Below are 230686 nucleotides of genomic sequence, written 5' to 3'. Positions count from 1 at the left end.
ATATGACGTTGACCAATACCGACGCAAGTACCAGCAACTAGCTGACGGGAACGAGCTAAAAATTCGTCATAATTAACACGCTCAGTATTTAGAACGTCAATCATATCTCGAGATATCTTAATCAACGCCCTCGCCTTTTTCGCTTCATCCGGTCGAACGGCATATCGCTCATCAAGTAACGTTGCAATCACCGATTCAAGGCCCAGCAAATCACTTGGCAATGCTGGAATACTGATACCTAAATCAGCAATTCGCTCGCTGAGAACTTGCGATAACTGCTTCCCTTCCTTACGCAAGGTAGCTACTTCTGATGGCTCTCTATTCGTGCTATTTATCTGCTTACTGATACGAATCGCTTTTCGAATGAGACCGACAATAGAGACTTCTACCTCAGTGAGCCGCTCCAGGTAGTTTTCGTCTAATCCAAGCGGTTGAGCTAAAGCCTTAATGCGATACTTCGCATCAACTTTGAACAGGTCTCGTTTCCCGCTAACAATTGACTGAGAGTAAACGTCTTTCAAACCATCTGATACTGCGCTCTCGCGGTTGCTAAACCTAACAGCTTCCAACGTGGTTCCGAGTGATTGGCAGTGTCGCCTAATACGCTCTGCCGCCGTATTGACAGCCTCATGAGACTGGCTTACCAATAAGATGTTATGGACATTCTGCTTTTCTACTAGATAGTGTACGAATGCCGCAATAAACTCTGTCTTCCCTGTACCGGGAGGACCTTGCAACATAGATAACGGGCCATAGCTAATCAGTTTTTGAAAAGCTTCTCGTTGTTTTTCATTTAAACTGATTGTGTTGCCATGCTCATCAACACGGTCATACCTGGCAAAGTCCTCCTCAGTGATCTCAATATCAAAACTCTGAGGGTCTTCCTGACAATCCGGCTCAAAGTAATCTGCCAGCTTTTCGATAACCGCATCTTTTCCGAGTATGCGGGCCAATGCATCCTTACGCTTCTCATAAGACTTGCGATCAGCAGAACTCCTAAAGAACACTATATCGCCATCTGATAACCTTTTTGCTCTCGGACGCACCTTAGTTAATCTTACCTCTTTCATTTCAGATGCTTTTAAGACCACCTCTCCAATCTTAACCTCGTCATCTCCATTGACGATGATAGCTTCAATTTCATCTTTTTTACCGAAGCTATCTAATGCATCTTTCTCACCCTCATAAGGAATGACCAGGTCGTCTTCGCTCCCCTTAGGAGCAAAGACATCACCATTAACGCAAACATATGGGTGCGATTCCGTTTCCGTATCGATGATTGCCTGCCATAGTTTCCTGGTCGATATTTCTAGCTGCTCTAGCTTTACATGGTCCTGGTCCGCCTTTTTAGGCTCTGTAAATGCCTCCTCGATTAATGGTGATATATCACGTTCATCATTTACAGACTCAGCAATTTCAAGTTGCTCGAAATGCTGAGTAATGGTGCGTTGAAATGCATCATGCTCTTTGAGTGCTTCATCCAGTTCCACCAGATTTGCATACCCAGGTTCTATTTTTACAGCAAATGGCAAGTCCAATAATGCTTGGTCTCGAACAAACCTACCAATCCCGTTGTGACTAACATTGGGGGCATATCCATTGATCACGCAGCCTTGTGTTTTGGAATAAAAGAGCTCTACGTTACCACCTACGCCTATTATCTTAATGATCGCCTCATTTTGTTTATCTTTAGGGTGATCCCTCAAGTGAACAAATAACTGCCCATTGTCAGGATACAGTGTTATCGGTTCAAATGTCCCGCGTAGTGTGATGGTTTTGATATCGAGGCCGTGTGCCTCCTCCAACATAGGGTTTTCGAGCGCAACCTTAAAACGTCCCAGGCTTTTAAAGCCAAATTCAACATCTTGCAGTTCAACGCCAATGGCTGATGAGATAGCGGGGTACACTAAAGACTCTTCTCCCCAGGAAATATCCAGCAACTCACAACTCAGTCGCATTGTTGCAAAGATGTCGCGTTCAAACGCCGAACAGAAATCTATGTTTTCTGGACTGTACTTATGATTTTTCGACTCTTCTGCATCTAAGCTAAAGTCAGGTGTATCCACCAAGAACAGTTTTAGTTTCTGTTCGGATGAAGAGATCATCACATTCTCAGGATGTAAATCGCCATGTGCAAAACCAAGTCCGTGATAATGCTCTACGGCATTGACAAGTTGATTAATCAGGTCAAACTTTTGTTCATCCTTGATAGTCAAGGCACCCCAAGTAGTGCCTTCTATTTTGTCACTGACTAAAAACAACGCTGAAGTTTTGTTGGCAATGCCGAAATCAGAAATGCAAGGAATAAAACTTGGCGCCATAGCTTGGAGCTTTTCCACTTTCTCGAGGAAATAATACAATTTTTGGCCAAGCCCAACCGTCATGCTCAACGGATTTACATTCAGCCAAGCTTTTACGATACGTCCATTTGATTCGTACACTTCTTTAGAGCTATCATCAACCAAGAACTCACCCTCTTCACGAAACTTTCGGCCGTGACTGAATTCGTACTGATAGGGTTCCAAGAGAGAGAAATCAAACTGTTGTGATTTGGAGCTTTGGGGTTCGGCCTCTGTAAATTCTGTTTGGAATTCTGATGCGTAACCGTAGCTTTCACCATCAAGTGCCTTTTCCAGTACCCGGGCGTACCATGAGTCAGCCTCTGCTATCTTTTGAGGTAAATCTGCAATAGAAGCCGGTGAGAGTCGGGTCCCGGTTAAGATGTGCCAAGACAGTATTGCTAGAGAATAAACATCCATATGAAATGGTGTGGTTCTCTCACTAACTAGCATCCCTTTCGGTGCTTTGCCCGCGTTGACAGACAGCTCAGCACGAGCTGGACCGATAGTACCAATCGGTTGGTGATAGGCAGAGATAAAATTAGATAAAGCTACTTGCTTACTCGGTGAAATCCAGATGCTGTGATCACCTAAATCTCGATGGGCCACCTTTATTTTGTGTAAGTGGGAAAACTTATCCAATAACAGCTTCACCAATGCAACACGGTCAGCCTCAGAAAAATTAGCTCCGTATTTGGCAACGAATTCGTTGAACCGCTTGTGCGCCGGCGGCAATTCATATACCTCATTGTATCTAGCCGTTATTTTTTCTTTTTCCGGTATCGTCAATGAGGTCAGACAATGATTATACAACTCTAGCTTTTGCAGCTTGATGTACTGCAATACTTCCCGTTCACGGGAAACAATTTTGAAACGACCACCAGGTGTTTTTGAGTCAACGCTAGATAGCTTGGAAAAATCCCAGCGACGGATTAGCGCCACTTCATTCTTATTGGACACGGCTGTTGCCGTATACTCCTTGTAGAGATTAAGATGATGTCCATCAAAAATGAGCTTCTGCGATTGCCACCCAGCAATAGAGAATGGTTTGGCCTCGACCGCGTCATCATTACCAAAGAGCAGATCATTAAACAACGTGACATCATCTAATAACGATTTGGAATTTGGATGCGGCTTAAAGCGCTTGTCATACTTTTTTGCATCAACCAGCGTTAAAAACGCTTTCAGCGTGAGCGTGTGTTCCTTGTCCGGCGATTGGATACCATTAATATCTTCCGTACCCGTCATGACCACCAGATGATGTACGTGAGGCAGGTACCCCCGATTGGTCAGCTTGTTCTTTAATGGTTTAATTTTTTTTTCAATAAGATATTTCTTATTGAGTGTAATTTCTACTGGTGACTTTCCACGATCCTCTCTTCCTCGATACCAGTTTGCTCCACGGCTAGTTACTTTACCTTTCCAATCCTTGAGCTCAACAACTAGGATGTTGCAATGAGTTATAATCAATAAATCGAATTCGCCTTCCTTGCCCTTACCGTCAGTAAATCGAAATCCCGCATAACCTTGCCAGTTATACATGGGGTTACTCTTTAGTGCTTGAAGCGCGTTAAAACCTATAGAGCGTTGGGGCTTACTTTCTTGTGCTTGTGAACTGTTGGAAAAGGTTTTTTCTATCTTTTTGATGGCAACAACTTCATGTTCTTCAAGTCCACCTTCCCAGTATCTGATATCCATATTGTAATTATTACTCTTTCAAAAATTATCTATAGGTATATGCTTTCCAAATAAATTTAAAGTTCACATACTATATTTACTGATCTTATCTTTATTGATATCTGAACCTAAAGACTTAATGAAAATCCACACCATCCAAAAAATGTGCTCCATCGACGGTAAGTACATTCGTGTAAATCTCGGTACTGTCCACCGACTTGTGCCCCAGCAGCTGACTCACATACTTTAGCGGTCGCCCATGCAGTAACAGGTGAATCGCAAACGAATGCCGAAACGTGTGAGCTGAAATGGCGAAGGGGGCACCCCCTACTCTGTCCACCAACGCATGAATATGCCGGTTCACTGTCTGCCGACACATCGGGAAAATTCGCTGTTTTTTTTGAAAGCGATGGGAGTGTAAATAACTCAGAATGCGGTCCCGGGGAGTGCAGTCCACGATGGGCACATACCGTTTAGGGGATCGTTGCAGACTGGCTTTACTGGGTCGACCAGGCTGCTGTTTGAGCGTTTTCAGGATCACCCCAAAATCGTAGCCATCCTCCACAAAACTACTGGGTGTCAGGGCCAGGATCTCGGAGATTCGTGCACCAGTAGTCCATATTAGATCGAAAATCAGCCGGTAAGTCGGGTGCTTTTCTGCATCAAGTAATTGCAAGATCTCAGGCTTGAGAAGGTAGACCGGCATAGTATCGATCGTCTCAAGCACAGCGGGCCGCTTGGCGATAAGGCGATCCCAATCGATTTGTACGGACTGGATCGGAAAAGCCACACCCGAAGCTTCAGGTGGATGAAAGAGGCGTCGTGAGCGCGGTTTCGGAAATCCGTTGTCTGGAGGGAGATTTTGTACCATTTCATCCTGAATCCTGGTGCAAACTAGGCCACATTATATGGGAGCTGGTCCAGGTAACTCAACATGCCTGACAATTCAAATACAGGGTAAATAGGCATGCACCAGAATACTCTCAAATGGTGCACTTATAATCGAATTTTTAATGCCTATCCTGATATATATGTGAATTTGCTACTCCTTCCCGGGAGAGTGATGATGTCCAGCCCGCTTTTTGACCCACGCTTCGAGCAAGCGCGATTTGTCCTGCAGCCGGACTCGTTGGTCCCACAACAACGTCATACTCCAGTAAAAAAGCAAGGGTTTTCATCGTTTATTTTGAAAAATGAGCTTAATTAAGCTTCTGGATGTTTAATGTAATAAGGGAGCAATCCAAAGGCCATCTGGTGCTGGCTGTGCTGTTTGATCCAAAGGTTCCTGGAAGTAAGTAACAACTTAATCCTTAACAGACGAGTCCATATTTTTATTGGATTCTAAGCTCCAACATTATTCTCTATTATATGTCGTATTAACTAATATATCTTTGAGCCCAGGCTCCAATAACATTGCCGACATATTCAGCATCTGATTTCTTCATAAGCAAGTGATCGGCTTTATCTAAGGAAATAAAACTTTTTGGATGGTGCGCAGCGCTAAATATTTTTGCAGCATGATCAATAGAAACAGTGCTATCTAGTGGTGAATGCATAACTAGTAAAGCTTTCCTTAATTCCTTAAGGTTAACCAAGATGTCTGCTTCATTTATATCGTCAATAAACTGCTTTTTAAGAGTAAACTCTCGGCCAGCAAGCACCACTTTTGCCTGCCCTGTTTTATTGATGTTATCGAGCTTATCTTTAAACATATGTTGGATATGTTTTACATCACTTGGAGCGGCTATAGTAACAACAGCTTTAGCTGTCTTTAGCATACCAGCGGCTTTTAATACGGCAGCACCACCAAAACTATGCCCAATTAGCAATTTTGGTGCTTCAAAGCGGTTTTCAATTTCATTGCAAGCACTAAGCAAGTCTTCAACATTAGATGAAAAGTTAGTATTGGAAAAATCTCCATCACTGTTACCTAACCCAGTAAAATCAAATCTTAATACTGATATTCCTTTGCTAGTCAATGATTTGCTAATAGCGCTCGCAGCAATGATATCTTTTGAGCATGTGAAACAATGTGCAAAAATTGCATAGGCCTTTGGGTTTCCGGTGGAATTCTCTAATTTACCCTTTAATTCTACACCGTCACGATTTGGGAAATTAAATTCCATAATATTATCCAATATATATTGATGAATCACTTCAACTTTTCAGAACACTTCTTCACTTCTTTTAACTGGTTCATATTGAGGTAAAGACGCCCCATTGTCCGCTCCAGTTACTTCAACCATTGCATGGACCTACAAAGCCGCATTCGACTTTGCCAAAGTAATTAATGCTTGTATCGCCTTCTATCCGAATCAAGTGGTAACCGAAAAGGTTGAGGCCTTTTCATGACATTATAAAAATTGGTGATTACACCGGTATAAGATAGATGGCTATTTGAACTGTATCAATCAATCCATATGACTGCTTGAATATAGGAATTCCACGGATTTCCGTGAAGGCCTAATGCCCTTAAAGAAAATAGAAACTTTGCGATTTGTTATACTTCTCCACCTTTCTGCAAGCACTTGTAGCGAAGGATCACCCCGCCCGATTTAAGGGCGTCCGCCCGCATGAGTTCGAAATTCTTCTGGATGGCGTCAGCTTTGAAGAGAGGTGAGCCTGCTCCAAGCACGATGGGTGCAAGGCATATCCTGTATTCGTCTACCAAGCCCCTTGCGAGCAGAGTATCTACAAGGTCTGCGCTTCCGAAAACGAAGATATCTCTCTTCCCTGTCTCCCTCTTCAGCGCACGAACGTGTTCGCCGGCCTCGCCTTTTAAAAGGCGAGTGTTTGACCAATCGGCGGTTTCAAGTGTGCGCGTGATGACAGCTTTCTCAAGTGAGTTCATCATGTCCGCAACCGCCCCGGTTTCATTCCTCCAATGACTGGCCATCCCCTCATAGGTGCAGCGTCCAAACAACAAGGTGCCGATTTCATCGCCCTGCTGAAGAGAGAAAGCTTCTAACTCGTCGCCCCACACTGTTCCGTGATGGTCCAACGCCCAGGGCGCAGTGCCTTCAAAGTACCCGTCCAACGTCATCACATTCCAAACAACTAAACGCCTCATATCCTGTTTCTCCTAAACAAGCGATTGAGTAGATGAATTCTTCCCTTTGTAGCTGGATGATGTGTGGCAGGCACCTGTATTAGCCATATTCGTTGTGTCTACGCCACCAATGATACGGCTGTGTCTGCTGAGTGCCGTCGGGAGCCGCTTCCCAGTTTTCCTGGCGGCCGAGCGGTGTGAGATCCAAAAGAGTCCACACCGTGCCAAGTGTTTCGACACCTCGGCCGTTAGTGAAATAGGTTCGATAGAGGCCCTTTCCATCGCGATAGAAAACGTTGATACCAAATCCGGTAGCCACATCGAAATCAGCGTTGAAGCTGTTCTTGGTTTCATACCAGGGTATGGCCCAACTCATACGTTTCTTGAATGCCTCTATCTCAACGATCGGCGCTTTTGACACAAAGACGAGAGAGGTGTCTCGGGCATGCAGATGGGCAAGATGAGGAATCTGATCGGCGACCATGCAGCAGCCTTCGCACGGGCTGGGATCAGCGGGCTTCAACATATGGTGGTAAACGATGAGTTGTGAATGGTCATCGAACAAGTCAGCCAGAGTCGCAGTGCCTCCTGGACCCTCAAAGGCATAATTTTGTTCGATCTTCACCCAACCCGAATACCGTCGTTTTTCTGCCAGCCGGTCGTGCGCTCGGGTCAGCTCCTTTTCTGCTTTGCGGAGTTCAGCGAGTTCATCCTTCCAGGCCTCCGGTGACAGGATCTGCCGGACTACTCCGGAGATCTCCTTAGTTTTCCTGCTCTGAATTAAAGCCATAATCAGCTCCAGATCTTGAGTGAAGTTGTGAAGAGTACTTCTCCATGAACTCATACTTCCTCGGCGGCTGCCTCTATCGTGGCGATATCGATCTTACTCATGGACATCATCGCCTTAAAGGCACGCTTCGCTTTGTCACGATCAGAGTTCGTTGTCAGATCCAGAAGCTGTCTTGGTGTAATTTGCCACGAGTGGCCCCAGTGATCCTTGCACCAACCACAGGCGCTTTCTTGTCCACCATTACTGATGATCGCCTCCCAGTAGCGGTCGGTTTCTTCCTGATTCTCGGTGACAACCATGAAACTAACGGATTCATTTGGCCTGAAATTCGGACCGCCATTCAGACCAATAAACTTGCGCCCGAGTACGGTAAATTCGACAGTCAGTTCACTGCCTTCCTGACCGCCAGGGTAGTCGGTCACCGCTTGATTAACTCGATCTACATGACTATCTGGAAAAGTTGCGGCGTAGAATTCCGCCGCCTTCTTTGCTTCGCCATAGTTAAACCACAGGCAGTTTACGAGTTCGGTCATATGTATTCTCCTATGCTTTGGACAGTATGCGGTCTCTTCACCGTCAGCTTTGAGGGTTGATGCAATGCGCTCCATATCGTAACTGCGCTCTGGTTCAGGTTCGATAAAGCCCCCTGCCCCTTTGGTGTTTGTGATGAATGGCGGTCTCCGTACCCTCCCGAGGAGGATGTTCTGTTACCTCACTCGGCATGATAAATATCGTCTAGAACTGCTTAACCAAATCTGCGCTATTCCAAAGGTCGCTGGAGGTCGATGCGAGTTGTTCATCGATGCATCGTTTTTTATCGCTCCATAGCGCCTTTGCCTGAAATTATTTTGCTGCGGAACTTGGCTATTCTCGAAACCCGTGTAGCTGGTTTCTTGACTGAATTTAAGTTGAAGGCATAGCTTCTCTGGCGCCCTGGTGTTAATGCATGAAACGCTTCTGCAAGCTCGGGGTCGGCATCCATGGCTTCAACCAGTTCATCTGGGAGCTTGATATCGCGTTCTGCTTTTGGGGGCTTAATGCCGGCTTTGGCATATCCCTTCGCTTCCTCGATGTAAGCTCGTATAACTGATTCGAGCTTTGTCACTTGGTCGTTGGATTTCAGGGGGATCATATGTGGGTGTTGGGTATTCTCACCACGCTTTTGAAGTAAGCCTTTGGGGTCTTTCAATAACGCCGCATCCATAAAGCTAATGAGGAATTTCTCTCGAAACGCTCCAAGGATGACAATATTTCGACCGGCGAATGTGTAGCAAGGCTGCCCCCATTTTACGTGCTCTTCCAGATCCATGCTCTGGCATATCCGGCGCAACTCATTAAGGCCGGATTTCCATTTCTGGGTCGAGCAATCAGGCGTTGCAAAGCGTTCACAACGTCCACAACCTTTCGAGAAATAATCTGCGATATCTGAAATCATTGCCATAACCGGTTGTCCCGTATGAGCAAAGTCCCTGCCACTATCAAACTATCATTTTTCCGGAGTTAGATTATGATGTCCCCTCCCCTACGGCTTCTACCTTTGAACTCTCGTAATTTAGCAACTATGGCGTTCCATATTTATCTGTGAGTTTTGATCAGCGTCATAACCAGCATTCAACATCTCCTATCATTTACGCCAGCTTGAGATTGGGCTGACGGCGTTAATCTTGTTGAAGCGAGAAGTCTCCAGTGGTGATACTTCCATCCCGCATGTAAGTTACGCAAATAGCGCCACTATCTGTCGTCGTAGATTGCTGTACATGGAACCCCAAAGGGATCACACCAGCACCGAAGAGGCGCTTTCCTTTGCCCAGAACCAAGGGAAAAATCAGCAGTTTAAACTGATCTACCAGGTCTGCTTTATTCGACTTCCACCCTTGTTGCTTCCAGGTAAGCGGCGAGATTAGAAAGAGCGCACTGCCATCCATTGCGTGTTCCGTCGATCATTCCCAAACCGACCAGAGAGGTGATCTGTATCGTCACCTGGAGTTCAGTCGCGCGCTTATTTTGACTAATCGCCACGGTGATCAAAGAGGCACTCAATAAAGAGTCGTCGGTATATACACGCTCGGTAAAAAGCAGGCGATGCGGCTTACTGATGTCGTAGTAGTGTGTTTCGACTCGGAATTGCAGATCATTCTTTTGGCCGCACCGATGTACGTCAAGGCCTCCGACGCGAAAGTCGTTTTCAATAAACTCGACTGCCTCATCCTTAGAAGGTGCCCCCCATATTGAGCGGGCTTTTGGGTTTTCCCATGCTGAAAAAACCTGTTCTGCTGGTGCTTTGATTGTTTTACTGATGGATATGGTGTCGTGCGATAACTGTTGGCTCATGCTAGTCCCTTTTCTTAATGGCAGTTCCCAGGCTACCGACTAATAGTTAGCTGATTGGATAACTATAAAAAGCAATAATAGTTAGGTCAATGGATAACTTACTAGTGGCGTAAAAGAGTAAGAGAATTGACCTCTATCTGCACAAAGTGAGGTGCAATGACATAACAACTATGATCGGTAATGTCATAAGAGGGTGCGGTATGTGAGCCGATCACACCCTCCAGTTTTTTAACAGAAGATCAAGTAGTCGGCTATTGGAATGGAGGGGTGACCTACAGGGTTTGTAATATGGCACCCTGTATCTCTATCGTACTCAGTCATCCTGTCCTTCAGCGCCAAGTGCTTCGACAAAGCTCGCCATTCTTGCCATCCGGCCTTCCCACTGGGCCGTCTGTGTATTAATCCAAGTTTCTGCAGCTGTCAGTTGCTTCGGCTTGATCTCGCAGGTTCGTACGCGCCCAATTTTCTTGGATCGGATCAAACCCGCATCCTCCAGCACACCAATGTGCTTCATGAATGAAGGTAGTGCCATTTCAAACGGTTTAGCGAGCTCGGTGATTGATGCCGGTCCGCTGGTCAGGTGCTGAATGACAGCGCGGCGCGTTGGATCTGCTAAGGCTTGGAAGACTGTATTCAGATTTTCGTGATTGTTACCCATTTGACTAAGTATATAGGTGTAAAATCGTTAGGCAATGGCCGCGGTTTGCTAATGCCCGTAAAAAACACCCTAACAAAAGTGCTTCATCTCCTCCCTAAAAGATATGTTTTAGTGTTAACAGAAAGCAGGAAACCTCCTGATAAAAAGAACAAGGTGCAATAGTGATCGATTTTTCCTATCAAGCGGACGTTCAAACCAAGCCTATCTCCTACACCGTCAGGGCAACTCCGGAAGAAGTCTTTACAGCCTGGGTTACGCCGAGCATGGTTGAAAAATGGTGGGGGCCTGACGGTTTCACTACGCGTGTGCTCAATCTCACGGCAGAGGTTGGCGGGAGTTTTGCTTTTGAGATGACAGCTCCAGACGGTAGCTCTTGCGTAATGTCTGGAGTATATCGTCGTGTCGATAGACCGAAGTTTCTAAGTTTTGAGGTCCATAAACATTGCAATCTCAGCTTGCCACATGGCACCGAACCGCAAAAGAATTCGTCATTGGTCGAAGTTGTGTTCAAAAGCAGTGAACTTGGCACTGTCGTTTCGCTTACGCATACACTTCTAAACCCTGACTACGCAGAGCTGGCGGCGATTAGTTGGGCCCAATCACTTCGATGTATGGATGATCTATTTTCTGGATCGGCAAATCTGATCTGAGGGTGATTGATTAAAGTCGTGACTTTAATCTCACTGGTTAAGAATGTTTATTTCAGGAGCCTCAGGTCTTGGATCCTTGGCACAACAGTTTGGGGGGCATGATCCCTGGTCAACTGAGCGCAAGCTCAGCTGTGTCGGCCTCGCTTTCCGAATCGATGCCGGCTGGGTCGTTCTCGGTTGGATCAAAACTGTCGGCACGTGCCATACGCCAGGCCCGGGCATAGAAGCCCCCCTCGTTATGCGCCCTGAGCAATTCGCCAGGCTTGAGGTAGACGTGGATTTGCGAAAATAGCTGAACTTCTGTGCCACCGGTACGGCGTACTAGGTGTTTTCCTTCTAGCTGTGCTGGATGCTCTAATCCGGCGGCGGCTAACATTTCGGCCAGGGTACGAAGGGTGTTGTGGTGGAAATTATGTACCCTGTCGGCTTTCTCCGGCACCACCAGGGCTCGCTGCCGCAGCTTGTCTTGGGTGGCCACGCCCGTGGGGCACTGGTTAGTGTGGCAGGATTGAGATTGGATACAGCCGATTGCAAACATAAAGCCGCGTGCCGAGTTGGCCCAGTCGGCCCCTATAGCCAGCACACTGGCAATATCGAACGCCGAGATTATCTTGCCGCTGGCACCTATCTTGATCTTGTCTCGCAGGTTCAGGCCGACCAGGGTATTGTGGATAAACAGTAGGCCTTCGCGCAGGGGCACGCCGATATGATTGGTGAATTCCAACGGTGCTGCTCCAGTACCCCCTTCCTTGCCATCTACCACGATAAAATCTGGCAATATGTCACTTTGGAGCATGGCCTTTGCGATGCCCATAAACTCCCAGGGGTGTCCGAGGGCCAGCTTAAAACCCACTGGTTTACCGCCGCTAAGCTCCCTCAGTTGTTTGATAAAAGTCAGCAACTCAAGGGGGGTAGAAAAGCTGCTATGGCTCGAAGGTGAGATGCAGTCCTCGCCCTCAGGCACGCCGCGGGTGGATGCTATCTCCGCAGTCACCTTGTGCCCGGGTAGGATACCGCCATGGCCGGGCTTGGCGCCCTGGCTGAGTTTTAGCTCAATCATCTTAATTTGCGGGTTACGAGCCTGTGCCTTGAAGCGGTCTGGATCGAAGCTGCCGTCCTGGGCTCGACAACCAAAGTAACCCGAGCCTATTTCCCAAATCAGATCGCCGCCGAACTCACGATGATAGGGGCTGATGCTGCCCTCTCCTGTATCGTGGGCAAAGTCCCCCAGCTTGGCGCCCTTGTTCAGGGCCCTGATGGCGTTGGCACTGAGGGACCCAAAGCTCATAGCGGAGATATTGAAGATCGAGGCCGAATAAGGCTGGCTACACTGAGGTCCCCCTATGAGCACCCTGAAGCTCTTGTGCTCTCTGACCTCCTTGGGGCGTATGGAGTGATTGATAAACTCAAAACCAGGTTCGTAGACGTCAATTAAGGTACCAAAGGGTTTGGATGCATTCTCATTCTTGGCCCGGGCATAGACTAGGGAGCGTTGGGCCCGGGAAAAAGGCAGCTCGTCTTCTTCTCCTTCTAACAGATACTGGCGTAGCTCTGGGCGAACACGTTCCATGAGATAGCGAATATTGCCCAATATGGGGTAGTTACGGCGCACCGCATGGGATCTTTGAATCAGATCGTAAATTCCGAGGAGACTCAGAAGGCTGCTGATTGCGGCAATAGGCCAGAGCCAGGAGTAAGAGTCCAATTGAGTCAGGCTGACGATAGTCGTGAGAACACAACAGCCAAAAAATGTATAGCGATTGAGCAGGAATAATTTCATCATTGTATTTCGTACAGGCTATTGCTGTTTTCTCTCCTTGAAGAATGTATTTTCTATCAGCTCGGAGTCAATCGCATTTACGTGGATATTCTATGTAGTTACTTCACTAACTCACGTCTTGATCAATCTCGCCAAGAAAAAGCTAGTGTATCAATTAATACATAACCATCAATAAACTGCATATCATCGATATAAAAAGTCTCACAATAAGTTTCAGTTTTGAGGGTTATATATAATCCACTACGTCAAAAGACTGCCCAGTTTCATTGGTTAAAACTGCATGACGATACGCTTTTGCAGTGTCCGACGCTGAGATGCCACTAGAACTATCCATACCCATCATATCCATGGTTTCTTTCACAAAATGTGGACTAACAGCATTCAAACGAAGCTTATGGCCGAGCTCTAACGCTGTGGCTTTCACAAAGGATTCAATGGCCCCATTCACCAGGCTGAGTGCAGAACCGCCCCGCATAGGATGTTGAGCCAAAACACCTGAAGTTAAAGTGATACTGCCACCCTCTCGAATATAGTCACGGCCAATCTGGAAAATACTAATTTGCCCTAACAACTTACTGTTGATAGCTGCTTTAATTTGATCAAATGTCAGTTCCTCAACTGGCGCAAAAACTGCATTTCCTGTGGCTGAAACTACGGCGTCAACTTGGCCGACTTCCTCAAACATGGCCTTGATAGATGCCCTGTCCTCAATATCAACTCTGTAGTCGCCTTTGCTGTGACCTACTTTTACAACTTCATGGTCATTAAGTTCAGCCACAACTGATTTACCAATGGTTCCGTTAGCGCCAATCACTACAATTTTCATACTTCTATTCCCAAAACGATTCCTCAATAGCTAAGTATGGTAGCTGTGAATAGTTGAGCTAAATATCATTTCATTTGTGAGAGGTTCTTTATGAGTAAGAGAATGCTTGTGGGAGATTAAGTTTAGCTAAACTACGAACTATCAAATTTATAATGGGCAGAGCCCGCTCGCTTATTCTTCGTCTAGATGAGGTTACTAATGGCTACTGTACGAGCCACAATTAAGGGCCAATTAATACCCTGCTAAGGCTTGTGCAATTTTGCGTCCTTCAAGATAATCCTACGAAGCATTTATACCTTCAAATAGACTGGTAACGGCAAACTCGGCTGCTTGCTTTGTGCTGATTTTCCTCTGGCTGATCAGCCACCAAGCCGAGTAAATCTGGGCATCAATCATTGAGGTTATCCACTCCACTGGCAGATCTTTACGAATATCTCCATCTCCCTGTGCTTGTCGTATTAGAGCCGATAGATCTTCCATCTGCTGACCATAATATGCCAGCACCTCCGGATCATTTTCGGCAATATTCCACAGGGATAGGAGAAAGTGATAACTGTCAGCCAAGGGCATCAAGGCCACAACCCCTTGATGGATCTTTTCTCGCGCTGAGAGCTGTGGATCTGTATGAATTGGTTCCAGAGCCTGGCTGGTCAGCATAAAGCACTCTCTGGCTATTACTAGGATCAACTCCTCCCGGGTTTCAAAATGACGATATAGCGTTGCCCTTCCCACACCGGCTATCGCCGCAACTTCTTTAAGGCTGGCTTTTGGGTTGTTCACCAGTAGTTCCTTTCCAGCTTCAATGAGGCTGGTTCTGGAGCGAGTAGCTCTAGAGTCAGTGGTATTCATAGTTCTCCGCTTAAATGAGACACTCTTGTCTCACTGTCAAAATGCCTATATGATACATATATGTCTCACAAAAATGCCAGTAATGAGAATAGTCGTATGAATACTCATGAGAGAGATCTGTTATCTGACTATCAACGAACGGCTGAATCCCAGCTCCCCGATGCTCGTTGCCTGCCCTTCGGGGCTTATACAAGCGAGGCCATCTTTCAGCGAGAAATGGAGCAAATCTTTGAGGACGGTTGGGTTTTTATTACAGCTGAATCCAGTCTGGCCAAACAAGGTGATTACTTTGCCTTAAATATCGGTCGTACCCCCGTAGCTCTAGTCCGTGGTGCTGATGGACAATTACGCGCTCTATCTAATACTTGTCGACACAGAGGCACGCCATTATTAGATGCTGGTTTTGGCAATGCTAGCAAACGGCTAGTCTGCCCATATCATGCCTGGAGCTACAGCTTGGAGGGTTCTTTGCAGGGGGCACCGTTCACCGGCAAGGAGGAGGTAGATAAAGCTAAGCACTGTCTACCGGTTTATCGGCTAGAAATCTGGTGTGGCCTGGTGTTTGTTGATATCAGTGGTCAAGCGCCTCCTCTTTCAATGCAACTTGCGGGCTTACCGGATTATTTACCAGCCAATCAGATTAATGTCTTTGATGAATTCGAGCCTGGGAAAACTGAGCGCTGGGCCGCCAACTGGAAGGTTGTGATGGAAAACGCAATGGAGAGTTATCACCTGTTTAAAGTTCACCGGAAAACCCTGGAAACGGTTACGCCAACTAAAGATGCTTATTACTCTGCCGGCTGCCTTAGGTGGACACTGACCGGAGGTGCAATTAAATCCTACCTTGGCTTCGGTAAGTCAGAACACTATCAATTATTGATGCTACCCCCTAATTTTACCGCCATTATCGACTCAGGCTCTTTAAGCTGGCTGGCTGTTATACCCTGCCATGCCGGTGAAACAGAAGTGTTATCCGGTTCGCTAGTTTACAGAGGTTATGGCAGCAACCGTTCTGCACGGAAATTCGCTGATAAATTTTTTGCAGAGGACCAATGGATTTGTGAGCGGGTTCAACGAGGTATGAACTCACCCTCTGGAAAAGGCGGTACACTGGTTGAAGCGGAGCGTATCATTGTTAATTTTCATCATTTCCTGGCTTCACGTTTATTTGATCGCAATGACAGAGCTAAAACTCAAAATGCTGTAAAGCAAGGAGAATGAAAATTGAAACTTAGATATGCCTTATTACTGTCGGGTGTTATTACGGGTACAGTAACTTTCCTGGCTTGGGCCCAACCATTGGCTCCACAGGCGAGAGCTCCCATAGCAAATGAGGCCACTGCACCTTCAATTACGTCAAAACCTATAGTTAAGTCTGTAACGCAAACACAAACACAAACACAAACGGAGGTGTTGCCAGAGAAAATCTACGGTATGACCCGTACAGCGGCCTTGGAGGAGTCTGGTAATCTAGTAGAGGTATTGTTGCAGAACAAGGATATTCTCAATCGGCTGAAACCGGGTTCACATAAGGTATTTATTATTTATCGGGGGTTCTCAGAGAATTATCAAGAGGCTCAAATAACGGTAGGACTGCCAAAGGAAAGTTTCTTTCTGTACGATGGTGCTAGTGAGGCGATGCCAGCAGGTGAAGTTATCCGTATTGGAGGTGGCACGGACATTACCTCGACTGGGTTAGAAGAACATTGGAAGAAGGTTTCTTTTGGTTCAACCCTGCAAGCTGTCGTAGAGAGATATACCCTGTCGGAAGTTGGGGCAGTTCAATTTGTCGATGTTTATCAGATAAACCGAGAAATAATAAAGTGAGCTTTCTAACAACAGTTTTTACACAAGAAGAAATTAATTATTTTGAAAGCTGGGTGAATGAGGGGTTCTTTCTGCTGGCCATGGGTTTGTTTGTGTTGGAAATGGTGCGCTATGCGTTTAAGCGTAAATTAACTCTAAGTATGCTGGGTGATTCAGTTAGCAACTTTATCACCCTATTCGCTTTTATAGTAATCACTTCATTAATTGCTGCAGTGTTTTATGTGGCAACATTTGTCTATGTTTTTGAAAATTTTAGTATTGTCCAAATACCTATTACAGGTTGGAGCATATTGGCCTGCCTTATCTTGGCGGATTTGGCATATTACTGGGAGCATCGCTTTGCTCATAGTGTCAATATAGCTTGGGCTTCCCATACTGTACACCATAGCTCGCCCTACTTTAACATTTCTGTGGCCTATCGATTTGGGCCTTTAGATGGACTATTCCCGTTATTTTTCTACTTACCATTAGCTATGCTTGGTTTTGATCCGTTCCTTATCTTCTTCTGTGAAGTAGTCGTACAGGTTTACCAAACACTACTTCATACAGAATCTGTGAAAAAACTGCCGAGGCCAATCGAATGGATTATGAATACCCCATCTCACCATAGAGTACATCACGCTACCAATCGTGAATACTTGGATAAAAATTATGCAGGCATTCTAATTATCTGGGACCGTATGTTTGGTACCTTTGCAGAGGAGAAAGCAACTGTGCGCTATGGAGTTTTTCCCCGTATTAAGAGTTTTAACCCTATCATTATCTTCTGTCATGGTTATGTCAAATTGACCCAGCAAATCTGGCGGGCTGATGGGTGGAAGGAGCGTTGGCAGCTACTGATAAAGCCATCCTGGATGGCTGTGGGAGCGTAATCAGAAGCATGGAAGATGACAAGTTAGCCTTTGCTAAATTTTCAGTGAAATTATGTTAGGTTTTAGGATGGGGAGACTTTAATAATTCAGGGAGGAATTTCTTGTTAAGAGTAAAATAGTCCAGCTAGAAATAACAAACGGAGCGGTTAAAATAATAAGGTCAATACCCATGAGAGCTATTGCGATAGGAACAGTTAATACACTTCCTGAAAGTGGAACAAACCATAGCTTACTTCTACTTGTTAAGGCAATAGCACAAAGTGATGCATTGTAGCCAAAGATTCCGGCAAGAATGAGTGTTGTCGATAAAGATAGAAGCTCAGCCAATAATGTAGCAAATAGCCCACTAATGATGCCCCAAAGGGCATGTAACTTATTGGAAATGAAAATCCCAAGCAAAAAACAAGCCCCCGTAATGGCATTATTTTGGAAGATAATCTGGCCTATGCCTTCGAATATCCCCCAAGTTGAGATTTTGTCACTCATCGATGTTGTAGCTGGCTCAAGATTGAGTGCCGGAGCCATGGCCCAGATAACCCATATCACCAAAATGTATGGTGCGGTATAAGCCGGAAGAGGAAAGTGAATCATCATTAAGTGCATCATTAAAACGGTTAGAGCGCTTCCCGCAATAATTAAGAAAACGGTGAGTGATGATGGTGCATATAAAGAGAAAATGACTACACCAATCAATGCGCCATTATACCCAAATAGCCCCTCTTCAATATCATTCACCGGGTAATGTTTAATATGTGCAAAAATTGTTGAGGAGATAACACCAACTAGGACTCCAATAGCCATAGTGATGGAGTTAACTGCCACACCAAACAAAAACAAAGCTCCACTCAATGCGTTCTTCTGTAGGATGACTTGGCTAATTCCCCTGAGTAGGCTGACAAGGAAACAACAGACCTTTGTGGATATCGATTTCTTCATAAGTCGCTCAATCTAATTCACTCCTTTGTACTCATTGACAATATGACGAATGAAATACTGAAACTTCTGTAGATATTGGTAGTCGATACTCTTTCAGCTATTTGATTGTTTTAAATTAACTATTGGTTAGGTATTGTAAACGTATATTGATTTTCCTGACTGACTTCTTCAATAGGTACTGATCGCCATGGATCGACGTGATTTTTCTAAAGTTTTTTTGGGGGCTGCCATCGCATATACCCTGCCCCAGCCACTCTTTGCGTTAGACGCTTTATCAAATAATACAGCGAAAGGTGTAGACGAGCTTCAACGTCTTGTACGTCATCGTATTCTTAAGCAGCATGGGGCACATGCCGCGGTTACAGGCACCCTGAAGCCCTCTGGTCGTCGCATCATTACCGTTCGGGACCCTGAAGCCAAGGATGACTACCAGCTAGGCGGTGATACCATTTTTGAAGTTGCCTCGCTAACTAAGATTTTTACCGCCCTGCTATTAGCTGTTGAAGTCGTACATAAGCGCGTAAGGCTCGACGACCCACTTCAGGATTACGTACCAGACGGAGTAAAGGCTCCAACTTTTAAAGGGCGACAAATCACCCTCACCGACCTGGCTACACATGGTGCTGCATTGCCGCTTAGGCCTAACAACCTTGCTACATCGGTACCCGATGCGCCGAATAAATATGCAGGTTATTCCTTTGAACAGCTCTATGGCAGCTTACCAAGTTACCATCTGCAAACTAGTCCAGGCTCTCAATTTAACTATTCAAACCTGGCTTTTGGACTTTTAGGCCAGGGCATTGCTTTGAAGTCAGGCCGCTCTTTTGCAGAGATACTGCGAGAGCGTGTAACAGAGCCACTGGGGTTGAGTGACACTACTTTAGAGGATGACCCGAGAAAGGCAGCTCGACGCGCTCAAGGCCATGACTTTTACCTCAGCCCGATTGGCCCCACTAGTGATGGTGTGCTCGCACCGGCTGGTGGTTTGCGCTCTACTGCCAACGATCTCCTCACTCTTCTCGACTTGTTCACCAACGGCCAGGGCCCTAAGGATTTGGTGGCTGCCTCACGTTTGATGTTGTCGGTCGATAGGCCTGGAGGCAATGATATCACTCGTATGGCCCTGGGTTGGCGCAGAACGACGACTCATGGAGAAACCTATTATTGGTCTAACGGCAGCAGCGATGGATCACGCACATTTATGGGCTTTAACCCAGCACGGAGAGCCGGTGTTGTTGCCTTGGCAGATGCTGCGAGTGGCGAAGGATTAGACGATATCGGCCACCATTTTTTGAACCCCCAGCATACGGTATCTACTAAGATCGTCCCTACCCCAGATTTCATTACTTTACCTGAGAAAATTCTTTTAAGGGGGATCGGACGCTATGAGCAGGCTAAGGACGATGTCATCGAGATTAGTCGTGGCTATACGGGCCTTATTGTTTCAGCGGGATACGGAGAGTTCGTCATTCGACCGCAATCATCCACACTATATGCATCTAAGATGGTACCAGGGCTAACTATCGAATTTGAGGGAGCCGATGTGGGCCCTGTTGTTTCGCTGACCCTCCGCCAAGATGACAAAACCTATATCTACAAGCGTGTACCTTAACTTGGAAGTCCAGAGAAGAGCTTAAACTCTTCTCTCTTCTCTTTATTATTAAGAAGGCCCCTACACACTCAACGTACAGTAAGAACACATAGTTTTATACTTCGTGATTGGGGTGGAATTGACAAGAACGAATTACATAGCGGCCGGCGATCACCAATTGTTAACATAATCCAACATTAGCAAAAGACAGTTCAAGTTTTTGTGGTTTAAGTGGGCCACGTTGGAAATAGTTGAAAACCCCAGCACAAAATCATTTGGGCTCAATTTAGGGGGTAAGTTTATCTCTTAAAATGGGTGACCTGGTGTTTCCATTTTTGATCTTATAAATTTAATTAGATCAATACCTCCTGGTGAGCTGTGTACTGAATCGATTGAATTTATTTATGTATACGCTTGGGATTTCTCAATAAGTTTTGAGAGGCATTTCTGAGAGGTTTTTCCGCCTTTGTGTTGAGATTACTTGCAGAAATTCATTTCTCTACTAATTACATACCTTATCCCTACGTCGTTAAGGATGCTCAGAATTTACTCATTATTGGGGATTTTGATAATAATTTCGATACTAATTTTGGAGAGTTCATATGAAGATGTCCTACCGGTGGCTTAAATGTTTCCTCGCCGTACTTTTCAGTTTCACAGCGGCTTCACAGATGGTAATTGCGGGCAATAAAGATAATCTAATTACTAATCCGGCGGCACTTGAAGCCATGGGTTTTGATAGGGCAGCGTCTAATGTATATGTAGCTGAAGGGCTTGACCCAGAAAGTCCATTTGATTTTTCCTTATATGCATCGGGTAATCCTGATTCCCAAGAGGGGCTATTCCCCACAGGGAGCACAGACTATTCACCAATTATGCCGAAGTCATTTATTGGGCGGCAGGATACTACTGGGTCGGAATGGTTATATTCCGTAGGAGGTGGCACTGAGCTGAGCCGGCTTGGCACTGAGCGGTTTGCCGATGCCCAATTTTGGGATCTACCTAATGGTGGAACCTTGGAGTTTTTTCGGTGGTGGTGGTCTGATAATGACCCCAATTCTGCGATGGCAGCTATGCTATTTGAGGTTTGTCAACCGGCCTTCGGCGCTGGTGCAATAACATTCACACTTGTAGTCAATAGTACGAGCACTGATGCAGCTAATGGATCAACCGCAATTAACATCCCTAGCCGCCCGATTAATACACAAAGCTGTTATTACCTTGCAAGGGTAAGGTTTGATGCTGCTACCAACCTTCTAAGACTGCAAAAAGTTCGGCTCCAATTTATTCACCCATGAAACTGCTCAAACGCTAGTTGGTATTCTTATGTGAGGTCTCCTCTGTATGGACGAGGCCTTGCTCATACTATTCATCACAATTGATTGTGGGTCTAAGGTATACCATATTTTTCAGCGAGGCGATCAATATCCGCTTGGGATCTAGAGTTCTTGGGGCATTTGGCTCTAAACCAGGGGTTCAGATCGCTATCACTGCCAGCCGGTAAATCTTTCAGGTTAAAGCATTTACCGCTGAGTTGAACAAAGGTTCCTGTCGCTGTTGTGTAGAGGGCATCTTTTGTTTGAAGCTGGCGAACTTTGTTGTTCTCTCGATCCAAAGCTCTCTTTAACCTCGGATCAAAAACCACCGCTTTGCTTTTTGCTCCAGATTCAGCGGGAACCGTTAAAGTAACGGCTTTTTGAGACGATAAGTTTTCGGGCTGAGTAATATTTGCTAGGTCTCTATGTTCACTGGTTGTTTCTCTACTCGGGGCTTCATGTTTTTGCTGAATTCCGGATGAGGGCGGTTTTGCAGTAGCTGAAGCTGCAGGCAATACTTCATTCTGCCCTACTTTCGGTTTTGTAGTGGTTACAGACCTTTTGGGCCTACCTGCACTGTCTGGGCTGTTTATTGGCGAGCTTACAGTCGGTTTTTTATGTTTTAAGATAAACATAATTGTAGATTGTTTGTTCAACTGATTATCTGGTGGCACGGAAACTGGAATTGTCAATAAAACCATATGCAAACTCAGTGCTATCGCCAGGGAAACCCAAAGGCGCCATGAAATTGATGTTTCGTTATCTTTATATACTAAGGGGGGAGGCTGGAGTTCCATCTGACTTAAATATCACTTCCGTAGAATGCCTCGGCAAGCATCCAAAAAGAAAAGATCTGACCTGTTGGCTTGCGAAGTTCCAGATCTGACTAGATTTCAGCCAAAAAGTTCTTTGTAAGTAATCCCCCGGTTTATATGGCGAAGTCCAACCCATGCTTTAAATATGAAGAGCTACCTAGATTGCTAACATAAGTGACACACGTCTGCCCGCCAAAAAACCCAGCGGACTCAAGTAATTTAACACCTTCCTTGGGCGAGTATTGATTCGGAACACTGGATCATCAATGCGTCTTTTGGGTATCTTGCCAATTTCTAAACTCGCAAGGAAAGAAAAATCACTACTGAGGAGGTTGGCGCTTCATCATGACACTAAGAGCATGAGTGGTATTCAGACAGCGAAGTTCACTAAATTTTCAAAGAAAGGCTTGGTGCTACCAATGAAAAAGCGAAAACCGCTAGACCCGGTCAGAACTGGGATAAGTTCAATAATGCTTTCTTTTCAATGGGGGCAATCATAATAATCCCATGATGGTTGCGAAAAGCCACCCTTTCCCAAAATATCTGGCCTCCCCTTGTACATGGAGTAGACTTTCAGGATTTGCTGAAAAGCTACATACACATAGTCGGGAGATTTAATAAACCTATTTTCCTTGAGGCTCCAATAATACATGGCATCACTATTATAAATAGCAAAGTGGTAATTTCGTTTTCTTGCGCTGGCTAATCCACTTCCAACTTCCTGTGAAGGCAAGTATAACTTGAAGTATACAGCCTGCTTTATAACTTCCTTCAAATTTACATGTTTAAAGTTGGTGATAAAATATGCAGCCTCCGATCTTTTATGTGGGGCAATAATACAGTAGTTAGCTATTCCCAGAAGTCGGTCCGCATCAGATTTTGCCCTGTTTGAGAAATCACTACCAATAAACCAGTAAATCACTGTCGTTATTATGGTGGGGGTAACCAAAATAAGTAGAACGCTAAAAGCTATCGTGAGAAAAAATTTTGTATTGATCGTATTTGAAGCCATATAAGGCAACCTGCTGACCACACTGAAAAATTTAATAGTGAAGTATTTAGTTGTTATCTGGGGGGATTAAAAACAGGCTTGAATACTAAAGCTACCTGATGCTCCTGGCCGCTGTCTTTTAACGGAATGACTCCTGAAGTGAGTCTTTCTCCATCCAGCGTCAGTGATTCGATCTCTCGCGGACAGCCACCGCAATTACTGATGTCGATCTCATAGCGACTGCTGCCAAAGCGTAGCGATAAGTGATAGTTATGCCAGGTTTGCGGTAGGCAGGGTTCGATCACCAAGTGATCGCCATCGAGAATTTTTGCCCCAAGTAATGCCTCTAGTGCACTGCGATACAGCCAGCCGGACGCTCCGGAATACCACGTCCAGCCACCGCGCCCCACATGGGGGGCCACGCCGTAGACATCGCCGGCTAATACATAGGGCTCTGTGCGATAGCGCTTTACGCCTTCAAGGGTATCGGTGTGGGTGATTGGGTTTAACAGATTAAAGTAATGCCAAGCCCGCTCGCTCTGTCCGAGTCCGGCCGCGGCCCAGACGGCCCATGTGGCGGCGTGGGTGTATTGGCCACCGTTTTCACGAATTCCCGGTGGATAACCTTTGATATAGCCGGGGTCCTTCTTGGTTTTGTTAAACGGTGGCTTAAGCAACAGTATTTGCCGGGCGCACTCGTTTACCAGGTGCTGGTCGGCCGATTCCATCGCTTTGCGGGATCGCTCAGTGGGTTCCTGCTGGGATAGCACCGACCAGGTTTGTGCAATCAGGTCGATTTTGCATTCATCGCTGTCCTTAGAACCAATCGGCGTGCCGTCATCGTAATAAGCGCGCCGATACCAGGCGCCGTCCCAGCCGCTGTCTTCTACCTGTTGACGGAAATTTTCTCCCAGCTGACGGTAATATTCTGCCAGTGCAGAATCGCCGATGTAGTCGCACAGAGGCGCCATATCCCGACAAACTCGCAGTAAAAACCAGCCCATCCACACACTCTCACCGCGGCCGGTGGTACTGATACGGCTGAAACCGTCGTTCCAGTCGCCGTTGCCGATTACCGGTAGCCCGTGCGGCCCTACGGCGCCGGCGCGCTCAATTGCGCGGCAGCAGTGCTCGTAAAGAGACCCGGATTCATCGCTGCTTTCAAACTCGGCGTAGCGCTCATGCTCATCTTTGCCCAGTGGTGCCCCGGCAAGATAGCTGACCGGTTCATCCAGGATTTGGTAATCACCCGTGGTGCGAATGTATTGGGCTGTAACAAATGGCAGCCACAGTAAGTCGTCGGAGCAGCGGGTGCGCACACCGCGTAAGGGATTTTCATGCCACCAGTGCAGTACATCTCCATCCTGGAACTGGCGTGAGGCAGTGCGCAAAATATGTTGGCGTGTCCAGTCGGGATGGGTCCACAGCAGTGCCTGTACATCCTGAAGCTGATCACGGAAACCAAAGGCACCACTGGATTGATAGAAGCCACTGCGGCCCCAGAGGCGGCAGGCCAGGGTTTGATAAGGTAGCCAGCGGTTTACCATCAGCTCGGTGGCCTTATCGGGCACTCGCACCTGAACAGAGCCCAGATAATTCTCCCAAAACTGTTCGAACTCGGCCTGGGAGTTTGCGGCTCTTTGTGGATCCCGGAATTCACCGGCCAAATCCAATGCCTGGGCACGATCAATCCCCTCCCCCATCACAAAATAAATGTGTTGGGTTTCGCCGATAGCCAGATCAATGTGGACTTGATAAGCGGCGCAAGGGTCGCCGCCAGACTGCACCTTCCCGGAGAGGCCAATCCGAAACAGTGCCTCCGGTGCCTGTGGGCTCCCGGTACTGCCAATAAACTCATGCCGATCTGTGGTCAGACCGTGAGGTGGCAGGCTGGCAGTCAGGAAGGCGACACCGGGTTTGGCATCCGGGACAAAGGCGTTGCGGGCCAATAACGTATTGCTTTCTGGTATGAACTCACTGACTTGATGAGCCCAACTGTTGCCGCGGGTCAGTCCCATTACCCACTCCACGTAGTAGGTGGCCGTTAAGCGGCGAGGCCTGTTCCAGCCATTTTTCAATGTCAGCCGGCCAATTTTCACCGGAGCAGTGCGATCGACCGTAATACGCCAGGACTGCTCAAGGCCGTGGCTGTTATGGCGATACTCGGTGTAACCTGCCCCATGTCTTACCTGATAGTCGGTCTCGGCGGGCCGCGGGGCCGGGGTTGGCGACCAAACCTGAGCGCTCTCTTCATCGCGTAGGTAGAGGGTTTCACCAGTGGGGTCGCGGACCGGATCGTTATTCCAGGCGGTCAGCCGGTGTTCACCACTGTTGCCGCTCCAGGTACAGCAGGAGCCCCCTTCGGATACCAGACAACCGAAGTTGGGATTAGCGATGATATTTACCCAGGGTGCTGGAGGGCGCTGGCCCGGTTCTTCCGTCTTGCCTGCTTGTAGATGCAGGATGTACTCGCGCCCATCCGCTGAAAAACCACCCAGGCCATTATCAAATATAAGATCATTTGGGCGTTGCAGGGCTGGTGTTGGTAACTGGACATAACCTGCAGATTGCACCGGTACAAAAGGAGGCAGAGGCTGCATCTGAGCCTGTAGTGCGGTGGCACTATTCTCCAGCTGTGTGGCCACTGGCCCTGCTGAGGAATCGAGCAATACCCGTGCGGCAGCCAAAAGGCCCATACGATCAGACTCTGGCAGCTCCTGGCCTGGCACCATCACCACTGAGCCGTTTAGTTTGCGCATAGTACGACCGCGAATATCGGCGATCATCTCCTGTAACCTGTCGCGGGTCTGCTGGGAATAACCGGCGGAATCCTCATCGACAATAACCAGGTCTATAGCCAGGCCGCGGCCGCTCCAGAGAGTGTGGGCTTGAAGAATGGGCTCGGCAAAATCAATGCCCTGCTCACTGCGCACCTGCAGTAACAGGATTGGGTTATCTCCGGAGATGCCACGGCTCCACAGGCAGCGCTGAATATGATGACTACGGGCCAATACTCGGGAAGAGGCGCGCAGCCCGCCGGAGGGTGCCAGCACAGCGGAGAGCAACTCCATCATCCAGTAGACGTCTGCCGCGGGGATACGCAGGTTGTGTAACTCCTGTTCAGACTGCATTCGCGCCAGGTCGTATACCCAGCGTGCCTTGGGCCGCGAGCGATAAGAGCGCAACACAGCCAACAACTCCCGGCGTGACTTACTGGCGCCAGTCAGGTAGATCACTTCGACTTCAGAATGAGGCGAAATAGAAATTTCCTGGGCTGAGGCAATTACCGGGTCTAATACAGGGCCAGTGGTTCCCGTGAAGCCTTCCAGGCCTCGTTGCAGAGCAAGAGGCCTTGCCGGGGACCCGCCGCGGCCGAGGAAACGTACCCGATCGGTTTCCCAGCCCAGCTGGTGACTTACATCGGCAGAAACCAATGCGCAGTGGGCTAGATATATCGGTTTTTCCTCGCCGCTGCGAGGCCGCCTTCGATAGAGCATCACCTGCTCATCGGGCAGGTACTGGCTCTCCACAAACAGTTTGGCAAAGGCGGGATGACGCTGGTAATCGTGTTCTGGCGCTAGCACCACCTCGGCATAATCCGCCAGCAGCAGGTGGCGGCTGCGATTGCTCTCATTTTTGATTACCAGTCGGCGAGCTTCTAAGTCATGCTGGGAACTGAGGGCAATGTGTAAGCGGCAGAATAACTCCGCTTCACGGCGCTGGAACTCTACTTCCTGTGGTGAGAAGTTGGCCATACAGTGGCCGGAGTCTCCGCCACAGGGGGCCAGCCCCACAGAAAATAGTTCGCCGCTATCCAGATCGCGGACATAATTCCAGTGCCCGCCCTGGTGTTGGGTCGGATCTGGCTGCCAGCGTGTCAGGGCAAGATTGTGCCAATAGCTGCCACCTGAACCATCTGCTCCCAGCAGCAGTGTGTGGTGGCCGTTAGAGAGCAGGTTGTATTGTGGATAGGGTCTCCCCGGAAGAGCAGACCAGCTCTGCAGGGCTCCTTCGGCGTGGAAACTGCGCTGTAGCCCCGGCTGTTGCCAGGGTCTTAGGGCCGGCCGCGCGGTGGGCAGGCGCTCGTGCAGTAGTGGCGTCAGGCCGGCAATGCGCACATCGCTGTGGAAGCGTTGTTGCATTATGTCATCGTGGAGGTAGTTATTAATGGCCAGCAGGATCATGCCCTGGTGGTGGCTCATATAGGAGCGCACAGTGCGTGCGCGTCGAGGTATAGCTTTGGCCGTACGGCCATAGTCAATCGCTTCATACAGGCCGAACTGGCCGTAACCACCTTCGGCGCGAAGCTGGCGCAGGTTCTCCATAACCCCTGCGGCATCGAATGGTAGTGCCATCATGGAAGCATAAGGCGCTATAACCAGGCGTTCACCGAGGTCGCGACGAAAACCGATACCTGGCACTCCAAAGGCACGGTATTGGTAGTGCAATTGGCTGTCCAGTTCGTAGTAACCGGATTCGGCGATACCCCAGGGCAGTTCGAAACGGCCGGTAAACTTGCGATGCACTTCAATGGCATTGCGACAGGCCCGCCCTATCAAACTGTGCTCTGGCGTTTCCATAAACAGCCGCGGCATTAAATATTCAAACAGGGTCGCACTCCAAGACATCAACACCACCCGGCGATGAAGGTGCCGAAATGGTCGCTCAAGGTGGCGCCAGTGGCGCGCCGGTACATCGCCTTTGGCAATAGCGAGGAAGCCGGTCAGGCGCGATTCTGAGGCGAGTAAATCGTAGTGGTTGGCGTCTAGTGCAGCATCGGTAATGTTGTAACCGATATGAAATAGGTGCTGATCGCGATCGTAGAGGAAGGCGAAATCCATCTCTTCCACCCAGTTGAGTGCCCTGGTGGAAAGGCTGGTGATGTCTCGGCAATAACTGGCGGCATTTTCCCGTGCGCTTTCCAGTGCGCTATGCATTTTTTTACACCAAGAGGCGGCTTCATCGTGCTCTTGTGGTTCTGCAGCGAGGTGTTTTTGCAGTTGTAGCAGTTGTTGTTCCGCAGCATCGCAGAAGTCTGGCATGGTCGATAGGGAAACTGGGATTTTCAAAGTGTCTGCGAGAGAGAGGTAAGCTTTTCTGACATGCTCCACACCCTCCCGGCAGACTTTGGGTGGTACCTGCATAAGTCGCAGCCAGGGTTCGAGCGCCTCCTGATAGCGCCTCGCGGCCACCGCATGGCGGTGCAGTTCATCGAGCCATTGGCGTAGTCGACCGAGATCCTCTGCGCTGAAATTTTTTTCGTCACCCTCGATCAGCGCCAGCATCTGCTTCTGTAGCCAGGGCACATCTCTCTCATAGATATCGTCGATGGTTTGCCACCAGCGATTGTGCTCCGCGCCGGCTTGTAAACGTTGACGAAACTGCGCTAGCTGCGCGTTGATCTCACGGATTTCATTGGGGGCAGAGTCCTTATCGACCGGCTGCAGGGTTTCTGCCATGGCATCGAGGGTATCGGTGATCCCCAGTACCAGCTGGCGTCCACTCAGTGGTTCAGTTTTCAGGGATTCCAGGCCGGAGGCCAGGGTTAGTAAGCTGCCGGCCAGGTTGCCGCTATCCACGGTGGAGACATAGCGGGGGTTAAGCGGGTGTAGTTCGCGGGTTTCGTACCAGTTGAGGAAGTGTCCGCGATAGCGCTCCAGTCCGCGCATACGGTCGAAGCTGTTGTTGAGTCGAGCTAATAGCAGGCTGAGATCAACGTAACCAAAATCGTAGGCGCTGAGAATAGAGAGCAAGCCTAGCCCGATATTGGTGGGGGATGTACGCCGGGCCAGGACCGCCAGGGGTTCTTCCTGATAATTATCTGGCGGCAGCCAGTGATCGTCAGGCCCCATAAAGTGTTCGAAGAAAAACCAGGTTCGCCGGCTTAGCAAACGCAACTCGCGCTTGTCCTCTTCTGTTAGAACTGATGGCTCCAGCTCTCGCGGTAAATTGATGTGGTGAAGAAGTTGGGGCGCAAAGAGCCAGGCCAACAAAAACGGTGCTGCAGGCAAGAGACTGGCGGGAACCCAATAAGCCAAGCCTGCAGTTACCAATAGAGCGATCAGTGGGGAAACCCACATCGCACGCCAACTGCCAAACGCAGTCAGTGCACTGCTGACAGAGCGATTCACATGTGCCGCTGATGTCCACTGCAACAAATGGCGGTGGGAAACGCGCAGCCGATAGAGTGTGCGTACGATCGCATCCAACGCGTTAATCGCTTGCACCGGGAGCAGAACCAGCGATAGCAGCCAGTGTAAAAAGCGCTGCTGTAGAACCGCCGGCCCTCCCCGGAAATGAAGATGGGCGCGGCTGGGATCAGCGATGCTGCGCCAGACCATCGATAGTAATTCCTGCCATACCGATGCGGAAGACAACAAAAGTAGCGCCGAAGTCCAAGCCCAGGCATGGCCTGGTAGCCAACCGCTCCAGGCCAGCAGAAAAAGTGCCAACAGGCAGGGGGCCTCCAGGCTGCGTCGCAGATTATCGACGATTTGCCAGCGCTGAATTGTCGGTAAAGGGTTGTCGACTTGTTCACCGCTATCGACCGGTACACGTTTGCCCAGCCAGGAAAGTATCTGCCAATCACCGCGAATCCAGCGGTGCGAGCGGCGCAGCATGGCGAAAACATTAGGTGGGTATTGTTCGTAGAAGACTGCATCCGACAGCAGCCCTACACCACCGATGGCACCTTCGATTAAATCGTGGCTGAGGATGGCATTTTCTGGAAGATGCCCGGCCAGGGTCTGGGAGAAAACCTCCGGGTCGTAAATTCCTTTACCGGTAAATATCGCCTCGCCGAACAGGTCCTGGTAGGCATCCGAGACGGCGTGGGTGTAGAGGTCTACGGTGCGATCACCGGCAAAAATCTGGCTGAATAGGGTTCCATCAGAGCTAGCCGGGTCGGTTTCCACCCGGGGCTGTAAAAATCCATAACCTGCTACCACTCTTTGTGTGCTGCTGTTGACCACTGCGCGATTGAGTGGGTGCGCTATGGCACCAACGAGGCGTCGTGCGGTGTCTGGTGGCATCTGGCTGTCGGCATCGAGAGTGATGACATAGCGAATGCCTTGCAGTTGTTTGCGATCGCCAAAACAAGTGGTAAAACTTTGTTCCTCATTGCCCGACAATAGTCGGTTGAATTCGATCAATTTGCCGCGCTTGCGCTCCCAGCCCATCCAGCAGTTTTCCAACGCATTCCAGCGACGCTCACGATGTAATAGTAAAAACGGTGATCTGCCCTCATCGACCCTGTGGCGTTCGTTCAGAATTTCAATAGATGCTTTGGCGATTTCTAATAGTGCTGTGTCCTCACTGGTACTTTGCGTATCCGCGTCTGCAAAATCACTTAAAACTGCGTAAACAAGATTCCTATCTCCGTTATTGAGGAAATTGATTTCCAGGCACTCGAGAATCCTTTGCATATCCTCCGCATCGGCAAACAGTACCGGCATAACCACAACCGTGCGGTATTCACTGGATATGCCCTTATCAAAATCCAGTTTTGCCAGCAGGCGCGGGGGCAAGCAGTGGGTAATCAAGCCGTTGACCAGAGCCAGGGCCATACCGACCACTGGCACTGCGGTAACCAGCAGTACCAATAACGTCAAAATGATAGAAGCACCGCTCCAGAGTAGATAAACAGCCAGGGCAAGTAGCGGTGGAATCGAGAAAAGAGCCAATCCGGAAAAGAATACCCTGGATGCCTTGTGCAATAGCTGCCAATGAAGGCGCTGCAGAAAGCCTGAGCGATATTCCAGCAGGGTTTCCAGCTGTGGACGCCCTTCATCTATCAGGTAGTATCCCACATGCCGGGTGCGCTTATCGGTTTCCTGCACGTCGCTCAGTTCCACCACACGCTGGGCAACCTGCTGTTCGGTTTTGCCACTGCCGCGCGCCAGCTTTTCTATCACATCCCGGTATCTATCGCGGGTTTCAAAATCCATTCGGCGGTAGGCGCCTGCAGGGTCTTTGCGCAATATATGTTCTACACGGCTGAGGGACTCAACAAAATCCCGCCAGTTACAACTACGCAGTTCTCGCAGGCTAATGATACCGCTGGCAATGCCAACGCTGAGTTCCTCTTCTGTAGCGGTATGTCCTCCCAGGGCATCCTCGGCCAGCTGCGCCAAGTGCTCCAATAGGCAAAGGCGCAAAAGTGCGGGCAGTGCCCAGAGTTCGCCGGTGGTTAAAACAGCATCTTCCTGATAGTGCTCAACCAACAGGTGAATGGATTGAATATCTACGGGTTGGGAGAAATCGGTGATCAATGCATCGGCAAGGACATGCAAACGCAGGTCGACACTGCCGTCTTCGGCAGAAACTTGTGGCAACTGCTTTAAGTAGTTCACCGGCAGGGACTCACATACCAACTGCAGGGCTTCCTGGACCACATGGCGGTTATCTAGTAGCCACTCTTCACTGCGAGTACTTTTTTCGCCCGCCTCTACCCGAGTGGCGAGATACCGATAGATTTTCTCGAAATGTTTTTCTAACTGACGCAAGTGCAGTCGCAAGCGGTAGCCACCACCGGTACCGACAGGGCTTGCGTGCTGCTTGGCCAGCGCGGCTATGTCTTCCAGGCGCTGCTGTTCATTATCCCGGCTCGAATTGTTACCAATCCCGTGGGCGGTACTCCCAGATTGAGTACCGCTTTGCTCGGACTTTGCATGTACAAAGAACTTGTACCCCTGGCGAGCGCCCTGCTTTTTCCAAAACCGCAATTTCATCGATGCGCTTCATTTCTTACCGGAAGAGTTGAGTGGCGAATTTGGCAGGCTATGTTGTCAGCGCGCAGAGCCTGTAATTGGGATTCCTGCAAATCCTGGAATACCAGAACCGGCAGGTTACTGTGGGATATAACGGAGTGGCAGACGGTACCCGTTACGTGTTGCTCACCGGTTTGCCAGTCGTGCGCGCTCATGGCAATCAGATCGACATCCTCTTCCGCAGCAGTGGCATAAATGCACTCGGCGACATTCTGTGCAACCAGCAGCAAGGGCCGCACTTTGATGCCGTTTTCCAGTTGGCGAGCCATCTCCTCCAAGTAGACTTCACCCGCGCGCCGATTGCATTCGACAAACTTTTCCCGTGTGGCATGTTCTTCGCGGGTGATCGGCATTTTGCGGGGCATATCTGGCACAGCAATCACTTGCAGCAGAATCATTTCCATCTCTTGCCCACGCATCATTGATGCCGCCTGGCAAGCAACCCACTCGGAATGAGAGGAACCATCCATGGAAACCAGAATACGGCGGTAAGCCATATTTTCCTGGACCGGAGGTTTTAAACCCGGGTGCACTATGATGAAGGACCGCCCAGAGCCGCTAAAAATCTTTTGGGCGGTGCTGCCGAAGTCGAAACGGCTGACGCCACCCTTGCCGTATGCAGTGAGTACAATCAGATCGATATCGACCTCATCGCAGTACTCTACAATCTGCTCTGCTGGGCGCCCCTCCACCACAGACTGGCTTACAGTAATACCCTGCTCCGAAATGGGCTCAGCCAAACGGTTGAGGTAGCTACGCAGCTCTACTCTGCGCAGCCGCCAGTCCACCGGATCTATGCTCTGCTCTTCAGAATTTTGTACATGAAGAAGGTGTATTTTTGCACCGCTGTTCTGGGCCAGCATAACTCCATGGGCGATGGCCTCTTCAGCGATAGCTGAGCCATCAAGAGGAAGTAGGATTTGTTTAAACGGCATCTCATCACTCCCTACCGGGGCCCGGCCTGGATCTTCACTAAATGTCATAAGGTTTTTGGCGGAAAGTTTTACTTGCTCGCTACACTGCTGTTCCGGGTTTTAACCTTGTGTTAAACGCGATCCCTGAAAAGCTCTCTAGCACGGTTAAGCTCAAGAGTATTGCAAAGTGTCTATGACGGTGTTGCCCCTGCTGCCAACCTGCAAAAATGTGCTCTATGTCACTGAAAGTTTCAGTTTTGGTAGAGCTGCGCTGGCTTTCAACACACATTGAGAGCATCTGATCACTAGTAATAAGAATAAACCCATAAAGAGGCAGCAAATTGTGAGCCAATTAAAGCGGGGCTTAGGCTGTAGGGTTGGTCAGGCTGAGAACAGGTCAAGGTACGGAATTAAGAATTTTCCCTGGCAGTGAAGCTTTGTGTCTGGCGGGAAAGGCGTATACGCATCTGTTTTTCGATCTCGATAATGGCAAACAGCGCTACGCCAATCGCAACGATCAGAATGCCATCAAAAAGTGGCACTGCCTCAGTAGCAAAGACTTCCTGCAGGAGTGGGACATAGGTAATGGCAAATTGCCCCAAAGTGACCATGATGACTGCCATCCACACCACTTTGGTGCCGCGCACTGCCTTCCAGGTGAGAGAGGTGCCATACATATTGCGAATAAAAAACAGGTGGAAAATTTCCATTACCACCAATGTATTCATGGCCATGGTTCGCGCCAATTCCAATGAGTAGTGCTGCTGAATGGCGTAGGTATATATTCCGAATACGCCACACAGGAATAAGGTACTAACTAATGTGATATGCCATACCAGTACACTGGTAAGGAGCGGTTGGTCGCGCAACCGTGGTGGGCGGTGCATGGTATTTTCTTCTGTGGGCTCAAAGGCGAGCGCAATACCAAGCGTAACCGCGGTAATCAGGTTCACCCAAAGTATTTGGATCGGTGTTATCGGCAGTACCATGCCAAAGAGCAGCGCCACAATAATGGTTGAGGCTTCCCCTGCGTTGGTGGGCAGCGTCCAGCTAATCACTTTTTTTATATTGTCATAAACTGTGCGCCCCTCACGGACCGCAGCGCCGATGGAAGCGAAATTATCATCGGCTAGAACCAGCTCGGAGGCCTCTTTGGCAGCCTCTGTTCCCCCCCGGCCCATGGCAATACCCACATCGGCGCGTTTTAATGCGGGGGCATCGTTTACGCCATCGCCAGTCATTGCCACAGTCATATCGTGGGCCTGCAATGCGGTTACCAGCCGCAATTTATGCTCAGGCCTGTTGCGGGCGAAGATATCCACCTTCAGGACTTCTGCCGCCAATGCCGCGTCATTCAGGTTGTCGATATCCACTCCCGTTAGGGCTTTGTTAGGCCGCTGCAAGCCTATCTGCTGACCGATGGCTTTTGCGGTCGCGACATGATCGCCGGTAATCATCTTCACTCGAATACCCGCGCCCCTACACTCCGCAACTGAGGTTATAGCCTCTTGACGGGGTGGATCGATCAATCCCACCAAGCCGAGAAGAGTCATAGTTCCCTTCACGTCTGAGTGCTCCAGCACCGTGTGCTCTGGCTTTACCTCTTTTGTGGCGAGCGCCAAGACACGCTGTCCCAATGCCGCCACCTCCTCGGTCTTTTGTCGCCAGTAAGTCTCCATCAGCGGTTCGCAGCCTCCATCCTCGCTGCGATAGGTTTTGCACATTGCCAAAACCTGTTCCGGCGCCCCTTTAACGGCGATCAGTGCATGATTCTCATGGTTGTGGTTTAGGCTGGCCATAAACTTATGCTGGGCATCAAAGGGGATAATATCGGTACGGGTCCACTGCTTGCGCACCTCCTCGCTATTCATTCCCGCCTTTGCTGCGAAGGCCAGTAAGGCCCCCTCCATGGGATCACCCTCGACGAGCCAGTTGTCATCCTCTTTTCTGAGCTCGGCGTCATTACAAAGAACCGCGACACGGGCTAACTCCTGCAGTGGGTTTGGGGCTGACATCGCTACCGGCGCGCCGCCGAGCATGACTTCACCCCGCGGTTCATAGCCTTCGCCCTCTACTTCATAGCGTTGTGCGCCTGTAACTACTGTGGCGACGCACATCTCGTTGCGGGTGAGCGTCCCGGTTTTATCGGTACAGATTACCGATACTGATCCCAGGGTTTCGATAGCCGGCAGGCGCCTGACAATGGCGTTGCGCCGCGCCATCGCCTGGGCTCCGACCGCTAATGTGATGGTTAGAACTGCCGGTAAGCCCGCGGGAATGGCCGCTACCGAAAGTCCAACAATGGCCATAAACAGTTCATTAAAATTGTGCTGCAATACAAACAGCCCAAAGGCGAAGATCAACGCAGCAACGGCCAGAATAAAAAGGGCCAGCCATTTGGCGAAGAAACCCATCTGTTCAACCAACGGAGTGGTTAAAGTTTCAACACTGGCGAGCATGCCACTGATATGACCGATCTCAGTCTCTGCGGCGGTGGCCACTACTACCCCCACTCCCTGCCCATTGGTGACAGTGGTTCCGCTATAGGCTAAGCAACTACGGTCCCCCAAGGGGGTATCGGTGTTAACCGGATCGGTATGTTTTTCTACCGGGATGGATTCCCCGGTCAGGATGGCCTCTTGTACCTGCAGACCGTGCGTTTTTAACAGCCGCAAATCGGCAGGCACTTTGTCGCCGGCCTCAATGAGCACAATATCGCCGGGTACCAGCTTCTCTCCTTCCACAGTGAGCCGCTGATTGTTGCGGAGGACTGCGGCACGTGGAGCCAGCATATGGCGGATAGCATCCATGGCCCTTTCCGCTTTACCCTCCTGAGCAAAGCCGATAATCGCATTGACGATAACCACCGCCAGGATGACCCCGGTATCTACCCAGTGTTGTAGTAGGCCTGTGATAAGCGCCGCCCCGAGCAGGACGTAGATCAGGAGGTTGTTGAAATGGGAGAAGAAGCGCCGCAGAAACCCTTTGCGAGCTGGTGCTGGCAGGCAGTTAGGCCCGTAGGTTCGCAGTCTTAGCGCAGCTTCGTCCTCACTGATTCCGGCCATACTGGTCTTCAGCTCGGAGAACACAGTATCTGCGGACATTGAGTGCCAGTTTTTCTCAGGCCTTGTCTGAAGCACGGTTCACCTTTATCGGATTACCTTTCACAGTTTTCGACTGAGCTTAGCAATGAATAGTCATGCATTTAGACTGGGAAGCTTAGTAAAAATGAAGCCAGCCGCTTGCTGTGACAAAACGCCACTGCCAACTTATAGCGCTCTAGCACTTAGTTTAATTGGAACCTTACCCGATACTGCGGAGCGGGAATCAGGGCGATGCATGACATTAAAATGAACAAGGCCAGGGAGGTTGAGGCTGCTATCAATGTTTCTGCACGATGTTTATAAATTCTATTGGCTAACAAATTCTTGGCAATTGTTCTCCTGGCAAGCGCTGTAACAGGCGATCACACCCCAGACTGTTTTTCAGAATAACCTGGGCACTGGGCTTGCCAGTGACTTTCCCAATAATTGCACAGGATGCCCCTACCCGTTCCTCTCTTAGGATAGCGCTGGCCTGATCTGCGCACTCTGCGGGAATAACAGCAACGAAACGCCCCTCGTTGGCCACGTAAAGGGGATCTAGGCCCAGCATTTCGCAGGCTCCGTAGACTGATTCGCAGACTGGGATCTGCGCTTCATCCAGTTCGAAGGCCTGCCCACTGGTTTCGGCCAGTTCCACCAGGGCCGTCGCGAGACCACCGCGAGTGAGATCCCGCAAACAGTGAAGCGGAATACCGCCCTGGAGCAGTGCTGAAATTGCGGCATTGAGCGGGGCGCAGTCACTGGTGAGTGCAGTTTCGAATTCCAATCCCTCACGGCTTGCCATAACAGTGATACCGTGTCGGCCAATATCCCCGGACAATAGAATTCTGTCACCTGGGCGGATATAACTGGGGTCTATTGGGTGATTACTCAGCAAGCTACCCACTCCGCTGGTATTGATATAGATACCATCGCCCTTGCCTCTCTCCACGACCTTGGTGTCCCCGGTAACCAGCTTTACACCGGTTTCCTCGGCTGCGCCAGCCATGGATTGCAGCACTCTTTTTAATGTGTTGAACGGCAATCCTTCTTCCAGTATCAAGCTGCAACTCAAGAATTTTGCCTCGGCACCGCCCATGGCCAAGTCATTGACGGTTCCGTAAACGGCCAATTTGCCGATATCCCCACCGGGGAAAAACAATGGGGTAATTACGAATGAGTCGGTGGTGAACACCAGAGAATCAGAATCCCAAGGCAAGGTAGCGCTGTCATGGGCTTGATCGATCCAGGTATTGTTAAACAACGGTTGGATAAACTCCTTCAGAAGCTGTTGTGTCATCTCGCCACCACTGCCATGCCCCAGGCGGATGCTGCCCTTATTGGTTGTTGGGAGAGGACATTGAAGATTCACGGGTTTTTACCTGTTGGCTATAGCGATGGTAGGCGGAGCAGGCACCCTCGGAGGAAACCATGGGGGCGCCAAGGGGGTGGTCTGGGCGGCAGGTTGTGCCGAAATGGGGGCAGTCACCGGGCTTTTTGAGGCCGAGCATAATGGCACCACTAATACACTGGTGTTGCTCCCGGGGTTTGATCTCTGGCAATGCAAATTTCTTTGTTGCATCGAGATCTGAAAACTCTTCAGCAAGTGCCAAGCCACTCGCTGGAATTTCACCCAGGCCCCGCCAACACTGAGCTGAAACGCTAAATACATTGTTCAGTAACACTTGTGCCGGGCGGTTGCCGGTTCGTTCTACCGCTCTTAGATACTGGTTTTCCACCTGATAACTGCCCTGCTCTAATTGGCGCAGGCACATCAACAAACCTTCAAGAATATCCAGGGGTTCAAAGCCGGTAACGACAATCGGCACCTGATACTTTTCGGCAAGGGGCAGATAGCTTTCGTAACCGGTTATTGAGCACACATGACCAGCGGCAAGAAATCCCTGCACACGTGTATCCTTGGCGGCGCATATAGAAGCGATGGCCGGTGTCACCAAAAACTGGGAAACCAACAGGGAAAAATTCTTAAGCGACTTTTGTTTGGCTTGGGTGGCAGCCATGGCATTCGCGGCTGCGGTTGTTTCAAATCCTACGGCAAAAAAGACCACCTGCTTTGTTGGGTGGTCCTCGGCAATCTTCACCGCCTGTAGGGGGGAATAGATAATGCGAATGTCGCCACCATTGGCTTTCACATCGAGCAGGCTGTGTTCTGACCCGGGTACTCGCAACATATCGCCAAAGGAACAGAAAATCACTCCCGGCAATCCAGCGATGGCAATGGCCCGATCAATGGTATCCAGGGGGGTCACACAAACCGGGCAGCCCGGTCCATGAACCAACTCTATTGCTTGCGGTAGTAACTGGTCGAGGCGATTCTTAACGATGGCGTGAGTCTGTCCACCGCATACTTCCATAATCGTCCAGGGGCGCGTGGTTTCTTTGCGAATTTCTGTGGCTATCTTTTGGATAGTTTCGCTCTGGCGGTATTCATCGACAAATTTCACGGCATCACTCCTGGCCGCTCGGCCCGCTCAGGGATTCCAGGTCGCGAAAAACACGTTCGGCTTCTTCTTCCTGTATCTGACTGATGGCGATACCCACATGGACTACCACATAATCGCCAACGCCGGCATCTGGCACCAGGGATAAGTTGACTTGCCGGGCTATGCCGCCAAAACGTACCTTGCCCAGGCGTTCGAGGGGGGAATTATCTGTGATCTCTTCAATAAGGCCGGGAATACCTAAGCACATGCCCACTTAATCCCCCGCAAGTTGTCCGGCTGCAGCCATGCAGTGGGCATAGTGAAGTTGCCCAAGAGCAATACCGCCATCGTTGGGGGGGACCTGGCTGTGGCAATGCACGGTAAATCCCCGCTCACGCAGCAGTGTCGCGGTGCGTTCCGTTAGTCTTCGGTTTTGGAAAACACCGCCGGAGAGAAAGACCTGACGCTCCCCGATCTCACTGACCACTGCCAGAATCATATTTGCCAAGGTATTGTGGAAAGCCGCAGCCCGCTGCGGCAGCGACTTCCCTTCATCGTGTATCAAGGCGCTAATACAGGGGGCCCAGTCCAGCTCCCACTTGCTTTGACGCTGATACAGGTCGAATGGATAGCTGTCACTACTCTGAATTCCTCGGGCACTATGTTCCAGCACCATGGCGGCCTGCCCCTCATAGCTCGACTGGCTACATAGCCCCAACAGTGCGGCCACTGCATCAAACAGGCGCCCGGCACTGCTGCATAGAGGGCTGTTGACCTCACCTTCCAGCATGGTGACCAGGTTACGGCGTTCACTGCGGGTAAAGCAGCGCTTGAGCAGCTGGTGTTGCAGCGCCATGTATCCGGAAATTTCATATAGCAGGCCCGCCGCAGCCCGCCGTGGTTCGCGCACGGCTTTTTCTCCACCTGGCAGGGGAAATGTGCGCAGGCTGGCGACGTGTTCTACTTGCAATTTACCGTCCCAGAGGAGGAACTCCCCGCCCCTCACTATGCCGCTGCTGTCATAGCCAGTGCCGTCCCAGCAGACGCCAAGTGCGGCACCACTGTGACCGTGTTCGGCCATACAGGAAAACAGATGGGCAACATGGTGTTGTACCCCCAGGCGTGGAGCCTGCTGTTGCAGTGCCCAGCGATGAGAGCTATAGCCTGGGTGCTGGTCGTGGATCAGCGTTTGCGGTCGACGCTGTTGTAAGCCAGTGAGGTCCGCAATCGTGCGGTCAAAGTGCTCAATTGCGGTGGCGCTACTCAGGTCGCCAATATGTTGGCTCTGATAAATCCAACCATTGTGGGACAGCGCCACGGAATTTTTTAAATCTGCTCCCAGGGCTAAATAGGATTGAGTGAGTGCCTGTTGTGACAGTTTTGCCTGGGTAATGGGTAGTGGGGCATAGCCACGTGCACGGCGTAACATCAAGGGGCGGTCTTCTACTACCCGCAGTACCGAGTCATCCAATGGCCTCACTATGCGGCGGTTATGCAGTAAAAAACGGTCGGCAATTTTGCCAAGGCGCCGCAAAGCCTCCGTATTTTCAATGCAAATTGGCTCTTCAGCCAAATTGCCGCTGGTGGCGACAAGGGGGGCCGCATACTCTTCGGCAAGGAGTAGGTGCAGTGGTGAGGCTGGCAACATCACCCCCAGATCTGGTGAACCCAGCGCTACCAGCTCGTGTACCCTGGCATTCGCTTCCGGTTTTGCTTCCAGTAGTACGATGGGGCGTGCCGGTGAAGTAAGCAGTTTTGCCTCCAACTCCGAAATCCGGCAATCACGTCGCGCTGCCGATAAAGAGCTATACAACAGGGCAAAAGGTTTGTGTGGGCGCTGCTTGCGTTTGCGTAATGTCTGTAATGCCTGGCTATTGCCGGCATCTACCAATAGTTGGAACCCCCCTACACCTTTCAACGCAACAACTTTTCCACTGGCCAGGCTGGCGAACGTCTCATTCAAGGCTGCCAGGCCGGTGAGAAGCACCTTGCCTTTGCTATCACAGAGCTGCAGCTGTGGGCCACATTCTGGACAGCCATTGGGTTCGGCGTGAAAACGGCGGTCTTCGGGATTGGTGTATTCAGCTTGGCATTTGGCGCATTGAGGAAACTGATCCATTGCAGTGTTGGCGCGATCATAGGGCATCTTATCAATGATGCTAAAGCGCGGGCCGCAGTGCGTGCAGTTGATGAATGGGTATTTGTGCCTGCGGTTACGGGAATCCTGCAATTCGGCCTGGCAAGAGTTACAGGGAGCTATATCTGGCAGAACCAGGGTAGATTGTGCGGCGGCAACGGTGCTTTCTCGAATCTCAAAATCGCTGTCACCCTCGGCAGGAATTACCTCACTATCAATACTGAGTATCAGGCTGTGCGGCGGCTTTTCCAGAGGAAGACGCTGTAGGAATTTCTCGATGCCTGTGCTTTTTCCCTCAACCTCCAACTGTAATCCACCACTATGGTTGGCAACCCAGCCGGTCAGTTGGCAATCCCGCGCCAAGCGATAAATATAAGGTCGAAACCCTACGCCCTGTACCAGGCCTTTAATCGCTAGCCGGCGACGCTCATTGTCCATCACTGGCCTCAAATTGCAGATTTTCCAGGATAATGTCCTGGGCTTCGGCGTGATGAATATCGGTGAGCTCTTCAATTTCCAGTTGCAATCCTTCCAGGCTGGTCCCGAAAGTTGCCTGTTCGAAATGTTCCCGTAGATGTGGGGCGGAGATATGTGCAAGAGCACCTAGGCGCAGCTTGGCACCCACTACCCTGGCGCCTTCGTTCTCGGCAAGCTGCTGTATTTTTTCGATCAGATTGCTGATCAAGGACTGTTCATGCATCACTGGTCTCCGTTGTCAGCTTTGTCCGTTATCGCCTTGTAGAAACGCAAGTAGCTCCTGCTCGGCACGCTCCGCGCCTAACTTCACTGCGGCAGTGAGACGATCACAGGAGCTGATGTTCTCGGCACAGATGGAAAAAATTTCCAGCCTGTGGGGCAATGCTCCCAGCACTCTGCCCAAGTCGATCGCTTCTCTGAGGTTAAAGCCGTGGCTGGAAGTCGTGCAGTTACTGGGCGCGATAATATCGGCCAGACCATTAGCACGGATTAGTTCGCCCGATTTTTGCTCATCGGACAAAATCGCATCTACCAAGCAGACCTGACGATCTTTCCAATGCCCCACAAGGGTTACCATGTCGTTGCCGCTCTCCAGAAAATCTGCGCTTCCTTTTAATTGGCTGCGCAGCTTGTCGAGCAGATAGGGCCCCACACCATCGTCTCCCCGGAAGCGATTGCCAAGGCTGACCAACAGCCAGCGCTCAGGAGATTCTTTTTGGCTCATGTTGCAAATGTAGCTGCAGGAAATGGGTTGAGCAGGAAATACAGGGGTCATAATTGCGAATGGCGCGCTCACATAAACCCTGTAATTGTTGCTCGGGCAGGTGCATGAATTTTGGCAGCATCAGGCGTAGATCATCTTCGATAGTTTTTTGATTTTGAGAGGTGGGAGCGACGATCTTGGCAAAAGTAATTTTGCCTTGCTCATTCATGGCGTAGCGGTGATAGAGCAGTCCGCGAGGGGCCTCGGTAGCGGCACAGCCACTAGCCTCTCTGGGTTCTACAGCCAGGTAGGGCTCATCGGGGGGTTGAAACGCATCGATGAGGCGCAGTGCCTCTTCCAGGGCGTAGAGTACTTCCAGGCAGCGCACCACAATACTTTTGAAGGGATTATTGCAGGGGGCTCGGAAACCCAACGCCTCGGCAAGGCTTCTCACTTCTCCTGAGAGTTGGGAGTAGTTGAGGTTGTAGCGCGCCATGGGCCCGACAAGGTAGGCGCCCCGCTCGATCAATATACTGTGCAATGCCGTACTGTGCGGTACCTGCTGTTCGCGAAAATGTTTTTCGTAGTCCTTTACCGAAATATCCAGCCCGCGATTGGAAACAATACGCCCCACATTCATGGGGTATTCACTGGGGTTGGACAGGGCGACGCATTCATAGGATTGCTCACAATGGGGAAATGGCAGACCCGCCGCCCAACGCGTCATGAGTTCTGCCAGATTGTGGGCTTCTAACAATTGGGGGCGCAGTGCTTGAAAGGACTCCAGGCTGGGCACTCGATAAAAGCCCCCTACGCGCACGTTGATTGGGTGGACCTCCCTACCCCCAAGCAGACGCACCAACGCATTTCCAGTTTTCTTGATTTCCAACGCCCGCTGTACAACCTCTGGGTGGTCTTTGGCCATGGCCACGGCATTGGGATAGCCGAGAAAGTCCGGTGCATGCAACATGCTGATATGCAGCATATGGCTTTCGATCCACTCTCCACAGTAGAGCAAACGGCGCAAATTTCTCAGGGGCTCAGTAGGAACCAGACCCAGTGCGTTCTCCATGGCGTGCAGCGCGCTCATTTGATAGGCCACTGGGCAAATGCCGCAAATACGGGCGGTGATATCCGGTGCTTCTGTGTAATCGCGCCCCCGCAAAAAGGCTTCAAAGAAGCGTGGGGGCTCAAAGATCTTTAATTGCACTTCGTGCACACCATGATCGTCGTAGCGTATATAGAGTGCACCCTCGCCTTCAACTCGTGCCAAATAATCGACTTTGATGGTTTTACTTTTACCGGCCATTAGTTGCTCTACCCGTTAGGATTTTCCCTTTTGGCGATGCTCTCTATCTTGACTAATTTCTTTAAAATGAGGTGATACCCCGTTGAAATTACGTAGATTTTCAATGACGGTTGATCTGTCTGCTCCTAAATTTTGTTCCCACCAGTGACACAGGGATTCACCATTAGGGTTCTCCTTCGGGCCATAGCAGGCATAGCAACCGCGGTTGTAACTAGGGCAAAGCGCGCCACAACCAGCATGGGTTACCGGCCCCATGCAGGGGGTGCCATGGGCTACCCATACACAGACATTGTTCTTAAGTTTGCATTCGATACACACTGAATGACTGGAAACCTGAGGTGCACGAGAATTCAGAAAAGCACTGATGACCTCTAACAGTTGCAGTTTGTTGATCGGGCAGCCCTGCAACTCGAAGTCCACCGGCACATGGGCGGCAATGGGGGTGGACTCTTTTAGGGTGTGAATGTAAGAGGGCTCAGCGTAAACCACAGAAGTAAACTCGACGACATCGGCAAAATTGCGCAGTGCCTGGATACCGCCGGCAGTGGCACAGGCGCCAATACTTACCAGGAACTTTGACTGACGCCGCACCTCCTGAATTCTCAACAGGTCGGCGGGCGTCGTAATGGAGCCCTCCACCAGGGAGATATCGTAGGGCCCCTCCTCCACCTTACTGGAGGCCTCCATAAAATAGGCGATCTCCACTTCCTGCCCCAACAGCAACAGCTCATCCTCACAGTCCAACAAGCTGAGTTGGCAGCCATCACAGGAGGTGAATTTCCAGACCGCCAGTTTGGGTTTGTAGGGCTGCCGGCTTATAAGCTGCGAATCTGCAGCCATGGGCGAATATCCTCATAGCAAAAAACAGGGCCATCCTTACAAATAAAGTTTGGACCCCACTGGCAGTGTCCGCAGAGACCGATGGCGCATTTCATATTGCGCTCCATCGAAAGATAGATAGAGGACTCTGGCACACCTTTGCGTATCAGAACCTGGATACAAAAGCGCATCATAATTTCAGGGCCGCACAGAAACGCCACCGAGTTGGCGCCATCTATTTGTGCGGCCTGCAGAGGATCGGTAATCACACCAATATGCCCAGGCCAGGAGCCATCACCGTGATCTACCGAAGTCTCAAGCTCGAGCTGGGTGCTCCACTGAGCGAGCTCCTCTCTATACAGCAATTCACTTGGGCGCCTGGCACCATAAAAGAGACGCACCTCGCGTGCGGTAAGTCGCTCCCGCCGCGCCGCATAGATTACTGGGCGCAACGGCGCCAGTCCGAGACCGCCGGCAATAATCAAAAGATCTTTGCCAGCGGCAGTATCTAGAGGCCAACCGATGCCGAAAGGCCCCCTTACACCTAAAGTGTCTCCCTCCTGTAGGCGCTCTAGGGCCCGGGTGACATTCCCCTGGGCGCGAATGGTATGGATGAGCTTGCCGTCCCCGCTCCCCAGTCCACTAAAGGAAATGGCGGATTCTCCGGTACCAAAGGCGTACAACATATTGAACTGACCGGGAGCAAAATTCATCGGTGGCTTATGCCGCCTACCGTTCTTAGCTTCCAGCTGCAATGTGAAAGTCCCCGGATATTCCACGCGCCGCTGGCACACCCGGTAAACGGAGGGGATCATGTTGGGTGGCCCTGGTGATCTGGGCCGTAAATATCCAGCAATTGAATACGTGCGGACTGCAGCCGTTCAGTAGCAATTCGCGCAAAGCGCTTCATCAGCTCAAAACCCAGTTTAGGTTCCTGTTCGCATTTATTGCGCAAGCATTCCCCGCCCAAGCGCAGGCTGCGAACATCTTCCATGGCGCGGGCATCAAAAGCAGAGATGTAGGGAGGAAACAGCCAGGACCACCCGAAAATATCACCGCCATGGAGTGTGAGCAGACACAGGGGGCCGCGATTGGGAACAAAAGTCTCTACTGCTACCCGGCCACTGCGAATCAGGAAAAAGTGGTTTGCCTGACTATTTTCCCGCGCCAGGTAGTCGCCCTTGTGATAAATACAGTTCTCACCGCAGGAAGCCAGAAACTGCAGATCACTCTCTGCCAAACCTTGAAAGAAAGGATGCTCGTGAAGAAGATCGGCAATGGTCTTCATGGTGACTCCTGGCTGGGCGCCTGTTTTTGATCCAGGGCTCGGATATTTCGGACCTCTTCGGTGAGGTCGATACCCACAGGGCACCAGGTGATGCAGCGACCACAGCCCACACAACCAGAGCTGTCAAATTGGTCGTGCCAGCTGGCCAGTTTGTGAGTCATCCATTGCCGGTAGCGTGACCGGGTATCGGCGCGTACTGAGCCGCCGGTAATATGACTGAGATCTGCAGTAAAGCAGGAATCCCAGCGCTCCCAGCGCTCAGCATGTTCGCCACTGAGATCGGTGGTGTCCTCAACGGTGGAGCAAAAACAGGTTGGACAGGCCATGGTGCAGTTGGCACAAGATAGACAGCGATCAGCGACTTTATCCCAGTTCGGGCTATCGAGGTTTCTATAGAGTAGCTCTTTCAAATCTGAGCTATCGAAGTGGCGTGGTCCACGCCGCATTTCCTCCTCAAGGCGCTTCACCTTACCTTTAGCCAGTTTACTTTCCCCCTCACTTGCTGGAAGCAAGGGGAGTTGCTCCAGAATCTCCTTACCGGCATCCGAGCCACTGGTGATCAGAAAAAAGTGCTCCCCGGCTTCAATCACCTCTGTCAAGGTGAGATCGCTGGGCAAAGTGACTTTTGGACCGGTATTCATCGAAGTACAAAAGCAGGTATCCGCTGCCGAGGTGCAATTCACCGCAACGGTAAACAACTGTGTCCGCCTTTGGTGGTAACTCTCATTGGAATATTCCCCCTGGCACAGGATACGATCCTGGATAGCAATGGCGTGCAGCTCACAGCCTCGAACTCCCAGGAATGCCTGCTTTGGGGCTGACTCCTGAGTCTCAACGATTTTTATGGTTTGATGTTGCTTGGAGACCTTCCATATGGGCCGGCGGGGTAATTGCAGGTATTTCTTCCAGGAGTGAGGCCCTACGGCATAGCCAAAGTAAGCTTCATCTTCCCGGCGCTTAACTCGGTACTGCCCAGCCTGCTGCTCATCAGTCCAGCCCTGAGGCAGATTTGAGAGTGAGTGAACTTCACCGAATGTGATGGCTCCATCGGTCAATCTGGGCCCGTACAGCAGGAATCCTCTATCGCGGATTGCTTGTATAAGGCACTCCAGATCGGGCGCTTGTAGCCGATAATCCATAGTGCTTAATGCTCAATAATAAAACATGCAGCTTGGTAGCCGAGAGCGGCTTTGTTAATCAGTGTAGTGTTAAAGCAGAAGTGTTTTTCAACACTGGGTTACAGGCATAAGGGAAGAAAGTCGTATTGTTATTTTCTTCTGTTTAAGAGCATTGATGGCGACAGTTTTTAGGCAGTACTTTTTATCATGCTAGACATTACAGATTATTAATAAAAGTATGAAGACGCGCCCCTGTAGCACATTAGAAAACAACAATGGTTGCCTTTGTAACAGTCTTGCCGGTCCCACAACTGTATATTGAGAGCCAAGCTCCGCAGTAAGAATGCAAGTTGTAGGTGTCACTCATTAGTGCCTCTTTGATATAGTGAGCAGATAGCTGCTAATAGCCATTGTTTTATCTGTTTAACGGATTTTAAAACTGGAGATTCAGGTTGAGTCAACATAATGAAGAAGTGCCTGACATGGAAACCCCTCCGTTAGCCAAAGGGTGGATGCGTTGGCTATGGGGGGCCGTGGCTTGTTTCTTTATGCTTGTCGGAATTATTGGTGCCATCCTGCCTGGGTTACCCTCTGCCGTATTTATTGTTGTTGGTGCCTGGGCGGCCTCTAAAAGCTCTGAACGGCTGCATCAATGGATTGAGGAACATCACTTATTTGGTCACCTATTAAGAACCTGGCGTAGTGGTTACATCAGTAGGAGAACCAAACTACTGGCTACGCTGACCATGGCACTTTCTATGGCTCTTGCCGTTCATCACATTTCCAATCTGTATTTACTTTTCTTCGCAGTTGGCGGCATCGGTTGTGGGCTAATCTGGATTTGGAGTCGGCCTGAGCCAACGGGGTGATGGTCAAGGTGGCCTTTAGTATTTAATAAACGGGCGATAAAAAAGAATGATTCCGTGAAGTGGAAATGTATAAAACCTGTAACTTATGTCACCAAAGGTTAAAACCTGACTTTGCGTTTATCGTTACAGTAATTTACCACCTAATAGGTATTGCCCCGATTTTTCCTCGGTTTTTCTGTATTCAAACAGTATGAATTTGACTAAAAACAAGAGTTTTCAGGTTGATTTCGCATTGTTATAAAAATGGGGATTGAATTAGTTGACTTTGCCTGGGATCAGAATATCCTCTGCGCCCTCTCGTTGATTGAGGCGCCCACTAATAGGCTCCTTCTTCGGGAAGCTTCAAGGATCTTGTGTTAGTAACATAAGCTTTATTGAACTGCAAAGTAATAACAATAGGGATGTTTCATGCAGGAACTCTACCGGGCCCCAGAGAGTGCTCTTGGTAATGAATCTTTAATCTACAAGCCAAGTGTACTCTGGAAGGTATTGTTTTTTCTTCTGGTTCCGATAGAAGTGATCTCTCAGTATGAAGCCTTTGCTTACAATGAATACAATCAGTCGATCTGGTGGTTGATAGCAAGCCTGATCATCTATACCACTTATTTTGTGGGTTTCTTTGGGTTGGCTTTTGCCAAAAAAATTGGCAGCGCGAGGTTTTGGGCGTTTTTCCTTCCTGTGATCATTGCCACCGATATCTATGAATTGGGGACTGTGATCATCACAATGAATATGGCGGTATTAAAAAACCAAATGGCTGTATTAATGATTACACCATTAGCCCTATTTCTTTGGTTTATTATTTTTAGGTATCGTAAAGTTTTTCGGTATATTAAATAGGAGTTACAAGATTTCTTCTATTTGCCTGCCTGCAAAATCATATCCCTGGATGCCTTGGTGGAATTTACTTTAGTTTTGCAGCCTTTAAGACGGCCAATTGTTGCCGGCGCAATGCCAGGCTGTTGATCAAAGAAAGCTTTATATGGCATGCCATACTGCCCCCAGTAAAAATTTTGGCGTTATTATTCTCGCAACTATTGCCCATCTAATATTTAAGGGTTGATCTCAACTTTTATGGCCCCAATACTCCGCTTGTGCACCAAGAGGTGCACAGTGAGCAGGGATCTTAGGGTAAAGCCCAGAACATATATCTCGTGTTTTTTGATTTGCTATTGTTTTGCTTCCCCTCTTCTCATGCTTTCGTTTTTAAAAATAGGCGGTACCCACTTGCAGTCATTAATTTTTTAATGATATTTCTGAAGAAAAGGATTAATCATGTCAAATATTGGTCATGTTGAAGGTTGGGATACAGATAAGCCATTTATTTCTGATAGTCTTGAGGCCACCAGTTTTCACTGGGCTGCATGGACTGGTATCGAGGACTCTACAGAAGGAAGTTATATTCAGGGGCTTATAGAACTCAAAAATACTGGAAAATTTCCTATCCTCGACGCCAAAGTATTCTTGGATCTCGATGACAATGGTATGACCTGGGATGCATACCTGTGTAATTCAGTAGGTACTCCCATAGAAGATGGTTTTGTAAGCTACGGTCACCCCATCGCCCCAGGCGAAACCGTTAAAATAAAATACTGGTGGGGCCTGAAGCATGTTGCTGGTCCTACTAAGTGTGATTTTACTGTTACCGTAAATATGTTCCCAGAATATAGAGTACAGGTTCCCAGATCGAGTGCGCATCAAAGTAAAACCTCAATTCAAGCTTCTTGAGTTTTACATAGTTTTTTAGCTGAATAGGAGGGGCAATTTTCCCCTCCTATTAACAAATATATTTACAAGGCTATTTCCATACCAATGGGTAAAATAGTTGAGTGTCTCAACTCACCTATTTAAGTTTATTCCTTATTGGCTCTCACTCCTTCTCAAAAACACTCCTTCTGTTATAGCTTGATCGATAGTCTCTTGAAGTATTGATACTTTAACCAACGAAGAAGCTACTCAGAATCATTCAAAGCTTACTGCTGCTGTGTTTCTTATATGTCCGTAAAGTCAGCCTATGGTTTTGTCTCCAGAAATGATATGCTGTATAACCATACAGCTCTTATATCAATATTACCCACCACGATTTATTGTTGACACATTATTGCCCGTATCATGGCCGCCACTATCGAGCTAGCACCTGACTACTATTTGACCAACTTCCGAGCCTTGGTTGATTTTGTAGTGTCCCGCTACAAGCAGCTGCTTTCCCCTGCTGAGATTAACTTTTATTGTGAGTTCTGCGAGCTCGATGCTGACAGTCAGCGCCTTTATGTTCGGCTGCTGTCCCGTAAGGGTGCTCCATCATCTTTGGGGGCACTGTTTAGAGAGGGGAAACTGTCTTACAGCGAAATTGACGATCTTGGTGAGGCCATTGACTCTCTTTGCTCTGCTGGTTTTTTGAAAAGGAATCCACCCCTGGCAGACCGCGAACTTATAGCGCTGTTTACCAAGGCGGAACTGTTCTCAGCGGGGCCTGCTGGCCTACGCAAGTCCCTTAAACGGGGAGAGTTAGAGGAAGCTTTATTGGCGGCCTCCTTTGAATGGCGAGAACGGTTAATGGCCGATGAGGCATTGCTTGCAGTTCAAAGGGCCGAGTGCTTTCAAACCTTTCAGCTTTGTTTTTTTGGCAATCTGAACCAGAGCCTTACGGAATATGTACTGAAGGACCTGGGGTTATACCGATATGAGCCCTACCCATTAGATAGTCACCAGCTGCCCTTCCAGAGTCGAGAGCAGATTGAACAGTACTTACTCTATTACAGCTGCCTTGAACAAGCTGAGGAGGTACTCTCTGGTGATGCTGGTGGAATCCACAAACTGACTGGTCAACTACCCACTGGCATTCCTGGAGATTTGACTCTGGCTAGGCGAGTGGATCGTCTACGCCTGAAGATGGCGCGACAACTGGAAAGACTGGATCAGTTTGAAGCTGCAGAGAGACTCTATCAGGATTGTGCGCAGCCGCCTGCCCGTGAACGCCGGACGAGAATTGCCGCAAAGCGTGGTAATTTCGATCAGGCGCTCTCCCTATGCCGTGAAATTCTTGAATCTCCCCTCAATGAAGCCGAACGATGTTTTGCCGAGAGTTTTGGGTATCGCACGGCCAAGCGCATGGACTGTGCTCAAACCTGGAAGAACCCCCAGCCTTATCAGCCACCGCAAGAAATGTTTACCCTACCCCAGGCCCCAGAAAGAGTAGAAATTCTGGCAGCTGCGGAAGTGGCAAGGCAGGAAGAAGGTGTTTGTCACTATGTAGAGAACAGTCTATTCAATGGAGTACTGGGCCTCTATATCTGGGACATTCTCTTTGCTTCAGTGCCAGGTGCCTTTTATAACCCCTTCCAAATAGCCCCCAGTGATTTCCTTAGCCCAAATTTTTACTCATCACGCCAGAGCTTACTTGAATCGCGACTGTCAGAGCTTTGTCAAAGCTCGCTAAAGCTGCGGGTTATGCAAACCTACCGTGGAAAACAGGGTATTGCCAATCCACTGGTAGCCTGGGAAGCACTACCCCAGGAACTGCTGGAGCTGGCCCTGGATCGTATTCCTGCAGAACATTGGCACGTACTATTTCAACGTTTACTCAGTGATATCAATCATCACCGCAATGGTCTGCCAGATCTGATTCTGTTTCCCAAAAAAGGAAGTTATGAGTTGTTGGAGGTCAAGGGCCCCGGTGATCGTCTCCAGCAAAACCAGCAACGCTGGCTGACTTTCTTTGCCGCTCACAATATTCCCCACCGGGTGATACATGTGGAATGGTTACAGCCTTGAGGGGTAAGCCTACAGTTGCAGGGCTACTGGCGGAGCCTACTGAAGAGCATAACACCTCCGCAAGCGCCTCTCCCCTAAAGTTATCTGTGGGTGAATTAGTGGCTTTCTCTTGCCGCAGAGGGGATTTGATCCATACCGGCGGGCCAGGCCCAACCGCCCAGGAGGGCATTCGCGCTCACCAAAAACTGCAAAAACGTCGCCCCAAAGGCGCAGAAGCGGAATACCGTTTACAGGTTCAGCTGGAGTGCTCAGGCCAGGATATCCTCTTGGAGGGACGGGTCGATATCCTTCATCCGCAAGCTGACTTGCACCAGCCGGCACAACTGGATGAAATCAAAACCACCTATTGCCATCCAGATAAGCTTCCCGAGACCACCCGCCTATACCATTGGGCTCAGCTTAAAATTTACGGTTTCTGCTATTTGCTACAGCAGCGCCAAAAAGGGAGTTCGGTTGAAGAGGTCTCCCTGCAGATGGTCTGGTACAACCTCAAAGAGAAAAAGTCCTACCCGGAGCAAAGCCTGTTCAACTGGGAGGCTTTGGAAAGTTTTGCTGACGATGCCCTCAGTCTGTATATCCATTGGCATAGGTCCTGGCAGGCGCATCGGCAACAAGTGATTCAAACAGCAAAAAGCCTCTCATTCCCCTTCCCTGAGTACAGACCCGGTCAGCGTCAGCTGGCGGTATCTGTTTATCGCTGTCTCAGGGATGCAGGACAGCTGGTTGTGGAGGCGCCCACCGGTATTGGCAAAACTATTAGTACACTGTTCCCCGCTATCAAAGCCCTTGGTGAGGAAAAGCTGGATCAGCTGCTATACCTCACGGCGAAAAACTCTGGCAGGCAGGTGGTGCGAGAGACTATCGCTAAGCTACATGGAGTTGGGCTAAAGCTTTCACTATTGGAGCTGCGTGCGCGTGATAAGACCTGCGCTTGCAAACTGGGATTGTGTAGCCGCGATGATGAAGGCACCTGTCCTCGCACACAGGGCTTTTACGACCGCCTGCCGCAAGCGCGCAAACAACTGCTGGGGCAACCTTGGATCACACCGGAAGCGCTCGCGAAGGTTGCAGATCAGTGGCATCTCTGCCCTTTTGAGTTGTCCTTGCAAATACTGCCCTGGGCGGATTTGGTGGTCTGTGACTTTAATTACGTCTTTGATCCTTTGGTGCGTATTTCCACACTACAAGATCCGCGTTACAGGCGCGCACTATTGGTAGATGAAGCGCACAACTTAAGCGAGCGCGCACGGGAAATGTACAGCGCTAGTTTGAGCCGCAGGGATAGTCGCCGCGCGGCCCTGGCCTGTAAAAGCAGCCACCCACAGTTGTACCGGCGTATCCAATCCCTGGTACGCGCACTTGCTCAATGGAGCAAACGGTTTCAAGAGCAAAACCTCTATAAGGAAATACGCTCAAGCCAAAATGTACAAGCCTGGTGTAGCCCGCTGGATTCCGAAGAGGATCGCCCTGCAACTGTATCTCGCGCTATCCAGAAGGTGCTAGATACACTGAGTGAATTATCTGAACAGGGAAAATTCCCCCCTGAAGAGATCGGGGAATGGTTGAAAAGTCTTTATCGATACGCCTGCATAGAACAAATTCTTTCTGATCAACACCAGGCCCTGACCCGTGTGATCGATCGGGACGCCCCCTGGCAGGAACACCAACTAAAGCTGATGTGTATGAATGCCGCGGGTTTCCTACAGGAATCTTGCGCCCAGTTTCATGGAGCTATTTTCTTCTCAGCCACCCTACGCCCCACACAGTTTGTCACTGAACAGCTTGGGATTGAGCCAGAAATGCCTTACTTGATGCTGCCATCACCTTTTGAGCCTTCCCACCAGGGGATTTTTCTTTGTCCTTTTGTGGATACCCGCTATCAGGCTCGGAAAAGTGCACTCCCAGCACTAGTGGACTTGATTGCCCGAGTTTACTTCAGCCGTCCTGGCAATTACCTGGTGTTTTTCCCCTCTTACCGCTTTCTGCAAATGGTCGTAGAGCATTTCCAGAAGGATTATCCGGAAATACAGCCGCTACAACAGACGCCAGGCGCCAGTGATCGCGAAAGAGAAGCCTTCCTGGCCTCATTTAGTGAGGGTGCACAGAGCCTGGGTTTTGCCATTATGGGCGGCATTTTTGCTGAGGGCGTTGATTTTGTCGGGGAGAAATTGATTGGCACAATTATCGTAGGTACCGGTCTTCCCCAAGTAAATGAAGAGCAAGAGCTGCTACGACAGTCGGCGGAGCACCCACAGCCCCCCTCAGCGGTCAATGGGTTTGATATTGCCTACCGCTATCCCGGCATGACTCGGGTATTGCAGACAGCGGGAAGAGTGATTCGCACTGAGTCAGATCGGGGCGTGATTATTTTAGCTGACTACCGTTTTGCGGATATGTTTTATCAAAACCTTTATCCCAAACATTGGCAAATCCAAACAAGTAAGAGTGGAGAACAACTTTCACAGCAATTAAGCTGTTTTTGGAAGCAGCAACGCTTGAACGTGTGTAACGTAGAATAAATATATCGTTTGAATTTAAAAATTGGGTGGTTATATCTAATTGACGCCAGCAATAACATAAGCCGCTACCTGCTTTCCTATATTGCAAATGAAAAGCACCAAAGTATTGAACCAATAGTCTCTCAAATCCCCCTCTAGTCCACATAATTACTTGCTTTCATGGGGTATGCCTAACATAATGGCGCGCTTTCTTTTTTGAGGTCTGCATAAATCCATGGGTTAGCGCGAACCCTGGAAATGTTCTCTTGCACAATGTAACGCCGCCGAAAGACAACAAAAGATGATCTGGGGCTGTTTCATTTTTGACAAAAAAGTCCAGCATATTTCGGAAAAGTATTTGATTTGTCCTGAGAAACTCATAGAGTTAAGGATAAATCCCTAATAACCATTAACTTATTAGATTGGTTAGCAGTAAATATTGGGCATAACGACCATTTTCCATTTTTCGCCATAGCAGTAGCCTATTTAAAAGTAGGAAACAGTTGTCATGGTGGCCACTATATAAATGTTGCGTTTCTTAGAGTGAAAAAATGATGTTTGGGGTTATTAAGTACGTAGGATTGATAGTAATCGTAGGCCTCGGATTTTGCCAAACCTTTGTCTATCTAAGGGTAAAGAAAAAGTGGGCTTCTTTGCCCTTAATTGACGCAACAGTTACTAAATCTAAATTGAAAAATTTTGCGAACACGGAAGGTCAAAGAATCTACGAAGCACAAATTGAGTTTGAATATGAATACAAGGAAGAAAAATTCTACTCTGACACGCCATTACTTCGTTCCCCTCAATTGTTTAAAGACAACAATATAGAGCATGATCTTTTGAATAGGTATAAGGAAGGCGATAGTGTTAGTGTACGCCTACTACCACATTCACCTAAAAATGCATACATTGAAGTTGAGCGCTTTAGTACTTTATCTGCTGTTGCAATCCCGATTTTGTTGATTCTCTATGGCGCCGCGGTATTTGGCTATGGTTGGCTAGTATCTGTCGCAGTGGCACGCTAACTCCAGCTGCAGGCAACCCGAAAGTGGAAGCTATCTTTTGGATAAGACTGGAAAAGAAGTATCAGCGTATATTATACAGATTCGCAAAAGAGCCGAAATCCCAGAAATGATTGGTTATTTGGTCAAGGAAAGCTCATATAGCATGGCTGTTTTCATCGATTATTTCTGTCCCGCCGAAAGGATTTATGAGAGCAAAAGGTACACAGTCACCTCCATTGAAGCATGGCATTCATAACATCACAGGCAGTGTGCACCGGTCTACGTTAAACTCCTGCCGCCCCTATTGCGGGCGTTAGAAATCATCAAGGTCTTAATATGACACTGAGAATTGGAATATTATCAATACTACTTTCATTGGCAGTTGGCTGTGCCGGACCTATAGCAAAAGGCCCCAAGTATACCCCGCATAAGACTCTGTCAAAATCAGAGGCAATAATTTACGTTTATCGGCCAGAGGCCAATGATGGAACAACTGTTTGCCTAAAATTGTTGATTCATGATCAGGAGAAAGGTTGCCTAAACAACCTTGGTTTCCTCAAGGTCAGATTGAAGCCTGGCACCTATACAATAACTCTTCAAGCAAATGCTTTCATGGAGCCAAAGATATTAGAATTCACTGAAGCATTTAAAGGGGGTAAAGCCTACTATTTTGAATACTATTTTTCTAATCAAGGTGGCAGGCCGCCGACTGAAGCGGTGGCTACAAAATATATACCAATACTCTCTGGCTATCATATCTTATTGCCAAAATCTGAGAATGCTGCGCAAAGTGATCTTTCCATTTTATCGGAGTCAATCTAGTAGTAGACTCCTAACGAAGAAAGGTAGACGTCATATAACTTATAAATAAGCGACTCATTTGAACATTGATAGCGAAGAGAAATATGAAGAACTTAATCTGGATAATTATACTTACATCGCCATTTGTAAAAGCAGAAACTGACAAGATATCAGTGTATTTAAAGTTTGAAGAGGTTTACATGAGTAATGATGTTTCATTATTATCTCCCTGGCTCAGTAAAAATTACAAAATCAGCCAAACTTTACATATTCCTGGAGTGGGTGCTGATACAAGGCATATAACAAAAAAGCATCTCTTAGCGAGTATGAGGCAAATTGGTAAGCCAAGTTCTATGCCGCGTTCAAAAGCAAGTGTTACGAAAATTGAGACAAAAAATGAGAATTCTTTTTGTGCTACCTCGAGTACGGCGAATCAAAGAGTCGTTGGCGAAAGAAAATATGAAGAAAAAGAGGTTCGCAAGGTATGCTTCGAGAGGCAAGGTGAGACTTACAAAGCAACAACACATAACATAAATGTCCACTACCGTGCGCTCTAAACACTTTACAGATCAAAGGTGCATCTGCCCAGAAAAGTGGGCAGTGAGGCTTCAAACCTCTGAGGATTGTTAAGTATTAATGATAGGAATAGTGTTAGTAATCATCTGGGTGGGCATATGCGCTTACTGGGCATATCTACACCTTCTCTTTTATCGAGAGTTTAAAAGCAGAGAACCAGCAAATTTCAAAGCAAACTCAGGTTGGTCACCGCTAAAATATACTACTGGGTTTGCTTGTTTCGACTTTGTATTATCTGGCGGTCACAAAAGCTGTAAACATGAATCAGTTGTTGCTGCTGGTAATAAGTTGGTTAAAGCTTACGAGTCAAAGTTTAAATATGTGGGTTTCGGGTTACTATTGTCATGTATTTGGTGGGCACTGTCAGTATTCATTTGGGGATATAGTGCAATTACTTAACAAGTTGCTCAATTCCCCTCCGGACCCCCATTGCGTTTCAGTTGTCCCTTAATAAGGCGAATAGTTCTCCAAGGAGTATCGATGAGATTTATTACCCTAGTTATAATGGCCGTGCTTTCGATTGCCTCATACGCAGAACCAGCTGGAGATTGCAAAGGGACGCCAAAATCTGCCGTAACCTCTTTGCCAGATCCAATCAATAAGTGGGGGCAAATAGTATGTACCCCGTACGGCCACATTATCACAAATAAAGAAGGTTGGGCTTGGTCAAAGCCCGGCAGTTATAGTCCTGTAATGATTCCATCGCAAATGGTTCAAAGTAATCCAGTGCGGCTAGCTAATGAATCGTATTTTACAAGAATAAACATGAGTGAGCTCTCAAACAATGAGGCGGAAGCTTCAGTAAAGCAGTTTGAGGAAGGCTTTGATGTATCAGAGGCAAAGCCCACGGTATATAAGCTTAATGTAGAGTCTGTTTCCGGCAAGTCCCTGAGTTTCCACTTCTTTGATTATGGTAATTCTCAATGGGGCATGTGGTGTAATAAAGAATGCAATCCAAATTCAAAATTCATGATTTTAAATATGACCAAATGGCCTGACAAGTAATCGCGCAGAACATAGCAATTCCCCCTGGAGAAGTAAGTTTGGTTCTACGCGTATTTTTAGTGTTATTTTAATCAGTTTTATTTCCAGTTGTGCAGGAAGAGATGTAGTGGGATATTTAGATGATCACCCAGAGTTCTCTCCCCTGATTTCAAGAGCTGGAAAAACTGAGTACCAGATTATTTGGTCAAGATCTTGGAAACCGATTATCTATTTGAAGGCTCACCTAGTACAGAATGCTTTTGGAGAATACTCAAAAGCTTTTGTCTCGTATGCCATATCTGAAGGCTCAGTATCTTCACTTAAACAGATTGAGATTTCTATGGAAGAATGGGCTTTTATTGAGACAACAGTAGAGAACTCCCCTATTTGGAATTATGACAGCAAGTGTGACCAACTTTCATACAGTGAGAGGGCGACTTATTTACCTGAAGGTGATGGTTGTACCGAAATTGTAATGACTGATGGAGCAATAATCACTATTTCAATTTCAGAGCCTGGCAGGCAAATTGGCCTGAGTACCATTTGCCATGATTTAGGGCCTTGTAAGCCGTTTGGAGATATTCCCGCTGCTATTTTGAAGACTATCGGTAAAGCAGATTTGGCAAATTAAATATAGTTAGTATTAACAAAGCGGCTATGAAACGGTTATCAATTCCTGCGGCAAGTGTTAAAAGGAAAAGTGAATTCAATCATAGCAATGGATAAATTACGCCCCGATCCTTCAAGCTATCCGATGTGTAGGCTATGATATGCATTATCTACTAGTTATTTGAATATTAGCGCGAAAGGGATAATAGTGCAGTGCGAGAAAGTTTGTTTACCACTAATCGTTTAACATTTAGGAAATGGAGAGATTCAGATCTCTCTATGATTCAAAAGGTATATGGCGATAGTGAGGCAATGCAATGGGTTGGGGATGGAAATACATTAAGTTATGAGGAATCCAAGGCATGGCTGAAAGTCACCCATAAAAACTATATGAGCCGTGGCTATGGTATGTTCGCTGTAGAATTAAAAAATACTTTAGAGGTTATTGGTTTCTGCGGTATTGTCCACCCTAATGACCAAGTTGATCCCGAAATTAAATATGCATTTTCACGAGATTACTGGGGGCAAGGCATGGCGACCGAAGCAGTGGTTGGGCTGATTGACTACGCTACAATAGCTTTTGGCATTGGCAAATTCATTGCGACTATTGCGCCTGAAAATATTGCTTCAGAACGTGTTTTACTAAAAGCGGGAATGCTGCCGGGGGGTATATGTAATGACGATGAGGGTATTCCGGCAAAGTGTTTTTATTTTAATACTCAGCCCTCTGTGTAAAAAGGCTTACCAAGTGAGCAATATCTATAAAGTTGTCACTAAAAACCCGTTTAAAACCCCTGTGATTTCACAGGGGCAATAGGAGTGGCTAACTGCTCAGTTAAAATGTCGTATCAACTTCTGGTTCACAAACTCTTTGATGCCCAGCTCGCCCAGTTCACGGCCGTAACCAGATTTTTTTACACCACCCATTGGCATGCTCGCATAACTCGAAGCCACATGATTGACGAAGGCAGTACCACATTCGAGTTTTTCAGCTACACGCTGCCCCCTCTCGTGATCCTTGGTATAGACCGAGCCTCCCAGGCCAAAGCGGCTATCGTTGGCCATCTCAATAGCTGCCTTCTCATCTTTTACCACCCAGACGCAAGCGATGGGTCCAAAGAGTTCCTCCTCGGCCGCAGGTGAGCCTGCCGGTATATCGGTTAGAATGCCTGGCTCAATAAACGCTCCGTTGCGCTTCCCACCTACCAGCAAGTGAGCCCCGGCTTTAACTGACTCACTGACCTGCTCTTCCAGTTGCTCCGCGGCTTTTTCGGTGCACAAGGGCCCGTAATCTGTGGTGTCCTCAAGGGGGTCACCCGGCTTCAATTGTTCAAACAGTTTGGTGACTCGCCCAAGGAATTCATCGGCAATAGGTTCCGTCAGGATGATTCTCTTTGCCGCTAAGCAGATTTGGCCGCAATTTCCAAGCTTACCTTCCACAAATCGCTCAACGGTCAAATCCATATCTGCATCTTCGAGTACGATAAATGGGTCCACACCACCGAGTTCCATCACGGTTTTCTTCACATTGCGCCCTGCCTGCTCAGCAACCTTCGCGCCCGCTGCATTGCTGCCTGTAAAAGATATCCCTTTTACCCGATCATCATCGATAATTGGTGCGGCACCTGCGGAAGTAATTGGCAAGTTGGTGTAGACCCCCTTGGGCACACCGGCATCGAATAACAGTTGCTCAAATGCCTCAGCACACTGGGGAACATTTGAGGCGTGTTTCGTTAGAACTACATTGCCGGCGATTAAGTTGGCTGCGGTAAAGCGGGAAGGCTGGTAGAAAGGAAAGTTCCACGGTTGGATACCATAGACAACACCGAGGGGTTGAAATACCAGCGTGCCCTCCCCCTCCCGGGTAGAAAGGTGTTGCGGAGCCAAAATCTTCTCACCTTCCTCGGCATAATAAGCAAAAATCTCTGCGCAGAGCGCTAATTCGCCCAGCCCATCGTTAACCTTCTTGCCCATCTCCTGTGCCATTAATTTGGCGAGTTCATCGGCGCGCTCTTCGAATAGCTGTCCAGCGCGCTTGAGTATTGTTGCTCGCTCACCAAAGCTTCGTTTACTCCACTCCACGAAAGCGTTATCCGCTCGACCGATGGCTTTATCGAGTTCATCTGGAGTCATCTCATGAAAAGTCTTTAAGGTTTCACCGTTTAATGGATTGATAGAGATCAGAGGGCGCTTGGACTTGACCATAGTTAGACTCCCGGTGAATTACTGGTTTTGACAGGCAAGATAAAACTGCTACAGGCAGAAGTAGGTGTAAAAGCTCTAAGGGCTCTTGATTCGATTTTCCACAATAAGCAACTTCAGGGCATTTAGAGTCACCAAAGGCTTAGCAAAAGGAGCTTTTAGGTGCCTGGCCAAAGTGTAGCCGTTTATTCGGGGCCCGATCAGGTAACCCTCTTGTGGAGCAGGTCGAGCTTGTAATAGTATCCCGGGCAAATTCCAGTCATCCGTTCTCACCTAAGCTAGCTATGGTAGCAACCCGAAAATTTTATCGCCGTGGACCGGATGTGCGCGGTAGTGAGCAGGTATCCTTTGTCGATGTTCGCAGGCGTTTTGGCTTTAGATCTATAGCCATTGGCCGCTGGGTGACTGTTGAAGAGCGCGATCGTGCAGCTGGGTTGTTTTATGATGCACTTTCCGACTTGATGGTCATATTGCAGGGGCCCGAAACATTGATCTCCCTGCGCGGGAACCTCTCTTTTCAATACGGTATTGGTGGCCGCCCTGGAGTCTCCGCATTTTATGACCCTTCAGCCAAGTCGTTTTCCCTGGCTAAAAATGCCGGTCCAGGAGCTATTGCCCATGAGTGGTTTCATGCACTGGATCACTATCTTGCGCAAAAAGCATTTAGCGACACTTCGAGTAGCATGTATGCCTCTGAGGCCTGGCTACGCGATGCAACCCCGGTACCCCACCCTCTGAATGACCTGCTTTTTGCATGCTTTAAAACGGTGATGCTGGATGAAGGTGGCAATAACCCAAGTGAACTGGTGAAAGTTTCTGTTAACGTCGATAAAGTAAATGGCTCTATTTATTACAGCCAGCCAGTAGAACTTTGTGCCAGGGCTTTTGAGGCCTTTATTCAGGATTCCAGTATCAATAATAATTTTTTGGTTGCAGGCTCTAAAGCCAGCCAGGAGGCAAAACTAGGCTTATATCCGCAGGGTCAGCAGCGTCTAAGAATTAATCAGGCTTTTACGGCTTATTTTTCCTGCTTGGGAAATAGCCTCTGGTCATTAATGCGAGCCAATCAGTAATATTGACTTGCTTGTATTAACTAGAAGATTCGTCGTCCTTACTTTAAGAGTTTGATTTTATCTTCCAGATGCGTTTTGAATTGATACAGATGAATGGCGTCAAGAAAGCAATGATTTACCTCAGTATGTAATGAGGTCATAAGTCGGTTGGCTTGTTGTTGGTACTTACCCCAGGCAATAAAAGGTATCCCTGGATCACAGTTTTCTTGTTGGACCGGTTTCACTTGCATGCTTGAAAAGTCACCCCAGGGGTAGCAGGTGATATTCAAAATATCGTAGCGATCCATAAATGTATTTGCCGGGAGGTATTCTGATTGATCTTTTGAGAGTTGCTTTGTTTTCTTGACGAAGTCAATGAGGTGCGTTTCCATTTCAGCCATGACAAGCTTAAATAGATCATCATTTTTATTCAAATCGGTGAACAGCGGATGCAATAAATCGAACTCGAAGGGTTGGCCATCAACTAACCTATGCCTAAATCCGGCTATCTCATTTGCGGTTTGAGTAACAAGAAAAATAAGGCTGTAATAAAAAGATATTGTATTTTTCTTACAAAAAAAGGCTAACTCCGTAACATCTAGAGGCTGGGTTAAACTTAAACGGGTCGACCTAGCACTATTCATAAAGAATTTAAAGTGATCCACTCTATTCCAGCTTTCAATATCTATAGGTGTGGCGGGCATCTTCATTCCTGGTAATCATTGTGTCCCAATATTCAAGAGAATGTTAATACTCTATCTTGACTTCTCATTCGCTCAGGGAGAGTGAAATCAGCGATAGGTTGTTCACAATTAGAGTTTGCGATTGATTAAATCGCAGTCCATTGCTTCATAAAGGCCCGATGGACGGCAGGGATTGAGGAGATTGCTTTAAACGATAACCATAAAAGGGATTTTGCCATGGGATTTACGGAAGAAATTAAATGCCTTGCCAACTCAGTTTTCTTCACCACAGCTTTACCTGCTGCATGACGTAACCGTGAGTATTTATCAACGCTCCCGTTAGTGATTGCCGTTGCTGCAGCAATCGCATCCGCCATACCAAGATTCATACCCTTCCCACCAACAGGAGAATGACAATGTGCAGCATCCCCTGCCAGTAAAATCCGGCCCTTACGGTAAGATTCGGCCTGCCGTATTGAGATTTTGAAGGCTGCTGTTCGCCGAACGTTGGTGATATCCAAGGGCAGTTTTATCGTTGACAGAGCATCTTCTGTCGATGATGCGATGCGTGCGCGGTGCTTCTCGATTGGTAATATCAGGGAAAACTGGTTATCAGGCCCATAGAGATCCAAAGTGATCTCTTCAGGATCGAAGTCACCCGCCAAATCCACATCTGCTATGGACCATTTGCTGGGTAAGTCTATTCCCGGATAGGGGATTTTCAAATGTTCGCGGGTTGCTGATTGGATGCCATCGGCAGCTATCACCCAGTCGAATGAGTCGCTGGTATTATTGGAAAAACTAACCAATGCGCTGTCTTGCGTGGTACTTATGCCGGTAACTGAGAGCCCATACTCAACCTCAACACCTTTGCCGGATAGCACATCACGCAGGATTCCCTCGGTGCGGTTTTGCGGCAAACCGAGCGGCACCCTCTTCCTGAATTCATTGCCACTGTTATCCAGATAAACGAGGGTCCTCTCATCGCGTAAAATATGCATTTTCTTGAGGGGCATGGCTTCTGCAAGGAGTGGATCTGCAGCACCCAGCTCGCCCAAAGCATCTATCGTTGCAGGCATAATGCCAACCGCTCGGGAGAGTTCCGAGGGCGCATTTTTACGCTCAACAATACGACAATTCATCCCCTTGTAGGCTAAAGCGTTTGCAGCAGTTAACCCGGTGGGGCCAGCACCAATAACCAGAATGTCCATATTCACCACTTACAATCTATGAAGAGGTGCTCGAGGCAGCAGTACATACAAGTGCCTCCACTCAACTACAAAGAGCAATTGCTGCAAGCTTAGACAACTTTGACATGGGGATCAGCAACCTTGGGTAGAACCGGTTGCTGATCCCCACAAAGGGGGCGGGGGTACTAGGGTGTTTCTCTTCCAGGTTTTTCCGCTGAATCAGCTACTTCGCCATACCCCAAGGAAGAACTTGACTTATCCATAGCTGCTCCCTGCCTGTCTAAAACACCGATATCCAGAACAGGGGAGGCATCAATATGCTGGGCATCCATCATCTGGGCTACACGCTGGAGCGAAGCAATGATCATACTCTGCTCCCAATCCTTCAGGTCACCAAATTGGCGGGCGAATTGATCTTGAAGCGGGATAGGTGCATCTCTCAGTGTTTCCGCAGCTTGATCTGTGAGGTAAGCATGCACTTTACGCTTGTCTGATTGAGAGCGCTGGCGATAGACAAGCCCCCTTTTCTCAAGGCGATCCAAGATGTTGGTCACTGTAGCTTGACTGAGGCTCACTTCGTTGGCCAGTTCACCGATGGTGACTTCGCCCTTATTTCTAATGGCCTGTAACAATAACACCTGGGGAGCGGTCAGGCCTGTTGTTTTGGCCAGGTGCTTGGAGTGTAAATCTGTGGCTCTTATTACACGCCGAAGGGCCACTAGCACTTGTTCAATACTGTTCAAAGCTACCTCTCAATCTAAGAATCAGGGCGATTGGGCGGATTATATAACCCTATATCCCAATTACTAAACGCTTATGGTTCTTCCAGGAAAATATCTACAGCACTAAACAATTGCCAAGAACATCCCCCTTCGTTTGGAACCCTGAATTACGAAAATCCACCATTCATAGGCGCTTCTGCCCATTTCCAGGGCTTTTACCCAATAAATTTGCCCATTTTTAGGGCGGATATTGTGATCAGATTCTCTTCACCCACTAGATTTTATATTTAGTTTGTGTACGATATTTAGCGTTCTAAGTATTTGGTTGTGGTTTTTTACGAAAAAAAACCAAAATAAGCATGAATAATGATCCATCTGCATATTTATCGCTCACCGAAATACTTAGAGGTGAAACTATGGGTTGTCGTATAGGAAGTTATTTTGTCTAGTCCAGAAAATATTTTTTTGAGGCCACCATCCCTGGAGGATGGCATGGCTGTTCACAAATTGATCGACAGCTGCCCACCTTTGGATGCCAACTCAAGCTATTGCAACCTCCTCCAGTGCAGTCACTTTGCCGATACTTCAGTGATCGCAGAAGAAGGTGATGAGAAGTTGGGGTTTATCTCCGGATACTTGATTCCAGGTCGTACAGACACTCTGTTTATTTGGCAGGTTGCCGTGGCGGAAAAGGCAAGAGGGCTGGGGCTAGCCTCTATCATGCTCAGAAATATCATCGAACGCCCCCAATGCAGGTCGGTGAGATTTATCGAGACAACGATCACTGAACACAACCTTCCCTCCTGGGCCCTCTTCCAGAGCGCTGCAGAGAAGCTCTCCGCAAGCCTCCAATCCTCCCCTTGGATGGATTCCCAGACTCACTTTGATGGTCTGCATGACTCCGAAACCTGTGTGCGTATCGGGCCTATTGCTCAAGCAACAATTTAAAAAAAGAGAGAAGAATGAAAATCTTTGATGAGATTGAATCTGAAGTACAAAGTTATGCCCGCTCCTTTCCGCGAGTGTTCAATCGTGCAAAAGGCGAACTCATGTGGGATGAGGAGGGAAATCAATATCTGGATTTTCTGGCAGGCGCTGGCACTCTCAATTATGGACACAACAACCCGCTGTTTAAGCAAGTTCTGCAGGATTACATTCAGAGTGATGGCATTACCCATGGTTTGGATATGCACACCAAAGCCAAGGGCGAGTTCCTGCAAGCGCTAAACGATAAAATTCTCAAGCCACGCAATATGGAATACGTGGTTCAGTTTACTGGTCCAACCGGGACAAATGCGGTTGAAGCTGCAATGAAAATTGCCCGCAATGTTACCGGGCAGCAAAACATTGTGACCTTTACCAATGGTTTTCACGGTGTGAGTTTGGGCTCCCTGGCAGCTACGGGTAACTCTCATCATAGGGATGCTGCTGGGGTTAGCTTGAATGGCACTCATCGCATGCCCTATGACAACTATCTTGGCAAAAATATTGATACTACAGAGTATCTCGACAAGGTGCTTGCAGACTCCAGCAGCGGGATCAATTCTCCCGCGGCGATTATCGTCGAAACCGTTCAGGGTGAAGGAGGTATCAATGCGGCCAGTATCGAGTGGTTGAGAAACCTACAGGCTGTCTGTAAAAAACACGGGCTGCTCTTTATCGTCGATGATATTCAGGCTGGCTGTGGCCGCACTGGAAATTTTTTCAGTTTCGAAGAAGCCGGTATTGAGCCTGACATTATTACTCTCTCCAAGTCACTTAGTGGCTACGGGCTGCCCTTTGCCCTGGTTTTAATGAAGCCCGAATTAGACCAATGGAAACCTGGTGAGCATAACGGCACATTTCGTGGAAACAATCTGGCTTTTGTTACGGCCAAAGCGGCAATTGATCACTATTGGTCAGATGATAACTTTTCGCGGGAAGTCAAGCGTAAAGGGAAGTACATCTCCGAGCGGTTGGGAAGTATTGTCAGTCAATATGGTGAGGGTAACTTCACCACTAAAGGCCGTGGCATGTTCCAAGGTATTGATTGTGTGAGTGGCGAACTTGCAGGAAAGATTACCAAACTCGCCTTCAAGCAGGGGTTAATCATTGAAACTAGTGGCGCAGATGATCAAATCGTTAAGCTACTCTGCCCTCTGGTCATCACTGACCAGAATCTTAAGAAAGGTATTGACATTATTGAATCAGCAATTCGAGAAGTCTGTGCTGGAGAGCAGGATATCCCTGAAGAAAGAGTCTATTTCGAGGCCTGCTAGACCCAATTGTATCCAAAACTCATTGGTCCAGCTGGAAAGCTAAGCCTGCTGATAACCAGGCTATATAGTTACACATACAACATAATGGAATATTCATGATTGTTAGAAGTTTACAAGAAGCCAAAAAATCAAACCGAAGAATCGTCTCGCCGGATGGCAATTGGGAGAGTACACGCCTACTTTTAAAGGATGATGGCGTTGGTTTTTCCTTCCACATCACCACCATATACACCGGTGCTGACTTCCAAATGCACTATCAAAACCACCTGGAAGCAGTTTACTGCGTTTCCGGCAGAGGAGAGGTGGAGACGATGGATGATGGGAAAAAGCACCCTATCGAGCCTGGAACCATCTATGTCCTCGACAAACATGATCGGCACACTTTGAGGGCATTTGAAGAAATGACCATGGCCTGTGTGTTTAACCCTCCTTTGAACGGAAAGGAGGTACACAATTCTGAGGGCGCATATGAACTAGAAGCCGACCCCATTGAATAGGTAGTCAATTACAGGGCAGCAGCTGAAATGAAGTACCTGCTAGAACGCACCCATTCGCTCAGAAATGATATGTACCCCTCTAGAAAACGAGGAGTCGCAGGTCGAGTAATACGGCGTAGAGATCCAGTAGTTTACGGTGGGCCAAATCCCCCTCCCCCGCTGGATCTTGAGCAGGTGGATGCCTACAGGCAGCAGGGATATATCGTTCTTGAAAATGTATTTTCTGAGAGGGAGGTTCAGGTCTTTCAAAAAGAGCTGAATACCCTCAAGGAAGACAATGACATACGCAGCTCTGATGAACTCATTACGGAGTTAGAAAGTGAAGAGGTGCGCTCGATATTTCGAATTCATGAACGCAGCAGCCTATTCAGGAAGCTTTCAAGGGATAACCGGATATCAAATATCGCGAGATATATTTTGGATGATGAGGTTTATATCCATCAATCTCGGGCGAACTATAAACCTGGATTTCGTGGTAAGGATTTCTATTGGCATTCTGACTTTGAAACTTGGCATGTCGAGGATGGAATGCCGCGAATGCGCGCACTCAGTGTATCGGTAATCTTAACCGAGAGCCGGAATTACAACGGCCCATTAATGCTAATTCCGAAGTCCCATCACCGCTACATCGGCTGTGATGGTGAAACCCCTGAGGGGCATTATTTAAGTTCTTTAAAAAAACAAGAGCTCGGAATTCCGTCAGATGATCACCTACGCAGGCTGACATCTGAAGGGGGCATAAAATCTGTTACAGGTAAACCTGGCAGTTTAGTCGTATTTGATTGCAACCTGATGCACGGCTCCAGCAGCAATATTAGCCCATATCCGAGATCCAATTTGTTTTTTGTCTTTAATGCATTGAGCAATAAGGTAGAAGACCCATTTTGTAGCCTCCCACCACGGCCAGAATATATCTGCACGAGGAAATCGATTTCTGTTATCTGATATGAAACTCAATCCAGTGGCATTCATCCATTGGATACGCCGTTATCAAGAGAAAGAAAGGACCAGTAAGAGACAATGCATACGATAGAAAAGATTGGTGGCACCTCAATGTCGGACTATGAATCTGTCCGGGACAACATTATTAAAGGTGACTCCAAAAGGCTCTACAATCGTGTTTTTGTAGTTTCAGCTTATGGTGGTATTACCGATCTACTTCTAGAGCATAAAAAGAGTGGCCAGCCTGGTATTTATGGCCTCTTTTCCAGCAGTATTGAGGATGATAGCTGGCTGGTGAAGTTTGGTGAGCTTCGCACACAACTGCGACAGATCAACGACCGTCTATTTGGTGACACTGACTTACTCAAGGAGGCCAACCTCTTCTTGGATGAGCGCCTGGAAGGGGCTAAAAAGTGCCTTCGAGATTTACAAAGCCTCTGCCAGCATGGCCACTTCTCTCTAGATGCCCACCTGGGAACAGTAAGAGAAATGCTTGCCAGCCTTGGCGAGGCTCACAGCGCTTGGAATACATCAAAACTGCTGCAGCGGGATGGAGTCAATGCGTGCTTTGTAGATCTAACGGGCTGGCGTACCAGCAAGCATATACCACTGGATGAGCGCATTCGTGATGCCTTTGCCAACATCGACTTGAATCAACAGTTACCGATTGTTACCGGTTACGCCCACAGCGATAAGGGTCTGCTTATTTCCTTTGACCGGGGTTACAGTGAAATGACCTTTAGCCGCCTTGCTGTACTCACAGGAGCCAAAGAGGCGGTAATTCACAAAGAGTTCCACTTGAGCAGTGCCGACCCTCGCCTAGTTGGGCCAGATAACGCTGTGCCTATTGGTCGTACAAATTACGATGTGGCCGATCAACTGGCCAATCTCGGTATGGAGGCAATTCACCCCAAGGCGGCAAAGGGTTTACGCCAGAAGAATATCCCACTTCGGGTAAAGAATACCTTTGAGCCAGAGCATACCGGTACATTAATCACCCGTGACTATGTGAGTGATTCGCCCTGTGTGGAGATTATTGCCGGCTGTAAAGGTGTCTATGCGCTGGAACTTTTTGATCAGGATATGGCGGGCACGATCCACGATTATGATCGGGAAGTGCTTACGGTAATAAAGAGGTACAAGGCCCATATTGTGTCTAAAAACACCAACGCCAATACCCTAACCCACTTTTTGGCGACTAATCTGAAAACCATCAAGCGTATACAGGCATCTCTGGAAGAGCGCTTCCCGGAAGCAGAATTGAACCAAAGGAAAGTGGCTATTGTTTCCGCCATCGGGAGCGATATGCAAATCCCCGGCGTGCTGGCAAAAGCGGTTCAATCACTGGCTTCAAACGATATTTCAGTACTCGCCATGCACCATTCTATGCGGCATGTGGACATGCAGTTTGTTGTTAGTGAACCAGATTATGACACTGCCATTAGAACACTTCATGAGGCACTGGTTGAGGTTTATGACCATGGGACCGCAATATGCCTCGCCTCCTAAACACCTGTTTTTTGACTTTTCTTTTGCTTTCCCCGGCTTCCGTTTCCCAGGAAACGGAAGCGAATAAAGAAGACAGTGCGCAGAAAGAGGTGGAATCTTTACAGAAGCCGCTCTATACACCATTTATAGAGCGGTATGTGCTGGATGAAATCAAACAGTTGCGTATCGACCAAGCCAAAGCTAAACAAGAGTTGATCCAGCAGATTGTCGACCGAGAGCATAATTCCGTGGACCGAGCGGTTGCTTACGCAACCGATACGGTCACCTACTTCTTCTATCTCATAGCCGCCGCCACTTCCATATTGGTTTTAGTGGGTTGGCGATCGCTACAAGATATTAAAGAGCGTGTGCACTCCCTAGCGGATGAGGAGATATCAAAGCTGGTTCAAGAGTATGAGAAACGTCTGGAAGTCATAGAGAGTCAATTGCAACAAAAGACCCAGCACATTGAAGAGAATCGCGAAGAAATTGAGCTGACTCAAGAAGTGCAATCTCTCTGGCTGCGCGCTCAACAGGAATCCTCAATCGCCAACAAGATCGCGATCTATGATGAGATTCTGCGTCTTCGTCATGAAGATGTTGAAGCATTGACATACAAAGCTGATGCAGTGCTGGAGTTGAACGAGCCCCAATGGGCTGCAAATCTTTGTCAGCAAGCCCTAGGTATTGATCCAGATAACAGCCATGCCTTCTACCAGCTAGCTTGTGCCTATACGGCTATGGAGCAGTTTGATGAAGCGCTACGGTATCTGGCTGAGGCTATTAAGAGGCGAGAAAGTTATCGGGAGGAAATTCTCAGTGACAATGCCTTACAGCCACTGGCGGTAAGTGACGTTTTCAAGGATCTAGACAAGGTTATTGCTCAAACCCCGCCGCCACATAGCCGCGAAAAAGATACTTAGCAAGCTGTCACCTTGGCATTTTAAAGCTATAAGACTATGTGAACTCAAGTATCAATACGCGGATCAATAAAGCCATGAGTGAATCAAGCCTTGATGAAAGCCGCCGTGGCTTTCTAAGAGCCATGACCGCAGCTACAGGCGCCTTACTAGCACCCTCTGCAAGTGTTGCCCTTACTCCATCATCAACACCCAAACTGCCACGTGGAGTTAACCCCAAAAATTTCATTATTCATGGGGTTAACCCACTGACAATAGAAACCCGTCGGTCTTTGATGGGCATGAGCACTATCACCCCTGAGGCCCGGTTTTTTGTGCGCAACAATTTGCCATTGCCCTCCCCCCAGATTGTTGAACGACCGGACACCTGGATGCTTGAAGTCAAAGGCGTAAAGCAGCCCACTGCTATCTCTGTTGCAGAGCTGAAAGGGCTGGGTTTAGATGCCGTCGGTGCAGTTATTCAATGTACAGGCAACGGCCGCGCTTTTTTCGAGCATGAACCGGCAGGCTCTAAATGGGGAGTTGGCGCAGCCGGCTGCGCTATCTGGACAGGTGTTCGGCTGAAAACTCTGTTTGAGCATTTTGGCGGTGTGGATGCGGGCATGAACTTTTTGACCGCCACTGGAGGCGAGATCATTCCTGAGGAGATGGAGCGCAATGATCTGGTCGTAGAGCGATCAATCCCTATCAAGAAGGCGTTGGACGATACTATATTGGCTTGGGAAATGAATGGTGCTCCAATACCGCTACTGCATGGTGGCCCTTTACGGCTCATCGTTCCAGGTTATTTCGGCTGTAACAATATTAAGTACGTTAAGACTCTCACCTGTGCCCCGCAAGAATCCGAGGCCAAAATCCAAAAAACGGGTTACCGCCTTAGACCCATTGGCGCTCCCCCTGGCCCAGACTACCCAAGCATGTGGCGAATGCCTGTAAAGTCTTGGGTAAATGGGCCGGGTGCGGACAATACCCCAGCTTTAGCTGGGGAAGTGACTTTCTACGGTGTTGCGCTTTCTGGTGAACGCGGGGTGAAGAAAGTAGAAGTCTCGCTCGATATGGGCAAAACCTGGCAGGATGCAGCGCTAGAGGATTTGGACCTCGGCCCCAACGCTTGGCGAGTTTTTTCTTATACCGTGAATTTACCAAAGGGTCCGCACACCATCGTCTCGCGCGCCACAGATACCCAAGGGGATATCCAACCTAAAGAACGTGTAGAGAACGAACGCGGTTATGCACACAACGGCTGGCTGGATGCAGCACTTACGGTAAACCTGTTGGGTGAGTTACCCAGGGGGAAAGTTACCGCAACTGATCAACATATGGTGAAAGAAGAAAGCAGCCCTCCAGAGCAGGACGCGGTCTCTTTATCTGCAGAGGGTCAAGCCGGAAAGCAAGTCTATCTCGAGTCTCAACCTTCTTGTGGAGCTTGTCATACCCTGAAGGATGCTGGCTCAGAAGGCCTTATTGGTCCCAACCTTAATGAATTGAAACCCAATGCAGAAAGCGTGAAAAACGCTGTTACCAATGGCGTTGGCGCTATGCCAGCATACAATGACTTGATGACGAAAGAGCAGATTAATTCTTTGGCAACTTATATTGAGGAGGCTACAAAATAGTGAGGTGGTCAAATTTATCCCGAGCACATTGTTTATATGATGTAACTAATTGATGTGTTAAATAAAACAACAAAAGCTAGAACGTAAATACGCACGAAATTTGTGTTTCAAAAATAAAAACAAAAATTGCTGAAATAAGGAATATCATTGGTTTATTCATTTGTTGGGTTTTTATTATTATTCGTACTGGTAGGTGTATTCTCAGCGCTTTTTAGTCGCAACACTAAGGCCGATTATTACCTGGCTAGCAGTGGAGTTCCCCCCTGGTTAGTGGGCCTGTCGGCAGTGGCGACTAACAATAGCGGTTATATGTTCATCGGGGTTATTGGTTATACCTACATGACCGGGTTCGCCTCTGTCTGGTTAATGGTGGGCTGGATCGCTGGTGACTTTATTGCTTCACTTTATGTACACAAAAGAATAAGAACTGCCACTGACTCAAGTGGTGAAGTCAGCTATGCCGGCGTGCTTAGCAATTGGTATGGGCAAAATCACTCTGCCCTACAGCGGATTATAGGTATCATATCTTTACTATTCTTGCTCACCTATGCATCAGCACAGATGGTTGCCGGCAGTAAGGCGCTGCATGTACTACTGGACTGGCCTCTCTGGTCTGGCGCTGTGGTTGGGGCGTTGCTGGTATGTCTTTATTGCCTGGCCGGTGGCATACGCGCTTCCATTTGGACTGATGCTGCACAGTCGATTGTTATGATCGTCGCTATGGGCACACTTCTGGCCGTAGCCCTTACCAGCCTGGGAGGTGTCTCAAGTGCAATGGGGCAAATGCAAGCCGTCGAGGGATTTACGAACTGGTTTCCCCAAGATCTGGCCTTTTCTGGTTGGGGCGGGCTCGTTATTTTTGTCATCAGTTGGGGGATTGCGGGGCTATCTGTGATTGGCCAGCCCCACATAATGGTCCGCTTCATGACTCTGAGTGATCCCGGCAAAATGCGCACGGCGCGGGGCTGGTACTACCTGTGGTTTGTTCTCTTTTACTCTATGGCCACAGGGGTCGGCTTGCTATCCAGAGTTTTCATCGCCGATTCCGGCAGCTTTGATGCTGAGCTAGCATTGCCGACCATGGCCATAGAATTGCTGCCACCGATCGTAGTTGGGTTGATCCTGGCAGGTATCTTTGCTGCAACCATGTCCACTGCAGATTCACTGCTTCTTAGCTGCTCCGCAGCCATTACTCACGATATTCTTCCCCGTAAGATTGATAAGACTTGGTTTCTTAAGCTCATAACTGTTGTTATTACCGGCGGCGCACTACTTCTGGCGCTTGCCAACAACCAAAGCGTCTTCAATATGGTGATCTTTGCCTGGTCTGGCCTCGCCAGCGCATTTGGCCCCCTATTGCTGGTGCTTTGTTTTGGAGGAAGACCCTCACAAGCGACCTCTATTGTCGCTGTAACCGTTGGGTTTACGACAGCAATCGCCTGGAGATTATTGGACCTTCATAGCCTGATTTATGAGGGCTTACCTGGTATAGCCTTGGGTCTGATTGTGTTTTATTTGGCTAATTTTCTCCCCCAGCCATCGCCTTTGCGCGAAGTAAATAGTTAAGTTCCAAGGGGAGGCCATCCCTCCCCTAGTCACGCAGCATTACGGTTTTCAACTTACTCCACCCAGGCATCTAATGCTGAGCTATCGAATTCACTTTTGAGTTTGCGCCCTAAGGGCGGGTCAAAATTTGTACAGCTCTTTTTGTAGAGTTCAAATGAGATTTTTGGCCCAATTCAGCTCGGTTTTTATCCTTGTATCAAGGGTTTTTCTCTCATATTGCAGAAATATAAACCCCCTGTGAACCTGTCGGTTTTGTTGTATTGAGTGCTAACAATTAGAGTTCAAATTAAAAATATGTTATATTTTGTGCCATATCGCCCGACATTTGACCGTCGGGCCGGGGCTGGAGCCTGACGATTTGGCACAAAAGTCTACGTCAGACCAGCCCATTTTTTTGCGATGGCCAATGGGTCACTGGACGGCTATTCACCGCCCTGCCCCATCGCTAACAAATAACCGACTGACCTTCTGTTAAAGCAGTATGGAGAGACAGATGTCACTGGACAAACAACGGAATTTTGTAGACGGCCGCTACCTGTCGAATGAGAGCGGTGAGTGCTTTGATGTATATAACCCGGCTACCAACGAGGTCAGCTACCAGGTTGAGGTTGCCGACGAGAAGGTACTTGCAGAAACCATAGAGAGTGCCAAGCGCGGTTTTGCCCAGTGGTCAGCGATGATGCCGGTCGAACGCAGTCGCATCCTGCTGAAAGCAGTAGCACTGTTGCGCGAGCGCAACGATGAACTGGCAGCTATCGAAGTGACTGATACCGGTAAGCCCTGGCAGGAAGCCAGTGTTGTCGACGTGGTGACTGGGGCCGACTCCATCGAATTCTTTGCCGGCCTGGCCGCAGGCATTGAAGGCAATCAGCAGCAAGTCGGTGAGGACTTCTACTACACTCGCCGCGAACCCCTGGGCATCTGCGCCGGAATCGGTGCCTGGAACTACCCCTTACAAATCGCCTGCTGGAAAGCCGCCCCGGCCCTGGCCTGCGGTAACGCCATGATCTTCAAACCTTCCGAGGAGACCCCCAAAGGCGCTCTGAAGTTGGCTGAAATCTTTATTGAAGCGGGCATGCCCCCGGGTGTTTTCAACGTAATCCAGGGCGATGGCGCCGTGGGTGCCTGGCTGACTAACCACCCGGATATCGCCAAGGTTTCCTTTACCGGCGAAGTGGGTACCGGCAAGAAAGTAATGGCCGCAGCGGCTTCCAACCTGAAAGAAGTCACCATGGAGCTGGGAGGAAAGTCCCCGCTGGTGATCTTTGATGATGCCGACCTGGAGCAAGCCGTTTCTGCTGCCATGCTGGGCAACTTCTACACCCAGGGTGAAATCTGCACTAACGGTACCCGGGTATTTGTACACCGCAGCATCCACGATCAGTTCCTCGCTCGCCTGAAAGAGCGCGTTGAGCAAAATATTATTGCCGGTGATCCGATGAATCCGGACACCAACTTCGGCGCCCTGATTTCTGCCAAGCATCAGCAATTGGTGATGGACTACATCAGCAAGGGTAAAGAGGAAGGCGCGACCCTGTTCTGCGGCGGCCACACCCTTTCACCAGAGAATTCACCTAACGGTTACTTCGTTGCTCCCACCGTATTCACCGACTGTCATGACGCTATGACCATCTGCCGCGAAGAGATCTTCGGCCCGGTAATGTCGGTACTGCTCTTTGATGACGAGGACGAAGTGATCCGCCGCGCTAACGATACCCGTTTGGGCCTCGCCGCCGGCGTATTTACCCGTGATATCACTCGCGCCCACCGTGTTATCCACCAGATGCAAGCGGGTATCTGCTGGATTAATGCCTACGGCGCTTCCCCGGCAGAAATGCCGGTGGGCGGATACAAGTTATCCGGAATCGGACGCGAAAATGGACTTGCGACCCTGAACCACTACACCCAGCTAAAAGCGGTGTATGTGGGCCTGGCACCACTGGAAAGTCCATTTTAAGCGGTACCCTGTATGAGTGAGTTTGACTACATCATTGTCGGCGCCGGCTCTGCCGGTTGCGTTCTAGCCAACCGCCTGTCTGCCCAGGAAGATAAAAAAGTCCTCCTGGTAGAGACCGGGGGTAGCGATCGCAGCATCTTTATCCAGATGCCCACCGCACTATCTATTCCCATGAATACCGACAAGTACGCCTGGCAGTTTATGACTGAGCCAGAGCCGTACCTGGACAACCGCAGCATGCATTGCCCCAGAGGCAAGGTGCTCGGGGGTTCATCCTCGATTAACGGGATGGTTTACGTGCGCGGGCACGCCAAAGACTTTGATGAGTGGGCACAGCACGGCGCCGAAGGCTGGGACTACGCCCACTGTCTGCCCTACTTCAAACGCTCTGAGACCTGGGCTTTTGGCGGTGATGATTACCGCGGCGACGAAGGTCCATTGGGGGTCAACAACGGCAATGAAATGGCCAACCCCCTTTATGGAGCTTTTATCGAAGCCGGTAAAGAAGCTGGTTACGACTACACCGCAGATTACAACGGCGAGCAGCAAGAGGGCTTTGGCCCCATGCATATGACGGTAAAAGATGGAAAGCGCTGGTCTACCGCCAACGCCTACCTAAAGCCGGCCATGCAGCGCCCCAATTTGACGGTATTGACCCACGCCACTGTGCATAAGGTGATTCTGGAAGGTAAACGCGCAGTCGGAATCAAACTTGAACGCAAGGGAAAGATCCTGGAATTCAAGGCGCAACAGGAAGTCATCCTCAGCGCAGGTCCCATCGGCTCCCCTCACCTTCTTCAGCTCTCCGGAATCGGAGATCCCGACACACTGGCAGAAGCCGGTATCGAACTCCAACACGAACTTCCCGGCGTTGGCCAAAACTTGCAGGACCACCTGGAGTTCTATTTCCAGTTCCGCTGCAATCAGCCGATTTCCCTGAATGGCAAGCTCGACCCCTGGAATAAATTCCTGATCGGTGCTCGTTGGATACTGAAGAAGGACGGCCTCGGAGCCACCAACCATTTCGAGTCCTGCGGTTTTATTCGCTCCAAAGAAAACGTGGAGTGGCCGGACCTGCAATACCACTTCCTGCCGGCAGCCATGCGCTATGACGGCCGCGAAGCTTTCGATGGCCACGGCTTCCAGGTGCATATCGGGCACAACAAGCCCAAGAGTCGCGGCAGGGTCAAAGTAGTGAGCAGTGATCCCAAGCAATCCCCTTCTATCCTGTTTAATTATTTGCAGGAGAAAGAGGATATTGAGGGTTTCCGCGCTTGTGTGCGACTGACTCGCGAGATTATCAATCAGCCGGCTTTCGACGAATACCGAGGCGATGAAATCCAGCCCGGTACCGATATCCAGACTGATGAACAAATTGACGCCTTCGTACGGGAATCCGTCGAGAGTGCTTACCATCCATCCTGCTCCTGCAAGATGGGTACCGATCCAATGGCAGTGGTAGACCCGGAAACCCGTGTACACGGTTTGCAGGGTTTGAGAGTTGTAGATTCCTCCATCTTTCCGACCATTCCCAACGGCAACCTGAATGCGCCCACCATTATGGTGGCGGAGCGGGCTGCTGACCTGATTTTAGGGCGCCCCGTATTGGCGCCCTCCGAGGCACCGGTAGCGACCAAGGCTACCAGCACTCAGCGACCTGGCCGCCCTGCGCGCGCTCAGTGAGCTGAATTTACGCCGGCGCTCTGGCAGAGATTTGACTGCCCCCTTCAAACGCGACGGGGATATTCAAATCTCGCACAGCAATGCCCTCTGGGGGCGCCGGCATACCAATAACTAGCTGGAGACTCAGCATGACAGCTTGGCTTTCCGCGGGATTATTGTTTACCTTCACGGCAATAATTTTCTCGCTGATTAAATGGGGAAATGTGAAGATGGTCGGGGTAACCCCGGTCAAAACCTTCACTTTTATAGCGATCCTTTTCACTTCCGGCCTCGATGTAGGCCTGATCATGTTCCCCCTCACCGAGTTCGGTGGCTACGCAGACTTAGCCAATAGCCCGGAATATGGTTTCACCAACCCACTCGCGATTGAGTTTGGTTTTTGGGCCTTCCTGATCTGGGGCTTCTACTTCCTCACCTGTTTTTACTTCTGCATTATCGAACCCAAAGTTAAATTCTTTGAGTTGAGACCAGTAAAACTAATCAACAATGTGGTGATTATCGGAACCTGCGCCTTTACCGCTTACTTGCTGCTCAGCAACTTGCCCTGGTATCTGCCGCAAGTTGGCGATGGTGAAACCATTGTGGGTACCTTCTACCTGATCGTATTTGCAGTGATCGCCGCAGCGGTCTACTCATCTACCAGCTTGCGCTATGTGCGCTTCCTCAGCCTGGCAACCACCTGGATGTTTATTGGTCTGATTGCGGTCATGTGGGTAGGCGCCTTTACCGGTGAAAACGGTAGCGTTGGCGACTTCGCCTCCACTTTTGCGATGCTCAGCGGTTACTTTGGCAACATCCACCAGTTCGTGCTGCCGTTAAATGACTATCACGAGTTTTACCTGTTCTGGTGGTTTGCCTGGAGCATTATGATCGGCCAGTTTACCTCCCGCTTTGTGGGCGGCCTGCGCACTTACCAAGTGCTGGCGGCGATGCTGATTTTCCCATCCATCCCCATCGCACTCTGGTTCACCGTGCTCTACTACTACTCCAGCCAAGGCCTGGATACCAGTGGCTTCTACAACCTGGCTATGGTGATTGTGGGTATTACCTTCGTGATCAACTCGCTGGACTCCCTGATTCGCCTGTACACCGACAATCTGGGCATGACCGTTGCGCGCCTGGGCAAGTGGAAGTACTTCGTGCTGAACCTAGCTGCAATGAGCCTGCTCACCCTGTTGTTCAAGCTGGACTTCCTGCAAATCCAGTGGATCGGCGCTCTGGTGATTGGCATCTTCTTCTGCTGCCTGGGTTACATCCTGGTGAAGCGCTTCAGAGCGGTAGCAGCTATCGACTCCTCGCCTAAAGAAAACAAAATCGACTTTAACAAGATCGAACTGGCGAGCTAACTGTTGAAATCCCCCACCCTCTTAGGTGGGGGCTACAAAATATAAATAAGCGGTAATTTAACAATGAAATCGACGTTGAAACTTTCTGCACTCACTTGTGCTTCCCTGCTAGTACTTGCTCAGCAGTCCCAAGCAGAGCTGTCTTCTACTGTAAATCTGACCACCGACTACACCTTTAACGGTGTTAGCCAGACTCAGAATGACCCAGCACTGCAGGCTAGCCTGGACTACGGCTTTGATAACGGTTGGTATGTTGGTACCTGGGCTTCCAATGTGGACTTTGGCAAAGGTGATGACACTAACCTGGAGTGGGACTTCTACGCAGGTAAGTTCATGCAACTTACCGACAAAGTGAGCCTGGATACAGGTATTGCTTACTACACCTACCACGGTGATAAGGCTTCTGATGACGGAAATTATCCAGAGGCTTACGCTAAGTTAGGTTACAGCTCCGATCTGGGTGAGTCCGAAGTGAATGGCTGGTACAGCTGGGACTACTTTGGCGGAGGCGGCAGCCACTACATTATGATGCTGGCTCACACTTTTGAGTTTGCAGAGGGGCATAACGTTCGCTTCAGTGTGGACCGCTCTACTTCTACGAACTTGGACAACTGGAGCTGGGATAACAAAAAATCCTACAACCACTACCGTGTAGAATACATGACTTCTCTGAACGGTTTTGATTTCAATATTGCCGCCGAGAATACCAATCTGGATTGGGACACGGCTGACGAGCGTATCGTCTTCTCTGTCGCTCGCACTTTCAGCCTGTAAGGCTAGAAGTTTATACCGGGGCCTGTGCCCCGGTATTCTCACTCTTAAAATCCTAAGACCTCTCCCCCGCGCTTCCCTGTTTAGCGTTTTCAGAACCCCCTAAAGTGGCTCCATCTTGCTTGCCCGCCTCTTCTTGGCTCCATGGCCCCTTTGCGGATAACTTTTCAAGAACTATTTCCTTTTCAATTAGAGTTGGGTGAGAGACCAAGTCATGCCGTGCAACTTTAACGATTGAGAGACAAAGTAATAGAGCAACTAATAATAGAGGGATGCCCGCAATAATGCTCGCCGCCAATAACGCTTCGAATCCACCCAGTATCATTAAGGCAATCGGTAGTAATGCCAAGGCAAATGCCCAAAAAATCCGGTTCCAGCGAAGAGGCTCTGTATTTACCTCCTTTTGTACAACTGATGCGAGGATATGGGAAATGGAATCAAAGGTAATAGCAGTAAAAATCAGCGCAATCATTGTATACACTAGTATCACCCACTGACCTGCAGGCAAAGTCTTCAGTATGGCGAAAATAGTGGCATTAGCTCCCTGGTTGTTTAGGAGCTGCACCAGATCCAGCTTTCCAGAAAACTGCAGGTATACCCCATAGTTGCCGAGCACCATATAGAAAAGAAAACAACCGAGGGTCCCAAAAAATATAGAACCAATGATCATCTCTTTTATTGTCCGCCCCCGAGAGATATGGGCGATAAAAAGGCCAACGCTTGGTGCGAAGACTAACCACCAAGCCCAATAGAAAACGGTCCACTGTTGAGGGAAGCGAAAGTAGGAAAGTTGCTCAAAATAAGAGAAGGATTCAGTCCAGGTAGCCATTCGCAGGAAGCTGTGTAACATCCGCCCTAATGTCTCCAGCCCATTATTGAGTATAAATAGAGTTGGCCCTGCAATAAGAACAAAGAGCAATAATAATAGGGCAAGCCACATCGTAAAGTTGGAAAAGATTTTGATCCCACGCTTTAAACCAACAAAAGCGCTGTAACCAAACAATAGGGCGCAGAGTATAAGTACAGCTATTTGCGTCTCAAGTCTAATAGGTAACCCTAGCAATTCATGAAACCCCTGGGTGATTAAGGGTGCAGCTATACCCAACCGGGTAGCGACGCCACCCAACATACCGAATACCAAAGAGATATCGATAAGCTTTCCAGTAGCACCCTTGGCCCTGCGTTCACCCAGCACCGGGACAAGAGCCTGGCTAAATTTTAATACCCTACTTCTGCGCACATAGTAAAAGTAAGCGATTGGCAGCGCCGGGATTAGGTAGATGGACCAAGCCAGGGGACCCCAGTGGAATATGCCATAGGCGACTGCCCAGCGGGCCGCTTCCGGTGTATTTGCTTCAACCTGAAATGGCGGTTGTTGATAATAGTAAACCCATTCAACCATTGACCAATACAGAATGGAGGCGCCGATGCCACAGCTTAGCAACATGGCAACCCAAGAAACTGTCGAGAACTCAGGGGATTCCTTCTTGCTTCCAAGCTTGATGCGGCCTATATCACTAAAAGCGATATAAGCCATAAACAGAATCGACCCTATTCCCAGTAAAAGGTAGAGAATACCAAAACGTTCTGTTACAAACTCCTTTGCCGCCAAAATCCACAGTGAGCCCAAATCTGGGAACAAGATCAACGGCACTGTCGTTATCAGTAACAATAAGATTGCCCCAAAAAAAGTGGGCTTATCAATCAGCTCTCTTGACCCCTTACTCAACGACTATCTCCATTCCGAAGAGCAACAACTTAGGTTTTGGGTGTGGTTAAATTACGCCAATAATGAGAACGACACTTCTAATAACCAATTGGGCGTCAATCATCCACTAGAACGGCACATATCTCCCTGCACGGATATATTTTTAAAAATCAGCCACAATCCAGTATATCTGAACTTATACGTGTAATGATCGTGAAGAACGGGCGTCGGAAACGACATGCTATTGATGTTGAGGTTAGTTAAACATGTCCCACTACATAATTTTTGTTTTGATTGTCTTTGGCCTAATTGCCTGTGGCAAAGACTCTTTGAGAGATATCACGGAGCAAGATTTTCAACCAGGGACTGAAATAGGCATATTTAATGTATCTCAGAGCGAGTGCGAATTAATGATGTATCGAAAAATAATAACAAAGGAATCCCCGGTTGGTTGCGAAAGATTAAAAAAAGTAGTTTTTGATTTTTATCCTCTACCCGAGGATTCAGATATTGCTGGCGCACTGAACAGTGAGCATGATTTAAAAAATAAAAACGATACAAATAGACAAAAAGGAGCGATTATAGTTCTTGATGTTGTTGCCGATAATGTTCTCGCTCTATTTGGAGAGCTCTATCAACGGCAGTTCCCTATTAAGTCTGCTATCCCAATAGAATACTTCAGTAAAAAGGAGCGAAAAACGGAGAATATGAACAATTCTCTGGCATTTGATTCTCGACCCATTACCGATGGCAGCAAATGGTCTGAACATGCTTATGGGGTTGCGATTGATATTAACCCAATGCAGAACCCTTATCTTTATATTGATAAATCCTCTAAACCAATCTTGATACCAAAAAACACGAAGGAAGGTTACTTAAATCGAGCAAAGTATCGAGCAGGAAAACCGGTTCGTGCCGGGATGTCTGAAGATGTAACCTCTCTATTTGCCATGTATGGTTTTGCCGTTTGGGGCGGAGATTGGGATGTGCCTATTGATTACATGCACTTCCAGGTGGGATCTCGCCACTTTATCGAACATCTAGTAGCTCTACCTATTGAGCAGGCAAGGCTACTGTTTGAAAATTACACGAGTCAACTGAGGCAGTGCTTTGAGCATGGGAAAAGTATTAGCGACGCTAACTTCCTTAGAAAGTACTGTGTAGACAAGGTAAGTGCAGCTTTTGAGCCGCGCCAAGATAAAGTAAAGGGCACCAGTAATATATAGTACCCTTCTGCTCCCGCTGTCTATACTCCTAGCCTAAACCTCCCATAGGTTTCAGCCGTTTGTTATCGTTTATAAACGAGACGGATGGCTACCTGGATCCCCTTCGATATGTGGTTTGTCGTCATGAGATACCCCATGGGGGGAAGAAGCTGGTAACTCCCAATCCCCATCTTTACTCCAGGGGTCATCCTTAGGGAAGTCTTCAATGTAAATTTCTTTTTCTTCGTAACTGGGCTGGTAGCGTAAATCATAGTGAGCCGCTTTAACGATTGAGATGCATAACAGAAGCGCAACAATCAGAAGTGGGACACCTCCAATAACACTGGCTGTTTGTAAGGTATCCAGCCCACCAAGAAACATCAGTGTTACGGGCATAATGGATAGGGCAAATGCCCAAAAGACCCGATTCCAGCGCACTGGTTCCTCATCTACTTCTTTCTGCACTACTGCAGCAAGAATATAGGAAATAGAATCAAAGGTAGTGGCCGTGAAGATCAGTGCAAGAATGGTATAAACCAATATTACGAACTTACTCGCTGGCAGAGTCTGTAAAACGGCAAATATTGCTGCAGTTGCTCCCTGCTGGTTCAATACCTGCACCACATCCAATTCACCTGAAAACTGTAAGTAGACTCCATAGTTCCCCAGAACCATAAAGAACAAGAAACAGCCGAGAGTTCCAAAGAAAATCGAGCCGACTACCATTGCCTTTATGGTGCGGCCTCGGGATATTCTGGCAATGAACAAGCCTACGCTTGGTGCGAAAACCAGCCACCATGCCCAGTAGAATATAGTCCAATCTTGAGGAAAATGAGTATCAGGAAACTGTTCAAATTGTGCGAAAGGTTCAGTCCAGGAAGCCATATGGAAGATGTTGTCAAGCACCCTGCCCAAAGCATCCAGGCCAGTATTCAACATAAACAGGGTGGGACCAACAAGAAACACGAATACCAACAATAATACTGAAAGCCACATATTAATGTTGGAGAGGGCTCGGATACCGTTCTTTAAACCCACAAAAGCACTGTAACCAAAAATAAGTGTACAGATCATAAGCACAATAACCTGTGTACCTAAGTCTCTTGGTACTCCCAGTAGCTCATGTGCTCCCTCGGTAATCAGTGGAGCGGCAATCCCCAATGTAGTAGCCCCTCCTCCCAGCATGCCAAAGATAAATAGCACATCAATTAACTTGCCAATACCACCCTTCGCGCGTTCTTCACCTAGCACGGGCATTAGCGCTTCACTAATCTTCAGCACACTGTGGTTTCTGACATAGTAAAAATAAGCAATCGGCAGAGCGGGAATCAGGTAAATCGCCCAAGCTAATGGCCCCCAGTGAAAAATGCCATAGGCAACGGCCCAGCGCGCAGCCTCAGGTGTTCCCCCCTCTATTTGGAAGGGTGGAGTTTGATAGTAGTAAATCCATTCCACCATCGACCAGTAGAGGATTGAAGCTCCAATACCAGAGCAAAACAACATGGATGCCCAGGACACTGTAGAAAACTCTGGATCTTCTTCCGAATTACCGAGCTTTATCTGGCCTATATCGCTAAATACGATATAAACCATAAAGAGGATGGCCCCTACCCCCAGTAATAGATAAAAGACTCCGAGCTGGTCGGTAACAAAATCCTTTGCGACTTTAACCCATACTGATCCGACTTCAGGGAAAACAATCAGTGGAACTGTAACTAGCAAAAGTAGTGCAAGTGATCCGAAGAATGTTGGCTTGTCGATAATTTCTCTAAAACTCTTAGTCAATGCACTTCTCCGAGCAGTGTACAAAGCCGACAAAATAAAAGTGGGTTCGATCTCCGAAAGGAAATGAAGACAGATGGTAGAGTGGAATAACTTTTATAGAGACGGAATACGATTGGTTAGATATGATTATTATTTGGTCCGCAATTTTAACAGGAAGGCTATTAATTTCAATAACAGGCTGCTTTTAGTGTTCAAAAGCAAAACAATCTGACCATCAAACAAGGGCTTAGAAGATAAGATATAAGACACTAAGCTCTGTAGCCTACAGCTTTTATAACCTCTTTATGAGTACATCCTGACTACGTATCATTCCCAAATAGATCAGAATACATGCAGACTCTGGAATTTAAGCGTAAAGCCTATATGCGCACTCATAGGTATTTTATAGTGGGCTCATATACTCTTCTCACTGAATTGCCCCCTAAGACTGAGGGTATATAAGCCTTTAAAGATCCTTTTTTCTGGAAGCTTCTTTACTACCATCTTTCTTTACAGAGCTACAAGCCGCCCCCCAATCGCCCTCTTCACTCCAGGGGGTATCTTCTGGCGGGTGTTTGATATAGATTTCCTTTTCCTCGTAGCTCGGCTGGTGACGTAAATCGTAATGAGCTGCCTTTACAATCGATACGCAAAGCATTATTGCAACAAGTAGCAACGGAACACCACCAACAATACTTGCTGTTTGTAGGGCTTCCAGCCCACCCAAAAAGAGAAGCGTAATAGGCATTACCGATAATGCAAACGCCCAAAACAAACGATTCCAACGAGCTGGCTCATCATTCACTTCCTTTTGAACAACGGCAGCGAGTATATAGGATATAGAATCAAATGTAGTGGCTGTGAAAATTATCGCGAGTAAAGTGAAAACAATAATGACCAAATTACTCATAGGAAGTGTTTGCAAGATGGCGAATATAGTTGCAGTACCCCCCTGTTGGTTGAGGAGCTGTACCACATTCAGCTCACCTGAGAACTGCAGGTAAACCCCATAGTTTCCCAGGGTTAGGAAAAATAAGAAGCAGCCCAGGGTGCCATAAAATATTGCACCAACAACCATAGCTTTTATGGTTCTCCCGCGTGATATGCGAGCAATAAACAATCCAACACTTGGGGCGAACACCAACCACCAAGCCCAATAGAAGATGGTCCAGTCTTGAGAGACGTAGGTTTGAGGGAATTCTCTGAATCGACCAAAGGGCTCTGTCCATGTGGCCATATGAAGAATACTGTTAAGCATTTTCCCCAAAGAATCCAATCCCGCATTAAGCATAAATAAGGTAGGGCCAGCAATAAGGACGAAAGCCAATAAAAACATTGCAAGCCACATATTCAGGTTTGATAAAGTCTTAATTCCCCTTTTAAGCCCGGCATACACACTGCAGCCAAATATTGCAGTGCAGAGCATCAGAATAAAAATTTGTGTAGTCAGTCCTGTAGGCGCACCCAATAGTTCATGTGCACCCTCAGAAATCAAGGGCGCAGCAATTCCTAATGTCGTTGCCCCACCACCTAACATACCAAAAACAAAACAAACATCTATCAACTTGCCAATAGACCCTTTTGCCCGCTGCTCACCTAAAACAGGCATAAGCGCCTCACTTACTTTTAAGACATTGCGGTGCCTTACATAGTAAAAGTAAGCAATTGGTAGAGCCGGAATCAGGTAAATCGACCAGGCAATAGGACCCCAATGGAATATACCAAAAGCGATTGCCCAGCGGGCAGCCTCCGGAGTAAGCCCTTTTAACTCAAATGGCGGCGTTTGGTAATAATAGATCCACTCCACCATTGACCAGTACAAAATAGATGCCCCAATGCCTGTACAAAAAAGCATGGAGGCCCAGGACAAGGTGCTAAATTCTGGCTCTTCTTCAGGTTTTCCAAGTTTGATTTGACCGATATCACTAAAAATGATGTAGGTCATAAACAGTAATGCACCAACTCCCAGCAACAGATAAAAAACACCCAAGTCATCCGTTACAAAGTTTTTCGCATTCAGAATCCACTTCGCACCCAGTTTTGGATAAATAATGAGCGGAAGGGTAACCATGAGAAGCAAGCCAAGCGCCCCAAAGAAAGTTGGCTTATCGATGATCCGCTGAAAGTTTCCTGCCAATACTTCTCTCCAGGATACTCAAAGAACTGATCAGGCCAATTAAAAGAAACGTGCTTGTCAGCCTGGAGTTAAAATGTGGGGCTGAATCCGTTTGTTTGGGGTAGAGGCAAACTGAGTGGCTTGCTAGCAAGTTTAGCTGCCTGCGAATTAGTCAGCCAAGGCGATAAGTTCATTTTTAGAGACAACTTGGGGCGAGACTGCCTGGACATACTGCCGCAAACTGCCATTTGCGGTCTAACCAATTCAAAGTAAGGGCTGGAGTTCAGAGAAAAGGTGACTACTTGCCCTGAATCGCTCAATTAGAGCTTCATCTAGAAGTATAGCTAGCCCAAGACTTGTCTAGGGTTTTAGAGAGTTCTCCAGCTGAGAAAACTGCCCCTGAATCACCGCTTTCTCTTGAATAAGGGTGCGGTTCTCATCGGCGAGTTGTTCGAGGCGATCTTTTGTAGTGGTAAGCTCCAACTCTAATCTGCTTAGGGCGCTCTGTTGTAGTTGCACTTCCTTCTGAGCTGAAGAGCCTTCACGTTGCAGCTTAGAGATTTGCTCGCGCAAGCTAGCCACCTCTGCCTGCCTGTCTTTCAGCTCACTCGCCTGCTCTTCAGCCTGCTCCCTTAGGTTTGCAGCCTCTGTACTAGCCACCCCAACCTGTTCGCTAAGCTGCTGCTTCTCCCGATTGATTTCAGCAATCAGCGCCTGTCCCTGCTTGTATAGCAACTCCTGCTCGTTGAATCTACGTTCTGAGAGAGTCAGCTGTTCAGTAAGTACTGCGATCTGCCCCTTCAGTTGCTCCGCAGCTGATCGATACTGGTCTCTCTCATATTGCCGGTCATTGGCAGTACGCTGTTGAAAGTGCTCAAAGTGTTCGCGGACATCCCTATTTTCCTGCTTTACTTCCTCAATCATCACTTTTTGCTCCGCAATACGCTGCAAAGCTTCCTGCTTCTGGTACTCACTTTTTTCCAGGGCAGTCTGGGCCTCTTGTAAGGACTGCTTGAATCTACGCTTTTCCGCCTCGGCCGACGAAAGCCTGTGCTCAAGATCACGAATACTGGCGGCCTGCTGGTTACTAGTGGCTCTCAACTCCTCTAACTGTGAAGTGATCTCTTTTTCCTGCACGAGGAACTCCTGCTGAAGCTCCTCTACCTGCTTGCTTGCCGCTTCCTGGATCCTTTGGTGTAGGCCTTTCAGTGCATCCACCAGGTCCCGCGGAAGCCCACTACTATCCGTATTGCTCGCAGATTCACTGCGCCATCTTTTAAGCAGAGGGGCAATAGTGCTTTTGCTGCCGGTTCCCAACTGGGCCCTCACTCGATCAACGGTGGGCTCTTCTCCACGGGCCTTGATGGCCTTGGTGGCCTGAACAATATCCAGATACGTGACCCCAGTGCGTGCCATAAGCTTCACCTTAGATTATTGCGTTACAAATTACATAATACGTAATATTACATTATTTTATAATTTTTCATACCTGAAAAATTCCGCTGTATAACCTTCGATAATGACTATTATCGAAGGTTATATTTCTGTAAGATTCCCGCAATAACGTACCTCCAGTACAAACAGGAGGTTTCCCAGCAGTTCGAGCATCATGAAAAATCACAAATCTCTTACCGCCAAAAAGCACCTCGAAAAGAACACTCCCAGTACACTTGGGGGCACTGGTGAATTGTTGACCGATGAGGGCATTCAGAAATACCTGAGTGCCGCCACATCCGATAACACCCGCAGGGCTTATCGCTCGGCAATTCGTCAGTTTGAAAAATGGGGAGGTCGGCTACCCACAGATGGCGGCACTCTGGTGCGCTATGTCCTCGGCCGTGCTGAGGAGCTTAATCCTCGTACTCTAGACCTTCACCTCACCGCAATCGGGCAATGGCATCAATACCAGGGAATGCTAAACCCCGTCACAGATCCATTGGTTCAGAAAACCATGCGTGGTGTCCGTCGCACTCACGGCAAACCTAAAGAGAAATCAAAAGCGCTCAGCCTGCAGCACATTGCTAGCATGACCCGATATTTACGCACTCAATCCCAGACGAGGAAGAACGCACGTGATCTGGCTCTTATCCTGGTAGGGTTCTTTGGTGCCTTTCGTCGCAGTGAGCTAGTGGCTATTCAGGTGGAAAACCTGGTATGGGAGGAGGAAGGCGTGATCGTAAGGCTTCCCAAGTCAAAAACAGACCAAAGTGGCGAAGGAATGATGCGCGCCCTGCCCTTTGGTGCTCCTGAGGCTTGCCCTGCAAGAGCTCTGAAAACCTGGCTCAAGGTCAGCGGCATTGAAAGTGGGCCCGTATTTCGAGCGGTGAACCGGTGGGATACGGTGCAAAGCAGGCAGCTAAACCCAGCAGCAATTAATGACTTACTAAAAAACTTGGGTGCCTCCTGCGGATTTGATTTTGTTGACGAGTTAAGCAGCCACAGCTTTCGCCGTGGCTTATCGACCTCTGCGGCTCGTGAAAAGATAGGCTTTGAGCTTATCAAGAAGCAAGGTGGCTGGAAGAGCGACGCCACCGTGTGGGAGTATATTGAAGAGGGGCAGCAGTTTAGTGAGAACGCCTCGGCCACCCTGATAAAGAAAATGGCAGAGCTTCTCTAAGCCGCAAACCTCCCTTTGCTAAATTGTTTCTTGGTGATTCTTTGTGTCTTTCGCTCCTTTTTGGAAGACGCGGACATTTCCTTTTGCCGGGAGGGCCAGCACCTATTGCTTCTTATGTGTCGCCTGGAAGACGGTCTCCCACTCCTGATCAAATTTTGCTGCTGCTGGTATAGGGCCGGGAGCCCTCTTGAAAGTCAAAATTCCCACATGCGCTTCGTGAACTTGAGCATCAGAAGTCACCTCCTCGGTAAACCCCTGCATTATTCCGCTACTGTTGAGAGTAAAGTTGCCCACGCTTTCATCTGATACGTCGACAGTCACTATACGGGTGGTATCACCGGAGTTCGAAAAGACAAAGATACCGACATCCTTACTGGTCGTCGCTCCATTTTTTGTCTCTTCGTGACCTCCCAATTTATGCTTAAAGTCAGCAGGCTTCTTGAAACTGTCAATGAAGCGGCCACCCCCGCCGGTTTTAGTTTTCTTAAGGACTTTGAAAGTTCGACAATAAATATCCTTACCTACATCCAAAGCGTCTTTTTGGCTTTCATATAAAATAAACGACTCCCCATCGACAGCACACCAAGTGCCATCTAAAGTATTTTTCATGTCAGGATTTGCACTCAATGGAGCAGAGTAAAGAGCTGTCAGAATGAAAACGGCCGGTAGGAACCTATAAGTCAGAGGTAGATTCGCCTTCATGGTGCACCTCGGTAAGTCGCTTGTGAACTTTAAGTAAATAAAGTAGCGGATTAACCCAGGTACCTCCTAAAATTTTCAGATTTTTAGTGGAAGAGAAGCGCCAATTCAAATTTCAGCTGGCAGGCCTGTAGCTCCCTACCCATTTCGCTCTCATTATCAATCGTTGAATTTCACCACTGGGATCTATGGCAGCGAGAACATCAGTCGCGCTAATCTCATGCCTTTAGCCATTGGTTATTGGAACCAGCCGACAGCTTTAATAGCTCCCTGGCTGCTATACCTGTATGCAAATCTCGACACTTGCTCAATAGTTGCTGCAAAAGGAGCTCTGAGATGCCTCTCAACAATCAACAAATCAAAGAGTGCGAATCCAGCCACTGGGATTTCTCAGATCTGAAAGCACTGTTTCTAAACTGCACCCTCAAGCCAACGCCAGAACTCTCCCATACCGACGGACTAATTCGTATTTCTCGAGAGATTATGGAAAGAAATGGCATATCGGTAAGCCTGCTCAGGCCCGTTGACCATGATATCGCCTTCGGTGTCTATCCAGATATGACCGAGCACTGTTGGGAAAACGATGACTGGCCAAAAATTTATCACCAGGTTAACGAGGTAGATATTCTCGTCATCACAACCCCTATCTGGCTCGGTGAGAAATCCTCTATCTGCACACAAGCCATAGAGCGCCTCTACGCCAACTCGTCAAACCTTAATGATCAGGGGCAGTATGCCTATTATGGAAAAGTCGGCGGCTGCCTGATAACAGGTAACGAAGATGGCGCTAAACACTGTGCAATGAATATCCTTTATTCCCTGCAACACCTGGGTTATGTCATTCCACCACAAGCAGATGCCGCCTGGGTTGGCGAAGCCGGTCCAGGCCCCTCTTACCTCGACCCCGGTTCTGGCGGGCCACAAAATGATTTTACCAACCGGAATACCTCCTTCATGACCTGGAACCTAATGCATATGGCCCGAATGATAAAAGATGCGGGGGGTATACCCGCCCACGGGAACCGGCGCTCTGCTTGGGATGCAGGTTGCAAGCCTGACTTCTCCAATCCCGATTACCGATAACAACGTTCGGAGCAGGCAGTAATGGGGTGAAATAGCCAATCAAGGCTGTAATTTACTCTGCCCATTTACAAAATGGGCCACCTAAAGATACATTGCGCACCTTCCTTCTTATTACAGCCCACTGATGTTGCCTTCAACTGGATCAGTGCTCTCAATGCACCTACCTAAACAGATGGGCTTATAAGGCTACAACCTAAGAAACAACCAAAAAAACTGAGGTCTACCACCCCGAATGAATCCCGAGTTACTGGAACAGATTTTCCACAGCAAACTCTTTATTACTCTCTGTGTGGTTGCCGTCATTCTTTTAGTCCGCGGCTTACTAACCCTTGCCATTGCTCGCAGTAACTGGGCAAAAGCCGATAAGCGTCGTAGGATCAACACCGTACATAACATCGGCAACCTGCTATTGGTCATCGGTGTAATTGCTGTTTGGGTGACAGAATTACGAGATTTCGCTCTCTCTATTGCCGCCTTTTCTGTAGCGATTGTCCTCGCTCTGCGTGAGGCTGTGCAGTGCTTGGTGGGCGGCCTATACCAAGCCAATATGCGCTCCTTTACTGTTGGCGATTGGATTAAAGTGGGCGACCAATTTGGCGAAGTTACTGATAGTGACTGGTTAAGCACCACGCTTTTGGAGATTGACCCCCATGGCCTCGGCAATGGTTATACCGGAACCACTCTCTATATTCCCAATAATGCTTTTTTTACTCAGCCGGTAAAGAACCTGAATTTTATGCGCCGTTATATCGAGCACACTTTCTCGATAACCCGTGAGCGCAGTGAGATAAACCCCTTTGAAGCTAAGAAGTTTATTGCCGAACGGCTGAAAGAGCACTGCGAATCTTTTCGGGAAGTTGCCGAGCGCTACTGCAAGCTGATTGAGAATCGGATGGGTGTGGAGCTCTCTGGCCCTGACGCAAAAGTAAGTGTGACCACTAATGATCTTGGCCATGATGTCATCACCGCGACCGTATTTTGTCCCCGTGAAGAGGCAACCAATATCGAGCAGCTGGTAACTGAAGATTTTTATGCTTTCTGGTTTGAAAAAACCAAGCAACTAAAAGACAGCGCCTAACGCCTTATCACGCATCAATATGCAAGCTTTCAAGTCGTTGGCGGATTATCTCCGCCAAACGACGCGCTGCGGGCGATATGTCATCGCGATTAGGAAAAATAAGATACAGAGGCTGCCACCTTTCTTGCCCTCCTTTTAAGGGGAGAGGTTTGAGTGTTCCATCGGCCAGCTCCCCAAGAATCTTATCCTGCGGCAACCAAGAAAACCCATAGCCCCTACAAGTTGCCCCGATTACCGTTGCCATATTGCTCAGCGTCCATCGCTTGGCAACTTCAACTGTTAGGGTTTCACTATCGCTTTGGGGGTTTGAATCTCTAACGATCAGGTGCCGATGACTGCGCAGATCCTTCAGGGTTAGTTCGCGTTCCAGTTGATGTAATGGGTGACTGGGGTGGGCCACTGGGATAATGCGTGCCGGTGCTGGCAGTAACTCGCCATTGAAACCGGGAGGAATTCTCGGATCAATCGCAAAGTCCACCTTTCCCTCGGTAAGGGCATCGAGGGCACCGCTAATCACCACTTCGTAAACCTCTACTCGGGTATGTGGGCTCTCTTGGCCAAATACCTCCAGGCAATCTAGCAATAGCCAAGTTGGAAACAGCACTTCCACAGAAATTGACACCAGCGACCCCCAACCCACAGAAGCACGCCGGGCAGCCATTTCCATTGCCGAAGCATCTTCCAGTAATTGTTTGGCATGGCGATATAACATTTGCCCAGCAGCCGTAAGTGCCGCTTTGCGACCAGTGATTGTAAATGCCTTTACACCGAGGATGGATTCCAGCTTTTGTACCGCATAGCTCACGGAAGACTGACTCTTGTGTAGGAGTTCCGACGCCTGTACATACCCTCCCCCTTCAACGACCGCAACTAAACAACGCCATTGCTCCAGGGTGATCTTTGGGCTTAAAGCCGGGTTCGCTAACTGATCAGTCATATATCGTATTTTTAGATGGATTTGAGCAAAATTTTCTAATTTTTTATCTAATTAATCAATGATTCAATAGTGCTCAAGTTAAATGATTCATAAGGAACCCGTCATGACAAAGTTGCTCAATATCCAATCCAGCATGTTTCAAGCCGGTGGCCAAACCTCCCAATTGGCGGCAAAGTATATTGAGCGCTGGAAGGCGAATAATCCGGAGGGCGAAGTTGTGCAGCGTGATCTGGCAGCAGATCCGGTACCTCATTTATCCTTGGACCGCTTCCAGGCCTTCACTACCCCGGCTGAGCAACGCACTCCAGATCAGCAGGCGGTTGTCGATTTTTCAGACAAACTGATCGAAGAGATCTCTTCAGCAGATATCTTGGTCCTCGGCGTACCTATGTACAACTTTACAATCCCCTCTACCCTGCACACCTATTTTGATCATATCGCCCGAGCCGGCATCACCTTCCGCTACACAGAAAATGGGCCAGAAGGGTTACTGAAAAATAAAAAAGCGATCATCTTTGTTGCTCGGGGGGGCTACTACGGTGACAACCATGCACAGAGCACATTTTTGCGGCAGTTCCTCGGTTTCGTGGGCATCACTGATGTTGAGTTTGTTTACTCCGAAGGGCTTGCTACTGGTGAAGAGGCAAAAGAGAAAGCCACCACCGCGGCAAATAAACGTATTGCTGAACTTGCTTAAACGAAGAATATTGCTGAATTAAAAAAGCCAGGCTCAATTCTCAAGCCTGGCTTTTACAGCGTAATTTCTGCGAAGTGGCCTTACTATGTGTCAATGTCAGCAATTCTCGGCATGGAGCTTACAGGCAGGCCAGCTATCCATAAGAAACCTGTAATGGAAACTCAAGCGGGCGGTATCTACTTCACAAATACAAACTTGTCTTCACTCAAGACCTGCTCACCATCAAAACGATAAGCAACCAGTTTGCCGTTACTCGCTACGGAATAATCGAGACATGCCACATTATCCGTCAGGGGAGCGGGTACACCTTTCAGCCAATAGTGACCGATAAAACAAGGCTTTTCCGTTTTGAGATAATGGGGAATATCGAAGGGCACTGGCAAGCTAGCTGCGGAACCGATATCAACACCACGCGGTAACGCTATCTCCCCCAGTGCTTTTGCAGAAGCGTTCCACCATTGAACGCGGACAGCAGAGCGGCGATTACCATCCTTATCCAGAAAACTCACTCCTTGAGGCAGTTCAATTTCACACCCTTTGAGCAAAGTTTCCACCGCTTTGAAGGCATCACTGCCCGGGGAGCTAGCTTGCAGCAAAAGCTCAGACGTTAACCTGCCGCTATTGGTTCTCGATGCTAAAAAATTGACTTTCTCTTCGTCCCAGCAAGCGTGTACCGCACGCAGAGGCCCAAGATCAAGCCACAGAGGCAATGATCTGAAGAAATCCAATACCTGAGATTTTTCTGGATCGTTATCCGGGTACTCATTCAAAAAAGCCTGGTGCTGTTTAGTATTTTTATCGGTATGTGGGCGCAGGGGCTTGCCATTGACTTCCGTGTGATAAGCCAGGGCGTTAAACTCGTGATTACCCATAATCGCTGCGGCATGACCATTATTTACCATGCTCATAACTATCTTTAGGAGTTTGCGGTGCTGCACCAGGTGCTCACCGCGGTCGATAAAATCTCCAAGAAAGATTACTTTGCGTTCTGGGTGCGCATAACCGCTGCTTGTTTCCCTATAACCCAGAACATCGAGCAGCTCAATCAATGCGCCGGCGTGACCATGGATATCGCCAATAATGTCGTACTTGCAGTGTTCCATCCTGCTCCTGCCTCTAAAATACAAGAAAGCTTCAGTATCAAAATCCCGCTTTTTTTGTATCAAGGATTACTCTGTTCATTTTATGAAATGAACACATTTCTCAGAAGCAGGGCATGGGGCGAAGAAAATAGCCGAAGCTACTGCCAGCCTGGGAAATACTGAGTTCACTTACATTTATGGTGTGCCCTATCAAAGAGCGAATACAAAAAAGCCAGGCCGGAAAATGCGGCCTGGCTTTTCTCTGGCTTGAGACTTACAAAGCTTCCGCAGCTTCTGTCTTTTTACTGGCAAGAACTTGATCCTGCCCAGTATCAGTACTGCTAGCTTTGCGCCCAAACAGTCTCTGCACCACTACAAAGAACAGCGGTATAAAGAAGATTCCCAGCAGTGTGCCCACAACCATTCCCCCCAGTACCCCGGTTCCAATTGCCCGTTGTGCGCCGGAACCTGCACCAGTGGCTATCGCCAGAGGAAGAACCCCCAAGCCAAAAGCCAAAGAGGTCATCAAAATTGGGCGCAGCCGATCACGGACTGCACGCATGGTCGCCTGCACCAGCTCCATTCCGTTTTCCAGATTTTGCTTGGCAAACTCCACAATCAGAATGGCGTTCTTACTGGTCAAGCCGACAGTGGTCAGCATAGCCACCTGGAAGTAGATATCCCTCTCCATGCCGCGCAAACTGTTGGCAAGCACGGCACCGAGAATACCGAGCGGTGCCATCAACAATACGGCGGTCGGTACTGTCCAGCTCTCATAAAGAGCCGCGAGGCACAAGAATACAATCAGTAATGACAGGGTATAGAGCAGTGGTGTTTGTGCACCAGCGGCGCGCTCCTGATAAGAAAGGCCGCTCCATTCAATGCCAACCCCCGCCGGCAATTGCGCTACCAAGCTCTCCACTTCTGCCATGGCCTCGCCAGAACTGACCCCCGCTGCAGCTTGACCATTGATCTGCATGGAGGGCACACCGTTATAGCGTTCCAAGCGGGGAGATCCATACTCCCAGGAAAAACTGGCGAAGGAAGATAGAGGCACCATATCGCCTTTATCATTGCGCACAGACCAAAGTTGGAAGTCTTCCGGCGCCATGCGATATGGCGCATCCGCCTGCATATAAACCCGCTTAACCCGACCGCGATCGATAAAATCATCGATATAGGAGCCACCCCAAGCGGTACTCAGCGCGCTGTTAATATCGGCAATAGACAAGCCGAGGGCCGCAGCCTTGGCGTTGTCGATTTTCACTCGAAACTGCGGCGTATCCTCCTGGCCGTTGGGGCGTACGTTAGAGAGTAATTTACTCTGCCCGGCCATACCCAAGAATTGGTTGCGGGCAGCGGTCAGCGCTTCGTGTCCCAGGTTCCCGTTATCTTTTAAGTAAAAGTTAAAGCCACCGGAAGAACCCAACTCTGGCAGAGGCGGCGGCGCAAAGGCAAAAGCCATGGCATCTTTAATTTGCATCAGCGCGCCCATAGCACGCATGGCTACTGCTCCAGCACTTTGCGACTCTTCTTCCCGCTCAGACCAATCTTCCATATTCACAAAGGCGATACCGGTATTCTGGCCGCTACCGGCAAAGCTGAAGCCCTGCACCGAAAATACTGACTTCACGGTACCCTGCTCGTTATCCAGGAATTGGTCTTCTACTTTGCGGATAGATTCCATGGTGCGTTCCTGGGTCGCGCCCACGGGTGCCTGCACCATAGAGAAGAGCACGCCCTGGTCTTCATCGGGCAGGAAGGAGCTGGGTAAACGCAGGAATAAGAAGGCCATCACAGCGGAAAGGGCCACAAACAAGAGCATAAAGCGGCCGCTACGTTTTAGGATGCCCTGCACTCCGCCCTGGTAGCGCCGACTGCCGCGCTCAAAATTGCGATTGAACCAACCGAAGAAGCCTTTCTCACCGTGGCTTTCCCCTTTTGAAAGTGGTTTCAGCAAGGTGGCACATAGTGCGGGGGTCAGGATAATCGCCACTAATACGGACAAGGCCATGGCAGCAACAATAGTTGCTGAGAACTGCCGGTAGATTACGCCAGTGGCGCCATCCATAAATGCCATTGGCACAAACACCGCCGACAGCACGACACCAATTCCGATCAATGCCGGGGTAATCTGGTGCATGGATTTTTTAGTGGCTTCCTTCGGCGATAAGCCCTCTTCGCGCATCACCCTTTCTACGTTTTCCACCACCACAATAGCATCGTCCACTAGCAAGCCAATGGCCAATACCATAGCGAACATGGTAAGCATATTGACCGAGAAGCCCAGTGCCGCGAGTACCGCAAAAGTGCCCAGCAACACGACAGGTACAGCGATAGTAGGGATCAGGGTTGCACGGAAGTTCTGCAAGAACAGATACATCACCAGGAAGACCAGCACGATCGCTTCAATCAATGTGCTGATCACACCTTTAATGGAGACCTCGACAAAGGGCGTGGTATCAAATGGTACGACCGAAGTAAGCCCCCGAGGGAAGAAAGGCTCCAGCTCTTTAAGCTTCGCTTTCACGCCTTCGGCGGTTTCCAGTGCGTTGGCACCGGTGGCCAGGTTAATGGCGATACCGGTAGCCGGCTGGCGATTGTAGCGGGAGATAAATTCATAATTCTCTGCCCCCAACTCAACGCGGGCGACATCGCCAAGCCGCAGTATGGAGCCATCATCATTGGCTCGTACCACGATTTCCCGGAACTGTTGCGGGGTTTGCAGGCGCTCCTGGGAGGTAATAGAGGCATTGAGTTGCTGCCCTGGTACCGCCGGTGCGCCACCAAGGCTGCCCACTGTGACCTGGGCATTTTGGGCCCGGACCGCCGCGGCTACATCATTCGGTGTCAAATCGTAAGTAGTCAGTTTGTTGGGATCGAGCCAGATACGCATTGCATATTTGGAGCCGAACACCTGCACATTACCGACACCTGGCACCCGGCTAACCGGGTCCACTATCGCTGAGTTGATGTAATCAGCAATGTCGTTGCGGTTCATACTGCCGTCTTCGGAGACAAAACCTGCAACCATCAAGAAGCCACCACGGGACTTACTGACATTGACCCCTTGTAACTGCACCTCTTGGGGCAACAGCGGCATTGCCAGCTGTACCTTATTTTGGACTTGCACCTGTGCGGTATCCGGGTCGGTACCATTCTCAAACGTAAGGGAGACAGACACACCACCGTTGGATTGACTGACAGCAGACATATAGAGAAGGCCATCGAGACCTTTCATATTCCGCTCCAGAATCTGCGTCACCGAATCTTCCACCACTTTGGCGGAGGCGCCAGGGTAACTGGCCTCAATATTAATAGAGGGCGGTGCGATATTCGGATAGCGCTCCACCGCCAACTTGCTGATAGACAATGCACCTGCCAGCATGGTGATAATTGCCAGAACCCAGGCAAAGATGGGCCGGTTGATAAAAAAGCTCGCCATAACCCCTACCCTCAGGAACCCTGCTCAGCAGCAGCGTTGTCGTCACCAGCTGCTGCAGGTACCTGTTTATCCTCACGTTCACTAGGCTGCACCGGCGCACCGGGGCGAATTTTCTGCAATCCAGCCACTACGACACGGTCACCGGGCTCCAGCCCCTCTTCTACCAACCAGCGGTTACCGACTGTGCGACTGACCCGAACAGAGCGTTGGGCAACAATATTCTCTTCATTGACCACCATTGCCGAAGTGTTGCCTTTCGGGTCCCTTGCAATACCTTGTTGAGGCACCAGAATGGCATGTTCCCGTACACCGCTACCGACTATCGCGCGCACGTACATGCCTGGCAGTAGCATATTGTCTGGATTGGGGACAACGACTCGCAGTAACACACTGCCAGTAGAAGGGTCGACACTGGCTTCGGCAAACTCGAGCTTGCCTTGGTGTTCAAACTCACTGCCATCTTCCAGCAAAATCTTGACTGGCAGGTTTGTGGCATCTGCCAATGTACCCGCCTGGAGAGCCCGACGCAGGCTGACCAGCTCTGCTGCGGACTGGGTAACATCCACATAGATGGGGTCCAGCTGTTGCACAGTGGCCAAAGTTGCGGCCTGATTGGCCGCTACCAAAGCGCCCTGGGTAACACTGGATTTACCAATACGGCCAGTAATCGGCGAGGTAATCTGGGCGTAGTCCAGCTGGATCTCGGCTCGGTGTAACTCCGCCCTGGCAGCTGCAACAGAGGCGCGGGCTTCCTGCAAGTCTGCCTCCGCGACATCATTCTCCTGCTTGCTGACAGCGCCACTCCTAACAAGGCCTGCGGTGCGCTCGGCCTTAAGACGGGCGATATTCATTGCCGCATTTGCACCCTGTAATTTAGCGCGCGCACTATCCACATCCGCTTGGTAAATGGCGTCATCCAGCTGATAAAGTGGCTGATTTGCCTCGACACGCCCACCTTCACGGAACAATTGCTGTTTTATGATGCCATTTACCTGTGGACGAACTTCCGCCACCTTGAAAGGTGAAGTGCGACCAGGTAGCTCTCTGGTAAGAGTAACCGGCTCGGATTCCAGCGTAACCACAGTCACCTGTGGCGCGGGCATCGGTGGCGCAGCGGTTCTTTCATCACAAGCGGCAAGCAATGCACTAGTGATCAAAAGACTGATAAACGCTTTTTTATTGAGCATGGTTACCTCGATCAGGGCTGACGGCCTGGATACTGCGGTCAGTTCGGGAGAAAAAGAGATGGTGACAGGAAGGTCTAACTCCAGTGGCCACGCATTTTATGTGTAGTGATGAAATCCGATCAACTATTCATCAGCGCATGAATATCGACTAACATGCACTTTTACCCAGTGTTTTCAAGGGTTTGCACTAAAGTCTCATTTGCTTTCATGCGGCGAACAGCCGTGAATATGCGGTCAAATGAGGCGATTACGATAATGAAGAAGCTGCATTGCCCATGGCTAAATATAGAGAAGAGCAAATACTTAACACCCGAGAGCGTATCTTAGACGCCGCGATTCGTGTTTTTCACGAATCTGGCGTTACCCACGCCTCCCTAACGGCAGTCGCAGAGCTTGCCGGAGTCACTCGTGATTCCCTGCATAGCCATTTCCGCGACAGGGTTGGCCTACTCAACGCTCTAACCGAGCGCATGCGCCTGCCCGGTGAAGACCTCTGCGCGGCGGCCGGTGATGAGTTGAAGAGAGACCCTCTAGGCACCCTGCGTACCCGCTGGATATGGCTATTCGATGAGATTGCCTGCAATGATGAATGGCAGCGCTTACTGGAGATTATCTTCCTGCCATGTGACCCAATCAGTGAAGTATGCGAGTCCACTCACCGTATTAAGCAAGGCCGCACAGAGCGGCTGGAGCGAATGGGAGAATTGTTGGAGATTGCACTATCAGTCGGTCAATTACCTGCTGACTTGGATTTGAAACTGGCCCAACAAATGCTTCACGGAGGCCTTTTTGGTGTACTGGAAGACTGGCTTCTTTCTCCTCGCTTTGTAGACCTTGGCGACTTAGGCGAACATTATTTTGATGCTCTCCTAGATATGATTCGCTTCTCCCCAGAACTGCGTCTAAACAGGCAGCAAGCACGAACTTTGCACTGAGCAGTGTATTGAGCAAATTCGAATTTTCTTCCTATTGGGGCAAGTCAGCTAACTGCTGCTTGCCCCTAGAAGACAATCAGCCGAGTTTACTTTTCGAGTCGACTAATTGTGCACCGCTCGCATCTCTTACGGCATAATTAAAACCCGGGTGAATACAGTGAGCACCGTAATTACCGACTTTGTCTAAAGCCAGGAAACCCACCTGAAACTTCTTATAGTCCCCCAGCTTGCGCGCAATACGCTCCACCGCCTCACGACAGGCTTCCTCCGGTGTGTAGCCATGACGCATTAGCTCCACTACTTGATGGCAACCGACAGTCTTGATCATTAGCTCGCCCATACCCGTGGCAGTAGCCGCACCCACTTCATTATCGACATAGAGTCCGGCGCCGATAATCGGTGAGTCCCCTACCCGCCCGTGCATCTTGAAAGCCGCGCCACTGGTGGTGCAGGCACCTGAGAGGTTGCCGTCCTGGTCCAAGGCTAAGATGCCGATAGTATCGTGGTTTTCTATATTGATTACCGGCTGGTAACGGGACTCGCGCTTCCACTCACGCCAGGCGGCTTCAGCTTTTGGAGTTAACAGGTTCTCAATGTCAAACCCCTGCTCAACTGCAAAACGCTGTGCGCCCTCGCCGACCAACATTACATGTGGAGTTTCCTCCATCACCTTTCGCGCAACCGAGATGGGATGCTTGATACCCTGTAAAAAAGCCACTGAACCACAATTTTGTTTGTCATCCATAATGCAGGCATCAAGGGTCACTACACCATCGCGATCGGGAAAACCGCCATAGCCAACACTGGTTACCTGCGGATCAGCTTCCGGCACCCTAGCGCCTGCCTCTACGGCATCCAAAGCCCTGCCACCTTCGCTGAGAACCTGCCAAGCTGCCTCATTGGCTGGGCCCCCATGGTTCCAGGTTGATATGACTATGGGCTTTTTTCCCTTCTTCGTATAACGCCTTGCCATAGCTGCCACTGAAGGTGTTGCCAGGGCGCCAGCAGTGCCCAGGAAGGAATATTTCAGGAATTTTCTTTTGCTGATCACAATGATTTGTCTCAAATGGAAAGCGCACAGAGACATTACTGTATCTGTGCGCCGAAGTTATGGCGGGATCAGAAGCTGTAAGTCAGCCCCATATAGGCGCGGCGACCTGAGTAGGAGGAACCCAAGACTCTGTTTTCTTCACCCCAATATCTATCCACCTTCTCTTCGGTGAGATTAATAATGGAGGCAGTGAGAGTAAGGTTTTCCATCAAACTATAAGAAGCATTTACATCAAGCTGATCATACTCATCAGTAAACGTATTCACACCGTTGCTATAGCCATCCGCATAGGCGCTGCGATAGTTGTAAGAGGCTCTCACACTGAAAAGGTCATTCTCGTAGTACACCGATAGGTTGTATTGATCTTTAGAGGTACCCGCAATTTCTGTTTTGATTGTTTCACCGCTTTCGAGGTCAAGATTGGCCAGTTCTGTGTCCGTATAGGTGTAGTTGGCAAAAACTCCAAAACCGTTATCAAAGGCATATTGCACAAACAGCTCGGCACCCTGAGCGGTGGCATCGGTGCCATTAACAGGCATCGACATGTTTACATTCCAAATGTCACCATCTATTTCCCTGGTTACCAGGGAACTGCCGTTAATGACGAATGATGCAATATCCTTCCTGAACAGGGTTACTCCCATTGCGGAAGCATCGTCGAAGTACCATTCCAGACCCAAATCAAACTGATCCGCTTTATAGGGTTCCAATTCGGAGTTCCCCGCAAACCCATCTCTTACAGTTGCTCCTGGCAGTGGGGCGTGTATTGATTCAGAACCACCGAGGTCATCATAATTAACTCGGGCAACAACCCTTGCGAGGGCTGCACGCATTACTAAATCATCGTTAATATCCCAAGCGATATTGGCGCTTGGCAGAAAATCGGTGTTACTGCTATCGCGGACATTGGGCTCATCTTGCAAAACCCCGTCAATATTGTCATATGTTCGGGCATATTGCTTGGTCTGCACCGCTCGAACACCAAAATTACCGCGCAAAGTGGCAGAAGCAAAATTTTGCTGTACATAGGCCGCAGTCACTTCCTCACCGATGCGATAGTCCTGGTCCCGTTCTACGGTTACTGTAGGATCACCATAAGTCTCATAGAGAAACTCTTTTAGCTTCTCAAACTCCAGGTGGGCAAAGTTGGGCACTTTTACACCACCAATAATATTATCGAGTGGGCCACTGGAAAGGATATCAATCGTATCCGGAACGCCATTAGGGTCGGTGTGGAAAGAATCGTCCGGCCACCAGGGATAACAAAGACCATCTTTACCGTCTTCATTCGGCCAGTTAATTGTCGGACACGGCAGGTTATCATCATCCCAAGCTTGTTTAGTAATGCGTCGGTTAATTTCGTGGTCGCGGTATTTAAGCCCTACATCAAGGGAAGTCAGCCAACCGTAATCCATATCGATAGATACATCTAGCTGGTAGTAGTTTTCATCATCCTCACTACTGGTCCAGTGCGAAGAAAACCAATCGTATAAGGGGTAAGTATTGGGGTCTCCCAGATCGGCACTGGTATCAATCTCTGCAGTACCACTGCTTAGGTCCCAGCTCCAGTCAGTCACAGTGCCATAGCGAGAGTTTACTGAGGCAAACAATTTCTCGGAAGGTCCGCCTTCCGCACTGGTGCTGCCCACAACCAATCGCACGCTATATCCATCTCCTTGGTAAATAGCATTAAAATCCAAGGTATCTGACACATATTCAGCTCGCGTGTAGTCACCAGCGACTTGAGGAGACTGCAATTCGGCCTGGCCTCTGTCCAACATGCCAATACCGAGTAAGGTATCGCCATCCTCGTCAAATTTAAGGCTACCGGGTGCAACTGCATCACCATAGTTCCACTCTGGAAATACAATACGGTAATTCTCTGAGTTGCCACCCTGCTCAAAGCGAAAATAATTGACACCTAGCTCAAGTTGTTCAACCGGACGCCACTGAGCACTGAGCTGAATTCCCTCGCGGGTACGCTCCTCTTCAAAAACGCTACCCACTACGGCTCTGGGGGCATAGAAATCCCGGTACTCATTACCATCGATATCTACCATAGCCCCCCTGGCCTCTACACCATCATGGGGCTTTTCATCACCTTGCCATCCCCAGTTTTCTGTGGTGGTGCTAATCACCCGGTTCTGACGGTCTTGCTTGGAATAACCAACTAATACACCAAAGGTTTCCTGATCATTTTTCCATGAGTAAAAACCCGTGTATTGTGGCTCATACTTCTCAGTGACATCCGCGTAGGTTGTTTCAACCGATAGCATGCCCTCTCCCGCGTCCAGGTCCAGAGGTTTGCGGGTATGCAAAATGACAGTACCACCGATTCCGCCTTCATCCAGCTTTGCCTCAGGGCTCTTATAAACATCTGTACGGGCAATCATTGTTGCGGGCAACAAGGAATAATCTAGCGAGCGTGACGGCTCATCGCCCGGAGTGGCAATATAGTTACCGTTAAGTTGAGTAAAAGTAAGTTCTGGGGCTGTACCACGAATACTTACCCTGGCGCCCTCACCACCACTACGGACAATAGAGACTCCTGGCACCCTCTGTAAGGCATCGGCTACGTTTTTATCTGGGAACTTGCCAATATCTTCAGCGGTAATTGAGTCCACCACCGCATTGGAAAAACGCTTTACATCAAGGTTTTTCTCCATGCTCTGTCGAATGCCCAATACCTCTACTTCTTCAAGAGCCAAGTTTTCTTTTTGGGCTTCCTCTGTATTTTGCGCCTGTGCCATACCGACGACACTGCATAACACCAGTGCACTGGTGGATGTGCGAAGTAACTCCGCCCTGCGGTTTTCTTTTTGGGTTTTCTCTTTCATAGCTAAGCATCACTTTTATTATAATTTTTGAGCCTTCCGTGCACCCTCTAAACTCGGCATACCCTCATACCAAGTTTTCGGAATAAGCCCGGTTTCAGATCTATCCATCCCTGGCTTACTTTTATAGGCAACCCCTTTCCCAGGGGGTTGCCTTACACGGTTATCAGCTTTCTAAGCCGAGTCGTTTTAATACTTCAGGCGGTGCGCCAGGGAAGCTGGCCAGAGGCCTATTACCTACGTAGCCAATATCCGCCATGCCTTCCTCGGTGGTGTAGAATGCGGTAGATACAAGAACTCTTACCTTGGCAAAGAAACGTGCACCGGCTTGGAATTCTGGCTTCGCGTTACGAGTCCATTTGATGTCCTCGCAAATGGCAACTTTTTGAGATTCATTCAGCTCAACAAATGGGTCTTGGAACCTGCGCCTCGACTCTCCATCTAGCCAGACTACCCCTCCGCGAATAGTGACAAGGTCCGCCTTATTGTTGGAATAAGGTGCGCTGACATATTCATTGATGTAATGGTGTGCACCTACTGAAGAAGCGCTCGGTGAAATTTCATCTGCAGGTATAATCACATCGCAAAGCGCTGCGAGTACCGCCAACTCACGCGCATCTAATTGCATTTCCCATGGTACGACGGGGTTAAGCAGATCAGGATCTGTTGGTGTACCCCTGGCTAAAGTTTGTTTAGGTGCGTCAAGATTCTTAACCGCTGGTTTTGTAGCTGCTTTATCTTCCTTCAACTCAACTTTTGGTGCTGCTTTCTCAGAACAACCGATTACTGGGACCGCAGCCGCAGTAGTAGCAATCAAACGCAGGGCATTACGGCGGCTCAGGTTTGTTTTTTCCTTGCTCATATCAAATGTTCCTCTTTTTAAACTGTTCCACGATGTAGTCACAGGTACGCCAAGCCAGCGCCATAATGGTCAGGGTTGGGTTTTTATCGGCATTGGAAACAAAGGGAGCGCCGTCGGTTAAAAAGAGGTTCGGGACCTCCCAAGACTGGCAGTAAGGGTTGAGCACAGAGTCTTTCGGGTTGGAACCCATTCGCGCGGTGCCAACTTCATGAATAATCGCACCACCGTTGATAATGGCCTTGGCACCATCGGTCTGTACCGTTGTGGTCACATTGCCGCCCATACCCTCGATAATTTCGGCGAAGGTTTTGTGCATGTGGGCAGCCTGATTGAGCTCCTGGTCGCTCCACTTCCAGTGGAATTTCAGAACCGGGATACCCCACTGGTCAACTTGGTCCTTGTCAATTTCACAGTAACTATCTTCATTAGGGATCATTTCCCCACGACCATCGAACCAAACAAAGGAGCCGTAATAGCGCCGGCAGGCCTTTTTCAAATCTTTACCATAGGCACCTTCGGTAAAGTCACCCATGCCACCGAAGGCACCGGCTCCAGGCATACTGCGACCACCACCGAATTCAATGTGATAACCGCGTGCAAAATTCAGGTCTCCGCGCAACTGCTCTTTATACAGCCACCAGGGCATATACATATGCATTGCCGACGCGCCGTCTTCGTTATGGGCGGGCATATTTTCCAGGGCTGGAATTTGGCCACCGACTCCGGCACCCACAGTATCCATCAGGTATTTACCTACAACACCACTGCCGTTGGCGAGACCGTCTGGAAATAAGGTACTTTTTGAATTGAGAAGAATACGCGATGTCTCGGCGGCACTGGCCGCGACGACAACGGCGCGGGCACTGGCAAACTTTTCCTGACGGGTATCTTTATCAATGTAAACAACCCCGTTGGCTTTGCCTTTCTTATCAACGGTAACTTCGCGCACCATCGCGTCAGTGATGATGTCTAGGTTGCCTGTAGCCAACGCAGGAGGCAGTAGTACTGTGGTGGACTGGAAATTTGCCTTGATGGAACAACCGCGACCACAGGGTGTGGCCCAAAAACAGGCAGCGCGGGATTTCATCGATTCCCGGGTTACATCCTGGGCAAGCTTGTTATCGGGGAACAGCTTCTGCGGAATATTTTCATGGTCGAGGCGCTCACTGAGAATCGCCAAGTGTGAGGGGATCACGGGGATACCCAGCTTATCACAAGCTTTTTTCGCTAGCAGTTCATAAGCACGGGGGTTAGGGGGCGGCAATAATACGCCGTCGGAAGAGTCCGGAGTATTTTCCAACCCCTCATTGGTGCCGTAGACACCAATAAGCATCTCGGTTTTATCGTAGTAGGGTGCCAGGTCTTGGTAGCTGATGGGCCAGTCAAAGCCGAGCCCATCCCTTGAGTAGGGCTTAAAGTCGTATTCACCCATACGCAGGGAAATACGCCCCCAATGGTTCGTGCGGCCACCCAGCATACGCGCTCGCCACCAGTCAAAACGTCGACCTTTCTCTTGAGATCCCTGGGTATAGGGCTCGCCGGGTACCTGCCAGCCACCATCCACTGTCGCATCGTAAAAACCGAACGGTTTTTCTGGCGTACTACCACCGCGCAGGGGTGCGTCTTTGGGCAAGTTAAACATAGGGGTTTCTTTGACCGGGTCGTAGGATCGCCCCGCTTCAAGCAGCAGTACCTTTAAACCGGCTGTGGCCAGCACATAGGCAGCCATGCCGCCCCCAGCACCAGAGCCGACTATTAAGGCGTCGTACTCTTTATTCTCGATATCTTCACTCGCCATAACATCTCTCCTACATGATCATTTATTTTTCTTCTGACCGGCTAAATTCTATCAGCTGGAAATATTTTTCTGTAACCGGTTACATTTTTGGAAAATTTTTTTACTTTTTTCAGCGCCAATAAAGTCTAAATTTAAAATTTTTAGCGTTGGAGTCTGACTTCTTAAAGAAAACAAATATTAAAGTACATATTTTTACGTCTGGAGAAATTAAAAATATGTAACCGGTTACATGCGAAACTAAATTTTATCAATTTTTTTCATTTAGTTGCGCAGGCAGCTCCAACTTCCTGCCAAGCTGCTCAAGCAGCTGCTTAGTTGCCAGGATTCCATGGTCCTCATCTCCCGGCCCTTCAAACTCAATGCCGATATAGCCTCGATAACCCGCATCGCGAATGATCCGTAACATCCGAGCAAAATCCGTATTGATTTCAATTCCCGCTGAATCGAACTCAAAGCTTTTGGCACTAATACCCTGGGCGAACGGCATCAGTTGCTGAACCCCCAAATAGCGATCGTAATCTCCGAAGTTTCCAAAATCCGGCAAGCTGCCACAGTTGGACATATCTACACGCTGAAGGACCTGTGACAACCACTCCCCGTTCGATGAATAGCCACCATGGTTCTCAACAATCACGTTAATATTGAAATCCTGGGCGAATTCCGAAAGCGCGCGCAGCCCCTCAACCGCAGCCTTACCCACTTCTTCGCGACTCCCCTGCCCTGCGGCATTGACACGCACAGAGTGACAATTGAGGTACTTAGCCGCTTCGACCCATTTGTAATGGTTCTCTATGGCCTGCTTTCTCTTGCCTTTATCGGAGTCGCCTAGGTCACCTTCGCCATCAATCATAATCAACAGACTGCGAACATTATGGTCTTCTGCTCTAGCCTTCATTGCAGCGAGAAACTTCAAGTCCTTTGCCTGATCCTTAAAGAACTGATTGACATACTCAACCGCTTCAATGCCAAAGACTTTGCGTGTCTTTACTGGAAAGTCCAGAACCTTGAGAGCTCCACTTCGCAGTTGCCGATGCAGGGACCACTGGGCTAAAGAGATTTTAAAAAAGCGTTCACTTGCCGCGCTGTGGCTAAGACGACTAAACCCAATAAGGGGGGCAGCAAGCCCCAAAGCTGCCAGCCTTGCACTATTTGCCAAAAACCGCCTTCTATTGATAGTCATTGCCGCCCTCCTATTTGGGAAACCTCAGCAGCAGATTTTGAGGGAGATTCAGCAGAGAAGCCTTCTTCTCCGTTATCCTTTAAAGAGCGGCGAAAGCCACTGATTGCTCCCCCCAGGTCTTCTCCCATACGACGAATCTTGCCGCTGCCAAACAGTAAAACTGCAAGCACCAGTACTATCAGGATTTGCCAGAGACTGATTCCTGAAATACCCATGAGCTTATAGCTCCCGGATTTTTATATTGCGATACCAGACTTTGTCACCATGATCCTGCAAAGCGATATAGCCGCTTTCAGAGCGTGCGAAATCTGGATAATTCGAAAACTTGCTGCCCGCCAAACGCTTGCCCCAATCCTCTGACCAAAGCTCGTAGCTAACAATCTTGTTGCCGTTCAACCAATGTTCGACCTTTCCGTTTTCTACGCGTATACGAGTTTGGTTAAACTGCCCCGCAGGTTTGACACTCTCTTCACTGGGCGCATACATATCAAACACTGAGCCGGCGCTGTGGCTTGGCTTTTCCAGATTGGGAAACGCAGCATTGTCCAACACCTGGTATTCCATGCCACTCATCCAAACTGGCGCATCTCCATCAGCGACACGATAAATAATGCCACTGTTGCCACCCTCAGAAATTTTCCACTCCAGCTGCAATTCAAAATCCTCGAATTGTTCAGCTGTTACCAGGTCCCCAGCACCTCCAGCAGTTAAGACCAGATTGCCATTAACAACCTGCCAGGCCTCTCCAATTTGCGAGCCATTTGTGCCAGTCCAGCCCTGTAACGTTTCTCCATCAAACAGGTAACGCCACTCTCCGTCCACTTGTTGGGTACTCGACACGGGCACCCGCTCGCAACCTGCAGCACCCAGCATCACTGCTGCTGCAATCGCTACGGATAGTTTGGATCTGGCTTTAGTAAGGTTTTTCATCATTATTATCTCCACGCCTAACGCTGTTATCTAATCAATGCCGCTCTTTTTCGGGCAACAGTCCATGGGAATCTGCGGCTCTTACTTGTCCGAACAGGGGCCTGTGCTCTCCCGTTCCACCAGCTCAAATGGCAAAATAGTCCGGCTGGATTTCAATGGCTTGCCATCGATGATCAATCGCAGCGTTTCCATTGCGTAACGGCCTAACTCCTCTGCGGGCTGGTTGATCGTAGTCAAAGGCGGATCTGTGAATTGTGAGAATTCAATATTATCGAACCCTGTAACAGACACATCTTCCGGCACCCTGAGGCCCATTCTCTTTACTTGGTGCACAGCACCAATTGCCATCTCATCGTTCATACAAAAAATGGCAGTCGGCCGATGATGGGTCGATAGCAAAGTCTCTGCGCCTTTCTGCCCAGAGGTCATCGTGAATTCCCCATGAACGACCATTTCAGGGTCAAGTTCTAACCCACGTTTTTTTAGCGCCTCGGAAAATCCGGACAGCCTGTCTCGCACTATAGGGCTCTGCGAGGGCCCGGTAATAACCCCGATGCGACGGTGTCCCATCTTCATCAAGTGCCGCGCAACTTCCTGGGCCGCGCCATGGTTATCCAACTCCACCACTGGATAACGATCATCTTCTACTATGCGCTCACAGGCATTCACCAAAGGAACAGATGCAGCCAGGTTTGCGTCCTTCTCTGCAAACGGATAGCGACTACCAAGCTGGATAACACCATCCGCTTGATTGGTTAGCGCCATACCTGCATAAAATTGCTCATTGCTGGAATCCCCTTTTGTGTCCCCCAGCAGCACCGAATAGCCTTGATCCTGTGCAGCTTTCTCAATCCCGCGGATGACCCGGGAAAAAAATGGATTAGCTATATTGGGAACCAAAACCATCACTGCGTATGACTTGCCCGAACTGAAGTTCCGCGCAAGGAGGTTCGGCCGGTAGCCCGCCTCCTCTACAGCCTTTAGCACCCGCTCTCTGGTTCGCGGAGAGACCATCTGCGGATCTTTCAATGCTCTGGATACGGTCGCGACCGATACGCCGGAGCGGCGTGCAACTTCGCGAATGTTTGACATAATTTCCTGCTAATTACCTGTTAGAAGCGGGTTATTTTCGCACAGATGGATACCATCTATGGATTCCCCACTGAAACGGCTGCTTCTGATTTGCTGGCTGCTTGCCTTCGATCCCACAGCCAAATAAAGGCAAAAATGGGGAGGAGGATAAGTGGAACTACTGCCAATGACTGGAATGACTCAACAGAAGCGGTGGCTAATACCGCGTCCAACTCATCTCCACTCAGCTTTTCAAAGGCTTCCAAGCCCCCCGCTGCCTCAATCTTGGCATTGTCAAAAATAGCGCCAAGCTTTGGCAGAACAAATTGGATAGACATACCACCGGCAAAACCCAGCAATCCCAGAAACAATGCCCCACCGCGCACAAAACGCTCGGAGACTGTGGCCAGCATAGTGGGCCACATATAACAAACACCAATGCCCCAGACAGTCGCTGCCAAAAATGCAGTTACTGGCGTCCTAGCCATACCCAGGCAATAGAGCCCAATTGCGGCAAGGAGACTGCTTAACCATAGAAGTCCAATAGGAGACAGTTTCTTTGCCAGCCGTCCGGCAAAGTGGCGCATCACAAACATCAACATGCTGACATAAACAAGAATAAGAATACCCTTCATGCCAACAACGCGTGACAGGGTCAGGTCTACCCACTGCCCAGGGGCCAGCTCGGTTGCGGCGGTCAGCCACATACACACCCACAGCAGGATAAACATCGGCTGCTTGAATACCTCTTTAAACATTTCGCCATAACTGATACCTGAAGAAACCCGTTCAGTAACTGGGAAATCTGTTTTAGCCACAAGCCAAGCCATAACAACAGCCGGCAGTGCCAACACGACAAGGTTCAACTGCCAGGGAAGCTCGAGGGCAGAGATTGACAACCCCAGTAATCCTCCAACCACAATGCCCGCAGGCCACCAGGCATGTAGTACGTTTAAACGTTGCGTTTTATTTTCTGGGTCGACTGCAGCAACCATAGGATTACTGGCTGCCTCCACGGCACCCCAGCCCAAGCCTGTCAGTAACAGGCCGGCTAGTACCAGGTTCTCCACCCCCTCCCCTGGAGCCACAAAAGACGCAGCAATAATAAGCAAACTGCCCAATACATAGCCTATAGATGAGAGCATCAGCATTCGCTTGATACCGACCAAGTCCACAAGTGCGCTTCCAAATAACAAGGTGAGAGCAAAACCTGTGAAAGTGAAACCCAGGGCTTCACCAAGCATGGCGGTAGAGTTGGCAAGATCAATATGATCGTAAATGTCGCTTTGGAGATCACCGGCGATTGAAGCCCTCACAGCAAATCCGAGGCCAATCATAAAAATCGAGAGGTTCCCCACAAGAAAGACATTCTTATGCAGGGATTTTGTCTGTGTACTCATCTATCCAGTCTCCGCATGATTTATTGTTATTGGTTATTCACTTGGTTTGGAAAAATTTAATCCAATCCTAAAATCCGACGATTTCGCGCGCGATCTGTTTCTGCACCAGCAAAATCATCAAAAGCCTTGCCTGCCACGGTAATCAGGTGATCGCGAATAAATGGTGCCCCCTCACTGGCCCCCTGTTGTTGATCCTTAATACAACACTCCCATTCGAGTACCGCCCAGCGGTCGTAACCGTATTGGGTTAAGCGGCTGAAAATCCCGCGGAAGTCCACTTGACCATCGCCTAAGGAACGGAAGCGGCCAGGTCTATCAATCCAAGAGGCATAACCGCCATAAACTCCGGCCCTACCACTCGGATGGAATTCAGCATCTTTCACGTGAAACGCCTTGATTCGCTCGTGATAGATATCAATAAAAGCCAGGTAGTCCATCTGCTGCAAAAGCAGGTGGCTGGGGTCATAGAGGATATTCGCTCTTGGGTGGTCCTCCACTTCGTAGAGAAAACGTTCAAAGGTCAACCCGTCGTGCAGATCTTCACCGGGGTGAAGCTCATAACAGACATCAACTCCAGCACTGTCAAACGCATCCAATATAGGGCGCCACAGCCGGCCCAGTTCGCGAAAGCCCTCTTCCACCAACATTGCGGGGCGTTGGGGCCAAGGATAAAAAGTATGCCAAAGTAGTGCGCCAGAAAATGTTGCGTGCGACTTAAGCTTTAGATTGGCACTGGCACGAGCAGCCAATATCAGTTGATTGCTCGCCCACTCAGCGCGGGCTGGCAAGTTGCCTCGCACTTCCTCTGGGGAAAAAATATCCAGCATTTCTTTATATGCTGGATGCGCTGCAACCAGCTGGCCCTGCAAATGCGTGGACAGTTCTGAGATTTCTACTCCCGCCTTCTCACAGATTCCCAAAACATCATCACAGTAAGCCTGGCTACTGCTGGCTAATTTCAGATCAAAGATACGCTTGTCCCAAGTGGGAACCTGAATGCCTTTATAACCTAGATCCGATGCCCAGCGGGCCATGGACTCCAGCGAAGCTGGTTGATCGCTCGGAGGGAGGAACTGGGCGAGAAATATTCCGGGCCCCTGAATTCTGGGTGCCTTCATTTATTCTTATCCTTTTACTGCTGTACTTATTTACCTCTGCAAGCAATCAATCCTTCCTGGGTGATCCGTTTGCTCCTTTTGAAAAAACACAGTGCTGCCTTTTCAAAAGTGGACTGGCACTGGGCCGACATCGACACCTCCCTGTGCCGTACTAACTGCCGGACTTCCACCCTGCCAGAGGTTCCTAACTTGTTTGAAAATGAATCAATACGATTTAGCTGCTTATTCCCAATATGGCGACAGCGCCACCCAAGAAGAACTCGCACGACTGCTTTCCAATGCACCGTGCACAAATGCCATAGCACGGACACCCGCATCAATATCCCCCACGACAGAACTTTCTTTAATGGGTTGTTCTTGCCCGCGGCATCGAACCTGGGCAGCAAAGTCGCGGTAAATATTCGCAAAGGCTTCTATATAACCTTCAGGATGCCCCTGCGGGGTTCGACAAAGAGCTCGGACCTCGTCATCCAGGTATTCACAGTCTGCACCAGCCTTCAAAAGGGCCACTGGCTGCCCCCTACGTTTTAACTGCAATTGATTGGGAGATTCCTGCTCCCAGAACAGCGAGCCATGTTCGCAATAAACGCTGATATTCAGGTTATTCCCTTCCCCACCACAGACTTGGCTGGCTGTCAGGGTGCCGCGCGCACCCTGATCTAATTTAAATAGCGCCGCACCATCATCATCCAGAGCCCTTTGGTCGACTACTGATTGCAAGTCCGCACAGACCTCAGAGATACGCTGACCGGTAAAGAATTCGACCAAGTGGTGAGCATGGGTACCAATGTCGGCAAAACAGCCGCTCTCTCCCGAGCGTGTGGGATCTGTCCGCCAACTGGCTTGTTTACTTCCGCTGGAGTCACCAGCCAATGCCAGCCAGCCTTGTGGATAGGCAACAGTCACTCGGCGGACTTTCCCTAACTCTCCCCTGGCTAAGATTGCCCTGGCCTGTGTCGCAAGTGGATAAGCCGCATAGGTATGAGTCAAACCATAGAGATGGCCGCTCCGTACGACTTCGTTTTTGAGCGTAAGGGTTTCCTCAAGTGTGGAAGCGGCTGGCTTATCAGAAAGAACATGAAACCCCGCTCGCAGTGCGGCAATAGAAACTGGGAGATGTAAATCATTGGGAGTTACTACAGAGACAAACTCTATGCGCTCATCAACAGGACGCTGGGATTCCTCCAGGAACATCTGCTCATAACTCTGGTAAACGCGCTCTGGGTTGAGGCCCAACTTCTCTCCACTGCTACGGCCACGCTCGGGATTACTGCTAAAACATCCCGCCACCAGCGCTATCTCACCGTCGAGGGAAGCTGCCATACGATGGATAGCACCAATAAAGGCACCCTCTCCACCACCGACCATGCCCATTCTTATTTTTTTTCCCATACCACTTCCCGTATAGCTGCCTCTGGCAACCAGGTTCTTATTATTTTGAATCTCTATCCGGCCAAGTATCTTGCCTCGCTATTGGTCCATTTCTTCTTTCACGGAACCTTGCAGCAAAATGTAACCGGTTACATTTTGTTTTAAGATACAGAAAAAACTCACCGTTGCAAGCAACGGTTTCATTGCATGACGTTTATTTTGCCTCTCAGAGCGATGTATTTATATCCACAGCGAACAGAAACCAATCAAATTGATTAACCCGAAGAGGTTAAAGTTAACGGTGATAACCTACTTCTCGAGCGAAATCTTCCCAGCACAGCCAATTGAGTTTGTCGCTCTGCCACTTATTTTCTATGGGATGGCCAACCCCCGAACCTGGAGATAATCCACTATTAGCGTCCGGCTGGGGGTGACAGCTTTTGAACTTGGTACGCACCCAGTTTCCAGCATCATCGGCGACATTAGCAGCCAATCCCCAATGGTTTGGCCATACCGCGAGAAAATTTTTCACGCCATAATCATCCAGTTGGTATGGAGTTGGATAATCCAAGTGCACTAATAGATCACCATCTGGTCCCGGTGCATCTGTTTTCCAGCCTGCATATACCGACCACTGACAGCCCTGCGCCCAAGCCTCAAAAGCCACCATCGCGTTGGAAAGGCGCTCAAAAGATGCACAAAGTAGATCATTCTCTATTTCTGGCGGGATACACATATCGACAACACCCGCCTTGAACTTGGGAACTTCTGGGTTAAGCGTAAGAATCCAGAGCCCTTCCCCACCCTCCAGCGGGTGGTACATCACTACCAAGTCGATCAACAAAGCTGAAACTGGCGGGATATTGGGGCCACGGGCCAAGAGCATATGCAGAGGTCTTACTAACTGGGCATTTTGTATCTGCTCCTCTGCCACACCCAAGTGCCGAATTACTTCAGCATTCCCCGCGCCACAGGCAGAAATCACCAGCTCTGGTTTTAACTCACACGAGCGACCATCCATATCCAGAGTTACTTGCTCAATCCCTGCCCCCCCAAGCTGAAACGAGGCCAACCTCCCACGATAGATTTGCTTCCTCAAAGGTTCGCTGACACTGCGATAGGCTGCAGCTCCATCAAAAATAAGATCATCAGGAAATCTGAACCTGCGATTTGATGGCAAATTATCCGGATCAAAGATCTCGGGCAACTCAACTTCCTCAAAGGGAATAGCCGCTGTGGCCCAGTTATCTTCAACAGTGTTTAGAAAGTCCGGAGTCAGTGCTGCATGGAAATCTGTTATGCGACTATTCACGCCGCTAGTTGCAAGTTCTTTGTGCCAGCGCTGCGCGGCACATCGGTAAATTTCAGCAGCTTGGGGGTTAGCCGCATTCCAGCCGGAAGAGAAATAACCGTGGAAATGTAGAGACTCGGCGTCACCGAACTCATCGTCGACCAGTACCACCGAGTACTCTGGTATCAGCTCTCTCATCAGGGTTACCCCCTGAATACCACCTCCTAGGATCAGTACATCAACGGGAATTTCCTGTGACATAGGATGGCCTTCTTACTTGGTTTAGCATGATTGGAGTAGTTATCAGCCCTAGTTGCCACAATGAATTTGCGACGATGCCGGAAGAGCGACCTCAATCTATACCGTTTGATACTTGCTTGTTGCTGTTTTTTTATTCAACTATTTTCAATTTCCGGAGATTTGGGGCGCCGTAACCTCGCGAGAAGAGCCACCAAAATGCAAGAACATAAGACAAAAACCCACCCACGATACAAAGAAGGTACCAAAACCAGATTGGAAACTCATAGCCCAGTTTATGTAGAACGGAAAACGGCATGTAAATTGGAAGGTTAAGAAGGATTGCTCTCCAGCTAACCGCCCATGTCAATGTAACTACGGCCGATAGTGATGGCGTTTTACTCACTGTTGCTCCCTTGCTACTGCGCTAGTGAATAGGCAGTTAGTCAAGATTGCCTTTTTTGTCAATCGATTGGCCTAAATTCAGCGGGCAGTGCTGGCCATTCTTGAAGTTATTGTGAAGCTTTGCCCCAAACGAACAATTGATTAATCCGTTCCAGCTTGCCTTCCGTAAAGAGTTTGCCATCGCACAATTGGTACGGTGGAAAGTGATTCAATCCAATGACAAGGAAATGTGAATATGAAGGGTTTGGCAAAAGGTTTGGGGGTTCTTCTATTGGCTTTTGGAGCGCATCTCTCCTGGGCTGATAATGAGTCTGAGCTTGAGACGGTTCCCTACGTGGACGTCTATCAGTACGTTGGCAAGTGGTATGAAATAGCCCGATTGCCACAGATCTTCCAGCCTGCTTGTACAGCAGTCACGGCAGACTATGGTCTCAACGATGATGGCACACTCAGTGTTTTCAACTTTTGCCGAATCCTACACCCGAAGTACGGTTTTCCCATCAGCGTGCAAGGTACCGCTACCCCTCTAGATGATACGAATAGCAAACTTGCGGTTTCATTCTTCGATGGGAAAACCAATGGTAACTACTGGGTTCTAGAGCTAGACACAGCATATCAATGGTCCCTCGTGGGCGACCCCGATCGCAGCAGCCTTTATCTTCTAAGTCGAACTCCACAACTGGATGAGGCCATTGTAGATGAGCTGCTTGAATTAGCTGTCACTAAGCACGGTTACAATATCGACCACATCATAATGACCAAGCAGCTACCAAATTAACCCAATGAACCAAAGGCGAGCGGAGCTTTTGCTTCACTCGCCCTCTGAAAGTTAGAATTTACATTAAGTTTTAAAAAATACATATATATCAATTAGTTAAATCTATTTATTAATGTATTTTCTAGCTTAACTGTGTCCTTTCACACCACATTCGCAGGCCATAGCGTCTACTATTACTCACCGTCATTTCTCACAATCACATAACCATTTCTCTCTCCCGCAGCCTCTTGGCCACTCTCGTGAAAAAGGTCATCTAAATATCTGGGACAGCTGTGATAGCAGAAACATGAGGAATCTGTACCCACGATATCTGCAGAATGCAAAATCACCGGCAACTCCGCCAAAAGATATCTCACTGCTATTGAAACCATCTCGACAGTAACTTCTTCTTCTGCAAGATGGTGCTCCAGCACCCATCTACTAGCCTCCAAGCAACCCTCGCGGAAACCATCATTCAAGTGAAACTCCTGCTCAAACTGATAGAGCCAGCGAGAATAGAGCTCAGATTGTTTCAACCACTCGGAGTCAACCAATTCACTGTCTACAGCACACGAGCCCGAAGCGCGATAGACCTTGTTATGCAGATAGTGGCACTGTCGTCGAGCTCTTTTTCTCGCCTTCTCTTCCTCATAGCCAAGTGCGATCTGTGTATATTCAGCAGCATTATCGGGAATGAAAAACATGACTCGCTTAAAGTGACTTTGCGCCCACTTTGCAAGCCGAGCAATCTGCCCCTCGGAAAAGTAGCTGTTGAAAGGACTTACACCTATTACCGCTAGGTCAGCCATCTCATAGATTTCTTGTGAACGCGACGTTGCAAATTCAACCTTCATCCTACAACTCCATGGAACAGCACTAGGGAGCCAGTAGATCGATTCAGTGCAACATTTTTACCGGGAATAATGAGCAGTATTAAGCAGAAAAGGTTGACCTGAACCGCAATTAACTCTCGCCTGGATGCTTACCTTCAATATCAATACATATGTCTTAGATATAAATAATCGGTAACCAATCCCATTAATTGAGCCCTCGGGCGTGACCGTTAAGCCACGTTGAAGCAGTACGCATTTAAAAGGCCTCTGAACTAATTCAGAATGACTCTGCGGGACTTGAGGATTGCCGCTGCTTGGCACAGCTCGCCGTAAAAGAAAATTCGGCCTTAGGGGCCCTTCCTGTAAGTCTTTTAGAGCAGTTCACTCTGTGTTGCGATTTCATTCTGAGGGCTAGATATCCTTGCGAAGCCGTACTTTCACCCGAACCACTCAGAACGCTAAAGACATCCCGGAACTGTTAGGGGGCTCTTAAAACAGCGGGTGTATCAACTCAATTCCTTTTCTTTTTAGCGGTATCCATTTTCCCGGCACTCAATCACTCCATGCTCGACTAGCTGGTCAAAAATGCTCTTCAGACGTAAAAATCATCAAAACCGAGCCGTGCCAACCGCCTCCATTTGAGACCAAATGCCCTAAATAATGGATAGTAGGAAACTCTATTTTGCTAAATGTGCCTAATGTGGAAAAGATCCATCTCTGATTGGAGGTATTTCATGCCCTTCGGAGCTTTCAGCCTTTATACTTGTCCTAAGCTATAGGTCGCTAAGCCATAAAGGCTGGTCGCCTATGAAGTAGGACGTATAAAGAGACTCCCTATGCTTACCAATCGGATCGCCGCTCTATTTTCCGGCTTCTTGGTCATTGGCCTGCTTTCCACAACCGCTCTGGCAGAGACCGAGCCTCTGGCACCTGAAAAGGACCAGGGCAGTACTGCCAGGGAGATTGTCGGCAAGCTAGAAATGCTGCACTACAACAAAATCAAGGTCGGAGACGAAATGTCGGAAGACCTTTGGGACGAGTACATCGATGCTCTAGACCCCACCAAAAGCTACTTCCTCGCCTCAGACATCAATGAGTTCCGCGAATGGCAAACCAAGCTGGATGACCAGCTGCGCGCTGGCAATGTCAAAGCGGGCTTTGAGATTTATAACCGTTTCCGCCTGCGTATGGGCGATCGGTTGGACAGTATCCTATCCCAGCTCGAAAAAGGCTTACCCCCTTTCGATTTTGATCGCGATGAATCCCTCGAACTCGACCGTGAGGAGAGCCAGTGGCCTACCTCCATCAGTGATGCCGATGACCTTTGGCGTAAGCGCCTAAAGAGCAGCGTCTTAAACCTGAGGCTCACAGGTAAAGAGGATGAGGATATTCGCGACTTGCTGGAGCGCCGCTATAAAGGTCAAAAGAAACGCCTTGAGCAGCAAAACAGCAATGACGTATTCGAGCTCTATATGAACTCGTTAACTCGCCTTTATGATCCCCACAGTAACTATCTGTCCCCACGCTCCCTGGAAAATTTCAACATGAGCATGTCACTGTCCCTCGAGGGCATCGGTGCCGTGCTGCAGGGGGATGAGGAATACACCAAAGTTGCCCGCCTGGTAGCCGGTGGCCCTGCTGACCGCACTGGTAAGATCAAGCCCAACGATAAGATCGTAGGTGTTGGCCAAGATAAAGATGGTGAAATGGTCGATGTCGTCGGCTGGCGGCTGGATGACGTGGTGGATCTAATCCGCGGTAAGGCCGGCACCTTCGTGCGCCTGGAAACTATTCCCACCGGCGGCGACGGCACCCACAAGACCATCCTGATCAAGCGCAGTAAAGTGAAGCTTGAAGATCAGGCTGCCAAGAAGGCCGTATTCGAATTTTCAGATGGTAAGAAAAGCTACAAGATCGGTGTAATCAACTTGCCGACCTTCTATATAGACTTTGACGCCTACCGTCGCCGCGACCCCAATTACAAGAGTACTACCCGCGATGTGGCTAGATTGCTCAGCGAACTGAAAGAGGAAAAGGTAGACGGTATCATTCTGGATCTACGCAACAATGGCGGCGGCTCCCTACAGGAAGCCACCATGTTGACCGACCTGTTTATCGATCAGGGTCCAGTAGTCCAAATCCGCCACGCTAATGAGCAGATTTCACGGCACAACCGCTCCCGCTCTCGCGCAATGTATCGCGGCCCGCTGATGGTATTGATTAACCGCCTCTCGGCATCAGCTTCCGAGATCTTCGCCGGCGCCATCCAGGACTACAACCGCGGCTTGGTTGTTGGCAATCAATCTTTTGGTAAAGGCACCGTGCAAACCATGGCGCCCCTGAAAGAAGGCCAGTTAAAAATTACCCAGTCCAAGTTCTACCGCGTATCCGGTGATAGCACCCAGCACGCGGGCGTGAAACCCGATATCCCCATGCCGCAACTTATTGATGCGGAGAGTGTTGGTGAAAGCGCTTACGATACCGCCCTGCCCTGGGACCGTATCCACGCCGTACCACACGCCAAGTACTTTAATCTGAAGACTCTGATTCCTAATCTGCTCACTAAGCACAATAAGCGCACAGCATCAGATCCGGACTTCATATTCCTGCGCGATCAATTCAAGTTTGAAAGCGAACGCGCCGACAGAAAGCATCTCTCCCTTAATGAGGTAATGCGAGAGCAAGAACGTGAAAACGTAAACCAGCGCCTGCTCTCCATGGAGAACCGACGTCGCGAAGCAAAAGGGCTTGAACCCTACAAGAGTTTCGAGGCTTATGAAGAGAGTGAGTCTGAAGAAGTGGCAACCATTGGTGGCCCTGTGGAAATCAAATTGGAAAAAGATCCAATCTTGAACGAAGCGGGCTATATAATGGCGGACTTTATTGGACTGGCTGACAAAGCCAGCAAGGCACCGCCGCAAGTCGCCAATTTCTAAAGATGTGATGCCCTTTGGGTGTGCCAAGCGCACCCATGCGCACAGTAAACAATTAGGTCGGGCTTGCCCGACCTTTTTCATTTGGGGGAAGAAATGAAAGTCGTTTCCTTTAACGTCAACAGTATTCGCACTCGCCTGCACCAAATGCAGGCTCTGGTAGATAGCCATCAACCCGATATCATTGGTCTTCAGGAAACCAAGGTTACCGATGAAGACTTTCCTGTAGATGCCATTCGCGACCTGGGTTACGAGCTAATCTATTTTGGCCAAAAAACACACTACGGTGTTGCCCTGCTCTCACGCCTACCATTTATCGATCGCGAATATGGCTTTCCTACCGACGACGATAACGCCCAGCGCCGTATGGTCATGGGAAAGTTCGATATTGGCGGCAGTAAACCTCTCACCGTCATCAACGGCTACTTTCCCCAGGGCGAGAATCGTGAACACCCAGTAAAATTCCCGGCAAAGCAAAAGTACTACGCTGACCTCGATACCTATCTACAAACCACCTGCGACCCCGAAGCCCCGGTGCTGGTTATTGGCGACATGAACATCTCTCCGAGTGATCAAGATATCGGTATCGGCGAGCCCAATCGCAAGCGCTGGCTGCGCGACGGCAAGTGCAGCTTCCTTCCAGAAGAGCGCGAATGGCTGCAGAAAATTGAGGCCTGGGGCTTGGCGGATACTTTCCGTGCGATGAATCCTGATACAGATGATGTATTTAGCTGGTTTGACTATCGCAGTAAGGGTTTTGACCGCGAGCCCAAGCGTGGGCTGCGGATCGACTTGATTATGGCTACAAGCCCTCTGATGGAACATTGTGTGGCCACAGGGGTAGATTATGATATCCGCGCTATGGAGCGCCCCTCAGACCATGCGCCGGTCTGGGCAGAGTTCAAGCTCTAAGCATTTAGTGAATAACCGGGATCTGCTCCCGGTTTTTTTGGTCCTTTGAATATTCGTTTTTCCATATATAATGCGGACTAAGTCGGACGGTTTACCGTTCGGGAGCAATTTATGAAGAGGCAGATTTTGTTTGTCTGCTCGGGGAATTCGGCTCGTTCATTAATAGCTGAGGCTTTACTGCGTAACTATGGGGGAGAGTTCTTCGAGGTTTCAAGTGCAGGGACAGACCCCTCCCCGGTGGACGTTCGTGCCATCAAGGCTCTCCAACGTTTTGGTATCCCGATCAAAGGGCTCTATTCCAAGAGTTTACAAGAGGTAGCTGACCGGGATTTTGATTTAGTCATTACCTTATGTGATAAAAGCCACAATGAATATGTGCCTGCCGCTGGGCACGGAAAATTGATCTCATGGAATTTTGAAGACCCTGCCAGTCGGCATTGCTTCAAACCTTTTTACACAACGGTGTTGGAACTGAGTACCCGCATCAAACTTTTTGTACTGGTGTATAACAAGGCCGTGAAAGCGGCATAAACAAGATTTGGGGTAAGCCTTGAACCCAGTTCAGTTCTACAAGTGCCTGGCAGACGATACCCGCCTGCGTACGCTTCTACTGATCGCCCACGAGGGAGAACTTTGCGTGTGCGAGCTCACTGCTGCTATGGGTTTGAGCCAACCCAAAATATCTCGGCACTTAGCCCTACTCCGCGGCGCTGATTTATTGCGGGACCGCCGCCAGGGACAGTGGATCTTTTACCGTATCAACCCTGAACTGGGCAGCTGGGCCAAATCGATCCTTCAAGACACTTTGCAGGCAAATCAGCACTTTATTGCCGAAGATCTTCGCAACTTGATCCTAATGGGAGATAGGCCCCAAAGAGCTAGCCTATGCTGCTAAGTCACGGCAGTAGGTATTTTGCTGGCAAGTAATATCACTAAGTCGCTGAAAAAATTTACCTGGATATATGCGATTTTTCATATATTCAGATTACTCAGGAGTTACAACATGGCTATCAAAGTCGGAATCAATGGATTTGGTCGTATCGGTCGGCTTGTGCTGCGCGCAGCCTGGGACTGGCCAGAATTGGAGTTTGTGCAAATCAATGACCCCGCTGGAGATGCTTCCACCCTTGCTCATTTACTGAATTTTGATTCGGTACACGGGCGTTGGCAGCATTATGCAGAAGGTAAGGACAACACAATTACGGTTGCTGGCCAGGAAATAAGTTGTAGCCATAATCTCGCCATTGCCGACACAGACTGGAGTGCTTGCGACCTGGTTATTGAAGCCTCTGGGAAAATGAAGACTAGCGCGCAATTGGAGGGCTATTTAAAGCAGGGGGTAAAGCGTGTGCTGGTTTCGGCTCCCGTAAAAGAAGACGGGGTACCAAATATTGTTTTGGGGGTGAATCAGCATATTTATGATCCAGCCAAGCATCAAATTGTTACTGCAGCCTCCTGCACCACTAACTGTTTGGCCCCGGTGGTAAAAGTGATACATGAAAAACTGGGCATCAAGCATGGCTCTATCACTACTATCCACGATATCACTAATACCCAGACAATCCTTGATGCGCCCCATGCAGATCTGCGCCGCGCAAGGGCCTGTGGAGCCAGTCTGATACCCACTACTACCGGCTCAGCCACAGCAATCACCGCCATCTTCCCAGAGTTGACTGGCAAGCTGAACGGCCATGCCGTACGAGTCCCGCTAGCCAATGCCTCCCTGACGGATTGTGTTTTCGAAGTAGAACGGGAAACAACTGTGGATGAAGTTAATAGCCTACTGAAAGCCGCAGCAGAGGGCGAGCTGAAAAATATTCTCGGTTATGAGGAACGTCCTCTGGTATCTGTGGATTACAAAACCGACCCACGTTCCAGCATTGTTGATGCACTGTCCACCATGGTGGTCAATGGCACTCAAGTGAAAATTTATACCTGGTATGACAACGAGTGGGGCTATGCCAACCGTACTGCAGAGCTGGCTCGCCTGATTGGATAAGCCAATGTCCTAGATCCCACCAATAAAAAACTGATAAATACGGGGCTGGCCTGATCTTCAGGCCAGGAGCCCCTAGTAGTTAGAGCCCAAACCCATGCAGTTTTTCTCCACCCTTTCGCCCTCGGTACGCCAATATTTATTGGTGACTGGTAACTATTGGTCTTTTACTCTAACCGATGGTGCACTACGCATGCTGGTGCTTCTGCATTTCCATACCCTGGGGTACACCCCTCTCGAAATAGCCCTACTGTTTCTTTTCTATGAGTTTTTTGGAGTGGTCACCAATTTGGTGGGCGGATGGCTTGGTGCCCGGCTAGGCCTTAATCGCACCATGAATATTGGTCTGGCATTTCAGATTTGCGCTTTAGCTATGTTATTAGTCCCTTCCAGCTATCTCAGTGTGCCTTTGGTTATGGCCGCTCAGGGAATATCTGGCATAGCCAAAGACCTAAACAAGATGAGCGCGAAAAGCTCAATCAAGCTTTTGCTACCTGACAACAATACCCTAGGAACTCTTTATCGCTGGATCGCCCTACTGACTGGCTCCAAGAATGCCCTGAAAGGCATTGGGTTCTTTATGGGGGGAGGCCTATTGGCACTACTGGAATTTCGTGGGGCTATATTCGCAATGGCAGTCGCTCTCGCCACAGTATTGCTATTGAGTAAGAAATTTTTACGAAAAGACTTGGGTAAAGCAAAGGTGAAAGCCCGCTTTCAAGATGTATTTTCTAAGAGTCGCCCGGTGAATATCCTTGCGGCAGCAAGACTGTTCCTATTTGCATCTCGTGATGTTTGGTTTGTAATCGCCCTGCCCGTTTTCCTGGCGAGCCAATTCGACTGGGGCCACTGGCAAGTCGGTGCATTCCTAGCCTGCTGGATCATCGGTTATGGCGCAGCACAAGCCTTTGCCCCAAGGATCACTGGAAGTTTTTCTTCGGCACTGCCTGATGGGCGAACCGCCCTATTGTGGGGCTGCGCATTAACTTTGATACCTGCGCTGATTGCCTTCTCACTCTATATCGGCTTCCACCCTCAACTCAGCATTTTGTTGGGCCTCATGGTATTCGCTGTGTTATTTGCAGTGAACTCTTCTGTGCACAGCTACTTGATCGTCGCTTATGCCAGAGAAGATGGCGTTTCTATGGATGTGGGGTTTTACTACATGGCTAATGCTCTGGGCCGCCTTACCGGAACTCTGTTGTCGGGCTGGATTTTCCAGATTGCCGGTTTGCAAGCTTGCCTGTTGGTATCCACGTGCTTGCTGTTTTTGGCAACCTTCATTTCGCTTGCATTGCCAAAACACAACGAAGAAGACAACCCGATGATCAATGCAGTAACTTAATCAGATAGCTGATTAGAGGCTTTCAATTGGAAGTATGACCAATGGTTCCACCCTCGCTATGGGGTGGAATTCCCCGGGGGGATCACAGCCAACCAACAACAAGAGAGTTCCGGACCACAATATCCAAGATAAACGACTACACATAAGCTACCACTTAGGACCCGCAGTAAACGACCATACCGGTTATTACCCAGACTCCAAACTATCAGGCCATCTCTATGGATGGGTACATTGTTATGGGCAGAAGATTAGAAAACCGAGCGCCAAACTTCTATGCCAAATTGGCATCAAATTCTGCCAATCCACCTGGGTAAAATCTTGGCGGGGTTATATATGCAAATTACTCAGTACAATAAACATTCAGGTTTCCTTAGAAGGATCTCCAAAATTTATATAAACATCAATTGCGGGAACGGCACGGAAATCTGGCGCCAATACTAGTCTCAAAACTCTGTCAGGTGCGGAGAACTTTTTAGCTCAATAGCGCTTACATAGGTATGAAAGACCAAGGTTATCAGCCCCCTGCAACTTTTCAGATACTGGACTTAATCGCCAATAAAGCCTTTTAGATCTTTGAGGATGCGATTAGGTAAAGTAATTTCCTCACTAGAGTCATAAATAAAACCCTAATGCAGGCACAACTGATTTTCAAAAATACATTCCTGGTCTCGGCAACATTATCAAGGGTCAAACAGAGCACTCTGGCTTTATGGTTATCGACCAACGAACACATAGTAGAGCCATTTAAATCACGGGCAAGGTAAATGACTTTATAAGAGTACTTGTTTCACTGATTACCCGTAGTCATCCTAATCAGTGTACGGTCTTTCTTTATAAAGTGATGATAAAGGGCTGCCAAGAAGTGTCCCAAAATAAGTAACCAGATAAGCCATTCACCCAGCACTTCCTTATGAATGAAATCGATAGGTTCCTCAAACTGTTTGAAGGTCAAGCCCATTTTATTCTGAACAAGGTGGGCAAAAAGGGAAGTGTCAGCAAACTGAGGGATTTCAAACAGGAAAAAGTACTCAGTATTCACCCCAGTTCCTAGGTATCCGGTTAATGGTGCAAGTATCATGACTAAATATAATAGAAAATGGCCTGTATGCGCGGCAAAGTGCTCTAGCCTGGAGCCAGGTTCCAATTTCGGAGTGGGATTAGTCAAACGCCAAAATATCCGTAACAGTACAAAAGCACCAATCGTTATGCCAATAGACAAGTGCAGCTGTAAGGCAATCCAGTTTGCTGGGGTATCCTCTTCAGTAAACCATTGGAGGTAATAGACACTGACGTAAGATCCTAGAATTAAGAATGCTATTATCCAATGAAGCCACTTAGCTACTGCCCCATATTCATAGATAGTATTTCGGGCGCCCATAGAATGCCTTCTTTATAAATTTTGCAGCCTAAAACACTATAAACCTAAAGCTGACCAGGGGCCTTATTATAAAGCTTCAATCATGAATACTTAGGGGGGTGTGGGCGCCTTTTCTCAGCCCCCTATAGATCACAGCACTTTGAGTAGAGGGTTTCGATTCAGAAAAACCTAAAGAATTAAATTACGTAAAAAATCATATTGATGCCTGCAATGACTTTCTTATTCCTGCAAAAAAGAACAACACGCCTATTGTTTGAACCATATGATAAAGACTATTGTGATTAAACGTCCAAACAAACGTAAACTCCAGAGCCGTTCTGACTTGTAATACCACAGCCAGGAGAGAAATAAGCCCGCCGACAACCATATACCAAGCCCCGGGTAAACGCCCCCTAACCCCCACCCATGTATAACCAATAACAACAGGAATCATCACTAACGCTTGATAACCCACAAAGACTATGAAACCATCAATTCTAGATACTGCAATGAAATAAAATATCAGGCCAATTAAAAATATGTAGGGCAATAACTTTCTTGATATTCGCTCACCGGCAAGATCACCAATAATAGCAAGTGTAAACGACACCAGAAAAAGACCGAGAAAAAAAAATAAAACATGCCACATGAATATTCTTTCAGGTCCGGCAATCTGAAAACCATGAATTACCGAACCCAATAGGCCAACGACAAACATCACCCCAAAGAAACAAATCCAGCAATTTCTCTTCCAGCTAGACTTGAATTCCGACCTAATAAAATAAAGAAATATAAACAACGCCAATACAGCCAATACCAAGTCTGTTATTGCCGAAACTTGTTCAGTAGGTACATCTGTTAACTTAAGCACCTATTTCACATCCCTTCAACGCAGTATATTTATATGGAAAATACCACTCAATATCGCATCACCTATTAAACCGTAAAAGCCACCCATAACAGCAATGGCAACACTAGCCGACACCGAACGACCAGCCTCATTACAACCAATACCAAAGCGCCAGGGTTAAATTAATCATCATCATGATAAAATCCATAATAAATATAAACTTCATCACACCTTTCACTTTCCAAGGCCCACCCCCTTTTCGGTTCTTTAGCGCGACTGGCAAGTTATAAATAAACTGAGAACCATGTGTAACAGAAAAAACAAAAAGCAATATAGATCTTTGAATATCCCCGGAAAAGGAGGCGTGATTAACCAATAAAAGAATACTCATTAGCGCCAATGAAAAATTAAACCCGCCTAGAAATTTACCTGACTCAGCCAGTATTCCAAAGACAGGGGTATCCCTATGCTCTCTAGGAACAACCAGCTTGGCAAAAATCTTTCCCCGCAAGGAGAAAACATTGAAACCCATTAAAAACCAAATAGTATTTAGCACTAAAACCAGCTCAAAGATCACGTTACTCTCCAAATTTATTATAATAATTACTTGTGATTACATACGGCTATATACAGTACAGCGTCATCTATTTAGAACCATGTAAAGATGTTTTTTCAGGAGTTACTTAATACAGGCCAGCGCTCCACGATCTCCCCTTTGTCATACACAGCTATATCCCCAAACTGAAGAAATACAGACTCACTTTGTGTTGGTCGCAGGAAAACCCAGTCATCCTCTTGTAGGACAACCTGATTGGAAGCATTGAGCATTTCCTGATTTGTAGAGCGTCCATAAATAGGATTGATCGAAAGACCTTCTGGAGATTCGGGCAGCGCCTTCCAATACCCCCCAGAGATAAAGAATGTCTGCTCGCGATTTGGGTTTAACCAGCGCATCGTAGCCGTTAGTTTCTCCAAACCAGGAATTTGAGTCTGCGGTAACTTCTTCAATACTGGGCTGGCGATAAATGCAGCCGCCTTGTGATCACTGAGGGTGGGGATATCAAAATCTGTAGGTTTAACAAGACAGGAACCTGCCGCCAGCTCATTACAGGGTGCACTATCTGAGCGTGATTTATAAAGCTGGTAAGTCGGGCTGCCGGCGCCATTCAACGTCAACCTTTTAGGATACTGGTCACCCAACAATTGTTTAGCTTGCTCAAGCCTCTGAGTATAAATCTCCAAACCGCGATCAATGGCTTTCTCTGGGCCACCTAAAATACCTGGCATCTTAGCCGCATGGGCGTCATAGCCCATAAATCCCGACAGAGTAAGCAGTGGTTCTGTCTTAATAATATTGAGCATTTCAGTAAGGTCCCGAGCATCGCTGACTCCACCGCGGTGCAACCCCACATCCAACTCGATATTGATTTGTAACCTTTGCTCAAGGCTACCGGCTAGTGCCGCATACTGTTGTAGCCGCCGAGGGCTATCAATCAGCCACTGAAGTTGTGTTCTAGGGTCAAATCCATTGGTTGTTGGGCGGCTATAAAAGCTCTTGGCCGCAGCAATCGGAAGAGGCTTACCCAGCAAAATATCTGCCTGTGGTTGTGACTGGGCCAACTGTTGCAAAAAAGGTAGATGGAAAACCATATACCGCTGCGTACCAGTCTGTTTGGCAACCGCCTCCAGTAACCCCAGAGCTGGTAACGATTTGGCAACAATTCGATAGTCAAAGTGCCCATTTAGATGCCCAGAAAGTACAGTCGCATTGGCTCTCAGGCGGTTTAAATCCACTACCATTGTGGGACCAGAGAAACCTGCGGAATCCAGAGCCTTAGAGAGACTTTGAAAATAGTTAGTGTGCCCCCCCTGCCCCAAAGCTTTAGGCCTTAACAAAGGAAATGCGGCCGCAACCCCCAATGCCGCTCCGCCCAGTAAAAATTTTCTCCGCGTTTTCTGCACAGTTCGCTCCCCTAGTCTCTCTTCAGCCCTGAGATGAATAAGGGCCCTATCAACCAATTAGTTTTTTTAGGTACGGGTTTAAAAATTTTCCTTTAGGGTCAAGCTCACGTCTTACCTCAAGAAAATCCTGCCAGCGGGGGTATAAACCAGCCAGGTCCTGCCGGTGCAAGGTATTAAGTTTCCCCCAGTGCGGTCTGCCACCATGCTTGCGCATAATGGGTTCCAGTGCCTTAAAAAGGGGCTGGTAATCCTCCTCAAAGTAACGGTGTACCGCAATAGATACGGAATCCTGCTGGTAGAAGGGGCTCAACCAAATATCATCCCCCTTTACAAAGCGCACTTCGATAGGAAAGAACACATTAAGATTGTTCTCTTCGATTGTACGGCGTAGCTCCTCAAAAGCGGCCAGTCCGGCTTCCCTGGGAAGGTGGTATTCCATCTCATTGAAGCGAACATTTCGCTCACTGGCGTAGTTTCGCCAAGAGGACTCCACAACCACCTCCTTTTCAATATCCTCCATTGCAGACTGTAAGGCGTATTGCCGTAATCTGGGCGACCAGCCAAGCCAGTCTCGAACAGTTTTAAGGGTCATTACAGCTTCGTTAGTATCTTCACGCGCGGTAGTAAAGATCTCTTCATCCGTTAGCTGGTGCGTATCAGCCATACACATTCCGGAGAAAGGAATATAGTAAAACTCGAAATTGCGATTTGACTCCGCAAGTGTCTCCGCCTGCTCAAGCACCTCCCCCATGGGAGCCACCCAGGATTCTCGCCGGAGTTTGTAACTGGACTGGTTCTGCATACGCACCTTGGTCACTAACCCCAGGCTACCCAGGGAAACTTTGGCTGCTATGAAAGTCTCTGGGTTTTGCTCTGTATCGCACCACAGAGTGCTGCCATCTGCCGTAACCAGCTCCAATCCCGTTACATAGCTGGACATACAACCTAAACCGGCCCCAGTGCCATGAGTGGCAGTGGCCAGGCATCCGCCGAGAGTTTGCTCATCAATATCCGGCTGATTAATCAAGGCTTGACCAATATCTTCAAGCGGCTGGCCAAGATCGGCTATACGTGTACCCGCGTAAATCGTAGCCTGGGTGGTTTCGCTACTATGATCGGCCACACCGCTAATGCGCCCGAGCGAGAGAATGGTGTCATCGGTGGGCACCAAGGCCGTGAAGGAGTGCCCAGCCCCCACAGCTCTAACAGTACCTCTAGCATCAGCTACACGTTGCTGCAGTTCGGCGATTGTCTTTGGTGCCAGACGTTCACTGGGCAGGCAGTCTTGCGAACCAGACCAGTTGCGCCAGCGGATACCCTTACGCTTTACTGGGTCACTCGCCTGTACCAAGGTGCGTGCCATAGAGGAGATTGAAGTAGCAGCGATAGCTGTAGAACCAGCGGCAATAGTTGTAATAAAGCGGCGACGTGACTGCTGCATAATCCCTTACTCCGCAGAGGCCATAAAGACAATTAACTGTTCAAACTGCTCCGGTGAGCACTCGAAACAAAGACCCAGTGGCGGCATCCCCTGGAAACCATTAATTGCGTTTTCAACCAATACATCCATTCCCTTGTCGAGACGCGGTTCCCAGCCGGCAATGTCCCCAGTGAGTGGCGCAGCGCTGACCCCAGTGCTGTGACAGCTGCGACAGGTTCGCTGATAGATTTCAGCAATTTCTGGATCAGCGGGCGCCAAAGTCAGCGCTTGTTGGGCTAAGGCCAAGCGGTTTTTAGGGCTACTGTCGCTGGATTCCGAGCAACCACTCGTCAGTAAAGCCACAATAAGGGGGGCGCAGAAGAGCCTAAGGCTCCGGTGAGGTCCTACCAGTTCCATGTATGTACACCTACTACATTATTGTTAATATTTCCCAGGCTCTGGAGCCTGAGGTGGGCGTTGTGTACTTAAACTGCAACCATTGTTAATCAGGCTGGCAGCTAAGACAACAAGCGGAACTGCTCAGTCTATTATTGATTTTAAAATTTACTAATCCTGTATCCACTCATATCACCAATCCTTTATTATTCCGGCAATTGCTTTCTAGTACGCTTGCCCAACCTTTTATTTTGGCCATAGCCCGTTAAAGCTCTTTCTATCTTACTTATTGATGAAATGACAATTAGTATCTATTACTGAAGTCTTTTATCCGTCCGGTAGGCGCCAAATAAAATCGCTTAAATATTGCTAGTAATATTTGTCAATTAGGGAGGCCTCATAATTAATTAAAAATCGTTCCCCTTATCACGCACAACCAATAGACCGATATCCGAGATACACCATTGATAGAAAAATAAAATCGGACAATTTAAATAACGGATAACAATAAAATGAAAAACAAACTATTAAGATCAGCTCTTATCGTAGGAAGCCTGGGCCTAAGCGCTTCTGCTTCAGCAATAACTTTGTCAGAAATATGGGATATTCTGGTTAGTTCCAGCACTCAAGTAGGTTTTACCGGCACTGTGGGCAATCAAGCCTATAGCAGGCCGGGAAGCTTGGCTGGGCAAAGTGGCCAAATTAGAGTAATGGCAGCCAACATAAAGGGCTTTCCTGAAGGTTTACAGGGTATTTCTGATAGCCAGGCATCTCTATTTTCATCCACCTATATTGCCGGGCAGGCCTACGATATTGTCGGACTCCAGGAAAACTGGGTCAGAAATTACGCGGTGATGTCTCCCCTTAGCCAAACAGAATATCCTTATCGAAGTGATCATTTCCAGGGCGGGGTCTTCAGTTTTGGCGATGGTTTAAGCACTATCAGCAAACACCCTATTAATGGAAGGCAGCTGCATGTTGAGTATTCAAGCTGTAAGGGTACCTACTCAGACTTTATCGCAAACGGCTCAAGTCCCGATTGTGAGACGGAAAAAGGCTTCACCTTCACTGAAGTTCAGCTAGCCAAGGACCTAAAAGTACACTTTTACAATACTCACATGGACACCAGTAACGGCCAGGAGAAAACAGGCCAGTTCAACCAGCTCAAACATTTTATTCAACAAAATTCGGCCGGATATCCAGTGATTGTAATGGGTGACTTTAATGCATGGATTGACAACGGCGGCTGGCAGCCAGGACCTAATCAGTCGGAGTTGGGGCGCTGGGCTTCCGAGTTGGGCTTAACCTGGTCCTGTAGCCAGGTAAGTTATGCCGCAGGTAATACGAATATTAACGATGTAAAGGGCCCCTGTAAGGGTGTTGACCATATTGCTTTTCGCGGCAACTCGCAAATTAGCTTCTCTACCAACCGGTATGATGAAGTCCACCAGAGCATCAGTGATCACAACCCCATTACGGCAACATTAAGTTGGACCAATCACGCTGCCGCCTATTCATCCACTTATGCGAGGGCACATACAGCTTCCCTGCTTAATACCCACCACAACACACGCATTCAGGCTGTCTACGGTGGTAACGATGAGGCAAAAAATATGCCTGCTGCGGCTGCAGAATGGGAGACTTTTACTCTTGCGCTGGAGCAAAAAGGGAACACCCAGCAGTGGGTGGATCACCGCTGTATTCAGAGTGGTGACACAGTTTCACTGCGCGCCCATAACGGTCATTACTTACGTGCCACTCCACATAACAACCATAATGTCGATGTAAGAGCCAGTGTGCTTTTAGGCTGGGAGAAATTTGTCCTTTACAACCATTCCAACGGATGGGCCTGCTTGAATCAAAATGACAAAATCACTTTGAAAACAGCCCACGGAAAATATGTGATGGCGGACGCAAATCGTAACCTGTCCGCTTCAGATAATCAGTTAGCCTGGGAGTTCTTCCAGGTTGAGCTTGGGAGATAGCATGTCTTCAAATACTTCCGAACAGTTGCTTTTGCGCTCACATGCTCAAGGAGAAGTAGCTCTAAACTAATGTCCAGTTTTTAGAAGCAATTCGGGCTTGGACGGGCACTTTAATTGTCAAAAGAGCTCGAATTGCATTATTCAGAATCTACCATCCTTAAGCCGGTATTTAGGAAATACTCCTTCACGCAATGAGCGATGGATGCTAGTTTCCCTTATCTCATGGAGGCTAACACCACAATAAAACCACTAGATTAATTATCGATCGACCACCTTCAATGATCTTCCACCCAAAACTTTGTTAAGTACGGCGGCTAAGCGCACACCACCTTGCTGTAGACGCATTTCTAAGGAATCCCTGCAGCGCAAGAAGTACTTTTCCCCTAATTGAGTTTCATTGGTATATGCCAGTTTATGAGCCAACTGATGGGACTCCTTTGCCCAGTCTGTTGCATCTGTAGACTGCCAAAGCTGGCTCTGAACTGCCCCGATTTTTTCTGTCTGTTCTTTTGCATAACCCTGCCAATCGGTAACCACTCTTGAGACAAGATGGATATCCCAAAGAGCGTGTAAATTGGTCTCCTCTCCATAAAAGTGCACGAATACATCGTTGCCACCACGATCCGAATAAAGACCTGTGTGCAGCGGCTGATGAAGATCCCCTACAAAGTGCGCAATAAACATTAAGGCTTCGGCACGCTCTGTCCCTGACCGGGTGCGATCTGCAAGAACTTCTTCAAACTGCTGAATGGCTTTGACAATACACCCTGTTGGAGGGCAATCCCTCTCCGCGTCATAGCGGTTCCAGTCGCGGGATAGATTGATATAGTGCATGGGCGCTGCCCAATTATATTGCTCGTTGGAACGAATACGATCCGCCCAGGTGGCTGACTCTGCCAGATGTGGTTCCCCAACCTCATCAAGTAACAATTCAACTTCTGCGGCTACATTAGGTGCCAAATAATACCAAGCGATTTCTCCAACCACTCTATGGCCATCATCTCCCCAAGCATGGGCTTTTAAGGTGCTGAGCAGCCCAACCAATAGAATATTTATACAAATTATTTTTTTTAGGTTAATCATCTCAATCATCCACTGCAGAAATTTGCGGCAAGCTTAATAAACATTTGTGACAAATTGGTATGCATCAATGCCATCTCACGAACCTGTTACAAAATTGCAACAAATCGTTAACCAGCCCTTCAATTTCACCCGCTAAAAAGCACTCTGGCCGAGACCTGGGGATGAGTCTCGCGAGCCGATTACAACCAGTTCTCTCAAAGCCACGCTGTTGGCCCACTTAAAGACCAGGATTTAGTTATGAAACCTTCTATCTTTCGGCGCATGTACTTATCCGCCGCGATTATCTCCGCGATTGGTTCAACACAAGTCTCTTACGCTCAGGAAACTGCCGCAGCCATTCGCGGCTCTATTACTGGTAGCGCAGGCGAAGCCATCAGCGATGCAAAAATTACTGTAGTGCACACGCCATCCAATAGTCGGCGAGTGGCCGAGGTAGGAGAATCAGGACAGTTTAATCTCAGTGGTTTGCGTGTGGGTGGCCCTTATATCGTCACAATTGAAACCGAACAGGGGGATCGTACCTTTGAAGATATTTATCTCTCAGTAGGCGATACCCTGCCCCTGATGGTATCCCTCGACACAAGTAACCTTGAGGAAGTCAGCGTGCTTGGCCAAGCTATCACTACTTCCCGACTAGCGGTAGGCCCGGCATCTCACTTCAATAGCGATGACCTAGCCAGTGCACCCGCAGTAAACCGCGATATCAAGGACTTGCTACGTCTGGACCCACGAGTTTACATCGACGAAGCCAGCTATGACTCTATTCAATGTACTGGCGCCAACCCGCGCTTCAACAGCCTTACTGTTGACGGGGTGCGCATGAATGACAACTTTGGCTTGAATAGCAATGGCTATCCAACAGAGCGCATGCCCTTCTCATACGATGCAATCGAGCAAGTTGCTGTAGAGCTGGCTCCATTCGATGTGCAGTACGGCGGATTCAGCGCCTGTAACATCAATGCAGTGACCAAATCCGGCAGCAATGAGTGGCATGGTTCATTCTTTTATGACTATACCGATGATGGTTTCCGTGGAGACTCTCTTGAGGGTGAAGACTTCCCTGTAGCCAGTTTTGATGAAAAGCGCTACAACGCTACCTTAGGTGGAGCCATTATCCAGGACAAACTCTTTTTCTTCACCGCTTACGAAAAGCTAAAAGGTGTCGCTACTTTTGACCGGGGACCAACAGGCAGTAATTCTCCCTCTGAGGTTGAGGGCGTATCTCAGGAGCAGCTGCAGGAAATCATGCGCATCGCGAATGATGAGTACGATTATAACCCTGGCGGACTCCCCTCAAGCCTGCCGGAAGAAGATGAGAAATTGCTGATCAAGCTAGACTGGAATATCAGCGATAATCATCGAGCCTCTCTTACCTATAACTACAATGATGGCTACTCTATTGCCGAATCCGACGACGACTACAATGAGCTAGAGCTATCCAATCATTATTATGAGCGCGGTGCCGAACTAAATTCTTATATTGTTCAGCTGTTTTCCGATTGGAGCGATATCTTTTCTACTGAAATGAAGATCGGTTATTCAGAGTTGGATAACTGGCAACTCTCTCTCGGTGGTACTGAATTTGGTGAAGTCCAGGTCACCAGTAAGGACGAAGAAGGCCTAAAGAGCGCAACGGTTTACTTGGGATCTGATGACTCCCGCCATGCCAATAAGCTGAGTTACGATAATTTGAGCATTAAACTCGCCGGGCGCTTATTGCTGGGTGAGCACAATCTCACCGCCGGCTACGAACATGAAAGTTTCGATGTATTTAACCTGTTTATTCAGGAAGCACAGGGGGAGTACCGGTTTGCTAGCATCGAAGATTTTGAAAACGGCGTTGCCAGCAAAATTATCTATGAAAATGCTGCCTTCACCAATAATCCCTTGGATGCTGCAGCAGAGTTTGCTTATGACATCAATACTTTCTACCTGCAGGATGAATACACTTTTGCCGAAGTTGATCTCACGGTCGTAGCAGGCTTGCGCTATGACCGCTACAGCAGCGGCGATAGGCCGGTGAAGAATCTGGATATCACAGAAACGTACGGTTTCAGTAACCAGCATAATATGGATGGCATAGACCTTTTACAGCCACGTCTCGGTCTCAACTGGAATGTCAATGACAGCCTGGAGCTACACGGTGGCCTGGGCCTATATTCTGGTGGCAATCCCAACGTTTGGATTTCCAACAATTATTCCAACAACGGGGTATTGCAGATAGAAACCACTGATAGTAGCGGAACCCCGCTCTTCGATATGGACTGGACTGGCAGTGGCCGCCCCATCTATGACATACCGCAAAATCTATATGACCAGGTTGCCAATGGAGAAGGAAGATCCGGTGGCGTCAATCTAATGGACCCGGATTTCGAAATCCCTTCAGTTTGGAAGTATGCCATCGGCGCTAGTTACGAGTTTGAATCCGGCTATTTGCTTTCTGCTGACTACCTCTATAGCGACTATAAAGATGCAGCCATTGTCCGCGATATATCCCTGCAACAAGTGGATACTGCTGTGGATGGGCGCCCAATTTATGAAAGCGCCAATGGTCGAAGCGGAGACTTTATGCTCACTAACGTAAAAGGAGATTCCGGTTTTTCCAGCGTTCTATCCCTGGGGCTAAGCAAATCCTTCGACTTTGGTCTCAATGTAGCCTTGGGCTATGCCTACACAGAAGCCGAGGATGTGAATCCAATGACCAGTTCTGTGGCTTGGTCTAACTACACCAAAATTGCAACTATCGATGCTGAGAATCCGGGGGCCGCTACCTCCAACTATGTGGTACCCCACCGCTTCACTCTCAAAATGGACTACGCTCACGAGTTTTTTGCAGGCTATGAAACGCGCTTTACCTTGTTTGGCAGTGCAAATGAAGGGCTACCCTATAGCTATACCTTTGGCGGCGGCTTATTTGGCGATGTAGGCTCCGGCCGCAGCCTACTGTACATACCAACCGGTAGCGATGACGCAAATGTAGTATTTGCTGAAGACTTCGATACCGAAGCCTTTTTCGCTTTTGTTGATTCTGAAGATCTTGATCGCGGTCAGATTATGGAGCGAAATGAAATCCATAGTGATTGGTGGACCAAGTTCGACCTACGTATTGACCAGGAATTACCCGGTTGGCGCGCGGATGACAGGATCAACGCCTACTTTATCGTAGAAAATCTGGGGAACTTGATTAACGATGATTGGGGCGTGATGTATGAAGGAGACTTCCCGCGCTATCAGGCCGCTGTAGAGGCTGATATCGATGATCAAGGCCGCTACGTATTCAATAAATTCTTAGAGCCATCAGGCCAGACACGGGTTGCTGAACCATCTTATTGGAGCGCTCGTATAGGCGTTCGCTACGAATTCTAACCATAAGAAAGCCGCGGCAATTGCCGCGGCTTTCTATTATCCAATTATTAAATAATCCTAGTTCAGCAACTCTAGGCGCTACCTAACCAACGGGCCAAGGTTTCCCGTAACAGATCCTTGCTCAGGGGCTTGGTTAGATAATCGTCCATTCCTGCCGCTAAACAACGCCCTTCGAATTGTTCTTCCGTGGTACTGGTTAAAGCAACGATTGGTAATCGATCATCAGGCCTGTGCTCTGTTTCCCATCGGCGCAGTATCTCGATTATCTCGGCACTGTGATCGGTATTTTGCTGACAATCTACCAGGGCCAGGTCGTAATGCCCCTCTGATAAACGCAGCAAGGCCTCCTCTCCATTGCTGGCGATATCCACCTGGTAACCGAGTGCCTGCAACATCTCTTCCGTTACCCACTGATGTGGACGGGAGTCCTCCACCAACAGCAGGGAATATTGCCGCGGCTGGTCGGCACCACCTTTTACTACACGCCGAGTAGTTCGCTTGGCGCCGCCAAAGATTCTCTCCACCAGAGTATCGTGTAACTCCTTACGGGTTACCGGTCGTCCCAGGTAGAGAGCTGAAGGTACGAGTCTTTGCAATTCCGCAAAAGAGGACTTTTGACCAAAGCCGCCCAGGCATATCAATGGGCAATCACGGTCCTCAGCATGAGTCTTTTCAAAGAATGGTGTAACTGATTCGAAGAGTATCTCATCGCCCATGGCGGGCACCAACATGATCAGTTGCCCTCGCTCCAAAGCCTGCTGAAGGAGCTGCTGTACTTCACACTCGCAACCTTCACACCAGCGCTGGGACTTTACGTCCATACCAAAGGAGCGCAGCATCTGCATCAAGCCGGAAATAAACAGGCCTTTTTGGTGTATCAGTAAAACCTCACTATCTTGCAAACGGCGGTCCGGGGTTAAGTAGGTACGCTGATTAGGTTCAATAGTAAATTTGACTACGACCTGGTAGCGGTTACCGTCTTGATTGGAGTGCAGTTGTAGATACCCCCCCATAGCTTCCGCCAGACCCTTGGCGATAGACAGCCCTAAACCTGTAGTTACCTGATTGGTATCCATTCTGGAAAAAGCACCAAACAGCTCGCTCTCATCGGGCAGGATTTCACCGCGGCCATCATCTTTCAGAGTAATATTCAACTGTCCTTCTACAGAGGTGATCGGGGTAAAACTCACTTCGCCCCAAAGCTCTCCCCGTTGGGCAATACCCGTAGCCGAATCCACCAGATTACGAATCAACTGAGCTGTTTTGCGATTATCGCCAGTGACCATCACCGGCAGGCTGTCATCAATCTGAAAGTTAAATTCCAAAGACTGGCTATGGGCTGCTCGCGCAGCGAACTTGAAGGACTTTTCAATGGTTTTGACCAGGTTAAACGGCCCCTGGCGCATACGGATATCTTTGCGAGCAACGCGGGTAAAGAGCCCCACATTGTCCACTAGCTTAAGCTGTTGGCTGCTGGCATTTTTGGCCAGCCCCACCCACTCTTTTTGACGCTCGCTTAGCGGTTCTGCCTCCAAAAGAGACAAGGCCCCCAAGGCATCAGAAAGCTGGCTGCGGAATTCCTGACCAATATTAACGATAAATTCATTCGTCAATTCAACGGCCGCTTCAGAGTGCTTTCGTGCTGCGGCCAGGCTGCTCGCACGCTGCTGCAACTCCTGCATAGCCGACAGGCGTTCCCAATAATTCTCCGACTCTCGCCGCCCCTGGTGTGCAGTCAGCCAGATAAAGGCCAGTGTCAGGGTGCCGTAAATGGTGCCAAGGATCATGCCGGAAAAGAGTGCCATGAGCGCAGCTGGCAGCAGGGAAGTCACCGTAAACCAGGTGAGAAAGCGATGATAGGGTGAGAATACCGTAGTTACACTAGAGCAAAAGATAACGGTATAGATCCACAGGAAGTGGGTCTCTGGGGCAAACCCCATATAGTAAACAAAATAGAATAAAGTCAGGCCCCACCAGATAGAGCCAAGAATCGATACAAAAAAGTAATGATTACGCCAGCGATTGGGTCCCGAACTATACAAATGACCAAAACGAAAAACGTAGTAACCGCGGATCAGCGTGAGAACCACTAACCCGGCCCCTAGAATCAGCAATAAGCGCGGAGCTTCCAGACGCATATCACCGATGGTGGCCGCGATCAAAAATGCACAGAATGAGAGCACCATGCCTCGCCGGCTATATTTGGCGATACGCATATCGGTGGCACGGCAAATACGCCGATCCTTCTGCACCTTGAGTTCAGGGCGATCAAATAATGTCATAGCGACCTTCCCTGGAGCATTGGGTATCCGGTGACATAGAGGTCCCTAGCCTATCCCAAGTACTTCAACCAGTACTGTTTTTATAATAAAGCCGAGCAGTCCAAGACCGAGTGCCAGAAACAGGATAAAGGTGCCAAACCTACCCGCTTTAGAATCCTTGGCCAGGTTCCAGACGATAAACACCATGAATAAGATTAGTGCGCCAATTCCCAACCACAGGGAATACTCTTCAAACTGCTCAAAAGTCATGCAAATCTTCGCTTGTAAAAATTGGCGCGCATTGTACAGCGCTTAACAGCTACAGGTAAGACTTGGCCGAATACAGTCGGTCAGCTCACCCATTAACATGACTGGCAGTTCAAGCACCCTGATAATAGTCACCATCTTCCTGCGCGTGGGTTCCACAGCGCAAACGACGCACTTCCTTCTCACGATAGCGGCTATCGTGCCAACATCTTGGTAGTGGCTCACCAGACAGAAAACACAAGTCTGTTTTATCGAAAACTTCTGGGTCTTGTACCTCTTCCCCCCACAGATAGCGGCCAACTACCGTGAGCTCATAGGGATTCGAGAGTGTGACAACATCTGCCACCTCAACCAAATGCTTGGTGGTTACATCTTTAAAAAGCATAGTGGCACCTTTTTCCACTTCCCATCTTCAGTATAGGGCTTTTGGCGACAATTCTGGCTAAATTAGGGTTTATTGAAAAGATGTAAAAAAGAAATGCAGCTACAGGGCAAGGAGGAGCACATAATTGTAAAGAGCTTGTGATCTGCAGAACACATATGGATTGATAAGGAGAAGCCTAATCTTATCCGGACTTCTCCAAATTCTATAGAAAATGATAGGGCTCCTTTAGCCCTCAATAGTCAGGCGAGCGGAAACCATACCCTGCTCCGGCAAGGCATCAAGGTTGATGGTGCGAACACCCAATTGTTCTTTCATCAGCTGGTTTAGCCATGGCTGAAGATCCTGATAGCGCACCTCCTCAACCCATAGACGAATACGATTTTCCCCTTCGGGCTCAAATCGTTTAATCGTGACCCTGTTTTGCTTGGCCGCATTAGTTACCCGCTGCAACAAAGTGCCGGAAGCTTTGCCGCCCCCATTATTGGGTTTAACACGGGAGAGCACGGGTCGCTGGGACTCCATCCACTGAACCAGCTCCTGTGACTCCTCTGCTCGCGCGCGAGACTCATCGAAAAAACCTTTGGCCGGACTGTAAAGGCCATAGACAATAAAAAGCGCCCCGGCAAAAAGACTAAGGATGCTCAAGGCGCGTTGATCACTGGGTGACATCGCCTGCCACTTCTGTTTCCACTGCTCGATTTGTTCTTTCATTCTGCTTTAAATACCGAATTCTTTCGCCTTATACCTTGCGCCTCTAGCGCACACGCACCCGCCCGGATACGCCCTTCTTCAACTCATTGGCACCAAGTAAATCTGCACGCAAACCATTGCCAGACAGCTTGCTGACAAAAGTGTCCAAATCTGAGAGGTTCTGTGCTTTAAGCTGCAATACCATTTCACCGCGCTGGCCATCAAAGCGAAGTGATTGAAGTTGCAACTCTTTACCTCGCTGTTGAGTCCACACTTTACTGAGCTGCTGCATATGGGTGGTAAAGGCGCCGCCCTGATTCCCCGCATTTTTTAAGAAGCCATTTAGCTGCCTACGCATCTGGGCCGAGGGACGTACATTGGGGAACATCTCTGTGAACATGGCTCTAGCCTGCTCTTCTGCCTGCTCAGCCTGCCAGTGGTAGTAGGCCCCAGCACCGACAAAAAACAGAAGTTGTGCGGCAAAACAGAAAGCGGCTACTTTGGCCGGCTTTAGCCACCATACCGACTCAGTTTTACCGCTGGCTAGTTGATAATCGCCACTGAGCAAATTACTAAGTTTGCCGGGCTTATAACGCTCAAGAAAAACTTCTTCAGGTGGGCGCTGATTGACTTGTAGGCGATCGGCAAAAAGTGATTCCAGCTCGGCAACAACAAGACCGTCCTCTTCACCGCCACCCAGTAACAGGAGTTCTTTGCCCTCTTCCCCTTCCTCCTCATCAGCACCTTCTTCAGAAGTATTATCTGCGCCAAGAAGGGAGCCTAACAGAGGCTGGAGGTATTCACGGCGGATCGACAATCCCTGCCCTGTCGACTGCCAAAAATGAGCCTGCTCTCCATCCAACCAAAGGGAAAGGTCAATATCGAGTAGATCCAATAGTAAATATTCTGGTAATGCCGCAGCCAAAGGCCAGCCGAGTCGCTCCACCTGACTGTGCAAAATTTCCATCTTGTCTTTGGAAATCGCGTAAATACTACAGATATCACCATTGCGAGGCGCACAGACAAAATGCAGATCTTCTACATCCTCCGCAAGCTGCTCTTCGACCATATAGCCAATAGCGTTGGTCTGACGTCTAGCTGCCTTGGGGATAGATTCAACGCCACTCCAAACCCAGTTACCAGGCAGAAGTAGCAGCGCCTTGCTGCCCTCTGGCAAGTTCAACGCTGGGTGGATGTCGGGTACAGCCGATGCCTCAAACTCTGGATTGAAGGCTGAAAGGAATTCATCATCCAGAGCAGCTTCACACCAAGAGCCATTCTCCCACTGATGTAAGGTGAGCCCACCGGCGCCAGTTTCAGAGAGCCGCAGCAAGACCAAAGCTGGCTTGGGTGGCACTGCAGGCATGCCGATTTCATTTACGCTTTTCTTTTTAAACATACAATCTTATTGGCTATCTACTATCTAGACTCGCTACGGTGCCTTGTAGTCGAGTAATTCCTGCATCATTGCACCAGAAAAAGTGCGCCGCTGGCGCTGTACAACTTTGACTTCACCGTCCCCGGCCTCATCGAGCCATAGAGACGTCTCCCAATACTGGCGGTAGTCTTCACTATCTCCCAGTTGGACAGCAATACGCGCCAGAAAGTGCTGGCTATGAAACACAAACTGGTTGGTGTTGTTGAAGCCATGAGAGGACAGATCCCCCGACTGGCTAAGGATGCCGCCAGACTCTCGAAACAGCAGCAACTTACTCACACTCGCGGAGGGGTCCACCGCTTCCAAAAGCTCCTGAGAAGCCAGATTGATATTGATCTTGCTTCCAGTCTCCGGCAGCGCACACAGGAATGGAGCCAGCTTCTGCCAGTCTTCCGGCTCCATACCCTGTACAGAAGACAGTTCCGATATATCACTGATTAAGGTATCTGGGGTGCGATGGGCAAGATCCCTACCGAGATAGCCATCGTCCTCGGTTGCTGAAGAACGCGGTGTGTCGTTGTCATCCATCCAGTCGGCAATAGTCCCGGCTAAGTCTGATTTTCCTGTGACATTGCTCACCAGTCGGCGAAAAATATCAAACTGATCGGTGCCGTTACCGCTATCGACAAGATTATTTACATTAAAGCAAGAGTTTAAGTCTTTGATATTTATGCGTATTTTTCCGTTATCAGGATTGAACTGCAACGCCGGTGCTGCCCAGGCCTCAAGAGCGTGATCGGCAGGTTGGGCAGCGTCTTTATCCTCTTCATAATCCTTGAGAAGCGCCACCCTACTCCAGGCCTCAGCCCCAGCGACAAACTCGGCTAATTGCGAATTGGCCAAAAGAGCACCGCTTCGGGTGATGGAAATCTGATCGCGGGTAATGGCGTGCGAGACCAGGGCAATTGCAATCACCATTACAAGTAAAACGGTAATTAAAGCCACGCCCCGCTGGCGGCGAAAAGTCTTTATCGACTTAGAGCCGCTCATCGTTACCACCTCCGCCGGAATTATCCCCACCTGAATTGCCGTCGTTTGAGTTGTTCCCCCCTCCATTACCACCGTTGCCGGAATTAGCTCCAGGAGGACTGAACTCTACAGTTGAGAAGGAGAAGACGCGGCGTATTTCACCGTAATGACGAGTCATTAACACGAACTCGATAGCCTTTGGCAGGCGGCTATCTGCACTGGTAGTAGATGCTGTAGTACCGGCTGGCGGCCATTGGGCAACCCAGGCATCTGAGCTAGGGTCAAAATATTGTAAAGTCAGGCTCTCCACACCGGCGAGCAGAGGTTCAACAATTGGCTCGGAATCAGGGCCTCGGTCTAAAACTTGCCAGCGACTGCGCAATAACAAAGCCCCAGGATCTTCCTCTTCAGTAAAGGAGCTGCTTCTCTCATCGTCTTCTGGGTAGCCGATACTATACCCCAGGCGCTGAAGTTCACCCCGAGGCTCACCAATAAGGTTTGCCGCCCCAAGGCGGGTAAATTCGAATTCGTCCTGATCACCGCGCAAAGCGGGTTCATAGCCCGTATAGGCATTTTTAATCGGTCGCGCTGTTACCTGGCGCAGGTCCTCCTCCAGACGATAGAGAGCCATGGAAAAACGGCGCAACTCTTCTGCACGACGCTCAACAACACTGTCGGAATTATGGAAAACTTCTAGAAGGGAAAACGAACCAACACTGATAATCGCCACCAGCACCAGTACGACGAGCACTTCAACCAGAGTAAAGCCTGACTGGCCCTTTATTGGAGAAATCTGCATAGAAGCTACTCCTGCGCCGCCCAGGCATCCAGTGTCAAAGTTGGGTTTTCGGCATCGGGGTAACCCACTTGAATCACGATATGGCGAAGGCGCTCTTCGCTGGTTGCCTCTACCTTTGCGGTCACTTCCCAGTCTCTCTCCGCAAAGGACATTTCCTCTTTTTTCTCACCAATCGGAGGCCAGGGAGTTTGTACTCTAATTTGCGAGAGTACCTGTTGAGCGACCCAGTTAGCTGCGAGCCGCTCCTCCATAACTCTTTGGCGCTGCACGCTGCTCTGCATAGTACGCAATACGCTGGCGGCAATAACCCCAAAGATGACCAGGGCGATCAAAACCTCAACCAGGGTAAAACCGCCCTGTCGGGCCAGGGAATTGCGCTTAAAGGTCATCGGCTTGCCACTCTAGCTGCAAGCCATAGAGGCTACTATAAGAAATTGTCGCGCCACGAGAGAAGTCACCATCCTCGACCAGAAAAACGGCTAGTTTGATCGGGAGAACTTCACCACTCGATAAAGCGACAAACTGCGGCTTGATCTTTTCCTCATCGCTCTGCTCTTCAGCAAACTCTGTGGATTGGGTGGAAGGCAGTTCCGCCTCTTCAAGCACCTCCAAACGAACGATAGCGGGAAGCTCATGAGCCGCAAATCGCTGGCTGCGCCGACCGGCAGCAGCCACATCGGGAGCCTGCCAAGTCATTGAAGTGGGATCAAATCGCACTACCGTATAAGACTCGGGTTCAAACACTATGCCGTAATGGGCTTTATCAATCAGGGCACGGTCCGCGACAAGCTGCAACAAGGCGGAGAGACGTTGAGTCTCCCCTTCCCAGACACGAACCCCGGAACTGCCCAGGGACATCATGGCCATGCCAGCCAAGCTGGCGATGATAACAATCACCACCAGAATCTCGACCAGCGTGAAACCCTGATTACGCTTGAGCCTACTGCGGGCTGATCGCCTATACATCGATTGCTGATTGAACCGAGTTACAGGTCAGCGGCAAAAATATCGGCGGCTTCACCCTCTCCACCAGGCTTACCATCTGCACCCAGGGAGAACAAATCGAATGCGCCGGCACTGCCGGGGCTGATGTACTGGTAGTGATTACCCCAAGGGTCCTTGGGCGCTTTCTTTAAGTAAGGTTCAGTCCAGTTTTTAGCTTCGGGAAAACCGGAGGGACGGGAAACTAGAGCTTCCAGACCCTGGTCAGAACTTGGGTAAACAAAGTTGTCCATGCGGTACATGTCGAGGGCAGTCTCGATAGCACGAAGGTCAACGCGAGCGGCCTTCATACGGGCTTCACCAGTTTTGCCCAAAACACTGGGAACCACCATGGCGCCGAGAACACCGAGGATCACAATCACCACCATGACTTCAATCAAGGTGAAGCCACCACTTCTGCGTAGGTTTCGCATTTTTTTCTCCAAGTTCAGCTGAAAGCTGGGAACCCCCAGGGCCACGAAGGGAATCGTGGCCCCAATTTAAAAATATTCAGTTTTTGTAAAAAGAGATCTATCTACACTCTCAAAGCAGTAAGAAGCCGAGCACCCCTACTAAGCCGAGTCCAATAAGTACCCTTGAGGCCTCGCGTAGGGTAAAGCCACGGCTGTTTAGTAAGGATTTCATCTTCCCCTCCTAAATAACCTGCATCCTGAATCTGTGGACTTCACTACTTTGAACTCTACATAGCCAGTTCGTTCATGCTCATAATTGGCATCATGATGGCCATCACGATAAATAGTACGATAGCGGCCATAACAAGCAACATCAGCGGTTCGAACAAGCTCACAAAAGCAGTCACCGCCCCCTGAAGGTCTTGCTCCTGGGACTCCGCAGCCCTCTGCAGCATTTCGTCCAGGGTGCCAGAAGACTCACCACTGGCGATCATGTAGATCATCATTGGCGGGAAATACCCAATATCTTCCATGGCTCGGTGCAAACTACCGCCCTCACGTACCGTCTTCTGTGCAGTTTCCAGACGATCCTTTAAGAACTCATTGGTCATTACCCCGCGAGCAATACCCATTGCCTGCACCAGTGGGACACTACTACCGGTAAGGATCGCCAAGGTTCCCACATAACGGGCACTCTGCGCACCGCGAACCATCCAACCAATTACCGGCAGGTCCAATAGGCGATGGTGAAACTTATATTTGATCGCCGGGCGGCGCAGCATAATGACCACACCCGCAATAATGGCCCCTAGCGCTGGAGGCACCAGCCAGCCCCAGGCGGCAATAAAGTCACTCATTGAGACCAGTATCCGAGTGGGCAGCGGCAAAATTTGTCCAGTGCCGGTGAAGACCTCAATGACATCCGGCACCACATAAACCATCAGGCCAGTAACCACGAGGACACAGATAAAGACCAATACCATGGGGTAAATAAGTGCCAATTGCACTTTCTGACGAAACTGCTGCTGCCCCTCGGTGTAATCTCCCAAACGTTCCAGCACCGCATCCAAGTGTCCGGAGTGCTCACCGGCCTCCACGGTAGCCCGGTAGAGCTTGGGGAAAGCCTTGGGGAAACACCCAAGGGCCTGGGCAAAACTGTGGCCCTCCAAAATCTTTCCGCGCACCGCCAGCACTACCCGCCGGATTTTCTGGTTGCGAGTCTGGTTGGCAATTGCCCCTAGGGTCTCCTCCAACGGAATACCGGCGCGCAACAAAGTGGCAATTTGGCGGGTAAGCAGGGCCAGATTTTTAATGCTGAGCCCGGGACTTCCGGACATAAAACCGCCAGCACTCTTCTCAGATTGCTCGGCGGCAGGGGTAACATCCAGAGGCACCATGCCTTTAGCACGCAATTGCTGCCGCGCCGAACGGGCACTATCGGCCTCTAGGGTTCCCTTGCTTTTTCGACCGGATGCCGCGAGGGCTGTGTACTCAAACGCTGCCACGATTAAGACTCCTGGGTTACCCGCATGACTTCTTCAAGGGAAGTCCTGCCGGCCAGGACCTTGGCAATACCGTCATCGCGGATACTCGGCCCCAATTTACGTGCTTCTGCCACCAGCTTGCTCTCGGAAGCTCGATCGTGGATCAGCTGGCGCATGATTTCATTGAGCGGCACCAACTCATAAATACCGATTCGGCCCACATAGCCGCTATGGTTACATTCATCACAACCATTGGGGCGGTAGATGAGAGCATCCTCAGCGGGAGCGACGCCGAGCACTACCCTCTCCCCTTCATCGGGAACATGGGGCTGCTTACAGGTAGGGCAAAGCACCCTGACCAGGCGCTGTGCCAGAACTCCGATCAAGCTGGAGGACAGCAAGAAAGGTTCGATGCCCATATCCATCAGACGGGTAACAGCACCAAGTGCAGTATTGGTATGCAGGGTTGAGAGTACCAAGTGACCAGTCAAGCTCGCCTGGATGGCGATCTGCATAGTCTCAAGATCTCGAATCTCACCAATCATCACCACATCCGGGTCCTGACGTAAAATTGCGCGCAAGCCCCGTGCAAAAGTCATATCTGCCTTGGTGTTGACCTGGGTCTGTCCAACCCCTTCCAGGTTGTATTCGACCGGGTCTTCCACCGTCAGGATATTTTTTTCGCGGCTGTTAATGCTACCGAGGCCGGCATAGAGAGTGGTCGTTTTACCTGAGCCCGTCGGGCCCGTAACCAGAATAATGCCGTGTGGGTGAGCCAAAAGCTCAGTCATGACATTGTGGTCCCGCTCGGACATGCCAAGTTTGGACAAGTCCATTTTACCTGCTTGCTTATCAAGCAGGCGCATCACCACCCGTTCACCGGCCGAGGACGGCATGGTGGAAACACGTACATCGACTTCACGCCCGGCCATCAGCAGCGAAATACGGCCATCCTGGGGAATACGCTTTTCAGCGATATCCAGCTTGGCCATTACCTTGATACGGGAAACCAATAGCGGAGCCAGGGCGCGCCGAGGCTGCAACACCTCGCGCAGCACGCCGTCTACCCTAAAACGCACAATCAAGCGTTTTTCAAAGGTCTCAATGTGAATATCCGAAGCCCCCTGTTTCAGGGACTCCGCAAAAATCGCATTGATCAGCTTAACGATGGGCGCATCGTCTTCCTGCTCTAGTAGATCTTCTGTTTCCGGCAGCGAATCTACAACTGCGGCCAAATCCAAGTCATCACCCAGCCCCTCTACTTCGGAGAGGTTGCCCCCCTCACGGTTTTCGTAGAGGCGCTGCAAGGCTACCTGGAAAATTTCATCTTCCACCGACTCCAGGCTTACCGCACCACCATTGATACGTTGCACCTCGGCAATCGCAGAGGGGCTCAGCGGTGCAACGTATTGGCACAGCGGGCGCCCCTCCTGCTCCAGTAGCAGGACCTTATGGCGCTTAGCGAAAGCATATGGAAGGCGACGAATTGCTGGAGTCCCTGTTCCTGTATCAACCGTCATTTAAATTCTTCTACCTCCAGCACCTCAACCTCACCATCCAACACTTCAACCTCGCCAGGTACTCCCTCTAGGGCGTCTTCCAGGTTATCAACGGCATTGATAGAACCATCTACCGGTGCTGGGCTTTCGTTATAAGTTCCTGTTGGTGGCATCAGGTCAGGCAGCGCATCACCGCGGTGCCAATCCCACAGCAGGCTTGTTCTGTCTTTCAAGAAGATCTGCTTCTGCTGCATATCCATGTAGCGTTTGCGGGTTTCTTCATAGCCAGCCAACTGGGTGCTCAGGATCTTAGGCTTGAGGAACACCATCAAATTAGTTTTTACGACTTTCTTGGTATTGTTTCGGAACAGACGCCCTATTCCTGGAATATCCCCCAACAGAGGCACTTTCTGCACGGAGTCAGTAACATTATCTTCTATCAGCCCACCCAAAACCAAAATCGCACCATCATCAATCAATACCTTGGTGCGAATTTCACGTTTACTAGTAACGATGTCCGAGGCACCCACAGCGGCATCAGCTGCAGCGGAAAGCAGGTTTTCAACCTTCTGCTCAATTTCCAAAGTTACCGAGTTATTGTTATTTACACGTGGAGTGACTTTGAGGGTGGTACCAATATCTTCCCGCTGAATAGTGGTGAAAGGGTCGTCATTGCTACCGGACAACAATTGCTCACCAGTAATAAAGGGTACATTCTGCCCGACGAGGATTTCAGCCTCTTCGTTATCCAAAGCCATAATGGTCGGCGTAGACAGAATATTGGTATTGCCCGCTGTGGCAAGCGCATTCACTGCAACTCGGATATCACTTCCACTCAAATAGCCTAAATGTAATGCATTCGCGCCAGTGATACTCGTGAAAGGAAGGGAGAACGGATTGATATTCCCATCTCCGTCTTCAGCCGGTAGGTTGTTCCAGCCGGCAACAAGGTTTTCATCACCCGTGATCCAGCTGATACCAAGGTTATTATTGGTATCCTCTTTAACCTCGACAATAATTGCCTCGATCAGCACCTGAGCACGACGTACATCCAGCCGTGCGATCACGCCTTTCATTGTTTCCAGTAGTGCCGGAGGCGCGGTGAGAACCAGCGCATTGAGGGATTCGTTGACCTGAATGCTGACTTCAACGTTCGCAGCCTGCTGGTCTTTTTCTGTATTCTGAATACTACCGCTCATGCCTTCCAGAATTGGTTTCAGGTCGGCGGCATTGGCATACTGAACATAAACCACAGCCGTATTACCATCACCATCCAGCGGCTGGTCCAAGCGGGCAATAACGGTTCTGATCTGCTGGCGTGTTACTGGGTCACCAGTCAAAAGAACGCTATTGGAACGCTCGTCCACTGCGATTCGCAACGGTTGAACTTCCCGGCCAGCGCCCTTGCCACCAGACGCCTGCAACAAGTCATTGAGAATTTGCTTCACTTCTTTGGCGGAAGCAAACATCAGTGGAACCACTTCAATGTCAATGGCACCTGCACGATCGAGCTGTTTTACCAAGAGAACAATCTGGTCAATATTCGCCGCACGATCAGCAATAATCAGGGTATTGGTATCAGCATAAGCTGCCAGGTGGCCAGTCTGAGGAATCAGCGGGCGCAACATAGCGATCAACTGGGAAGCGGAGATATTCTCAACTCGAACAGTACGAACGACTAATGATTCGGCCGGCGCACGGGTATTTTCATCAGCAACCGGAATCGCCTGCTGCTTGGCAAGGGCATCGGGTACCACTTTCCAGGTACCACCCTGCTCTACCAGGCTGAAACCATTTACTTGAAGCACCGACATAAAAACATCGAAGGCTTCATCATGTGTCATAGGGTCACCGGCAACAACGGTGACTTTTCCCTTTACATTGGGGTGGACAATTATATTTTTTCCGGTGAAATCCGCTGCCCAGTTAATCAGGTCGCGAACATCGGCATTGTCGAGAGAAAGGGTAACTCTCTCCGGGCCCTGAGCCAGCGTTGCAGTAGACACAAAAAAACTAAACCCGACCGCAATCAGCCGTCGATAAAACATCTTCATCATTATTTATCTGGCTCTAGTAAATGTTCAAAAAACTCAAAACAATCTAGTTAGACAGTTTTTATTGGGGCTGGCGCTGAGCACGACGCTCACGAGCCAGTTCACGCAGCTTTTCCATCCGCTCTCGAATACTTTCCTGGCTCGCCTCACGTCTTGAGGAACTTCCCGCACTACTACTTTGCCTAGATTTGCGTGACAGGCTTGAGTAGTTTTTCAGCGGGACATTGGGGCGGCCATCCATCTCGGGATATGTCAGCTTTTCCATCCTGCCATTACGACGAAGAACTACATGGTCTACCTCAACAGAATAAAGTTCTGCGCCACCAGGAAGGGAATCCCCCACATACAAACGCTTTGCAGGCTTGCCTTTTTCGGCAACCAGGGCGCTGGCTTTACTCTTGTCCGAATTATCCAAAACGCCAGAGAGGACGATGTTCAGCTGGGTTATAGGGAGGTTGGAGAGATCAACTTCGGGAACAGCTTCTTGTTTCTTGGCTTCGGCATAACCAAAGAAGGGAGTGTTCGGTATTGAAGCTGCCTGGGGGGCACTCACACGACTATCATTGCGCTCGGCCAGCAGAGACTCTTCCGGCTCTGCTGGAATCAGTAAAGAGCCATAGGCGAGTAGATTGCCAGATACCCACAGCAACCCCACCGCAGATGCCGCCATGGTGCCACGAGAGAGCGATCTGCGTGAATCGCCCTGGCTAAAGCCTTTACCGACTGAGCCAATGGCTCGCTTTAATGGGGACATGAACATACCCACATACAAGTTCAACTTTCTTAGGTTATTGGTTTTTGACGCCTATTTTGTTGCCTTCGCCTTCGAAAGGCAACGCTCCTGCCCAGTTAAACGTTGCAAACCAACACTTCGTCCCCGAATTTGCACACTAGTTCCGTAGTCCAGAAGCCAAAAATGAGAAAAGGCGGCAATACGCCGCCTTTTCCAGTACTGATCAGTATACTAATCAGAAATCACAGCTTTGCTTCCAGCTCGGGGACTGCTTCAAACAAATCTGCCACCAAACCGTAGTCAGCAACGGAGAAGATTGGAGCCTCCTCATCTTTGTTGATAGCCACAATAACCTTGGAATCCTTCATGCCAGCCAAATGCTGGATGGCACCGGAAATACCAACGGCAATGTACAAGTCCGGAGCAACGATCTTACCGGTTTGGCCAACTTGCATATCATTGGGCACAAATCCAGCGTCTACTGCAGCGCGTGAGGCGCCAACCGCCGCACCCAGCTTGTCTGCCAACTTGTACAGCATCTCGAAGTTGTCGCCATTCTGCATACCGCGACCACCGGAAACTACCACGCTAGCGGCGGTAAGCTCAGGGCGGTCGGATTTAGCAAGCTCTTCTCCTACGAAAGAAGAAACACCGGCGTCATCGGCAACATCTACAGCCTCAACAGCTGCACTTCCACCTTCTGCAGCCACTGCGTCGAAAGCAGTAGTACGAACGGAAATCACCTTAATGGCGTCAGAGCTCTGCACGGTCGCGATAACGTTGCCAGCGTAGATTGGACGCTTGAAAGTATCGGCACTCTCAACAGAGATAATGTCGGAGATTGGTTGAACATCCAGCAGCGCAGCGGCGCGCGGCAGCATGTTTTTACCGGTAGTGGTGGCTGGCGCCAGGATATGGCCGTAATCTTTACCCAGATCGGCAACCAGCTTGGCAACGTTTTCAGCCAACTGGTGCTCGTAAGCAGCGTTGTCAGCCAGCAATACTTTGCTAACACCATCAACTTTAGCAGCGGCGTCTGCAACAGCAGAACAGCCTGCGCCAGCGACTAGGACGGCGATGTCGCCACCGATAGCCTTAGCTGCGGCGATAGTGTTGAGCGTAGCGCCCTTCAGTTCGGCGTTGTCGTGTTCAGCAATAACCAGGATGCTCATCAGATTACCTTCGCCTCGTTTTTCAGTTTCTCTACCAGTTCCGCCACGTCGGCAACTTTAACGCCAGCCTGACGCTCTGCTGGTGGCTCGACTTTCAGGGTTTTCGTGCGAGGAGCGATGTCTACACCCAGCTCATCGGGAGTAGTAGTATCGAGAGGCTTCTTCTTGGCCTTCATGATATTCGGCAAAGATGCATATCGTGGCTCATTCAAACGCAGGTCGGTAGTCACGATAGCTGGCAGCTTCAGCTCAACAGTCTGCAGGCCACCATCGATTTCACGGGTTACCTTCACAGCGTCGCCGTCTACAACCACTTCGGAAGCAAAGGTGCCCTGCCCCATACCAGTCAATGCGCCCAGCATCTGGCCAGTTTGGTTGTTGTCGCCATCGATAGACTGCTTACCGAGAATAACCATTTGCGGCTCTTCTTTATCGACAATCGCCTTCAGGCACTTAGCCACAGCCAGAGGCTGCAGTTCGGCATCGGTCTCAACCAGAATGCCTCGGTCGGCTCCCAGCGCCAGTGCTGTGCGAATTTGCTCCTGGCTCTGCTTGGGACCCATGGAAACGGCGACTATCTCACTAACAACGCCTTTTTCCTTCAAGCGAACCGCCTCTTCTACTGCAATTTCGCAGAAGGGGTTGATAGACATTTTGACGTTGGCAGTATCAACGTCAGTGCCGTCCGCCTTGGGGCGAACCTTGACGTTGTAGTCGACAACGCGTTTCACAGCTACAAGAACTTTCATGGAAATCCCGTCTCAAATATGCTTTTTAACAGCCGCGACTGACGATTCTCATCGCGAACGGATACGGTGTTCTGGTCAAACAGGTGTTTGAACGGCGTGTATGGTGGCGGTTCTATACCGCAAAATCAATAGCCAAATAGAAGTGACTTCTGCCATTCATGCAATCTATTTCAGGAAATAGAGACCATCTATTCAGCTTCCCTAACCTGTTGAAATACAGCACATTTGCCATAGCAAATGAATAGTCATGCAATTGGTAGGGTTGAATAAACGCCTATATAATCCGCCCTCTATATAAATGATAAGGCCGGAATGGCCGCAAAAAGTTGAATACAACTGCTGAGGAGAGTGCCGTGGAACGCGAATCAATGGAATACGATGTAGTGATCGTGGGTGCCGGTCCGGCCGGATTGGCAGCGGCCTGCCGTATTCGCCAGCTCAATGAAGATGTCTCAGTATGCGTTGTGGAGAAAGGTTCCGAGGTCGGCGCCCACATTCTCTCCGGCGCAGTTTTTGAGCCAACTGCTCTGAATGAGCTATTCCCAGACTGGAAAGAGCGCGGCGCCCCGCTGAACACAGAGGTCAAGGGCGACGATATCTACGTTCTGCGCAGCGATGAGAATTCCATCAAAGTGCCCAACATGTTTGTGCCAAGCACCATGCACAATGAGGGCAACTACATTATCAGCCTCGGTAATCTTTGCCGCTGGTTGGCCGAGCAGGCAGAGAACCTGGGGGTGGAGATTTTCCCCGGCTTCGCCGCTGCAGAAGTTCTGTACAACGAAGATGGCTCTGTAAAAGGTATTGCCACCGGCGATATGGGTATTGGCTTAAATGGTGAGCAGAAAGACTCCTATATGCCAGGCATGGAGCTGCACGCCAAGTACACTCTTTTTGCCGAAGGCTGTCGCGGCCATCTGGGCAAGCAACTGATCGAGCGCTTCAAGCTGGATGCAGATGCCGATCCGCAACATTACGGCATTGGCGTTAAGGAAATCTGGAAAGTTCCTGCGGACAAACACCAGCAAGGCCTGGTAGTTCACACAGCAGGCTGGCCTTTGGAGCAAAGCGGCACCCACGGTGGTGGTTTCCTTTATCACCTGGAAGACAACCAGGTTGTGGTTGGCCTAATTACCGATCTCGCTTACAGCAATCCACACGTAAGCCCCTTTGACGAATTTCAGCGTTACAAACATCATCCGGTAATCAAACAATACTTGGACGGTGGTCAGCGTGTCGCTTACGGTGCACGTGCCATTGTTAAAGGTGGACTGCAGTCTCAGCCGAAGATGACCTTCCCTGGCGGCCTGCTGATCGGCGACAACGCCGGCACCCTGAACTTCGCCAAGATCAAGGGTAATCATACCGCGATGAAGTCCGGCATGATCGCCGCTGAGTCCGTAGTGGAAGCCCTTGCCGCAGAGCGCAACAGTGAAGAGCTGACCGACTACACCACCAAGTATCGTGATAGTTGGGCCTGGAAAGAGCTGCATATGCAGCGCAACTTCGGCCCGGCACAACACAAGTGGGGCAACATCCTCGGTTCAGCTTACGCATTTGTCGATATCAATATCTTCAAAGGCAAGCTGCCCTGGACCCTGCGCGACACCAAAGCTGACCATGCCCAACTGAAACCAGCTGCGGACTGCGCAAAAATTGACTACCCCAAACCCGACGGCGTACTCAGCTTTGACAAGCTCTCCTCCGTGTTTATTTCTAATACCAACCACGAGGAAGACCAGCCCTGTCACCTGACCCTAAAGGATCCGGAGATTCCGCTGAACCACAATCTGCCAATCTATGATGAACCTGCTCAGCGCTACTGCCCCGCAGGCGTCTATGAAGTGGTTGAAGATGCTAACGGCAAGCGCTTCCAGATTAACGCGCAGAACTGCGTACACTGTAAGACCTGTGATATCAAAGACCCAACCCAGAATATTGTCTGGATTACTCCGGAAGGTGGCGGCGGCCCCAACTACCCAAATATGTAAGCAGTTTGCTTTCTGGCGCCTTCGGGCGCCATTTTTGTATCCGCGTTATTAGTCAGCGCTCTTCTAAGAACGCAAAACCAGATGAACTCCTGCTCCCAGAAGTCGGAAGCAGGATTTAGCAGGCAGAAAATCAGAATTTATACTGAGCACTTAAGGCAAAGAATTGGCCAAGCTTCTCTTCGAATACGATGACGCCATCACGCTCAATCTCGATAGACTCATCCAACAAATTTTGCATCTTGGCTTTTATTGTCACTTCTTCGATGGGATACCAGGAGTAAGTCAAATCCAAAGAATGAAAAGGTTGTTCATATGAGTCTGGATCGAGTTTACGACCGGCGAGATGCAACCTCTCACCAAATACGTTATACCCCAATGTTGCCGAATGGTTGCCATCAGGGCTATCAAAGCCCAAAAGCACATTCACGACAAACTCCGAAGCCCCCGTCATTTCCCGCTCAGGATTCGTAGGCGCATCAGCCTCACCCCCCGCAACCAATTCCGTCTCCTGCAAAGTAACGTTGCCCTGCACAAAGAAACTCTCCATAGAGTCACCCAGGAAGCCGAGCTGCTTCATGCCCTCGATTTCAATACCGGTAATTTCTCCAGACTCGGCATTAATAATTTCCCTGGCTACATTGGTATCACTGGAAGCCGCTTCAAAAAATTCTATGGGGTCAATAACATCCTTATAAAAAGCGGAAACCGTTAAGTTGTCCCCACTATCGAAGAACCATTCGGCACGCAGATCATAATTATGGATTTCAGAGGGACGAACACTGGGGTTACCTTTGACCTGCTCTCCAGTAATAGGATCGATATAATACGCATCGGTAATTTCACGAAGATCCGGCCGTACAGCTGTCTTTGAGACTCCAAAACGAAGCTGAAAAGTCTCCGCCCAAAACTCTCCCATATAAGTCAGTGAGAAAGATGGGTAAATCTCATCTTCAGAATATACGGCTTCCAGCAGTTCTTTCGGGTCAGTTATTACTTGAGGGTCATCTATGGTGTAGCCATAAGGATTCCACTCAAGTGCCACTTGACTGTAATCCTCCCAGCGCGCCCCAGCCGAAATTCGCCAGGTTTCAAATAATGTCCAATCGAATTTACCAAATACTGCATCTGTAGCCGTAGCTGCTAAATAGCTTTGCTTGTTACTTCCCGCCAAGTCGAAAACGTAGTCATTTCCATTGTTGGTGATATTTTCATCACCAAATACCTCGCCCAGCGGGCCAACGAGTACATCTTCAGTAGCCACACTGAAGATATCTAGGCGCAGCTCAGTTTGCTTGTATGAGCGCCCCTTCTCCATCCTCGCGAAGCCACCCGTCAACTCCAAACTTGAAAATGAAAATTCTAGAGGCAAGTTGACTGACCAACCGTAATTTTTGACTTCGTCTTCAAGTTCTGTAAATCGGAAACCTGCACTTCGAGAACCCGTACTGACCTTAGAGCTAAGCACTTCACCCGTCGTAGGATCAGTAACTGTATCGGAAATGACGTCGACCTGATTGGGGATATCTGTGGTCGCTGTTGCATCCGAATAAAACCAATCAACAATCACCTCTTCCGGAACCAGATTGAAGAACTCAAAAGGAAGAAGGGTTTTGGTCTCGGGCCCCAGAGAGTGATTGCCCTTGACCTGATTTAGGTTTAGCTCTCTTTCTTCATACTTCAACAAATACTCACGATAGCCTGAACCGTCTGATACCTGCCGGTTCTCATTAAAGTAATCCGTAATAGAGGTTTCATCATCAGTATTGCGCAGGAATATACTCGTAGTTTCAATCACATGCTCATCAGCAAAGCGTATACCTAAATTTAAATTCCCACTGATATCCACTGAATAAGTTGACTTGTTGCGATTATTCAATTGCTCTTTGGGGGCACCAAAGTTGCGCAGGGTTCTCTCAGACTCCCTCCACTTACTTTTATAAGAGGCTCCAGCCAGAAATCCCAACTCCCAAAGATCACTGAAGGAAAAACGGTTGCCTACACTCGCTTTCATATCCCTATCCAGATCACTGGAATCCACTTCGATAGAAATATCACGATTGAGATTTAAGGCCAGTTCACGATTTAGTGCTTGGGCTGCATCATCGGCTTCATGCTCACTGGCATACTGATTTCCCTCCTCAACCAGAACTTTTCTGATATCGGAGATACCCAAGCCCCCCCTGAAACGTTTTAGCGCTGCGGATATTTCTCCTGGGAGTGCCCTGGTACCATCATCAGTTCCGAAGATGTCATCATCTCCACCCTGATAACTCAGAACCTCGCCACTGGTTTCCGTATTGCTTCCTGTGCCAAACTCTACAGAATAAGTCAGATCATCGGGAATTCCCTTTGTGCGAATATCCACATTGCCACCGCCAAAGCTAGCAGCCTGATCAGCAGAGTAACTCTTCTGAACAGCCAGGGAATCCACTATGGAAGTAGGGAATAAATCGAGAGGAATCACATTTCGAGTCAGATCCGGTGAGGGTACTATCGCACCATTTAGCGTGGTACTTGAGTAACGCTCCCCCAATCCACGCACATAGACGAACTTATCACTCACGAGCGATAGTCCCGATACCCTACGCAGCGCAGCCGCCACTGTAGAATCCCCTACCCGGCCGATCATCTCGGCACCAAGGATATCGGTGACCACTTCTTCTTGCAGGCGCTCACTGACCAGGGCCTCCGCGGAGTCCCGCAAACGCCCCTGAACTACCACTTCTTCAATCCCTCGTGCTTTACCAGTGCTTTCTTCCACCAGATCGGCATCCTGGGCAAATACACCAGGAGCCATAGCAGAGGCCGCGGTAATAGCCATTACCAACGGCAGTCTCTGGAAATTTTCATATTTAGCCATTACACGGGCCTCTTATCATTCCTATTTTGGGGTATCAAAACCAAACAGGGCGCCGACCCCATCAGCGAAGGCGGCGCCCTGCAGGTTCAGGAGAAATAGTCCTAACAATCCCTAAAGCTAATTATTCAAACCAGAGAGGCTGTGCGCGGTTGCCCTGGTGAAGGCCGTAAGTCCAACCTTGAGTCCAGTCAGTGCCATTTATATCGAGGGCACCCAAGTATGCGCGTTCAAACGCAGTTACAGTAGGCACGGTATCATTGATGCGCTGTTGATCAGCAGCTACCGTATAGATTGCAGGGGTTCCGTCTAGCAAAATAAAATTGGTATCAATACCGATGGTTGGGCTCACCGCACCAGAAATCGGAGCAAACTGATTACCATTATCTTCAGCCCAGGCCACTAAATCGAATGAAGCTTCGTCGGTTTTAGTGCGATCTTCACAAGCGAAAATGTTTGAGGTCAAGGCTAGCTCTGTTCCGGAGGTCGCTTCGTTACGGGTTTGAGCACTCTCCATACGTAAACAGTAGTTGCTACCATCATCAGCCGTTTCGTCAGCTTTAAATGAGGCAACGATTATTGAGTTAGTAATCATTGGGTAAATACCCTCACGCAAGCGCCACCCAGCACCCGGATCATGCGTACCTTCTTTTTGAGCAGAAACGATACAAGTCAAACCATCAATCATAGGGCGGCTGTTAAGCCCTTGATTAATCAGTGCGGTGTAATCAATCGTGTCTTTATAAGAACCGATTCCATCTGCCTCAATACAGTGGTTGCCATCATTTTCACTCTGAATCACCAGGGCATTGGTGATACTTCCGCGGTAACCCTCGTCAATATCGATTGAGTCATCTCGCACATAAAGAGCAACATAATTATTAATATCTACCGCACCGCCAAAGAACTCAATCCCATCATCAAAAGTGGAATAAGCCTGTAAATTGTTTACCACAGTCCCATTTCCAACCGCATCAAATGAGATACCATTGAGTTCATCACCACTAGCGACCAAAGCTCCAGTATGTTTTACGACGACATAGGAAAGCTCACCAGAGTTATCCGCATTGTTGTCGCCGCCGTAGTATGAAGTGTTATCGTCAGTAGACCCCTCGGCAGCAACATGACACTCTCCATCCAAGACCAAATCTCCGCCGCCAATAGAGCCTTTATATTTACATTTATTGGTAACACCAAAACCATTGATAACCATTCCACCCCACTGGGATACTGCATCAGCAGTCACAGTGCCGCGAACATCAGTTTCAGAAGTGAAGGTAATTGGTGCGGATTCAGTACCACGGGCAAAAACTTGCGAGCCACGATTCACGACCATAAAAGCCGAGTTATCCTTGAACGCAACGGTTGTCCCAGCCTGTATCTCCAGCTTTACGCTATCTCCACCCTTGGTGATACCAGCGGCCTGCAAGTCGGCATCACTAGAGAAATTTTTACCAACAAAAAGACTACCATCAAAAATATGGGCTCCACCTTCTGAAAGCGCCGGGAGGTACAAATCTTCAGTTAAAGGATTGGATGCAGAAACAAAATCGGTTCCATATCGGCAGTTACCACTCTCATAGGTACCTTGCACACCAGAGCTTTCAACAATTGCACAGGGGTTTTCTGAAGAACCGCCTCCAGAATTATCAACAGAGTTATCTACTGAATTATCTACGGTCTTAGGCTCAACACTGACACCACCACCATCACAACCCGCCAATAAAGCCGCAATTACGGCAGCCAGGACAACTCGATTTTGTATACGCTTCATACTCCCCCCTAAAGGAATTAATATCCAAAATATGAGCAGCCTATGAATATTGACCTCAGATTTTCACTTATAGATAAAAACTTGAAATCAAATAATTGACTGCCTGAACACTATGTTTGTTTTTACGCCTAAGCGAATAGAACGGAGGGGAGTGTAGAAACGGCGTGTTGCGAATTTGTTAACTTTTTATATGTTTTCAGTAATTTTTGCACTAGATACTTGAACTTTACATTTAATTGTATTTTTTATTTCCCTTGGATTTACATACGCTTTCAGAAAAATGAAAGAAATATAAAAACCATTAAATCTTGCCAATTGCACAAGACTACAAAGGCTTCAAAAAAATATGGAAAGTTATGAATCTAGGGAGAACTTACGTTAAAGGTGATTTCAAGAGGGGCTTATCTAAATAGTTAGATAAACCTGGGGGAATAGAAAACAACCCCAGGTTTAGAAAAGGACGTTTGCTAATAAGAACCCAAAAGAAATTCGCCACCCGCACTGCGTATAAACAGCTGCCCAGAACCATTTTCCCCCAGCCTTCTCTCTTCTGCCCAATCTACCAGCTGGTAGAAGACATCACGGGACACCCTGGCCATTAGGCCATTTCGGGCTTCTACGTAGGGGACTGGCTGAGCAGGTGTGCCGAATTCTTGAAGCTGCCAATTGCTACCTTGATTCAGCTCGATGACATCGCCCACACTCGTAGTGAATAATACCCGCTGCTCCTCACCCTCTGAGGCACTGCGCGCAACCTGAGTAGCTACAAAGGGGACATCCTCAACCTGTATTCGCAGCTTTTCGATAGGAGTGACCAGAAAGTACTCATCCCCTTCTCTCTTCAGAATGCTAGCAAACAACTTCACCAGTGGCTGGCGGCGGATTTCGGTTCCTTCATGAATCCAGCGACCATCACTCTTGATCACCATATCCATATCGCCACAGAAATCCGGGTCCCACCGGTCAACCGGTGGGTGCCCGTGGAACTCCTTTTGCAACTTTTGCAGTTGCTGAAAAAGTGGCTCAGCCAAAGGAGGACCCCGCCGTGTCGCCAGAATGGCCGCTCTCCATGGGTTTACGCTGTGAGGTATCACCAATGTGTACACCCACATCCATAATAAACTCCATCAATCCCTCACGATCCTCGATCACATCGGCAAAGGATTTGGAGTGATAGAGCTCTACTGCGCCCTGCACTAGGGCCCAGTAAGTGGAGTAATAGAAATAGGCAGGCACTTTTTTCAGCATCCCCTGCTCTATCCTGCGCTCAAATACTCGGTTTAAAGCCGAGGTGTTGGAGTTACGGATAGCGTGTAATTCGGAGATCATCTCAGGCGCCAAATTGAGAGAGATAATCTTTTCTTCCAAGCGCTGAAAGAGGCGATCCTTACCAGGATCAGCCATACGGGACTCAAAGTAGGCACGGGCGGGCGCGGTAATGTCGCCTTTCTCTGCATTCTCTACTGCGATCTTCAGGCGCTCTGCCAGGGACTTTTCATAGTCCATCAGCAGCCGCATATAGATTTCTGTTTTAGAGATAAAGTGCTTGTAGATGGTGCCTTTGCCTATATCTACACGCTCAGCAATCTGCTCAACCGTGACTTTCTCTTCACCATGCTCCAGCAGAAGCTCCAGAGCCGCATCCAGGATGCGCTGCTCACGCGCGCGAAACCTCTGAACCTTCTCTTTTGCCTTATCCATACTTCCGACCTTCTCTGCCCGTATTGTTGGGGACTGAAATTGACTATTCATTCATGAATGATAGGCAATTCGAGTCGCTTGGAAAAGAGAATCGGGAAATTAGCCTAGAAAATACGCCCAAAGAGAGAGCAGCCCGCCTAAATTTTGTCCTAATACGACATTTAAGGTCCAAGTTAGCCATCATTTTCGCCATGAATGACATCACATTGCTAACGCAAAGCACCCAACTAAGTGAACCATCAGCCACCAATGAAACTTGATGCAAAATTAATGACTAATAATGGCCTTTACGTCATCTACTGTTATTATCGCTCTTCTGGGCAGACCTCCAATGCCAGCCCAGGCAAACCCGACTATCACTTATAGGTAACAGGTAGAGTCGTCCATGTTGGAAAAGCTGAGCAAACTTCTCGACGTCGAAGAGCTGGATCGCCACCTCTTTCGCAGTCGCCATCACGTCGAAAATTATCGAAAAGTACTCTTTGGGGGCCAGGTGCTTGGCCAAGCCCTGATGGCCGCCGCCCGTACCGTCGAGGATCGCCTGCCACACTCCCTACATGCCTATTTCTTACGCCCTGGATCAAGCGAGCTACCGGTAATCTATGAGGTGGACCCAATACGTGACGGGGGCAGTTTTACCACCCGCCGCGTTGTGGCCAAACAGCGCGGCCGCGCGATCTTTAACATGTCGGCCTCTTTCCAGATCCAGGAGCCTGGTTTCGACCATCAGGCCGACATGCCTGCTGTGGACATACCTGACCCAGAAAGCTTAAAAAACACTCAGGAGCTTGCTCTGGAGGCTGGCCTCGTTAGCCCGCAGTATGACCAGCGCCGCTATATGATCGACTTCCGCCCAGTAGATCCACAAAGCTACTTTGGTGCCGAAACTCGAGAAGCCAAGTGTATGTTCTGGTTGCGTGCAGAGGGCGAAATGTCTGATGACCCTATCGAGCACCGAGCAGCACTCTGCTATGCCTCTGATATGGGACTACTGGGCACCTCTCTGCAGCCACATGATATTTCCCTATTCGATCCACACCTGATGCCAGCCAGCGTTGACCACGCCATGTGGTTTCATCGCAACTTCCGTCTCGATCAATGGCTTTTGTACGTCACTGATAGCCCGTCTGCCGGTGGTGCACGTGGATTTACCCGCGGCCAGATCTATACCCGCGATGGCGTGTTGGTAGCCTCTACCGCACAAGAAGGCCTCATTCGACAAATTAAAAGCTAAGTCGAAAGGTTATAACGAAAGCCAGACAAGAAAGCGCCACTCATTGTATCGGTAGAGATAGCCCAGCCGGGAATGAGCGGCGTAACCTTTTTACCTGAAAATCTAATAAATAGCTTCAGGATCTCCACGGGTGAATAATCCCTTCTAATCCACAAAGACAATCGCTACCAATTTGGCGATCTCGCCGAAATAAGCTGGCAGTTTTCTTCTTAGGATACGTAACAGGCCACTCTGCATTTTTAAGAAGTGTGAGAAGTATGGAGCCATTTCGCTTTAGGGGCTCGCGAAAATACCTTCATCTACATGTGGGCACCCTCTTAACCCCTGCCCCATAAGAGCAAAAAATGGAAAAAGTACAGACCATTCTCAAGCACAATAACCGGAGTTTATTAATAAAGCTTTTGAACCATGTGGAAAGTTGGTGCTAGAAATACTCAGGAGAAAAGAAGCAAGCTGACAGACACAAAAAAGCCCGCAGCATGCGGGCTTTTTAAATAATGGTCGGTGAGAGAGGATTCGAACCTCCGACCCCTTCGTCCCGAACGAAGTGCGCTACCAGGCTGCGCTACTCACCGAGGTCGCGAATACTACGCGCCCACTTTTTATCGGTCAAGTATTTTCGACGCAAATTTCATCTTCGTACATTTTGCATCCAACCACCTTACTTTATGGCTTTTGAAGGCTTTATGTCTCCGCTATACGAACATCTTTGACTTTATGTTATCGCCCACTCTGGAATAACCGGCTTGCCTATTCGGGAATCTTATTTTGGATATATTTCAATCAATAGTGTACTCCTGCTGATTTCGCTCCTTCATTAAGGCAAATACCGCATGCGGTGCACTTGGTGAGCAATGGACTCCTTCAATTGCAGGGCATCATCTGCTTCGTAGATACCACTTACCTCAACACTGGCGACCAGAAATACATGATACTTGCTTGAAACTAACATCATGTTAACGGCTTTATAAGTGAATTCTTTTAACCGCTATTTAAGTGCCTTCCAAGTTAATGGGTGGCCATCACATTATTCGTAGCCTGATACCAGGTGACCTCTACCTTGATCCTGGATATTACGCCTTTTTAACTGCACCAAGATTTTTCACAGCACACATAGAGTTTCATTCAGCACTACCTATTGCTATTAAACCCGGCGAAGCCAATAGATTGATAAAGATCCATGTGAAACATGTAGAATAAAAAAGCCCTCCGCCCTACCCCGCATTGATTCCATAGAGAAGAATTTTTAGCTTACACATAAAACAACTCAGAAAAGAAGAAATGCTTTATGAATATTATTTAGGCGAAATTTAAATAAGATTGTCTATTTGAAGTCACACCCTGAAATTTTTGAGCGGGGATGAATACATCGCCTCCTCCGAACATTACAATATGTAAGTTTAGAATCTACACGGCCTGCCATCTTATAGAAAATTGAGTGAATTATCGGCTAAAAATCGTTACATTTTTAAAAAGGTACAAACATTTTTCACGCCTTTATATTCAACCGATTTTAGCCACAAAAAATTCTTAAACTTTTCCAGCACACTGCGAAAGCTTCTCTATACTCTGCTCAGCCAGCTGGATACCCGACACTTAAAGCATTCCCCCTATTATTGGCACCTGATTTACTTCTAGCTGGTCAAATTGTTAATGGGGCTTTATCAAGTCTCAATACTCTCAACCCAGAAACCATGAAATACCTGGACGATAGATTTTTATATCGATAAAGGCCTACTCAAGGAGTACGTTCATGTACCAGCCATATGCATACGCTCAAGGGACTTTTGGACAGCCACTTAACTACGCTATTCCTCCAATCAACACAGTCGCAGGATTCACCAATATATTCCCTCATCATGCTGTACCACAACTGAGCCCCCAAGGTTTCCTGGGTGATTTGGTGAGTCGGGCGGCGCCATTAATTGGCGGTATTGTTGGTGGACCTCAAGGCCAGCTGATCAATTCCCTCGGCGGTCTTGGTCAATTGCTTCCCTTCCAAGCATTACCACAAATTCAGCCTCAACTTACCCAGCCATTCATTCCTCAGGGGTATATTGGAGAATTAATCAACCGGGCAGCGCAACAATTTGGGGGCTATTTGGGGGCACCCCAAAACCAATTTGTGAATGCTGTGAATAACCTCAGTCAGTTGCTGCCTTTCCAGGCTGCGCCACAATATACGCCCCAGGGTTTCCTGGGAGAACTGATAAACCGCGCTGCTCCGGTAATTGGCAACTACATTGGTGGCCCACAGGGCCAACTTCTCAACAATGTTGCGCGACTAGGTCAGCTACTGCCATTCCAGGCCATGCCTCAGTTCGTTCCACAATTAACGACACAGCCCTATTTAAATCAGTTTACCCCTGTTCCCCAGATTCAAGAGCAGCTGGGGACCCTCCCTGCTCAAATGATGAACCCAATGACGGGTATCGGCCATACATTGCCATTTCAGGTAATACCACAGACTCCATATCAAGGATTGCAAAATTTAAGTGGTATCGGCCAGGCATACCCATTCCAGGCCATGCAGCAGCCTAACTCACCCCTACAGCAGCAATCCTATTTACACTAATAAAACACTGATTCTTGGTGGCGGATTTTCCGCCACCAGTTTTATATAACTTGCCCCGGCATTCTTTAAGTTGATCGTTATCAGAGAAAAATAATGAAAAAATTTGAGCAGTATGTGGCTGTCCCTAACCGCAAGGTATTAGCTACCGTCATAGAATTGGAGGAGCTGGCACGCGAGGCAAAAAATTGCCCAGATGTGAAAGAAGTCGTCTTGCGCAAAAGCAATGTCACACTACGAGCTACACCAGATGCAGTTGAAAACTTAAGAAGGAAATTAGGCGGGAAAGTGATCATAGATCCAGACAGACCTATTCAGCCAATCGGCTAATATTGAATACCCTCTCGATTCATTACTTTCGGACGTTAAGTACACGCTAAAAGTCAGCACCGCACTGAAAGCGAAGGAACACAAACATGACTGAATCCCGACAAGAAAAGGCCGCAGGAGAACCTTCGGTCGAGGTTGCAGAGAAGGTCGAGTTACTTATTTCTCCCCGCCGGAGCCAAGTGGCCAAGTCTATGGGAGTCCAGCTATTAAACGCTGGCGCAATGCACAATATAATTTCAACTATTGCCAGGCAGCCCGGTTGTGAAGTGCTTCGTGAAATTAGGCCAGGTAGAAAGCTAAAAACACTTTCAATTGCAGATGAAGCAACAAATATCTACAAAGTGCGTATGGATGTTGATGCTGCCGCTACTCTCTACCAAACGGCCCCTCCCAATATTGCCGTTGAACTGGATTCATTACTTTCTTATGGGCAAGCTAATTTTGCACCAAGCTTTACTGCAATTTTTGCCCAGCAACCCGGTCTCTTGCGTGAATATCATGCTAAGGCCCAACAAGTCCGGCTCCGAGTGGTCGGCTCAAAGGGTGAACCGATTCGGGATGCTCAAGTAATTGTAGAAAGTGCGGGCTTCCCACAAGAGGGCGTAACCAACAACAAAGGGGAAGTGGCAATCAATATTTTCGCCCAGAGTGGCGGGGCCCAGATCAAATCCCTTCTTATCCGCCCCTCTAAAGATTTCTGGAATAAATATATTCGTTGTCCCTCACTTTCTCTGACAGGAGTAAACCTGGTCAAATTGCACTCACTAAGCGAGGCAATCCCCAGCTTTCCAAATAACGCTCCCTATGGCTGGGGGCAAAAGTACATGGGCTTAGATCAACTTCCCGATGAATATACCGGTAAAGGTATTAAGATCGCCATCATTGACTCGGGGGCCGATAACCAACATCCAATACTCTCGCATCTAAAAAATGGCATTGATGTCACCAATAATTACGACAGTAAAAGCTGGGCAGAAGACATTGTCGGACATGGAACCCATTGCGCAGGTATCATTGCCGGTCAACCCTCTGGGACTGATGCTATACGTGGCTTTGCACCAGAAGCCGAAATTTATGTATTTAAAGTCTTCCCTGGCGGCCAATTTAGTAGCCTGATTGATGCAATCGCTCACTGCATTGAAATAGGTATTGATGTGATCAATATGAGCCTGGGGAGCACAGATTCATCAGAAGCCGTTGAGCAGCAAATTGAAGATGCCGTGCAACATGGTATCGCCTGCGTTGTTGCCGCTGGCAATTCTGGCGGCCCTGTTCAGTATCCTGCAAGATCCCCCAATGTTATGGCTGTAGGGGCAATAGGAATGCTCAATGAATTTCCAAGAGACTCCTGGGATGCTCAAACCGTTATTCCATCAACCGTTACTGCAGATGGTGTTTTCTTACCCACCTTTAGTTGCCATGGACCAGAGGTATCAGTAGCGGCTCCGGGAGTGGGTATTGTGTCATCGGTGCCAGATAAAGGATTTGATGTACAGTCAGGCACGTCCATGGCAGCACCTCATATCACTGGTCTGGCTGCCCTGCTACTTGCCCACCACCCATTATTTAAAACCACTTTCAGACAGCGTGATATTTCGCGTACAACCGGCCTCTTCCAACTGATCCGAACACTAACATCACCAATGAATCTTGGGGCAGATAGAGTAGGAGCCGGTGTTCCCAGGCTATTTGGTATTGATTCTCTATTCGAGTCAGCCAAAGAAATGGCAAAAACCGAAGGTGTTGGTGTATCTGCCGCCCAGCCCACAAGCCCACACGCTTCTCCTTATACCGGATATAGCGTGCCGCCAATGCAAGGGTATGCGGGGGCTGGAGCAAACTGGTCCGGCCATCAGTTTGTCCCGGCCTATTACGGGGCAGAGGTTAGCGGAATGCCCCCCCAACAACCAGTGATGGGTACTTTCCCAGACGGCTTCGCCTTTGCCTATGGAATGCCCTTTATGGATCCACGCTCCATTCGTTATTGGTAGAGACATCCACAGAGGCCACGGGAACCTGTGGCCTCTGTATCTACGTCATTCCTCAATGCTTGCACATGGGCCATTTTCCCTATACACAGCTTGAATAAAAATCAACCACCCTTTCCCCTATCAACATTTTTCGGCGGCGCTTTTCTACATAACACAACCTCTAGTGACATATTGGGTTGTGCTTAGATATACCATTTACATTGATAACGCCTTTATAAGTGTATTCTTTAATCTGACTTGATAGTCAAAGCTGCTTCTACATGCACTAACTAGACGCACCGGAACGAATGATTAAACCCAGGTGCCGTGACTCATTTGCTTGATGGCGACATGTCGGCACCTGTAGGCTTGCTCATTGTCCAAATTGGAACTTGTTGGATTTTCTGCCAGATAATGATGCGTAAACAACTTCTCTCTTTGTCTTTGATTGTTCTTATCCTTTCACCGGTTTCTAGGGCATATGAGCTCTTATACACGGCAAAAATCGACCCTGAGAGTAAGAGGGCCTTGGTTGAGGTAGCTCTGAGCGGTGAAGACGTACCCAGTAAGCTAACCCTGAACCTGGCTTCAGGCCGTTATAAGGACCTGAAGAGCGCGCAGCCTTTGGAAGAAAAGGAAGGAAAGGCTATATGGCACACCGCCGGCAACGAGGCAAAACTCCGTTATAGTTTTGTTATCAATAACCAAAGGAAAAACGGTGGTTATGATTCACGCATTACCAAAGACTGGGCAATTCTACGCAGCGATAAATTAATTCCACCAATTTCTGCTACTAGCCGAGGACGGGCCACGGATACCCGCCTGAAGTTAGAGATGCCTGAAGGTTGGTCTTCCGCTCTGCCCTACCCTCAAATCGAAGAAAATCTCTATCAAATATCCGACAAAAAGCGACGTTTTGTCAGACCAAAGGGATGGATGATTGTTGGTAAGATCGGCAGCCGCCAGGATTTGATTGCCAACACAGATACCAGAATTTCCGGCCCTAAGGGGCAAAATATCCGTCGACAGGACATTCTTGCATTTCTCAATTGGAACCTGCCAGAACTTAAAAAAATCTTCCCTCTATTTCCAGGCCATTTATTGATCGTTACCGCTGATGACCCTATGTGGCGAGGGGGATTATCCGGGACGCGCTCATTATTTATGCATGCCGATCGGCCTTTGATCAGTGGAAACCGCACCAGTAGCATGATCCACGAGCTAGTACATGTCGGAACAGGTATCCATGGAGATGACCAGAGTGACTGGATTGTGGAGGGCCTTGCAGAATTTTACTCCCTTGAAATTTTAAGAAGAACTGGTGGCATCAGTGATGACCGCTACCAAGAGGCAATGGATAAACTGATTAATTGGGGAAAAAAGGCCCCCACTCTATTGGTGAAACGCTCCTCAGGGCCGGTTACAGCGCGGGCAGCGGGAGTTATGCTGGAGCTCGATAAAGAGATTCGTGAAGCGAGCGACGGTAAGGCCAGTATCGATGAGGTTGCGAAAGCACTCGCGAGTACCCGTGGCGAAGTGACTTTGGAACGCTTTCGAAAGCTGTCAGAACAAGCAGCTGGTAGACCCGTAAAAGCACTGGCCTTAGAAAACCTCACCGAGAAAAATTCTAAGGACATCAAACAACAGATAAAAAAAAGCCCTGACGACGGGGGGGGAGAGCGTCAGGGCCAAGACCATTAGGAGTGAAACTTGGAGGATTTCATCCTTGCTACACTACGGGCAAATACCATCCTGGTGTGCCCTACCGGCATTGCATAACACGTTTGGGGGGAGACATGTTAGCCAGATAAAGACAGTATCGAACACCCTCAATGGATTGCCAGCAACCCTTCCAATAAATTAAGAACAAATGGAAATAGCTTCATTGGCAACCGTACTAAAAGTTATTAAGTCTATTGCCATAAGGTCATCCGTGAACTTTCCAGACTTTTTTCCTCAAGTTTTACAATTTGTTGAAAACAACGCTTGACTAATCTCTGATAGTCCATAGAATAGCGCCCACTTACGCAGCCAAGGGCACGTAAGTATAAGAAAACGCTAGGATTTTTCAGATTTATCAGATAGAATTCGCAGCGTTCTCATCCACACAAGATGTGGAACAAAGGCTAGGTGGCAGAGTGGTCATGCAGCGGACTGCAACTCCGTGTACGCCGGTTCGATTCCGACCCTAGCCTCCATTTTTCCTTTTCATTGCAGAATCCTGTGAACTGCATTGAACGTGAGGATCCAGGGAAGAGCAAAAGTGCTAAACTCCCGCCTCGCAAAGGAGCTGCCCGGGTGGTGGAATTGGTAGACACAGGAGACTTAAAATCTATAACAAGTCGTTCTAAATCAATGACATAGATTTTTGGTACAAGGATTCGGTACAGAATCACCCGGCAGATAAGGAAAGCTACTCAGCCCGAGTGGTGAAATTGGTATACACAAGGGATTTAAAATCCCTCGGCTGTCATGGCCATGCCGGTTCAAGTCCGGCCTCGGGCACCACTTCCCTCCCCTCTAAATTTCCATTTAAAACTTCACCATCACTAATTTTTGCATCTACTTCGTCAAACATTTCTGGTGAAAAATGTACGTAATTCATAGTCGTTTGAATCGTGCTGTGTCCCATCCAATTCATCACTGTGACAAGGTTTACTCCACGTTTAATCAAGCGCGTGCAGCATGTGTGACGAAGCGTGTAGGTGACACTCTCATCAGAAATTCCCATCATTTTTTTGATGGTGCTGAAAGCATCTGCCCTTGAGCGCTCATGCCTCAAGCCCGTTATAAAAGAATCATTTACGGTCGCACCGCTTTCTAAGCGCTCTTTAATGTACGACTCCCACACTGGTTTGAGTTGGCTGACAACAGGCAGCTGCGTCTCTACTTTTTTTCCTCTTTTCTTTTTCCTCAAAAATGTCACTCGCCACGATTTAGTATCAATACTGTTAATTTTTAAACTATTCATCTCAGCAGGCCGCATTCCAGTGTGTAGCAGCCCCAAGAAAAGTGCTTGCCAATCCAGTGAGACATGTTTCATTACTTTTTCAAAGCGAGAAACGGTTTCATCATCCCAGGCGAAACGTGTTTTGGAGGCATCCTCATTCACTGTGCCCTGCATCGTCACAGGGAAAACAACCTCAGTCTCGGAGAAGAAGCGAAGTAGCACACCAACTTTAAAAAGTCCGTTGAGGTAGGCTAGCTTGTGATTAATGGTGTTCTGAGAGTTGCCTTGTTTTTCACATCCCTCAATGAAGTCCAAGTAATCCTCAGCTGTTAGCTCAAAAGGTGACTTGTCCCACCAGCCCATCATTTCCAGTGAACGCTCTGTAGTGTTGCGGCTCACATTGGTGGAGTTATGTTTCCAAACTTTAGGATGCTGCTCAGCGCGCTTGAAAAGGTCACGCATAGTAAGCTTTTCACGCTGTTTTTCAGACTCCTTCACCTTCCCGATGTCTTTACCAGAATCAATATCGTTAACCCGCCTCAGGTAGACTTCGCGGCACTGCTGCTCACTATCACACGTCGCCTTGATGCGCTCTCCTTTGTAGGTTTTGTTGAGCTTGTAAACCACCTGCCCACTCTTCAGCTTCTCGCGTTTGATTCCTTTCCCTAACTCAATCATTTAGTAGCTCCTCATAACGTACTTAATAGCCCTATTAAATGCGACCTGAAAGTGAAGGAAGGCGCTAATCGCCTACCCTACAAGTCTCTTAACTTGCTTATAAATTTGCTTACCCTTTTCGGTGAGAATGAAATAGCCATAGGCACCTTCAATAGCTGTTCTATCATCCACCCAACGTATGAGGTCATAACCATAGCGGATGTTGCCATCGGCATCAGTGCCCTCAACCTTCTGTAAGCGCTTTGTAACTTTGCTTATAGAACCCTTCGGCATTTCATCACCGAAAAAATCCATAATTGTTTGTTGAGTCAGTCCTTCATTACCTGCTTCAGCTGTCATCAAAAAAATGATGACATGCCTTGCGGTCACTCTTGGGTTCGTTTCAGAAACGACTACCTCAATTGCCCTAGAAAGGTTGTGGAGACTCATTTGTTGGTTTTCCTTAAGTGATTTGAGCATCTGCTCAGTTACACCGCCCAGGTAGCAGTCAGTAAAAATTTGCGTGGATGATACGCACCCAACAATCGCTAAGCAAGGCTATTTTATGCGACCTGCGCACCAATTAGATTCCGAGGCAACTGCTTCTGCCTCCCCCTTGTCGTACTCATCCAGGCCAAGCAATACATCCAGCTCAGCACAGTCATTGAAGTACGTTACCCCCTGATGCCCATGAACATAAGCGAAGCCGCTTGACACTAAGTCCTCAGCTACCTCTTTTCCTTCGGGGGTTGCTTGATTTACAGGGAACCAACGCTCACTTGCGAATAGCGCTTCTGACTGCTCTGCTGTTCCCTCATAAGCACCAAATGATGTAATTCCTTTATTCATTGGTAGAAACATCTTGTTCTCACTCCAGACAGGTTGTTATTTACGCTGTTTCCGTCAGGTAGTCGTACTATAACTACTACTTAAGTGCTATTCCCTTACAAAAAATGGCTAGAATGTTAAAGGAATGTTGGCAAATTATGATTTTGTTGTATGAGTAGTAGTTTAAAAATTGATTATGAACGCCTCCCAGGCATTCTTCGGGAGATCCGTACAAAAATCTTTGGTCTAACCCAAGAGCAAATTTCAAAGAAGATTGGCATAAGCCGACAAACATATGGAAAGCTTGAAGGCGGAGAAAAAACAGAAATTTCCTTTGATTTGCTGGTTGCTTTTAGCACGGTCCACCCGGACTACTTCATTCCCTCCTATGTATTTTGTAAGCCATTTTCTGAACGCCGTATTAATACCGCTTCTATCCAGCTTCTCGCAGCCATGCAGAGAGTGGCCGCTGAAGGTAATCCTGAAATTGTTGAGCGGTCGGCGCTCGCCGGATTAATGTCCCTAGAGTATGTTTCTGCTCCTTGTCAGAAAAAGTACAAGAGTATTTTGAAAGCCAGCTCCACCGGGCTGATGTTCAATGTGCAGGCCATCATCGCAAACTCTCGCCACACACACTCTTAACAGTGTTGTTCGCTGTTGTATGCTTGGTATAGAACACCCTACCCGACTTTGTTTCTCGGCCTATTCTGCCTTCCTCTACAAGTGCTTCCAGTAACTCCTTAGCTTCTTCATATTGGCATTGGAAAAGCGCCATGGTTCCCCTTACTGTTGGACTCCAACCACCTTCAAGCCGCTCGGCTAGGATGCCTAGGCAACGCTCATCAGGGCCAAGTTGTGGGGTTGTTGTAAGCTCTACTGGTGTGTTGGTGGGCCTATCCTTGAGGAATTCACTATCACGTTTTGGTAGCCTGTCAGCAGCGTCCAGCACCAGCATCAACAGCGCCACAACATCCAACAACACACCCACTAAGATTGAAACCTGCACGAGGAAAGCGGGCCTATCCTTTACGCCATCAAGCTTCTGGAGGGTCTTTTCAATACTGTCATTAAGGTCTGGTAACTCCTCGCCTCGCTGCTTCTTAGCCTTACTCACCCTGTCCAACTCTATGAGCCGCGCACTACCTGCCAGGGCCTGCCGCTGCTGCTCTAGCTGTTGCTGGGCGTGTTGTTTCAAGAGCGAGCTAGTCTGGTCACTGTAAGCGCCTTGTATGTATTGGACAGTGGCGAAAACAGAGACAACAGCCAAGGCAGACACACAACAGAGAACAACACCGAAGCGCCAATATTCACGCTCTTGCCAATACCTCACGGAGCGCACAGCTAATAGGTTCTTAGCTGCTTCTAGTGCAATCGCAGTAACAACAGAAAACAACACCGCAACAACACCAAAAGGAACCGAGATAGAACCCAACCAATGAGCCGTGCAAACAGCGCTCACAACAGCCAGGACAAGCCCTAGAAAGCGCATTCTTAAATCCTCCCTGTGAGTATTGAAGACAGCCCAATAAAGCAGCCAAAAACGACAAGCCCAGCAACAACAATCCAGAATAGCGGCGCCACTTCCTGCCAATTGACAACCGCTTGCCAGACCATGAAAAGCAGGACTAGTGCGGGCACTAGATAACTAACTATCACGCAACACCTCCAACCAAATACAAGCGAGAGCGTCAGACAGCACAGGAGAGAGCGCCCAAAGCCCGCGATAAGTAACAGTGAACAAGGAACCACAACGGCGAATAACCATGGGTAAGCCCTCAAAAAGGGGATTCAAAGCCGCACTTAAGCGGCCCTTAAGTCGCACTTAGTAGACCTATAGAAGATCAAGATAGGGATAGGCAAAGACATACTCACAAGCCTCTCTAGTCTCATCCTGATAATCCTCTTCAAGGTCACGCACATCATCAACAAATGACTCAGCATCAGCACCCTGTAGAAAGACCACACCACCCGCACCATCAGTAATAGACACAGTGGGAAGCCTATAGTTAACCTCAACTTTTGCACTATCCCGCGCAGACTTTTCAAAGCCCCTTAAAACCGCATCAAAACTAGCCATTACAATCCCCTAAAAGATTCTCAATTAAACATGAAGCCGCACTTAGTAGACCTGTTAGACACTAAAAATATGTCCGTTCATTACATGCCAGCCACTGCAATTCAGGTCACGGCCTACGGAATCCCAATCAATGTAACTAGCCAAGTGGCTAGGGATTTCACCCAGGTGGTCATTCTGATAAGCCCATTCGCCCAGTGTTCCATCATCATCATTCTGCGGCTCAACGTGTCCCCTGTAATGGTCCCCTATGCTTTCAAGCGCATAGCCAATAGATAAAGCAGCGTTCACAACTTCCGCGCCGTGCTCTTCTGCTATCTCCTTGTATTCCCAATACTCAGAGTCTAAGGAATATTCACCTACATACTTATCAGGCACATCCTCGGAGTCAGCTACCCGGTACTCCTCAAAGGTGTAATAACCGGCCTTAACCTCAAGCGCAGCGATATTCGGATACTCCCCGGCAAGTGCTTTTTCCTTAAGCTCTTTTAGCTTCTCTTGCACGGCCTCCAACAACTCTTCCTCACTGCTGAGGTCATCCAAATCAATTTCAAAATCCAGTAATAGGCCGTTGTTGTATGTGCTCAACTCGTAAAAAGTGATGTTAGCCATGTTGTGAATCTCTGTTGTTGTCTGTTGATGTGGCAATCCTAGGTCGCACTTAGTAGGTCTGTCAAGCGATACTTGTGAATTATTTTTAAGTGTTTGTGATTGGTTGGAAAGCATTAGGAAGGGAGGGCGCGGACAAAGTGCGCTTGTGAGGAGCTGGTGAGGGACTAGGAAGGAGTGCAAAGGGTTTGGGGGTGTGTGGTGAGCCGCGTTACAGATGAATTAGAAATGAAAGGACATTCTGGCCACGAATAAGGATAAATCTAGTCATATTGGCCAAAATAACAGTTAAATCAGGGTGAAAGAAGATTCTATATCTCTTGAAAACCCTTATAAATCAACAAGTTAGAGTCATTGGTACAGACTTTCGGTACAGGTAGCGGCCAGGAAGGCCCCCATGGGGGGTAATGCACGGTCCTAATTATCAATCTACCCACTCAGATTTTTTCAATAAAATATCCGGGTGCTCAGAAGTGCCCTTCAACATACTTCTCAAGTTTCTTCTGAATGGCTTTATCAGCCTCATAGAAAGATACTGGCTGAACATTGATAGGAAACTTCAGCTCCTGGGCTGTCAATGTCTCAAGCATCTGATGGTAGTACCGCATATCCTTGGGAGAAGTCATCAGTAAGTAGACAACAGGCTTCTTGCGAGTCTGATTAGAGTAGTGCATCACCTGCCCTATTGAGTCTTTCCACTTCCGGGCAAACTCAACTTCAACCACGTAATCATCACCTACGCAATCAGCTCTTGTACCGTCCCCTAAGCGAACCTCAATCGCGCTTTCGGGGAGCTTTAGATACTCATGGCAGACGTAATGCTGAAGCTCCTTTTCAGAGAAGGTACTTGTAGAGGCAGATGAAGCAGTAGAAGAAATAAAAAATGCTATTGTGATGCACTTTTTCATAACTAAGAACTTGATGTACTTGCCTTGGTTTCTAAAATTCCCTTTAATTTCATTGTGAACGGGTCTTGTAATAGTTTCCCTGGAAAAAGATCTATTGATCTCTGAGTTATCTGTTGCAAAATCTCAGTTAATGCCATGGACATCATTAGAACATGGAAAGTTGACTGGCATGTTATATACTCTCCCTGCTTGATGCCCTTAAATTGGGCCAGCCCTATATCTAAATTATTTAGAGTTTTATTTGAGTAACCATTGTTATGGAGACAGTTTCTTAATGCTGCTGCGTACTCGTAAAGCTTTCCAAGAGGAACTGACTTATCCTCTAGTTTAGCCTTCATCTCTTTAATAAGGCTTGAATCATCCACCGGATAGCTAGCGACAAATTTATCAACTAGATATTTTGTACTGACAACCTCATCACCCATCTCAAAAAACTCCAACATCTTCTGAAAGTAATGTTGCTTACTTTTTGCTGAGGTATCAGTAACAAAAGAAAAATGTGTATTCATTTGTTGGATAAAGTACTCAACTGTATAGAAGAATCTATCGCAGAAGGATGACCTAAGATTTACTTCCCTCGCCCCACCCACCAACTCAACTGTTGGACCATGATTAAATCCAAGGGAAAGGCACTCATTCACTAAATTTACAAGGTCATTCTTTGTTGAAGTTACAGAAAGGTGATAAGCAACCACATGAGCTTCTATACGACCAAAGGTTTGATACCTAAAATCTGTCCGGTCTAAAGAACCTGAATCTTGCCACTCATTATGTATCTTTAACTTTGCTAGATAATTATTTACAGCTCTCAGTAATTCGGTATGGCAAACTTCATGGCTCTCAGTTTCGTATCTATAAACAAAATCAACGTACTTTCTAAGCTCATCAATAGAGCCTTCTTCTACCATCCCCGACTCATTCACACCAAACGCTATATTCATTCTAACCTCCTATAGTCTTACTTGAATCACTTTTACACTAAAGTTCAAGAGGTCTTTTTAGGCCGGTGATCCTTATCGCTAGGTTTATCGTCTTCATCAAAAACCTTAGATGGATCACCTGTATATTGAGGCTCATCAAAGTCAGGACCATTCTTAAAAATTTCTTCAGACCGTTTTTTAAGCTTGTCTTGGAGGTCTTTCATTTTCTCTGTGTGAGACTTCTCAGCTGAAACCATGATTAAAGCCTCTTGTAGAGATAGTGGGGATTGCGTTCATGAGCATCATCAAAATCCATGGTGCCCTTAACATACTTATAGCCATGGCGAGCGTAGTAATTTACAAGCTCTTGGTTAGATGGGTGCATTATCCGCATCTCATCAACACCAATTCGCAGCGCGTAAGACTCCGCAGCAAGTAAATTAATCTGCATCACCTGCCCTCTCAACGGGCAGTTATCAGGCGCCCGCTCGGTGAAATCCAAGCGGAGACGTGAGCCATTGTAAGAAGGTCTACCTATAGACAGACCACATAGAATGTCCTCTTTCCAGATGGCAAGCTCAAAGCGCTTAGGGTAACGGAGGCTGTAGACCTCGTAGCCTTTGGTCCAATTCCAGTCTACTTCACGTCTCTCACTTGCCTCCCAAGCCTTTGCTCTGGCAAGGGAGCGAGGATCAATGCCTTTCAGGCTAACAGCACCTTTATACTTTTGAGGAAGTGCGGCCTGGGCATATTGCCTAGATTCAGACCTGTAAAGTTCATAACGCCTCTCAGCATCTAAATGAGTTGCCTGCATTGCATTCCCTTATCGCAATTTCCTTGAGCGGTCCTCAATAGTGATTTACTGAGACCGTTGTATGTCCTGACTCTTATCCAACTAAAGTAGATTAAAATTTAGTCGGCAATCAGTTTACCACGCATAAATACAACGACCTACATCTCTAGGTAATAACGCTCAAGGAAATTGCTGTTGAGGCCGTCTACCAGCCTCTCTCAGCGTGATTAAGCATGCCTTAGCAGGATTGCCTTAGTAGACCTGAAAGGGTGTTTTAAATCGCTCCTGGCCGCTTTCAAACCTCCCACTCTGAATCAAGAGAAACCAGACTGTCCTTAGGCGCCTTATCGCGAAGGCCCTGCGGGAGCTTAGCCACAACAGCATCTTCATCGTCATCACAAAGGAAGTCCCAGTCACCATCCCAGCCATCTCCTTTGGAGCGGTAAGTCGGCTCAGTTTTGTACTTATGCCAATTGAGGTCGCTATCTTTTGCCAGGAACTGATAATCCTCAAAGTCATACGGCTTCAGAATCTCTCTTAAAGTTTTTAATTCAGGCTCGGTTGATGACTCAACCAGAAGGGGATTAGCATCCTGATTGACAGGTTCTTGATGTGTTACGGTCTGTATATTCGGCATTGGTATCACCATTTGAAATTGTCAGCGTCCAGGTACACTTGCGAGTGCCTTCTAAGACATTTCTCGCCGTGCCTGATGTGCGGATGGATTGAGGCGGGAGTTAAGCGGATAAGCAGCCTCCATTGGTGCTCTTCACTTTTCACTCCGCGATGACTGTCAAACTGAGTAAATTCAGTCCATTCCCCTGCTCTTACTTCCCGTCCATCTGCAAACTCCGTAAAAGGCGGACCAGACAGCCAAAGAAACATCTTCTGTGTCGAATCGCGGTCTTCTAAGACCATTTGGCCAGCCTCATTGCGAGGTACATGGTCAAAGTGCCAGTTCGGTATGCAGGGATATTGGCCGGGCATTAACATGTGAACCTTAGCGTCCACAATGTAATCACTATGAGGGATTGGAGAGGTTTTAATGATGGAAATTATCTTCCTCATGTATAGCCATGAATCCGATATGGTGGCCCCCATCAAGCCGTTGTGCATCTTCTCCAACTCTTCCTGACTAGGGACCATCGTTAAAGCCCTCCAAGTCAGTAGCAGTGTCGTACTGGTTGCTGCTGGATTTACTTAAGCCTAACTTACTCGCTCCATACTCAAGTAGAATACCCAGCACCACACAACCAATATGAGACAGTATCAGCATTAGAATTACCTTTTTAGTTCATAAGAAAACTCTCCCTTCCAGGGATACCCCTTCAGAGCTTTTAATATTCTTTCTTTAGGTTGTTGGTAGTGGTGGTTACTTAAAGACCCTTATAAGCATTTAAAAGCCCTTTAAAGTGCCCCTATAACCTTAAAAAACAAAACCCCGGCGAACCGGCGAAAAGAAAAAAAATATTGCCTTAGGGCAACAAAACTCCAGGCCCAGTAACCATGCGGGTTTCAGAGCATTTGGAGAGGGAGTGGAAGGAATGGAATTGGCGTGAGAATAGACACCTAATACTTTAGGCGGATTTAGGTGCCTGTTTCAGTAGGTATGGGAAAACACTCTCAGGTCCTAAAGTTCTCTTAATGTGTATTCCGTACTCGGACCGGCGAAGTATCTCTTTTCAATCAAAAACTCTCCATAGATAGGGAGAGACATAGTATTAGTACCGCCGAAGCCTAACCTTAGCTGGCTAGGGTCTTTAACTTTTATTCTTATCTTATCAAAGCAAGATATACCACGATAAGTACCACCCCTAATATAATGCTGCCCTATACTTCCCTCGGGGGCGTTATTTTCTAGTGGAGCCTCAAAATCATCGTGAAACTTAACAATCCCTAAATCTATATTACTTACATCATTTGGGCTATTCATAACAGCATCTAAAAAATCGCTGTAATCACATACTTCATGGATAAGTTTGCTAATCTGTAGCGCTGAGTCAAAGACAATTTCGGAATTCAGCCTAACTTTCTTACCTGAGTTTTTATCAAGGAAAGCTCTAAATTCCACAACTTCTTGATAAGTTAGGGGTATACCTACAGAGTGCTCAGCAGGCTCATCTTTTGTTAAATAGTCTCTCAACTCAAATCCCCCGACAAACAAAGCAACGATCCCTCCCAGGTAAGTAAGAATGGTGAGGCATTTTTTTAAGAAACCCATAATCATATCTTCCACCCTCCTCAATTAATTTTTCAGTACACCCTAAATATACTAAATAGTTTTTCCAGTTATCCTAGAAAATACCCACTCAGAGAAAACCCGCTCAATCTGATTTCGGCTTGATACTGATCCTTGATATATACTGTCAGCGATAATTGAATGAAAATTAGAAGTAAATTCATCATAAGCCTCTGCAAGCTTCTTGCAAAGAAAATCTACCTCACCTTGATCATCAGCAATGAAAAATGGCAATGATATTATCGATCTTCTAATTTGACTTCTTATTGGAGGGGCAAGGCGTGGCGCATCAGACTCCATCTTTCGCAAGTGTGAATATAACGAATACTTTAAGGTGCCTTTTTCATAATAAAATAAGTCACAATAAAAACTTCTCTCCAAAGGAGGCTTGTGTTCTGGTTGAATAATAAACTTAATATCAGGAAAAGGGATGCATAATTGTTCATTCTGAAATCTTACTCCCGGAAATTCATGCAATGTAGTATCTTTAAATTTTAGCAAGTAAGTGAACATAACTGGCTTCTCGACCAGTTCAAACTGCCACCAGTAGTTGCCCTTAGTAGATTCTTTCTCACCTATCTCAATTCTATAATCTGGGTCAAGGATATAGTATGCACCATCAATACCATTATACTTCCAGTTCTCCGTGTCCTCTAAGATCACTGAAAAGCGCTCATCAGGCCTCAGACCTAGTCCAAACCTTTCATGCCACATTGCTTCAGCATCTTTAGGGTTAGCACAAGAGTCTTTAGGTGTATTGGTATCTCCTACTCTTGAATAGATTGCACCTGCCCTCAGAAAGTGCTTACCCTTCCGTATGTCCTTAGTGAAATAGTAGGGTTTTAATCGCATATTCTTTACAGTAAGAATAGCTATTGCCTTTCCCTCGTACTCGACATCAGTAAGGCTAATTTGAGGTTCGCAATTCTCGGCATAAGGTTGCTGACGAAGATAATTAATTACATCCGCTTGCGTGTGATGATTATCGCCTTCATTCAATCCTACCACCTCATAATCATCTGTTACGCCATAAACTAAATAGCGGTCGCCATCATGAATTACGTTTGCTAAACAAGTAATGTCATGCAGCATATCAATAAGCTCAGAGGGGAATTTTTGTTTAAAATCCCACCACACACCCTCGCATTGCTTAGAAATTAAGCTTTCAACTAATTCTTGCATATTACCCTACAACACTAACTAGAAATATCTAAAGTAATTAAATGTAACTTACGCCCTATGCTTGTAATCTAACAGAACTTACCATCTCGCGAAATGAGAAATCAAACACGAAAAAAATGCCTAAAAAGCCCATAACAGGTTCTACAGGCATCCTCAAACAATATTAATCAACTTCAAAACTCCAAGCCTAATAACTAAACGGGTTTTAGAGCATTTGAAGTCTGGGTGGGAGTAGTTGGATTAACCTGAGAATAATCTCCTTAGGAACTATTAGACCCACCTATTCATCAAGCTAGGTAATTTACGAATTAGCAAAAAATTCGCTTTAACTCTAAATCATAGCCAGCGGCAACCAATTCTTTAATCAAATCCTCTTTCCATGAAGTTTCATTAATATATACCAACCCGCTAATATCATTTGGAAGCTCTAGAAAACCGTTTACCACTACAGCAACATTCTCACGCCCAAGCTTACCCATCAAAATACCATGCTCAAGTATGACGTTCTGCCTAGCCCTAAAGTTAAGATTTCCCTGCTCAGCTTCATCTTTTTCGTTACCCTTATCATCTGGAGTGTATAGAACAATACCAAAACCGACCCCATCTAAGTTCTCTTCTATTTTCTCAATAATCGTCTTGCTTCGACTCGGCAGCTCATGCAGGATAATAGCTTTAAGTCCAAGTTTTTCTATAAACCTAGCCGTCTTCTCCTTGGTAAGCTCATCATGGCCATGTACTATAAAAACCTTATCTTTGGGCTTTCCTTTTTGTTTAGGGGTAGTATTCACCAAATTAGTGTCCTTAGCTCCTTGTTCAAAGTTATATTCATCGTTTTGAATATCAAGTATCAGAGAGTCGATATATGAATTCAGCTTATCCCCATCAGCATTCCAAAAACTTCGGGCTGGGCTTTCCCCAGTAAATACTGTCATACCAAATCTAGAGAGTTTTGCATTCAGTATATCAACCTCAGCCGGGAGGTTAGTAGCAAGGAATTCTTCGAACTTTTTAAACCAACTTCCGAATCTTTCATGGCCATAGGAAGCGCCCCTTTTACCATAAGCTTGTAGAACTTCTGCCAATAATCTTCCCTGAAAACGCTTCAATCCATCTATTAGTATTTTTTTATCCATAATAACCTCTAACTCAGTAAAGCAGCCTAACCAACGTAGATACCCCTATAAGGCTTGAAAGCGCTCCAACTAAGCAGCCTAGAAAATCGGGAATTACATCACGGTAATTTACACCAGAACTATATCAAGCTCCTCAACGCCACGAAATGAAGAATTAGAAAAAAATGCCTGCAAAGCCCTTCATAGGCTCTACAGGCATCTTCAACGAATCTTAAGCAGCTTACTGGACGTATCCAGTCGGACTGCTAACAGTGGTTCCTGATGCGTCCATAGCGGACACAACGGTACTGCCAGCACTCATAAACTTCTCTACATTATTCAGCAGGTCATCAATTGCCTGCTCTCTCTGTTCCCTACTCACCTTTGCGGTGTCAACTGCCATACGGTCTGTAAAGAACTTGACCCCCATTGCGAGAGGATCAATAAGGTCATCATGTACGAGGCTTCCCTTCTCATACGTTATTCTGGTCATCTGATAAAACAGGCTATAGCGAATCTCGTTCTTGTTGTTCTCGTAATCCCTCTCAATGACTGAGGGAGCTACTACCAGCCTATGCTGCATCATTACAGGCTCCAGGCAGTCAATGATTCGCCTTTCTTTCTGCCCTTGTGATTTTGTCTCTTCCACGCCACATGCGTAGCTGTCGTAAAGGACCGGCCTCAGAAGCTCGGTGAACATACCATCACCGAAGTTATCCTCCACAAGCACAGTATGTACTCCATGACGCTTCGCCATCTGAGCAATAGACCTGAGTGTTGGTTTTGCATAGCCCTCTTTAAACCCTCTAGCTTCGACTAGGAAGATGTACCCCCTGAGGAAATAAAGGACCACAACCCCTGTCAAGTCCTTACCACGGCCTGAAGGGTCGATTACAAGCAGTTTGTACTCATAATCAAGGCGCTCATTACTCGCCCAGTCTGGGTAGTAATAGTAATCACCTGTCAAAGCGACATTAGGCACATCAACAATCCTGTCACCATGCCGCATCAAGCTGAATTCAACAGGAGCCTTGACTGGCATAATGTCAGACACGATTAAGTCAGCCACTTTGAGCGGATACTTCTCAGCATCACTCAAAGTTGTGTCAAGCATGAACTGAAGAGCGAAACCTGCCTTACCATAGGATGCCAAACGCTCATCAAGGTCCATTTTGGTGAACCGCTGAGGGTCAGTTGGCTGGTCTACAAAGCTTGGATCACGTTTTAGGTCATCAACAATGAGCCTTGCCAGTGCCCCTTTATACCTCTCCATGTTCTTTGGGTACAAAGCAGGCCAAATCATAGTCTTATAGCCACGCTCAGGTAGCTTGCTATACAAGCTCATCTCATGCTGAGGCGTTCCCAGGAATAGAATCTTCGGCTCAAACTCCATCAAGGCCGGGTCATACGGCTTGAGAATCGCATCAAACTCTTTCACTAGCTCACTCAGCTTGTCTTGAGCGGTCTGGGTAGCGGAGTTATTCAGCACCTCAACGTCATCAGCAATGATTATGTCAGCGCGTGAACCAGTCAGCTGGCCGGTAATACCAACAGACTTAACGGATGGGGAGTGGTCAACCCTTGCGGGCCCCACATCAAAAGCTATTAGCGAGTCCCTTTGGTTATTTTTTGGCCGCAGATGCTGAAGCCAGGGAACCTCACCTATAAGGCGCTTTGTAAACTGTGAGAATGCGTCTGCCCTTTCCTTAGATGCAGACACAACCATGATTTTAAGTTGAGGGTCACGGTAGAGCATCCATACAACAAAAGCTGAAGTAATGAATGATTTACCACACCCTCGGAAAGCTTGAATGATAAGGCGCTTAGGAGAGTTCCCTAGCGCCTTCGCAATATCATTCTGTAATCTTGTTGGATTGGGTAGATTTAGATGTTTCCAAATCAGGTAGAGAAAGAATAGGAAGTCGTCACGAAGCCGCTTCTCTACTTCATGTGCCATCTAACTCCTAATTGATTGTGTTACCGGCTTGGTATTTCTCCAAGTCCTTTGCAATTTCATCCAGTAAACCTCCAGGTTTTGGATCGCACTGGATGCCATTATGTTTCAGCAGGTTAATCGCCTGCGCAATTTCAGCTGCCGTAGCTTTTCCGCCCTTAAGGCGCTCTAACAGAGTTTTGGCAGCCTCATCGTGAAGCTGTTCTAGCAGCTCCTGTAATGCACTCACTTATTACGCCCCCTATTCTCTTTCTTAGACTGTATTCGCAGGTTACTTGGAGAGCGGTTAGCAGGGTTCCTGTCCTTATGGTCTACATCTTTACCCTGCACGGCTTTTTTACCTTTTAGCTTTATCATCAGCCTGCGGGATTTATTTCTCTCAGACCTGCGACGGATTTGTTCGGGTTTTGAATGGTAGCGAGCGTATTCTTCTTTGTAATCACGACCCTTTGACATTCAAAGTCTCAGCCATATCCTCAACAACTTGGTCATCAATATCATTTTCAGAACGCCTAGCAAGCTCACGCAAAACGCGGATAATCAGCCGCTTCAGAATCTTCTCTGACATAAAGGCAAAGAAGGTATCACTAATTACTTTTATCAGTACACTCATAGTTATTACTTTTATTCCTCTTAAATATCCCTTTGATTTTCGGATGATATACTTTCAAAATCGTAGGAATAATAATTAATAGGTTTAACACACCTGTCAGTATTCCAAGCATAAGTGCCCAATCGGCTACTTTAATACCCAGAAAAATAGCACCTCCAACCCCCACTGTCGTAGCAGAGGTAGAGGCTTGAAGAAATTCTTTCATTAATTTTAAGGTTTTTGGATTCCGTTATGGTTTACATAACCACCGGCAATGTAGGTATCGTTTTCTTCAACGTCCAGCATTAATACTTCTAAGGGACTTTTAACAAGCTTGACATTTGTTAGGGAACCCCATGTTAGATCATCTTTCAGGAGCTTATCGCCCGCCTGTAAATACAGCGCACGGCAGAACCCAAACAAACCATTTCTCTGAATAAAAAATGGGTGGGATAGAGAGCATTTCGTATTATTAACTTCCATATACATACCCTCCTCCGTAATCTCCATGTTCCTTACTTCCGACCATGACGGCTCGCCAGATAGTTCAGAGGATTGCCATTCTTCCCAACGCCTTTGAGATGATTCATCTGGAAGGCCATTGATGATATATGACCTAACCACATCACCAATAACTAGGTCTTTTAATTTCTTGAAACCGTTTTTTGTTTCAACTTCATGACCTGTCCACAGGCAACCAGGATCGGCGTCTATCGCTTTAAAAGCTGTAGTATTTAAGGTAAAAGTTGCTGTATCCTTAATAGAGTTATTACCCCTCCACCTCAACTCAACTTTAAATTTACTTTCTCCTGAGCTACTACCATTTGTAACCCTACTAACATGATGCTCAAAATACCTGTCGGCATTCAATCTATACCATGTATTAGCAGACATCCCATTAGATAACTCACTACCAGCCCCATTCGTTGTTACACTAACCCTTACATCAAAATCATTTCCGGGGCTCCCTGTTTGAGATACCCAGCGGGTAGACCCAGACTCCACTGAGCCGTTAGTAGTGATACTGCCATTCTGATGAAAATATATCCGATGGTAATTATTCGCAGTCCCTGAAGTTGTAGATACTGAACGACGAGATTTATAGTTAGTCATCGTGGTTGTGTAGGCATACCAAGATTTGCCCCGGCAATCCCCTAGCCCAATCTGGCCTGAGGACTTCCCAGCTAGAGCACGTACAGAACTGTCATTAAGGGAGCGTTGTGAGGTGGAGGAGGTTCCCAGTTCAGTACTTATATCTGAGAAGCCTATCTGACCCGAGGGGGTTGTCATTACAGCACCCCCTTAACCCATTGCCATACCTTTACATACCAGGGCTTAGCCAGCTTCTGAACTTGCCTATCAAGCTCCTGCAAGGCTGACACAATCACAGCTGAAGCACGCTGATAATCCAGTGTCATATAGTCATTGCCACTGATTGATCGCTGTTTTTCGGAGTCCCAGTCAAATGGTGCGGGATAGATTAGCTCTGGAGTTGTTTTCAACACGCTTTGAGCACTAAGTCCTACCTCCAACTTAGTAGTCTTAATAGCTCCTTTTGAAAGTCGTTCTCCCTCCTTAGTGCCATAGTAAGAAATGGGCTTCCATTGCCTGATTGCAGATAGACCTTCGACACCCCCAATAACATCTTTTAGGCGCTCATCTGAATAGTAACCAATGACGTTACCGTCCGCCCTGAACTCTCCCCCATCCAGAAACTCAAAACGACGTGTTCCGCCATCATTCATAAAATAAAGGGAGGAATTGGCATTAGTTGACGATAGATATAATCTCCAATCATAGTCGTCAGTATCGGTATCACTTGCACTATGAAAGTCTAGGTATCGTCCAACTTCGGTAACACCATTTGATTGAGTCCACACTACAGCACTGTAATGATTTCCGCTGGAGGATAAGGGCATACCACTTAGCTTACTTGAATCGGCAGCTGTAGCCGTCTTACTTAAATAGTTAGCTGGAGTAAGGTTGCCTGCGTGCCATACAGCATTAGCCTTATAAGTAAAGCTACTTGAATCACAGTTAAGTGTTGAACCACCGTTACCAATCTGAACCGCTCCGTCTGTACGAAGCACACTTGAGCCACAATAAATTCCAGAGGTGAAATCTCCTGCTGGATTCAGCCGGAGCCAAGGGTCAGTCCCTTGAAGCGCATGTTTGTTATCGGAGCCAGTAAAAAGATTGCCACTATGAGTAAAGAAGTTATTACGCGCTGTAATATCATACCCACCTACATTATGTGTACCGTGCGTACTTAGGCTGCCGTCAACACTTACCGCACCAGTGAAAGCCGCCCCGGATAGAAGAGCATAGGCTGAGCTGGGTTTACCGCCCAACTTACCCGCATCTAGGTCACTACCAACTCCATCATTACCCGAATGCCATACGGTATGAGTTCCAGTCCCATCCTGAAAATCTATTGCGCTTCCCCGCAAGGCAAGCCTCAATCCCGTCGCCCCCAACGCTACTCCATTGGTAGGGGTAATTCCAAGAATAGAGTGGGCCGCTCCATTACTATCCTCAGCTTGTAAATATTTCGTATTTCCAAGCTTTATCACACCCCCAGAACCAACCGTCATAACAGCTTTGAGAATAGAGTTATTGCTCGCTGAAATCCCCCCAAGCCCCTCCAAGGAAATACTTACATCACCTTCCTGACCATTGATGCTGCGGACCCTAGCTCCTCTTGGAACCCTGTACCAAGATTGATTTCCAGTGCTCCAATAGATTTCATCACCAGCGTTATAGGTAACGCCGTTAATGTCACCGTCAATGGTCACATGATAGAACCAGGACTTACTGGTATCTGAGGGGGTTGCTGGTGCGCTTGTAGAGGACCATTCTCCCAATGGGATAGGATCATTAGCCAGCGAGAATTGCATCTGGCTAACATTTTGTTCCATCGTGGCTACGCGAGCCTCGGCAGCGGCTACGGCATTCTTAGCTGATTCAGCGGCCCCTTTGGCTGCATTCGCATCATCTTTATAGCCTTCAGTGGTTCTGACCTGTTGATCAACATGTTGTCGGTCAGAGGCTACAGCTTGTCGGTCAGATGCAGCTTGATTACTTAAGTCACTAACATCGCTTTTGATTTGTTCACAAGCTACCTTATATCCTGCGACCGTCTGCTTATCACTAGCTGCCTGAGCAGCAGCATTAACCGTATCTTGCTTCTTGCTTGTTACATCACTTTGGATGGATAGCAAACCAGTCTCAATGGTCTGCATATTTTGGTGGATTATATCAATCGCACTTTTCACACCTGCGACATAAGTAGTATCAGCTTCAACAGTGTCATACCACGTTTGAATTGTGCTGTACTTGTCTCGTATCTCTCCTAGGTATTGCTGGAAAAGCAAATCCTTCGCATCTAGCTGGGCTTTGTTTACTGCATCGCCGGGATTAACACCATCTGATAGGTTGTATACGTAACGCCCTTCCATATCAATGGAGCGGTCTGAAGTGAGGGAGACAATATCATGTGTGAGGTCAATTGCTTCCTGAGCAACATGGAATACCTGTAAAGCCGAGGTATCCAAGTCATTCTCAGTAAGAATTGTAGCGTTCTCAAAATCAACAATCCGGTTCTGCACCGGGGTTATGCGCCGCACCATGACAAACGCATTTTGAACTGTATTATCCAGCTCTACAGTATTACTACTGAGCCATGAGAATGGAACTATAGTCCCATTAACTTCACAGAAGATATGCTCAGGGTTCAGGTAATCAAATGAGATACTGAGAGGCCCTTTACCTGTAAAGTTAGGGTACTCATTCCGTGCATAAAATTCGTTCATTGATTCCTTTGTTATTCTTCAGGAAGAGGAGTGTTATCAACTAAATTCCTCAGCATTCCATCAATGAAAGGAGCATTCTGCATAATCATCAACCTCTTCAATGTCATTAAGTCTTTTTCCGAAAACTGCTTATCTTCGCTAACCGCCGCTTCACCAATTGAGCTTGCAAGCTTTACAGCATTGGTTGCCCAAGCACCTGCTGGGGATTGCATAGGGTTTAGCAAGGAATTTTCCAGCCCGGTATATCGCTGGTTGAATAGAGGATCGCCAAAGAAGTCTGCACCTGTATCAGCAAAGGCTGGAAGCAACGCTGCCCAACTGGCCCTGGCGAAGCCCGCCTTAATTACCTCTTCATTGGTGAGCTTTTCTTGTAGGTACTCTTCCCTATCAGGTCTACCAACAGCGGCTGTGTGTGTCCTCGCGATATAACCCAATGAAGCGAATAAGGAGCCGTACAGCATCTTTGTAACTCCAAACCCAATATCACCGTCTCTCAGCTGGTTAGCTGTGTTCAGTAGCTGCTTTGAATGGGCTGAGATGACGAATGTACGGAATTGAAGCAGGAGCTTGGAAAGGGGTGAGTCAAACGGGAGTAGATCGCCTATATCATTCACCTGAACAGAACGCTCCCCCCACTTCCTAAGCAGGGTTGCAAACGCTTCTGCGGTTTCAGGTTCCCAACTCTCCCAGTTCAGCTTATGGACATTCTTAGTTCCCTGGGCATATTTACCCATCTCACGCTTAATCGCAGAGAACTCTTCAGGAGTTATCCCGTATTCTCTTAGCTGCCTTTCAGAAAGCGCGGGGGTTCTACCGTGAATCTCTTTCCAAACTCTATCCACCTGCCCCTTTACAACTAGACGCTGGCTAAACGTAGTAATCAGGTTCATCCCCGAAATGGTAGCTACCCCACGATTCGCTTTATCCAAGCCCCTCTCAACTTTCCCTAACCAGCCATCGCCAATAGAGTTCATTATTTCCGGGTCGTAGTTAGTAGCCCTAGTAAGGAAGGCTTGCGAGCCATAGCCACCAGTGACTTCTTCCAATTCAGCGGCAAGGTCATTTTCAAGCTCGCCATTACGGGCTCTGAGCAGAATGCTCTTCCACTCTGGGATGGACTTCAAAAAGCCTTTAAAGCCCATGGTTGCTACTACGTTCCCAATCTCGGCTATCTGTGCGAAACCCACCATACCCATCACATTTCCGAAGGCCATCTTCCGCCCCAGTCGTGAGGTGGTTGCCAGGAGGCTCTGGCCATCGTGGTTAGGTATTCCCAGGATGTGGTTCAGTGACTTTTGAAAGGCATCCATTTCAGCCTTCATACGCCATTCAGCGCGCTTACCAGTGGTTCCTGCTGAGTGGTACTGCTCTTCCAACCTCTTACGTAGAGCAGCCACCTCAGAATCCCCTACAAGCCCGTGCCTAGCTAGAGCCACCTTACCCAGTTGGCGATTCATGTAGGAGCGCAGCAGTACATCAGCATTCCGCTGGAATAGATCTGTAATCCCCGTGCCATCATCTAGGCGTGTATTCATGTCTAGGGTAATACGCTGCTTCCAAGCCGAATCCTTACCGGCCTTACCCTCTTTCCTGTTAGCGCTTAACTGTAAGTCCTTCGCTAGTTCATCAATGGCCCTGCCATCAATACCTGCTTCTTCCAAGTGATACCGGAAGTCCTCAGCATCCATCTCAAACCACTTCCTCCAATCCTGACCAGCTGTTTGGTAGCGCCTGGAGGTAATAATTTTGACTACGTTCTTTGCGATACGCTGAGCAACATCTTCAGTAACACCGACAATCCCTTTTGCTAACAGCTCTTGAGCTTTTCCCCTACCCAAGCGCTCAATCCGCATATCGTCATAAACATGTGGGAGGTATTGTGCATTTACTTCAAAGTTCTCAGCACCGCGAACAGCAGCGCCCCTACCACCCTCCCGCTTCAAAGGGTTCTTCTGTAGCTCACCAAGCTCTCTATAAATCCGGGCATGAACATCGCCCACGGCTTTCACAGCAGGATGATAGTCAGCTCCCACACCCTCAATGTAATCAGAAACATCCCGATAGAACTGATTGCGGGCCTGGGTCTCCTTCATAGCGCCGAAACCATGCTCCTTCTTCCAGGCGTTGAAATGAATGTGCTCCGCCTTAGCTATTTGTAACTCAAAGCTGCTTTGCTGATGCCTTTTCCAACCACTGGCAGACCTAGCAGAGGTTGTTCCCCGCTTAGTCCATCCCGTTGATATGTCTACCAACTTGCTTGACCAATGACGCAACAGGGAGTTATCTGACCCGGCCAATAGTGAACCAATGCTGTAGTTCACCTTTGATCCAAATGCCTTATCGCTGTACTCATGCCCGTTAGAGGCAATATCCACTCTCTCAGAGGCACCAATCTCCATGGGCGTTGTAGCTGAGCCTGTTGAACTATGTCCTGGGTTGTCTACGTCCAGAGGCTGCTCAACATCTTCAAAGCTCTTCCTACCCACCTCAGTGAAGTCACCGGCTTCTCTCAGCTGCTTGGCCTCTACCTCCCTACCAATTTTTTTATAGGCTTTGGCCAGGTCCGGCGATACTTTCCCAAAGGAGCCAATCAGTCCCCCTAAACTCCCCGCCGTTGCGGTTGCTAAGAGAACATCCTCATCATCCATCACTGGATCTACAGCATTTGCCAAGCTCTCTATGGTTCCGACTTCCCCGGCGGTTATCGCACCGGCAGTAAATGCTCTCTTCACCCTACTAACTCGCGAGCCCCACATAACAGCGGCTCCCATTCCTCCAGTAAGGGTACCGGCAACAAGAGAGGTAGGATCTACAAGATTCGCGAGTACTCTTGCTGACAGTGCGTTATCGCTCTGCATGAGGGCTTCTTCTAGTTTTTGAGTCGCCAGTAACTCCTCACGCAAACTCTCTGCATGTTCTAGGCTAGTGGCCTCTACTAGACTGCTCTTATGCTCTTCAGCTAGGCCCTCACCAAGCCTATGAAAATCACTTTGGGAGAGTGTGAAATCACTACCCTCCTCATACCCTTCCAACTCACCCCAACGAGCAAGTCTACTGTGCGTCCAGTCCAGCTCAGCAGCCGTACCAAAGGCATCAAAAAAGCCTACTGAATCAACTTCGGTAGGCTCAGGGGCCTCTAATGACTGTTCTTGCTCAGGGGTAAGTAAGGTAGGGTTATGGTCAATGCTTACCGCATCTTTCTGTCTCTGCTTTTCAATCGCATCAGAGACTACTTCCTTTCCTACCAGATCCACTTTATGTCTCTTTTAATTGTTGCTTCAGCTGCTCCAGTTCATGTCGCTTGCGCTCAACAACCGCAGCATCCACATTCATTCTTATATCACTCTCAATCTCAGCCTGCTTAGCAGCGATACTGTGTGAGAGTCCTGACTTCTTGATGCCACCCTTAACCGTATCAACTACAGGCTTCACAACCCCGCCAATAGCGCCAGCAACGGCCTTAGTCGGCCTAACAAAGCTCTCATTAAATGCCTTGGCGGTCCGCCTTCCAGTATCCCCTGTATCATGCTCTACGAGTGCTTGGGTGTACTCATACTCATCCATCAAAGCAACTACCTCAGGTCTACCGAAGTCATACAGGTTTGCTATCGGTGCATTATTCGCAATGAGAGGACGGGCAATCATGGCGGTCTTTCGGTTTATCGCGAGAAGGTTGTTATCGGTTGGGTTATAGAAGAGAGCGATGTCCTCTGGCTCTATCTCCTCCCCATCACCACGCATCTGCTCTACATAGCTCTCGCGAAGGAACTGAAAAGCGGCTTCAGGTGTTCTTCCTGTTTCCTGTTGGAAGCGAATCATCTCATCTTTCCGAATTGCCACTCCACCGACTTGAGTGAATTCATCTTCAACCTTGTTGTAAGCCATTTCTAAAGCGCGGTCTTGTGACACCCCCATCTGCATCAGATAGGATGCTTCACGCTCAATCAGGCCAATCACAGGCTTACTGTTGAAGTCCGTATCCAGATCCCTAGTCCAACTGAACCAACCCTCACCAAATTTCTTGCTCAGGAACTCATCACGGTTGGCTATGGTTTCTTTACTCCACATAACCTTAGGAGGTGGCTGTGTGAGGTCCGTACTATTGATTCGCTGAAGAGCTTGGAGAGGTGTTTCATCAAGCAACTGGTGCTCATTGAAGGCCATTACCTTACGCCTAGTATCATCAGGCAACATTCCCACATAGCCTGTGTCCATGGCCATTGGTAATACCTGTAGCATCTGCTTAGTTATTGGAGCCAGCTCCTGGGGGTCACTTACCTTTTCATCAAATGCTGCAAATCCACCTGAAAAGACTTGATCCAAGGGCTTATAGCGCTCGCCATTCTTTTTCAGGGCATTGAAGAAAGTCTTCATACCTACATCGCCTTGCCGCAAGAAGTGGTTGTAAGCGAGTCTTAAGGTATCCCCTTTTAATGTGCCTTCGCCTCTCTCCCACTGTTGCGCCGCAACTGGAAGCTCCTTGTTCAGGGTGCCTTCAAGGAATGCGTTTAGCAGGTAGTGTTTAGCCGTATCACCGCCTGCTTTAAGGCGCTCACTACTTATCATGTCTAACAGCGAGTCCGCTTCAGAGCCCGTGATAACTCCCTTTTCAATGACGCCTCCAAAGTAATCATATCCGGGCTCTGCCATCTGACCTGAAAGCACTGCTGGTATTACCTGGGTTTCCCAGTCATGTATAAAAGCCAGCTTCGCTTCTTGCTTCTGCTTGGTATTGAGATCCAGGGTTCTCTGCCGAGCTGCCTTCATCCTCTGCTGAAATGCATCACCACCTATCAAGCGGCCTTGTGAATCCTTCCTGTCCAATACTAAGTCAGCCAGTACAGTTGCCTGGAAGTCATTGTCAGTAATCTCTGGCATTGCTTGCACATCAGCTACAAGCTCCAGAAACTCCTGCTCACTTAACCCATCGCTTAGGGCCAGTTGTTTAACAGCACCAAGGGAAAAGTCCGCATCTTCGGGGGATTGATTAAAGGTCTGTTGTAGCTCTGGGATAGAGCGGAGTACATAGTCCTTGTAGATACCCTTCTTATCCTCATGCCTCTTTGACTCACGCATTTGTAGAGCCTGTTGACGCGACTGCGCTCCCCAGGTCCGCTTAAGGCGAGTGGCATAGTCAGGATTGTGGATACGGGAAGTGTCCAAGAAATCCGCTGCTTGTTTTGAAAGTTCATCTGGCTCTAGGTCCAGCAGGGATGGATCGCGCTCAACAGCTTTTCTAAAGTTCTGCTCAGCATCCTTGTAAGCCATTTCAGAAGCTAGGTAGCTCTCGGCATCTAGCTCCTTGTTGTATTTATCAGCCCAGCTATTCATTGCAACACCGCCCATTGAAATCAGCTGGTCAACTGTATCCTGCCCGCTTTGCTGGGGGGCAACTGGTGTTGTCATAGTTGCGTAGTCTGCAACTCTTCTTTTAGTCCCTTGCTTACCTACAACAGCATCTAGTGTAACTCTGGCTATGTTGTACCTCCCCCGGAAGTGCCGGTAGAAGCTCCCCCTGATGTACTGCCCCACTGAGCAGAACGACCAGAGCCACCATTGTTCGTATAGGAACCAGCACCTGCTATAGCAATATCAAGTAAATTCTGTTTCCATCCTTTCGGCTGCTGTAGCTGGTTGATTAAATCCATCACGCTACGGTTCTCATTTCTTTTATTAATCATCAAGCGGGCTCGACTATCGTCCAGATTCCTATCAATGTTTCGGACATTCTGGTTTCCCTGTCCCTCTACAAATGACCTTAGGCGGAAAATGGACAAGCCTCCCACGCCGTTCTCAGCAGCACTGAGACTAACCTTGTCAGCCTGACGTAACATGTTGAGCTTTGCTTGCAACTTGTCATCAACGGATTTCTCCTGCTCAGTCTGAAATACCCGATGCATCTCGCGTATATTCAACGATGCACTTTCAACGGCAGCATCTCTCCGTTTCCTATTCTCTTTAGCTAACTTTTTATCTTTGCGGTTAGCAATCATCATGTCAGCTACAACTGCGGCAGCAATTGCATACGGATTACCCGTACTGGCAGCCGCAGAAGTTAATTCACCGGCCATTTAACCACCTGTATAAAAGTATGTTCCGTGTCGTTGAAGTGAGGAACCAACCTACATTCAGAGAAGCCCAAAACTCCCACATATCGGAGAGCTGTCTTGTTCCCTTCATGGATGTAGTTATAAAGGAGTTCAGAAGAGTAGCTAGTAAGTTTGTTACTAGACTCCTGCATGAAAGCTCTAATATTTGAGGGCTTCACGTTTGTTGGCACCATCCAAGGAAGCACGCCATATCTACCGAAACGAAATCCAGACAGCCCAATAAGCCTACCCTTATCCCAAATAGCAAAGGCTTCACTACTACTTTCAACGCATCGGGACAGCAGTTTTTCAAAACAACTACCGAATACTTCCAACTCGACTCTGTATTGGGGATGGATGTCAGCTACCACCTTCTCAATATCGTCAGTCATAACGGGCTGTAAATCATACATAACTACAACCGCCTTGCCCTATATGAGTAAAAAGCTTCCCACTGGGCAGACAGGAAGACCGCATCAAAGGGACTCCAATTTGATATATGGACTCGTAGCCTATCGGCCTCACCCATCACCGGGAATGTGAGTTCACCGACTGCGACAGGTATCTCCCCTATTATGTTGTCTGCTGAGCCAATCACACGGGCATTAAACTCTTGTGAGCGTATATCGCTCCTGCCTCTTACCTCAGCGGCCACTACAAAGTGACTCGTATCGGCATAGTTCAAGATGATACGTCGAGCTTGTGTACGTCCCCCTACAAGCGGCATACCTGAGCTATCCCGAATAGATAGCCGAGAAAATACATAACGCTGCTCATAGGGAAAGCCTACGAAGGCTCTGCCTTGGAACTGGAATACAATTCGCCCATCCCAATCCTCCAAATCTGAACTGCCAATCCCCAGTCCTGTGACCTCTTCACGTCTATCCATCAAAACTGGGTGGCCCAGCTCCTCTGCCAGGGGGTCGTAAGAAAGGTTCATTCCTTCGTAGTAATAAATGTAGGTAGGGGCTTCCACCTCACCACCTTCGTTATATCTAGTGAGAAGTCGTAGGTAGTTCGCCTCAAGAACTATATCAAGCACCTCAGCTGCAAACTCCCATTTCTGCCAAGCACTTTGTACTCTCTCATCCCTCTGCTCAGCCCAGTTGTAGACGTACATAAAACCAATCGTATCCTCATGTGAAAGGCGAGGAAGTACGAACAACATATCTTGCGTAGAGTTACCAGCAAGTCGGTGAACAAACCCTTCAATATAATTCGGGACATGCTTAGTAATATCAAAAGCACGCCACTTATCTCCTTCATAAACGTATTCCCAAATAGCGTTGAAGTTCCTCTTTCTGCTACAGAAGAAAATCTTATCCCCCACCCTTATAGGAGCCACATTCACATCAATTCTGTAACCTGTCGTGGGTACAACCTGAACCGTCTCTGCACTGAATATTTCCCCACCGCTACAGCTGTATTGCTGGTTTTCGGAAAATAAGATCAATTCCTTTTCATAAGGAATCATGTGCTGAATGGGAGTGACCCTATTATTTGATATGGCAATATCTATAGCGTCTGACTCTAGGGGCTGGATAACAGTTGTTGGAAAGAATCTGAAATGATTCCCTGCCTCGCTAAAGACTAAATTTTCGTCAGTCGCGAAAACAAGGCGATTCTTAAAGTAAGCCATGCTTGTAATAGTGCGTATAGCAGATAACTGCCCATCTGCATTAATGGAACTTGTAAAGCTTGGAAATGGTGCTGTTGCATAATCCCCTACTTCGCGTGCTGACCAAGGGGCATGTGAGAACTCAAAATAGATACCATAAGGATTCTCACTGTTTACATATTGAGCGTCCTGTTTTCGGGTAAGTAAGTGCGGCATCGTATTCCGGTCCAATTGGTTGATTAGACCTGGGGCTACCGTTTCCTCCCAAGTGCCCGTAGTAACCCCACCTTCCTTGTTATATAAAACATGATACGACTCACCCTCAGCATCTGGCTCAGGTAATATCTTTAACCGGAAACCATCGGGTGCATCAGGAGGGAGATCAGAAAAATTCTGAGCCTTATGCTTAAAAGCAAAGAAGGCTTTCCCACCCAGTGAGTCCACTGCTTGGATCGTATAAGAGTTCGCTGAGTGGACGGTAAAATATGAACCGAAGCTTGTTGCCGTACAACCATGAGAGCCAGTTTTGGAATTGATTGCGGACACGATGCTACTGGTAATTGACTCAGTGGCTAATCCCGCCCTAGCTCTATCTGAGGTCGCTTCAGGGGTTGTATACGAACAAGATGTGCCATTGAGTTTAAGTGTGTATTTAGTCGCGTAATCAGCTTGCTTGATGAAACAGAGGGATCGGTTATCTTCAAGATAGCCCTCTTCAATAGCGGAGTTGTTAGTAGTATCCCAAGCACCAAAGCCAAGCCCGGCATCAGCAATCTCTGTAGAAATTTCCCCAGGCTCATAATCGCGCGTGGTGACAACAACTGAATCAATACTCTTAGTCGGCACTTTTGAACAATCAATACTCATGGTATGTATGTCCTTATAAATCTATTCCTCGCACTGCTCCTGTGATACCTTCCATAGACACCACGGTCATGTAAATCCGGTCGTCTATTCCAAGTATTAGAATTCCTATTCCCAAGCCTCTTTTTCTTTTGAACGCTATTTTCAGTTATATCTAAGTCGCTACCACGAGGTCTGATAATAGAGATTGTCGCCCCTTTAACATGAACCAAATAGGATGGGTAATACGTTCGCAGTGCCTCACCTAAAGAACGGGCACACTTCTCAGCTGTCAGATTTTTATCTATAGACAAAGTAACCACTTCTGGCGAACTAAGCCCTACGATATATTCAATCTTGTTTTTAGTCGTCCCACCACACGCATGATGAGTCAAAGCTGTTGTGACAAATGTCGGAATTGATACCTCAACTGTTGTAAGTACATTCTGAGAGGCCATTAAATTGTCTCCCGAACATATGCCTGTTCAACAGGAACTCTCTTATTTAAAATAATGGAGGTATCAGCAGTAGTGAGTACCTGAAACTGATTCTGGACATTTTCTTTTGTCCTGTGCCGCAGATACTGTCTATTAGATTGAACATTATCTACGACTGGATACTCTGCTCCAGTATCTGTATTGAAGACACGTACAGAACCATCCGCAATCACCATGATGTACCTTTCGTTTGCATCACGCTCAATGAAATGGACGCTGGCATCTGAGGTATCAAGATTTGCTAGGGTGCTTATAAGCTCAGTACAAGGACGCTTACCCATCCCATCTACCAAAGAGTTCCTACAGTTTGTCTGGTCCTCACATTGAGTAGCACTACGGAGTTTTTCTTCTTGCTGACTAACCCCTCCAATCATATTTCTGATGGACTGACTTAATAGAGACATTAATACCTCCCCGAATACATAGAGGATAGGTATGCATCAGCACCCAAATTCCTTACGCCATCACGCATCAGGCTTTGCTGAAATTCTGTATTCTCTTTAAGATTGTGGTGTGCATTTTCTGATTCACTCTGCAAGAGCGAAATGTGAGCGGTACGTTCAGCTTCTTTTAGAAACTGATCTAAGTCTTTAGAACCTACGGTAGACTGTTGGAAACGCCTTGTGGCTGAAGTTAGAACAGCCATCATGGCCTCATGGGGGAGATCCTCAAAGTCTATTTCAAGTACCAAGTGAACATTCATATCCGACTGGAATTTCTTGGTCTTGTTCACGTTGTCATATAGATATAGTCCCCGCTGAACAACATCAGTGGAACCTGTATCCACACTGAGCGTACCTTTGGGGAGTTTTATTTCGGTATAGAAGTTACGCGACAGCTTATAGTTATTTTCTGTATTGAAATACCAACCCTTAGCCTGAACTGTGGTATTAGTCTGACTGAGGATTGTTTCGGCTATACGAGCATCAGCAAATGCCTCCCCAAGTTGGTTGACTGGGGCTTCCCCTATTCCCACCAACATGTAATTTACAGCATCTAATTTGGTCATTTAATCCTCTAAAAAAAAGGGAGCCTCCTAAGAGACTCCCAATAAGCTAACAATAATTATGCTTTCAGTAGCGGGATAGAGCATTCGGGGCGCAGCATGTCATGGCCCAATGCCTGAGTCGCCAGAATGGTATGACCGAGGCGGAGAGGTTCTGCAACAACCTTAGTGTTGATACCCCAAAGCTCGGTAGTAGCAACTGCTGAGCGGGAAAAGACTAGCCCAACCACATTGGAATAATCACCGCGATACTTAGCCTCATTACCAGAACCAACAGCTACATCAGCCAAGGGCTCAGGGTCACTTATACCTGAGCTTTCGTTAGTACTCGGTACATGGTTGGATTCATAAATGGGAGCGCCACCAACCTTTGGAACAATACCTTCTGTAACACTACCAGCCCCGCCTACATCACGGTTCAGCCACACTGCGTTTGCTACTGAAGGCACGGTTAGGAGGGCTGCATATTGGTCAGGGGGAAGCACTACAACTGGCTTCTCTTTAATATTCTTCTTACGGAATTCAGTAACTGCCTTCACAATTGCAGCGTAAATCTTAGTGCCATCTAGGTGGTCACTCGCCCCAGACAGCTGAATAGGTTGGGTATATTCCTGACCTGCAATCGGCGTCAGTCCGGCATTAGTCATTGAAGTCTGGTCAGTAATCAGACCAGCCTTAGTGACCATACGGAACACATTCCGGTCAACTAACTCGCCAAGCTGAGAGCCACACTCCATTGAATACTCAGAACGAGTCTCAAAGTGGAGAATCTTCTCATCAATATCAGAAATAAAAACTGGAGAGATAGCAACGTCATCAATAGTAACTGTACGCTCAACGGTTGGGATTTTAGATGCTTCTATCAGCTTGCCAGGAGTGTGGTAAGAAGCGTTGCCGCGGCCAAACAGAGGGAATTGAGCGGACTTACCGGACTTAATAGTTCTTTTCCGGGTAAGTTTTAGTGCGATATTATTCGCATGCCACGCACTTAAAACTTCACCTGAGAAAAGTTTTAGGCCCAGCGCGCGGGCATCCCCGGCGTTGTTTACCTGCAAGGGATTTGATACATTTTGATCAATAGGAAATGCCATTAAAAATTTATTACCTTCTTATAGACATAGGAATCCCCTACACAGTTAAGTGCATTAGATTTATGTAGAGGACTTACTAGATTTTGTTAATTAATTGGGGCGTTGTTTAGAATGTGGAGAGAGCTACCCGATGCTCCACTTCTTCCCGATAAGCTGGGTCACTGTAATAACGCGGATCTGCGATAGCCTGATTCAACTCTACTTGAGAGCGATAGCCACTCATACCTTTAGCGTTATTGCCGAAGTTTAGAACCGGCTCTTGATCCATTGTGTTTTGGTGGATAGCTTGCAGAGCACGTACAGCAAACAACATGCCCTCCTGATTACCTGAAGCCATCACATCATTAAATGCTTTAACTTCGCCTTCAGGTAGGTTCTCTGAGGCCCAATCAGCCAACTGGCTATACTTATCCTCACCACCAACAGCTTTGAAGATTTCACTTGTGGTCAGACGGTTCTGAAGGTCACTTACCTGTGACTGAAGGTCATCACCATCGTTATCACCACCTTTATCATCCCCCTTAGGGCTGCTTTCAGGATTCTGCTCTTGAGACCCTTTAAGCTGGGTATAAGCAGTTGCCAGCTCTTCAACAGAGTTGAAACCCTCTGGTAATTGAGGAGTAGTGCTGCTGTTATCACCTGCTTGTGTGGCTTGCTGAGCGGGGTTAGCACCGCCATTATTGTTATTGTTCTGGGGATCAGAACTCACCGTAACCCCAGTATTGCCTTCGGACATTTAAGTCATTTCTCCTTGAAACTGTTTCATTAAGTCTGGCGACATTTGTTGTAGCATCTGACTTAGTGCTTCCTGCTGCTCTGCTTTCTTTATCTGCTCAGTTGTTTTAACCAAGTCATTGGTATCCAGATGCAAAGCAGCTCCAATGCGCTTCACAAACTCATCAACATGGGTATATTTCTGTACTAGCTCAGGAGATAGAGCCTGCATAAAGCTCTGTAGGACACGCAGCTTCTCTAGTTCCTGTGACCGTCCAAGCGCCTCAATACCAGTTAAGACTTGCGGCTCAATGTCACCTTTCTTTATCTGTGGCAGTCGTCCCTTTCGCCTTAGTCTCTCCATAATGATTGAGACAAGGGGCAGCTGTAGCTCCAGTGCTAGTAACGTATAAACCCCACCAATAGCTTGCTCTAACTCAGCAGCCATAAAGCGGATTTCCTCAGCGGTCACACGCTCAGCGTTACGTTGAACAGAAGTGTTTAATAAGAATGCGTTGGAAAGCTCCCTATTGATTTGGCTAATCGTTTCGGAAGCGATTCTAAAATCATGGAATTTGTCTAGCTGAATGGTAGTCACATCCTCTTTTTTACCCCTGAGAATGTCCATATTGCGTGCTTTCTTAAACGCATCAGGTGATAGTATTGATCCCTGCTCAATCAGGAATATCACCCGTGCAGCTGCTTGTGAGCCATCCACGATTGCTTGTGAGAGCTTTTCAAGGGAAACTAAATCCCCTAAATGCTCTTCTACATAGGAGCGCCCGTAGTCTTCGCCATCTACCCTTATCATCCGAAGCGGCAGCCAGGGCAAAGTATCTTCTGAATACTTACCACGGGATTCAGGTACAATGACACCTTTAATTTCTTGATAGACTCTGAAGCGCTTTCCAGCGCGCCTAATAACTGTGTATTGATTAAGCTCTTTTTCTGGGTCGGGGTTAATCTGAGTTGGGCCTAACACAGCTTCTCTGACAGAGGCAGGTATGTCATCAGGGGTGATAACTTCTTTGATAATGCACTCACTAATGCGCCCTAAACCGTCACGCTTCAGTACATACTTGTCTAGCCTATAGCCCTTCACCCCCTCTGGACCGAAGTACAAAAGATAGTTTCCAGCCACCATTAGTTGTCTTATGGCCTCATATAACCTGCTTCTAAGCTGGCTGGATTCAATCTCTTTCTTAATGATTGATTCCATCATTGAAAGAGCTTTATCAACCTCCCCTTTCGTACCTTCAGCATCTACTTCTTCGGATAAGAGCAGCTGAAAGAAAGGGGTATTCGGTGGCAATAACGCCATTACTAACTTGTTAGTTAGATGCTTTACACCACGACTACCAAGGCCCTGATAAGGGGTCTGTAAAGTTTCCGCATCACCATTCACAGGAAACAGTGAGGGTATGGTTAACCCCGCACACTGCTCAGCACGGCGACTATAAGCACTTCGGGTGGGTTCTAATTTTCGGTATCGTGATTCCGCATCAAGACTTCTACTTGGTGTATTTTCCATTAACTCTTTGTCGGGATATTCAGACCCGCACCACCACCCTGCGCTCCATTGATATTCAAAGCACTCAAATCTTTGCGTAGCCCAGCCTTATTAGACTTACGACGCTGACGCGCAGTCTTACGCTTTTCAGCTACTGCTTTAATCTTTAAGTCAGGTGCGTTTTGAGGCGGGGGCGCGGGAGGTGGTGGCGGCGGCGGTTGCTTAGGAGGGTCATCATTCATGCACACCGGGTATATGATCCTCTTTTTTTGGTTTTAATATGTCTTCAATACGCTCAAGGAGTTCAATCTTCCCTACCCTCCGACCATGCTCAAAGGCATCTAGTGGCTTTCTAGGTAGTTTGTGATCAATTTCCGCTCGCAGTATCGCCAATAAGTCATTCATACTTATGCCTTGGGGCAACAAAACTAAGAGATTGGAGTGACTTCCATTAGGCGAAAAGTCTTCCAACTGAATCCCTTAGGAAGCTTACGACTTGCAGGAACTTGTACACAAATACCGTCCAGAAGCTTTTCACCTGATTCATTGCATGGGATGTGAACGATTGTTGTTTTAACTGGAGATTCTTTAGAAGATCCCTTAGTTTGTTTTGAGCTGTCTTTTGCTTCGCTGCTCTTCTTGCGTGGGCGGCCTTTCTTCTTATCCGCTGCTTCATCCGAAACATCGCCCTGCGTTTGTGCAGAGGTTTCTGCTTGTTCTTTTTCATCGGCAATTTCTCCATGCTCTACCGCATCTTTGTCATCGGGCATACCTGTTAATCCTTAGGTTGTTTTAAGGCTGGCTTATAAGCTATTCGCCAATAGCAGCTTTAAAGGTTGATATGTATTTGCTCACCGTACTGGTGGAAACTTTTACTTCCTTCGCGATCTTGCCTTGAGAAACACCTTCTTTATGGAGGCGTTCAATATGCTTAATCTTGTAAAGAGGCAGTCTGGTTTTCTTCACGGTCGTCACCTTTATGTGAAGTGTTGGTTATCTAACGGTTGCTAAATTTGAGAGGCTTACATCAGCAGGTAAGGAACAATTACCAGGGAGAAAAGGAGTATTACCAAGGTCGTTGCAAGGACTCCAACACCCACTACCAGTAATCTCCAGCCACCCGTTTCAATTGAAATGCCCATCCAGCCTTTTTCTTTTGACAGTATTAGGAAATAGATAATGGCTAAGAGGCATGCTGCAAAACCGGATACCGATGCTAAAAAATCCATAGTTACTCCATGGCATTTACTACCCACTCAGCATCCTCCTTCATCTAAATTCAAGACGAGCGAAGGCGGCCTGAAAGACCTAACTTTCAAGTGAATAAGAAGGTTTGGGAGGATTTTCTGAGTAGGTAGAGGAGGCTTTAAAGAGGACTGAAAAGAAGGTTATGAATCCGCTGCTTCCAGCTCTACTTCAACTTCCGGGGTGTCATCGGAAGGTTGTTCAGTAGCCATTTTCTGCATGTCACCTATAAGCTGCTCAGCAGAGATTTCTTGAGCTTTACTACGTAGATCGCTCTCGCTTTCTTCTGAATGGCTATGCATTTTAATTAGATAATTCACAACCTTACCCAGAGCTAGTGGAGAGATTCCCACCTTTAGGCCACAAGTAGCAACTTGTGCAATCATTGTTGCTGTAGTTATAAAGTCAGCTGATTTTACTTCTGGGTCAGAGGAAGCTTCCATTACCCCTAGCTCACTCACATCGGTCGCAAGTGCTCGCGCTTTACCTGCCTCAAATAATGCTTTTGAATCAGGCTCAGTATCCGTTGACTCATGACATACATAGGAAATTAATACACCACTATCCTCTCGCGACACACCCGCCCTAACTAGCCCTATAAACATATGGGCAACTACAGAGATCATGGCTTCGCACATAACAGCTTCAGTTTTATCTTGAGACATTTTGAAAGTCCTCTTTAAGGGTTTTGAAATAAAGCTCCCCAGGAATAAGGGAACAAGGACTGGCAAATCTCATCCAGCTTGATTGAAATTTGCCGGGATTCTTCAGAGCAGCTACTACATAAATGGTGGTTTGCAAACCCTGCAAACTGATTGACGGAACCTGTCCATAACCATCTCTCCCAACCGACACTCAGGGTTTGATCCCGTAGACGGGTTACGGTGCCTAGTCCAGTCTCCAAACAGCGTACATAGGCTTTTTTAGGTGCGGTTACAATCACACTCAGCATCGTGTGCCTAAACACTGAAGGATCACCGTCTTCAGCGGCATCAGCTATGCGACCTCTTCCGGGGTAATCAAAAACAGGAGTTAAAATCGGCTTATCTGGGGCGTATACCCAGTCTTCCAAGCAGTTCCAGAACTCAGGTTCAAGTTGCGTAGGACCAGCGGCATTAGCAACCGTTAAGTCTGTTCCCATGTGATGTACATATTTCACTTCAATGTTCATTGATAGGCTCCCATAGGATTACTTTTTTGTTGTCAAAGTCGTAGTCAGATGCGCGTAAAATCCTCGCAACTTGTGCTTGTGATAGTGCATACTCCTCGGTTAAACCCTGCTTCGCATAACAACTAACAACGCCTTCCCAAAGATCTTCACAAGGTATCTTTCGCCAGCGCTCTTCGGTCTTTCCCTTCCTCGGTCCAGACTTGAAGGTATGATCGTATTGCTCCCACTGATAAGGCTCAGTAATCAGCTCTTCTGCGCCTGACAAGCCCATTCCAGGACAGCCGGTATAGCCGTCTGTAACGTCGCCAGCAATAGACTGTGCCATGTGCCAGCGGTCGGCATCTTCCTCAGTAATCTTGCGAGGCTTAGTATCCTTATCAGGGTTGAAGACAAGTGCAGGGATGGTCCGAAGGTCTTTATCCTCGCTTACGATAATCTTCTTGAACTCGGGCTTATAACCGGCATGAGTAGCGAGAATTCCCATCACGTCATCAGCCTCCAGGCCGGGACGTAGGAAGGACTCATATTGCTCACAAAGAGCCGCCTTAACCTCAGGCAGCTTCATGGGTTTGCGGGTCCCTATACGGTTTCGCTTATAGGTAGGTAAAACGTCTTTTCGCCAGTTGTGGTCATCAGTCAAACAGAGTACTACTTCATCAGCCTTTAAGCGCTCGCGGATGGATTCAATACGCTCAACAGCGTTATTAAGAGCCACCTCAAAGTTTGTTGCTAGGAATGTCCAATCACCAAAGTCACATTCAAACTCAGCCTTTGCACATGCCTTGTAAGCAACAATATCGGTATCAATAAGGAGAAGTTTCTTCATGCTGGGAATCGCCCTGTTCTTAAGAGGTGAACATCGCGTTCACTGCGATCCCTAACCTGATGATACCAGCGGGAATCTTTAGCTTGTTCAGCAGCCTCTTCCCAATCATGTGCTTTAGCGGCAGCAATCATCTTCTTAAAGCCTTTAAAGCGACCAAATCCCAGGTTGTACGCCATGTCTAAAAGCGCACAGTAACGACCATACTGATTCTCTTTTAAGTCAGAAATGAAGATCCAACCAAAGATGTGAAAGAGGTCTTTCTCAGCACGTTCAATTCCAACATCTAGCAACTGCTCAGCAGTCTCTTCAGGAATTCCGTTATCTTCTATGTTCCATCCAAAGCCAATCGTCCACTTATCACCAGTACACTTGTAAAGTTTGAGTGACTTCCCCTCACCTAATTTGATTAGTTCTCTGTGATTCATCATTAATGCGTATCCGCCCAGCTCTTGCCGATATTGAAGTCGGTATCTAGCTGGCAGTTAAATTTGAAAAATTCTTGGGTGATTCTCATGGCCTTCTGAGAGAACTCACCTGCCTTCTCGGCGATTTCTTTTGTTCTGCAAGCGACCTGAATCTCATCATGTACCCAGGCAGACAATACAAAGTCCCCTTCCCAACCCAGTTTGTATCCAGCTGACTCCATCAGCTCCATGAATACACATAGCCATTTCTTACACACCAAGGCTCCATCAGATTGGAGTAATAGATTCACCGCACTGTGCTCACTACGCGAGTGGAGCCAGCGGCCATCAAGCCCTTTAATCTTCTGTTTAAATTTGGTGCGCTGCCCTGCAACGGATTTACGGAGGGCTGTAATGGCTGGGATTGCTTTTAAGAAGCGTGCTTTAGTTGCTGCTCCAATTTTCTTCTGTTGGTTCGGGCTTGCAGCGGGAGCTAGTAGTGCCCCAATTCCTTGGTCGCCGGACCCATATAGAAAGGCGTATATAAACGTCTTTGCTTCATCCCGCGTCTTGAGCCCAGCAGCTTGCTGGTTAGCGGTATGTATATCGCCTTTTAAAATCTCTTGAACGTATGCCCCACCATCCCAGTGGAAAATACGATTGGCTAGACAACGCAGTTCCAATCCTGATGCGTCGCTGCCCATCAAATACCAGCCTTCAGGGACAGTGAAGAGGGTCCTTGATTCCTTCCCCTTATATGCCCGTAAGCTCGGCACTTGAGCTAAATTCGGTTTACTATGACTTGCCCTGTGACTAACAGTCCCCAAGGCGTTTACGTGGCAGTGAAGCCGTCCTTCTCTCTCCAGCTTTAACCACGCATTGTCGCCCTCTGCAAGCTGACCCAGGAGCTTATTGTTGCGGAGATACTGAGCTGCTAGATGCGCCTCCTCATAAGGAAGAGCTTCCAGCACAGTCTCATCAACAGTTATGTTTCCTTTGTCAGTAAATACCTGCGGTTCCCATCCATACCGCTCAATAAGCCCTTTAGCGATGTGGTCACGGCTCCCAGGGTTGAACTTGATTATCTCTATCTTGGTGTAAGGCGCCCCCGCAGTACGGTCTGCTTGCAAAGGGTTCTTACGATAGTTAATCGTCTTCTTGGGAGTTACTTCTTTACCGCGTTTAACAAAGCTTCCGAAGGTGCTTATCAGCTGCTGCTCAAGCTCGTACTTCTCCTGAACAAGCTCAGCGTAAAGCTCAGATGCACCGGCCACATTGAATGTGAAACCGTACTGCTCTATCTCAGCCATACGCCAAGCTACTTCATGCTCCAGATCTAATGCCTTCTGAGTAGTGCGTTTAAACTGGATACTCTTAAGCAGCTTTATCGTTACCTTCACATCCTGAATACAGTAATCCAGCATCTCCTGTGAGAAAGGAATTGTGAGCCACGTATGAGGTTCACCAGTTTCTGGATTGGTATAGTTTTCAGGTTTGAAGTCACCCTTATAGTTGCCAAGACGATAGCCCCACGCCTCTAGTGAATGCCTGCCAAGTAGCTTCTTAGGCAGTAACCCACGCTGAGCGAGCTTTATGTCTTCTTCTAAGGGGTCGTTATAGATAAGCTGAGTACAGACAAGAGTATCCAGTACCGCCTTACGGTCTGGTTTGAAGTCTGGGAATAGCTTTTGGATTGCGGGAACATCAAAGTTAATACCGTTGTGAGCGACTAAAAGCTCCGCTCTTGCAAGCATCTCTACGCCCTGCTTAATAGCTGAGCCTGTGTAGATATACTCCTTTCCGGTATCTATGCAGATTGCGACAATGCAGTGGATTTTGGTGAGCTGGTGAAGAAGGCCATTTGTTTCAATATCAAAGGCCAGTCTCAACTACAATGCTTCTCCATATTTCTCTTGAGCCAAGATTTCAAGGGTGTGGCGAGCCTTGCGAAGGTCTGCAATACCGGCCTTGTCTTCATGGCGAGTTACATACTTAACGATGGTGTGCTGACAGGCATCCAGGCCATTAGCCATGGAATATTGCATGGGCTGAATAGCTAGCTTCTTGTAATGCGAGCCGCCCTCCTGAACAACATAAGCACCGCTTGAGGTATCACTTGGAGCGTCACTTTCAGGGGTAGGCGTAGGCTCAATACCACGTACAATACGCGAGGCTTCATCCCACTCCTCAGGAGAACAGTCATCAAGAGTTTTGCGGGGCGATGGAGAAGGTTCAAGGGAGGCTTCATCTTCATCAGTGACCAGCTCCAAACAGCTTTCAGGGAACCACCAACGACCATCCGTATCGGTATCCTTAATAGCTACGGTTGAATCGTATTCATCAACCTTTTCCACAATATACTGAACGCCGTTACCAACGTATGGGTCTAAGTCATCCACCCATATCGCATGCTCCGGTTCAGAACGTACAACCTTAACTTCATCACCTTTTTTAAAACGCATAACGCGGTTCCTCTTCCTCAGCGCTAATAGATGGCTCTGTAAAAGTTTCCTGCTCATACAGAAGGCCGGTTTCAAAATCGTATCCAAGCTTTATCGTTACCCCGGCAGCGCGCCCGGTATAACGGTCCTTCAAAATTCTGAACGTCGTTGTCTGACGCTCATCTTCATCAGCGGCTTGCTGATTCCTTTCCAGGCCGAACATAAAGTGAGCCCAAAAACCGATTGCCCGTGACCCTTTGAATTGCCTGATAGTCACGCGCGCGCCTTCCTCATGAGAACCATGCTCTGGTGTTGTGAGGTGGCTAATAACATGAAGGATTAGGCCGTAGCGTTTCGCCAACATGGCCATATCAGCAGTGACTCGCTCTAGCTCTTCTTTTTCACTTTTCTCAGAGCCGGTCGCCAAGGCAGTTAGGTGGTCTATGTAGAATAGTTTTACGCCCTGACTAGCGAGATAAATGATGTGCTGTTTAATACTGTCCCACTCGGTCACTCCGAATGAGTCAAAAAGAGTTACCCTGTTTTTAAGTGAGGGCCGCTGAATCGTTTCAACCAGCTGCTCTTGAGTCCACCCTGTATCAGGGATATGGAAGGTCTTCTTAGCAACTTTCCCAGCAATTCTTCTGGCTGCTTCAACTGTGCCCATTTCCAGATAGAATACGCCGACTGGTTTATTCAGCGTCTCAACATCAAAAGCCATTTGCTGGGTGAACAGGTCGGTCTTACCCATGCCTGTCCCGGCGCCAAAGAAGTACACCTCACCAGGGCGGCGCCCGTAGGTGTGTTTAGTGAGTGTTGGGAGGAACCAATCAAGACCGACTTCAACGGGCTTAATAACATCCTCAACCAGTGAATCTAATGTGACCAAACCATCTGGCCTGTAAGGCTCAGCATTCCATACCGCCCTTACCAGCTCTTGCACCAGCCCCTTCTTAAGCATTTCGTTGGGGTCTTTCTCAGGGAGATTCATTACCCTGACGTTGTGGTCCATGAGCATCAAAGCTGCTTCAGCTATCGCCTCTCGCCCAGGTTCATCCATGTCAAAACAGAGAACCACTTCTTCAAAGTTGGAAAGGTATTGAAGGCTGTTGCCAATGGCCTTCTTAACTGACTTAACACCGTTTGGAAGGGATACTACAGGGTATTTATTCCCCTGCACCTGACTCAATGTCAGCATGTCTATCTCGCCTTCAGTGATGATGATTTTCTTACCACCATTGAATAGGTGAGCGCCTATTAGAGCCTCAACAACTCCCTTACCAAGGGTTTTGAACTCCTTGTCCTTGAGCCTTATCTTTTGGCCTATAAGCTTTCCATTCAGGTCTTTTACATCACAAATCTGTGCAGGCAGGCCATCGTAGTAACCCACTCTGTACCCATACTTCCGGCATGTATCTGCTTGAATTCCACGGGCTTCAAGGAATATGTAATCACCTTGAATAGGCGTGATAGTGGAGACAATAGAAGCCCCCTTTGACTTGGCTGGGGATGCCTGTCCTGTAAGCTCTTCTTCACTGAAGTAGTTATCGCACTTGAAACAAAACCCTGATTCATCTTCATAGATTTGCAGTGCATCACTGGAGTCACCACAAGGGCAAGCCTCTTTCCTTACGCACTCACCCATCACCGACCTCCCTAGCCCAAGTCAAAGCATTTCTTAGAGCCTCAGTCAGGGCTGCTACTACATCTTTCGGGCGTGATGCTTCTTGTACTCCTCTACTACAGGATTCACTGAGCTGTTTTTTAACAGCTTCAAATCTCTCTTCAGGGTCAGCTACATACCGTGCAAAACCAGTTTTAACGGTGCTGTCATAGACAGCTTTCATTGCGTGTTCAGTTCCTTTCAGTTCATGGATGACAGCGGCCAGTCGTGTAATACCAAACAACTGAAAAGCTTTATGTGAGTCAATTGATCCCCACTTCTCTACGAAATCAATAACTTGTGCTTTCTGGCTCATCCACATCCACCATGAATGCAGGCCCAGCTTCTGGAAACTTATCCTGAAGGTATTCCACCAGTCCGTTAACAGCGCCTACTTGAGCCTTTGTGAATTTATCTGTACCTACCAACAGGATTAAAATTGATTCTTTGTCTACTTGGTGCTGACCTGTACAGCACACTTCATCAATACCCCTGCCCTTCTCAACATCACCGTTACGTCTAATGATGTAATGAGATTTAATTCCTAAAGCACCTTTACTTCGGTCAATGCCCTCAATATCCCACGCAGATTTATCTTCTGTATTAGGTGTAAACGTGGCATCAACTAATATCGCTTTAGTTACTTTTCTTTTTCCGAACATATTTCTGCGATATGTACTACTACATATCCTCCCAATTCCTTTTCAATCCCCGCCTTAACTAAGCGGAGGTCCGTTACCAAATCGTCATCAATCCAAATCCCAGCCGCTGTTAAAGCATCCAGAAGAGCTTTATTAATGTTGTCTATATCCCGCTTTCGGCGGTCTGGAAGGAAAACCTCAATCCAAACCCTAAGCTTTCCTTTAAGAGGCTGGAGGTTATAAGGAGCAAGAGCAGCTTGAACGGTAGCCCTAAACTCCCTACCCGGCTTTTTGATGAAGACCGAACCAGTTCGGGTGCGGCCATAGTAGTTATTTACTGAAGGGGGATATGGCAACTTAAAGGAAACTATATGCGTAGCGTCTTGCTTGTATCCTTTAAAAGTTGAAATTGGGGGCGTCCTCTCCAGTATTTACGGAGGCACCCTCAGAACCTTCTTCATCGGAATCAGGCGTTGACTCATCAGAAGTTGCAGCACCTTTAAAGCCATCTTCAAACACACCAAAAGCATCAAGCGCAGAGTGCCCGGTTGCTAGCTCATGTATCTGCACAGCTTCTATATAACAGGTGAGGTAAAGCTTGCCCTGTACCATGGAAACATTTGGCCGGAAGGCAACAACCAATTTGGAGCCAGAGTAGAAATCTCCTGTCTTCACTGGGTTCTTGGCAGTATCAATCAGCGGTACTGTGCGCATCTTCATCTCTCCCGTTTTCTTATCCTTATAAAGGGAGTATTGCTTCATCTTCAAAACAAAGTTGCCGTTGGCCGTAAAGGTTTGATCTTCGCCCTCACCTTCAACATCGTAATCTTCTTCAATTGGAAGGATTACTTCTGCTTTCTTTGCCTGTGCAGCAGGCTTGCCCCCCTTCTTAACAATCTCTGCTCGGAAGTCTTCAACAAGTTTTTTACCGTACTCTCGGAACCTTTCAAGCCAAGCGACATGTTCTTCATTTTCCATGTCAAAGACTTGCTTAGTTTCGTAAGTCGGATTTTCCTTATTGAAATGATCGTTTGGGGTTACAAGGTGAGGAAACTTTGCAGGAGTAACCGGGGTTAGAATTGTCTTAGCCAATCTTATTAATACCTTTCATAGTGAATTGAGAAACATTAATACCAGCCTGTTCTGCCCGCTTTAAAACCTCAGTCGGGATAGACAGACCTTTATCAATGTAATGTGTGTAAATAGCTGTAAGTGGGTTCATATAATCACCTTTTCGGTTCAGCTAATTTTTCTGTGCCTAGGGGCAACAAAAAGCCGATTGGAAATATCTGTGCCTAAGGGCAACAAATTGCGGGGCACTAAATTTCTGTGCCTGAGGGCAACAAAACACCCCGCATGTATCGCTAAGTAGACCTGCTAGGCAAATGCATAGGCGGACTTCAGGATTGCCTCCAAGTCTAGTTGTCCTTCTTCTGGTAGCTCCGGTACATCCTCTCTATATTCAGGATTAACTTGAGCAGTGAGCTGCCCCTTAAGTCGCACTAAGTAGTTCTCCTGGTAAAGCTCAACGAAGGCACGACGAATCAGCCAGAAAAGCTTATCGGTATCCGCTGCATGTGTTCCGAATGAATCATGGATGAGTGCAAAGCTATTGATACCCCCCTTAGCAGACAACCCGACCACCATCATTAGATGACTGGCATCTAGGCTATGCACCACATTGGGAGAGATTGCATTAGCAGAGGCGCGCGTATCAGGCTTATCAGTTGCTTCAGCTAAGCGTGGCCAATATGTCTCACCGCATAGGGTTGTGCGGACTCTCCTCTCCTTAGTTTCAAAGTACCGTTGCTGAACAGGGAAACCTAAAGGCGTTGTCCAGCTGATAGTGCGGCCGGACCTAGTAACAAGGCGAGCCGTCTGTTGCATCCAGTCCATAGCTTCAGAAGCTTTAACAACTGTCGCTTTTACAGCTGAGTAGATTTCATCAGCCAGTACATTAGCGGCTAGGTGCCCTCTTCCGCTGAAAGGCCACTGCTCTTCATACTCCTTCTGTGTGATTTCCCCCTGCTGTAACTTTGTGGAAAGCTCCCTGTAGGTTGGGATGAGAATATCCTCCATCAGCTGCTCCTTGAAGCCGAACTTCTTGGAGCCATACGGAAAGGTCATCACAGCTCGCTTAGTAGTCTTGCGGGAGATACCGAATTTCAACCAAGCCCATCCTTCTACTACACGATGGTAAGTGCTACGCATTTCCTTAGCCGCATCACTCAGCTTATCTCTGGGGCAGTCACTCAACGCTTTCTCTATGGTGTTGGCCAACCTCTTAGGAGTAGTGATGCCATGCTCAGCCGCAACCAGTTTCATTTGCTCCTTAGCAGCATCTATCGCTGCCTCCTTGTCGCACTTAGTAGGGCTGACGAGCGCAAGAGACGCAATTACCCTGTCAGCAACCTTTTGGTAGATGTCAGCAGGCTTATCAGCGGGCAGCAAGTTGACCTCCCTTCCTGTGTCCTCACACCTTAAGCAGGCCCCGAGATTCTGGAGCCCAGAGCACGACCCATCTAAGGCGATAGGAATCCGGCTGGCAAAATCTTCGCCTTCCATATCCACCCCAACCAGCTCAAGGCACACTGCCAATGCTTGCCAGGGCTTATCAGCCTCAGTCCAAAGTAGATTCGCCAGTGGGTCTTTACCACACTTAATGAACTCTCCCCAGTTCTCATCCACGTAAGCCACTCGCTCATCAAAGCTCACTTTATCTACCCCCATGAGGTTTGCCATGTGGACTTTAAGCCAGTACAGCCCACGCTCCCCTAGAGGCTTAGCTTCAGCAAAGTGCAGCAGGCCCTTACTAAAGTCAGCTCCTTGAGGTGATAGCGATCCATTAGTAACTGAGTAAAGACGCCCTCGGAAATCCAGTTGATACGGAAAGTAGATATTCTCAAACTCTTTGTAGCGTTGGGCACATGTGAGCGTCCCCACAAACTGGATGCGACGACCTTTGTTAGCCCGGATGCGCTGAAACTGATTTCGACGGTCTTGCCGGTACTCATCAACTTCCTCTTCAGTAGCATTCTCGTGCGGTGCCGGGATTGGGTCTTCATCTATGCGCAAAGGCAGCTCTGCCATGCCGTTGTTCAGTTCGTAAGCCTTCTCCATAACTTCCAGCACACTGAGGTTTATCTTCCAAGCCGTTTCCTGAGCTGCATTCAAAGCTGACCTGACCTCCTTCAACTCCATGTGAGCAAGGTCTGAAAGGTAGGTTTCATTACGTGTTTTGACCATGTGCAATGGCTTAACCCAAGGAGATATGTAGCCGCCTCCCTTTGCACTGCCCTCCTCCCATTTATTAGGTGGGATGACCATTGGCTGATAGCTCACACAAATCTCACTCATCATTTCCACATGGTTCTCAATGGCATCCAAACAGGCTTTGGTCGGTAAGAGATACTTGCAGGACTTGTGCTTCTCCCTTGTACTCTGGATATAGAAGAGTCCAGTCTTTTCAATAATGATGCTAATCATCTTCGCACCCACCACCACCTGGGTATCCGTATCCCAGCGGTCAGTTGTGAAGTCCTCACTATTGTTCTGGAAAGCCCTGAACAGTTCGCGCCTATAGGTATATCCAACACGCTTCGCAGCTTGCTGCTGTAGCTTCTTGCCACTCTCCTTGAACTGCTCTCTGTAAGCCTGCCCATTAACCTCATCCATAATGGCTTGGCCAATTTGCCTGCATAGTGTCTGAAGCTGCCGTCCTGCGCTGATGCCATTAAAAAGGAAGCGCATTGCAATGAATATCAAGGGCTTTAGCTCGCCTTGCCTGAGATACTTCAAAGCCTTGTTGTGCCTACCAACAGCATTACTATCACGCTCCATATCCTCTCGTAGGGCCTCTTCACAAATGAGAAGCGAGCGCTTGATTAGAGTTTTACCGTAACTTGTATCGGCTTCTTCACCATGCTGCTTGCGACGTTCTATCGCCTTGAGGTAGCGGCTTACACCGTATTCTCTCATGCCCTTTTCAAGCTGCTCTTGCACAAGTATCAAGTCTTCCATAGTAGTTCTCCAGGCAAAGGGATGGCCGGGTCGCTATTGACCAAGCTTTAAAATCTGTTGGGGGGTATTAGTTAGCTAGGCAGAAGAGCCCGCTTAGAACTGTCGTCTTGTCATGGTCTGCATCCTTTCTTGAAAGTCCGTGCCTAAGGGCAACATAACTACCCATGTCTCTATTGGCAGGTCTACTTTATGCGACATGAGAGAGAAAATAAAGCCCACTCGTGGTGTTTGTGGGCGTCATTCCTTTGGTACACGGAACATATTTCGGTACAGTACCGAATCAGGCTTGGCCAAAATAGCAGGATAAAATGACCTTGAAGTGGCCAAAACACCCAGCAAAAACAAAAATGTCTTACTAATCAATGAGTTATATAAGACTTAAAATCTCCCGGCTTCACGGCCGTGCCGGTTCAAGTCCGGCCCCGGGCACCACGCACTCTATCAGAATCAACAAGTTAGATATTTTTTGGTGCAAATTTGGTGCACCCATTTTCAAAGTTGATTCTTAAATAATTGCCTTCTCCTCATGTATCTCTTCATAGTCTCTTACTGAGCTTCTTCTCCTGATCAATTAGTTCAAAACGCACTCGCCTCCATATTCGCAGGCGTAAAATGATATGGCCACTAGACATCAATACTGCCAAATTTAATAATTCGCCGATGTCAAAAAATGGAAAGACATATGGCTGAAATAGGCTTTAAGGTAGCATGGGCAAGACTTGTAAACTGGCGGTCGCCAAAGGGGCCCATTGAGGAGCGCACTCTTTGGCAGATAGGCTGGTTTAAGGCGGCTTTCTACATTCCTCTGTTCCTTGCGATAATCTCCGCTGTCTGGATAGCCGCTCGGCTAGACCTTCCCTGGGATCCAACTTATGTTGGCTTAAATCGGCTCTTCGACATCTATAAATTTCCTATCGCTGTTTTTTCTCTTGCACTGCCATTTACAGCATTCATAGCGACAAATCATAGATCAGCTCAGTCTGCCGAGAGCCTAAAAAGAGTGGAACTCCAAAACTCTTTCTCAAACTATTTTACCCACAGAAAAGAATTCTTCGATTTGCTTTCAGAACTTGAAACAAAACTCAAGATTACATTTTCTGATACGGGCGCACTCTATCAGAATTGCTTTCCAAGAAATAAAAAAATCGAATTCAATATTGATCCTACCGGCCTTAAAGAAGATGCCGCCCAGCCTTACCTGCTCTATTTAGATGAAAAATTCGAAAATGCCGAAATGAAAATTACCTATCCTGAGGTACCTTTTACTCAAGAAAAAATAATAGAAATTTATGGCACCTACTCAGAATTATCAAACCAGCTATTTTTTCAAGTGAAAGATGGGGTACAGATAAATGGTGCAAAGATAGGATTTTCTATCGAAAACCCTTTAATCCATAGGGAGTTAATTAGTGACGTATTGATTCAACTTGGGAGATTTTCTGACATTGACTGTTTTAATGCCCGTCAAATCCATCACTGTGAAGATTTTGATGCTGCTGCCAGAGTATACTTCAAACCAGAAAATAATTGTCACACCCCAGAAAACAAACTCATAGACACCCCTATTGAGAGTTGATTACTTAACACTTGAAATTGCCAGACTAAGGTGTATTTCTTAAACAACTCAAGTTACCACCCTCGGCAACCCCCCGATCGGGTGGTATAGGCAGGCGATGTAAATGCCTGCCTCATCTTCCATTTTTTCTGAATCCCCTCAGCACCTAGAAACAGCGTCCCGCGACCGAACTTTTTATTGATCCTGTCCATCGCTTGCATGGTCTGCCCTGCCCTAACGCATTGCCCCGGGGTGAACAAATCACCCTGCCCCAGGGCGCGGGGGATTATCTCGATTAGCCCGACGCCTGCTTTCATAAAGCGGCAGCCGGGGCGGTATAAATCGGCAATGGCCTCTCTTACCAGCCGCACGATTACCCGTGTGTCGTCGGTGGGGTATGGGGTCTGCACTACGGCGCTGCGGCTGTAGTAGTTGGGTTCATGGGGTGAGGTGTGCAGGAATAGATGGATCGACTTAACCAGCGATTTCTGTGTGCGTAGTTTCTCTGCGGCCCTGCTTGCGTAGAGGGTGGCGGCCTGAAGTATCAGCGCTAGCTCGGTGAGCTTTTCACCGAAGGAGCGGGTGCAATAGATCTGCTTCTTCGCTGGGGGCTCTTCCTCCAAGCCCAGGCAGGGAATCCCGTTCAATTCTTCAATAGTGCGCTCAATATTCACGTTGATACGACGGCGCAAAATTTTCGGGTTAGCCTGCGCCAGGTCATAGGCGGTCTCTATACCGAAATCCGCCAGGCGCTTGGTGAGGCGTCGGCCTATACCCCACACATCATTGACGGCGGTGCGGCGCTGCATCCATTGCCACTTCTGTGGCGTATCCAATGCACAGACGCCATCGCACTTGGGGATTTTCTTGGCCGCGCGGTTAGCGAGCTTGGCCAGGGTTTTACTGGGGGCGATTCCCACACCGACAGGCATACGAATATTGCGCCACAGGATGTTGCGGATCTTGCGGCCGTAATCGCTCCAATCTTCCTGCAGCCCGTGCAGGTCCAAAAACATCTCATCAATGCTATAGACCTCCACATTGGGGCCGAACCCCCGCAGAGTGGTCATTACCCGGTGGGAGATATCGCCATACAGGGGATAATTACTGGAGAAGATGGCCACCCGATGCGCGCGCAGCAGGTGCTGAACCTTAAAGAAGGGCTCCAGGTCGCCAATGCCCAATAGCTTTGCCTCTTTGGAGCGCGCCACCACAAAGCCATCGTTATTGGAGAGCACCACCACCGGGCGCCCGCGCAGGTCCCGTCGGAATATCTGCTCGCAGCTGGCGTAGCAGCTATTGCAGTCCACCAATACCAGCATTTAGCGCGGCCGATGGTAACGCACCGAAGCCTTTACCACCCCCTCCACAATCAATTCCTGCCCCTCCCAAATAGGGATTGGGGCGTAGTCATCATTGGCAGAGAGCAGCCGCCCCTGCTGCTGATCCAGCACCTTGCAGGTGAGCTGCCCATCCAGGGCCACCACCACCACATCACCATGGGCAGGGGTTAGCGAGCGATAATCAATAGATCCTTGTCAAAGATGCCAAGCCCCATCATGGAATCCCCATTCGCCCGCGCCATAAAGGTCGCCGCCGGCTTGCTGATCAGATGCTCATCCAGGCTGAGAGCCGCCTCCTTGTGGTCATCGGCGGGAGAGGGAAAGCCACAGGCAATGCCGTGGCCATAGAGTGGGGAAAGATTTATTCTGGAAACCCTAAATACTGTATATTTATACAGTTTATTGCTAGAGGGTAGCAACCGGCAAAGGCAATGGATGACTATGAGGCCGGTACCACTCACGGCACCGACTCTACAAAGCAGTCAGGCAGCCTCCTCAATTGCAGATCTTCCCCCTGGGGTCTTTTGCTCATAAGCGCAGATAACACCTTCAAGCACGAGCCCTACCTCCTCGCCAATAAGCTGCAGCAAGGCTTTACGGGCCAGCTGATTCGGACAATCCGCAACCCGTTCCAGGCCGGTACATAGATTGTTGACGTAGTGAAGTTGTTGAACATGAGCGGTCAAAGGCATGGTCTACCTCCTTGTAGGAACGACAAATCCTAACCACCAAAGGCAAGTGCCTCGGCGACTTCTAGCCACCAGGTTCCCTATAGTGATTTATTCGGGCTTTTGGCGACAAACACCGGAACATTACTAACAATTTCACAGTTTATGAACGGAGATTCTGGATTATTTCTAATTTAGCAATGCAAAATGCGGTTTATTTCAAAAATCGAAAATTTGTTATTACGGAAGTACCTAATACGGCTAGATGTTGGAGGCCGGGACACTGGGCGAACACCTGCGCAACGCACGGAAATTGAAGGGGAAGACGATCGCACAATTGGCCAACCAGCTGGGGCTAACACCATCTCAAGTTTCGAAAATGGAAACAGGCAAGCAGAAGATAGCGGCGGAGCTGCTGCCGGTCTGGTGTGAGACGGTGGGGATTACTTTGGCCGAGGTGTACGGGGCCGAGAACCGGCACCACTTTGCGCAGGCTCCCTTTCCGCCACTTATAGCTCGTCTATATGCGCAGCTGCCGCAGGAGTTTCGTCGGCATATTCACCGAGTGATTGAGAGTAGTTACCAGCTTTGGAAAGGGAGGCGATAACGGTGGCGTTCACCAGGTAAGGGCGTTCGTTTGGTTGGGTAGCTGGAGGAAGGACGACGCCCTTATTCCGGTGCAACGCGTTGTTATCTGGCTGTTGCCATTTTCCATTGATTGAACGCGTCCGTTAGCTGCGCAGACATCTTTATTCAAGATACTCCATTCTCCAGCGTGCCGGGCCGATGACTTGGGTGACGGCTTTGGCCCCAGCCGAAGCGCCGCTAAAGCTGCCGATAAATGGGGTGGCGCAATCAAAAGTTAAAAGCCAGCCAGCATCGGGTGTGGGGCAGGCAAGATATACTTTGAACGTCTCGCCCGAAGGAATACGGAAGTGCACAACAAAACCGCTGCCGCAGAGAAGTTGTACCACGTCATCGACAGGCGTCCCGCCGGCGCTAATGTTCACATGCATTCGGTCAAAACGCGAAAAGTCCTCACCTTCCTGTGCGACATACAGTTGCGGATAGGAAACGCCATGGGTCTCGTCCAGTGTGGTCAGCTCTCCGCCTCCGGGAATATGGGGCTCGCGTCCTGCCTGGGCGATGATTTCCAGTAGACGTTCACGGGATAGCAGAAAGTGTGGCATCACTTCCGCGACACGCTCCGTCGAAGGTTTGGGATCGGCCAAAAAGGCCTTAAGGTCGTTGGAGAGGCCCGACCAATCCTGCGCCCAAATCCGGGCGCCGATCGGCGCCAGCGCTGTGTTGATTTCGTCAAGTGCATACAAGTCAGCTTGCTCGCCGTCGCTTTCTAACCGGATCCCGCTGTCGAGTTTCATTTGAGTCTCGGTCGATTAATGCCCCACTGGTTCAACTTCACGCCAGATAACGCCCGCGTCATTTGCCGCAGCGCAGCGGAGGTCAAATGCACGCGTTTGTTATATTTTTGCCGCATTCTTTAGGTTGCTACCCTTTAGCGACACAATTTGATCTGCCAAAGTGAAAAGCTCTTCATCAATGGCACTGCCGTAGTATGGTTTAACTTCGATCACATTATTGTATTCAGACTTCACCAGATGTGGCTTATCATCAATGACTATAAAATTTTCGTAGCTCCAACCTAGCTCAACGATTTTTCTTGTATCTTTGACAAACACATCATAACCGTCATTTTCAGTTATTTGAACGCAATCTTCCCTGGTCAAAAGAAACTCTAGGTTATCTACACCACCAAAAAGTCTTTTAACGATATCCTGAGTATACAGGCCATAAGACGCTGTCCAAACCGCTAAAGCGAAATGCTCGGACAATTCTGCAAGGAGTCTCTCGGCTCCGGGCCTCATATGCACCATCGCATTTGATATAGAAAAACTTGGTTTCTTACCAATCCATTCATGGCATGAGTGAATTAGTGTTTCATCCAAGTCAAGAACAACTAGTTGTCTACTCATAGTGGCCTAATAAATATAACGCCCCGCACAGGGGCAGACAAATAAGCGCAGCGTTTTGGCTGTCCCAGCGACCAACGGGAGCGATTGCTGCGACTTGTTACATGCTGGTGATCTGTGGATCATGCCATACGTCCTCGTACTCGCCAGCGACCAAGAATCTATAACCTGGAGGCAATGATAAATACTGCTCTACTTCAGGTAGATACTCTGATATATGGCTAACATGCAATGGCTTGAAAAAATCTGCGTCTTCGGACATTTCTTCGCCGCACCAGATATACCAGCCACATGTTCCATTCTCGGGATTATGTCGCAAGCCATTAATTGGCGCCTTACCAATAGTTTCGATAGCTATACCTAGCTTTTCGCCTTCATTGGAGGGAAGTGGCATTGCATCGAATTTTTTACATATTTCCTTTTGGCTTGGCGCAATATTTCCTAAGGCATGTAACGCCGCACTCAGGTGTGCCGTAGGCGCCACCTGGAATGCTTTGTTAGCTGCGTGTTGGTTGATGGAACTCTATAACATTGTCATCTGGATCTCTTATAAAGAAAAACTGAGCCCCGTTGTATTCGACTTCACCTGTTATAGGAAAACCCAGAGCTTCGACGTTACTTTTGGCTGAATCATAATCTGTTATTTCTAAAGCGATGTGCGTATAGCCTGGATATTTCATATCACCTTCCATTAGCACATTTTTCCTTGGTGCATCCTTTGAAGCATTAAGGATCAAGTTGATGTTAACTCCTGATGGATGCTCAACTATAGCTACTGGCTCAGGGCCAACTGGGCCAACTATAAACTCAAAACCTAGCTTGCCATAGAATTCACGAGAGACATCCAAATCTCTAACTCTCAATCCTACATGATTAATTCTGGTTATATCTTTCATCATCGTCCCTTGATATTGAGTGTAAATGATTAGGAGCAGCTAAAGCCGCAATCAGCGGCAGACTAGTTGTTGATTGTTTTATGCAGCAATGGCGTAGCCATGCACAAAACAAGCGACGACTAGTCTGTCCAAGCCACGAAATGGCTGTGCTGCATTGCTTTGTTATGTTTTTTCTTTCCAGCGCTTAAGCTTAACTTTGCATTCTGGTAGGTGCGCTAAAGTCAATATCCTTTGACGTTCAGGCTCTGTTTTGACGTATACAAATGCCACGTCAGAATAGCTAAAACGCAATGGATATTTTTCTAGTCGTTTATTGTACTTATCACGATTCTTGTCATATGTAGAAAAATTTTCGGATATTCTATTTCCACCAATTTGTTTGCGACTTGGCACAAACCGCCATTCATTTTCAGCCTTGAAGTCGAAGTTTGATTCATTAAAGTAGCTATTGAACCCATACACATGCTTAGTGAAACACTTAAGTTGAATAATTGGCAAGCGAAGTGTACTAGGAATTATTTTTCTCTGGCGTGCTTTTAATAGTGAAACTAACCCTTGGGCTGCAGGAGAATTTTTCTCGACGTAATTGACTGGACTTAGACCTTGATTCAATGCCCAATTCTTAGTAAGTGCCACACCATATCCACCATACGTTACGACTTTTGTAAGCAACTCGACATCGCTATAGTCACTGAAAGAAACCATAGGATGTGCGGCTCTCGATATAACCTTGCCAGTCTTGTCTCCAAAGTACTCACCACAGTAGCTTAACCTGAATGAGCGAGACGACAGGATTGAGCAAAGATGTTCGAACTCTCTCGTGAAATGAACTATCAAGCTAGATCCTCTAAAACATAACGCCTAGCACACGGGCGGCCGAAGCAAAGCGTAGGCCGTCCAGCCCACATATTTTGTGGGCAATCGTGCTGCTTTTGTATGGTTGTTCTTGTCCGATTCTGATGTTGAAAATCCTTTTCGCTAACGGGTAAATTGAGACCCACCTTCGGCGGCCACCGAAGGCCTTGTTTGTCACAGTTCGTTGCTGCGCCGGTTCATAAAGACCGTTAACAAGTATGAACGTGACAGACACTCACTAGGCATAACTCGAATAGTCATGTGGGCCTCGAGCCCGAATAGCAAGGCGGAGATAGCTTATCTTATGGAACCTCAAGAGATCAATGTCGGTATCGATACCAGCAGTAAACAACTCGATATTTATGTGAGACCTAATGGCCAATTCTTTAGTGTTACCAATGATAAAAATGGTATTAAGGATGCCATTAAACAACTACAACCTCTTAAACCTGAAAGAGTATTGATCGAGTCCACAGGAAGGCTAGAATTAGAATTTGTCTGTGCTGCTCATAAAGCGGGACTGCCGATAGTTGTTTGCAATCCTTCACAAGTAAGAAACTTTGCAAAGTCAGCGGGGCGGCTCGCAAAAACAGATAAGCTGGATGCAATTGATATCGCACATCTTGGTGAAGCAATGAAGCCAAGATTGTCATCGATCAAACCAGAAAAACTAAGAAATATCAGTGATTTGCTGACGGTCAGGAACCAGTGCTTAGAAATGAGCACAATGCAAAAGAATCGCCTCAAGAGAATGCCTAAGTCTGTTCACAAGCCCATTCAGGCTATCTTAAAGGCCATCAAAAAAGAGCTAGAAGGAGTCGGCAATGTACTGGCTTACACGCTAATGAGCGAACTTCCTGAGCTGGGCAAGTTGAACCGCAAAGAGATTGCAGCCCTTGTGGGTATCGCCCCGATGAATCGTGATAGCGGCAGCTTCCAGGGTAAGCGCTATATTCGAGGTGGGCGACATCGTGTACGCACGGTTTTGTTTGTTTCTATGATGTCGGCAATACAATGCCACCCTAAATTAAAGCCAATGTATGAGCGCCTGGTCGCTGCTGGTAAACCAAAGAAAGTAGCCCTTATCGCATGTATGAGGAAACAACTTACCATCCTAAATACAATGGTAAAAAACAACACTTACTGGGATGAGAAAATGGCTTAAATATTTGACAAAGGGCCATAGTCACTTAGCATTGTATACAGCAGAAATAAATGCGGACTCTGTCTCTCCACCCATGATTTACAAAGAGTGAAAAGAGGTAATTGCCTAAATTTTCAATAGAGTGATGGGCTCAGCCTAAGAGATTCATTAATCTGAGTTGACTCTTACTAAACAAACCTCAGCCGACATTTTCCTCCCATCGCCAGGAGAAGTCATTCACGGGCGACCCAGATTAACTCTTACAATAGCATTTTCTCACCACGCGCTTATCGCCCCAGCTTGCTTACGGTCATCATTGCTCAACATTACCCCGTTGAGATACTCACATACTGCACCTGTAGTTAATAGAGAAGCCCTCAAACCCCTTAGTTGCTAGCTTTCTGGGGAATCGCAGCCTAAGAAAAAAGCCTATTTTATTCTGTGTATATCGATGAGTTAGTCATTAGTCTTGAACATTTTTTATCCTCTTAAATTACCACCAGAAATCAACCTGGACTGACCTGATACCGGGCCATTTATAATCATACTCAATTGAATTTTCGATCATCGCGCTGTTATTTCTGGGAGACTCTTAAAAATCAAATGTCCCCCCTTCTAACCAATGAGCCACGTGATCACTAGAAAAGTTGATAGCGGTCATGATGGCCACTTTCCATTTGTCTCTACAGTACCAAGTAGCTGCAGCCTATTAATTTAGCTGCAGGAAGAAGCTAGTTGGCGTATATTTGCAAATGAAATAATAGTCGTTGTGATAAGGTCACAATGTAACTGTCAGACCAACAACATATGGATTCTTAATGTCCCAAAGCAAAGCCCTTTTAGTTATCGATGTTCAAAACGCTCTTTGTCACGGTAAAGGAGCTACATATAATGCACTTGGGGCAATCGATAACATCAACCTAGTTGCGTCGCGAGCAAGACAGGCTGGTGCCCCGGTCATTTATATTCAGCATGATACTGAGTCAGATGCTTTAAGGTATCAGGCAGAGAGCTGGCAACTTCCAAAAGAGCTAGAGAACTCAGACTCAGATATTTACGTAAGAAAGCAGGCCTCAGACTCTTTCAAGGACACCGATCTCAAAGACCACCTGGATAGATTAGATATTCAGGAGCTAATTATATGCGGCATGCAAAGTGAGTTTTGCGTAGATAGTACATTAAGGTGTGCCCTATCGCTTGGCTACACTGTCACCGTCATAGCGGATGGCCACACAACTGTAGATAACGATATTATTCCTGCAAATACGATATCCAAGCATCATAACTGCACTTGGGAGAATATTACCAGCTATAGCGCAAGAGCAACTGCAATCAATGCTAATGAGATCGTACTATGAGAGACCTAATAGATTTAGACAAACGGACAAATTACTCTGCCTTTGGCTCCGTAATTTGCCATTGCTAAAAGAGCTATTTATCGCTCAAGTGCCAGAATTCTGGGCACCACAAGGAGGTTAGATGTTAGGAAATCAAGCCGCAAAAGAAATAACGTATTGGCATATCGCACTTAATATCAGTTTTACACTTTGGTTTTTAGCTAAAATTGCAAAGCGCAAAGAGCTATTGTCATCTGATATATCTATTACGCTAAGCGCTGCTTGTGCATTGCTATTGTTGGTTACAGTCGGTGGACTATCACTAAAATTATTCAGGAAGCTGCCTGCACTGACTATTTCTATTTTAAGCATACTTCCGCTGATTAATTTTTTCGTCTTTTTCTACTTAAATTACAAGATAAGGAAAGCAAAGAGACAGCTGTACGACTAAGCCTATGTAACAACTCCATTAAGCTTCTGCAGCCTTCTGCGTAGCTCACAGGGCGCGGGCTAAAGCCGACTTTCGTTTGAGCGAAGAGCGAAATCAGTTAGCTTTTGAAAAAGAAATGAGCCGTATAAGGGAGAGGAGATAATCGAATATTGAGGGCAATCAGACTCTGAAGATACGCTCAATGAGCGTAGATTTTTAATTTTAAAGTGGAACCTATTGAGAAGGCGGAGATGCATTAGTTGCACTCCAAAAGACTTTCTATTCAATTCGAATGAATGTAACCGAGTAAAAGAAATTTACTGTATTTTGAAAGGGGGATAAACCCACCAGTGGAAGGAATTCTTGCTTAAGAGCAGAGACAATTACCATTATGCAAGAGGTTTCCCCTGTACAGTACAGAGAAGTTCGTTTACTCGATCGTATATTTGTAATTGATTTTTCATAGTATTCCTGCAACTTTGACAGACCAGTTAGTAAAAGGCTTTGTAAGTGCTACCAGATCGGTATAACAAGTGAAGAGGGTTTTTCATCTTCTCTACTTAAAGCCAAAGATTGGGCGAGGCATTTATTCACAAGGTTGAAAATTAACCAAATCCTCAAATCACCACTCTCGGCAAATCCCCCCTACCGAGTGGTATAAGCAGGCGATGTAAACACCTGACGACGTATCTTCCACTTTTTCTGGATACCCTCGGCTACTAGAAACAGCGTCCCGTGACCAAGCTTTTTATTGATCCGGTCCATCGTCTACATGGTTTCCCCTTCCCTGTCCCATTTCCCTGACTGAGGGCACGGGGGATTATTACGCCTAGCCCGGCTGCCGCTTTCATAAAGCGGCAGCCGGGAGGCTATCAATCCGCAATGGTTTCTCTTACCAGCCGCACGATCACCCCCGTGGCACCGGTGGAGTATGGGGTCTGCACTACGGCGCTGCGACTGTAGTAATTGGGCTCACGGGGTAAGGCATGTAGGAATACATGTAAGGCTGTAAACCTCCACTTTGGCACCTAATACCCGCAGGATAGCCATTACTCTGTGGGAGATATCGCCATTCAGAGTAATTTCTAGAGAAGGTCGCACCAGATGAATGTGCAACCAGCACGGAACTCAGGAAGTACATCAAGTTATTAAATATTGAGATTTTTTTGCTTAGCATCAAAGTTGCGTTATGGGATAGTTGCTATAGATCTATAGAAATATGACGCAAAATATATCAATTTTTGTAACTCATTAATTTTATTTCCTTTTATTTTGATAGAGCCAAAATCATTGGGAAAAGTGAATTACAAAAGGTTGAACCTCTTTACGAATATCTTATTATGCGATGACATTCATTTGATGCGACACCTATCATGCATATCTCTCAGTTCTCAACAGGCTGTGGTGCGCTCGTGGAAGGCATACAGCTAGCTAATTTATCTAGTACCGAGCTAAGCGACCTACGCCAAGCTTTCGCTGATCATGGCGTGCTATTTTTTCGCAACCAGTCTCTATCCCCTGAGGAGCACCTGACCTTCGCCCGCCGCTGGGGCGAAATTGTCATCAATAAGTTTTTTACCCACACTCAGGAATATCCAGGCATCGCTGAAGTACGCAAGGAGAAAGATCAGGAAACCAATGTAGGCGGTGGCTGGCATACTGATCATTCTTATGATCCGGAACCAGCCCTCGGCTCGATTCTGGTTGCCAGAGAATTACCTAAATCCGGAGGCGATACCCACTTCGCCAACCTACAAAAGGCGTACGAAAGTCTTTCCAATGGGCTAAAGCAAACACTGGAAACACTTAGGGCCGTACATTCCAATGTCCACATATATGGTGAGGATGGTTACTACCAATCAACAGATTTGTCATCACAACTTGGGGGCGTCAACGAAGTTGGAGAAGCGATTCATCCGGTGGTAATCCAGCACCCCGATAACGGGCGCAAGATTCTCTATGTAAATCCAGGGTTCACACTGCGCTTTGAGGGATGGACACCTGAGGAAAGTAGACCTCTATTGAACTTCCTATTTGCCCACGTGCTCACTAATGGCTATACATGCCGCTTCAATTGGGAGCCGGGCTCAGTCGCATTTTGGGATAACCGCTCTACCTGGCATTCTGCCGAAAATGATTATCAGGGACAGTTCCGCCTAATGCACCGTATCACCCTTGCTGGAAGAGCATTAGAAGCTGTCTGACCAGAGTTTGGGGCGTCGCAGTTTACCGTCAGTGAAAAGATTCGGCTGCGCCCCAGATAGACTCCTCACACTGGCCGGGGCTTTAATCATCAGTGGTTATGTATGTGTCATTAGCGACTATTAAAACAAGGCAACTTCTAGACAAAGCTCGTCCCCCGAGAAGTATCCAGTTACTCCACCTTCCTCTAGTGTTTTCTCAACAAACTTGTCTCTACCCCTCTGAACGATTCTTATCTACTGGATTTGATTAGTGTCTTACGCCGCCGCTAAACTTAGATGAAAGCGAAAGGGTTCTTCTCATCTAATTTCGAACAAGTGGCTGAAACCAGCTGGTCAAAAAAATGCATAACGCAAGAGCGGTAAAAAATATGACTATTGATTCTGTTTGGAAAGAATATCGTTCAGCCCTGCGAGCTTTTCTCAGCTCAAAGGTTTCATCTGCCGATGCAGTTGATGATCTGCTCCAAGAGATCCTGATAAAGATTCACAGGAATATCCATACAGTAAGGGATCAAAAAAGTATCAAATCTTGGCTATTTCAGATAGCCAACAGGACGGTTATTGATTTCTACCGTGAAAATGGAAGGCTCAAGGAAGTAGAACTCGAAGACAACCTGTTGTTACCTGAAGAGGATTCAGAAACGCAGCGTAGGTTATCAGCCTGTATAGAGCCTTTTGTTAACGCGCTCCCACAGGACTCAGCTGCTCTACTAAAGGCTATTGAACTGGAAGGTCAGTCACAAAAATCTTATGCGACAGAGCATAAAATCCCCTACTCCACCTTAAAATCCAGAGTACAAAAAGGTAGAAGCCAACTGCGCAAACTATTTGAGGACTGCTGCCATTTCACTCACGACATCCATGGAACAGTGATCGATTATGTGCCGAAATCAAAACACCATAAAAATTGTTAAATAGTTTCGTCTTTTTCAAAAAGCTTCCGTCATATAAATACAAACCAATGACGAGGACGAATTATGATCAAGGTTGTCAGCTTTAAAATATGCCCTTTTGTTCAGCGAGTAACCGCCCTTCTTGAAGCAAAAGAGATTCCCTATGAAATTGAGTACATTAGCTTGAATGATAAACCTCAGTGGTTCCTGGATATCTCACCCACTGGCCAGGTACCAGTTCTGATCACCGATTCTGGGGAGGCCCTCTTTGAGTCCGATGCGATTGTTGAGTACTTAAATGAAATAGCCCCACCTCTAGAGTCAGGGCTCACTCCAGAACAACGTGCGCGCGACCGAGCCTGGAGTTACCAGGCAGCAAAGAACTATTTGCTACAGTGCTCTGCTCAACGTAGTAAAGATGAGCAAACACTGGCTGAGCGCAGCGAAAAACTGAGCAAAGTTTTTGAGCGAGCTGAAAAGGCTTTAGGACAGGGGCCATATTTTAAAGGCGCGACGCTAAGTAATGTCGATATTGCCTGGTTACCACTTCTTCACCGAGCTGCCATTATCAAAGCACGTTCCGGGTACGACTTCATTGTCGACTACCCAAAAGTAAAGGCATGGCAAACTGCCATTCTGAATACTGGATTGCCAGAAAAATCAGTACCTGAAGATTTCGAAAAGCTCTTTACAGATTTCTACCTATCAGAAAATACTTTTCTTGGAGGTAACAAGGCAAGCACCCACAATCTAGATAACTCTTGCGCCAATGGGAGTTGCTGCTAATTTTCTCTACCGCACGCCCCTTGAAAGAGGGGCGTACAAAGAGAAAGCGTGTCAATTTACCCAGCACAAACTTACTACATAACTCGAATAAATCACTAGTCCTTGTCATTTTATTCACTGCAACTACTTCGGAGCTCATAGTAGTCAACAAGTCAAAGCAACCCTATTTACCCTTGATGTTACAATGTTATGCGAGATCAGATATTTCTAGATGTCTGGATTAATATCTAGATGAAGTTAAATTGTTAGGGGATTGTCAGGCTCCGAACAAATGGATAGAGATTCACATGCCCTTCAAGAATCACCATCTCCCGAATACATCCCAATAACTCTGATCCAGTTCTTACAGGTTGGAATGACAGCTCTCTCTCGAATAACCTCAGAAAGTAAATTTCAATCCCCTTGGGGTAAGTTCTTCAGGAAAAAGTCTCGTATATTTTCACCCATGACCTTTCGAATTTCCTCTTCAGTAAACCCTTGACTTAGCATTTCTGCGGTCAAAATCCCCAAATCACCAGCATCAAAAGAAACTTCAACGGTGCCATCATAATCTGAACCAAGGGCAACATGATCAACCCCTAATAGATCTATGGCGTAGCGGATTGTTTTAACAATATTGTGGGGGCTATTATCACATACCGCTTCCTCCCAAAATCCAATGCCGATCAAGCCCCCTTGATCGGCAATCTCCTTCATTAGGTCATCGCTAATATTCCGCGGCGAATCACACATACCTTTCAGGCCAGTATGAGAAATAATTACAGGCCTTTTGGTCAGAGCCAACACATCCCTCACAACAGGCTCTGAGGAGTGGGCTACGTCGATAACAATTGAACGTTTATCCATCTCCTGCACAGCTGACCGACCAAACTCTGTTAAACCAGCCCCACTTTGCCCATGCAAAGATCCACCCAGTTCATTGTCAAAAAAGTGCTGTAATCCCATCACTCGAAAACCGGCCTCATAAAGGCGGTCAATATTGGATAACTCACCCTCTAATGGGTGGGCCCCTTCAATACCAAGAATTGCTGCGAGGGTGCTAGCACCTTGTTGCCGGGCCAGGAGGACTTGCCTCAGATCTTCCGCATTACGTACAATGCGAAATTTCTCGGGAGAAGAATCCTGTAGCTTAGCAGCCCTTTCAGAGTGAAAAAGTGCCCGCTCCAACAAGCTATTCCATGTTCGCGGCGGCCAACCTTGAGCAATTGCCAGTAAGGTTATATTGTCACCAGCACTAGCAGAGTTTTCATTTAAGTTCATGCCCCGGGGAGACTTAGTAACAGAGGTAAAAACCTGCATTCCCAAATTACCACGCCGTGCCCTGGGTAGATCCAGATGGCCATAGTTTACCTCCTTTGACAAATCACGAGACCAGAGGAAGCTATCTGCATGCAAATCACCAACAATGAGTGATCTATGCAAAGCTTCAGCTTGTTCGGGAATTTTAGGGGGCTCACCAACACTAATCTTGTTTAAACTTCGCTCAATTCCTGGCAGCAAAAGCCATTTCCAGCTCGCGAACAATATTAATGCCACTGCTGTCAAACTTATAAGCCAAGTCTTCATTATGATTTCCTGATGCCAGTAGTCTTGTTCACGATTGGGGTTATAACCTGAGACGTTGCGGCATGTCAGGAGCCAGCTAGGTTTGGAAACACTCAACGATCAATTAAAAGTCAATACGCTCAAAATACACACACAACATCACCTTAATCTGGTGTCCAGGTCAATATTTAGGAAAACCAAGGAATCATAGTGACAAATTATTATCGATTTATTCTAATATTGTTGATTACAGTACTATTTAGTGGCTGTGCGGCACTTTCACCGAGCTTCCAAAAGCCTGAAGTAGAAGTGGTCGCCGTGGAGCCTCTTCCTGCAAGAGATGGTAATAATCTCAGATTTCGAATTCACCTTCGTGTTTTCAACCCAAATAATAGTGAATTGGCACTCTCCGGTCTTTTCTACACTCTGCGGCTAGGTGGGCATAAGGTTTTGACGGGAACCTCAAATAACCTGATGCCCATCGCCCCCTATGGCCAGGATGATATCGCTGTGGATGCAACAGCCAGCATAGTTGGCTCAATCTTTGCCGCTGTAAACCTCATTAACTTAAATCAGCACTCAATACCCTATGAACTAGAAGCAAAAATAGGCTTGCGTAAATCACTACTTCCCTCAATTAAGGTGAATAGAAGTGGGGTCATTCACTTGAACCAATATCGGTAACTCTTTCGCTTGATTTACTACTTGTCGGTCTGTGGATTGCGAGCCTGCTTGCCCTCCTCATTACTCACCCGCTAAATTTGCTTGGTAAGGATCAGGGACATTACAAAGTTACCCATTGGTGCACTGTTATGACTGAGGAACCCCTCGTCAGGATGGGACTGGGACTCATAAATTTTTGTGTTATACCTGATATTCAAGCCGAATTCGTAAGAGTTTCGACCAAAGAAAGCGCCGATATTCGCAAACGTCACCTCCTTCTCAGGGGTGACACCGTAGCTGAAGATTTTTACTCCTCCCTTAGTCTTTGAATTGCCCTCCATCAATACATTCCTTTGAACAGTTCTATGCTCTAACCCAGCCTGTAAATACCAGTAACGCCCACCCTCAAGGGGGGAGGACGCGGCACTAAAGGCGGGTAAAGAGCTTCCCAATAAAACTCGCACCCCTGCACCAAAGTCCCTGACGATATTACCTGTTTTCCAACGAAGGTAAGGCACTAGTCGGTAGCTTGTGCCCCATATGACATTCTGGAGTAAGTGATAATCTAACTTAAGCTCAGGCATCAGTCCCCATTCATTGAAGACCTGGGAATCCCATCCTTTGGGGGGAGAAGACGAGACAATCCAGTGCATAAATTTCTGTGTTTGGCGAGCGCCCGCTCTAGAGCCGACTGTTCCGGCATCAAATGTTAAATCAATCATCCACTGATTTAAAATTTGATATTTGTATCTTATGCCTAAATAGCTCCAACCTGCATAGGGATGCTCTTCATTAATGGGTTCAGATCTACCAAGATGATCTGGAGTATAAATCTCCTGACCAAACCTCAAGGTGTAGGGCTTTCCTATAGGGCTCCAACGAACAAAGAAACCGCCTGTATAGTCTCTGTCTGTCTGGAAAAGTGCATCATTTACCAGTTCAAGCTGTAACTTCCCTTTTGGTGAGTCATCCGCACAAAGCATTGAGGCGTGGCAGACAGACAGCAAACCGACAATAGAAGCTGAAAGTTTTTTTCTATTAATAAGCACCCTTAACCTGCCCTCTCGAATGATTGAACCAGTTTGTCCAGATCAAAATCCGGTGATTAATGCCCCCAATCCCCAACCTTATCGGCCCCAGGGATTTGAAACTCCAGGTATTCCTCAATGCTAAATGGCATTTCTTCCACGACTGCTCGAACTCGTTGGCCAATGGCTTTGGTCTCAGGGCGCGCATTGGCAAGCCCGGTGTAGGGGATACCCTTTCCGCTTGGCACATCAGGATACTTTTTCTTAAAGAGCCGATGCCGTGCAACCATATGATTGAACTGCCCTTGGGTGTATATCAAAGGCACTAATTGCGGATATTCCTCACGCGGGTCCATGTAAAGATCGTAGTAGGCCTCTGGCATCCCTGAAGACGCAACCTCACCAGCGCCTATCCAGTGACGCTTATAGCGCCCTTTTACCGTAGCTCCTAGTTGGTTGCCGGTATAGATAAAGACATAATCCCGACGACTATGGGTATCGCCATTTAGCAGCAGTGCAGTCTGATCCAAACCATCCACCACTCTGTCGGTTGGAATATACTCAGAGGCGCCAGCAAGCCTGGCAAATGTGGTGTACAGGTCGGCGATATGAATAATATCTCCCACTACCTGGCCGGGTTGAACCATACCTGGCCACCAGGCAAAGGCTGGGACTCTTACCCCTCCTTCGGTGAAATCCCCTTTGCCTCCCCGATATAACATGGGGAGCATACCCCAACCCGCAGGGGGACTGTGCACCATGGGTCCATTGTCTGCCATGGCTATAAAGAGAGTGTTTTCTGCGATACCCAGCGCTTGTAGCTCCGCCATTAACTGGCCGGCGAAGTCATCCACTGCGGGAAATGAATCCGCCACCATCAAACCAGAAACGGATGGCTTGGGCATAAAGGCGGCCATAAAATTCAAAAAATTAGGCCAGTAGGCCACAAAGAAAG

204 protein-coding genes, 3 tRNA genes and 1 pseudogene (2 of these 208 only partly in view) are annotated in these 230686 nt (G+C 48.0%); 63 read left to right on the top strand and 145 right to left on the bottom strand.

Translation table 11 applies throughout. From position 1 onward, the window contains the following. The 9 genes from ACJJIJ_RS07915 to ACJJIJ_RS07875 form a co-directional block, all read right to left on the bottom strand. Nucleotides 1-4037, bottom strand: the 5' portion of a protein-coding gene (locus tag ACJJIJ_RS07915; protein ID WP_444939191.1) for an AAA domain-containing protein. It extends 979 nt beyond the left edge of the window; only the first 4037 of its 5016 coding nucleotides appear in the window; it begins with the start codon at nucleotides 4035-4037; the stop codon falls past the left edge of the window. Between the two features lie 115 nt (nucleotides 4038-4152). After that, nucleotides 4153-4806 (bottom strand): tyrosine-type recombinase/integrase, encoded by a 654-nt coding sequence (locus ACJJIJ_RS07910; RefSeq protein ID WP_444939190.1) that lies wholly within the window; start codon nucleotides 4804-4806, stop codon nucleotides 4153-4155. A 586-nt stretch (nucleotides 4807-5392) separates the two neighbouring features. After that, complete coding sequence (locus tag ACJJIJ_RS07905; protein ID WP_444884873.1) at nucleotides 5393-6142, bottom strand: alpha/beta hydrolase family protein; 750 nt, start codon at nucleotides 6140-6142, stop codon at nucleotides 5393-5395. A gap of 374 nt (nucleotides 6143-6516) precedes the next feature. After that, on the bottom strand, nucleotides 6517-7086 hold the full coding sequence (locus ACJJIJ_RS07900; protein WP_444939189.1) for a dihydrofolate reductase family protein: 570 nt from the start codon (nucleotides 7084-7086) through the stop codon (nucleotides 6517-6519). A gap of 79 nt (nucleotides 7087-7165) precedes the next feature. Further along, nucleotides 7166-7855 carry a DUF899 domain-containing protein gene (locus ACJJIJ_RS07895; protein WP_444939188.1) on the bottom strand — a complete coding sequence of 230 codons (690 nt, stop codon included), beginning with the start codon at nucleotides 7853-7855 and terminating at the stop codon, nucleotides 7166-7168. A gap of 50 nt (nucleotides 7856-7905) precedes the next feature. Beyond that, on the bottom strand, nucleotides 7906-8388 hold the full coding sequence (locus tag ACJJIJ_RS07890) for a VOC family protein (protein ID WP_444939187.1): 483 nt from the start codon (nucleotides 8386-8388) through the stop codon (nucleotides 7906-7908). Nucleotides 8389-8669: 281 nt separating this feature from the next. Further along, nucleotides 8670-9296 carry a YdeI/OmpD-associated family protein gene (locus tag ACJJIJ_RS07885; RefSeq protein ID WP_444939186.1) on the bottom strand — a complete coding sequence of 209 codons (627 nt, stop codon included), beginning with the start codon at nucleotides 9294-9296 and terminating at the stop codon, nucleotides 8670-8672. 416 nt (nucleotides 9297-9712) lie between these two features. Further along, nucleotides 9713-10186: an SRPBCC family protein gene (locus ACJJIJ_RS07880; RefSeq protein WP_444890283.1), complete on the bottom strand. Its 474-nt coding sequence runs from the start codon at nucleotides 10184-10186 to the stop codon at nucleotides 9713-9715. Between the two features lie 313 nt (nucleotides 10187-10499). Continuing rightward, nucleotides 10500-10844 carry an ArsR/SmtB family transcription factor gene (locus tag ACJJIJ_RS07875; RefSeq protein WP_444884880.1) on the bottom strand — a complete coding sequence of 115 codons (345 nt, stop codon included), beginning with the start codon at nucleotides 10842-10844 and terminating at the stop codon, nucleotides 10500-10502. A gap of 161 nt (nucleotides 10845-11005) precedes the next feature. Between ACJJIJ_RS07875 and ACJJIJ_RS07870 the strand changes: the two genes are divergently transcribed. Next, nucleotides 11006-11494 carry an SRPBCC family protein gene (locus ACJJIJ_RS07870; RefSeq protein WP_444939185.1) on the top strand — a complete coding sequence of 163 codons (489 nt, stop codon included), beginning with the start codon at nucleotides 11006-11008 and terminating at the stop codon, nucleotides 11492-11494. A 109-nt stretch (nucleotides 11495-11603) separates the two neighbouring features. Here the strand turns inward: ACJJIJ_RS07870 and ACJJIJ_RS07865 are convergent, their stop codons facing one another. The 3 genes from ACJJIJ_RS07865 to ACJJIJ_RS07855 form a co-directional block, all read right to left on the bottom strand. Further along, nucleotides 11604-13277 carry an FMN-binding glutamate synthase family protein gene (locus ACJJIJ_RS07865; RefSeq protein WP_444939184.1) on the bottom strand — a complete coding sequence of 558 codons (1674 nt, stop codon included), beginning with the start codon at nucleotides 13275-13277 and terminating at the stop codon, nucleotides 11604-11606. A 223-nt stretch (nucleotides 13278-13500) separates the two neighbouring features. Beyond that, on the bottom strand, nucleotides 13501-14100 hold the full coding sequence (locus tag ACJJIJ_RS07860; RefSeq protein WP_444939183.1) for a short chain dehydrogenase: 600 nt from the start codon (nucleotides 14098-14100) through the stop codon (nucleotides 13501-13503). A gap of 279 nt (nucleotides 14101-14379) precedes the next feature. Further along, on the bottom strand, nucleotides 14380-14949 hold the full coding sequence (locus tag ACJJIJ_RS07855) for a TetR/AcrR family transcriptional regulator (protein WP_444939182.1): 570 nt from the start codon (nucleotides 14947-14949) through the stop codon (nucleotides 14380-14382). Between the two features lie 60 nt (nucleotides 14950-15009). On the opposite strand from ACJJIJ_RS07855, the gene ACJJIJ_RS07850 reads away from it, so the two are divergent. Genes ACJJIJ_RS07850 through ACJJIJ_RS07840 form a run of 3 tightly spaced genes read left to right on the top strand, consistent with a single transcriptional unit; the run spans nucleotide 15010 to nucleotide 17648 of the window. Then, nucleotides 15010-16170, top strand: coding sequence for an aromatic ring-hydroxylating oxygenase subunit alpha (locus ACJJIJ_RS07850; RefSeq protein WP_444900750.1), 1161 nt, complete (start codon nucleotides 15010-15012; stop codon nucleotides 16168-16170). A 3-nt stretch (nucleotides 16171-16173) separates the two neighbouring features. Further along, nucleotides 16174-16776, top strand: coding sequence for a hypothetical protein (locus tag ACJJIJ_RS07845; protein ID WP_444939181.1), 603 nt, complete (start codon nucleotides 16174-16176; stop codon nucleotides 16774-16776). Further along, nucleotides 16773-17648, top strand: a complete 876-nt coding sequence (locus ACJJIJ_RS07840; RefSeq protein WP_444939180.1) for a sterol desaturase family protein — start codon at nucleotides 16773-16775, stop codon at nucleotides 17646-17648. The genes ACJJIJ_RS07845 and ACJJIJ_RS07840 overlap by 4 nt, the downstream gene beginning before the upstream one ends. Before the next feature lie 78 nt (nucleotides 17649-17726). Here ACJJIJ_RS07840 and ACJJIJ_RS07835 read toward each other — a convergent pair whose 3' ends face one another. Next, entirely contained in the window at nucleotides 17727-18584 is an 858-nt protein-coding gene (locus ACJJIJ_RS07835) for an urea transporter (RefSeq protein ID WP_444939179.1), read from the bottom strand. A 187-nt stretch (nucleotides 18585-18771) separates the two neighbouring features. Between ACJJIJ_RS07835 and ACJJIJ_RS07830 the strand changes: the two genes are divergently transcribed. Together ACJJIJ_RS07830 and ACJJIJ_RS07825 are read left to right on the top strand one after the other, a co-directional pair. Beyond that, complete coding sequence (locus ACJJIJ_RS07830; RefSeq protein WP_444900754.1) at nucleotides 18772-20196, top strand: serine hydrolase domain-containing protein; 1425 nt, start codon at nucleotides 18772-18774, stop codon at nucleotides 20194-20196. 581 nt (nucleotides 20197-20777) lie between these two features. Beyond that, nucleotides 20778-21473 (top strand): hypothetical protein, encoded by a 696-nt coding sequence (locus ACJJIJ_RS07825; RefSeq protein WP_444939178.1) that lies wholly within the window; start codon nucleotides 20778-20780, stop codon nucleotides 21471-21473. A gap of 92 nt (nucleotides 21474-21565) precedes the next feature. Here the strand turns inward: ACJJIJ_RS07825 and ACJJIJ_RS07820 are convergent, their stop codons facing one another. The 16 genes from ACJJIJ_RS07820 to ACJJIJ_RS07745 all read right to left on the bottom strand — a co-directional run bounded on the left by ACJJIJ_RS07820 (nucleotide 21566) and on the right by ACJJIJ_RS07745 (nucleotide 46378). After that, nucleotides 21566-22288, bottom strand: coding sequence for a hypothetical protein (locus ACJJIJ_RS07820; RefSeq protein WP_444939177.1), 723 nt, complete (start codon nucleotides 22286-22288; stop codon nucleotides 21566-21568). 499 nt (nucleotides 22289-22787) lie between these two features. Then, nucleotides 22788-23318, bottom strand: coding sequence for a hypothetical protein (locus ACJJIJ_RS07815; RefSeq protein WP_444939176.1), 531 nt, complete (start codon nucleotides 23316-23318; stop codon nucleotides 22788-22790). Between the two features lie 53 nt (nucleotides 23319-23371). Beyond that, nucleotides 23372-32026 (bottom strand): GH36-type glycosyl hydrolase domain-containing protein, encoded by an 8655-nt coding sequence (locus ACJJIJ_RS07810; protein ID WP_444939175.1) that lies wholly within the window; start codon nucleotides 32024-32026, stop codon nucleotides 23372-23374. Next, on the bottom strand, nucleotides 32023-33000 hold the full coding sequence (locus ACJJIJ_RS07805) for a universal stress protein (RefSeq protein ID WP_444939174.1): 978 nt from the start codon (nucleotides 32998-33000) through the stop codon (nucleotides 32023-32025). Before ACJJIJ_RS07805 ends, ACJJIJ_RS07810 begins: the two co-directional genes overlap by 4 nt. Nucleotides 33001-33389: 389 nt before the next feature. After that, complete coding sequence (locus tag ACJJIJ_RS07800) at nucleotides 33390-36083, bottom strand: cation-transporting P-type ATPase (RefSeq protein ID WP_444939173.1); 2694 nt, start codon at nucleotides 36081-36083, stop codon at nucleotides 33390-33392. 313 nt (nucleotides 36084-36396) lie between these two features. After that, the gene (gene hypE / locus ACJJIJ_RS07795) at nucleotides 36397-37434 is read right to left on the bottom strand and encodes a hydrogenase expression/formation protein HypE (RefSeq protein WP_444939172.1); all 1038 of its coding nucleotides are present in this window, start codon (nucleotides 37432-37434) and stop codon (nucleotides 36397-36399) included. Then, nucleotides 37400-38527 (bottom strand): hydrogenase formation protein HypD, encoded by a 1128-nt coding sequence (gene hypD, locus ACJJIJ_RS07790; protein WP_444939171.1) that lies wholly within the window; start codon nucleotides 38525-38527, stop codon nucleotides 37400-37402. Before hypD ends, hypE begins: the two co-directional genes overlap by 35 nt. A gap of 4 nt (nucleotides 38528-38531) precedes the next feature. Continuing rightward, nucleotides 38532-38774, bottom strand: a complete 243-nt coding sequence (locus tag ACJJIJ_RS07785) for a HypC/HybG/HupF family hydrogenase formation chaperone (protein ID WP_444905242.1) — start codon at nucleotides 38772-38774, stop codon at nucleotides 38532-38534. Between the two features lie 6 nt (nucleotides 38775-38780). Further along, a complete protein-coding gene (hypF, locus tag ACJJIJ_RS07780; protein WP_444939170.1) occupies nucleotides 38781-41081 on the bottom strand; it encodes a carbamoyltransferase HypF in 2301 nt (766 codons plus the stop codon). Next, nucleotides 41071-41343, bottom strand: a complete 273-nt coding sequence (locus tag ACJJIJ_RS07775) for a hydrogenase/urease maturation nickel metallochaperone HypA (protein WP_444884905.1) — start codon at nucleotides 41341-41343, stop codon at nucleotides 41071-41073. The genes hypF and ACJJIJ_RS07775 overlap by 11 nt, the downstream gene beginning before the upstream one ends. A gap of 15 nt (nucleotides 41344-41358) precedes the next feature. Beyond that, nucleotides 41359-41844: a hydrogenase maturation protease gene (locus tag ACJJIJ_RS07770; RefSeq protein ID WP_444939169.1), complete on the bottom strand. Its 486-nt coding sequence runs from the start codon at nucleotides 41842-41844 to the stop codon at nucleotides 41359-41361. After that, entirely contained in the window at nucleotides 41822-43132 is a 1311-nt protein-coding gene (locus ACJJIJ_RS07765; protein WP_444939168.1) for a Ni/Fe hydrogenase subunit alpha, read from the bottom strand. Before ACJJIJ_RS07765 ends, ACJJIJ_RS07770 begins: the two co-directional genes overlap by 23 nt. 15 nt (nucleotides 43133-43147) lie before the next feature. Continuing rightward, nucleotides 43148-43972, bottom strand: coding sequence for an NADH-quinone oxidoreductase subunit B family protein (locus ACJJIJ_RS07760; RefSeq protein WP_444939167.1), 825 nt, complete (start codon nucleotides 43970-43972; stop codon nucleotides 43148-43150). Continuing rightward, entirely contained in the window at nucleotides 43948-44766 is an 819-nt protein-coding gene (locus ACJJIJ_RS07755; protein WP_444939166.1) for an FAD/NAD(P)-binding protein, read from the bottom strand. Before ACJJIJ_RS07755 ends, ACJJIJ_RS07760 begins: the two co-directional genes overlap by 25 nt. Next, complete coding sequence (locus ACJJIJ_RS07750) at nucleotides 44763-45239, bottom strand: cyclic nucleotide-binding domain-containing protein (RefSeq protein WP_444884910.1); 477 nt, start codon at nucleotides 45237-45239, stop codon at nucleotides 44763-44765. The genes ACJJIJ_RS07755 and ACJJIJ_RS07750 overlap by 4 nt, the downstream gene beginning before the upstream one ends. Beyond that, the gene (locus ACJJIJ_RS07745; RefSeq protein ID WP_444939165.1) at nucleotides 45236-46378 is read right to left on the bottom strand and encodes a 4Fe-4S dicluster domain-containing protein; all 1143 of its coding nucleotides are present in this window, start codon (nucleotides 46376-46378) and stop codon (nucleotides 45236-45238) included. Before ACJJIJ_RS07745 ends, ACJJIJ_RS07750 begins: the two co-directional genes overlap by 4 nt. Nucleotides 46379-46809: 431 nt before the next feature. Here ACJJIJ_RS07745 and ACJJIJ_RS07740 point away from each other — a divergent pair, with 431 nt between their 5' ends. The 11 genes from ACJJIJ_RS07740 to ACJJIJ_RS07690 all read left to right on the top strand — a co-directional run bounded on the left by ACJJIJ_RS07740 (nucleotide 46810) and on the right by ACJJIJ_RS07690 (nucleotide 58207). Further along, nucleotides 46810-47226 carry a YbaN family protein gene (locus tag ACJJIJ_RS07740; protein WP_444886180.1) on the top strand — a complete coding sequence of 139 codons (417 nt, stop codon included), beginning with the start codon at nucleotides 46810-46812 and terminating at the stop codon, nucleotides 47224-47226. A gap of 408 nt (nucleotides 47227-47634) precedes the next feature. Beyond that, nucleotides 47635-48066: a hypothetical protein gene (locus ACJJIJ_RS07735; RefSeq protein WP_444884913.1), complete on the top strand. Its 432-nt coding sequence runs from the start codon at nucleotides 47635-47637 to the stop codon at nucleotides 48064-48066. 435 nt (nucleotides 48067-48501) lie between these two features. Beyond that, nucleotides 48502-48954 carry a hypothetical protein gene (locus tag ACJJIJ_RS07730; protein ID WP_252085917.1) on the top strand — a complete coding sequence of 151 codons (453 nt, stop codon included), beginning with the start codon at nucleotides 48502-48504 and terminating at the stop codon, nucleotides 48952-48954. Nucleotides 48955-49338: 384 nt separating this feature from the next. Further along, nucleotides 49339-51000, top strand: coding sequence for a VRR-NUC domain-containing protein (locus ACJJIJ_RS07725; RefSeq protein WP_444939164.1), 1662 nt, complete (start codon nucleotides 49339-49341; stop codon nucleotides 50998-51000). Next, nucleotides 50985-53519, top strand: coding sequence for an ATP-dependent DNA helicase (locus tag ACJJIJ_RS07720; RefSeq protein WP_444939163.1), 2535 nt, complete (start codon nucleotides 50985-50987; stop codon nucleotides 53517-53519). Before ACJJIJ_RS07725 ends, ACJJIJ_RS07720 begins: the two co-directional genes overlap by 16 nt. Before the next feature lie 530 nt (nucleotides 53520-54049). Further along, entirely contained in the window at nucleotides 54050-54523 is a 474-nt protein-coding gene (locus tag ACJJIJ_RS07715; protein ID WP_444939162.1) for a DUF3592 domain-containing protein, read from the top strand. Between the two features lie 315 nt (nucleotides 54524-54838). Further along, nucleotides 54839-55324 carry a DUF2846 domain-containing protein gene (locus tag ACJJIJ_RS07710; RefSeq protein WP_444939161.1) on the top strand — a complete coding sequence of 162 codons (486 nt, stop codon included), beginning with the start codon at nucleotides 54839-54841 and terminating at the stop codon, nucleotides 55322-55324. Between the two features lie 83 nt (nucleotides 55325-55407). Then, nucleotides 55408-55860, top strand: a complete 453-nt coding sequence (locus ACJJIJ_RS07705; protein WP_444939160.1) for a hypothetical protein — start codon at nucleotides 55408-55410, stop codon at nucleotides 55858-55860. 499 nt (nucleotides 55861-56359) lie between these two features. Continuing rightward, complete coding sequence (locus ACJJIJ_RS07700) at nucleotides 56360-56884, top strand: hypothetical protein (protein WP_444904748.1); 525 nt, start codon at nucleotides 56360-56362, stop codon at nucleotides 56882-56884. 106 nt (nucleotides 56885-56990) lie between these two features. Next, the gene (locus tag ACJJIJ_RS07695; RefSeq protein WP_444939159.1) at nucleotides 56991-57494 is read left to right on the top strand and encodes a hypothetical protein; all 504 of its coding nucleotides are present in this window, start codon (nucleotides 56991-56993) and stop codon (nucleotides 57492-57494) included. A 191-nt stretch (nucleotides 57495-57685) separates the two neighbouring features. Next, nucleotides 57686-58207 (top strand): GNAT family N-acetyltransferase, encoded by a 522-nt coding sequence (locus tag ACJJIJ_RS07690; RefSeq protein ID WP_444939158.1) that lies wholly within the window; start codon nucleotides 57686-57688, stop codon nucleotides 58205-58207. Between the two features lie 96 nt (nucleotides 58208-58303). Here ACJJIJ_RS07690 and ACJJIJ_RS07685 read toward each other — a convergent pair whose 3' ends face one another. After that, nucleotides 58304-59677: an NAD-dependent succinate-semialdehyde dehydrogenase gene (locus tag ACJJIJ_RS07685; RefSeq protein ID WP_444939157.1), complete on the bottom strand. Its 1374-nt coding sequence runs from the start codon at nucleotides 59675-59677 to the stop codon at nucleotides 58304-58306. A gap of 212 nt (nucleotides 59678-59889) precedes the next feature. Between ACJJIJ_RS07685 and ACJJIJ_RS07680 the strand changes: the two genes are divergently transcribed. After that, complete coding sequence (locus ACJJIJ_RS07680) at nucleotides 59890-60747, top strand: CLCA_X family protein (protein ID WP_444939156.1); 858 nt, start codon at nucleotides 59890-59892, stop codon at nucleotides 60745-60747. Between the two features lie 38 nt (nucleotides 60748-60785). Here ACJJIJ_RS07680 and ACJJIJ_RS07675 read toward each other — a convergent pair whose 3' ends face one another. The 3 genes from ACJJIJ_RS07675 to ACJJIJ_RS07665 all read right to left on the bottom strand — a co-directional run bounded on the left by ACJJIJ_RS07675 (nucleotide 60786) and on the right by ACJJIJ_RS07665 (nucleotide 63342). Then, nucleotides 60786-61430: a CatA-like O-acetyltransferase gene (locus ACJJIJ_RS07675; protein ID WP_444939155.1), complete on the bottom strand. Its 645-nt coding sequence runs from the start codon at nucleotides 61428-61430 to the stop codon at nucleotides 60786-60788. Nucleotides 61431-61555: 125 nt separating this feature from the next. Continuing rightward, nucleotides 61556-62620 carry an FAD-dependent oxidoreductase gene (locus ACJJIJ_RS07670; protein WP_444939154.1) on the bottom strand — a complete coding sequence of 355 codons (1065 nt, stop codon included), beginning with the start codon at nucleotides 62618-62620 and terminating at the stop codon, nucleotides 61556-61558. A 164-nt stretch (nucleotides 62621-62784) separates the two neighbouring features. Further along, the gene (locus ACJJIJ_RS07665) at nucleotides 62785-63342 is read right to left on the bottom strand and encodes a MarR family winged helix-turn-helix transcriptional regulator (RefSeq protein ID WP_252085909.1); all 558 of its coding nucleotides are present in this window, start codon (nucleotides 63340-63342) and stop codon (nucleotides 62785-62787) included. 420 nt (nucleotides 63343-63762) lie between these two features. Between ACJJIJ_RS07665 and ectA the strand changes: the two genes are divergently transcribed. The 12 genes from ectA (at nucleotide 63763) to ACJJIJ_RS07605 (ending at nucleotide 78368) form a co-directional block, all read left to right on the top strand. Continuing rightward, on the top strand, nucleotides 63763-64269 hold the full coding sequence (gene ectA / locus ACJJIJ_RS07660) for a diaminobutyrate acetyltransferase (RefSeq protein WP_444939153.1): 507 nt from the start codon (nucleotides 63763-63765) through the stop codon (nucleotides 64267-64269). A gap of 14 nt (nucleotides 64270-64283) precedes the next feature. Next, nucleotides 64284-65579 carry a diaminobutyrate--2-oxoglutarate transaminase gene (ectB, locus tag ACJJIJ_RS07655; protein WP_444939152.1) on the top strand — a complete coding sequence of 432 codons (1296 nt, stop codon included), beginning with the start codon at nucleotides 64284-64286 and terminating at the stop codon, nucleotides 65577-65579. 95 nt (nucleotides 65580-65674) lie between these two features. Next, on the top strand, nucleotides 65675-66076 hold the full coding sequence (locus ACJJIJ_RS07650; RefSeq protein ID WP_252085906.1) for an ectoine synthase: 402 nt from the start codon (nucleotides 65675-65677) through the stop codon (nucleotides 66074-66076). Nucleotides 66077-66103: 27 nt separating this feature from the next. After that, nucleotides 66104-67021, top strand: a complete 918-nt coding sequence (thpD, locus tag ACJJIJ_RS07645) for an ectoine hydroxylase (RefSeq protein WP_444939151.1) — start codon at nucleotides 66104-66106, stop codon at nucleotides 67019-67021. A 75-nt stretch (nucleotides 67022-67096) separates the two neighbouring features. Beyond that, nucleotides 67097-68527: an aspartate kinase gene (locus ACJJIJ_RS07640; RefSeq protein WP_444904738.1), complete on the top strand. Its 1431-nt coding sequence runs from the start codon at nucleotides 67097-67099 to the stop codon at nucleotides 68525-68527. Next, nucleotides 68512-69429, top strand: a complete 918-nt coding sequence (locus ACJJIJ_RS07635) for a TPR end-of-group domain-containing protein (RefSeq protein ID WP_444939150.1) — start codon at nucleotides 68512-68514, stop codon at nucleotides 69427-69429. Before ACJJIJ_RS07640 ends, ACJJIJ_RS07635 begins: the two co-directional genes overlap by 16 nt. Before the next feature lie 74 nt (nucleotides 69430-69503). Further along, the gene (locus ACJJIJ_RS07630; RefSeq protein WP_444939149.1) at nucleotides 69504-71042 is read left to right on the top strand and encodes a molybdopterin-dependent oxidoreductase; all 1539 of its coding nucleotides are present in this window, start codon (nucleotides 69504-69506) and stop codon (nucleotides 71040-71042) included. A 147-nt stretch (nucleotides 71043-71189) separates the two neighbouring features. Next, nucleotides 71190-72608, top strand: coding sequence for a sodium/proline symporter (locus tag ACJJIJ_RS07625; protein WP_444939148.1), 1419 nt, complete (start codon nucleotides 71190-71192; stop codon nucleotides 72606-72608). Nucleotides 72609-73101: 493 nt separating this feature from the next. After that, the gene (gene betB, locus ACJJIJ_RS07620) at nucleotides 73102-74565 is read left to right on the top strand and encodes a betaine-aldehyde dehydrogenase (RefSeq protein ID WP_444939147.1); all 1464 of its coding nucleotides are present in this window, start codon (nucleotides 73102-73104) and stop codon (nucleotides 74563-74565) included. Between the two features lie 12 nt (nucleotides 74566-74577). Further along, on the top strand, nucleotides 74578-76248 hold the full coding sequence (gene betA, locus ACJJIJ_RS07615) for a choline dehydrogenase (RefSeq protein ID WP_444900785.1): 1671 nt from the start codon (nucleotides 74578-74580) through the stop codon (nucleotides 76246-76248). 128 nt (nucleotides 76249-76376) lie between these two features. After that, on the top strand, nucleotides 76377-77594 hold the full coding sequence (locus ACJJIJ_RS07610) for a BCCT family transporter (RefSeq protein ID WP_444939146.1): 1218 nt from the start codon (nucleotides 76377-76379) through the stop codon (nucleotides 77592-77594). A gap of 63 nt (nucleotides 77595-77657) precedes the next feature. Further along, entirely contained in the window at nucleotides 77658-78368 is a 711-nt protein-coding gene (locus ACJJIJ_RS07605; RefSeq protein WP_444884930.1) for a TorF family putative porin, read from the top strand. A gap of 52 nt (nucleotides 78369-78420) precedes the next feature. On the opposite strand, the gene ACJJIJ_RS07600 is transcribed toward ACJJIJ_RS07605, so the two are convergent. Continuing rightward, nucleotides 78421-80094 (bottom strand): BCCT family transporter, encoded by a 1674-nt coding sequence (locus ACJJIJ_RS07600; protein WP_444939145.1) that lies wholly within the window; start codon nucleotides 80092-80094, stop codon nucleotides 78421-78423. A gap of 245 nt (nucleotides 80095-80339) precedes the next feature. Here ACJJIJ_RS07600 and ACJJIJ_RS07595 point away from each other — a divergent pair, with 245 nt between their 5' ends. Continuing rightward, the gene (locus ACJJIJ_RS07595) at nucleotides 80340-81299 is read left to right on the top strand and encodes a M15 family metallopeptidase (RefSeq protein ID WP_444939144.1); all 960 of its coding nucleotides are present in this window, start codon (nucleotides 80340-80342) and stop codon (nucleotides 81297-81299) included. A gap of 69 nt (nucleotides 81300-81368) precedes the next feature. Here the strand turns inward: ACJJIJ_RS07595 and ACJJIJ_RS07590 are convergent, their stop codons facing one another. The 3 genes from ACJJIJ_RS07590 to ACJJIJ_RS07580 all read right to left on the bottom strand — a co-directional run bounded on the left by ACJJIJ_RS07590 (nucleotide 81369) and on the right by ACJJIJ_RS07580 (nucleotide 86574). After that, entirely contained in the window at nucleotides 81369-83063 is a 1695-nt protein-coding gene (locus ACJJIJ_RS07590) for a BCCT family transporter (RefSeq protein WP_444884933.1), read from the bottom strand. A gap of 445 nt (nucleotides 83064-83508) precedes the next feature. Continuing rightward, complete coding sequence (locus tag ACJJIJ_RS07585) at nucleotides 83509-85179, bottom strand: BCCT family transporter (protein ID WP_444884934.1); 1671 nt, start codon at nucleotides 85177-85179, stop codon at nucleotides 83509-83511. A gap of 339 nt (nucleotides 85180-85518) precedes the next feature. Further along, nucleotides 85519-86574 carry a DNA-binding protein gene (locus ACJJIJ_RS07580; RefSeq protein WP_444939143.1) on the bottom strand — a complete coding sequence of 352 codons (1056 nt, stop codon included), beginning with the start codon at nucleotides 86572-86574 and terminating at the stop codon, nucleotides 85519-85521. A 190-nt stretch (nucleotides 86575-86764) separates the two neighbouring features. On the opposite strand from ACJJIJ_RS07580, the gene ACJJIJ_RS07575 reads away from it, so the two are divergent. After that, nucleotides 86765-87775 carry a site-specific integrase gene (locus ACJJIJ_RS07575; protein WP_444939572.1) on the top strand — a complete coding sequence of 337 codons (1011 nt, stop codon included), beginning with the start codon at nucleotides 86765-86767 and terminating at the stop codon, nucleotides 87773-87775. A 102-nt stretch (nucleotides 87776-87877) separates the two neighbouring features. Here ACJJIJ_RS07575 and ACJJIJ_RS07570 read toward each other — a convergent pair whose 3' ends face one another. Next, nucleotides 87878-88384: a hypothetical protein gene (locus ACJJIJ_RS07570; protein ID WP_444939142.1), complete on the bottom strand. Its 507-nt coding sequence runs from the start codon at nucleotides 88382-88384 to the stop codon at nucleotides 87878-87880. A gap of 426 nt (nucleotides 88385-88810) precedes the next feature. Here ACJJIJ_RS07570 and ACJJIJ_RS07565 point away from each other — a divergent pair, with 426 nt between their 5' ends. Both ACJJIJ_RS07565 and ACJJIJ_RS07560 read left to right on the top strand, forming a co-directional pair. Continuing rightward, entirely contained in the window at nucleotides 88811-89557 is a 747-nt protein-coding gene (locus ACJJIJ_RS07565) for a flavodoxin family protein (protein WP_444939141.1), read from the top strand. Nucleotides 89558-89789: 232 nt separating this feature from the next. Further along, nucleotides 89790-90635 (top strand): mechanosensitive ion channel family protein, encoded by an 846-nt coding sequence (locus tag ACJJIJ_RS07560; RefSeq protein ID WP_252085888.1) that lies wholly within the window; start codon nucleotides 89790-89792, stop codon nucleotides 90633-90635. Nucleotides 90636-90642: 7 nt separating this feature from the next. Here the strand turns inward: ACJJIJ_RS07560 and ACJJIJ_RS07555 are convergent, their stop codons facing one another. Next, nucleotides 90643-91572, bottom strand: a complete 930-nt coding sequence (locus ACJJIJ_RS07555; RefSeq protein ID WP_444939140.1) for a LysR family transcriptional regulator — start codon at nucleotides 91570-91572, stop codon at nucleotides 90643-90645. 103 nt (nucleotides 91573-91675) lie between these two features. On the opposite strand from ACJJIJ_RS07555, the gene ACJJIJ_RS07550 reads away from it, so the two are divergent. Beyond that, nucleotides 91676-92269, top strand: coding sequence for an FMN-dependent NADH-azoreductase (locus ACJJIJ_RS07550; RefSeq protein WP_444939139.1), 594 nt, complete (start codon nucleotides 91676-91678; stop codon nucleotides 92267-92269). Nucleotides 92270-92445: 176 nt separating this feature from the next. Here ACJJIJ_RS07550 and ACJJIJ_RS07545 read toward each other — a convergent pair whose 3' ends face one another. The 3 genes from ACJJIJ_RS07545 to ACJJIJ_RS07535 form a co-directional block, all read right to left on the bottom strand. Continuing rightward, complete coding sequence (locus ACJJIJ_RS07545) at nucleotides 92446-93372, bottom strand: metallophosphoesterase (protein WP_444939138.1); 927 nt, start codon at nucleotides 93370-93372, stop codon at nucleotides 92446-92448. Between the two features lie 253 nt (nucleotides 93373-93625). Further along, nucleotides 93626-96796 carry an efflux RND transporter permease subunit gene (locus ACJJIJ_RS07540; RefSeq protein WP_444939137.1) on the bottom strand — a complete coding sequence of 1057 codons (3171 nt, stop codon included), beginning with the start codon at nucleotides 96794-96796 and terminating at the stop codon, nucleotides 93626-93628. An 11-nt stretch (nucleotides 96797-96807) separates the two neighbouring features. Further along, on the bottom strand, nucleotides 96808-97983 hold the full coding sequence (locus ACJJIJ_RS07535; protein WP_444939136.1) for an efflux RND transporter periplasmic adaptor subunit: 1176 nt from the start codon (nucleotides 97981-97983) through the stop codon (nucleotides 96808-96810). 275 nt (nucleotides 97984-98258) lie between these two features. Here ACJJIJ_RS07535 and ACJJIJ_RS07530 point away from each other — a divergent pair, with 275 nt between their 5' ends. Next, on the top strand, nucleotides 98259-98918 hold the full coding sequence (locus ACJJIJ_RS07530; protein WP_444884944.1) for a TetR family transcriptional regulator: 660 nt from the start codon (nucleotides 98259-98261) through the stop codon (nucleotides 98916-98918). A 76-nt stretch (nucleotides 98919-98994) separates the two neighbouring features. On the opposite strand, the gene ACJJIJ_RS07525 is transcribed toward ACJJIJ_RS07530, so the two are convergent. From ACJJIJ_RS07525 to ACJJIJ_RS07470, 12 genes are all read right to left on the bottom strand, one after another. Next, entirely contained in the window at nucleotides 98995-99969 is a 975-nt protein-coding gene (locus ACJJIJ_RS07525) for an isoaspartyl peptidase/L-asparaginase family protein (protein WP_444900798.1), read from the bottom strand. Between the two features lie 68 nt (nucleotides 99970-100037). Further along, a complete protein-coding gene (locus tag ACJJIJ_RS07520; protein ID WP_444939135.1) occupies nucleotides 100038-102806 on the bottom strand; it encodes a TonB-dependent receptor in 2769 nt (922 codons plus the stop codon). A gap of 163 nt (nucleotides 102807-102969) precedes the next feature. Continuing rightward, entirely contained in the window at nucleotides 102970-103665 is a 696-nt protein-coding gene (locus ACJJIJ_RS07515) for a gluconate 2-dehydrogenase subunit 3 family protein (RefSeq protein WP_444939134.1), read from the bottom strand. 1 nt (nucleotide 103666) lies between these two features. Then, on the bottom strand, nucleotides 103667-105463 hold the full coding sequence (locus ACJJIJ_RS07510) for a GMC oxidoreductase (protein ID WP_444939133.1): 1797 nt from the start codon (nucleotides 105461-105463) through the stop codon (nucleotides 103667-103669). 247 nt (nucleotides 105464-105710) lie between these two features. After that, complete coding sequence (locus ACJJIJ_RS07505; RefSeq protein ID WP_444939132.1) at nucleotides 105711-106643, bottom strand: sugar phosphate isomerase/epimerase family protein; 933 nt, start codon at nucleotides 106641-106643, stop codon at nucleotides 105711-105713. Further along, nucleotides 106640-106858 carry a twin-arginine translocase TatA/TatE family subunit gene (tatA, locus tag ACJJIJ_RS07500; RefSeq protein WP_152453619.1) on the bottom strand — a complete coding sequence of 73 codons (219 nt, stop codon included), beginning with the start codon at nucleotides 106856-106858 and terminating at the stop codon, nucleotides 106640-106642. Before tatA ends, ACJJIJ_RS07505 begins: the two co-directional genes overlap by 4 nt. 4 nt (nucleotides 106859-106862) lie before the next feature. Then, the gene (locus ACJJIJ_RS07495) at nucleotides 106863-107576 is read right to left on the bottom strand and encodes a 3-keto-disaccharide hydrolase (RefSeq protein ID WP_444886144.1); all 714 of its coding nucleotides are present in this window, start codon (nucleotides 107574-107576) and stop codon (nucleotides 106863-106865) included. A 78-nt stretch (nucleotides 107577-107654) separates the two neighbouring features. Beyond that, entirely contained in the window at nucleotides 107655-108665 is a 1011-nt protein-coding gene (locus ACJJIJ_RS07490) for a LacI family DNA-binding transcriptional regulator (protein WP_444939131.1), read from the bottom strand. A gap of 56 nt (nucleotides 108666-108721) precedes the next feature. Next, nucleotides 108722-110044: an MFS transporter gene (locus ACJJIJ_RS07485; protein ID WP_444939130.1), complete on the bottom strand. Its 1323-nt coding sequence runs from the start codon at nucleotides 110042-110044 to the stop codon at nucleotides 108722-108724. Nucleotides 110045-110100: 56 nt separating this feature from the next. After that, on the bottom strand, nucleotides 110101-111162 hold the full coding sequence (locus ACJJIJ_RS07480) for a sugar phosphate isomerase/epimerase family protein (protein ID WP_444939129.1): 1062 nt from the start codon (nucleotides 111160-111162) through the stop codon (nucleotides 110101-110103). A 222-nt stretch (nucleotides 111163-111384) separates the two neighbouring features. Then, a complete protein-coding gene (locus ACJJIJ_RS07475; RefSeq protein WP_444939128.1) occupies nucleotides 111385-112554 on the bottom strand; it encodes a Gfo/Idh/MocA family protein in 1170 nt (389 codons plus the stop codon). Between the two features lie 274 nt (nucleotides 112555-112828). Beyond that, nucleotides 112829-114085: an FAD-dependent oxidoreductase gene (locus tag ACJJIJ_RS07470; RefSeq protein ID WP_444939127.1), complete on the bottom strand. Its 1257-nt coding sequence runs from the start codon at nucleotides 114083-114085 to the stop codon at nucleotides 112829-112831. Between the two features lie 616 nt (nucleotides 114086-114701). Here ACJJIJ_RS07470 and ACJJIJ_RS07465 point away from each other — a divergent pair. Next, the gene (locus ACJJIJ_RS07465) at nucleotides 114702-115244 is read left to right on the top strand and encodes a lipocalin family protein (protein ID WP_444939126.1); all 543 of its coding nucleotides are present in this window, start codon (nucleotides 114702-114704) and stop codon (nucleotides 115242-115244) included. 173 nt (nucleotides 115245-115417) lie between these two features. Here the strand turns inward: ACJJIJ_RS07465 and ACJJIJ_RS07460 are convergent, their stop codons facing one another. Continuing rightward, on the bottom strand, nucleotides 115418-116077 hold the full coding sequence (locus ACJJIJ_RS07460) for a tRNA-dependent cyclodipeptide synthase (protein WP_444904709.1): 660 nt from the start codon (nucleotides 116075-116077) through the stop codon (nucleotides 115418-115420). An 815-nt stretch (nucleotides 116078-116892) separates the two neighbouring features. Between ACJJIJ_RS07460 and ACJJIJ_RS07455 the strand changes: the two genes are divergently transcribed. The 6 genes from ACJJIJ_RS07455 (at nucleotide 116893) to arsJ (ending at nucleotide 123242) form a co-directional block, all read left to right on the top strand. After that, complete coding sequence (locus ACJJIJ_RS07455; protein WP_444939125.1) at nucleotides 116893-118992, top strand: carboxy terminal-processing peptidase; 2100 nt, start codon at nucleotides 116893-116895, stop codon at nucleotides 118990-118992. A gap of 93 nt (nucleotides 118993-119085) precedes the next feature. After that, nucleotides 119086-119901 carry an exodeoxyribonuclease III gene (gene xthA, locus ACJJIJ_RS07450; protein WP_252085867.1) on the top strand — a complete coding sequence of 272 codons (816 nt, stop codon included), beginning with the start codon at nucleotides 119086-119088 and terminating at the stop codon, nucleotides 119899-119901. Nucleotides 119902-120012: 111 nt separating this feature from the next. Continuing rightward, entirely contained in the window at nucleotides 120013-120432 is a 420-nt protein-coding gene (locus ACJJIJ_RS07445; RefSeq protein WP_444939124.1) for an arsenate reductase ArsC, read from the top strand. A gap of 19 nt (nucleotides 120433-120451) precedes the next feature. Then, entirely contained in the window at nucleotides 120452-120796 is a 345-nt protein-coding gene (locus tag ACJJIJ_RS07440; RefSeq protein WP_252085865.1) for a metalloregulator ArsR/SmtB family transcription factor, read from the top strand. Nucleotides 120797-120904: 108 nt separating this feature from the next. Next, nucleotides 120905-121900 (top strand): ArsJ-associated glyceraldehyde-3-phosphate dehydrogenase, encoded by a 996-nt coding sequence (locus ACJJIJ_RS07435; RefSeq protein WP_444939123.1) that lies wholly within the window; start codon nucleotides 120905-120907, stop codon nucleotides 121898-121900. Between the two features lie 94 nt (nucleotides 121901-121994). After that, nucleotides 121995-123242 (top strand): organoarsenical effux MFS transporter ArsJ, encoded by a 1248-nt coding sequence (gene arsJ / locus ACJJIJ_RS07430; protein WP_444939122.1) that lies wholly within the window; start codon nucleotides 121995-121997, stop codon nucleotides 123240-123242. A 787-nt stretch (nucleotides 123243-124029) separates the two neighbouring features. Here arsJ and ACJJIJ_RS07425 read toward each other — a convergent pair. From ACJJIJ_RS07425 to ACJJIJ_RS07400, 6 genes are all read right to left on the bottom strand, one after another. Continuing rightward, entirely contained in the window at nucleotides 124030-124620 is a 591-nt protein-coding gene (locus ACJJIJ_RS07425; protein ID WP_444939121.1) for a cytochrome b, read from the bottom strand. A 193-nt stretch (nucleotides 124621-124813) separates the two neighbouring features. Then, nucleotides 124814-125470, bottom strand: a complete 657-nt coding sequence (locus ACJJIJ_RS07420) for a DUF6962 family protein (RefSeq protein ID WP_444939120.1) — start codon at nucleotides 125468-125470, stop codon at nucleotides 124814-124816. 130 nt (nucleotides 125471-125600) lie between these two features. After that, the gene (locus ACJJIJ_RS07415) at nucleotides 125601-126026 is read right to left on the bottom strand and encodes a hypothetical protein (protein ID WP_252085860.1); all 426 of its coding nucleotides are present in this window, start codon (nucleotides 126024-126026) and stop codon (nucleotides 125601-125603) included. Between the two features lie 95 nt (nucleotides 126027-126121). Continuing rightward, nucleotides 126122-127411 carry a DSD1 family PLP-dependent enzyme gene (locus ACJJIJ_RS07410; RefSeq protein ID WP_444939119.1) on the bottom strand — a complete coding sequence of 430 codons (1290 nt, stop codon included), beginning with the start codon at nucleotides 127409-127411 and terminating at the stop codon, nucleotides 126122-126124. A 49-nt stretch (nucleotides 127412-127460) separates the two neighbouring features. Beyond that, a complete protein-coding gene (locus ACJJIJ_RS07405) occupies nucleotides 127461-128852 on the bottom strand; it encodes an FAD-linked oxidoreductase, L-gulonolactone oxidase family (RefSeq protein WP_444939118.1) in 1392 nt (463 codons plus the stop codon). Between the two features lie 6 nt (nucleotides 128853-128858). Further along, entirely contained in the window at nucleotides 128859-129248 is a 390-nt protein-coding gene (locus tag ACJJIJ_RS07400) for a c-type cytochrome (protein ID WP_444939117.1), read from the bottom strand. A 491-nt stretch (nucleotides 129249-129739) separates the two neighbouring features. Between ACJJIJ_RS07400 and ACJJIJ_RS07395 the strand changes: the two genes are divergently transcribed. After that, entirely contained in the window at nucleotides 129740-131212 is a 1473-nt protein-coding gene (locus ACJJIJ_RS07395) for an endonuclease/exonuclease/phosphatase family protein (protein WP_444939116.1), read from the top strand. Nucleotides 131213-131470: 258 nt separating this feature from the next. On the opposite strand, the gene ACJJIJ_RS07390 is transcribed toward ACJJIJ_RS07395, so the two are convergent. Next, nucleotides 131471-132295 carry a S1/P1 nuclease gene (locus ACJJIJ_RS07390; RefSeq protein WP_444939115.1) on the bottom strand — a complete coding sequence of 275 codons (825 nt, stop codon included), beginning with the start codon at nucleotides 132293-132295 and terminating at the stop codon, nucleotides 131471-131473. Nucleotides 132296-132532: 237 nt separating this feature from the next. On the opposite strand from ACJJIJ_RS07390, the gene ACJJIJ_RS07385 reads away from it, so the two are divergent. Beyond that, the gene (locus ACJJIJ_RS07385; protein ID WP_444939114.1) at nucleotides 132533-135661 is read left to right on the top strand and encodes a TonB-dependent receptor; all 3129 of its coding nucleotides are present in this window, start codon (nucleotides 132533-132535) and stop codon (nucleotides 135659-135661) included. 71 nt (nucleotides 135662-135732) lie between these two features. Here the strand turns inward: ACJJIJ_RS07385 and ACJJIJ_RS07380 are convergent, their stop codons facing one another. From ACJJIJ_RS07380 to ACJJIJ_RS07305, 16 genes are all read right to left on the bottom strand, one after another. Continuing rightward, nucleotides 135733-137943 (bottom strand): response regulator, encoded by a 2211-nt coding sequence (locus ACJJIJ_RS07380; RefSeq protein WP_252085853.1) that lies wholly within the window; start codon nucleotides 137941-137943, stop codon nucleotides 135733-135735. 45 nt (nucleotides 137944-137988) lie between these two features. Then, nucleotides 137989-138192 (bottom strand): DUF2788 domain-containing protein, encoded by a 204-nt coding sequence (locus ACJJIJ_RS07375; protein WP_252085852.1) that lies wholly within the window; start codon nucleotides 138190-138192, stop codon nucleotides 137989-137991. A gap of 109 nt (nucleotides 138193-138301) precedes the next feature. Next, a complete protein-coding gene (locus ACJJIJ_RS07370) occupies nucleotides 138302-138574 on the bottom strand; it encodes an acetyltransferase (protein ID WP_252085851.1) in 273 nt (90 codons plus the stop codon). A 225-nt stretch (nucleotides 138575-138799) separates the two neighbouring features. Then, entirely contained in the window at nucleotides 138800-139285 is a 486-nt protein-coding gene (locus tag ACJJIJ_RS07365; RefSeq protein WP_444939113.1) for a type II secretion system protein M, read from the bottom strand. Between the two features lie 43 nt (nucleotides 139286-139328). Next, the gene (gene gspL / locus ACJJIJ_RS07360) at nucleotides 139329-140663 is read right to left on the bottom strand and encodes a type II secretion system protein GspL (protein ID WP_444939112.1); all 1335 of its coding nucleotides are present in this window, start codon (nucleotides 140661-140663) and stop codon (nucleotides 139329-139331) included. A gap of 33 nt (nucleotides 140664-140696) precedes the next feature. Then, on the bottom strand, nucleotides 140697-141692 hold the full coding sequence (gene gspK, locus ACJJIJ_RS07355) for a type II secretion system minor pseudopilin GspK (protein WP_444939111.1): 996 nt from the start codon (nucleotides 141690-141692) through the stop codon (nucleotides 140697-140699). After that, nucleotides 141679-142470, bottom strand: a complete 792-nt coding sequence (gene gspJ, locus ACJJIJ_RS07350) for a type II secretion system minor pseudopilin GspJ (RefSeq protein WP_444939110.1) — start codon at nucleotides 142468-142470, stop codon at nucleotides 141679-141681. The genes gspK and gspJ overlap by 14 nt, the downstream gene beginning before the upstream one ends. A gap of 5 nt (nucleotides 142471-142475) precedes the next feature. Continuing rightward, the gene (gspI, locus tag ACJJIJ_RS07345) at nucleotides 142476-142859 is read right to left on the bottom strand and encodes a type II secretion system minor pseudopilin GspI (protein ID WP_252085846.1); all 384 of its coding nucleotides are present in this window, start codon (nucleotides 142857-142859) and stop codon (nucleotides 142476-142478) included. Next, a complete protein-coding gene (locus ACJJIJ_RS07340) occupies nucleotides 142849-143436 on the bottom strand; it encodes a prepilin-type N-terminal cleavage/methylation domain-containing protein (protein WP_444939109.1) in 588 nt (195 codons plus the stop codon). Before ACJJIJ_RS07340 ends, gspI begins: the two co-directional genes overlap by 11 nt. Before the next feature lie 20 nt (nucleotides 143437-143456). Then, the gene (gene gspG, locus ACJJIJ_RS07335) at nucleotides 143457-143885 is read right to left on the bottom strand and encodes a type II secretion system major pseudopilin GspG (protein WP_252085844.1); all 429 of its coding nucleotides are present in this window, start codon (nucleotides 143883-143885) and stop codon (nucleotides 143457-143459) included. Nucleotides 143886-144151: 266 nt separating this feature from the next. Beyond that, nucleotides 144152-145369, bottom strand: coding sequence for a type II secretion system inner membrane protein GspF (gene gspF, locus ACJJIJ_RS07330; RefSeq protein ID WP_252085843.1), 1218 nt, complete (start codon nucleotides 145367-145369; stop codon nucleotides 144152-144154). Between the two features lie 2 nt (nucleotides 145370-145371). After that, nucleotides 145372-146868, bottom strand: a complete 1497-nt coding sequence (gene gspE, locus ACJJIJ_RS07325) for a type II secretion system ATPase GspE (RefSeq protein ID WP_444939108.1) — start codon at nucleotides 146866-146868, stop codon at nucleotides 145372-145374. Continuing rightward, nucleotides 146865-148904, bottom strand: a complete 2040-nt coding sequence (gene gspD / locus ACJJIJ_RS07320) for a type II secretion system secretin GspD (RefSeq protein ID WP_444890369.1) — start codon at nucleotides 148902-148904, stop codon at nucleotides 146865-146867. The genes gspE and gspD overlap by 4 nt, the downstream gene beginning before the upstream one ends. A 58-nt stretch (nucleotides 148905-148962) precedes the next feature. Beyond that, nucleotides 148963-149655, bottom strand: a complete 693-nt coding sequence (locus ACJJIJ_RS07315) for a type II secretion system protein N (RefSeq protein WP_444884975.1) — start codon at nucleotides 149653-149655, stop codon at nucleotides 148963-148965. Nucleotides 149656-149876: 221 nt separating this feature from the next. Then, nucleotides 149877-150806, bottom strand: coding sequence for an electron transfer flavoprotein subunit alpha/FixB family protein (locus ACJJIJ_RS07310; protein WP_444939107.1), 930 nt, complete (start codon nucleotides 150804-150806; stop codon nucleotides 149877-149879). Then, nucleotides 150806-151555 carry an electron transfer flavoprotein subunit beta/FixA family protein gene (locus ACJJIJ_RS07305; RefSeq protein ID WP_444939106.1) on the bottom strand — a complete coding sequence of 250 codons (750 nt, stop codon included), beginning with the start codon at nucleotides 151553-151555 and terminating at the stop codon, nucleotides 150806-150808. The genes ACJJIJ_RS07310 and ACJJIJ_RS07305 overlap by 1 nt, the downstream gene beginning before the upstream one ends. Before the next feature lie 353 nt (nucleotides 151556-151908). Here ACJJIJ_RS07305 and ACJJIJ_RS07300 point away from each other — a divergent pair, with 353 nt between their 5' ends. After that, nucleotides 151909-153546: an electron transfer flavoprotein-ubiquinone oxidoreductase gene (locus tag ACJJIJ_RS07300; protein ID WP_444939105.1), complete on the top strand. Its 1638-nt coding sequence runs from the start codon at nucleotides 151909-151911 to the stop codon at nucleotides 153544-153546. Nucleotides 153547-153676: 130 nt separating this feature from the next. Here the strand turns inward: ACJJIJ_RS07300 and ACJJIJ_RS07295 are convergent, their stop codons facing one another. The 4 genes from ACJJIJ_RS07295 to ACJJIJ_RS07280 form a co-directional block, all read right to left on the bottom strand. Then, a complete protein-coding gene (locus ACJJIJ_RS07295; RefSeq protein ID WP_444939104.1) occupies nucleotides 153677-156406 on the bottom strand; it encodes a TonB-dependent receptor domain-containing protein in 2730 nt (909 codons plus the stop codon). A 121-nt stretch (nucleotides 156407-156527) separates the two neighbouring features. After that, nucleotides 156528-158177 carry a beta-helix domain-containing protein gene (locus ACJJIJ_RS07290; RefSeq protein WP_444939103.1) on the bottom strand — a complete coding sequence of 550 codons (1650 nt, stop codon included), beginning with the start codon at nucleotides 158175-158177 and terminating at the stop codon, nucleotides 156528-156530. A gap of 467 nt (nucleotides 158178-158644) precedes the next feature. Next, nucleotides 158645-159208 (bottom strand): DUF1285 domain-containing protein, encoded by a 564-nt coding sequence (locus ACJJIJ_RS07285; protein ID WP_444939102.1) that lies wholly within the window; start codon nucleotides 159206-159208, stop codon nucleotides 158645-158647. Beyond that, nucleotides 159201-159878, bottom strand: a complete 678-nt coding sequence (locus tag ACJJIJ_RS07280; protein ID WP_252085834.1) for a TetR/AcrR family transcriptional regulator — start codon at nucleotides 159876-159878, stop codon at nucleotides 159201-159203. The genes ACJJIJ_RS07285 and ACJJIJ_RS07280 overlap by 8 nt, the downstream gene beginning before the upstream one ends. Nucleotides 159879-160263: 385 nt before the next feature. Here ACJJIJ_RS07280 and ACJJIJ_RS07275 point away from each other — a divergent pair, with 385 nt between their 5' ends. After that, nucleotides 160264-161112: an acyl-CoA thioesterase gene (locus ACJJIJ_RS07275; RefSeq protein WP_252085833.1), complete on the top strand. Its 849-nt coding sequence runs from the start codon at nucleotides 160264-160266 to the stop codon at nucleotides 161110-161112. Nucleotides 161113-161610: 498 nt separating this feature from the next. On the opposite strand, the gene ACJJIJ_RS07270 is transcribed toward ACJJIJ_RS07275, so the two are convergent. After that, nucleotides 161611-161687, bottom strand: a tRNA-Pro gene (locus tag ACJJIJ_RS07270). A 242-nt stretch (nucleotides 161688-161929) separates the two neighbouring features. Continuing rightward, on the bottom strand, nucleotides 161930-162067 hold the full coding sequence (locus tag ACJJIJ_RS07265; RefSeq protein ID WP_444939101.1) for a hypothetical protein: 138 nt from the start codon (nucleotides 162065-162067) through the stop codon (nucleotides 161930-161932). 798 nt (nucleotides 162068-162865) lie between these two features. On the opposite strand from ACJJIJ_RS07265, the gene ACJJIJ_RS07260 reads away from it, so the two are divergent. The 6 genes from ACJJIJ_RS07260 to ACJJIJ_RS07235 all read left to right on the top strand — a co-directional run bounded on the left by ACJJIJ_RS07260 (nucleotide 162866) and on the right by ACJJIJ_RS07235 (nucleotide 168492). Further along, nucleotides 162866-163687, top strand: a complete 822-nt coding sequence (locus ACJJIJ_RS07260) for a hypothetical protein (protein ID WP_252085832.1) — start codon at nucleotides 162866-162868, stop codon at nucleotides 163685-163687. Between the two features lie 93 nt (nucleotides 163688-163780). Beyond that, entirely contained in the window at nucleotides 163781-164014 is a 234-nt protein-coding gene (locus tag ACJJIJ_RS07255) for a hypothetical protein (RefSeq protein WP_444939100.1), read from the top strand. 86 nt (nucleotides 164015-164100) lie between these two features. Continuing rightward, nucleotides 164101-166005, top strand: coding sequence for a S8 family serine peptidase (locus tag ACJJIJ_RS07250; RefSeq protein WP_444939099.1), 1905 nt, complete (start codon nucleotides 164101-164103; stop codon nucleotides 166003-166005). A gap of 507 nt (nucleotides 166006-166512) precedes the next feature. After that, entirely contained in the window at nucleotides 166513-167685 is a 1173-nt protein-coding gene (locus ACJJIJ_RS07245; protein ID WP_444939098.1) for a hypothetical protein, read from the top strand. 423 nt (nucleotides 167686-168108) lie between these two features. Beyond that, a tRNA-Cys gene (locus ACJJIJ_RS07240) sits at nucleotides 168109-168182 on the top strand. Between the two features lie 222 nt (nucleotides 168183-168404). After that, nucleotides 168405-168492 (top strand) — tRNA-Leu (locus ACJJIJ_RS07235). Here ACJJIJ_RS07235 and ACJJIJ_RS07230 read toward each other — a convergent pair. The 3 genes from ACJJIJ_RS07230 to ACJJIJ_RS07220 form a co-directional block, all read right to left on the bottom strand. Next, nucleotides 168455-169612: a tyrosine-type recombinase/integrase gene (locus ACJJIJ_RS07230; protein ID WP_444939097.1), complete on the bottom strand. Its 1158-nt coding sequence runs from the start codon at nucleotides 169610-169612 to the stop codon at nucleotides 168455-168457. The two genes, ACJJIJ_RS07235 and ACJJIJ_RS07230, sit on opposite strands and share 38 nt — an antisense overlap. 72 nt (nucleotides 169613-169684) lie before the next feature. After that, nucleotides 169685-170041 (bottom strand): hypothetical protein, encoded by a 357-nt coding sequence (locus ACJJIJ_RS07225; protein ID WP_444939096.1) that lies wholly within the window; start codon nucleotides 170039-170041, stop codon nucleotides 169685-169687. Nucleotides 170042-170149: 108 nt separating this feature from the next. Beyond that, entirely contained in the window at nucleotides 170150-170440 is a 291-nt protein-coding gene (locus tag ACJJIJ_RS07220) for a hypothetical protein (protein ID WP_444939095.1), read from the bottom strand. Between the two features lie 150 nt (nucleotides 170441-170590). On the opposite strand from ACJJIJ_RS07220, the gene ACJJIJ_RS07215 reads away from it, so the two are divergent. Further along, entirely contained in the window at nucleotides 170591-171061 is a 471-nt protein-coding gene (locus ACJJIJ_RS07215) for a helix-turn-helix domain-containing protein (RefSeq protein ID WP_444939094.1), read from the top strand. On the opposite strand, the gene ACJJIJ_RS07210 is transcribed toward ACJJIJ_RS07215, so the two are convergent. The 45 genes from ACJJIJ_RS07210 to ACJJIJ_RS06990 form a co-directional block, all read right to left on the bottom strand. After that, the gene (locus ACJJIJ_RS07210) at nucleotides 171030-171908 is read right to left on the bottom strand and encodes a hypothetical protein (protein WP_444939093.1); all 879 of its coding nucleotides are present in this window, start codon (nucleotides 171906-171908) and stop codon (nucleotides 171030-171032) included. The two genes, ACJJIJ_RS07215 and ACJJIJ_RS07210, sit on opposite strands and share 32 nt — an antisense overlap. A gap of 342 nt (nucleotides 171909-172250) precedes the next feature. Further along, nucleotides 172251-172496: a hypothetical protein gene (locus tag ACJJIJ_RS07205; protein ID WP_444939092.1), complete on the bottom strand. Its 246-nt coding sequence runs from the start codon at nucleotides 172494-172496 to the stop codon at nucleotides 172251-172253. A 54-nt stretch (nucleotides 172497-172550) separates the two neighbouring features. Beyond that, nucleotides 172551-173105, bottom strand: a complete 555-nt coding sequence (locus tag ACJJIJ_RS07200; RefSeq protein WP_444939091.1) for an antirestriction protein ArdA — start codon at nucleotides 173103-173105, stop codon at nucleotides 172551-172553. Between the two features lie 464 nt (nucleotides 173106-173569). After that, a complete protein-coding gene (locus ACJJIJ_RS07195; protein ID WP_444939090.1) occupies nucleotides 173570-174010 on the bottom strand; it encodes a hypothetical protein in 441 nt (146 codons plus the stop codon). 2 nt (nucleotides 174011-174012) lie between these two features. Next, complete coding sequence (locus tag ACJJIJ_RS07190) at nucleotides 174013-174951, bottom strand: hypothetical protein (RefSeq protein ID WP_444939089.1); 939 nt, start codon at nucleotides 174949-174951, stop codon at nucleotides 174013-174015. A 44-nt stretch (nucleotides 174952-174995) separates the two neighbouring features. Then, on the bottom strand, nucleotides 174996-175187 hold the full coding sequence (locus ACJJIJ_RS07185; protein ID WP_444939088.1) for a hypothetical protein: 192 nt from the start codon (nucleotides 175185-175187) through the stop codon (nucleotides 174996-174998). Between the two features lie 2 nt (nucleotides 175188-175189). Beyond that, nucleotides 175190-175744: a hypothetical protein gene (locus ACJJIJ_RS07180; RefSeq protein WP_444939087.1), complete on the bottom strand. Its 555-nt coding sequence runs from the start codon at nucleotides 175742-175744 to the stop codon at nucleotides 175190-175192. Nucleotides 175745-176018: 274 nt separating this feature from the next. Next, nucleotides 176019-176360: a hypothetical protein gene (locus ACJJIJ_RS07175; RefSeq protein ID WP_444939086.1), complete on the bottom strand. Its 342-nt coding sequence runs from the start codon at nucleotides 176358-176360 to the stop codon at nucleotides 176019-176021. Between the two features lie 498 nt (nucleotides 176361-176858). Next, the gene (locus ACJJIJ_RS07170; protein ID WP_444939085.1) at nucleotides 176859-176999 is read right to left on the bottom strand and encodes a hypothetical protein; all 141 of its coding nucleotides are present in this window, start codon (nucleotides 176997-176999) and stop codon (nucleotides 176859-176861) included. 354 nt (nucleotides 177000-177353) lie between these two features. After that, nucleotides 177354-177950 carry a hypothetical protein gene (locus ACJJIJ_RS07165; protein WP_444939084.1) on the bottom strand — a complete coding sequence of 199 codons (597 nt, stop codon included), beginning with the start codon at nucleotides 177948-177950 and terminating at the stop codon, nucleotides 177354-177356. Nucleotides 177951-177995: 45 nt separating this feature from the next. Next, the gene (locus ACJJIJ_RS07160) at nucleotides 177996-179144 is read right to left on the bottom strand and encodes an AlbA family DNA-binding domain-containing protein (RefSeq protein WP_444939083.1); all 1149 of its coding nucleotides are present in this window, start codon (nucleotides 179142-179144) and stop codon (nucleotides 177996-177998) included. A gap of 308 nt (nucleotides 179145-179452) precedes the next feature. Then, the gene (locus ACJJIJ_RS07155; RefSeq protein WP_444939082.1) at nucleotides 179453-180277 is read right to left on the bottom strand and encodes a TIR domain-containing protein; all 825 of its coding nucleotides are present in this window, start codon (nucleotides 180275-180277) and stop codon (nucleotides 179453-179455) included. Between the two features lie 220 nt (nucleotides 180278-180497). Further along, entirely contained in the window at nucleotides 180498-182213 is a 1716-nt protein-coding gene (gene terL / locus ACJJIJ_RS07150) for a phage terminase large subunit (protein WP_444939081.1), read from the bottom strand. A gap of 7 nt (nucleotides 182214-182220) precedes the next feature. Beyond that, the gene (locus ACJJIJ_RS07145) at nucleotides 182221-182439 is read right to left on the bottom strand and encodes a DNA packaging protein (RefSeq protein ID WP_444939080.1); all 219 of its coding nucleotides are present in this window, start codon (nucleotides 182437-182439) and stop codon (nucleotides 182221-182223) included. After that, nucleotides 182436-182567, bottom strand: coding sequence for an HNH endonuclease (locus ACJJIJ_RS07140; protein ID WP_444939571.1), 132 nt, complete (start codon nucleotides 182565-182567; stop codon nucleotides 182436-182438). Before ACJJIJ_RS07140 ends, ACJJIJ_RS07145 begins: the two co-directional genes overlap by 4 nt. An 82-nt stretch (nucleotides 182568-182649) precedes the next feature. Next, nucleotides 182650-182823, bottom strand: a complete 174-nt coding sequence (locus tag ACJJIJ_RS07135) for a hypothetical protein (protein WP_444939079.1) — start codon at nucleotides 182821-182823, stop codon at nucleotides 182650-182652. A 210-nt stretch (nucleotides 182824-183033) separates the two neighbouring features. Further along, entirely contained in the window at nucleotides 183034-184092 is a 1059-nt protein-coding gene (locus tag ACJJIJ_RS07130) for a Hint domain-containing protein (protein WP_444939078.1), read from the bottom strand. Continuing rightward, nucleotides 184092-186614, bottom strand: a complete 2523-nt coding sequence (locus ACJJIJ_RS07125) for a phage tail fiber domain-containing protein (RefSeq protein ID WP_444939077.1) — start codon at nucleotides 186612-186614, stop codon at nucleotides 184092-184094. The genes ACJJIJ_RS07130 and ACJJIJ_RS07125 overlap by 1 nt, the downstream gene beginning before the upstream one ends. Nucleotides 186615-186625: 11 nt before the next feature. Beyond that, complete coding sequence (locus ACJJIJ_RS07120) at nucleotides 186626-189868, bottom strand: hypothetical protein (protein WP_444939076.1); 3243 nt, start codon at nucleotides 189866-189868, stop codon at nucleotides 186626-186628. A 1-nt stretch (nucleotide 189869) separates the two neighbouring features. Further along, nucleotides 189870-192020 (bottom strand): hypothetical protein, encoded by a 2151-nt coding sequence (locus tag ACJJIJ_RS07115; RefSeq protein WP_444939075.1) that lies wholly within the window; start codon nucleotides 192018-192020, stop codon nucleotides 189870-189872. A gap of 68 nt (nucleotides 192021-192088) precedes the next feature. Further along, entirely contained in the window at nucleotides 192089-192685 is a 597-nt protein-coding gene (locus ACJJIJ_RS07110) for a virion core protein, T7 gp14 family (protein WP_444939074.1), read from the bottom strand. Then, nucleotides 192670-193116, bottom strand: coding sequence for a hypothetical protein (locus tag ACJJIJ_RS07105; RefSeq protein ID WP_444939073.1), 447 nt, complete (start codon nucleotides 193114-193116; stop codon nucleotides 192670-192672). The genes ACJJIJ_RS07110 and ACJJIJ_RS07105 overlap by 16 nt, the downstream gene beginning before the upstream one ends. A gap of 2 nt (nucleotides 193117-193118) precedes the next feature. Then, nucleotides 193119-195188: a phage nozzle protein gene (locus tag ACJJIJ_RS07100; protein WP_444939072.1), complete on the bottom strand. Its 2070-nt coding sequence runs from the start codon at nucleotides 195186-195188 to the stop codon at nucleotides 193119-193121. Between the two features lie 433 nt (nucleotides 195189-195621). Beyond that, nucleotides 195622-196065 (bottom strand): phage nozzle protein, encoded by a 444-nt coding sequence (locus ACJJIJ_RS07095; RefSeq protein WP_444939071.1) that lies wholly within the window; start codon nucleotides 196063-196065, stop codon nucleotides 195622-195624. Next, a complete protein-coding gene (locus ACJJIJ_RS07090; protein ID WP_444939070.1) occupies nucleotides 196065-196670 on the bottom strand; it encodes a phage tail tubular protein A in 606 nt (201 codons plus the stop codon). The genes ACJJIJ_RS07095 and ACJJIJ_RS07090 overlap by 1 nt, the downstream gene beginning before the upstream one ends. Nucleotides 196671-196726: 56 nt before the next feature. After that, nucleotides 196727-197758 carry a major capsid protein gene (locus tag ACJJIJ_RS07085; RefSeq protein ID WP_444939069.1) on the bottom strand — a complete coding sequence of 344 codons (1032 nt, stop codon included), beginning with the start codon at nucleotides 197756-197758 and terminating at the stop codon, nucleotides 196727-196729. A 106-nt stretch (nucleotides 197759-197864) separates the two neighbouring features. Then, nucleotides 197865-198494, bottom strand: coding sequence for a capsid assembly protein (locus ACJJIJ_RS07080; RefSeq protein ID WP_444939068.1), 630 nt, complete (start codon nucleotides 198492-198494; stop codon nucleotides 197865-197867). Beyond that, complete coding sequence (locus tag ACJJIJ_RS07075) at nucleotides 198495-200003, bottom strand: portal protein (protein WP_444939067.1); 1509 nt, start codon at nucleotides 200001-200003, stop codon at nucleotides 198495-198497. Nucleotides 200004-200216: 213 nt separating this feature from the next. After that, a complete protein-coding gene (locus ACJJIJ_RS07070; RefSeq protein ID WP_444939066.1) occupies nucleotides 200217-200387 on the bottom strand; it encodes a hypothetical protein in 171 nt (56 codons plus the stop codon). A 23-nt stretch (nucleotides 200388-200410) separates the two neighbouring features. Continuing rightward, nucleotides 200411-200752 carry a hypothetical protein gene (locus ACJJIJ_RS07065; RefSeq protein WP_444939065.1) on the bottom strand — a complete coding sequence of 114 codons (342 nt, stop codon included), beginning with the start codon at nucleotides 200750-200752 and terminating at the stop codon, nucleotides 200411-200413. 40 nt (nucleotides 200753-200792) lie between these two features. Continuing rightward, nucleotides 200793-200948: a helix-turn-helix domain-containing protein gene (locus ACJJIJ_RS07060; RefSeq protein ID WP_371839833.1), complete on the bottom strand. Its 156-nt coding sequence runs from the start codon at nucleotides 200946-200948 to the stop codon at nucleotides 200793-200795. A 56-nt stretch (nucleotides 200949-201004) separates the two neighbouring features. Next, nucleotides 201005-201211 (bottom strand): hypothetical protein, encoded by a 207-nt coding sequence (locus ACJJIJ_RS07055; protein ID WP_444939064.1) that lies wholly within the window; start codon nucleotides 201209-201211, stop codon nucleotides 201005-201007. Nucleotides 201212-201370: 159 nt separating this feature from the next. Then, a complete protein-coding gene (locus tag ACJJIJ_RS07050) occupies nucleotides 201371-201892 on the bottom strand; it encodes a hypothetical protein (RefSeq protein ID WP_444939063.1) in 522 nt (173 codons plus the stop codon). A 14-nt stretch (nucleotides 201893-201906) separates the two neighbouring features. After that, nucleotides 201907-202398 (bottom strand): hypothetical protein, encoded by a 492-nt coding sequence (locus ACJJIJ_RS07045; RefSeq protein WP_444939062.1) that lies wholly within the window; start codon nucleotides 202396-202398, stop codon nucleotides 201907-201909. Then, nucleotides 202388-203224 (bottom strand): hypothetical protein, encoded by an 837-nt coding sequence (locus tag ACJJIJ_RS07040; protein ID WP_444939061.1) that lies wholly within the window; start codon nucleotides 203222-203224, stop codon nucleotides 202388-202390. The genes ACJJIJ_RS07045 and ACJJIJ_RS07040 overlap by 11 nt, the downstream gene beginning before the upstream one ends. After that, the gene (locus ACJJIJ_RS07035) at nucleotides 203221-203652 is read right to left on the bottom strand and encodes a glycoside hydrolase family protein (protein WP_444939060.1); all 432 of its coding nucleotides are present in this window, start codon (nucleotides 203650-203652) and stop codon (nucleotides 203221-203223) included. The genes ACJJIJ_RS07040 and ACJJIJ_RS07035 overlap by 4 nt, the downstream gene beginning before the upstream one ends. Next, complete coding sequence (locus ACJJIJ_RS07030; RefSeq protein WP_444939059.1) at nucleotides 203652-205517, bottom strand: DNA polymerase; 1866 nt, start codon at nucleotides 205515-205517, stop codon at nucleotides 203652-203654. Before ACJJIJ_RS07030 ends, ACJJIJ_RS07035 begins: the two co-directional genes overlap by 1 nt. Then, a complete protein-coding gene (locus ACJJIJ_RS07025; RefSeq protein ID WP_444939058.1) occupies nucleotides 205518-206027 on the bottom strand; it encodes a DUF3310 domain-containing protein in 510 nt (169 codons plus the stop codon). It abuts the gene before it with no gap. 52 nt (nucleotides 206028-206079) lie between these two features. Further along, complete coding sequence (locus tag ACJJIJ_RS07020; RefSeq protein WP_444939057.1) at nucleotides 206080-207714, bottom strand: DnaB-like helicase C-terminal domain-containing protein; 1635 nt, start codon at nucleotides 207712-207714, stop codon at nucleotides 206080-206082. Further along, nucleotides 207707-208048, bottom strand: a complete 342-nt coding sequence (locus ACJJIJ_RS07015; RefSeq protein WP_444939056.1) for a helix-turn-helix domain-containing protein — start codon at nucleotides 208046-208048, stop codon at nucleotides 207707-207709. The genes ACJJIJ_RS07020 and ACJJIJ_RS07015 overlap by 8 nt, the downstream gene beginning before the upstream one ends. Beyond that, nucleotides 208023-208394 (bottom strand): N-acetylmuramoyl-L-alanine amidase, encoded by a 372-nt coding sequence (locus ACJJIJ_RS07010; protein ID WP_444939055.1) that lies wholly within the window; start codon nucleotides 208392-208394, stop codon nucleotides 208023-208025. Before ACJJIJ_RS07010 ends, ACJJIJ_RS07015 begins: the two co-directional genes overlap by 26 nt. Then, nucleotides 208373-208729 (bottom strand): RusA family crossover junction endodeoxyribonuclease, encoded by a 357-nt coding sequence (locus tag ACJJIJ_RS07005; protein WP_444939054.1) that lies wholly within the window; start codon nucleotides 208727-208729, stop codon nucleotides 208373-208375. The genes ACJJIJ_RS07010 and ACJJIJ_RS07005 overlap by 22 nt, the downstream gene beginning before the upstream one ends. A 40-nt stretch (nucleotides 208730-208769) precedes the next feature. Continuing rightward, nucleotides 208770-209465, bottom strand: a complete 696-nt coding sequence (locus ACJJIJ_RS07000; RefSeq protein ID WP_444939053.1) for a hypothetical protein — start codon at nucleotides 209463-209465, stop codon at nucleotides 208770-208772. Beyond that, a complete protein-coding gene (locus ACJJIJ_RS06995; RefSeq protein ID WP_444939052.1) occupies nucleotides 209458-209595 on the bottom strand; it encodes a hypothetical protein in 138 nt (45 codons plus the stop codon). The genes ACJJIJ_RS07000 and ACJJIJ_RS06995 overlap by 8 nt, the downstream gene beginning before the upstream one ends. Before the next feature lie 155 nt (nucleotides 209596-209750). Next, nucleotides 209751-212393: a DNA-directed RNA polymerase gene (locus ACJJIJ_RS06990; RefSeq protein ID WP_444939051.1), complete on the bottom strand. Its 2643-nt coding sequence runs from the start codon at nucleotides 212391-212393 to the stop codon at nucleotides 209751-209753. Nucleotides 212394-213075: 682 nt separating this feature from the next. On the opposite strand from ACJJIJ_RS06990, the gene ACJJIJ_RS06985 reads away from it, so the two are divergent. After that, the gene (locus ACJJIJ_RS06985) at nucleotides 213076-213969 is read left to right on the top strand and encodes a hypothetical protein (RefSeq protein WP_444939050.1); all 894 of its coding nucleotides are present in this window, start codon (nucleotides 213076-213078) and stop codon (nucleotides 213967-213969) included. 53 nt (nucleotides 213970-214022) lie between these two features. On the opposite strand, the gene ACJJIJ_RS06980 is transcribed toward ACJJIJ_RS06985, so the two are convergent. From ACJJIJ_RS06980 to ACJJIJ_RS06970, 3 genes and pseudogenes are all read right to left on the bottom strand, one after another. After that, on the bottom strand, nucleotides 214023-215270 hold the full coding sequence (locus ACJJIJ_RS06980) for a Y-family DNA polymerase (RefSeq protein WP_444939049.1): 1248 nt from the start codon (nucleotides 215268-215270) through the stop codon (nucleotides 214023-214025). Continuing rightward, nucleotides 215271-215752: pseudogene (locus ACJJIJ_RS06975) on the bottom strand (LexA family protein). A 21-nt stretch (nucleotides 215753-215773) separates the two neighbouring features. After that, on the bottom strand, nucleotides 215774-215983 hold the full coding sequence (locus ACJJIJ_RS06970) for a hypothetical protein (RefSeq protein ID WP_444939048.1): 210 nt from the start codon (nucleotides 215981-215983) through the stop codon (nucleotides 215774-215776). 241 nt (nucleotides 215984-216224) lie between these two features. Here ACJJIJ_RS06970 and ACJJIJ_RS06965 point away from each other — a divergent pair, with 241 nt between their 5' ends. Continuing rightward, on the top strand, nucleotides 216225-216566 hold the full coding sequence (locus tag ACJJIJ_RS06965) for a helix-turn-helix domain-containing protein (protein WP_444939047.1): 342 nt from the start codon (nucleotides 216225-216227) through the stop codon (nucleotides 216564-216566). A 142-nt stretch (nucleotides 216567-216708) separates the two neighbouring features. Here the strand turns inward: ACJJIJ_RS06965 and ACJJIJ_RS06960 are convergent, their stop codons facing one another. The 5 genes from ACJJIJ_RS06960 to ACJJIJ_RS06940 form a co-directional block, all read right to left on the bottom strand. Continuing rightward, nucleotides 216709-217341, bottom strand: a complete 633-nt coding sequence (locus tag ACJJIJ_RS06960; protein WP_444939046.1) for a hypothetical protein — start codon at nucleotides 217339-217341, stop codon at nucleotides 216709-216711. A gap of 99 nt (nucleotides 217342-217440) precedes the next feature. Beyond that, nucleotides 217441-217953 (bottom strand): HAD family hydrolase, encoded by a 513-nt coding sequence (locus ACJJIJ_RS06955; RefSeq protein WP_444939045.1) that lies wholly within the window; start codon nucleotides 217951-217953, stop codon nucleotides 217441-217443. A gap of 97 nt (nucleotides 217954-218050) precedes the next feature. Beyond that, complete coding sequence (locus ACJJIJ_RS06950) at nucleotides 218051-218434, bottom strand: immunity protein Imm33 domain-containing protein (RefSeq protein ID WP_444939044.1); 384 nt, start codon at nucleotides 218432-218434, stop codon at nucleotides 218051-218053. Between the two features lie 13 nt (nucleotides 218435-218447). Beyond that, nucleotides 218448-218846, bottom strand: a complete 399-nt coding sequence (locus tag ACJJIJ_RS06945; protein ID WP_444939043.1) for a VOC family protein — start codon at nucleotides 218844-218846, stop codon at nucleotides 218448-218450. Nucleotides 218847-219008: 162 nt separating this feature from the next. After that, on the bottom strand, nucleotides 219009-219683 hold the full coding sequence (locus ACJJIJ_RS06940) for an abortive infection system antitoxin AbiGi family protein (RefSeq protein ID WP_444939042.1): 675 nt from the start codon (nucleotides 219681-219683) through the stop codon (nucleotides 219009-219011). A gap of 322 nt (nucleotides 219684-220005) precedes the next feature. Here ACJJIJ_RS06940 and ACJJIJ_RS06935 point away from each other — a divergent pair, with 322 nt between their 5' ends. The 3 genes from ACJJIJ_RS06935 to ACJJIJ_RS06925 all read left to right on the top strand — a co-directional run bounded on the left by ACJJIJ_RS06935 (nucleotide 220006) and on the right by ACJJIJ_RS06925 (nucleotide 222633). Continuing rightward, on the top strand, nucleotides 220006-220866 hold the full coding sequence (locus ACJJIJ_RS06935; protein ID WP_444939041.1) for an IS110 family transposase: 861 nt from the start codon (nucleotides 220006-220008) through the stop codon (nucleotides 220864-220866). Nucleotides 220867-221663: 797 nt separating this feature from the next. Next, a complete protein-coding gene (locus ACJJIJ_RS06930; RefSeq protein WP_444939040.1) occupies nucleotides 221664-222203 on the top strand; it encodes a cysteine hydrolase family protein in 540 nt (179 codons plus the stop codon). A gap of 121 nt (nucleotides 222204-222324) precedes the next feature. Next, on the top strand, nucleotides 222325-222633 hold the full coding sequence (locus tag ACJJIJ_RS06925) for a hypothetical protein (protein ID WP_444939039.1): 309 nt from the start codon (nucleotides 222325-222327) through the stop codon (nucleotides 222631-222633). Nucleotides 222634-223257: 624 nt separating this feature from the next. Here the strand turns inward: ACJJIJ_RS06925 and ACJJIJ_RS06920 are convergent. Together ACJJIJ_RS06920 and ACJJIJ_RS06915 are read right to left on the bottom strand one after the other, a co-directional pair. Next, nucleotides 223258-223377, bottom strand: a complete 120-nt coding sequence (locus ACJJIJ_RS06920) for a DUF4113 domain-containing protein (protein ID WP_444939038.1) — start codon at nucleotides 223375-223377, stop codon at nucleotides 223258-223260. Nucleotides 223378-223484: 107 nt separating this feature from the next. Next, the gene (locus ACJJIJ_RS06915; protein ID WP_444900832.1) at nucleotides 223485-223640 is read right to left on the bottom strand and encodes a hypothetical protein; all 156 of its coding nucleotides are present in this window, start codon (nucleotides 223638-223640) and stop codon (nucleotides 223485-223487) included. Between the two features lie 345 nt (nucleotides 223641-223985). On the opposite strand from ACJJIJ_RS06915, the gene ACJJIJ_RS06910 reads away from it, so the two are divergent. The 3 genes from ACJJIJ_RS06910 (at nucleotide 223986) to ACJJIJ_RS06900 (ending at nucleotide 226495) form a co-directional block, all read left to right on the top strand. Further along, nucleotides 223986-224816: a TauD/TfdA dioxygenase family protein gene (locus tag ACJJIJ_RS06910; RefSeq protein WP_444939037.1), complete on the top strand. Its 831-nt coding sequence runs from the start codon at nucleotides 223986-223988 to the stop codon at nucleotides 224814-224816. Nucleotides 224817-225184: 368 nt separating this feature from the next. Next, nucleotides 225185-225730, top strand: coding sequence for an RNA polymerase sigma factor SigZ (gene sigZ / locus ACJJIJ_RS06905; protein ID WP_444939036.1), 546 nt, complete (start codon nucleotides 225185-225187; stop codon nucleotides 225728-225730). A gap of 63 nt (nucleotides 225731-225793) precedes the next feature. Then, nucleotides 225794-226495 (top strand): glutathione S-transferase family protein, encoded by a 702-nt coding sequence (locus tag ACJJIJ_RS06900; RefSeq protein ID WP_444885042.1) that lies wholly within the window; start codon nucleotides 225794-225796, stop codon nucleotides 226493-226495. 393 nt (nucleotides 226496-226888) lie between these two features. Here the strand turns inward: ACJJIJ_RS06900 and ACJJIJ_RS06895 are convergent, their stop codons facing one another. After that, nucleotides 226889-228061 carry a dipeptidase gene (locus ACJJIJ_RS06895; RefSeq protein WP_444939035.1) on the bottom strand — a complete coding sequence of 391 codons (1173 nt, stop codon included), beginning with the start codon at nucleotides 228059-228061 and terminating at the stop codon, nucleotides 226889-226891. A gap of 189 nt (nucleotides 228062-228250) precedes the next feature. Between ACJJIJ_RS06895 and ACJJIJ_RS06890 the strand changes: the two genes are divergently transcribed. Further along, nucleotides 228251-228724, top strand: a complete 474-nt coding sequence (locus tag ACJJIJ_RS06890) for an LEA/WHy family protein (RefSeq protein ID WP_444939034.1) — start codon at nucleotides 228251-228253, stop codon at nucleotides 228722-228724. 71 nt (nucleotides 228725-228795) lie between these two features. Here the strand turns inward: ACJJIJ_RS06890 and ACJJIJ_RS06885 are convergent, their stop codons facing one another. Next, on the bottom strand, nucleotides 228796-229752 hold the full coding sequence (locus tag ACJJIJ_RS06885; RefSeq protein ID WP_444939033.1) for a lipid A-modifier LpxR family protein: 957 nt from the start codon (nucleotides 229750-229752) through the stop codon (nucleotides 228796-228798). A 56-nt stretch (nucleotides 229753-229808) separates the two neighbouring features. Beyond that, on the bottom strand, nucleotides 229809-230686 hold the 3' portion of the coding sequence (locus ACJJIJ_RS06880; RefSeq protein WP_444939032.1) for a sulfatase-like hydrolase/transferase. The gene runs 832 nt beyond the window's last position; 878 of the gene's 1710 nt are visible here — the last part of the coding sequence; the start codon falls outside the window, past its right edge; it ends in the stop codon at nucleotides 229809-229811.

The organism is Microbulbifer mixtoriginis (SeqCode) (genome assembly GCF_052467945.1).
The sequence above is the reverse complement of the archived record's forward strand: the minus strand, read 5'-3'. Positions and strand labels throughout refer to the sequence as shown.

Bases quoted from the DNA above. Each gene is read 5' to 3' on its own strand.
- ACJJIJ_RS06960 (WP_444939046.1), bottom strand. From the start codon at position 217,341: ATGAAACTCGACAGCGGGATCCGGTTAGAAAGCGACGGCGAGCAAGCT.
- ACJJIJ_RS07735 (WP_444884913.1), top strand. From the start codon at position 47,635: ATGCAGGAACTCTACCGGGCCCCAGAGAGTGCTCTTGGTAATGAATCT.
- ACJJIJ_RS06990 (WP_444939051.1), bottom strand. From the start codon at position 212,393: ATGGAAGACTTGATACTTGTGCAAGAGCAGCTTGAAAAGGGCATGAGA.
- ACJJIJ_RS07050 (WP_444939063.1), bottom strand. From the start codon at position 201,892: ATGTCTCAAGATAAAACTGAAGCTGTTATGTGCGAAGCCATGATCTCT.
- ACJJIJ_RS07075 (WP_444939067.1), bottom strand. From the start codon at position 200,003: ATGGAAAATACACCAAGTAGAAGTCTTGATGCGGAATCACGATACCGA.
- ACJJIJ_RS07595 (WP_444939144.1), top strand. From the start codon at position 80,340: ATGTCCCACTACATAATTTTTGTTTTGATTGTCTTTGGCCTAATTGCC.
- ACJJIJ_RS06965 (WP_444939047.1), top strand. From the start codon at position 216,225: ATGTTGGAGGCCGGGACACTGGGCGAACACCTGCGCAACGCACGGAAA.
- terL (WP_444939081.1), bottom strand. From the start codon at position 182,213: ATGGCACATGAAGTAGAGAAGCGGCTTCGTGACGACTTCCTATTCTTT.
- ACJJIJ_RS07265 (WP_444939101.1), bottom strand. From the start codon at position 162,067: ATGATGTTAGTTTCAAGCAAGTATCATGTATTTCTGGTCGCCAGTGTT.
- ACJJIJ_RS07555 (WP_444939140.1), bottom strand. From the start codon at position 91,572: ATGACTGATCAGTTAGCGAACCCGGCTTTAAGCCCAAAGATCACCCTG.
- ACJJIJ_RS07220 (WP_444939095.1), bottom strand. From the start codon at position 170,440: ATGAATAAAGGAATTACATCATTTGGTGCTTATGAGGGAACAGCAGAG.
- ACJJIJ_RS07175 (WP_444939086.1), bottom strand. From the start codon at position 176,360: ATGCCGAATATACAGACCGTAACACATCAAGAACCTGTCAATCAGGAT.
- ACJJIJ_RS07160 (WP_444939083.1), bottom strand. From the start codon at position 179,144: ATGCAAGAATTAGTTGAAAGCTTAATTTCTAAGCAATGCGAGGGTGTG.
- ACJJIJ_RS07205 (WP_444939092.1), bottom strand. From the start codon at position 172,496: ATGGCTAGTTTTGATGCGGTTTTAAGGGGCTTTGAAAAGTCTGCGCGG.
- ACJJIJ_RS07530 (WP_444884944.1), top strand. From the start codon at position 98,259: ATGGCTAAATATAGAGAAGAGCAAATACTTAACACCCGAGAGCGTATC.
- ACJJIJ_RS07090 (WP_444939070.1), bottom strand. From the start codon at position 196,670: ATGACCAAATTAGATGCTGTAAATTACATGTTGGTGGGAATAGGGGAA.
- ACJJIJ_RS07765 (WP_444939168.1), bottom strand. From the start codon at position 43,132: ATGGCCGGTAAAAGTAAAACCATCAAAGTCGATTATTTGGCACGAGTT.
- ACJJIJ_RS07545 (WP_444939138.1), bottom strand. From the start codon at position 93,372: ATGGAACACTGCAAGTACGACATTATTGGCGATATCCATGGTCACGCC.
- ACJJIJ_RS07475 (WP_444939128.1), bottom strand. From the start codon at position 112,554: ATGGGAAAAAAAATAAGAATGGGCATGGTCGGTGGTGGAGAGGGTGCC.
- ACJJIJ_RS07710 (WP_444939161.1), top strand. From the start codon at position 54,839: ATGACACTGAGAATTGGAATATTATCAATACTACTTTCATTGGCAGTT.
- ACJJIJ_RS07395 (WP_444939116.1), top strand. From the start codon at position 129,740: ATGAAAAACAAACTATTAAGATCAGCTCTTATCGTAGGAAGCCTGGGC.
- ACJJIJ_RS07390 (WP_444939115.1), bottom strand. From the start codon at position 132,295: ATGATTAACCTAAAAAAAATAATTTGTATAAATATTCTATTGGTTGGG.
- ACJJIJ_RS07015 (WP_444939056.1), bottom strand. From the start codon at position 208,048: ATGAGCCAGAAAGCACAAGTTATTGATTTCGTAGAGAAGTGGGGATCA.
- betA (WP_444900785.1), top strand. From the start codon at position 74,578: ATGAGTGAGTTTGACTACATCATTGTCGGCGCCGGCTCTGCCGGTTGC.
- sigZ (WP_444939036.1), top strand. From the start codon at position 225,185: ATGACTATTGATTCTGTTTGGAAAGAATATCGTTCAGCCCTGCGAGCT.
- ACJJIJ_RS07760 (WP_444939167.1), bottom strand. From the start codon at position 43,972: ATGGCTGCAGATTCGCAGCTTATAAGCCGGCAGCCCTACAAACCCAAA.
- ACJJIJ_RS07465 (WP_444939126.1), top strand. From the start codon at position 114,702: ATGAAGGGTTTGGCAAAAGGTTTGGGGGTTCTTCTATTGGCTTTTGGA.
- ACJJIJ_RS06900 (WP_444885042.1), top strand. From the start codon at position 225,794: ATGATCAAGGTTGTCAGCTTTAAAATATGCCCTTTTGTTCAGCGAGTA.
- ACJJIJ_RS06995 (WP_444939052.1), bottom strand. From the start codon at position 209,595: ATGAACCCACTTACAGCTATTTACACACATTACATTGATAAAGGTCTG.
- ACJJIJ_RS07385 (WP_444939114.1), top strand. From the start codon at position 132,533: ATGAAACCTTCTATCTTTCGGCGCATGTACTTATCCGCCGCGATTATC.
- ACJJIJ_RS07835 (WP_444939179.1), bottom strand. From the start codon at position 18,584: ATGAAGAAATCGATATCCACAAAGGTCTGTTGTTTCCTTGTCAGCCTA.
- ACJJIJ_RS07510 (WP_444939133.1), bottom strand. From the start codon at position 105,463: ATGGCGAGTGAAGATATCGAGAATAAAGAGTACGACGCCTTAATAGTC.
- ACJJIJ_RS07425 (WP_444939121.1), bottom strand. From the start codon at position 124,620: ATGGGCGCCCGAAATACTATCTATGAATATGGGGCAGTAGCTAAGTGG.
- ACJJIJ_RS07725 (WP_444939164.1), top strand. From the start codon at position 49,339: ATGGCCGCCACTATCGAGCTAGCACCTGACTACTATTTGACCAACTTC.
- ACJJIJ_RS06955 (WP_444939045.1), bottom strand. From the start codon at position 217,953: ATGAGTAGACAACTAGTTGTTCTTGACTTGGATGAAACACTAATTCAC.
- ACJJIJ_RS07405 (WP_444939118.1), bottom strand. From the start codon at position 128,852: ATGCAGCAGTCACGTCGCCGCTTTATTACAACTATTGCCGCTGGTTCT.
- ACJJIJ_RS07490 (WP_444939131.1), bottom strand. From the start codon at position 108,665: ATGTCAAACATTCGCGAAGTTGCACGCCGCTCCGGCGTATCGGTCGCG.
- ACJJIJ_RS07315 (WP_444884975.1), bottom strand. From the start codon at position 149,655: ATGTCCCCATTAAAGCGAGCCATTGGCTCAGTCGGTAAAGGCTTTAGC.
- gspJ (WP_444939110.1), bottom strand. From the start codon at position 142,470: ATGCAGATTTCTCCAATAAAGGGCCAGTCAGGCTTTACTCTGGTTGAA.
- ACJJIJ_RS07520 (WP_444939135.1), bottom strand. From the start codon at position 102,806: ATGAAAGAGAAAACCCAAAAAGAAAACCGCAGGGCGGAGTTACTTCGC.
- ACJJIJ_RS07855 (WP_444939182.1), bottom strand. From the start codon at position 14,949: ATGAATACCACTGACTCTAGAGCTACTCGCTCCAGAACCAGCCTCATT.
- ACJJIJ_RS07630 (WP_444939149.1), top strand. From the start codon at position 69,504: ATGAGTGAATCAAGCCTTGATGAAAGCCGCCGTGGCTTTCTAAGAGCC.
- ACJJIJ_RS07200 (WP_444939091.1), bottom strand. From the start codon at position 173,105: ATGGCTAACATCACTTTTTACGAGTTGAGCACATACAACAACGGCCTA.
- ACJJIJ_RS07115 (WP_444939075.1), bottom strand. From the start codon at position 192,020: ATGACAACACCAGTTGCCCCCCAGCAAAGCGGGCAGGATACAGTTGAC.
- ACJJIJ_RS07895 (WP_444939188.1), bottom strand. From the start codon at position 7,855: ATGGCTTTAATTCAGAGCAGGAAAACTAAGGAGATCTCCGGAGTAGTC.
- ACJJIJ_RS07670 (WP_444939154.1), bottom strand. From the start codon at position 62,620: ATGGACATTCTGGTTATTGGTGCTGGCCCCACCGGGTTAACTGCTGCA.
- ACJJIJ_RS07110 (WP_444939074.1), bottom strand. From the start codon at position 192,685: ATGGCCGGTGAATTAACTTCTGCGGCTGCCAGTACGGGTAATCCGTAT.
- ACJJIJ_RS07125 (WP_444939077.1), bottom strand. From the start codon at position 186,614: ATGAACGAATTTTATGCACGGAATGAGTACCCTAACTTTACAGGTAAA.
- ACJJIJ_RS07770 (WP_444939169.1), bottom strand. From the start codon at position 41,844: ATGAGCCAAAAAGAATCTCCTGAGCGCTGGCTGTTGGTCAGCCTTGGC.
- ACJJIJ_RS07850 (WP_444900750.1), top strand. From the start codon at position 15,010: ATGTCTCACAAAAATGCCAGTAATGAGAATAGTCGTATGAATACTCAT.
- gspG (WP_252085844.1), bottom strand. From the start codon at position 143,885: ATGCGAAACCTACGCAGAAGTGGTGGCTTCACCTTGATTGAAGTCATG.
- ACJJIJ_RS07720 (WP_444939163.1), top strand. From the start codon at position 50,985: ATGGTTACAGCCTTGAGGGGTAAGCCTACAGTTGCAGGGCTACTGGCG.
- ACJJIJ_RS07035 (WP_444939060.1), bottom strand. From the start codon at position 203,652: ATGATGAATCACAGAGAACTAATCAAATTAGGTGAGGGGAAGTCACTC.
- ACJJIJ_RS07255 (WP_444939100.1), top strand. From the start codon at position 163,781: ATGAAAAAATTTGAGCAGTATGTGGCTGTCCCTAACCGCAAGGTATTA.
- ACJJIJ_RS07650 (WP_252085906.1), top strand. From the start codon at position 65,675: ATGATTGTTAGAAGTTTACAAGAAGCCAAAAAATCAAACCGAAGAATC.
- ACJJIJ_RS07605 (WP_444884930.1), top strand. From the start codon at position 77,658: ATGAAATCGACGTTGAAACTTTCTGCACTCACTTGTGCTTCCCTGCTA.
- ACJJIJ_RS07805 (WP_444939174.1), bottom strand. From the start codon at position 33,000: ATGCCGTTTAAACAAATCCTACTTCCTCTTGATGGCTCAGCTATCGCT.
- ACJJIJ_RS07750 (WP_444884910.1), bottom strand. From the start codon at position 45,239: ATGAAGACCATTGCCGATCTTCTTCACGAGCATCCTTTCTTTCAAGGT.
- ACJJIJ_RS07495 (WP_444886144.1), bottom strand. From the start codon at position 107,576: ATGATGAAAAACCTTACTAAAGCCAGATCCAAACTATCCGTAGCGATT.
- ACJJIJ_RS06910 (WP_444939037.1), top strand. From the start codon at position 223,986: ATGCATATCTCTCAGTTCTCAACAGGCTGTGGTGCGCTCGTGGAAGGC.
- ACJJIJ_RS07715 (WP_444939162.1), top strand. From the start codon at position 54,050: ATGATGTTTGGGGTTATTAAGTACGTAGGATTGATAGTAATCGTAGGC.
- ACJJIJ_RS06980 (WP_444939049.1), bottom strand. From the start codon at position 215,270: ATGCTGGTATTGGTGGACTGCAATAGCTGCTACGCCAGCTGCGAGCAG.
- ACJJIJ_RS07505 (WP_444939132.1), bottom strand. From the start codon at position 106,643: ATGACTATCAATAGAAGGCGGTTTTTGGCAAATAGTGCAAGGCTGGCA.
- ACJJIJ_RS07610 (WP_444939146.1), top strand. From the start codon at position 76,377: ATGACAGCTTGGCTTTCCGCGGGATTATTGTTTACCTTCACGGCAATA.
- betB (WP_444939147.1), top strand. From the start codon at position 73,102: ATGTCACTGGACAAACAACGGAATTTTGTAGACGGCCGCTACCTGTCG.
- ACJJIJ_RS06985 (WP_444939050.1), top strand. From the start codon at position 213,076: ATGGCTGAAATAGGCTTTAAGGTAGCATGGGCAAGACTTGTAAACTGG.
- gspD (WP_444890369.1), bottom strand. From the start codon at position 148,904: ATGATGAAGATGTTTTATCGACGGCTGATTGCGGTCGGGTTTAGTTTT.
- ACJJIJ_RS07565 (WP_444939141.1), top strand. From the start codon at position 88,811: ATGCCTCTCAACAATCAACAAATCAAAGAGTGCGAATCCAGCCACTGG.
- ACJJIJ_RS07830 (WP_444900754.1), top strand. From the start codon at position 18,772: ATGGATCGACGTGATTTTTCTAAAGTTTTTTTGGGGGCTGCCATCGCA.
- ACJJIJ_RS07380 (WP_252085853.1), bottom strand. From the start codon at position 137,943: ATGACATTATTTGATCGCCCTGAACTCAAGGTGCAGAAGGATCGGCGT.
- ACJJIJ_RS07365 (WP_444939113.1), bottom strand. From the start codon at position 139,285: ATGAAAGAACAAATCGAGCAGTGGAAACAGAAGTGGCAGGCGATGTCA.
- ACJJIJ_RS07885 (WP_444939186.1), bottom strand. From the start codon at position 9,296: ATGGCAATGATTTCAGATATCGCAGATTATTTCTCGAAAGGTTGTGGA.
- ACJJIJ_RS07905 (WP_444884873.1), bottom strand. From the start codon at position 6,142: ATGGAATTTAATTTCCCAAATCGTGACGGTGTAGAATTAAAGGGTAAA.
- ACJJIJ_RS07550 (WP_444939139.1), top strand. From the start codon at position 91,676: ATGACAAAGTTGCTCAATATCCAATCCAGCATGTTTCAAGCCGGTGGC.
- ACJJIJ_RS07470 (WP_444939127.1), bottom strand. From the start codon at position 114,085: ATGTCACAGGAAATTCCCGTTGATGTACTGATCCTAGGAGGTGGTATT.
- hypF (WP_444939170.1), bottom strand. From the start codon at position 41,081: ATGGACAATGAGCGTCGCCGGCTAGCGATTAAAGGCCTGGTACAGGGC.
- ACJJIJ_RS07815 (WP_444939176.1), bottom strand. From the start codon at position 23,318: ATGGCTTCAAATACGATCAATACAAAATTTTTTCTCACGATAGCTTTT.
- ACJJIJ_RS07295 (WP_444939104.1), bottom strand. From the start codon at position 156,406: ATGGCTAAATATGAAAATTTCCAGAGACTGCCGTTGGTAATGGCTATT.
- ACJJIJ_RS07310 (WP_444939107.1), bottom strand. From the start codon at position 150,806: ATGAGCATCCTGGTTATTGCTGAACACGACAACGCCGAACTGAAGGGC.
- ACJJIJ_RS07165 (WP_444939084.1), bottom strand. From the start codon at position 177,950: ATGATTATGGGTTTCTTAAAAAAATGCCTCACCATTCTTACTTACCTG.
- ACJJIJ_RS07890 (WP_444939187.1), bottom strand. From the start codon at position 8,388: ATGACCGAACTCGTAAACTGCCTGTGGTTTAACTATGGCGAAGCAAAG.
- ACJJIJ_RS07280 (WP_252085834.1), bottom strand. From the start codon at position 159,878: ATGGATAAGGCAAAAGAGAAGGTTCAGAGGTTTCGCGCGCGTGAGCAG.
- ACJJIJ_RS07685 (WP_444939157.1), bottom strand. From the start codon at position 59,677: ATGGTCAAGTCCAAGCGCCCTCTGATCTCTATCAATCCATTAAACGGT.
- ACJJIJ_RS07095 (WP_444939071.1), bottom strand. From the start codon at position 196,065: ATGTCTCTATTAAGTCAGTCCATCAGAAATATGATTGGAGGGGTTAGT.
- ACJJIJ_RS07225 (WP_444939096.1), bottom strand. From the start codon at position 170,041: ATGAGTCTCCACAACCTTTCTAGGGCAATTGAGGTAGTCGTTTCTGAA.
- gspL (WP_444939112.1), bottom strand. From the start codon at position 140,663: ATGTTTAAAAAGAAAAGCGTAAATGAAATCGGCATGCCTGCAGTGCCA.
- ACJJIJ_RS06930 (WP_444939040.1), top strand. From the start codon at position 221,664: ATGTCCCAAAGCAAAGCCCTTTTAGTTATCGATGTTCAAAACGCTCTT.
- ACJJIJ_RS07700 (WP_444904748.1), top strand. From the start codon at position 56,360: ATGAGATTTATTACCCTAGTTATAATGGCCGTGCTTTCGATTGCCTCA.
- ACJJIJ_RS06920 (WP_444939038.1), bottom strand. From the start codon at position 223,377: ATGGACCGGATCAATAAAAAGCTTGGTCACGGGACGCTGTTTCTAGTA.
- ACJJIJ_RS06895 (WP_444939035.1), bottom strand. From the start codon at position 228,061: ATGAAGACTTGGCTTATAAGTTTGACAGCAGTGGCATTAATATTGTTC.
- ACJJIJ_RS07170 (WP_444939085.1), bottom strand. From the start codon at position 176,999: ATGCTGATACTGTCTCATATTGGTTGTGTGGTGCTGGGTATTCTACTT.
- ACJJIJ_RS07085 (WP_444939069.1), bottom strand. From the start codon at position 197,758: ATGGCATTTCCTATTGATCAAAATGTATCAAATCCCTTGCAGGTAAAC.
- ACJJIJ_RS07800 (WP_444939173.1), bottom strand. From the start codon at position 36,083: ATGTCCGCAGATACTGTGTTCTCCGAGCTGAAGACCAGTATGGCCGGA.
- ACJJIJ_RS07080 (WP_444939068.1), bottom strand. From the start codon at position 198,494: ATGTCCGAAGGCAATACTGGGGTTACGGTGAGTTCTGATCCCCAGAAC.
- ACJJIJ_RS07635 (WP_444939150.1), top strand. From the start codon at position 68,512: ATGCCTCGCCTCCTAAACACCTGTTTTTTGACTTTTCTTTTGCTTTCC.
- ACJJIJ_RS07540 (WP_444939137.1), bottom strand. From the start codon at position 96,796: ATGGCGAGCTTTTTTATCAACCGGCCCATCTTTGCCTGGGTTCTGGCA.
- ACJJIJ_RS07775 (WP_444884905.1), bottom strand. From the start codon at position 41,343: ATGCATGAACAGTCCTTGATCAGCAATCTGATCGAAAAAATACAGCAG.
- ACJJIJ_RS07640 (WP_444904738.1), top strand. From the start codon at position 67,097: ATGCATACGATAGAAAAGATTGGTGGCACCTCAATGTCGGACTATGAA.
- ACJJIJ_RS07340 (WP_444939109.1), bottom strand. From the start codon at position 143,436: ATGTATAGGCGATCAGCCCGCAGTAGGCTCAAGCGTAATCAGGGTTTC.
- ACJJIJ_RS07375 (WP_252085852.1), bottom strand. From the start codon at position 138,192: ATGACTTTTGAGCAGTTTGAAGAGTATTCCCTGTGGTTGGGAATTGGC.
- ACJJIJ_RS07260 (WP_252085832.1), top strand. From the start codon at position 162,866: ATGTACCAGCCATATGCATACGCTCAAGGGACTTTTGGACAGCCACTT.
- ACJJIJ_RS07290 (WP_444939103.1), bottom strand. From the start codon at position 158,177: ATGAAGCGTATACAAAATCGAGTTGTCCTGGCTGCCGTAATTGCGGCT.
- ACJJIJ_RS06935 (WP_444939041.1), top strand. From the start codon at position 220,006: ATGGAACCTCAAGAGATCAATGTCGGTATCGATACCAGCAGTAAACAA.
- ACJJIJ_RS07865 (WP_444939184.1), bottom strand. From the start codon at position 13,277: ATGATGAAATTATTCCTGCTCAATCGCTATACATTTTTTGGCTGTTGT.
- gspE (WP_444939108.1), bottom strand. From the start codon at position 146,868: ATGACGGTTGATACAGGAACAGGGACTCCAGCAATTCGTCGCCTTCCA.
- ACJJIJ_RS07130 (WP_444939078.1), bottom strand. From the start codon at position 184,092: ATGACAACCCCCTCGGGTCAGATAGGCTTCTCAGATATAAGTACTGAA.
- ACJJIJ_RS07190 (WP_444939089.1), bottom strand. From the start codon at position 174,951: ATGAATATAGCGTTTGGTGTGAATGAGTCGGGGATGGTAGAAGAAGGC.
- ACJJIJ_RS07875 (WP_444884880.1), bottom strand. From the start codon at position 10,844: ATGGGTAACAATCACGAAAATCTGAATACAGTCTTCCAAGCCTTAGCA.
- ACJJIJ_RS07825 (WP_444939178.1), top strand. From the start codon at position 20,778: ATGAAGATGTCCTACCGGTGGCTTAAATGTTTCCTCGCCGTACTTTTC.
- ACJJIJ_RS07880 (WP_444890283.1), bottom strand. From the start codon at position 10,186: ATGAGCCAACAGTTATCGCACGACACCATATCCATCAGTAAAACAATC.
- ACJJIJ_RS07045 (WP_444939062.1), bottom strand. From the start codon at position 202,398: ATGAACATTGAAGTGAAATATGTACATCACATGGGAACAGACTTAACG.
- ACJJIJ_RS07860 (WP_444939183.1), bottom strand. From the start codon at position 14,100: ATGAAAATTGTAGTGATTGGCGCTAACGGAACCATTGGTAAATCAGTT.
- ACJJIJ_RS07480 (WP_444939129.1), bottom strand. From the start codon at position 111,162: ATGAAGGCACCCAGAATTCAGGGGCCCGGAATATTTCTCGCCCAGTTC.
- xthA (WP_252085867.1), top strand. From the start codon at position 119,086: ATGAAAGTCGTTTCCTTTAACGTCAACAGTATTCGCACTCGCCTGCAC.
- ACJJIJ_RS07820 (WP_444939177.1), bottom strand. From the start codon at position 22,288: ATGGAACTCCAGCCTCCCCCCTTAGTATATAAAGATAACGAAACATCA.
- ACJJIJ_RS07570 (WP_444939142.1), bottom strand. From the start codon at position 88,384: ATGAAAAATACTTTAGATGGCACTTGGTGTGCTGTCGATGGGGAGTCG.
- ACJJIJ_RS07755 (WP_444939166.1), bottom strand. From the start codon at position 44,766: ATGATCCCCTCCGTTTACCGGGTGTGCCAGCGGCGCGTGGAATATCCG.
- ectB (WP_444939152.1), top strand. From the start codon at position 64,284: ATGAAAATCTTTGATGAGATTGAATCTGAAGTACAAAGTTATGCCCGC.
- ACJJIJ_RS07140 (WP_444939571.1), bottom strand. From the start codon at position 182,567: ATGATAAAGCTAAAAGGTAAAAAAGCCGTGCAGGGTAAAGATGTAGAC.
- ACJJIJ_RS07185 (WP_444939088.1), bottom strand. From the start codon at position 175,187: ATGGTTTCAGCTGAGAAGTCTCACACAGAGAAAATGAAAGACCTCCAA.
- thpD (WP_444939151.1), top strand. From the start codon at position 66,104: ATGAAGTACCTGCTAGAACGCACCCATTCGCTCAGAAATGATATGTAC.
- ACJJIJ_RS07250 (WP_444939099.1), top strand. From the start codon at position 164,101: ATGACTGAATCCCGACAAGAAAAGGCCGCAGGAGAACCTTCGGTCGAG.
- ACJJIJ_RS07400 (WP_444939117.1), bottom strand. From the start codon at position 129,248: ATGGAACTGGTAGGACCTCACCGGAGCCTTAGGCTCTTCTGCGCCCCC.
- ACJJIJ_RS07275 (WP_252085833.1), top strand. From the start codon at position 160,264: ATGTTGGAAAAGCTGAGCAAACTTCTCGACGTCGAAGAGCTGGATCGC.
- ACJJIJ_RS07210 (WP_444939093.1), bottom strand. From the start codon at position 171,908: ATGCGCTTTCTAGGGCTTGTCCTGGCTGTTGTGAGCGCTGTTTGCACG.
- arsJ (WP_444939122.1), top strand. From the start codon at position 121,995: ATGCAGTTTTTCTCCACCCTTTCGCCCTCGGTACGCCAATATTTATTG.
- ACJJIJ_RS07810 (WP_444939175.1), bottom strand. From the start codon at position 32,026: ATGAAATTGCGGTTTTGGAAAAAGCAGGGCGCTCGCCAGGGGTACAAG.
- ACJJIJ_RS07455 (WP_444939125.1), top strand. From the start codon at position 116,893: ATGCTTACCAATCGGATCGCCGCTCTATTTTCCGGCTTCTTGGTCATT.
- ACJJIJ_RS07435 (WP_444939123.1), top strand. From the start codon at position 120,905: ATGGCTATCAAAGTCGGAATCAATGGATTTGGTCGTATCGGTCGGCTT.
- gspK (WP_444939111.1), bottom strand. From the start codon at position 141,692: ATGAGCGGCTCTAAGTCGATAAAGACTTTTCGCCGCCAGCGGGGCGTG.
- ACJJIJ_RS07460 (WP_444904709.1), bottom strand. From the start codon at position 116,077: ATGAAGGTTGAATTTGCAACGTCGCGTTCACAAGAAATCTATGAGATG.
- ACJJIJ_RS07040 (WP_444939061.1), bottom strand. From the start codon at position 203,224: ATGAAGAAACTTCTCCTTATTGATACCGATATTGTTGCTTACAAGGCA.
- ACJJIJ_RS06925 (WP_444939039.1), top strand. From the start codon at position 222,325: ATGTTAGGAAATCAAGCCGCAAAAGAAATAACGTATTGGCATATCGCA.
- ACJJIJ_RS06970 (WP_444939048.1), bottom strand. From the start codon at position 215,983: ATGCCTTTGACCGCTCATGTTCAACAACTTCACTACGTCAACAATCTA.
- ACJJIJ_RS07020 (WP_444939057.1), bottom strand. From the start codon at position 207,714: ATGGGTGAGTGCGTAAGGAAAGAGGCTTGCCCTTGTGGTGACTCCAGT.
- tatA (WP_152453619.1), bottom strand. From the start codon at position 106,858: ATGGGTATTTCAGGAATCAGTCTCTGGCAAATCCTGATAGTACTGGTG.
- ACJJIJ_RS07010 (WP_444939055.1), bottom strand. From the start codon at position 208,394: ATGTTCGGAAAAAGAAAAGTAACTAAAGCGATATTAGTTGATGCCACG.
- ACJJIJ_RS07070 (WP_444939066.1), bottom strand. From the start codon at position 200,387: ATGAATGACTTATTGGCGATACTGCGAGCGGAAATTGATCACAAACTA.
- ACJJIJ_RS07180 (WP_444939087.1), bottom strand. From the start codon at position 175,744: ATGCAGGCAACTCATTTAGATGCTGAGAGGCGTTATGAACTTTACAGG.
- ACJJIJ_RS07580 (WP_444939143.1), bottom strand. From the start codon at position 86,574: ATGGCACGCACTGGGGTCACGTATCTGGATATTGTTCAGGCCACCAAG.
- ACJJIJ_RS07785 (WP_444905242.1), bottom strand. From the start codon at position 38,774: ATGTGCTTAGGTATTCCCGGCCTTATTGAAGAGATCACAGATAATTCC.
- ACJJIJ_RS07515 (WP_444939134.1), bottom strand. From the start codon at position 103,665: ATGAGCAAGGAAAAAACAAACCTGAGCCGCCGTAATGCCCTGCGTTTG.
- ACJJIJ_RS07370 (WP_252085851.1), bottom strand. From the start codon at position 138,574: ATGCTTTTTAAAGATGTAACCACCAAGCATTTGGTTGAGGTGGCAGAT.
- ACJJIJ_RS07135 (WP_444939079.1), bottom strand. From the start codon at position 182,823: ATGAGTGTACTGATAAAAGTAATTAGTGATACCTTCTTTGCCTTTATG.
- ACJJIJ_RS06945 (WP_444939043.1), bottom strand. From the start codon at position 218,846: ATGAAAGATATAACCAGAATTAATCATGTAGGATTGAGAGTTAGAGAT.
- ACJJIJ_RS07305 (WP_444939106.1), bottom strand. From the start codon at position 151,555: ATGAAAGTTCTTGTAGCTGTGAAACGCGTTGTCGACTACAACGTCAAG.
- ACJJIJ_RS07230 (WP_444939097.1), bottom strand. From the start codon at position 169,612: ATGATTGAGTTAGGGAAAGGAATCAAACGCGAGAAGCTGAAGAGTGGG.
- gspI (WP_252085846.1), bottom strand. From the start codon at position 142,859: ATGACCTTTAAGCGCAATTCCCTGGCCCGACAGGGCGGTTTTACCCTG.
- ACJJIJ_RS07535 (WP_444939136.1), bottom strand. From the start codon at position 97,983: ATGCTCAATAAAAAAGCGTTTATCAGTCTTTTGATCACTAGTGCATTG.
- ACJJIJ_RS07195 (WP_444939090.1), bottom strand. From the start codon at position 174,010: ATGAAAAAGTGCATCACAATAGCATTTTTTATTTCTTCTACTGCTTCA.
- ACJJIJ_RS07155 (WP_444939082.1), bottom strand. From the start codon at position 180,277: ATGGATAAAAAAATACTAATAGATGGATTGAAGCGTTTTCAGGGAAGA.
- ACJJIJ_RS07485 (WP_444939130.1), bottom strand. From the start codon at position 110,044: ATGAGTACACAGACAAAATCCCTGCATAAGAATGTCTTTCTTGTGGGG.
- ACJJIJ_RS07100 (WP_444939072.1), bottom strand. From the start codon at position 195,188: ATGAGTATTGATTGTTCAAAAGTGCCGACTAAGAGTATTGATTCAGTT.
- ACJJIJ_RS07215 (WP_444939094.1), top strand. From the start codon at position 170,591: ATGAGTAGTAGTTTAAAAATTGATTATGAACGCCTCCCAGGCATTCTT.
- ACJJIJ_RS07900 (WP_444939189.1), bottom strand. From the start codon at position 7,086: ATGAGGCGTTTAGTTGTTTGGAATGTGATGACGTTGGACGGGTACTTT.
- ACJJIJ_RS07065 (WP_444939065.1), bottom strand. From the start codon at position 200,752: ATGCCCGATGACAAAGATGCGGTAGAGCATGGAGAAATTGCCGATGAA.
- ACJJIJ_RS07730 (WP_252085917.1), top strand. From the start codon at position 48,502: ATGTCAAATATTGGTCATGTTGAAGGTTGGGATACAGATAAGCCATTT.
- ACJJIJ_RS07745 (WP_444939165.1), bottom strand. From the start codon at position 46,378: ATGGATTATCGGCTACAAGCGCCCGATCTGGAGTGCCTTATACAAGCA.
- ACJJIJ_RS07705 (WP_444939160.1), top strand. From the start codon at position 55,408: ATGAAGAACTTAATCTGGATAATTATACTTACATCGCCATTTGTAAAA.
- ACJJIJ_RS07675 (WP_444939155.1), bottom strand. From the start codon at position 61,430: ATGCCCGCCACACCTATAGATATTGAAAGCTGGAATAGAGTGGATCAC.
- ACJJIJ_RS07055 (WP_444939064.1), bottom strand. From the start codon at position 201,211: ATGGATTTTTTAGCATCGGTATCCGGTTTTGCAGCATGCCTCTTAGCC.
- ACJJIJ_RS07445 (WP_444939124.1), top strand. From the start codon at position 120,013: ATGAAGAGGCAGATTTTGTTTGTCTGCTCGGGGAATTCGGCTCGTTCA.
- ACJJIJ_RS07560 (WP_252085888.1), top strand. From the start codon at position 89,790: ATGAATCCCGAGTTACTGGAACAGATTTTCCACAGCAAACTCTTTATT.
- ACJJIJ_RS07105 (WP_444939073.1), bottom strand. From the start codon at position 193,116: ATGTATGATTTACAGCCCGTTATGACTGACGATATTGAGAAGGTGGTA.